Here is a 182000-nt window from a genome sequence, read left to right as displayed (position 1 = left end):
CCTCACTCTCCGCCTTGCCGCGGGATGGAGCAGCCCGGTAGCTCGTCAGGCTCATAACCTGAAGGTCGCAGGTTCAAATCCTGCTCCCGCACCCAAGCATTCTAAAAGCCCCGCACCCAACCGCGGGGCTTTTTGCTGTCCAGCCACAACAAGCCGCCGCCCTCTGCGGAACCCAGGCCCGACGCCGCCGAAGCCACATCCAGGGCTGTCCTGCAGGACTGTTGCCCAGCGCTCTTATGCGCGCCTTATGCCCAGCCTCGCTTTCCGAATGGCCCCCTTACGCCCAAAAAGCGTCTCTTCCGGCTCTCAAGAGTTGGAGGCTTTCGGCATGGCCGATGTGATCTTTCTGGCGATCGGCTGCGGGGCCTTCCTGGCTTTCGCAGCCCTCGCCGTTGCGTTGAAGAGGTTGTGACATGGTGCTGAACGTCCTGTGGGGCGTCGGCGCCCTGGTCATCGCCGGCTACATGGTCGCGGCCCTGCTGCGCCCCGAGCGGTTCTGAGCGGAGCCGCCTCAAGATGAATATTCAAGGATGGGCGGAAATCGCCCTGACCCTCGGCCTGGCCGTCATGCTCGGCTGGCCGATCGGGGTCTATATGTCGCGCGTCTGGAACGGCGAGCGGACCTGGCTGGACCCGGTGCTGAAGCCGGTCGAGGGCCTGTTTTATCGCGCCGCCGGGGTCGACCCGAGCCGCAGCCAGGGCTGGCTGGGTTACGCCGGCGCCCTGCTGGCCTTCAACCTGGCGGGCTTTCTGCTGCTGTATGGCCTGCTGCGTCTGCAGGGCGTCCTGCCGATGAACCCGCAGGGGTTTGACGGCGTCAGCCCGCACCTGGCCTTCAACACCGCCGTCAGCTTCGTCACCAACACCAACTGGCAGAGCTATGGCGGCGAAACCACCGTCTCGACCTTCACCCAGATGGTCGGCCTGACGGTGCAGAACTTCGTCTCGGCGGCCACCGGCGCGACCATCGCGGCGGCGCTGGCGCGAGCCTTTATCGCCAATCGCGGCGAGGGCGTCGGCAACTTCTGGGCCGATCTGACGCGCACCAGCCTCTATGTCCTGCTGCCCATCGCCTTCATCGTGGCCGTGGCTCTGGCCGGGCTGGGCGTGGTTCAGTCGCTGGCGGCCTCGGCCCATGCGACGACGCTAGAAGGCGGTCAGCAGACCATCAGCCTGTTCCCGACCGCCAGCCAGCTGGCCATCAAGCAACTGGGCATCAACGGCGGCGGCGTGTTCAACGTCAACTCGGCCCACCCGCTGGAAAACCCCACGCCCCTGACCAATCTGATCACGGCGATCAGCATCAACGTCCTGGGCTGGGCGGCCTTCTTCGCCTTCGGTCGCAGCGTTCTGGCCAGGAAGGACGTGCGCGCCCTGGTGGTGGCGGCGGTGATCCTGCTGGGGGCTGCGGCCTCGGCGCTCTACGTCATCGAAAGCCAGCCGGCGCCGGCCGCCATCGCCGCCGGCGTCGATACGTCGGTCGGCAATATGGAAGGCAAGGAAGTCCGCTTCGGCGTGCCGTCCTCGGTCGCCTGGGCGGCCCAGACGACGGGCGCCTCGAACGGCTCGGTCAACTCCATGCACGCCAGCTACATGCCGCTGGGCGGGGCTGTGACCATGTTCCTGATGCAGCTGGGCGAGATCCTGCCCGGCGGGATCGGGTCGGGCGTCGCCGTCATGGTCCTGATGGCCATGCTGTCGGTCTTCGTGGCGGGCCTGATGGTCGGTCGCACGCCGGAATATCTGGGCAAGAAGATCGAGGCGCGCGAGATCCAGTTCGCCATGCTGGCGGTCCTGGTCGTGCCCCTGTCGGTGCTGGGCTTCTCGGCCATAGCCGCCGTCCTGCCCGAAGCCCTGGCCGGTCTGCTGAACAAGGGGCCGCATGGCCTGTCCGAGGTCCTCTATGCCTATACCTCGGCGACCGGGAACAACGGTTCGGCCTTTGCCGGCCTGACCGCCAACGCCCCCTGGTGGAACACCACCCTGGGTCTGGCCATGCTGCTGGGCCGGTTCGTGCCGGCTGTCGCGGTTCTGGCCGTCGCAGGGGCTCTGGTCGCCAAGCCCCGGCTGGCGCCCTCGACCGGGACCCTGCCAACGCATGGTCCGCTGTTCATCGGCCTGCTGATCGGGGTGATCCTGATCCTCGGCGGCCTGCAGTTCTTCCCCGCCCTCTCGCTGGGTCCGATCGTGGAGCATTTCGACATGCTCCAGGTCGTGGCCCGGTTCTGATCGGATAATCCCATGACTCAAGTCACGCTCGATTCCACGAGCTCCCGGTCTTCGCCCGTCGCGGGCGGACTGACCGGGGCCATGCTCGGCCGGGCGCTCGGCGACGCCGTCGTCAAGCTGAACCCGACCAAGCTTCTCAGGAACCCGGTGATCTTCGCCACCTGGATTGTCGCCCTGCTGGCGACCGCTTCGGCGGTCGTGGCGGCAGCCAGCGGCCAGGCGGCGGGCTTCGCCATCCAGCTGGCCCTGTGGCTGTGGGCCACGGTCCTCTTCGCCAATGTCGCCGAAAGCATCGCCGAAGGACGCGGCAAGGCGGCGGCGGACAGCCTTCGCGCCACCCGCGTCACCACCAAGGCCAAGCTGATCGTCGATCCGAAAACCGGAACGGTTGTCCCGACCCCGGCGGGGGAGCTGGAGATCGGCTCCGTCGTCCTGGTCGAGGCCGGCGACGTCATCCCCTCGGACGGCGAGATCATCGAAGGCGTCGCCTCGGTCAACGAGGCCGCCATCACCGGCGAAAGCGCCCCCGTCATCCGCGAAAGCGGCGGCGACCGCTCGGCCGTCACCGGCGGCACCACGGTCGTCTCTGACTGGATCAAGGTGCGCATCACCTCGGCCCCCGGCGCTACCTTCCTCGATCGTATGATCGCCATGGTCGAGGGTGCGGACCGTCGCAAGACGCCGAACGAACTGGCTCTGTCGGTCCTGCTGGCCGGCCTGACCCTGATCTTCCTGATCGCGGTCGCGGCCTTGCTGGGCCTGGGCGCCTATTCGGGCATCCAACTGGATCCCATCGTTCTGGGCGCGCTCTTCATCACTCTGATCCCCACGACCATCGGGGGCCTGCTGTCCGCCGTCGGCATCGCCGGCATGGACCGGTTGCTGAAAGTGAATGTGCTGGCGACCTCGGGCCGTGCGGTGGAGGCGGCAGGCGACGTCGACACCCTGCTGCTCGACAAGACCGGCACCATCACCTTCGGCAACCGCATGGCTGTCGAGGTCATCACCGTTCCGGGCGTGCGTCCCGAGGCGGCGATGCGGGCGGCGGTCATGGCCTCGCTGGCCGATGAGACGCCGGAAGGCCGCTCCATCATCGAGCTGGGCCGCAACGCCGGGGTGACGGGCGACCTGCCTTTCGGCGCCAGGACCATCCCGTTCAGCGCCGTGACCCGCCAGTCGGGCCTCGAAGCCGACGGCCAGTCGTGGCGCAAGGGGGCGGTGGACGCCGTGCTGAAATCCTTGGTCGTGGACGAGGCCGCCGCGCCCGCCGAGTTCCGCGCTGCCGTGGACCGCATCGCCCGCTCGGGCGGCACGCCTCTGGCCGTGACCGAGAACGACGCCCTGGTCGGGGTCATCCACCTGAAAGACGTGGTCAAGCCGGGGGTCAAGGCGCGCTTCGCCGACCTGCGCCGCATGGGTCTGCGCACTGTCATGATCACCGGCGACAACCCGGTGACGGCGGCGGCTATCGCATCCGAGGCCGGGGTCGACGACTTCCTGGCCGAGGCCACGCCCGAGGACAAGATGCGCCTGATCAAGGCCGAACAGGCCAAGGGCCGTCTGGTCGCCATGTGCGGCGACGGGGCCAATGACGCGCCCGCTCTGGCTCAGGCTGACGTCGGCGTGGCCATGCAGACCGGCGCCCAGGCCGCCCGCGAGGCCGGCAACATGGTCGATCTGGACTCAGACCCGACCAAGGTCATCGAGATCGTCGAGGTCGGCAAGCAACTGCTGATCACGCGCGGCGCCCTGACCACCTTCTCGATCGCCAACGACGTGGCCAAGTATTTCGCCATCATCCCGGCGATGTTCGTGGTCGGCTTACCGTCGCTGGCGGCGCTGAACCTGATGAAGCTGTCCAGCCCGGAAAGCGCCATCCTGTCGGCGGTCATCTTCAACGCCCTGGTCATCATCGCCCTGATCCCGCTGGCCCTGCGCGGCGTGAAGTACCGCGCCGTGGGGGCCGGCAAGCTGCTGGGCCGCAACCTGCTGATCTACGGCGTTGGCGGTCTGATCGCCCCCTTCGTCGGCATCAAGCTCATCGACATCGTCATCTCCGCTCTCGGCCTGGCCTGAGGCGCAAGGAAACCACCATGCGTAAACGCAACACCACCAAAGCTTCAGGCGCGAATGACGCCCTGTTCGGCGGGGCCTATCTGGTCGCCATCATCGCGCTTGGCCTGTGCAGCACCCCGGCCAAGGCCGAGGAAAACACCGGCCCCGACGTCGCCTTCAACGCCGCCATCGGCACCGACTATGTCTTCCGCGGCGTCAGCCAGACCGAGAGCGATCCGGCCGTCTCCGCTGGCGTCGATGTGACCGAGGGGCTGTTCTACGCCGGGGCCTGGGCCGGCAACGTCTCCTTCGCCGGAGACGCCGACACTGACGCCGAGATCGATCTCTACGCCGGGGTTCGACCCGAGTTCGCCGGCAATAACTGGGACTTCGGCGTGGTCAGCTATTTCTACGCCGGTCAGCCGGACGGCGCTGATTACGACTACGTTGAGCTGAAAGCCGCGACCTCGCGCGCCGTCGGCCCGGCCAACCTCGGCGCGGCGCTCTACTGGTCGCCCGACTTCTTCGGCGCGTCCGAGGACGAGGCGACCTATGCCGAGATCAACGGCGCGATCAGCCCAGCGGACAAGTGGACCCTATCGGCGGCGGTGGGGCGTCAGTGGGTGTCGTCCGACTTCGACTACACCACCTGGAACCTGGGCGCGGCGTACCAGCTGACGGACCATCTGGCGCTGGACGTCCGCTATTTCGACACTGACGAACACGACTTCGGCGCCGCCTATGACGGTCGCGTCGCAGCCAGCCTGAAGGCGACGTTCTGATGTTGAACCACATCCGTCCGGCGGTCGTGATGATCGCCCTGTTCACCGGCGTTCTGGGCGTCGCCTATCCGTTCGCGGTGACCGGCGTGGCGCAGGCTGCTTTCCATGACCAGGCCGACGGCAGCCTGGTCCGCGACAAGGCGGGCAAGGTCGTCGGCTCTGCCCTGATCGGCCAGTCGTTCAGCCAACCCGGCTATCTGCACCCGCGCCCTTCGGCGGCGGGCGACGGCTATGACGCTTCGGCGTCGTCCGGCTCCAACCTCGGCCCGCTGAACCCGGACCTGATCGCTCGGGTCAAGACCGACGCAGACGCGCTGCGGGCTGAAACGGGAGCGGCGGTCATTCCCGCCGACGCCGTGACGACCTCGGCCTCGGGCCTCGACCCGCATATCTCTCCGGCCTACGCTGAGCTTCAGGTCGCCCGCATCGCCAGCGCGCGCGGGGTAGGGGAGGCGCAGGTGCGCGAGGTGATCCGACAGCAGGTCGAAGGCCGCACGTTCGGCGTGCTGGGCCAGCCGCGCGTCAATGTGCTGCTGACCAATATGGCGCTGGAAGCCCGCTTTCCACGTCCCGCGGAGGGCTGATGGCGGCGCCTGTCATCCCGACGGACAAGGCCCCGGCCGCCCCGCGCAAGCGTGGGCGGCTGAAGGTTTTTCTGGGCATGTCGCCCGGCGTCGGCAAGACCTATGAGATGCTGCGCGCCGCCCGCCGCCGCAAAGCCGAGGGCGACGATGTGGTCGTCGGCGTGGTCGAGGCCCATGGCCGCAAGGAGACCATGAGCCTGCTGCGCGGGCTCGAGGTCATGCCCCGCAACCCCATTGCCTATCGCGACCGAACCCTGCTGGAGTTCGACATCGACGGCGCCGTGGCGCGCCGTCCGGGCCTGCTGCTGGTCGACGAATACGCCCACTCCAACGCCCCCGGATCGCGCCATCCCAAGCGCTGGCAGGACGTGGAAGAGATCCTCGACGCCGGGATCGACGTCTGGACCACCCTGAACGTCCAGCATCTGGAGAGCCTGTCGGACGTGGTGCTGCGCATCACCGGCGTCAGACAACGTGAAAGCGTGCCCGACAGCGCCCTGTCGCGCGCCGACGACATCGAGGTGGTGGACATCACCCCCGAGGAACTGCGCAAGCGTCTGGCCGAGGGCAAGGTCTACGTGCCCGAGACGGCGCGACTGGCTTCGGACAACTTCTTCAAGGTCGAGAACCTGACGGCGTTGCGCGAACTGGCCCTGCGCCGCGCGGCTCAGCGCGTGGACGACCAACTGGTCGCCCGCCTGCGCGAGCAGGGGATGCAGGGCCCGTGGGCGGCGGGCGAGCGGATTCTGGTGCTGGTCGCGGGCGACGCCCTGGCCGGGCCTCTGGTTCGCGCGGGGCGGCGGCTGTCGGACATGATGATGGACGCGCCCTGGACCGTGGCTCACGTCGACCGGCCCTCAGGCGCGCGGCACGGCGTCGGCTCGGCGGGCAAGCTGTCGGACGCGCTGAAGTTGGCCGAGCAGCTGGGCGGGCGCACCGTGGTCCTCAGCGGCGACGACGTAGTGCGCGCCGTCATGGACCACGCCCATCAGAACAACGTCACCCAGATCGTTCTGGCCAAGGGCCGCGACAGCCGCATCTCTGAATGGCTGGGCCGGTCGCTGGCGGCCGAACTGCTGCGTCAGGCTCGCGGCGTCGCCGTCCACGTCATCACCGACGGTGCCGATCTGGAAGAAAAGACGCTGCGCGAACCGCGCGTGAATCTGACCGGCGGCTGGCGCGGTTATGCCGTCGGCGCGGCCTGCGTGGTCGCCGCCACCGGCCTGGCCCTGCTGCTGGACCGGACGTTCGAGCGGGTTGATCTGGGCGTCATCTATCTGTCGGCGGTCCTGGCGGCGGGGGTGCTGTACGGTCTGCGCCCGGCCCTGGCGGCGGCGACGCTTGCCTTCCTGACCTACAACTTTCTGTTCCTGCAGCCGAAGTTCAGCTTCGCTATCGGCTCGCCGACCGACCTTCTGACCCTCTCCGTCTTCTGGGCCGTGGCCCTGACGACCGGGGTGCTGGCGGGGCGGGTGCGCGAGCAGGCGCGGGCGGCGCAGCGGCGCGCCTCGGCGGTCTCGGCTCTGCTGGCCGCCAGCCAGCGTTTGACCGGGGTGGGCGACCGGGCGACGGCGGCGCGGATTCTGGCCGAACAGACGGCGGCGGCGGCCGGGGCGGGGGCCGTGGTTCTGCTGCCGGTCGAGGACGAACTGACCCTGATCGCCGGGGCGCCGGGCAGGCCCGAACTGGGCGCCGAGGCCATGGCCGCCGCGCGCTGGGCCTGGGAGAAGGGCGAACCGGCCGGCCAGGGCACCGGCACCCTGCCGCAGGCGCGCTGGACCTTCCGTCCCCTGCAGGGCGTGCGCGGCCGGGCGGGCGTGGCGGGGATCGAGGCTGCGGCCCTGTCGCCCGGCTCGGACGAGGAAAAGCTGGCGCTCGCCCTGCTGGATCAGGGCGCGGTGGCCGTCGAGCGCGCCGATCTGGCCGGCCAGGCGGTCGAGACCGAGACCCTGCGCCGCACGGATCGTTTCAGAGGCGCGCTGATGAACTCGGTCAGCCATGACCTAAGGACGCCGCTGTCCACCGTCCTGGGCGCCTCGACCACGCTGATTGATCTCGGCGACAAGCTGAAGCCCGCCGTCCGCGCCGACCTGCTGCTGTCGATCCGCGAGGAGGCTGAGCGCCTGAGCCGCTACGTCGGCGACCTGCTGGACATGACTCGGCTGGAGGGCGGCGGCCTGAATATCCGCACCGACTGGGTCGATGTGCGCGACGTGCTGAACGCGGCGGGCAAGCGCGTGGCGCGGCGTCTGGGCGGGCGCAGGATGACCCGTGACTTCCCGGCCCAGCTCAGTCTGGTCATGGTCGATCAGGGGCTGCTGGAACAGGCGCTCGTGAACATTCTGGAAAACGCCATCGCCTACAGCCCTGACGGCTCGACCGTCGAACTGGCCGCCTATGAGGATCGGGGCGCGGTGGTCATCTCCATCGAGGACGAGGGCAAGGGCATCCCGACCGCCGAGCTGGAATGGGTCTTCGACAAGTTCCGCCGCATGGAGGAGCCGTCGGACCGCACCAAGGGGGCTGGGCTCGGCCTGGCCATCGCCAAGGGTTTCGTCGAGGCCATGAACGGCCGCATCGCTGCCGCCAGTCCTATTCAGGATGGGAAAGGCACCCGCATCCTGATCAGCCTGCCCAAGGCCGTCGTCACCCACCCGAGCCTGCTCTAGACTTCCTCATGGCCTCTGTCCGTCCCCAGATTCTCGTCATCGACGACGAGCCCCAGATCCACCGCTTCTTGTCCCCGGCGCTGGACGCCGCCGGCTATGAGCCGCGCCGCGCCGACAGCGGGCAGGAAGGCCTGCGCGGCATCGCCCTGTGGAGCCCCGACGCGGTGGTTCTGGACCTCGGCCTGCCCGACATGGACGGCAAGGACGTGCTGGCCCGCGCGCGTGAGTTCTATGCCGGCCCCATCATCATCCTGTCGGCGCGCGACAAGGAGGCCGAGAAGATCGCGGCCCTGGACCTGGGCGCCAACGACTATGTCGAAAAGCCCTTCGGCGTCGGCGAACTGCTGGCCCGCGTGCGCGCCAATCTGCGACAGGCCGCCCTGCGCGCCGAGATGCAGGGGCCGCTGACAGCGGGCGACGTGGTCATCGATCTGGAGCGCCGCCTGATCACCCGCGTGGGCGCCGCCGTGCGCGTCACGCCTAAGGAATACGACGTCCTGGCCCATCTGGCGCGCAACGCGGGCAAGGTGGTCGGCCATCGCGATCTGCTGACCGCCGTCTGGGGCAAGGCCCATGCCGACGACACCCAGTATCTGCGCGTGGTCATCGGACAACTGCGCCAGAAGCTTGAGGCCGACCCGGCCCAGCCGCTTCTGATCCTGACGGAGCCCGGCGTGGGGTACCGGCTGGCGAGTTGATCCTGGCGAGACCGGACCGAGCCTGTAGCGAGCGACAGCTGTGTCTGCGTCGACGCGACCGAGGCCGAGGACGACGGCCTGTCGCGTCGTGTCACGCTGCACGAGCGCGCAACCAGGCGCCAAGGTCGTTGTCCTAAAGATCGCGCATCAGCCTGCATGAAGGCGGTGGCGTCTTTAAACTGACGCCGAACCTCATCTTGGCTGTCATGGGCGGTCCCTATAGCCACGCTCCGTCAGGGGGCGGCGCGTGTGATCAGTCATGAACAGGATGTCGGGCGAACGCTGGCCGCGCAGAACCGCGTCTTGCTGGCCTATGTTCGGCGACGACTGGCGACGAGCGACGCCGAGGACGTGGCGCAGGAGGCGATCCTGCGCGTCCTGTCGCGGGCGCGCGAGACCCTGATCACTGATCCCCTGTCCTACGCCATGCGCGCGGCGCGCAACATTCTGGTCGATCGCGGTCGACGCGCCGCCAACCTGCCGATCGATGACCTGGAAGAAGCTGATCTTGCCATCGACAGCGGGGCGACGCCGCTCGAGGCGCTGGACATGAGCGAGCGGCTGAAGCTATGCCAGAGAGCGCTGGAGGCCATGCCGCCGTTGCGGCGCGAGGTCTTCGTGCGACGGCGCGCGGGCGAGGAATCCTACGAGACCATCGCGCGCGATCTGAAGCTGTCGATCGAGGCTGTGCAGAAACATTATAGCCGCGCCGCCCAGGCGCTGCGTCGGACGGCGGAGGGCCGCCATGTCGACTAGATTTGTGAACCCGAAGGATGACCGTGAGGCCGCGCTGTGGGCCGACGCCCGGCGCGATGCGGCATGGTCGCCGCAGCAGCAGGCGGCGCTGGCGCAATGGCTGGAGGGACGCCCTGATCGCGCGAAGCTGCTGCGACGGCACGAAGCGCTGATCGACGACGCCGCTGTGATCTGGGCGACGCAGAGGGTGGCGCGAGCGCGGCCGGCGGCGCGACGGCGGCCTTCGTGGCCGCGCTGGGCGATCGCCGGCGTCGGCCTGGCGGCGGGGGTTGGCGCAGTGGCGCTGATCGGGGGCGATCTGCTGCCGCGCGGCGACCTGATCGTGGGGACGCGCGGCGCGCCCGAGCCCATCGCCCTGGCGGATGGATCGGCGGTGCGGCTGAACGGGCAAAGCCAGGTGCGGGTGGACCTCGGCGCGCATGAACGAATTCTGCGTCTGAAGGGCGAGGGCTTCTTCGAGGTCGCGCCGGACAAGAGCCGCCCCTTCTCTGTCGAGGTGGACGGCGTGCGCGTCACCGCCGTCGGCACCCGCTTCAACGTCGATCAACGTCAGACCCGCGACGGGAAGGCGGTCGAGGTCGTGGTCTTCGAAGGGGTCGTGAAGGTCGCATCCGGGCGAGGCATGACCATGATGGTTCAGGCGGGTCAAAGGGCGACGGTGTCCGGCGGGGTGGTCGAGCGTACGAGCTTGATCCGGCCGGAAGCCGAGACGGACGTGCCGTCATGGGCCAAGGGGTGGCTGGAGTTTAACGAGGCCAGCCTGTCCAGCGTGGTCGAGGATCTGGAGCGAGCCACCGGGGTCAAGGTCAGGCTGGCCGATCCTGCGGTGGGGCGCGCCTTGGTCAGCGGCCGTTTCGCCTATGATCAGCCGGAAAACGCCCTGGCCGCCATGGTGCAGATGCATGGTTTCAAACTGAGCCGTCAGGGGGTGGATCAATTTGTGATTTCCGAAGGTTAGGCGACCTTCAGGGCAAGTTTTCATGACAGGTGTCAGGACGTCTTCGCTCGCCGTCTAACCCCGTAACGATCATGTTCGATCGCAGGGGATTTTTCGAATGCGTATCCACAAGACCGGCCTCCTCACGGCGGCCGCCGTCGCCGTTCTGACGTCCGTCGCCGCGCCGGCTTGCGCCGGGCAGGCGGCCAGCGCCGAGGCGCGCGTCGCCTTCGCTATTCCGGCCCAGGACCTGGGCCGGGCGCTGCAGACCCTGTCTCGCGACACGGGACTGCAGATCGTCTTCGATCCGGCGTTGACGCGGGGCCGGACCTCCAACGCGATATCCGGAGCCATGACCTCGCGCGAAGCCCTGCGTCGCATGATCGCGGGATCGGGCGTCGAGGCGCGCGAGGTGCGCGGGGTTCTGACCCTGGTGCGTCAGTCGGCCGAAGTCGGCGTTGTCTCGCCCGACGCCTTCGAGGTCGAGGACGTGCAGGTCGTCGGCTATGCGGCGGGCCTGCGCCGCTCGCTGGACGCCAAACGCAAGGCCGACTTCATCTCGGACGTCATCAGCGCCGACGACATGGGCGACCTGCCCGCCAACAACGTGGCCGAATCCCTGTCGCGCCTGCCAGGCGTCAACGCCGTGCGCAACCACACCACGGGCGAGGGCGACCGCATCACCATCCGGGGTCTGTCGACCGAATTGAACAACTACACCATGAACGGCGTCCGCATGGGCGGCGCCGGCTCGCCGGGCGACAACTTCTATCGCGGCGTCCGTCTCAGCTTTCTGCCGCCCGAAGGCATCGACTCGATCACCGTCATCAAGAGCCTGACGCCGGACCGTGACGGGGACGCTCTGGGCGGCACCATCGACATCCGCACCCCGACCGCCTTCGACCATGATCCGGTCTATGGCGTCCTGTCGGCTTCGGTCGGGATGCTGGACAAGTTCGACGACGAGAAGTCGGGCGAAGTTTCAGGCTCCTTCGGACGCCAGTTCAACGACAACTGGGGTCTGTTCATCACCGGCAGCTGGTCGCGCCGCAAGTCGCAGTTCGAGCAGAACGGCGTCGACGGCGATAACCAGCCTTCGGTCTGGTATGCCGACAGCGAGACCATGGGCTGGGACACCGACAGCTTCGTCATGCGAGGCATGAATCTGGGCTTCGGCGAGACCGAGGTCGAGCGCTACGGCCTGAACGCCAGCCTCGACTACCGCGGCGCGGACCACGACTTTCACCTGCGCGGTCAGTTCAACGAATACACCCAGGACGAGTTCGGCAACCGGCTGAACTTCCGCAACGACACGAGCCGGAACTCGGCTCGCCTGAGCCAGGTCGACAAGACCATGACCGGCCTGCTGCGCCCCGAGGACGCGGTGATCGGCACGGACGTCAAGCTGGGGCGAATCTACAGCTACACAGCAGCCCAGATCGTCGACCGCGACCGCGACGGGCGCATCACCGACGCCGATCGCTCGACGCGATCCTACTATACCCTGGACGGCGCCTCGGGGACCTGGGACCCGCAGGGTTTCCGTCTGCGTCGCTTCTGGGAGGGCTCGCGCGAGACGGGCACGGTGATGTCGCTCAACCTCGGCGGCGTCAGCCGTCTGGGCGACTTCACCCTCGACTATGATCTTTCCTACGCCAAGTCGGAGGACAACACCGACGACAGCTATGAGATGGAGTTCCGCAGCGACAAGTACGGCTGGCTGGGCAACAAGGGCGTCAACGTCACCAACTTCGGCGACAGCCGCTTCCCGAAATGGGTGCTGAACGACGCCGGCATGGCGGCGATCCACGACAACAGCCAGTATGGCTTCAGCGGCCTGTCCGGCGAGGTCGGCGGCGCTCAGGAAGAGCTGTGGCAGGGCCAATTCAATGCTGAATGGCGTCCGGTCTCGACCTGGCTGGAAGCGGTCAAGGCGGGCGGAAAGTACTATAGCTCGAAGCGTTCGACCTATAGTGGCGAGTTCATGGATCTGGACGCCAGCGGCACATTGGCCGACTTCTCGCGCTTCTACGGCAAGGAGGTGACGCGCCTGTTCGACGGCGAGTATTCTGGCCTCTATCGCCTGGGGACGGTGATCGACAACGAGGCCATGCTGGCCGAACTGCAGCGCGCCATGGCGGGCGACAGCGACTTCTTCGACGGCTTCGCCACCGATCCGGGCAACGCCGAACTGAGCGGCGAAGACAGCTTCACCTTCAAGGAGGACATCTTCGCCGGTTACCTTATGGCCACGGCCCGCTTTGGACAGGCGCAGATTCTCGGCGGCGTCCGGGTCGAGAGCACCAATAACGAGATCGACGCCTATATCCTTGATGAGGTTCAGGGCGCGCACTTCGCCACGGACAAGAGCGACTTCGTCAACGTCCTGCCGTCGATCCATCTGAACTATGACCTGGACGACCGGACCAGGGTCCGCGCCGCCATCTGGACCAGCTTCGCCCGCCCCGATATCGCCCGCATGTCCTCGGCGCGTGAATATGGCTACGACAGCGATCCGGACGGCGACGGCACGGTGAACCCGAAGAGCGAATGGGTGCTGGTCGCCATCGAGCAGGGCAACCCGGACCTGAAGCCGATGAAGGCGGTCAACTACGACCTGTCGATCGAGCGTTACAACGGCGACACGGGCGCCTATTCGCTGGGCCTGTTCTACAAGGACATCGAGAACTTCCTGTACCGTTCCTCGTCGTCGAACATCCGCGACGGGACGGCCGGCGTGAACGTCGGCCCGGACGGCGTGACCGTCTCCATGCCCAACAACGGCAAGTGGGCGCGGGTCTATGGCGTCGAGATGAGCGCGCAGCAGGTCTTCCACTGGCTGCCCGGCCCGCTGTCGGCGTTGGGCGCCAGCGTGAACCTGACGCTGCAGAAGTCGGAGGCCGAGACCGGCATTTCCTGGCACCCGGAGGGCTACACCCTGCCGCTGATGGAGACGCCCGAAGCGGTCGCCAACGTCCAGGTCTTCTGGGCGCGCGATGGCTGGGAGGCCTACGCCGCCTACAGCTACCAGTCGGAATTCCTCGAGGGCATCCAGGACTTCGGCAACAACCCCTATGAGCAGGACTACGAGTTCGTGGACCTGAACGTGCGGCGCAAGCTGGGGAACGGGGCGACCGCCTCGCTGCAGGTCCAGAACCTCTTCGACAACCACACCTACTGGTACACGGCCGGGGCCAGCACCAGCTCCAGCCGCGCCTACATCAAGAACGGGCGGTCGATCTCGGTCGGCCTGACCTACGTCTTCTGATCGGGGAGGGGAGCATGAAAACGACCCACGCCCTGATGCTCGGGGCCGCGCTGGCGGCTCTGGGCGGACAGACCATGGCGCAGACGGCGGAACGTCCGCTGCGACCCGAGCCCGCGCCGGTTCAGGCCTCGGACCGGCCGGTGGCGCCGCCGACCGCCCAGCCGGAACGGATCATCCTGAACCTGACCGCCGATCCGGCGCATGAGATGGCCGTGACCTGGCGCACTGCGCCGGGCGCTGTCGGCTATGTCGAATACGCCGAGGCCCAGGACGGCCCGGACTTCATCCAGCAGGCGGTGCGCGCAGCCGCCGTCACCGACGATGCGACGATCACGGTGCGCGAGGCGGCCGAGTTCCGGGCGGCCTATCATTCGACGGTGCTGAAGGGGCTGAAGCCGCAGACGGTCTATGCCTATCGCGTCGGCGACGGCGAGCGGTGGTCCGAATGGCTGCAGTTCCGCACGGCGGCGACGACGGCTGAGCCCTTCACCTTCCTCTACATGGGGGACATGCAGAACAACATCCTCAGCGAGGCGTCTCGCACCATGAGGATGGCCTTCCGCAAGGCCGGGGACGCCGCCTTCGTCATCCACGCCGGCGACCTCATCAACCGGCACGACAGCGACAACGAATGGGGCGAATGGTTCGCCGCCGGCGGCTTCCTCTATGCCCAGACGCCGCAGATGCCGACGCCGGGCAACCACGAGTATGGGCGCGGCCCGGTGCTGAATCCGCAGTGGCGGCGTCAGTACACCTTGCCGGAGACCGGCCCGGCGGGCGTGGAGAAGCTGAAGGAAACGGCCTGGACCGTCGACTATCAGGGGCTTCGCCTGATCTCGGTCGACGCCCCCCTGTTCCACGGCGACGAGGCCATGCGCGCCGAGATGGTGCGGTGGCTGGACGGGCTTCTGGCCAATAACCCCAACCGCTGGACGGCCCTGTTCCTGCACTTCCCGCTGTTCTCGATCGACCCCGATCGCGACAACACCCGGGTGCGCGACGCCCTGAAGCCGCTGATCGACAAGTACGGCGTCGATCTGGTGTTGCAGGCCCACGACCACGGCTATGCGCGCGGCGCCATCGGCACGGGACCGATGGGCAATCCGGGTCCGGATCATCCGTCCGACCATGGCTCGACCTATGTCGTCTCGGTCGCCGGGCCCAAGATGTATCCGGTGGCCGACCTGGGCTGGGCCACGCGCTCGGCCTCGCGGACCCAGACCTTCCAGACCCTGGAGGTTTCGCCCGAGGCCGTGACCTATCGCGCCTTCACCGCGACGGGCCGCGAACTGGACGCCTTCCGCATGACCAAGGGCGCGGACGGCGTGGCGCGGGTGGAGACTTTGGCGACTGGCGACGACTAGGGCGCCTGCATCCAACCAGGGGGTCTCATTCGGGGCCAGACGCGAGGCCACCTGCCGAAGGCGTCGCTTCCGCTCGCGATCAACGAACAATGTGTCCTGCATGCCCATCTGCGATGCTGGACAGGTGATGTATATTGTATACGGTATCCCTTTCACTAAGCCTGAGGGAGGGATGATCATGAGGCAGGTGGCGGGACGAAGGGGGGCGCGGCATGGGCTGGGCAGGGGGCTTTTGGCTGCGGGGGTGAGTCTGGGGGCTCTGGCCGCGCCGTTGGCGGCCAACGCCCAGACACAAGCTTCGCCGGAAAGTGAAGCGTCGCAGGTGGACGAGGTGGTGGTTACCGGCTCGCGCTTGCAGCGCAGCGGACTGGATGCGCCGACCCCGACCATGGCGTTGAGCGCGGAGACGATCGAGGCCAAGGGCATTACCAATATCGCGGAGATCCTGAATGAGATGCCGCAGGTGGCGACGGGTCTGTCCAACGCCAACACCAGCTACAGCTTCGGCAATATCGGCCTGAACCAGGTCAATCTGCGCAACCTCGGCGTTCGCCGCACCCTGACCCTGGTCGACGGGCGCCGTCGCGCGGGCACGCCGGACGATTCCAACTTCCTGGCCTTTGACCTCGGCAATCTTCCGGCGGCCCTGGTGAAGCGGGTCGAGGTGCAGACGGGCGGCACCTCGGCGGTCTATGGCGCCGACGCGGTCGCCGGTGTGGTGAACCTGATCCTCAAGGACGACTTCGACGGCTTCGAGGCCAACCTGCAGTACGGCTCGGACGAAGGCGGCCAGTACGACACCCTGACCTACGGCCTGACGACCGGGGTCAACTATGATCGCGGCAACGCCGTCCTGCACGTCAGTCGGACCGAAAGCGGGGGCCTGACGCGCGGCGACCGAGGTCTGGGCACGCGCTACGGCTTCGTCTCCAACCCGGACAATACCGGACCGAACGACGGCGTCCCGGCGCGGATTCCTATGCGCGATCTGCGTTACGCCTATTTCGCCCTGGGCACGCCGACGGGTTATCTGCCCTTCGGTCCCGGCGGGACCTGGACGGACGTGATCTTCGATTCCGCCAGCCAGACCTTCCGGCCGCTGAAAGCCGGCGATCGCGGCGTGATTGACGGCTCCTATTCGACGGATGAGGGCGGCAACCAGAACGCCGACACCCTGGTCGCGCCGCTGGAACGGACCAATATCTACGCCAAGGCCGACTATCGTCTGAATGACCGTCTGAAGGTGTTCAGCGAAGTCATGTACGCCGACATCACCGCCCGCGACCGGATCAGCGCCGTCTTCGATTCCTGGAGCACCAGCGTATCGATCGACAACCCCTTCATGCCCACCGCTGTGCGCGACGGCCTGATCGCGGCGGGCGAGAACTCGATGTACTATGCCCGCTCGCATGACGAGTTCGGCATGCGCGGCACCGACATGAACCGCAAATACTACAGCATCGCCACAGGGTTGGAGGGCGAGTTCGGCGACACCTGGAAGTGGTCGACGGTCTTCGAATATGGCAACTCTCAGACGTCCAACCGCAACCTGAACGACCGTATCGACGGGCGCTGGTTCGAGGCCTCGGACGCCATCCGCGATCCCCTGTCGGGCGACATCGTCTGCCGCAGCGTCGAGGCGCGGGCGAGAGGTTGCGTCCCGGTCAATATCTTCGGCCAGGGCACTATCTCGGCCGAGGCCGTCGACTACATCCGCGCCGATCATACCTCGACCACGGAAACCAGCCAGACCCTGCTGCAGGGCCTGATCGCGGGCGACCTGTTCCAGTTGCCGGCCGGCGCCGTGAAGGTTTCGGCGGGCGCCGAATACCGCAAGGACGAGATCGACTTCACCCCTTCCTACGTGTGGGAAAAGGCGCTCGGCTTCTTCGCCAGCCAGTTCTCGCCCATCAAGGAGAGCAACGAGGTGCGCGAGGCCTTCGCCGAGGTCCTGGTGCCCCTGGTCAAGGACAAGCCCTTCGTTCATTCGCTCGAGGTCGAGGGCGCCTATCGCCTGTCCGACTATGAGCGCGCGGGCAGCGTGGAATCCTGGAAGCTGGCCGGTTCCTGGGCGCCGATCCCAGACATTCGCTTCCGCCTGACCAAGGCGACGGCGGTGCGCGCACCGTCGCTGGGCGAGATGTTCAATCCCGGCAGCCGCGGTGCCGAGGGGCTGAGCGATCCTTGCGACCCCAACCTGCTGGACAGCGGCACCGAGAACCGTCGCGCTAACTGCCTGGCCTTGGGCTTCGACCCGGTGACCTGGGATCCCAACACGCGTCGAATGACCACCCTGGTGTTCAGCACCGGCAACCCGGACCTGGGAGTCGAAGAGGCCGACACCATGACGGTCGGCGCGGTGGTGCGGCCGCGTTTCCTGCCGGGCTTCGCCTTCACGACCGACTACTACAAGATCAAGCTGGACGGCGGCATTTCCCGCATCGGCGCCCAGCAGACGGTCAACAACTGCGTCGACCTGCCGACGATGGCCAACCAGTTCTGCGACATGCTGACCCGTCGGTCGGACGGCAACCTGTATGAGGTGCGCGACAGCTATATCAACGTCGCTTCCTTCGAGGTGGAGGGCGTCGATTTCGAGGCCACCTATCATGCCGAGGTCGCCGACCTGCTGGGTCGCGACGACGATCTGGGCCGGATCAGCCTGCAGGGCGTCGCCTCCTATCTGAAGCACAACATCTTCATCGATCGCGATTTGGCGACGGGTGATGAAACGGCCTTCGACGATGCCGGGGAGGCGGGCAATCCCAAGCTTCGGGGCATGATCAACGCCACCTACTACAAGGGTGACGTCCAGGTGAACTGGTCCAGCCGCTATGTGGACGAGACCGTCACCAACAACGACCTGCTGAACCCGGCCGAGGATGTCGGCAGCTACTACAACATCCCGTCGGTCTGGTATCACGACCTGTCGGTGGCGGTGGATACGCCGATGAACGTCCGCTTCACTGCGGGTGTCCGCAACGTCTTCAACGAAGGCCCGCGCGATCACCCCTTCACGGCCCGGGGTAATCTGGGGATGGACGATCTGATCGGTCGGTTCTTCTTCCTCGGCGCCAAGTGGCGTTTCGGGAGCTGATCCAGGTCTGAGGGACGTCTGACGTCACGAAGGGAAGGGGGCGGTCGATCGACCGCCCCCTTTACTTGTTTCCGGGGCGTCCCTGACGCGGGCAAGAAAAAAAGGCGGACCCTGCGGTCCGCCTTTTTCTGTTTCAGCTGTGCCGCTCGGTCAGTCGAAGGGCCTCATCGGATAGGCCTCGGGCGGGGTCTCATGCAGCAGTTCGCGCACGAAGAAGTCCCAGCGACGGCGCTGATAATAGGGCACGGCGTCCAGGAAATGGTCGGCGTTCGGCACCATCAGGAAGTCGAAGTCCTTGTTGGCCTTGATCAGGGCGTCGACCAGACGCAGCGAGGCCAGGGGCGGCACATTCTCGTCCAGTTCGCCGTGGGCCACCAGCAGGCGGCCCTCCAGTTTCGGCGCCCAGGCGATGTTGGAGTTCTCATCGTAGAGCGGGCCCAGCTCGCTCCCCATCCACTGCTCGTTCCAGATGGCCTTATCCAGCCGGTTGTCGTGGTTGCCCGAGGCGGTGACGCCGACCTTATAGAACTCGGGATGGCGGGTCATGGCGCGCACCACGTCATAGCCGCCAGCCGAGAAGCCGTAGATCCCGACCCGGCCGGCGTCCATCCACGGGTTGCGGGCCGCGACGGCGCGGATGCCGGCGATGTGGTCCTCCAGCCCTACGGCGTGCAGGTTCTTGTAGGCGACCTGCTGGAAGGCGCGCGAGCGGCCCCAGGTGCCGCGCCCGTCGATGGTCACGGCGACGACCCCCAGCTGGGCGATGGAGTTGGCGTTGCGTCCGGTCATCGCCGCCTCGAAGGACTTGGGCGTCATCACATAGTGGGGCCCGGTGTAGATGTCCTCGATGATCGGATAGCGCTGGGTCGGATCGAAGTCGGCGGGCTTGAACAGGGCGCCGTAGATGGGGGTCACGCCGTCGGCGGCCATGGTCTGGAACGGCTCGGGCAGGCGATAGCCCGCGGCCAGATAGGCGCTGACGTCGGCACGGCCGAGTTCCATGAGGATGCGGCCGTCGCTGGAACGACGCAGGACCGAGCGGGTCGGCTGGTCGATGGTCGACATATTGTCCACGAAGTAGCGGCCGTCGGGCGAGACCGAGACGTCGTGATCCATGGCCTCGGGCGTCAGCAGGCGCGGTTGTCCGCCCGCCAGGGGCGCCGAATAGAGATGGCGCAGATAGGGGTCGCGTCCCGCCTCTCGGCCCGAGCCGACCACCAGAACGCGCCGGGACTTGTGATCCTCGCCCGCCACCGTCCGGGCGCGCCAGTCGCCCGAGGTCAGCTGACGCCGCGCGCCCGTCTCGGCGTCGACGGCGTAGACATGGGCGTAGCCGTCCGGGTCGGCGGTCCAGAAGTGGGTGTTCGACTTGTCGTCGTAGGACCAGAAGTGACCGTAAAAGTCGACATAGGTGTCGGACCTGTCCTCGGTCAGCAGTCGGACCTCGCCGGTCGCCGCCTCGATGCGATTCAACTGCAGGGCGCCATAGCCGCGCGTCGGGGCGCGTTCGAACACGGCGCGGCTGTCGGCGCTCCATTCATACCAGGGTCCGCCGTAGTAGAGGACCGGCCGCGCCGGTGTCTTCATGGGGATACGCTGTCCGCTCTCGACCTCGAAGAAGACACCCTCGGCCGTCGGAATCTCGGCGTCGCCGGTCAGGGGATAGAGGTAGTCCAGGACCCGCGGCGGCCCGCCGTCCTTCGGCGCGGACTGGACCAGCGACAGGCGCCGGGCATGGTCGCGGTTGATGCGGTAGGTGACGATGTAGCGCGAATCCGGCGACCAGCGGATCGCCGGGGCCGTCGTGGGCTCCGACGTGCCCTGGGCCGCCATGTCTTTCAGATTGATCAGGGGCTGGGCGTAGGGCGAGGCGGCGCCGTCCTGGGTCAGCCGCCGCTCGGCGCCGTCCGCAGTCGAGACGATGATCAGGTCGCCGTCCCGCACCTCGGCGCGCCAGCGGCCGTCGGGCGAGACCACGCCCTTGGCCGCCTCGGCCGCCGCCTCGATCACGTTGGTCGCGGGATCGAAGCGCCAGTTGCGGCCGTCGTAAGCGAACTCCAGCTTGCGGGTCTTGTCGTCGACCTTGAGCCCCTTGAGCTGCAGATCCTTGCGCGCCAGCGACTTGCCCGAGGCGGCGACCAGTTGCGCTGTCAGGGCGTCGTGGTCGAACAGGGGTCGGGTCTGGCCCGAGGTCGGGTCGACCAGCACATAGTCGCGCCCCTCCGCCGTGCGGCGTTCAAACCAGAATTCGGCGCCGTCGCCGATCCATTGCGGCCGGACGCTCAGGCCGAAGATCAGCTCGTCGACGTGCTGGGGCAGTACGGCCTCGGCGCGGGCGTAGACGGCGGGCGACATGGCGGCGGGCGCGGCGGCTTCGACGCTCGCGAAGGCCGGCGTGGCGAAGACCGGGGCGACGGTCAGGGGCGCGGCGCTGCTCATCAGCAGCACGGCCAGGGCGGGTAGGCGCTTCATGAAGTTTCCCCCTTAAAATCGGATACAGTATTCGATAAATCGCAGTCGTGAAGCTGATCGCTGTCGGCGTCAAGCGCCGCTGTCGTTCGGCGAGGCTTGATGTTTCACGCATACTTCGACAGCATCGTATACGATTTTAGGCGGGAGAATGATGTGAGCGTATTCGAGGCCCAGGAGACGGTGGTCCTGTCGATCGACGAGGTGTTCGCCCTGTCGCGGCGCGTGCTGACGGGGGCGGGTCTGTCGGCGGCGCACGCCGAGGCGGTGGCCCGGGCCCTGACGGCAGGCGAGCGGGATGAGTGCGCTTCGCATGGTCTCTATCGTCTGCCGGGCTGCGTCATGACCATGCGCTCGGGAAAGATGTCGCTGGACGCCGAGCCGGTGATCGAGGACGTCTCGCCCGCCCTGGTGCGGGCCGATGCGGGCTACGCCTATTCCCTGCTGGCCTTCGAGCGCGCCGCCCCCCTGCTGGTGGAAAAGGCCAAGACGGTCGGGGTGGCGGCCCTGGTCATCAACAACTGCTTCCACTTCTCGGCCCTGTGGCCCGAGATCGAGCACCTGACCGGGAGGGGCGTGGCGGCCCTGGCCATGACGCCCAGCCATTCCTGGGTGGCGCCGGCGGGCGGCAAGCGGGGCCTGCTGGGCACCAATCCGATCGCCTTCGGCTGGCCGCGTCCGGGGCCCCACCCGTACGTCTTCGACTTCGCCACCAGCGCCATCGCGCGCGGGGACATGTCGCTGCACGACATCGCCGGCAAGCCGATCCCGGAGGGCTGGGGCGTCGACGCCGAGGGCCGCCCCACGACCAGCGCCCGTGCGGCCCTGGACGGGGCCATGCTGACCTTCGGCGGGCACAAGGGCTCGGCCCTGTCGACCATGATCGAACTGATGGCGGGGCCGTTGATCGGCGATCTGACCAGCCGTGAATCCATGGCCTTTGACGACGGCGACAAGGCGGCGCCCATGCACGGCGAACTGATCCTGGCCTTCGACCCGGCGATCATGGGCGGCGGCGATCCCGAGGCGAACGCCGCTAGGGCCGAGGCCCTGTTCGCCGCCTTCGCCGACCAGGGCGCGCGCCTGCCGTCGCAGCGCCGCTACGAGGCCCGCGCCCGCAGTCTGGAGCGCGGGGTGCGCACGCCCAAGGTTCTCTACGACCAGATCATGGCCCTGGGCTTCTGACGCCTTGCCGTTCCGCCCTGCCTGTCTTCACGAAAGAAAACCCATGACCACCCCCATCGAACTGAGCCACTGGATCAACGGCGAACGCCGGGGGGCGGGAAGGGGCGAGAGCCTGAACCCGTCCGACACCCGCGAGGTGGTGGCCCTGGCGCCGAACGGCGGCGCGGCCGAGGTGGACGAGGCGGTCGCGGCGGCCTCGGCCGCCTTCGACGGCTGGGCCAACGCCTCGCCCGAGGTGCGCTCCGACGTGCTGGACCGGGCCGGAACCTTGCTGATGGAGCGCCGCGAAGTCGTCGGCCGCCTGCTGTCGCGCGAAGAGGGCAAGACCCTGGCGGAGGGCATCGGCGAGACGGCGCGCGCCGCCCGTATCCTGAAGTACTTCGCCGGGGAGGCCCTGCGGCTGCACGGTCAGAACCTGGCCTCGACCCGGCTCGGCGTCGAGGTGCAGACCTATCGCCAGCCGGTCGGGGTGTTCGGCCTGATCACGCCTTGGAACTTCCCCATCGCCATCCCGGCGTGGAAGGCGGCGCCCGCGCTGGCCTTCGGCAATACGGTGGTGATGAAGCCGGCCAGCCACACCCCGGCCACCGCCGAGGCCCTGGTCGCCATCCTGCATGAAGCCGGCCTGCCCAAGGGCGTGTTGAACCTGGTCATCGGCGGCGGTCGCGTGGGTCAGGCCATCGTCGACCACAAGGATGTGGCGGGTGTCAGCTTCACCGGCTCGCAGAAGGTCGGTGCGGGCGTCGCGGCAGGCGCCGTCGCGCGACAGGCGCGGGTGCAGCTGGAAATGGGCGGCAAGAACCCGTTGATCGTGCTGGACGACGCCGATCTGGACCGGGCCGTGGCCATCGCCCTGGACGGCAGCTTCTTCGCCACGGGCCAGCGTTGCACCGCCTCCAGCCGCCTGATCGTGCAGGACGGCATCCACGACCGCTTCGTCGCCGCCCTGGCCGAGAAGGTCGCCGCCTTGCGCGTCGGCCACGCCCTTGATCCTGAAACCCAGGTCGGCCCGGCGGTCAGCGAGGATCAGCGCGAGACCTCCTATCGCTACATGGAGCTGGCCGCCTTCGAGGGCGGTCAGGTCGTCGCCGGGGGCGAGCGTCTGACCCGCGACGCGCCCGGCTGGTACGTCCAGCCGACCCTGATCGCCGACACTGATCCGGCCATGCGCATCAACACCGAGGAGGTCTTCGGCCCCGTCGCTTCGACCATCCGGGTCAAGGACTACGAGGAGGCCCTGACGATCGCCAACGGGACCGAGTTCGGCCTGTCGGCGGGCATCGTCACCCAGTCGCTGAAGCACGCCCGCGACTTCCAGAAACGGGCCAGGGCGGGGATGACCATGGTCAATCTGGCCACCGCCGGGGTCGACTATCACGTGCCGTTCGGCGGCACGAAGGGCTCGTCCTACGGCCCGCGCGAACAGGGCTTCGCCGCCGCCGATTTCTTCACGCTCACAAAGACCAGCTACAGCGTGGGATAGGCGGCTATTCGCTTGACTTCGTTGGTATTTGAATATCGTATACGAAAATAATCTGCTTAGGAGGAATGGCTTATGGCCAAGGCGAAGCTGGACTGGACCGGAGTCATCCCGGCGGCGACCACTCAATTCGACGAGGGGCTGGCGGTTGATCTGGACGCCACCCAGAAGGTGCTGGACGGCCTGATCAAGGACGGCGTCGACGGCATCATCGTCATGGGCACGGTCGGCGAGAACAACTCGCTGGAGCCGGACGAAAAGCGCGCCGTCCTCAAGGCGGCGGTCGAGGTCGCGGACGGCCGCGTGCCGATCATCACCGGGGTCAGTGAAATGACCACGGCCCGCGCCGAGGTCTACGCCCGGGACGCCGAGGCTATCGGCGTGGACGCCCTGATGGTGCTGCCGGCCATGGTCTACATGCCGTCGGCCGAGGAACTGGAGGCCCACTTCCGCGCCGTGGCGGCGGCCAGCAGCCTGCCCATCATGCTCTACAACAACCCGACGATGTACCGGATCGCGCTGACCAACGCAGACCTGAAGCGCCTGTCGGACGTGCCCAACATCGTGGCCCTGAAAGAAAGCGCGCCAGACTCGCGGCGCATCACCGACATCTTCAACGAACTGGGCGACCGCTATTCCGTCATGGTCGGCCTGGACGACGTGGCGCTGGAAGGCCTGGTGCTGGGCGCCAAGGGCTGGGTCTCGGGCCTGACCAACGCCTTCCCTGAGGAATCCGTGGCCCTGGTCAAGGCGGTCAAGGACGGCGATCTGGCCCGCGCGGTCGAGATCTACCGCTGGTTCATGCCCTTGCTGCACCTCGACGCCGTGTCGGACCTGGTGCAGTCGATCAAGCTGTCGGAGGCCATCATGGGGCGGGGCAACGAGCGGGTTCGCATGCCGCGCATGCCCTTGACGGGCGCGCGCCGGGCTGAAGTCATCGCCATGGTCGAGAAGGCGGCGGCGACGCGGCCTGTCGGCTCGGGCAAGGCCCTCAAGATCGTCTGATCAGGAGCATTGATGCGCGACGTCTTCTTCTGCATTGACGGTCATACCGCTGGCAACCCGGTTCGCCTGGTCGCCGGCGGCGCGCCCCTGTTGTCGGGGGCCAGCATGGCCGAGCGGCGGCTCGACTTCCTCGACCGCTACGACTGGATCCGGACGTCGCTGTGCTTCGAACCGCGCGGTCACGACATGATGAGCGGCGGGTTCCTCTACCCGCCGACCTTGCCCGACGCCGATGCGGGCATCCTGTTCATCGAGACCAGCGGCTGCCTGCCCATGTGCGGCCACGGGACCATCGGCATGATCACCTTCGGGCTCGAGCACGGCCTGATCCGGCCACGCTCGCCCGGACAATTGAAGATCGAGGTTCCGGCCGGCGTCCTGGACATCGCCTATGAGACCGAGGGCGACCGCGTCACCTCGGTGCGCATCCGCAACGTCCCGGCCTATCTGGCGGCGGAAGGCATAGAGATCGAGGCGCCGGGCTTCGGCCCGTTGAAGGTCGATGTCGCCTACGGCGGCAACTACTACGCCATCGTCGAACCGCAGGGTTCCTACACGGGCCTGGACGACCTGGGCGCCAGCCGCATTATCGAACTGAGCGGCCTGGTGCGCGAGCAAGTCCGCGCGGCCTTCCAGCCAGTCCACCCGGAAGAGCCGTCGATCAACGGCGTCAGCCACGTCCTGTGGGCCGACAAGCCGAAAGGCGCGGGAGCTGACGGCCGCAACGCCGTCTTCTATGGCGACAAGGCCATCGACCGCAGCCCCTGCGGCACCGGCACCTCGGCGCGGCTGGCCCACCTGCACGCCAAGGGACGTTTGAAGGTCGGCGAGGCCTTCGTCCATGAAAGCTACATCTGCAGCCGCTTCATCGGCCGGGTCGAGGCCGAGACGACGGTGGGCGACTACAAGGCCATCATCCCCTCGATCGAGGGCTCGGCGGTCGCTACGGGATTCAACACCATCTGGGTGGATCGCCGAGACGCTTTCTGGAAGGGGTTCCAGGTCGTCTGACGCATTCCGCGTCGTAATTGTGGCCATCGCGCGCTATGGGTGAAACTGGGCGTCCGGCCCAGTCGACTCGATAGACCGCATGGCCGCATCCCCGCTTGAAGTCCGCACCCTGTCCGACCGTCTGATGGAGGTGGTGCGCGACATGATCCTGTCCGGCGCGATCCCGCCGGACGTGCCGATCCGTCAGGATGCCCTGGCGGCGGATTTGAACGTCTCCAAGATTCCGCTGCGCGAGGCCCTGGTGCGGCTGGAGCAGGACGGACTGGTGGTGTCGCACGCCAACCGAGGCTTCTTCGTGCGCGGCATGAGCGCAACCGAGGCCGAAGAGATCTATGAGCTGCGTTTGAAGCTGGAGCCCGAGGCCACGGCCCAGGCCAGCCTCGCCGCCAACGAAGAGCAGCGCGCCGCCGCGCAGCGCGTGCTGGCCGAACTGGACGCCGCCGCCGCCGCCCATCTGCCCAGCGTCGGCCCGCTCAACCGGGCCTTCCACATGGCCCTGACCCAGCCCGGCGGACGAATCCTGACGGCTGAAATCACCGCGCGCCTGCACGTCATGGCCGACCGCTATGTGCGCAAGCACCTTGAAAACAAGGATCGCCACGTGACGGCGGCGGCCGAGCATCATGAGATCCTGCAGGCCTGGCTGGATCGCGACGCCAAGACCGTTCGCCGCCTGGTGGCCGAACATCTGGAGCATACTCTGCGCGATCTGCGCGAGGAATTTGGCCAGACCGGCACGGCGCCGGCCGTCGCGGGCCGTAGCCGCAGGCGCGCCTAGGGCGTTTTCCTGCGCGCATCGGTGCGGGCGGAACGCAGCGATTTCGCCATCGGGGTTTACCGGCCTTGCCGGGCGATCTGAAGCGTGAGAGAAACAGGCCTAAATCAGATACGATATACGTTTTGACATGACCTTTTTCGCACCTTCCGCCGCCCCCATCACCGCTGACGAGCGGGGCGCCCGCATTCAGGCCCTGGCCGCGCGGCTGCAGGCGCAGGGCCTGTCGGCCCTGCTGCTCGGTCCGACAGCCTCGCTGCGCTATTTCACTGGCCTGGACTGGCATCCGTCAGAGCGCCTGACGGGCGCCCTGATCCATGCGGACGGACGGCTGGAATACATCTGTCCCCGGTTCGAGCTGGACAAGATCGCAGGTCTGACCTCGGCGCCGAATGCGGTGGCGGGCGAGATCCTGACCTGGGAAGAGGAAGAAAGCCCCTATGCCCTGGTGGCCGGTCGTCTGGAGGCTGGCGCACGGCTGGCGGTCGATGATCAGGCGGCGGCCTTCATCTGGCTGGGCCTGAGCAAGGCCATGGGCGCGGACCGCGTGGTCGACGGCGGTCCGTTGATCACGGCCCTGCGCAGTCTCAAGTCTCCGGCCGAGATCGCCCTTCTGACCCGCGCCAAGGCCATCACCCTGGAGGTGCAGCGCCGCACCCGTCACTGGCTGAAGGCAGGCGTCCTGACCTCCGAGGTCAAGCGCTTCATCGACGCCGAGCACCGCAAGCTGGGCGGCGAGGGCGGGTCCTGGTTCTGTCTGGTCTCGTTCGGCGACGACACCTGCCTGCCGCATGGCGGCGAGGGCGACCGGGCCCTGCAGGTAGACGACGTGGTGCTGATCGACACCGGCACGCTTGTGGACGGCTATCACTCCGACATCACGCGCACCTATGTCTTCGGCGAACCGACGGCGGCGTTCCGCGCGGTCTGGGACCACGAGAAGGAAGCTCAGGCCCGCGCCTTTGCTGCGGCGCAGATCGGCGCGCCGTGTGAGAGCGTCGACGCTGGCGCCCGCGACTATCTAACCGGCCTCGGCTACGGCCCCGACTATCGCCTGCCGGGACTGCCGCACCGCACCGGCCACGGCATCGGTCTGGACATCCACGAGGCGCCCAATCTGGTGCGTGGCGACACGACGCCGCTGCAAGCCGGCATGTGCTTCTCCAACGAGCCCATGCTGGTGATACCGGGCCAGTTCGGGGTCCGCTTGGAAGACCACTTCTATATGAGCGAGACGGGCCCCGTCTGGTTCACTCAGCCGTCGCACAGCCTGGACGATCCCTTTGGCGAGGGCGCGTCCGCGTGACGACGCCTCGGCGTTGGGCGGTTGTCGGCGGCGGACTGGTCGGCGCGGCGATCGCCCTACGGCTGCAGGCGGCGGGGTTTGAGGTGGTGCTGATCGACCGGGGCGACGCCCGGCGCGGCGCCTCCTTCGGCAACATCGGCCACATCGCCGCCGAACAATGCGAACCCATGCCGTCGCCGGCGACGCTGAAAGGTGCGGTCGGGCGGCTGTTCGGCCTTGGCGGACCGCTGGATTTCAGGGCGCGCGACGTCGCCCTCTGGGGGCCGTGGGCGCTGCGTTTCCTCGCCGCCTCGCGGCCCGCCGCTGCGGCGCACGGGGCGGAGGTTCTGGGGCGCCTGCTAGACGATCCGCTCGGGGCCTGGACGCGGCTGGCCGCCCTGGCCCAGGCGCCCGATGATCTGATCCGCTCGACCGGCCACGCCGTGGTCTGGTCGACGCCCGAGGCGGCGCGCAAGGGGCTGGCAGCCTGGCGCGGCGCCCGCACGGGCAGCGCGACCTTCCGACCGATGGAGGCGGACGATCTGGCCGCCTACGACGGCGTCCTGGCCAGGCGTCCGGCCGGTGGCATTCGCTTCACCGGCACCGGCCAGGTCAGCGAACCGCAAAGGGTGCGCGACGCCCTGCTGGAGGCCGTCGTGCGGCGCGGCGGAAGCATGGTCCATGCCGATGTCGCCGCTGTCAGACCCGTCGCTGGTGCGGTCGAGGTCGTGCTGGCGGACGGCTCGGTCGTGGATGCGGACCGTGCGGTGGTCGCCGCCGGCGCCTGGTCGGCGCGCCTGATGGCGTCCTTGGGCGTGCGCGTCCCTCTGATCGGCGAGCGGGGCTATTCGGTGCAGTCGGCGGAACACGCCTGGCCGGAGGATCTGCCGCTGACGGTGTTTGAGGACCGCGCCCTGGCCGTGGCCCGCTTCAAGGGCGGCCTGCGCGCCTCCAGCCATGTCGAGTTCGGCGATCCGTCAGCGGCGCCGGACCCGCGCAAATGGCGTCACATCGAGACGCATCTGCAGACGCTGGGCGTCGCCTTTTCCGAGGCGCCCGACCGCTGGTGCGGGCCGCGCCCGACGCTGGCCGACTACCTGCCGGCGATCGGACGGCTGCAGGCCCATCCGGCGATCCACTACGCCTTCGGCCATCAGCACCTGGGCCTGACGCTGGCGGCCTCGACGGCGGAACTGATGGAGCAGATGGCGCTGGGACGACCGGCCCCGGCGTGGCTGGACGCCTTGCGGATCGAGCGGTTCCGTTGAGGACCGGATAGCGAAACGGCTCCGCCAGAGGCGGAGCCGAACCGGGTGTCGGACAGTGTGAGCGACGGTTAGAGCGGCGCCGTATTGGCGATCAGCCAGTCCGCCGCGAACGGATCGGAGATCAACTCGGCCAGCTCCGACCGCACGCGGGCATGGTAGCCATCGACCCAGGCGCGCTCCTCGGCGGTCAGCAGGTCCAGATCGATCAGACGTCGATCCAGCGGCACCAGAGTCATGTCGCGCAGCCGGATGAAGCCGGCGCCGTCCTCGACCACTTCGCACAGGTTTTCGATGCGAATGCCGTAGCGACCCGCTTCATAATAGCCCGGCTCATTGGTCAGGGTCATGCCCGCCGTGATGGGGGCCATGACCGGGTCCTTGCCGATCCGCTGCGGATGTTCGTGCACCGACAGGAAGTGGCCGACGCCATGTCCGGTCCCATGGTCATAGTCGAGGCCGTGCGCCCACAGGGCTTCGCGGGCGAAGGCGTCGATCTGATAGCCGCGGGTGCCGTTCGGGAAGCGCAGGGTGGCCAGGCGGATATGGCCCTTCAGCACCAGGGTGAAATGCTTGCGCCAGATGGCGGGCGGCGGGCCGAAGCAGACGGTGCGCGTCGTGTCGGTGGTGCCGTCCAGATACTGTCCGCCGGAATCGATCAGGAACAGGCTGTCGCGCCCGATCATGGCGCCGCCCTCGGCGGGCGCGTTGTAGTGGCACATGGCGCCATTGGCGTCGGCGCCGGCGATGGTGCGGAAGCTGGGGCTGACGAAATGCTCCAGTTCGCTGCGATAGCCGAGGATCTGCTCCTCGGTCTGTATTTCCGACACCGGCCGCACGGCGACCTCCGCCTCCAGCCAGGCGAGGAAGCGGACCCAGGCGACGCTGTCGCGCCGCGACGCCGCGCGCAGACCGGCCAGTTCGACCGGGTTCTTGACCGCCTTGAGCGCCGTCAGCGGATTGCCTTCGATCAGGACCGTCGCCCCGGCCTCGCGCGCCGCCGTCGCCGCTCCGACCGGCGAGAACCTGGGATCCATCGACACCCGCTCGCCGCCCCTGAGGCGCTGGCTCAGGCGCTCGAGGAAGGCCGAGGGCTCATGAAGCGTCACGCCCTCCAGCTCGAAGGCCGCGACGTCATCGCCCAGCTTGCGGGCGTCGACGAAGAGATCGACGCCGCAGGTGGCGTCGACCAGCATGAAGGCCTGAACGATGGGGTTGTCGGGCACCTCGTCGCCGCGCCAGTTGAGCAGCCAGGCGATGTTGTCGGTCTGGGTTTCGACCAGAAGGTCGGTGCGCGCCGCGCGCAGGCGCTCGGCCAGACGCTGGCGCTTCGATAGCGAAGTCTCGCCCGAACGCGAAACGGGGAAGGCGAAGGCCGGCTTGATCGGGGTGTCGGGGCGATCAACCCAGGCGCGGTCGACCGGGTTCGGCGACACTGCGCGCAGCGACGCGCCCTGTTCGATCATCGCTGGTTCGATCTGGGCGTGGACGGCGGGATTGAGGATCAGGGGGTCGTAGCCGTAGACCTCGCCCTTGGCGGCGGTGCGGGCCAGCCAGCGCTCGACCGGCTCGTCATAGAGGTGCTGCAGTTCGAAATGGGTCTGCGAGACCTCGGCCTGGGCCTGCACCGTATAGCGGCCGTCGACAAAGACGGCGGCGCGATCGCGGGTGACGACGGCCAGGCCCCAGGTGCCGGAAAAGCCCGTGGCCCAGGCCAGCCTCTCGTCGGCGATCACGACATACTCGGACTGATGGGCGTCCCAGCGCGGGATGATGAAGCCGTCCAGCCCGCTCTTCGCCATCTCGGCGCGAAGGCTGTCGAGCCGAGATGGCGTCCAGCCGGCGGCGATCTGCAGTCTGTCCATCAGGAAGCCTCAGGGTTTGAGCGGGCGATCACGCCAGGTAGTCGCCGAAACAGGCGGGCAGGGCGAAGCCGTGGGCGAAGGGGTCCTGGGCCTCCAGGATCAGCTCCGAGCGGGCCATGTAGTAGGCGCGGCCCGAGACGGCGGCGATGATCCCGCCTTCGGTCATTCGGGCGACGGCGCCCTCGAAGGCCTGACCTGACGCCCCGGCGAAGGGCAGGGCGGCGTCCGGGGCGATCTCGCCCTTGGCGTGGGCGACGGCCAGGCGCGCCGAGACGCCGCTGCCGGTAGGGCTGCGATCGATCTGGGCCTCGCCGAACCAGCAGAGATTATGCGTGAGCCGGCCCGGCGTCAGGCGGTCGCCGTCGGTCAGGATGGCGCCGTAGAGGAAGGACAGGTCCGGCTCCTCGGGGTGGCGGAAGCTGCGCGTGGCGCGCAGTTCGGCCACCAGCTTGCCGGTGGCGTGGACCAGTTGGTCCATCGGCGTCTGGTGGAAGTCGAGGCCCAGACGACTGCTGGGCAGGATGGCGTAGAAGGCGCCGCCATAGCCGATGTCGAAGGCGACCTGACCGAAGCCGTCCAGCGCGATGCTGTCGTTCAGCGACAGGGCGAAGGACTCGACGCTCTCGAACCGCACCGAGGGCGCGGCTGCCGGATCGCTGTCCGGCGCGACCTCGATAGCCACCGGGCCGCAGGGACATTCCAGGGTGAAACGGGTCTGCGTCCGGCCCTGCTGGCGGGCCCGATCATAGAGGAAGCGGCCCAGGGCGACGGTGGCGTGGCCGCACATCGTCGAATAGCCCGAGTTGTGGGTGAACAGTACGGCGGCGTCGTAGGCGGGATGGCTGGGCGGGACCAGGATGGCCCCGTACATGTCGGCGTGGCCGCGGGGCTCCAGCATCATGGCGCGGCGCAGATGGTCGAACCGGTCGCCCATGGTGCGGCGTTTCTGCAGGATCGTGTCGCCGGCGATGTTGAGTTGCGTCGCGTCGAAGATGCGCACCGGCTCGCCCGCCGTATGCATGTCGATGACGGCGAGACGCTCCGCCCTCAGTCCCAAGTCGTTGACCACTCGCTGCTCCCTCTCAACGCGTTGCCGGATCAGATATCGTATACTATAATGGCATGCAAAGCATTATTGCTGGAGCCCGGAGCGCTGATGGGGAGGCGGCTCTGAGGCTGATCAGTCTGCGTTATTCTGGAGGGGATAATGAAGCGTCCGAACCTTCGTGCCAGGGTCCTGCCCGGGGTCGCGTCATGACCGAGAGCGTGGACATCCGCGCCGCGGCCGTGACCCCAGCCTCGCCCCCTTCTGCACCTGCGCCTGTCGATGCATCGGGTCGCCGACTGTTCGGTCATCCGGCGGGCCTCTGGTATCTGGCCTTCACCGAGGCGTGGGAGCGGTTCTCCTACTACGGCATGCAGACCCTGCTGGTCCTCTACATGGTCGGTCAGCTGCTTCAGCCGGGCCATATCGAGAATGTCGCCGGTTTCGGCGGCTTCCGCGCCGCGCTGGAGGCCGTCTATGGGCCGCTGTCGATCCAGGCGCTCGCCTCGGCGGTGTTCGGCATCTACACGGGGCTGGTCTATCTGACGCCGGTGCTGGGCGGGCTGGTCGCCGACCGCTGGCTGGGGCGAACCCGGACGATCCTGCTGGGCGGGGCGCTGATGACCATCGGCCATTTCCTGATGGCCTTCGACGTCTCCTTCCTGGGAGCGCTGCTGTGTCTGGCGATCGGCACCGGCTGCTTCAAGGGCAACATCGCGGTCCAGGTCGGCGCCCTCTACCCGCCCGAGGACAACGCGCGCGCCGACGCCTTCCAAATCTTCTATCTGGGCATCAGCGCCGGAGTGATCGCCTCGCCGCTGGTCTGCGGCACCCTGGGCGAGGTCTTCGGCTGGCACTACGGGTTCGCGGCGGCGGGCGTCGGCATGGCCGTGGGCCTCGCGATCTACATGGCGGGCGCACGCCATCTTCCGGCTGAGCCGAAGATCGTCGTCCAGAAAAAGGAGGAGCGTCTGCGCCTGTCGGCGACCGATTGGCGTGTTCTGGCTCTGCTGCTGGCGATGCTGCCCGTTCTGGCCCTGGCCCTGCTCGGCAACCAGCAGATCTTCAACGCCTATATGATCTGGGCGCAGGCCAGCTACGACTTCACCCTGTTCGGCCGCACCATGCCGACCAGCTGGCTGATCACCTTCGACGCGGCCGCCTCGGTCGCCATGCTAGCGCTGTCGGTCCTGTTCTGGCGGGTCTGGTCGCGTCGCTTCGCCGAGCCGGTCGAGATCACCAAGCTGGCCATCGGCGCCGTGATGACCGTGGTTGCCTTCCTGCTGCTGGCGGCGGCGGCCCAGGCGGCGGGCGGCGGCAAGATCAGCCTGTGGTGGGCGGTGGCCTTCCACATCATCAACAGCATCGGTTTCGCGCACCTCGTCCCGGTCGCCCTGGCCCTCTATGTCCGCATGGCGCCGCAAGCCGTCGGGGCGACCATCGTCGGAATTTTCTATCTGCACCTTTTCGTGGCGAACAATCTGGTGGGGTGGGTCGGTACGCGACTGGAGACCATGAACGCGGACCGCTTCTGGCTGCTTCACGCCGTCGTCGTGGGCGTCAGCGCCGTGATCCTGTTGGCGCTGCGCGGGCCGGTGAAACGGGCGTTGGCCAAGGCGGCCGAGGGGCCGCTTGACCGCGTCTAGACGCGGCGTCTGGCGGAGGACCATGAACTGCCCCGGGCGATCCCAGGGGGCTAATCTAGTTCTAGGGAATGCGCGTCGCGCCGGTGATCTTGCACAGATAGTCCGTCTGGGCGCGCCCGGTGGTGGCGCCGCTGGGGGTCAGGATGCCGCCGCGCGCCGTGCACTCGGCCTCAAGCTTGTCGAGGTCCTGCTGATAGGTCGGTATGGCCTTGCCGGTGGCGCAGGCGCCGAGGACCAGAGGGGAGGCGAGGGCGGCGAGGATGAGGACTGCGCGCATGATGGGGCTCCTTGCGACTGACGGCTTAACGGTTCGCCGAGGGCGGACGTTCCGCCAGCCGCCCCCTTGATGCAAGGCGTTCTTCAGAACGCCAATACCCCCAGGTGCTCCAGCAGGATCTTGAGGCCCAGCGCGATCAGGGCGACGCCGCCGACCAGTTCGACGATCTTGCCCAGCCGCGTGCCCGCCGCCTTGCCGATCAGCAGGCCCAGGGTGGCCAGGGCGAAGGTGGTCAGGCCGATGCAGGCGGCGATCAGCCAGATGTTCTCGCCCAGCAGGGCCAGGCCGACGCCGACCGCGCCCGCATCGATGCTGGTGCCGACGGCGGTGGCCACCAGGGCGACCAGGCCGCGCGAAACGGCCTTCTTGGCTTCGGCGGCTTCCTTGTTGTCGTCCTCGGGCTTCAGCGCCTCCCAGATCATCTTGCCGCCGACCGCGCCCAGCAGACCAAAGGCGATCCAGTGGTCGATGGCGGCGACGAAGCTGGCGGCGGCGATGCCCAGGGCGAAGCCGATCAGCGGCGTGATGGCCTCGATCACCCCGAACACCAGACCCGAGCGCAGGGCTTGCGGCAGGGTGGGGCGGTGCTGCGCCCCGCGGCCGATGGCGGCGGCGAAGGCGTCGGCGGACATGCTCAGCGACAGGATGGCGATGGCGACAGGGGTCATGGACAGTAGACTCAGCCGGGCGCGTGACAGCACGTCCGGGCGCAGGCCGGCTCGGCCCCCGGATCGTGCTGGTCTCGCTAGGCGGATGAGATCCGCTGATCGCGCCATGCCCCCTGCGGAGGCAAGTATGTTGACACGATCCCGGCTGACAGACGCCGGAAGCTACTCCCCAACGCGGCGGGCTTTAGCCGCCGGGGCGGCGCGGATCAACCGTTTGGCGCTCGGACAGACTATTTCCTGGGGCGTACAAAATGCGGCTGAAATGGCCAAAGGCGACAGGAGGCCCCATCTGTGCTAGACGCCTCGCCTTCACCTCCGCCGCAGGATATCCAGCCTTGAGCATCACGCTCGACCTTTCGCGTGCTTCCGCCCCCGCCAACGGTATTGGCAAAGCCCCCGTCAACCTGTCCGGTCTGACGCGCGAGGGCCTGCGCAATGCGCTGATCGAAGCGAACATCTGCCCGCCCGAGAAGGCCAAGATGCGCGCCTCGCAGGTCTGGCGCTGGATCCACCACTACGGCGTCACTGACTTCGCCCTGATGAGCGACATCGGCAAGGAGACCCGCGCGGCCTTGGGTGAGGCCTTCACCCTGGCCCGCCCCGAGATCGTCGAGCGTCAGATCTCCAAGGACGGCACGCGCAAATACCTGATCCGCACCGCGCCGGGCATCGAGGTCGAGGCCGTCTATATTCCCGACGTGGGCCGGGCCGGTGCCCTGTGCGTCTCCTCCCAGGTCGGCTGCACCCTGAACTGCACCTTCTGCCACACCGGCACGCAGAAGCTGGTGCGCAACCTGACCACGGCCGAGATCGTGGCCCAGGTCCAGGTGGCCCGCGACGACCTGGAGGAATGGCCGTCGCCCAAGGAAGACCGCCGCCTGTCCAACATCGTCTTCATGGGCATGGGCGAGCCGCTCTACAATCTGGACAGCGTCTCCGACGCCATCGACATCATTTCGGACAACGAGGGCATCGCCCTGTCGCGGCGCCGCATCACGGTCTCGACCTCGGGCGTGGTGCCGCAGTTGCAGGCCCTGGGCGACCGCACGGCGGCCATGCTGGCGATCAGCCTGCACGCCACCAACGACGCCCTGCGCGACGTCCTGGTGCCGCTGAACAAGAAATATCCGCTGGACCAGCTGATGGCCGCCATCCGCGCCTATCCGGGTCTGGCCAACACCCGCCGCGTGACGTTCGAGTACGTCATGCTGAAGGGCGTCAACGACAGCCCCGACGAGGCCCGCGCCCTGGTCAAGCTGATCGAGGGCATCCCCTCCAAGGTCAATCTGATCCCGTTCAACCCCTGGCCCGGCACCGACTATGAGTGCTCGGACTGGAAGACGATCGAACGCTTCGCCGCCATCCTGAACAAGGCTGGCTACGCTTCGCCCATCCGCACCCCGCGCGGCCGCGACATCCTGGCCGCCTGCGGCCAGCTCAAGTCCGAGAGCGAGAAGCAGCGGGCCTCGGCGCGTCTCAAGGCCGAGCGCGAGGCTGACGCGGACGACGCCGCGGCGGCATGATGTCGCCATCATGTGCGTAACACCGTTTTCTTGAACGACTGTGGCCCCGATGCTCTAGCGGAGCCCTGTTCGCTTGGGCATGGGTGTTTTGCTTTCGTTCCGTTTTCAGCAGGGGGCTGCGGGCTCGCACATCATGGACGCGTCGTCTTTGCCCAGCGTGCTGTCGAGTCCCGAGGTTCAGGCCTTCGCCACCGGCTTTCCAATCCTGGTCCTGCATCTGGTCGTGACCTTCGGTCTGCTGGCGATCGGGGCGACCGTCTATGCCCTGCTGACGCCGTGGCGCGAGGTGGCGCTGATCCGTCAGGGCAATCCCGCCGCCGCCGTGGCCTTTTCCGGGGTGCTGGTCGGGCTGGCCATTCCGCTGGCCGTCTCCCTGTCGATCTCGACCTCGATCCGCGACATCGCCATCTGGGGCGTGGCGACGGTGGTGCTGCAACTGCTGGCCTTCCGCGTCGTCGACCTGATGTTGACCGGCCTGCCGCAGCGCATCGAGAAGGGCGAGGTCGCCGCCGCCGTGGTGCTGGCGGGCGCCAAGCTGGCCACGGCCCTGATCCTGGCCGCCGCCCTGACGGGTTGAGGGCGGCGCCGTGATGGGCTTTCCGCGCCTTCCCGACTGGACCATCTATGCGGCGGTGATCGGCGCCCTGCTGATTGTCTCCCTGGGTCGTCGCGAAAAGGCCGACGCCCCCCACCTGCCCGAGGACGACGAGGCCCACGGCCCCCTGCTGGGACCGGTGACGCCGTTCGACCCTTCAGTCACTGTCTTCGCCCCCGAAGAGTCCGAACAGCCGACCTCCGGCACCGCTTTTTCAATCGCCGGCGACGGGCGCTGGGTCACGGCACGGCATGTGGTCGAGGGCTGTCGCCGCCCGGCCCTGGTGATCGGCGGCGGGCGGGCGCTGGCCGCCGACGTCCGGCTGGCAGAGCGCGCTGACGTGGCTTTGCTGCTGACGGAGGGCGGGCCGCCCGCCCTGCCGGTCGCCGCCCAGACGCCGCTGCGCAAGGGCCAACGCGCCTTCCACCCGGGCTTCCCGCAGGGCCATCCCGGCGAAGTGGCCTCGCGCCTGCTGGGTCGCGAGACGCTGAAGGTCCGGGGACGGGGCGAGCGCGACGAGCCGGTGCTGGCCTGGGCCGAGGCCGGGCGCACCAAGGGCCTGAAGGGGACGCTGTCAGGCCTGTCGGGCGCCCCGGTGCTGGACGGCCGGGGCCGGGTTCTGGGCGTGACCATCGCCGAGGCTCCGCGCCGGGGTCTGATCTACACCACTGCGCCCGACACCTTCGTCCCCGCAATCCGCGGCGAACAGCGCGCCGACGAAAAGGCCCTGGGCGAGGCGGTCAACACCGACAACTACGGCAAGGTCGCCGACCGCCTCCGCCGCGATCTGCGCGTGGCCCAGGTGGTCTGTCTGACGGCTTGAGATGTTAGTGCGGCGCGCCGTGCGCTTCGATCCACTTCGCCTTGACCGCGTTGATTGATGCGCGAGGAAGGTTTGACATCGGTTCAGCGTAGCGTTGCAGCATGATGGCGGCGTTGGAGTCTCCGGCTTCGGCCGCTATTTCCACATAGGCCGCGCCGGTCACTGGTTCGCTCTCTCCGCCCTCTCCGACGAAGGTCATCATGCCCAACCCGCGAAGAGCGTGGGCGGAGCCTTGTCTGGCGGCTCGCTCATACCAGAGCCGCGCTTCGGCGGGGGTCGGTTTCACGCCCTGGCCAAGGGCCAGCATGACGGCGAGCGAGATCATGCCGTCCTCGTGCCCCTGTTCCGCAGATTTCCGAACGTAGCGGTAGGCAAGCGCCGGGTCGGCCGGGACGCCCTCGCCGGACAGCAGCATCATGCCGAGGTTCCATTGCGCGCGGGCGTCGTCGGCGTCAGCGGCGATCTTCAGATGGATGAAGGCGGCGTTGGCATCGACCGGAATACCCCAGCCATTGCGATAGGCGCGTCCCAGCAAGAACCGGGCGTCCGTGTTGAGGGGGTCGTTCTTGACTGCGAGCGCCATCAGGCGAGAGCCTCGTCCAAGATCCTGTTTTACGCCCTGTCCGAACAGATAGGCTCGGCCCATGGGGTAGGCTGCGAAGGCTTGTTGAGGTTCGTCGAGTCCCTGCAGCATGGCGAAGGCTTCTGCGTCGTCCGTATCGATATCGTTCAACAGTCGCCGCATGCCGATGTTCAATCGCGCGTTCTGCGACCCGCCGACGAGGGCTTGGGCCCAAAGGCGTTCTGACCGCTCAGGGTCGCCTCCGGCGATTTCCAGGGCCGAGGCCAATGACGCGGTCGCTTCGACATCGCCGGCGGCTGACAGCGGTTCCAGGGCGGCTACCGCTGCAACGGGGTCGGATTGAAGCAGCGTCAGGGCGTCGTCCAGCGGATCGAGCGCGGATGAGAGCGCCTGAACGGGCAAGCCGGTCAGCCAGATGGTTCCAGCCGCCATCAGCGCGGCCACGGCTCTGTTCGACATAGCAAGGTTCTCCGATTTCCAGCTTGGCCGGAAATCGGAGGCCGTGGCAAGGGGCGCTTAGCGCAGTGTGGCGCTGTTCAGGTTCAGGTCGGTCAGAGGGATGACCTCGACGTTGGGGTATTTGGCGCGCAGGGCGTCGATGAACTTGGACGCGTCACCGACGATGACCAGGCTGGCGCGGTCGGTGGGCAGGTGTTCGGCGAAGGCGGCCTCGACCTGTTGCGGAGTGACCGAGCGCACGTTGCCGGCGTAGTCGGCCAGATCGCTCATCGGCAGGTCGTAGAGGGCCAGGTTGGCGACCAGGCCGCCCAGACCGTCCACCGTCTCCAGCGAGCGACCGAAGCCGCCGATCAGGGTGGCGCGGCGCGGGGCCAGTTCGGCCTCGGTCGCCGGGGTCGTGCCCAGCTTGCCGACCTCGGCCAGGATCAGGTCGGCCACCTCGGTCGCCGTCTCGTTCTTGGTCTGGGTCGAGGCGGTGAAGACGCCGACGTCCTGCTGGGCGCCGACCGAAGAGCGGGCGCCGTAGGACAGGCCGCGCTTGATGCGGATTTCCTGATTGAGGCGCGACGAGAAGCCGCCGCCCAGCAGGGTGTTGCCCAGGGTAAGGGGGAAGTAGTCGGCGTCGGTGCGCTTGATGCCGCGAATGGCGGCGGTGACGGCGGCCTGACCTGCGCCCGGCTGGTCGATGACGACGATGCGCGGCGGCAGGGTGGGACCGGCCTTGGCGGCGGGGGCGGGGGCGGCGGTCGACGGGTCGCGCCAGTCGCCGAAGGCCTGTTGCGCCAGTTCGCGGGCCTCGGCCGGGGTCACGGCGCCCGAGAAGACGATGGTGGCCTGCGACGGGCGATAGCGGGCGGCGTGGAAGGCGGTCACGTCGTCACGGGTGATGGCCGGGACGCTGGTCAGGGTGCCGCCGCCGGGCGCGCCGTAAGGGGCGTCGCCGTAGATGACGCGGCCGACCGACTGGGCGGCGATGGAGCCGGGCTGGCTGAGGGCCACGCGCAGACCGTCCAGGGTCTGCGACTGCTGACGCTCCAATTCCTCGGCGGCGAAGGCCGGGTGGCGCACCAGATCAGCCATCAGGCTCAGCGAGCGGCCGAACACGTCCTTGGGCGCATTGGCGTAGACATTGGTGAAGTCAGCGCCGGAGCCCGCGCCGATATTGGCGCCCAGCTGTTCGATGGCGGTGGCGATCTCGGGCGCCGACTTGGTGGTCGTGCCCTGGGTCAGCAGGCCGGCGGTCATGGCGGCGACGCCGGGCTTGCCCGCCGGATCATTGGCCGAACCGGCGTTGAAGTTGAGGCGGGCCGAGACCAGCGGCAGGCCGTCGGTCGGGGCGACCAGCACCCGCATGCCGTTGGCCAGGCGGAAGTCGGCCACGGCTGGGGTGGACGGGGCCACCTCGGCGCCCGGCTGGGGCAGGCGGGCGCGTTGGGCTTCGGGAAGCAGGACAGCGACGGGGCCGGCGGGGGCCAGTTCGGCCACGGTGACGGGGGCGCTGACGTTCATCTTCTGCACGCTGGCGGGATGCTCGTCGTCGGCGGGCAGGTAGTTGATGGTGATCTGGCGCTGCGGCGTCAGATAGCGGCGGGCCACGCGCTGCACGTCGGCGGCGGTGACGGCCTGGAACTCAGCGATCTCGCGGTCGGCGGCGGTGGCGTCGCCGGTCATGATCAGGGCCATGCCCAGGGTGGTGGCGCGGTCGTCGATGCTCTCGCGGCCGCGCAGGGCGTTGGCGACCAGTTCGTTCTTGGCCTCGCTCAGTTCGGCGGCGGTGATCGGCGCGTCGCGCAGGCGGGCGATCTCGACCTCAAGGGCCTCCTTGCCGGCCTCGACTGTCTGGCCGTCGGCCATGATGGCGTAGGCGGTCAGGTTGCCGGCCTGCTGGGCGAAGTCGGGGTTGGAGCCGATCGAGGCGGCGATCTGCTGATCATAGACCAGCGAACGATAGAGGCGGCTGCTTTCGCCGGTGGACAGCACCCCATCCAGCACGGTCAGGGCGGCGCGGTCGGCGTCGCGATAGGCCACGGTGTTCCAGGCCAGGACCACGGCGGGCAGGGGCACGTTGGGCGCGTAATAGGTGGCGGTGCGCGGGCCGGTCGGCTCGGGCTCTTTCACATCATTGACCGGCATGGGCGTGGCCGGGCGTTGCAGCGGGGCGAAGTATTCGTTCACCCAGCCGTCCAACTGGGCCTGATCGAAGTTGCCGGCCACGATCAGCATGGCGTTGTCGGGCCGATAATAGGTGGCGTGGAAGCGCAGGACGTCGTCCAACGTCGAGGCGTTCAGCTCCTCGATCGAGCCGATGCCCGGGCGGCGATAGGGGTGGTCCTGATAGATGGTCTCGGGCGTGAACAGGCCGAACAGGCGGCCGTAGGGGCTGGCCAGAATGCGCTGGCGGTATTCCTCCTTCACCACGTCGCGCTCGGAGACGAAGGTCGGCTCGTCGACCACCAGCGAGCCCATGCGGTCGGCCTCGGCGAAGAGGATGCGCTGCAGGTGGTTGGCGGGGACCACCTCGTAATAGGCGGTGACGTCGTCGGCGGTGAAGGCGTTGTTCATGCCGCCGACGTCCTCGGTCAGACGGTCGAAGGTCTCCGACGGCATGTTCCTGGTCGACTTGAACAGCAGGTGTTCGAACAGGTGAGCGAAGCCCGAGCGGCCCGCCGGATCGTCCTTGGACCCCACGCGGTACCAGACCTGGACCGTGACGTTCGAGGTCGAGGCGTCGCGGGCGGTATAGACCTCCATGCCGTTGGCCAGGACGCGCTTGTGGAAGCCCAGCGGCGGGACGGCGACGCCGCCCTGTGCGACGGTGGTTACGGTCGCGGGCGCTGCGCCCTCAGCGAAGGCGGCGGCGGGCAGGCCCAGCAGCAGGGCCGAGGCGCAGGCGGTCAGGATCAGGCGGGTCTTCATGGGCGTCAGGTTCCGGTCGCCCCGCAAGCGGCGCCGGGGGCAGTTGACCGGACCCTATCAGCGTCAAATCCCGCCGCGCACCTTACGGTGCTGTAATGAAGCGCGGCGGGTGCGACCTCAGGCCGGCTGGTCGAAGACCTGGACCCCGATCTCGCCGTCGGTGGTCAGCCAGGCGCGCTTCATGCCCTGGCTGTTGTAGGGCTGGGCGATGTTGCCTTCGCGGTCCAGGGCGATCAGGCCGCCGTCGCCGCCCAGACCGCCGATGCGGTCGATCACGGCTTGTGACGCCTCGGCCAGAGACTGACCGGCGGCCACACCGAAGGCGGTGCGGGCGGCGGCGGCGACGCGGATGAAATACTCGCCCTGACCGGTGCAGGAGACTGCGGCGTGGTCGTCGGCCCAGGTTCCGGCGGCGGGAATGGGGGTGTCGCCGACGCGGCCCGGCATCTTGCCGAAGACGCCCGCCGTCGAGGTGGCGGCGGCCAGACGGCCCTCGCTGTCCAGAACGCAGCAGCCGACGGTGCCGTGGCTGAGGCCGCTGGGCGGATGATTGTCCTCGCCCTGGCCGGCGCGGGTGAACCAGGCCTCTTCGTCGCCGATCGGCTCCAGCCCTTGATCATGGGCGAACAGGGCGGCGCCTTCGCCGGCCAGCATGACGTGGGGTGTGCGGTCCATCACGGCGCGGGCGGCGACGACCGGGTTGCGGAAGCCCTGCAGGGCGGCGACCGCCCCGGCCTTGCCCGAGGCGCCGTCCATGAGGCTGGCGTCCAGCTCATAGGCGCCCGCCAGGTTGGGCGAGGCGCCGCGACCGGCGACATAGAGGCCGGAGTCTTCCAGCATGACCACGGCCTCGACCGCCACGTCCACAGCCGAGGCCCCGGCGTCCAACCGCGCCTTCATCGCCTCGACCACCTGGCGCATATGCACGACCTCGGCGTCGTAGTTGCGCTCGCGCCGGGCCCCGGCGCCGCCGTGGAGGATGAGGGCGGTTCGCGCCATGGTCGTCTCCTGAAAGTCTGTTCGGCCTCTTTGCATCGGGCCGCGCGCTGATTAGCGTCGCAATCGTGTCGGCGCCATGGCCCGGCGGGGGAATACGGAAGAAACCAGTATGCGCGCAGTCCTGTCCAAGGCCGTCGGCGGCCCTGATAGCCTTGTCGTCGAGGAGGTCATGGACCCCACGCCCAAGGCGGGCGAGGTGGTGATCGAGGTCAAGGCCGTGGGGATCAACTACCCCGACACGCTCATCATTGAAGACAAGTACCAGTTCAGACCCGAGCGGCCCTTTGCGCCGGGCGCCGAGGTGGCGGGCGTGGTCGATGCGGTGGGCGAGGGCGTCAAGGGCGTGTTCAAGGGCGACCGGGTCATCGCCGTGCCGGGCTGGGGCGGTCTGGTCGAGCGTCTGGCGGTCCCGGCCTCCAGCCTGATCCCCATGCCCGACGGCATGAGCTTCGAGGAAGCCGCCGCCCTGACCATGACCTACGGCACCAGCTATTACGCCCTGAAGGACCGGGCCAACCTGCAGCCGGGCGAGACCCTGCTGGTGCTGGGCGCCGCCGGGGGCGTGGGCGCTGCTGCGGTGGAGCTGGGCAAGGCCATGGGGGCGCGGGTGGTCGCCGCCGCCTCGACCAATGACAAGGTGGAGTTCGCCCTGGAACTGGGGGCCGACAACGGCCTGATCTATCCGTCCGGGCCGATGGACAAGGCGGCGCAGAAGTCGCTGTCGGGCGAGTTGAAGCTGGCCACGGGCCGCGACGGCGCCGATGTGGTCTATGACGCGGTCGGCGGCGACTACGCCGAGCCGGCCTTGCGGGCGATGGACTGGAACGGCCGCTATCTGGTGGTCGGCTTCCCGGCGGGGATCCCGTCCTTGCCCCTGAACCTGACCCTGCTGAAGTCGGTCTCGGTGATCGGGGTCTTCTGGGGCGCGGCGGTGGCGCGCGATCCCAAGGCCCACGCCGCCAACATGGCCGAGCTGATGCAGCTGTGGAAGGACGGCAAGATCAAGCCGCGCGTCAGCCGCACCTATCCGCTGGAGGACGCCCATGACGCCATCAAGGCCCTGGGCGACCGGACGGCCATGGGCAAGATCGTCGTGACGACCGACGAATGACCCGTCTTCTCGATCCGGCTCTGAAACTGGCGGTGGGCGAGGCGGACGTCGCCGCCGCCGCCGAGCGGTTGGCCCGCACCGGCCGCACCCGCGTGCCCGGCCTGTTCGGCGACGGGGCCAAGGCCCTGCACGCGGCGGTTTTGGCGCCCGAGCAGCCCTGGGTTCGCACCTTCCTCAATCCCCTGGGGGCGGACATCCCGGTGGCGACGCTGGACGCCTCTTCGCCTGAGGACCAGGCCCATGTGAACCAACAGGCCTACGCCGGGGCGACGGAGGGGTTGCAGTTCCTGTTCGACCGGCTGCGGCTGGGCCCGGCACGCGAGGCGGGCGCGGCGACGCCTCAGATCCTGTTCGACCTGCTGGACCTGTTCAACACCGAGGCCTTCCTGGACTTCGCCCGACGTCTGACCGGCGACGACCGCATCGCCTTTTCCGACGGCCAGGTGACCCGCTACCTGCCGGGGCATTTCCTCAACCGCCACAGCGACGCCAATCCGAAGACCGAGCGCCTCTACGCCTATGTGCTGAACCTGTCGCCCGGCTGGCGGGCGGAGTGGGGCGGTCTGCTGCAGTTCCTCGACGAGGGCGGCGACATCAGCGAGACCTTCGTCCCGAGCTTCGGCGCCCTGAACGTCTTTGCGGTGCCTCAGATGCATGCGGTTTCGACGGTCGCGCCTTTCGCGGGGGGACCGCGCTATTCAGTCACCGGCTGGTGGCGGGCCAAGCCGCTGGCCAGAAACCAATAGGGGATCAGCGCTCGGCCTCGTCACGGACGCGCTTGAGCGCGGCCTCGGCCTGTTCGTGGTGCTTGCGTTTCACGTGGGTGCCCAGAGTGGCCAGGACGGCGGCGATCACCGCCGCATCGTCGGTGAAGCCGATCCCGGCGAAGACGTCGGGAATGGCGTCGATGGGCATGACGAAATAGGCCAGCGCCCCCAGCATGACCCCCTTGGCCGCCATCGGCGTCTGGGGATCTTGCGTCGCATACCAGGCGGCCAGCGCCTGCCCGGCGAAGGGGATGCGCGAGGCGGTGCTGCGCAGCTTGGGCCAGAAGCCCTTGCGGACACGCATTTCATTGACCCTCTGGACGGTCGGGACCAAGGCCTTGTCGGGGTTGATCGCGTCGGTTGGGGAAGCAGGTTTGGCTTTGGCGGTCATGGCCGCTAAATCCTCGCGCAGACACTCGGTTCAAAGAATATAGGGACGATCTTCATGAAACTCGACGGTTCGATTGCGGCGGTGGTGACGGGCGGGGCCTCGGGCCTGGGCGAGGGCACGGCGCGGGCGCTGGCGGCCAAGGGCGTCAAGGTCGCCCTGTTCGACCTGAACGAAGAGCGCGGCGAGGAGATCGCCAGGGAAATCGGCGGCGTCTTCTGCAAGGTCGACGTGACCTCGGACGAGAGCGTCGCCGCCGGCTTCGTCAAGGCCCGCGCCGCCCATGGTCAGGAGCGCCTGACCGTCAACTGCGCCGGCATCGCCACGGGCCAGAAGACCGTCAGCCGCAAGCGCGACACCGGCGAGATCCGCGCCCACGACATGGCTTCGTTCGAGCGTACGGTCTCGATCAACCTGTTCGGCACCTTCCGCGTCCTGTCGCAGTCGGCGCTCGGCATGGTCCAGGCCGAGCCGATGGCTGACGGCGAGCGCGGCCTGATCGTCAACACCGCCAGCGTCGCGGCCCAGGACGGCCAGATCGGCCAGGCGGCCTATTCGGCCTCCAAGGGCGGCGTCTACGCCATGACCCTGCCGGTCGCGCGCGACCTGGCCCAGGACGGCGTGCGGGTGAACACCATCCTGCCCGGCATCATGTGGACCCCGATGATGGCCGGCATGGACCAGAAGGTTCAGGACAGCCTGGCCGCCGCCATTCCCTTCCCCAGCCGTCTGGGCACGCCGGCCGACTATGCGGCCCTGGCCCTGCATCTGGCCGAGAACGTCTACATCAACGGCGAGTGCATCCGTTTGGACGGAGCCATCAGGCTGGCGCCGCGCTGATACCAGCGCGGCTGAGGCCGCTATCGCTCGCCGCGCGGCGGCTCGCTGCTTGAGCGGGTTTGACGCGCGGCATCCGTTTTAGCGGCTGATTTTAGCGGCCCTCGCGGCGGTCCTTTCCGGGGCGTTGCGAGGGCCGTTTGCGTTTGAAATTTCAGAGCTATTCGAAAAAGTGCAGCTGAAAACAGGAAAATGAAAAAAGGGGGTTGCGCGGTCTGAGAAGGGTCGGCTAAAAGCCCCTCCTCGACGGGGAGCAACACACCGCTCCCTACGGAGTGCGGGCGTAGCTCAGTGGTAGAGCACAACCTTGCCAAGGTTGGGGTCGGGCGTTCGAATCGCCTCGCCCGCTCCATGTCGAGACTGGGAACACGGGGTCCGATCGCAAGATCGGGCCCCGTTTCGCATTTCAGCCCCCTGCATCGAAATGCTCAGCTTCCAGACGGTTTGTCGCCGGATGGTCGGCAAATCGGCGAATCCTCTTCGCGAAATCGTCGCGTCTGCGTCGCCGCATCCCGTTAGCGACCGCCCCCAACAGCCGATGCGCGGAATTCGTCCGTCGGCGTCCTCGGGGGATCGAGATCATGAAACTTCGCCTTCTGCTGAGCGCGGCCATCTTGCCGCTGACCTTCGCTGTGGCCGCCCAGGCCGCTGATGTGGCGCCGAGCGCCGTGGTCGAACCGGCCGGCGACGGCGTGATTGGCCGCGTGGTCAACGCCGAGGGCGCGCCCCTGCCGGGCGCCGAGATCATCGAGCGCGGCACGGGCCGCCGCGCGGTCAGCAACACCCAGGGCGAGTTCATCCTGAGCGGCGTCTCGGGTCAGGTCGAACTGGACGTGCGCTATATCGGTCTGCCTTCGGCCAGCCAGACGGTTATGGCTACGCCGGGCCGCCTGACCTCGGTAACGGTGACCATGGGCGGCGGCGACGTGACCACGGTCGCTGACGTGGTGGTGACGGGCGTCATCACCGACGGCGTGGCTCGCTCGCTGAACCAGCAGAAGAACGCCGACGGCACGATCAACGTCCTGTCGTCGGACGCCATCGGCCGCTACCCCGACCCCAATGTCGCCGAGTCGCTGCAGCGCGTCCCCGGCATCGCCATCCAGCGCGACCAGGGCGAAGGCCGCTATATCAACGTGCGGGGCGCGCCCTCGGCCTTCACCGCCGTGTCGGTGGACGGCGTGACGGTCCCGGCGGTCGATCCGGGCACCCGCGCGGTCGATCTGGACACCCTGCCCAGCGACATCGTCTCCAACATCGAGGTCTCCAAGACCCTGCTGCCCAGCCAGGACGCCGACTCGATCGCCGGCGCCGTCAACATCAAGACGCGCTCGCCGTTCGATGCCCGTCGTCTGGCCTTCAGCGGCTACGCAGGCGGCAGCTACAACGACTACGGCGGTAACGACACCCGCGCCGGGGCCACGGTCTCGAACGTCTTTGGTCCGAACCAGACCTTCGGCGCCCTGCTGTCGCTCAGCTACTCCGAGACCAACCGCCGCCCCGAGAACATCGAGAACGCCTGGGTCGAGGAAGACGGCGTTTTCGTGCTCGAGGAGACCCTGTTCAAGCAATACGAGACGCAGCGCACGCGTCAGGCCCTGACCGGCGCCCTGGAATGGCGCCCGACCGATCAGACCCGCCTGTACGTCCGTGGGTCCTACGCCGACTTCGAGGACGACGAGTACCGCAACACCCTGATCCTGGGCTACGCCGACGGCGCGCTGCAGGCCGGGGCTACGGACACCAGGGCGACCTACACTGGCGCCCGCATCTATCGCGGCCTGCGTCACCGCACCCAGAACAACGAGATCACCACCCTGGTCCTGGGCGGCGAGCACACGTTCGACAACGGCATGGTCTGGGACGCCGACCTGTCCTGGGCCAACAGCGAGCAGACCTATCCGCACCGCGACGAACTGGTCTATCGCTCCTCGGCGACGACGCTGAGCTATGACACCAGCAACCACTACGCCCCGAGCTACTTCTATGCCCCGGGCAATCCGATCTTCGGCGACACCGCGAGCGGCTTCTTCGCCACCCCCGGCAACTTCTCGTTCCGCGAGAACACCTTCCGCTCGAACACGACCCAGCAGGAAGACGTCGCCTTCCGCACCAATCTGGAGATCCCCAGCCAGTTCGCCGGTCGTGAGGTCGCCTGGAAGTTCGGCCTGAAATATTCGACCCGTGAGGTCGACGCCGACGAGGAACGTCAGCGGGATCGCGCCGCTTCGGCCAACCCGGGCACGCTGGCCTCGCTGTGGGGCGACAAGCAGGGCAGCAACTTCGGCTACAACCTGGGAACCCAGTACGACAAGGGCCTGGTCGACGCCTATCTGGCCGCCGCCAAAGCCGCTTCGCCGCGCCGGATGCCTGACTCGCTGACGGCGGACTACACGGCCCAGGAAGACATCCTGGCCGGCTATGGTCAGGCGCGCTTCGACATCGGCGCCACCAACATCACCGTCGGCCTGCGCGTCGAACAGACGAACTTTGACGGCTCCGCCCCGACCGTGATTGACGGCGCCATTTCGACCGCCGCCGTTAGCCGCGACGACACCGAGTTCTTCCCTAACCTGACCGTTCGTCACGCCTTCAACGACAACCTGATCGGTCGTCTTGCCCTGACCCGTTCGATCTCGCGCCCGGAGTTCAGCCAGATCGTTCCGCGCCGCGTCGAGGAAACGGACGGCCTGGATGTCTCCTACGAGATCGGCAACCCGGACCTTCAACCCACCCTGTCGAACAACTTCGACGCCGGTCTGGAGTACTATTTCGCCTCGCTGGGCGTGGTCTCGGCCAATGTCTTCTACAAGGATCTGACCGACTATCGCTACATCCTGAACTACACCGAGGATCTGGCGAGCGGCGGCGAGGCTGACTTCGAGACTCCGATCAACGCGCCCGAGGGCCATCTGATGGGTCTGGAGCTGAACTGGCAGCAGAAGTTCGGTTTCCTGCCGGGCTGGATGTCGGGCTTCGGCGTCTTCGCCAACTTCACGGTCACGGACGCTGAGATCAAGACGGCCCAGAGCTATGGCGGTCGCGACACCTTCGCCCTGCCGGGCCAGTCGGACACCAACTACAACGCGGCCCTCTTCTACGAGATGGGCGGCTTCTCGGCCCGTCTGTCCTACACCAAGCGCAGCGACTATCTGGAAGAGATCAACGCGGACACGGCCGATCTGGACCTCTATGTCGAGGGCCGCGAGCAGCTGGACTTCACCGCCAGCTACGACTTCGGCAATGGCTTCGAGGTGTTCGGCGAGGCCAAGAACCTGACGGACTCCGCCGGGATCAAATACTACGGCTCGCGCGAGCGGACCTATGAGTACGAGAAGTTCGGCTACAACGCCTTCGTCGGCGTGCGCTTCAAGTACTGATCGCGTCGATCCACGCACCACGGAGGGCCGGGCGGCGACGCCCGGCCCTTCTGTGTTTTGACTTTGGCTTTCGTCGGCATGGCCCCGGTTGCGATCACGGCCTATATGGGGGCTGGCGGTTGACCCCGCCGGGGTCGGCGCTAGTGTCCGCGCCGCTCCTTCCCAGCGCCAGACCGATCAGAGGAATTCCATGGCCGACGCCGCTCCCCAGACCTACGACGTAGTGATCATCGGCGGTGGGCCGGGCGGTTACAACGCCGCCATTCGCGCCGGCCAGCTGGGTCTGAAGGTCGCCATCATCGAAATGCGCGCCACGCTTGGCGGCACCTGCCTGAACGTCGGCTGCATGCCGTCCAAGGCCCTGCTGCACGCCTCGGAGCTGTATGAGGCCGCCAACACCGAATTCGCCGGCATCGGCATCGAGGTGAAGCCCAAGCTGAACCTGGGCCAGATGCACAAGGCCAAGGACGACAGCGTCGAAGCCCTGACCAAGGGCATCGAGTTCCTGATGAAGAAGAACAAGGTCGTCTGGCTGAAGGGCCGCGGCCGCATCGCCGGGCCGGGCAAGGTCGAGGTCGAGGCCGCCGACGGCTCGAAGACCACCTATGAGACCAGGAACATCGTCATCGCCACCGGCTCCGAGCCGACCCCGCTGCCGGGCGTCGCCTTCGAGGATGGCAAGGTCATCGACTCGACCGGCGCCCTCTTCCTGCCCAAGGTGCCCAAGCATCTGATCGTCATCGGCGCGGGCGTCATCGGCCTGGAGCTGGGCTCGGTCTGGCGTCGTCTGGGCGCGCAAGTGACCGTGGTCGAGTTCCTCGACAAGGTCGGCGCCGGCATGGACGCCGAGGTCGCCACCGCCTTCCAGCGCGGCCTGACCAAGCAGGGCATGACCTTCCGCATGGGCACCAAGGTGACCGGCGCGACCTCGACCAAGGACGGCGTCGAGCTGACGATCGAGCCTTCGGCCGGCGGCGCCGCTGAAACCCTCAAGGGCGACGTGGTGCTGGTGGCCATCGGCCGCCGCCCCTACACCGCCGGTCTGGGCCTGGAGACGGTCGGCATCGAGACCGACAAGCGCGGCGTCATCCCCAATGACCACTTCAAGACCACGGCGCCGGGCGTCTGGGTCATCGGTGACGTCACCTATGGCCCGATGCTGGCGCACAAGGCCGAGGAAGACGCCGTGGCGGTCATCGAACTGATCGCGGGCAAGCCGGGCCACGTCGACTACGACCTGGTCCCCAGCGTCATCTACACCGGCCCCGAAGTCGCCTGGGTCGGCAAGAACGAAGAGCAGCTGAAGGCCGCGGGCGTCGCCTTCAAGAAGGGCAAGTTCCCCTTCGCCGCCAACAGCCGCGCCAAGATCAACCACGAGACCGAGGGCTTCGTGAAGGTCCTGGCCGACGCTGTGACCGACAAGGTCCTGGGCGTGCACATCTATGGTCCTCAAGCCGGTGAGCTGATCGGCGAGGCCTGCATGACCATGGCCTTCGGCGGCTCGTCGGAAGACATCGCCCGCACCTGCCACTCTCACCCGACCCGCTCGGAAGCCGTCCGCCAGGCGGCCATGGCCGTCGAAGGCTGGGCCATGCAGGCCTAAGCTTCGGCCCTCAGCCCGAACGCATCACGGCGCGCTCCGCAAGGGGCGCGCCGTTTTCGTTTTGGCGCTGGTGATAAAGCGGTCGCAGCGAATGTCCGCCAAGGGTGGAAAGCGGACTCTGCGCTTATTTAAGGGTGCCCACAGCTACAAGCCTCTTCCCTTCGTAAAGCTCAAATCGACGCCCAGACGTCAGAAGCTCTTTGGGAGCTTCGTCTACGAGATACCTAACGTCGGCTGTCCATGAGTAAGGGTCGGGCGCTTCTATTTTTTCCACGACCAAGGACCAGGCATCGGTAGCCAAGTCACTTTCACCGTCAAACCTAACGACGGTGGTGTAGGGCGGTGATCCTTCGCCTGACGGCGGCCTATCCCTTCCACCCTCGTCGAATCTCATCCATTCAATATGCGCGCGCATTGTCACCTCTCCCGCCTTAAACGCATAATGGAAGCAAGTAGGTGTCCGCAACGGGTCGGAAGCGGGCTTTGGTTTGGGCTCACCCCTGTGCGTAGGAAAGTTCCAAAGCAGCAACCTCGACCTCGGCTCGATCCTCGTCGAAGCTCACGACAATAGCCTTGCTTAGCGCCGTATCTGCCAGCCAGAACCCATCACGATAAACGCTCCTGAGCTTCGAGGCGGAGCGCGCAAAGGCCTTGGTCGATAGGAGGACCGCAGGATGTTCGTTCGCGTCCCACTCGACGACTACGACCATTTCGAACTGCTCGACGAAGGCTAGCAACGCCTTTTCGAGGTTAGGCGTCGGCTCGAGAGTGAATGACCCAGCGGCTCGAAAACAATGGATCAACTCCCGCTGTCGCTCATCCGCCAGTGGCGAAACACGAGCACCAAGAGCGGTCCACAAAGCGACGAGCGGGGGCAGACGCGTTGAGCGGCGCTTCTTCTGGAGAAGGTCGAATATGCGTTGCTGTCTTTCGGCGCTCACGACGTTCTTCTACCCGATCCTGCGAATGTCCGTCATGGGTCGAAAGCGGACCTAGGCCTTTGGTGGGGTTCGAGAACGACTTTTGCGGACGCGCGCACTCGCAATCGGCAGCGCGCGGGACCATGTGCGGCTTCGACCCTTCTCGCGACATTGGACATCGGCATGGACCTTCAACTCACCGGCAAGCGCGCCCTGATCTGCGGCGGCTCCAGCGGTCTGGGACGGGCGGTGGCGAGGGCCTTGGTGGCCGAGGGGGCGCACGTGGCCCTGCTGTCGCGCGATGCGGCCAGGCTGCAGACCGTGGCCGACGAACTGAACGCCATGGGGCCGGGGCGGGCGGTGATCGCGCCTGCCGATCTGGCCGACCATGAAGGGCTGCTGAAGGCGGTCGACGTGGCCGAGGCGGCGCTGGGCGGGCCGATCCATATTTTGCTGAACAACACCGGCGGACCGCCGCCGTCGGGCGTCACCGGGCTGGACCCGTCGGTCTGGCGCGATCATTTCGAGTCCATGGTGCTGTCGGTCTTCCGCCTGACGGACCGGGTGCTGCCGGGGATGCGGTCCATGGGCTGGGGGCGCATTCTGAATGTCGCCTCCATCACAGTGATCGAGCCGGTCGGGACGCTCGGCGTGTCCAACACCCTGCGCGCCTCGGTGGCGGCCTGGGCCAAGACCCTGGCCGGCGAGGTCGCGGCCAATGGCGTGACGGTCAACACCCTGTTGCCGGGCCGCATCGACACCCCGCGCATCGAGCGTCTGGACGCCGCCCGAGCCGCCGCCACCGGGGTCGAACCCGCCGAGGCGCGCGCGGAATCGGTCAAGACCATCCCCGCCGGGCGCATCGGCACGACCGAGGAGTTCGGCGCCGTCGCCGCCTTCCTGGCCAGCCCCCTGGCGGGCTATGTCACCGGCTCGCTGATCCGGGTGGACGGCGGCGCGGTCAGGGCGATCTGACGGCTGGCGGCGGCGGCCGCCGCAACAGGCCGCCGAAGGCGATGCGCGACTGACCATAGTCCAGGGTGATGCGGCTGAAACGCGTCAGAATGTCAGCGCCCAGCAACAGCGCCGGCCGCTCGACCAGCCCCAGCACCCGGAAGGCGTGCAGGTCGCCGAACAGCAGCGGCGTCGCGCCCAGTTCGCGTCGCGCCAGTCGCAGACTTGAGGCCACTCCGCTGTCGACCATCAGCGACTGGCCGATGACGCCGTAGACGCGCACGGCCTGACGTTCGGCGGGGCCGACGCGGGCGTCGATGGATCGCATAAGGGCCAGGTTGGCGATCGAGTACTGGGCCCCGCTGTCGACGAAGGCGACCGCATCGACGCCGTCGACCTGGACGCTGGTCAGGATCAGCTGACCGAAGCGCGCGCGGCGAGTATCGGTGATGTCGTTGCGCACCCGGCTGGCGCGACCGAAGGCGATGCCTCGCTCGACCACGTCCGGCCCCGACGGCGCCATCATGACTCGCCGCTGCCGCAGCTCTAGCGTCAGGCGGAACCGCGACAGTACGTCCAGGCCCAGCAGGCCCTCGGCGCCCAGCACCTCGTAGGGAAAGACCGGCGGCGTCAGGTGGGTGAAGCGTCGCCCTGAGAAATCCACCCTGGGCAACTCTACCGTCCGCACCATTTCGGCCGCTGTGATGCCGTGGACCAGCACTGGCGGTCCTGGGCGTAAATTCAGTTCGGCGGCCAGCCTATCCGAGATGGCGGTGCGCTCCGCCCCCGTGTCGATGACGAACAGGGGATCGCGCAGGCTGCCGACGTTCACCTTGACGGCCATGCGCGTCAGCAGGTTCTCCAGCAGACGGGCTGCTTCGTCGGGCGGCGGCGTGGTTTGCGTCGGGGTTTGAGTCTGGGCCGGAAGGGCGAGCGTCAGGGCTCCTCCGACGCTCATGGCGAGCGCCGAGCGGCGCGAGGGATGGCAGACGGACTCTGGTCCAGGCAACGGCTGACCTCCACGCCGCATTCATCCCCATGCGGAGAATAGGCGCCGTTCGGGGCCGCTGACCAGTCAGCTTCTAGGGTGGGCCTCGGCGTAGGCGGCCAGCAGGCGGGCGGCGTCGACCTGGGTGTATTTCTGGGTGGTCGACAGGCTGGCGTGGCCCAGCAGTTCCTGGATGGCGCGCAGGTCGGCCCCGGCCCCCAGCAGGTGGGTGGCGAAGCTGTGGCGCAGGGCGTGGGGCGTGGCCGAGGCGGGCAGGCCCAGGCGTCCGCGCAGGCGCTGGACCGTGGCCTGGACGTGACGGGGACTCAAGGGGCCGCCGCGCTTGGCGCGGAACAGGGGCTGGTCGGCGTCTAGGATGAAGGGCTGGAGCGCCAGATAGGCGTCCACCGCCTCGCGCACCTGGGGCAGGACCGGGGCCAGCCGCATCTTGCCGCCCTTGCCAGTGATGCGCAGGGCCTCGGGCAGGGGGGCGTCGGATCGTATCAACGACAGGGCTTCCGAGATGCGCAGCCCGCAGCCGTAGAGCAGGGTCAGGACGGCGCGGTCGCGCGCGGCCTCCCATGGGGCCATGTCGGGATCGGCCTCGGGTTCGTGCAGCAGTCCGCGTGCCTGATCTTCTGTGACCGGGCGGGGCAGGGAGGGTTTGACGCGCGGCCCCCGCACCAGGGCCAACTGCGGCGCTTCCACGCCGCAGCGTCGGTCGAGGAAGGCGTGAAAGCCTCGGATGGCGGCCAGGGTCTGGCTCAGCGAGCGGGCGTTCAGGGGGCGGTCGCCGCTTCTGCGCTCGGCCAAATGGGCGCGAACCTCGGCGGCGGTGACGGCGCCGAGATCAGACAGGGTCTGAGGCCCGCCGCGATGGCGTTCCAGAAAGGCGACGTAGAGGCGACCGATGTGCCCATAGGCCTCCAGGGTGCGCGGCGACAGGCGACGCTCGTGCGCCAGATGTTCGAGCCAGGCGAGGAGAGCCTGATCCGCGGTCAGGCCTGACTTCAGGCTTGGGTCGGCCATCGCTCGGCCATGCGTTCCACCACGCGGGTGATGAAGGCCACCAGTTCGCAGCCCATGGCCGGGGTGAAGCCGTCGTCCTCATGCGAGCCGAAGGCGCACAGGGCGGGGCGGGCGCCGTCGGAACCCGGCAGATGCAGGCTCATGCGGACCAGGGCGACCGACTTCACCTCGCCCTCGGCGGGGCCGAACAGGTCCAGTCCGGTGAAGTTGGGGCCGAGCCATTCCAGACCGTCGTCGCCCAGCAGGGCGTCGACGCGGCCGGGCTCCAGCGCCTTCCAGCCGAAGGGCACGGCGCCGGGCTTCTCTAGGGCGATGGCGCCGCCGGCCAGACCGAATCGGGCTTGCGAGGTGGCGTCCAACTGACGCGACAGTTCGGCGTGGCTGGTCGCCTCCATCAGGTCCAGGGCCGAGACGTGGGTCTGGGTCTGGGCGGCGAAGTTGGCGCGGGCGATCTCTTCGATCTGTTTGCGGGCGCCGGCCTCGCGCTGGACCACGGCTTCGAGCCGGGTCAGGGCCGCGCGGCCGAAATCGACCACGTTGCGGCCGGTGGCGCGCAGGCCCAGTTCTTCCAGCAGGGTGCGGTCGTCCAGCAGGCGATCCGGATGGGCGTTCAGCCAGGCCCGAACCTCGGGCCAGTGAAGGCCCTCGGCGTGATCGGGAGAGAGGTCCAGGGAAGTGCTCAAGCGGACCTCTTTCCGGGTCGGGATTTACAAAATGGACTGACCGGTCTTGCCCCAGTCCGCCAGGAAGGCATCAAGCCCCTTGTCGGTTAACGGGTGCTTTACCAAGGCCTTGAAAGTGTCGGCCGGCAGGGTGGCGGCGTCGGCGCCCGCGATGGCGGCGGCGGTGACGTGGTCAGGGTTGCGCAAGCTCGCGGCCAGGATTTCGGTGTCGAAATCATGGATGTCGTAGAGGGCGCGGATTTCCTCCAGCAGGCCCACGCCGTCGGCGCCGACATCTTCCAGCCGCCCGACGAAGGGCGAGATGAAGGTCGCGCCCGCCTTGGCGGCCAGCATGGCCTGGGCGGCCGAGAAGCAGAGGGTGACGTTGGTCTTGATTCCCTTGTCGGCGAAGGCCCGCGTGGCGCGCAGCCCGTCCCAGGTCAGGGGCAGCTTGACGACCACGTTGGGGGCGATGGCGGCCAGCTTGTCGCCCTCCTTCACCATGGTCTCGAAATCGGTCGCCACGGCCTCGGCGGAAATCGGCCCCTCGACGAGGGCGCAAATCTCAGCGATGACCTCGGCGATGTTCCGGCCCGACTTGGCGATCAGCGACGGATTGGTGGTGACGCCGTCCACCATCCCGGTGGGCAGCAGGTCCTTGATGACGGCGACGTCGGCGGTGTCGAGAAAGAGTTTCATGTCCGGGATGCTAGTCCTTTGGGACGCGCGGTGAAAGTCGCCTCCGTCCTCATTCCCCTGCCGGTGCCCGAGGCCTTCGACTACGAGGTCCCGGAGGAGCTGACGGCTGTGCGCGGCGATCAGGTGACTGTGCCGCTGGGGCCGCGCCTGATCCGGGGCGTGGTCGCCGAGGTGTTCGAGACGACGGGTTCGAACCGGCGGCTGAAGGCGATTGATCAGGTGGTGAGCGAGCATCGCCTGCCGGAACGGACGCTGACCTTTGTTGAATGGGCGGCGCGCTGGACCCTCAGCCCGCCCGGCGAGATGGCGGCGACGGCCCTGAAGGGCCTGCGCGCGCCGCGGCCCCGGCCCGAGCGACGGGTAAAACGGGTCGAGGGCCGCGCCCCCGCCCGACCCACGGCGACGCGGACGGCGGTGCTGGAGGCCCTGGGCCAGCGCTCGATGACAGCCGCCGATCTGGCCCGCGCGGCTGATGTCTCGGCGGGGGTGGTCAAGGGACTAGTTGATGAGGGCGTGCTGGCGGTCATCGAGATCGAGGCGGTCGCCGCCTTCGACGCCCCCGATCTCGACCATGCCCCGGCGACTTTGAACCCGGATCAGGCGGCCTCGGCCACGGTAATCGCCGACGCCGTCGCTGCGGGCGGCTTCGCCCCCTTCCTGCTGGACGGGGTGACCGGTTCGGGCAAGACCGAGGCCTATCTGGAGGCGGCGGCGCGGGCGCTGCGGCAGGATCCGACGGCGCAGATTTTGATCCTGCTGCCGGAAATCGCCCTGACCCAGGCCCTGATCGAGCGGATCACCGCCCGCTTTGGCGCTGCGCCCGCCGAATGGCACTCGGGCGTGGCCCCGCCCAGGCGCCGCCAGGTCTGGGAGGCGGTGGTCGCCGGGCGCTGTAACATTGTGGTCGGGGCGCGCTCGGCCCTGTTTCTGCCCTACGCCAACTTGCGGCTGGTGGTGGTGGACGAGGAGCACGACGGCTCGTTCAAGCAGGAAGAGGGTCTGGTCTATCACGGCCGCGACCTGGCCGTGGCCCGCAGCCGCATCGAGGGCGCGACCGTGGTCCTGGCCTCGGCCACCCCGTCGCTGGAGACTTTGTGGAACGCCCGACAGGGCCGCTACGGCTGGCTGAAGCTGGCGGCGCGGCACGGGGCGGCGGTCCTGCCCGACATTGATCTGGTCGACCTGCGCACCTGCTCGCCCGACCCGCAGACCTGGCTGTCCCAACCGCTGCGCGACGCCATCGGCGAGACCTTCGCCAAGGGGGAGCAGAGCCTGCTCTTCCTCAACCGGCGCGGCTACGCGCCCGTGGTCCTGTGCCGCGCCTGCGGCCATCGACTGACGGCGCCCGACACGGATTCCTGGCTGGTCGAGCATCGCTACACCGGGCGACTGGTCTGCCACCTGACCGGCTTCTCCATGCCCAAGCCCAAGCTCTGTCCATCCTGCGGGGCCGAGGACTCGCTGGTGCCGGTGGGGCCGGGCGTCGAGCGGGTCGAGGAGGAGGTGCGCCGGCTCTTCCCCGAGGCCCGTACCGCCATCTTCAGCTCCGACACCGTGCCGGACGGGGCGTCAGCCCGCGCCCTGATCCAGTCGATGGCCGAGGGCGAGATCGATATTCTGGTGGCCACCCAGGCCGCCGCCAAGGGCCACAACTTCCCGCGTCTGACTCTGGTCGGGGTGGTGGACGCCGATCTCGGCCTGCGCGGCGGCGACCTGCGCGCGGCGGAACGCACCTATCAACTGCTGGCCCAGGCCACGGGCCGGGCAGGGCGGGCGGACAAGCCGGGCCGCGCCCTGTTGCAGACCTGGACGCCGGAACACCCGGTGCTGATGGCCCTGGCGGCGGGTGACCGCGACGCCTTCGTCGAGGCCGAGATGGGCGAGCGCGAGGCGGCCTCCCTGCCGCCGCACGGCCGTCTGGCGGCGATCATCCTGTCCAGCGAGAACGCCATGGCGGTCGAGAAGGTCGCCCGCGATCTGGCGGAGGCCATCCCCAACGCCGAGCGGCTGGAGGTCTATGGCCCCGCCGATGCGCCCCTGGCTCTGGTGCGCGGGCGCCGCCGCAAGCGGTTGCTGGTCCGGGCCGACCGCGATGTGAACCTGCAAGCCTTCCTGCGCGCCTGGCTGGGCCGGGTGAAGGTGCCTGCGTCCGTCAGGCTGACGGTGGATGTCGACCCCTACAGTTTCCTCTGACCGAAGGGCGCTATCGCTCGCCGCGCGGCGGCTTGCTGCTTGAGCGCGGATGAAGTGTGACGTTTCGAGAGCAGGCGCTTAGCGCGGCCCGGTCAGCTTGATCTCGAACAGGCTGGGCCAGTTCTTGCCGGTGACGAATAGACGGCGGTTCGTCGCGTCCCAGGCGATGCCGTTCAGGACGTCGTCGGTCGGGTCCTTGACCAGACCTTCGGGCAACAGGCCGCTCAGGTCGATGATCCCGACCACATGGCCCGAGGTCGGGTCGATGCGGACGATGAAGTTGGTCTGCCAGACATTGGCCCAGACCTCGCCGTCGATCCATTCCAGTTCGTTCAGTTGACGAAGGGGGCGGCCGTTCAGGGTGACGGGGATGCGGCCGGTCTCGGCGAAGGTGGCGGAGTCGAGGAAGCGCAAATTGGGCGAACCGTCCGACAGGATCAGGCGCTTCCCATCGTGGGTCAGGCCCCAGCCTTCGCCGGCATAGGTGAAGCGCGACACGGGGCTCAGGTCGTCGGCGTTCCAGACGAAGCCGACGCCGTTGTTCCAGGTCAGGGTGACCAGGCGGCCGCCGATCTCGGTCAGGCCTTCGCCGAAATATTCAGGATCAAGTTCGCGCTTTTGCAGCACGACGCCGTCTTCCAGCCGCACCCGGCGGACGCTGGACGGATCGCGGCCCGTGCTTTCGATCAGCACGCCCTCGCGAATGACCAGGCCTTGGGTGAAGGCGGTCGGGTCGTGGGGGAGGGTCCGCACCACCTCATAGCCATAGACCGGCATAACGGCGGGAGAGGCGGGAGAAGAGGCGGCCGGCCCCGACGACTGCGCCCCGGCCGACGCGGGAAGCGCCAGCAGAAGCATCGTCAAGACCGGCCAGAGACGCACGATCAGACGCCGGGCTCGGCGGTTTCAGCCTTGTTCAGCGCGCGCTGGGCGGCTTCCGCGGCCTTGTCCTTTTTGATCTGCGCATTGCGCGACCACATGTTCAGGAACTCGACCAGGGCCGAGAAGGCCATGGCGGCGTAGATGTAGCCCTTGGGCACGTGGACGCCGAAGCCGTCGGCGATCAGCACGGCGCCGATCATCAGCAGGAAGCCGAGGGCCAGCATGACCACGGTCGGGTTCTTGTCGATGAAGTTGGCCAGGGGATCCGAGGCCAGCAGCATGACCATGACCGCGATGACCACGGCGACCATCATGATCGGCACGTGATCGGTCATGCCGACGGCGGTCAGGATGGAGTCGACCGAGAAGACCAGGTCCAGCAGGATGATCTGGACGATGGCCGAACCGACGTTGTTGATGACAACGTCCTTCTTGTCCTTCTCCAGCATGTCGTTCGACGGGGTGGTGTCGACGGCGTGGTGGATTTCCTTGGTGGCTTTCCACACCAGGAAGAGACCGCCCGCGATCAGGATCAGGTCACGCCAGCTGAAGGCGGTGTCGAAGGTCTCGCCGTGGAAGCCCAAGTCGAAGACGGGCGCGGTCAGGCCGACGATCCAGCCGATGGCGGCCAGCAGGGCCAGACGCATGACCAGGGCCAGACCAATACCGATGCGGCGGGTGCGCTGGCGATGCTCGGGTGGCAGCTTGTTCGACAGGATCGAGATGAAGATCAGGTTGTCGATGCCGAGCACGACTTCCATGACCACCAGGGTCACGAGGGCAGCCCAGGCGGCGGGGTCGCTCAGCAGGGGGGTTATGCTTTCAAGCATCGGGGTTCCAGAATGTGATGGTAAGCATAAGCGGTAACGGGACCGTGAGGTTGCATCAAGCGGGCTTGAGCGGCGACGTCGTCGCACCCGGCACGTCGGAGACCAGGGCGCCGGGGCCGCCGCCGGTCATGACGGCGTCGCGCACAGCCGCGTGGCTGGCCAGACTCTGGGCCTCGACATAGATGCGCCCAGCCTGAGGGTAGGCGGCGCGGATGCGGTGCTCCAGGCGGGCGACGGTGTTCTCGACATCGGCGGCGCTCAGGTCGTCCTGAAAGTCGAGGCTGAGGGCGACCAGGATTTCGGTCGGCCCGAAATGCATGGTGCGCAGGTCGTTCAGCCCGACCACGCCGGGTTCGGACTCGGCCAGGGCGGCGATGCCCTGGCGTGTGGCGGGATCGGCGGCCTCTCCGGTCAGCAGGCTCTGGGTCTCGAAGGCCAGGAAGGCGGCGGTGATGGCCAGCACCCCGCCGATGGCCACCGAGGCGACGCCGTCGAGGATCGGCAGGTCGAGGGCCTGGCTGGCGATCACCCCGACAAAGGCGATGACCAGGCCGGTCAGGGCGGCTGTGTCCTCGAACAGGACGGTGAAGATGGTGGGGTCCTTGCTGTCCTGCACCGAACGGATCAGGGAGCGGCCGGCGCGTTCGCGATTGAAGGCCTTGAGCGCGACCCACCAGGAGCCGCCTTCGAACAGGATGGCCAGGCCCAGGACCAGATAGTTGACCCAGGGGTTCTCGATCGGCTCGGGCGCGCGGATGCGCTCGAGGCCGTGGCTGATCGAAACCACGGCGCCCAGACCGAAGATCAGGATGGCTACGACGAAAGTATAGAAATAGAGCTGCAGTCCGTGGCCGAAGGGGTGGGTCTCGCTGGCCGGGCGGGCGGCGCGCTTCAGGCCGATCAGCAGCAGGATCTGGTTGCCGGTGTCGACGCTCGAATGGATGGCTTCGCTCATCATGGCCGAGCTGCCGGTGAACAGGGCGGCGGCGAACTTGGTGACGGCGATGGCCGTATTGCCCGCCAGGGCGGCGAAGATGACGGTCTTTGAAGCGGAGGCGGCCATCGGAACCCCTAGCAGCGCGTGAAAAAGAGCGCGGGTGCGACCTTATCGTTCCGTCCCCGTCGGTTGCGACAGGGGGGCTTGCGTGTTATCAGCCGCGCGGCTTTAGCGAAGGATGCATCGAAAGATGTGTCCCCAGCGTGCTTTCTACAGGCATTTCAAGCCCTTGACTGGCGCGAGACATCGCGGCCGGTCTCGACCCAAACGCTTCAAATCGCGGACCTTAATTACGTGGCGGACGATTTCAGAACGACGGAAGTCGGCGAACGGTATGCTCAGGCGCTGTTCGATCTCTCTGAAGAGACGGGGGCGCTGGCCGCCGTGCGCGGCGATCTCGCCGCCTTGAAGGCCGCCTGGCTGGACAGCGCGGACCTGCGCCGTCTGGCGCAGTCGCCGGTGATCTCGGCTGAGGATCAGGCCAAGGGTCTGACGGCCATCGCCGACAAGGCCAAGTTCAACGCCGTGACCAAGAAGTTCCTCGGTCTGCTGGCCCAGAACGGCCGCGCCGCTGATCTGCCGGCCGTGATCGCGGGCTTCACCGCTCTTTACGCCGCCAAGACCGGCGTCGTGGCCGCCGAGGTCGTCTCGGCCCTGCCGCTGACGGCGGCCCAGACCAAGAGCATTCAAGCCGCCCTGCGCTCGACGCTGGGCCGCGATCCCGAACTGACCGCCCGCGTCGATCCGTCGATCCTGGGCGGCCTGAAGGTCAAGGTGGGTTCGAAGCTGTTCGACGCCTCGCTGCAGACCAAGCTCGACCAGATGAAGTTCGCCCTCAAGCGCGCGTAAGCGCGCACCGAAACCAGAATGCAGCGGGCCTGACGGTCCGCCCCGAAGACGAAAGCCAGAGAGCCCACCCCATGGACATCCGCGCCGCCGAAATCTCGGCCATCCTCAAGTCGCAGATCGCCAACTTCGGCGTCGAAGCCGACGTTTCCGACGTCGGCCAAGTGCTGTCGGTCGGCGATGGCATCGCCCGCATCCACGGTCTGGACAACGTCCAGGCCGGTGAAATGGTCGAGTTCCCCAAGGCCGGCGTGAAGGGCATGGCCCTGAACCTCGAGCGCGACAACGTCGGCGCCGTGATCTTCGGCGCGGACGCCGCCATCGCCGAGGGCGATGAAGTCCGCCGCCTGGGCGAAATCGTGGACGTGCCGGTCGGCAAGGGTCTGCTGGGCCGCGTCGTCAACCCGCTGGGCGAGCCGATCGACGGCAAGGGTCCGATCCAGTTCACCGAGCGTCGCCGCGTCGACGTCAAGGCTCCTGGCATCATCCCGCGTAAATCGGTTCACGAGCCGATGCAGACCGGCCAGAAGGCGATCGACACCCTGATCCCCGTCGGCCGCGGCCAGCGCGAACTGATCATCGGCGACCGTCAGGTCGGCAAGACCGCCATCGCCATCGACACCATCCTGAACCAGAAGAACGTCAACAAGTCGGAAGACGAGTCGGCGAAGCTGTACTGCATCTACGTCGCCATCGGCCAGAAGCGCTCGACGGTCGCCCAGATCGTGAAGACGCTCGAAGAGTCGGGCGCTCTGGAATACACCATCGTCGTCGCCGCCACGGCTTCGGAACCGGCCCCGCTGCAGTTCCTGGCTCCGTTCGCCGGCACCGCCATGGGCGAGTTCTTCCGCGACAACGGCATGCACGCCCTGATCGTCTATGACGACCTGTCCAAGCAGGCTGTGGCTTACCGCCAGATGTCGCTGCTGCTGCGCCGTCCGCCCGGCCGTGAAGCCTACCCGGGCGACGTCTTCTACCTGCACAGCCGTCTGCTGGAGCGTTCGGCCAAGCTGAACGAGGACTATGGTTCGGGCTCGATGACCGCTCTGCCGATCATCGAAACCCAGGCCAACGACGTCTCGGCCTACATCCCGACCAACGTGATCTCGATCACCGACGGCCAGATCTTCCTGGAATCGGACCTCTTCTACCAGGGCATCCGTCCGGCCGTGAACGTCGGCATCTCGGTGTCGCGCGTCGGCTCCTCGGCCCAGATCAAGGCCATGAAGCAGGTCGCCGGTTCGATTAAGGGCGAGCTGGCCCAGTACCGTGAAATGGCCGCCTTCGCGAAGTTCGGCTCGGACCTGGACGTCTCGACCCAGAAGCTGCTGGCGCGCGGCGCCCGCCTGACCGAGCTGCTGAAGCAGCCGCAGTACTCGCCGCTGGCCGTCGAAGAGCAGGTCGTCTCGATCTACGCCGGCACGCGCGGCTACCTGGACGGCATCGCCGTTTCGGACATCGGCCGTTTTGAAAGCGAGCTGCTGGCCCGCGTTCACTCGAACCACGCGTCGCTGCTGGAAGGCATCCGCACCAAGAAGGCCCTGACCCCGGAACTTGAAGCCGAGCTCAAGGACATCCTGGCCGCCTTCACCAAGACCTTCGCCTAAGCACTGACCAGAGAGCGAGAGTAGCGCCGGATGGCCAGCCTTAAGGAAATGCGCAATCGGATCGGAAGCGTCAAAGCGACGCAGAAGATCACGAAGGCCATGCAGATGGTCGCAGCCGCCAAGCTGAAGCGTGCGCAGGAGCAGGCCGAGAACGCCCGCCCCTACGCCACGCGTATGGCCTCGGTCATCGCCAACCTGGCGGCCGGCGTCGGCGACGACGGCCCGCGCCTGATGACCGGCACCGGCGCCGACCAGAAGCACCTGGTCGTCGTCGCCACGGCCGACAAGGGCCTGGCGGGCGGTTTCTCGACCAACGTCATCCGCGCTGCGCGGGACCACATCAACAGCCTGATCGCCAACGGCAAGACGGTCGAGATCGTGGCCGTCGGCCGCAAGTCGCGTGACCAACTGACCCGCCTGTTCGGCGACAAGGTCGTCAAGACCTTCGAACTGAGCGAGCACAAGACGGTGGGGCTGCACGCAGCCCAGCCGATCGCCGAGCTGCTGGCCGAGAAGTTCGAGGCGGGCGAGGCCGACAAGGTCACCCTCTTCTACAGCCAGTTCAAGTCGGTGATCTCGCAGGTCCCGTCGTCGCGTCTGCTGGCCCCGGCCGAAGTCGACGCCGACGCCTCGGCCGACGCCGGCGCGCTCTATGAGTACGAGCCGTCGGAGGAGGAGATCCTCGAGACCCTGCTGCCGCGCAATCTGACGACGCAGATCCTGGCCGCCCTGCTGGAGAACCAGGCTGGTTTCTTCGGCGCGCAGATGGCCGCGATGGACAACGCCACGCGTAACGCGGGCGACCTCATCAACAGCTTGACGCTCCAGTACAACCGCAAACGCCAGGCCCAGATCACCACCGAGCTGATCGAGATCATCGCCGGCGCCGAAGCGCTCTGATCCCGACACGCCAGACATTCCGATACGGACACGCACGATGACCGACACCACCGCCCCGAAGAAAACCGCAGCCAAGAAGCCGGCTGCTCCCAAGAAGGCAGCCACCGTCGCCGCCGTCGCCGGCCAGGGCAAGATCGCCCAGGTCATCGGCGCCGTCGTCGACATCGAGTTCACCGGCGCCCTGCCGGCGATCCTGAACGCACTGGAAACCCAGAACGTCGACCAGAAGACGGGCCAGCCCTTCACCCTGGTTCTCGAAGTCGCCCAGCACCTGGGTGAGAACATGGTCCGCGCCATCTCGATGGACACCACCGAAGGTCTGACCCGCGGTCAGCCCGTCGTGGACACCGGCAAGTCGATCATGGCTCCGGTCGGCCCGGGCACGCTCGGCCGCATCATGAACGTCGTCGGCCAGCCGATCGACGAAGCCGGTCCGATCAAGACCACGGAATACCGTCCGATCCACCGTGAGGCTCCGACCTTCGAAGAGCAGTCGACCTCGTCGGAAATCCTGGTCACGGGCATCAAGGTCATCGACCTGATCTGCCCCTACACCAAGGGCGGCAAGACCGGCCTGTTCGGCGGCGCCGGCGTCGGCAAGACCGTGACCATGCAGGAACTGATCAACAACATCGCCAAGGCTTACGGCGGTTACTCGGTTCTGGCCGGCGTGGGTGAGCGCACCCGCGAAGGCAACGACCTGTATCACGAGATGATCGAGTCCAACGTGAACGTGGACCCGGCCAAGAACAACGGCTCGACCGAAGGCTCCAAGTGCGCCCTCGTTTACGGCCAGATGAACGAACCGCCCGGCGCCCGCGCCCGCGTCGCCCTGACCGGCCTGTCGATCGCCGAGTACTTCCGCGACGAAGAAGGCAAGGACGTGCTGCTGTTCGTCGACAACATCTTCCGCTTCACGCAAGCCGGTTCGGAAGTGTCGGCTCTGCTGGGCCGCATCCCCTCGGCCGTGGGCTATCAGCCGACGCTGGCCACCGAGATGGGCAACCTGCAAGAGCGCATCACCTCGACCAAGAAGGGCTCGATCACCTCGGTCCAGGCCATCTACGTTCCCGCCGACGACCTGACCGACCCGGCGCCCGCCGCCTCGTTCGCTCACCTGGACGCGACGACCGTTCTGAACCGCGACATCGCGGCCCAGGCCATCTTCCCGGCCGTGGACCCGCTGGACTCGACCTCGCGCATCATGGACCCGCTGGTCATCGGTGAAGAGCACTACACCGTCGCCCGCCGCGTTCAGGAAATCCTGCAGCAGTACAAGGCGCTGAAGGACATCATCGCCATCCTGGGCATGGACGAGCTGTCGGAAGACGACAAGCTGGTCGTGTCGCGCGCCCGCAAGATCAGCCGCTTCCTGTCGCAGCCCTTCTTCGTGGCCGAGCAGTTCACCAACTCGCCGGGCAAGTTCGTCGAGCTGAAGGACACCATCCGCTCGTTCAAGGCCATCTGCGATGGCGAATACGACCACCTGCCGGAAGCCGCCTTCTACATGGTCGGCGCCATCGAGGAAGTCGTCGAGAAGGCCGCCAAGATGGCCTCGGAAGCCTGATCCATGGCCGGTAAGCTGAACTTCTCCCTCGTCGCCCCGGAACGCGAAATCTTCGCCGGTTCGGTCGATCAGGTCGATGCGCCGGGCGTCGAGGGCGACTTCGGCGTCCTGCCGGGCCACGCCCCCTTCATGACCACCCTGCGCGAAGGCGTGGTGACGGTCTATGACGGCGCCCAGCGTCGTCGTTTCGAGGTCAAGGGCGGCTTCGCCGACGTCAACGGCGAAGGCCTGACCATCCTGGCCGAAGAAGCCTCGGAGGTCGTCGAGGGCTGAGCCCTCTGCGACGCCGACAAGATCAGGGCCCCTCGCTTCGGCGGGGGGCCTTTTTCTTTGGGGCGGCCTCAGCTCTTGGGCAGATCCTCGAAGGCGGCCACCACCTGCTGATAGACCTCGCGCTTGAACGGCACGATCAGGTCGGGGGCTTCCTCCAGCGCGCCCCAGCGCCAGGCGTCGAACTCCGGCTCGCCGTGGGCGGCCAGGTCGAACTCGCTGTCCTCGCCGGTGAAGCGGAAGGCGAACCAGACCTGCTTCTGGCCCTTGAAACCCTTCCACGCCTTGGGGCCGCCCATACCCTCGGGGAAGTCATAGACGATCCAGCCGCCGGTTCGGCCCAGCAGTTCCACCGATCGCACGCCGGTCTCCTCCTGCAGTTCGCGCAGGGCGGCGGCCTCCAGGTTCTCGCCCTCGTCGACGCCGCCCTGCGGGAACTGCCAGTTCCACGGCTCGGGCGTGTTCGCCCGGCGGCCCAGCCAGACCTGTCCGGCGGTGTTGAACAGCACCACCCCGACATTGGGACGATAGGCGGAAAGATCAGTCTCGGTCATGTCTGCCGATTACGCTCGCACGCGACAGCCCGCCAGCCGTAACCGCGCCTTAAGCCGCGGCAGGGCAGTGTGGGGCATGGATCGTCGCGCACTGATCGGCCTCGCGGCCCTGAGCACCGCCCTCGTCGCCGTTGAGGCCGAAGCCTCGGGCAAGAGCGAAGGCGGCGGTGCGCCCGCTAACGCCTACATCCCCCTGCCCACGGCCACGGCCACCATCCTGCGCCGCGACGGCCGCCGGGGGGTGATGACGGTCGAGGTCGGGGTGGATGTGGCCGATGAAGCCCTGCGCGCCCGCGCCGCCCAGTCCAGGCCGCGGCTGAGCGCCGCTTTCAATGAGGTGGTGCGGCTGGCGGGCGAACGCATGCTGCCGGGCACGCCGCCAGACGTGGAATGGCTGAGCCGGGCCTTGCAGGCGGCCACGGACCGGGTGGTCGGCCGGGCGGGCGCGAAGCTGCTGCTCGGGACGGTGATGGTGGTTTAGGACCGCCCACACCCCTGTGGTCATCCCCCGGTCCGTTTCGCTACGCCGGAGGATGACGGAGGAGGGGGCGTCCGGGCGAAGCTTCAGTCCTGCGTCGGGCTGGGGCGGCTGGCGTCGCCATAGGTCATGGCCAGGAAGACGTCTTCCAGATTCGGGTCCTCGGTGGCGATGTCCTTGATGGTCACGCCCGCCGCGCGCACGGCGGCCAGCACCTGTTCGACGCTGGACTCGCCGGTCCGATATGTGACGACGAAGGCGCCGTGCGGGCGCGGGGCGACGGCGAAGCCGTGCAGGTGGGGCGGGACCTCCTGCGGCGTCTCGGGCGTCACCACAACATTGCGGGTGTCCAGACGCTTCAACAGGGTCCGGGTCGGCTCGCAGGCCACGACCTCGCCCCGGTTGATAATGGCGATGGTGTCGCAGAGCTCCTGGGCTTCTTCGAGATAGTGGGTGGTCAGGATGACGGTGACGCCTTCCTCGTTGATCTTGCGCACATAGTCCCACAGCTGGCGGCGCAGTTCGACATCCACGCCCGCCGTCGGTTCGTCCAGGATCAGGACGGGCGGATTGTGGACCAGGGCCTTGGCCACCATCAGGCGGCGCTTCATGCCCCCGGACAGGGCGCGGACATAGGCGTTGGCCTTGTCCGACAGGCCCAGCGCGGCCAGCAGCTCGTCCGAGCGGCGCTCGTCGGCAGGCACGCCGTAGAAGCCGGCCTGGACCTCCAGCGCCTCGCGCGGAGTGAAGAAGACGTCGGCGACGATTTCCTGCGGCACGACGCCGAGCGCGGCGCGGGCGTCGCGGGCCTCATGGTCGATGTCGCGGTCCCAGATGCGGACCGTGCCCTCGGACTTGTTCACCACGCCGGCGATGATGTTGATCAGGGTCGACTTGCCCGCCCCGTTGGGGCCCAGCAGACCGAACATCGAGCCGCGCGGCACCGTCAGGTCGACGCCGCGCAGGGCCGTCTTGGGCGGCGACTTCTTGTTGCCCGCATAGGTCTTCTTCAGGCCCCGCACCTCGATGGCGTTGACGGGCAGGGCAGGGGTCTCGGTCATGCGGACGTTCACTCAGGCGGCGGAAGCGTGCGGCATAGGTAGGGGGCCGAGCGCGGTTCGCCAAGGCGCTGTGACGCATGGTTTGGACAAGGTTGCGCGTCTTTGTGTAAATGATGCTTGACGTGGATTGTTTGTTTGTCTAGGTTCCTTGTCATAAAGACAACCTGCCTTGATGGAGAGACGCTCATGACCGCCCTGCAAGCCCAGATGAAGAAGCCTCTGACCAAGACCCGCCTGATCGGCTTCGCCGCTCTGGGCGTTTGCGCCGTCGGCTACACCGGCATGGGTCTGGCCCTGCTGGCGGGCAAGCTGGACTATCTGGACATGACCTATGCGGCCCTGCTGGCCGCCGTCGCCGCTTTGATCGGCGAGATCGGCCTGTGGGTCGGCGCCGGCTGTCTGGGCCTGACCCTGTTCAAGAAGCGCAAGGCCATGCTGGACAAGCTGTTCGGGCGCAAAGCGCAACCTTCGGAAGTTTGACCTGGAGAGCCGGTCCTTCTAGGGAAGGCGCGAGCCTTCCAGACCCGGACCGGACCCATGCCTCCCCGCCATACCGACGCTGTCATCCCCGCCCCCGAAGAGATCGTGGTCTCGTCCAAGCGCGTCGCTTGCGACGGCGGCGGCGTCCTCGGTCACCCTCTGGTCTATCTGGAGATGGGCGACGAGGACTCGGTCGAGTGCGGTTACTGCGACCGCCGCTTCGTCCTGTCGGCGCATTCGCACCCCGAGAACGAATACCTGGACCCGGCGGCCCGCCCGCCCGAGGCCCACTGAGCTATGCGCTATCTGCACACCATGGTCCGCGTGAAGGACCTGGAAGCGTCGCTGCACTTCTATCGTGACCTACTGGGCCTGGTGCAGACGCGCCGGATGGACAGCGAGGCCGGGCGTTTCAGCCTGATCTATCTGGCCGCGCCCCGGGACACGGCCCGCGCCGAAGCCGAGAAGTCGCCCGAGGTCGAGCTGACCTTCAACTGGGATCCCGAGGACTATCAGGGCGGTCGCAACTTCGGTCACTTGGCCTTCGAGGTCGAGGACATCTACGCCGCCTGCCAGCGTCTGATGGACGGCGGGGTGACGATCAACCGTCCGCCGCGTGACGGCCACATGGCCTTCATCCGCTCGCCCGACGGCATCTCGATCGAACTGCTGCAAGGCGGCGAGCGTCTGGCGCCGGCCGAGCCCTGGGCCTCCATGCCCAATGTCGGAGCCTGGTGATTTGACGACGGCGCGTCTGATCGTCCTGCTGGCTGCGACCGCGGTCCTGGCCGGCTGCGCCTCGGTGACCGAGACCAATCCGGCGCGGACGGCCACCGACATGCTGCTGGTCAACCGCGCCGCCGACCGCGCTGTCGAGGGGCTGACCCTGCCGATCCCGCAAGGCGCGCGTGTCTTCATCGACGAGACCTATTTCCAGGCCGAGAACGCTCGCTATGCACTGAGCGCCATCCGCGCCGCCCTCTCGGACGCCGGCTACGCCATCAGTCGCGATCGCGACAGCGCCGACGCCATCTTCGAAGTCCGCGCCGGCGCCCTGTCGCTGGAGCAGATGCGCCGGGTCTTCGGCATCCCCGATATGCGGGTGCCGATCAACGAGACGCTGAACGTCGTCTCCATCCCCGAGCTGTCCATCTATTCCAACCGCGATCGCATGGGCGTGGCCGAGTTTTCCGGCTTTCTCTACGACGGCCGCACCGGCCTGCCGCTGGGCGCGGTCGCGCCGATGATCGGCCAGTACAAGATCCGCAGCCACAAGGCCTTCATGGTCGTGACCTGGGGCCAGCAGCTGGCCCAGCCGGGCGAGCGCGATCCCGGCTCGAGCTGGAAAGAGTTCTGAGGCTTTCGTCCGTCGGCTGAGGCGTGTTAGGGCACGGGTGAGCATAAGTCCGCCCTCTCGTCGCCGTCCAAAGAGCCGCCCTTGTCCTTCTTCCACGCCGGTCCCGCGCCGAAAGGCTTCGGCCCTCGACCCGGCGCCCTGCGCGACGGGCTGGACCTGCATCCGGGCATGAAGGTCGGCCTGTTCGGCGGCTCCTTCAATCCGGCCCACGACGGCCACGCCCATGTGGCCGAGACGGCCATGCGACGTCTGGGTCTGGACCGGGTGGTCTGGCTGGTGTCGCCGCAGAACCCGCTGAAATCCAGCCACGAGACCGCGCCGCTTGCCGAGCGCATGGCCTCGGCCCGCGCCGTCGCGGCCAAGGTCGGCCCGGCCATGACCGTCTCGGATTTCGAGACCCGCATCGGCACCCGCTGGACCATCGATACGGTGCGGGCGCTGACGGCCCGCTATCCCGGCGTGAAATTCGTCTGGCTGATGGGGGCGGACAATCTGGCCAGCTTCCACAGGTGGAGGGGCTGGACCGACATCATGCGGCTGATCCCGGTCGCCGTGGTGTCGCGGCCCGGCAGCCAACTGGACAGCCGGGGGGCGCCTGCCGCCGCCCGGTTCGCCCGTTTCCGCATTCCGGCGGCTCAGGCGGGGCTGCTGCCCAGCCTGAAGGCGCCCGCCTGGACCTATCTGACGGCCCCGCTGAATCCGCGGTCCTCGACGGCCATCCGGCGGGGCGAGGCGTTGATTCCCGGCGATGGGTGACCTTTCGGCTGGGACGTGCTAGGCTGCCGCCTTTAGTAATCTCCCCTGGAGCCCTCCGCTGACCCCCTCGCCCGCGCACGATGCGCAAGACGCCGCCGTTTCCAACGCGGCCCATGAAATGGACCCGATGGATTCCGTCCATTCCGAAGATGGTCAGGCCGAAGGCCCCAGTACCGGCGATCAAGCCCCGCTTCCGGTCGGCCTGACCGAGCTGGAACGCGCCATTATCGCCAAGCTCGACGAAGACAAGGCGATCGACATGGTCCTGATCGACCTGCGCGGCAAAAGCCCGATGTCCGACGCCATGATTGTGGCTTCGGGCCGGTCGAACCGTCACGTCGGCGCCCTGGCCGACCACCTGCTGCGCCTGTTCAAGGATCTTGGCCTGGGCAAGGTCAAGGTCGAGGGTCTGCCGCACTGCGACTGGGTGCTGCTGGATGCGGGCGACGTCATCGTCCACCTGTTCCGCCCTGAAGTGCGCACCTTCTATAATATCGAGAAGATCTGGGCCATCGACAGCGCCCACCGCGGCGCTGGCGCCGCCTGATCCCCGGACTGAGCTGACTCCATGAAGCTGGCGATCGCGGCCATCGGCAAGCCGGGCCGCGGTCCCGAGGCCGCCCTGGCCGACGACTACGCCCGACGGGCGACCCTTGCGGGTCGTCCGTTGGGGCTGGGTCCGCTGGAGCTTCTGGATCTCGAACCCCGCAAGCCGGGCAAGGCCCCCGAGGCCGAGCTGTTGCTCGCCGCCGCCGAGGGCGCGCACCTGATCGCCTGCGATGAGCGGGGCAAGACCTATTCTTCGCGCGCCTTCGCCGACCACATCGCGACCCTACGTGATCAGGGTGAGCGGCGTCTGATCTTCGCCATCGGCGGGGCGGACGGTCTGGACGAGAGCGTGCGCCGGGCCGCCCGTTCGACCCTGGCCTTCGGGCCTCAGACCTGGCCCCACGCCCTGGCCCGCGCCATGCTGGCCGAGCAGCTCTATCGCGCCGTGACCATCCTGTCCGGCTCCCCCTATCACCGCGACTGATGCGCCGGGGGGCGGGGGTTGTTCTGATATCGACGGGGCTGGCCATGATGCTGGCGGGCCCTGCGTCGAGCCAGCGCACGGCCGCGCCCAATCCTGAACTGACGCGGCTTCAGGCCGAGTATCGCGACGAGACCGCGCGCGCGCGACGTCTGCGCGCCGAGGCGGCGGCCGCTGGCGACGAGGTGGTCTATCTGGACCGCCAGCTGGCCGAACTGCGCCGGGCCGAGGCCGAGGACGACGTCCAGCTGGAATCCCAGCGCGCCCGGCTCAAGGAACTGGGCGACCGCGAGGCCGCCCTGGTCGCCGCCCTGTCCCGCGAACGGGCCGGGCAGGGGCGTCTGTTGTCGGCCCTGCAGATGATGAGCCGCAAGCCGCCGCCGCCCCTGCTGATCCCGGCGGACAAGGCGGTCGACACGGTGCGCGCTTCCATCCTGATCCGCGCCATGACGCCCGAGTTGCAGGCCCGCGCCAGGAGCCTGGTCGGGCGTCAGGCCGAGGTGATCCGCATCCGCCGCCTGGCCGCCCTGTCCAGCGAACGCCTGTTCACCGTCGAGAGCGCGCAGGGCGATCGCCGGGCCGAGATCGAGAGCCTGTCGTCCCGCAAGGTGGCCCTGAGGGCTGTCCTGCGCGCCGAGGCCGCTCGGGCCGAGCGCGCGACCCGGTCGCTGGAGGCCCGAATCCGCGAGCTGGGCGGCCAGACGCCTGTGGTGGCCGAGGCCGCCGTCGAGGCCCCCGCCGCCCGTCTGCCCGCCGGGCGCAGCCGCCTGACAGCCCCGGTGCAGGGCGCGCCGTCTCAGCGCTTCGGCGGCGGCTCGAGCGGCTGGCGCTGGCGTTCCAGCCACGAGGTCATCGCTGCGCCTGCGTCCGCCCGTGTCGCCTACGCCGGGCCACTGAAGGAGTGGGGCGAGGTCGTCATTCTAGACCTCGGGCCCGGCTGGCGCGTCGTCGTGGCCGGTCTGGATCAACTGTCGGTGGACACCGGTCAGCGCGTCGCCGACGGCCAGGCCCTGGGCCGCACCGGCGAGGACGGCGAGGCCTATTTCGAGTTGCGCCGCGACGAACGCCCCATCGACCCCGCGCCCTGGCTGCAATAGCGACTGCAATCGGCCGGGCTTCCGCGCGAAAGTCCTTTCAAATCCGCGCGGACGCTGATTGTATCGCCCTATCTGGCGTGGGCGTCTGACCGCCTTGCGCCGCCCTGGACGACCGGAGCCCGCGCGGATCCGATGGAAAGACACCGAATGCGTAAACTGCTTCTCATCGGCTGCGCCGCCCTGGCCCTGGGCGGATCGGCGGCGGCTGTCGCCAGCCAGACCCCGCGCAACGAGACCTTCCGCATGCTCCAGATGTTCGGCGACGTGCTGGGCATCGTCGAGCAGGCCTATGTGGTGCCGGTCGACAACAAGAAGCTGATCGAGGCCGCCCTGCAGGGGATGATGACGGCGCTGGATCCGCACTCCAACTATCTGCCGCCCAAGTCCTATGGCGACCTGCGCGAGCGAACGACGGGCGAATATTCGGGCGTGGGCCTGACCATCACCTCCGAGGGCGGTCTGGTGAAGGTCATCTCGCCGATGGACGACAGCCCTGCCGGTCGCGCGGGCGTTCAGGCGGGCGACGTCATCAGCGCCATCGACGGCCAGAACGCCGCCGGCCTGACCGTGTCCGAAGTCTCCGAGAAGCTGCGCGGCGCCATCGGCGCCAGCGTCACCGTCACCTTCCTGCGCGACGGCGAGGAGCCGCGTGAGGTCGTTCTGACCCGCGAGGTCATCAAGGTCGAATCCGTGACGGGGCGTCTGGAAGGCGACTTCGGCTATCTGCGCATCTCGACCTTCAACGAGAACACCGGCCGTGAGCTGACCGAAACCATCGAGCGTCTGAAGCGCGAGAAGCCGGGCATCAAGGGCTATGTCCTGGACCTGCGCAACAACGGCGGCGGCTTGTTGACCGCCGCCATCGACGTGTCCGACACCTTCCTGGAACGCGGCGAGATCGTCAGTCAGCGCGGCCGCAAACCTGATCAGATCGAACGCTACGCCGCCAAGCCTGGCGATCTGACCGGCGGTCTGCCGGTCGTGGTCCTGATCAACTACGGCTCGGCTTCGGCGTCGGAAATCGTGGCCGGCGCGCTGAAGGATCAGGAGCGGGCCACCGTCGTCGGCCTGACCAGCTTCGGCAAGGGCTCGGTGCAAACGGTGATCCCGTTGCGCGGCGGCGCGGACGGGGCCCTGTCGATCACCACGGCGCGCTATTACACGCCGTCGGGCCGCTCGATCCAGAAGATCGGCATTGAGCCTGATCTGGAGGTGGCGCGCTCCGAGGCTGAGGCCCGCATCGTCTCGCGCTCCAGCTTCATCTACTCCGAGGCGGCCTACGCCACGGCGCTGGACTCCTCCATCGGGGCCGAGCGCAAGGGGCCGCACACGCCGCACGAGGCCCCGGGCAAGGACTTCGACAAGACCAAGGACTATCAACTGCAACGTGCGCTGGACGTGCTGCGCGCCGGCGGCGACCTGACCAGGCTGGCCGCCGCGCCGGACACCGTCGTGGTCACCGCGCCGGGGACCAAGCCGATCGAAACCGCCGAGGCCGACACGGACGCGCCGTCCGACCGCCCGACGCGTGGTCCCGAAATCACGCCGGGCAATGAGCCGAAGAAGGACTGACCGTTCTTCGCCGACGTGGTGAATGGCGCGTTAGGGTTTCTTAACCGGCGCTGGGGATAAGTGAGGGTCGAGGAGAGCCGCGCCGTGCGGTTCTCCTGTCTCATCTCCGTCGTTCGAGCGCCGCCCGTCCATGTTCGCCAAGCGCCAGTCCGCTCTCGCCGCCGCCGCCGGTCTGCCGCCGGAGGAGCGCGCGCGTCTGAGCCTCGACGTCGTCGTCGCCGCGCTGAAGAAGCCGCCGGTCGCCGTGGGCGCGGCAGGCGCCTTCCTTCTGGCCGCCGGGGTTCTGTTCGTCGCCGTCATGGGTGATCCGCGCGCTGGCGCGCCCTCGGCCCGGGTGGCGCTGCAACGCCCCGCCGTCGCTGACGTCGCCCCGACGGGCGCCGACGCCTTCGCCATGAGCGGGCTCGACCTCTATCAGGACCTGGGCGATCCGGCGCTGCTGGACCCCAACGGCGCAGCCGGGGGCGAGGCCCTGATCACCCTGCCGGACGGCGCCAGCGTGGCGGGCGGCTCGGCCATCGCCGCCCCGGTGCGCGCGCCCTCCAATCCCCTGCCCAAGGCCCCGATCGCCGGGTTGTTTTCGCCCGGCCCGAACGGTCCCCTGCCGCGCATCGCGCCCGACGGCCGCGTCCCGGCCCAGGCCTATGCCCGTCCGTTCCGGTCGAACGGCAAGCCCATGGTGTCGCTGGTCGTCGGCGGCCTGGGCCTGAACGCCGTCACCACCCGCGCGGCCATCGAGCGTTTGCCCGCCGAGGTGACCCTAAGCTTCGTCCCCTATGCCGAGGGCCTTCAGGCCTGGATCGACATGGCCCGCGCCCAGGGGCACGAGGTGATGATCGAGCTGCCGATGGAGCCGACCGGTTATCCCGACAACGATCCCGGCCCCTACACCCTGCTGAGCAGCGGCGGCGCCGACGACGTCGAGGCCAAGCTGGACTGGCTGCTGGGCCGCGCCACGGGCTATTTCGGCGTGACCAACTACCTGGGCGATCGCTTCGCGACCTCGGACGAGGGCATGGGCGCCATGCTGGCCGTGTTGCGTCAGCGCGGCGTGGCCTTCCTCGATGACGGCTCGATGCGTCGCAAGCCGGGCGCCTTCGCCCGCGCCAGCGCCGACCGCATCATTGACGAGAGCCAGAGCCCCGCCGCCATCATGGGTCAGCTCAACGCCCTGGAGGCCGCCGCCAAGACGCGCGGCGCGGCGCTGGGAACCGGCTTCTCCTATCCCGTCACCGTCGAAGCCGCCGCCCGCTGGACGGCCGGGCTTGAGGCGCGTGGTCTGCAACTGGCCCCGGCTTCCGCCATGACCCGGCGTCCAGGACGCTAGAAGGCCTCTCTAGACGAAGGCGGTCGACAGGCAGGCGGCGCCGAACGAGGTCACCGCCAGGATCAGGAGCAGGCCCTCGAAGGGGGAGAGCGTCCAGGCCGAGCGTCTGCGGCGGGTTCTGATGTCCATCGATGCCTCTCGCAACTGAGTATGACCTTGAGGGCCAGGCCGGGTGCGCCACGGATCGGCAGCGGCTGGCCATAGAGGCTTCGCCACAGGGCGTTCATTGCACGGTCGGCGTCCCCCAAGGGTTCCATACGCGCATTGGCCATCGCCGGGCGCGCCTTGTCCCCCTCATTTGATAGGGGGTGTGGATAACGTCGATTTTTGTGTTTGGCGGCAAAGGGGTGGCAGCGATGCCCTGTGGATCATCCCTGCGTCGCGGCCTCACGGATGCGGCCGACCATGCTGTTCAGGCCGTTGGCGCGTTGGCGGGTCAAGGCGGCGGGCAGGCCCAGCCGGTCCAGGGCCGCGCGGGCGTCGAAGGCCAGGATCTCGGCGGGCAGTCGGCCCGAGTAGAGCTTCAGCAGCAGGGCGATATTGCCCTTGGACAGGGCGCTGTCGCTGTCGGCGTCGAAGAACAGCCGCCCGTCGGCGCGGCGGGTCGACAGCCAGACCTGGGCGGCGCAACCCGGCACCTTGTTGGCTTCGACGCGGGCCTCCTCGGGCAGGGGCGGCAGGCCCTTGCCCAGGTCGATGACGTATTCAATCCGTCCTTCCCAGTCGCCCAGCAGGTCGAACTCCTCGACCAGTTCGGCCAGGGTTTCGTCGAGGGTCAGGGCGGGCAGGGCGTCGGTCGCGGTCATGGGGCGGACATAGGCCCCGGCGGTCCCGACGACAACCATTGCACTCGCTCGGTCGGATTTGATTTCGCGCCGTTTTGGGACAGTCGCCCGCCAGGCGAGCAGCCTTTGGTCGGCCTTGGTCGAGGGCTAGACTGCGCGGTTGAATCAACCGTCTCAAAGGCCCGGATTGAAGCCGCCGCCCGCCCTGTTCGAGCCGATCCGATCGCCCGAGGCGCCTGACGCCCGGGACGGCGCCGCCGTGGCCGCCTGGCACGCGGCTTGGGCGGCGGCGGTCGGCCTGATGGCGCTGGGCGGCGACTGGCTGGGACGCGGGGCGCCTGGCGGAGCGGTGGAGCTAGGGGCGTCGGCGGCCCTGACCATGGCGACGCCGGGTTTGCTGGGGTTGTTGGTGCTGGCCCGCGACGGGCGGTCGGTGCGGGCCGCCTTGCTGGCGGCCTGGTGCCTGGCCGCCATGTCGGCCTCCGCCCTCTCGGGAGGGCTGACGGGGCCGTTGGGCGGCTTGGTCTTCATGCCCATGATCGCCGCCGTGGCCCTGGGGCCGTCGCGATGGGTCCTGTTCGGGGCGCTGGGGTCGGCGCTGGCGGCGCTGGCGGGATTGATCGCGGCCGGCGTCAACGGCGCGCCGCAGGCCGCGCCCGGCATGGCGCCCGGCATGGCGGCGGTCTCGGCCCTGCTGACGGCGGGGGCGGCGGCTCTGGCGTTTCGGATCAGCGGGGGCGTCCAGCGGCGTCGTCTGTCCGCGGTCGAAGGCGCGGTGTCGCAGGTCGAGACAGTGCTGGCGGGACAGCCCGGCCTGACTCTGGTTCTGGACGCCTCGGGCGCCGCCTTGGCGGCCTATGGCGCGGCGCCGGCGGCGTTGCCGGTCGACCCTCTGTTCGAGGACGGACTGGTCGCGGCCGTCCATGCCCCGGATCGCCCGACGGTGCTGGCCGCCTTGGCCAAGGCCGAGGCGGGTTCGGAGGCCCAGGTGCGCTTCGCGCCGCGTCTGGCGCTGGACCGTCGCATCCAGCTGGTCCTGCGTCGGCTGGAGACGAGGGCGGGCGAGCCCGCGCGGCTGATCGCCGTGGCGCTGGACGCCACTCTGCAGCACGCCCGCGAGGAAGGCCTCGACGCCGCCCGCGCCGAGGCTGAGGCCCAGAACGCCGGCAAGTCGCGCTTCCTGGCCCATATGAGCCATGAACTGCGCACGCCGCTGAACGCAGTGATCGGTTTTTCCGACATCATGCGCCAGCAGCTGTTCGGGCCGATCCCGCCCCGCTACGTCGAATACGCTGACGCCATTCACAAGGCCGGCGGCCATCTTCTGGAGCTCATCAACGACGTGCTGGACGTCAGCCGCATCGAGGCGGATCGTTATGAGCTCAATATCGAGCGCTTCGACGTGCGCGAGACGGTTTCGGCCGCCCTGGCCCTTGTGCGGGTTCAGGCCGAGGACAAGGGCGTCGACCTGGCCGCAGTTCTACCGCCCGACGCCCTGACCATCGCCGCCGACCGCCGCGCGGTGAAGCAAATCTTGCTGAACCTGCTGTCCAACGCCGTGAAGTTCACGCCGTCAGGCGGATCGGTCACCGTCACCGCCGAGGCCCTGGGCCCGATGCTGGAGCTCGGGGTGGCCGACACCGGCGTCGGCGTCGCGCCCGAGGACCTGGCCCGGCTGGGCCGCCCCTTCGAACAGGCGGGCGGCGTCGAGCAGAGGGCGCAGGGGACGGGCCTTGGCCTGTCGCTGACCCGCGCCCTGGTCGAACTGCATCAGGGGACGATGGCCATCGACAGCACCCCGGGCGAGGGCACGGCGGTGACCGTTCGCCTGCCTGTCGTCGTCGCTCGCCCCGCCGTGGACGGCGAGGCCGAGGTCATCCCCCTGAACCGCAGCGCCTGAGCCGGGACCCGGCTAGCGCTCATCCTTGTAGATGCGCCCGTCGCGCATGACGAAGGCGACGGTCTTCAGCGTCGTTACGTCGCTCAACGGGTCGCCCGCCACAGCGATGACATCGGCGCGTTTGCCCGGCTCCAGCGACCCCACCTCGTCGGCCAGGCCCAGCAAGTCGGCGGCGTTGACGGTGGCCGCCTCAATGGCGGTGGCCGGCGTCATGCCGTTCTTGACCATCAGCTCGAATTCGTCGGCGTTGCGGCCGTGCTTGGACACCCCCGCGTCGGTGCCGAAGGCGATGCGGACCCCGGCGGGCACGGCGCGTTGCAGCGACTGACCGGTGATCGAGATCCGCCATTGGATCTTGGGCAGGACCTCGGGCGGGTAAGCCTCGGGATCGGCGGCCAGGCGTTCGGTGTAGCCGTTCACCGTCGACAGGGTCGGCACGTAATAGGCGCGGGTGCGGCGCAGCAGCTGCAGGGTCTCGTCGTCGAAGATGGTGCCGTGCTCGATCGAGTCGGCGCCCATGCGCAGGGCCAGGTTGATGCCGTCGGCGCCATGGGCGTGGACCGCGACCTTCTTGCCGTAGAGGTGGGCGGTGTCGATCAGGGCCTTGGCCTCGTCGTCGAACATCTGGGCGCCGAGGCCGGCGCCGATGCGGCTGTTGACCCCGCCGGTGGTGGCGATCTTGATGACGTCGACGCCGCGGCCGACCTGCAGCCGCACCGCCTCGCGGCAGCTTTCGGCGCCGTTGCAGACGTTGTCGTGGGCCACGTGCTCGCGGAAGTCGTCATTGAAGCCCAGGCGGGCGTCCATGTGGCCCGAGGTGGCCGAGATGCTGTTGCCGGCGTCGATGATGCGCGGTCCGGGCAGGCGGTGGGCCGCCGTCTCCTCGCGCAGGGCCAGGGTGACGCCGCCGGTGTCGCCGAGGTTCCGCACGGTGGTGAAGCCCGCCATCAGGGTCTTCCGCGCGTTCATGGCGGCGCTGTAGGCATGGACCGGCAGGTTGTCGGTGATCTCGGACAGGAAGCCGGCCTGACCGGCGAGATCGGACACCAGATGCACGTGGCTGTCGATCAGGCCGGGCAGGACGAAGCGCTCGCGTTGATCCACCACGGTCGCGCCGGGATAGCTGGATGCGTCGACGAAGCCGTCGCGAATCTCGGCGACCTTGCCATCGCGCACCACGATGGTTGAAGGGCCGCGCGGCGCCCGCCCGGGCTGGTCCAGCAGCCGCCCCGCCTGAATCAGGGTGACGGCGCCGGTGCCCGGTGCAGCGGTCTGGGCGGCGGCGGGCAGGGCGCCTGTCAGCGCTGCGGTCAGGGCCACGGCGCAGACGGCGCCGGTGAGAATGGTCTTCATGGTCGAAACTCCCCCTCGAACTCGAGGGGGAGTTAAGCCGTGCGCGAGGCCCGACGCCAGTCTCTAATCGGCGTCAGCCGACCGCGCGCAAATGCGGACCGTCGACTGCGCCGCGATCCAGACGGAAGCGGCCGACCTGCTGGTTCAGGCTGACGGCTTCGTTGGCCAGTTGGCGGGCGGCGGCGGTGGCCTCTTCGGTCATGGCCGCATTCTGCTGGGTGATGTCGTCCATTTCGCCCATGGTGCGGCGGACGCGAGCCAGACCCTCGGCCTGTTCCTGGGCCGAGCCGGCGATGCCGCCGGCCAGGCCGTCGATGGCCACGACACGGCTGCCGATCCGCTCCAGCGCCTCGCCGGTGCGTTCGACCAGATCGACGCCGCGCGCCACCTGGGCCGAGGAGGTCGAGATCAGGCTACGGATTTCGCCCGAGGCCTCGGACGAGCGTTGGGCGAGGGCGCGGACTTCCTGGGCCACGACGGCGAAGCCGCGGCCGGCGTCGCCGGCGCGCGCCGCCTCGACCCCGGCGTTCAGGGCCAGCAGATTGGTCTGGAAGGCGATCTCGTCGATCAGGCTGGTGAAGCGGGCGATGCCGGTCGAGGACTCGGCGATGGCGTGGATGGCTGAAACCGCCTCGCCGACCACCTGGCTGCTTTCCTCGACGTCGACGCGGGCGGCGGCCAGGGCCTCGGCGGTCTGACGGGCGTTGTCGGCGGTCGAGGCCACGGCGCGGGCGATGGCGTCGGCCTCGTTGACCGTGCGCTCCAGATTGGCCGCCTGACGCTCGGTGCGGCTGGCCAGGTCTTCCGAAGCGGTGGCCAACTGGTTGGAGCCGGCGCTCAGGCTTTGAACGCTGTCGGCCACGGCGCGGACGGCGGTGCGCAGGGCGCGGGTGGCGGCGTGGAAGTCGTTCTGCAGGCTGCGGTACTGTTCGGGGAAGACGCCCGGAATGGTGGTCGACAGGTCGTTCTCAGCCAGGTCGTGCAGGGCGGCGCCCAGGGCGCGGACCACCTCGGTCTGACGCGCCTCTGCCTCGTCGTGGGCGGCCTGAACCTTGTCGCGCTGCTCCTGCAGCACGTCGAGGTAGATGGAGATGGCCAGGTCCATGTCCAGCATGACCCGCTGGGTCAGCTCGGCCACGGCCTCGGCGGTGACGCGGTCATGTTCGCGCTTGTTGGCCCAGAACTTCCGGGGACGAGCGGCGATGGCGCGGGTCAGGTGGGCCAGGATGACGCTGTAGCCGCCGATGTACCAGCGCGGCTCAAGCCCGATGCGGGCGTGGACGTGGCCGATGGCACGCACGGACTTGGCGTAGTCCTCGTCGGCGCGGCCGTCGATGATGGCGTCCCAGTGGCGCTCCTGCGCCTTGCTGGCGGCGGCGATGTGCGACTCTTCGCGGAAGAAGCGACGCGTGGTCGGCTCGGCGCGGACGCGGTCGTAAAAGGCGGCCAGGGCTGCGGGGGCTTCCCGGCGCAGCAGCGGTCCCATGGCGCGGTAGGCCGCCGAAGCGGAGCCCAGGCCCATGAATTTCATGCGATGTTCGATTTCGACGCCCGCCATGTTCGAGGTTCTCTACGCAACGCTAATGCGGCGCAGGGGAGCGCGCCTGCTTGTCCCTTTGAACCTTAGGGGTATTGCGGCCCTTAAGAGAGGAGTGCGTAGAATCCCGTAAGCTCCGGCTGAAGGTCTGTGAGGCGTCTCATATAAAGATATCCTTATGTGTTGATTGCCCCGGCGGGCGGGGCGCGCTATAGCGGCGCCTTGAAAATCCTCGCCGCGAGAACTCCCGCATGACCGACTACATCGTTCGCGACATTTCCCTGGCCGATTTCGGCAACAAGGAAATCGCCATCGCCGAAACCGAAATGCCGGGCCTGATGGCGCTGCGCGACGAGTTCGGCGCCGCCAAGCCGCTGAAGGGCGCCCGCATCGCCGGCAGCCTGCACATGACCATCCAGACTGCGGTTCTGATCCAGACGCTGGAAGCCCTGGGCGCCGAAGTGCGCTGGGCCTCGTGCAACATCTTCTCGACCCAGGACCACGCCGCGGCCGCCATCGCCGCCAATGGCACCCCGGTCTTCGCCACCAAGGGCGAGACCCTGGTGGAGTACTGGGACTACGCCCACAAGATCTTCGAATGGGCTGACGGCGGCTACCCGAACCTGATCCTCGACGACGGCGGCGACGCCACCCTGCTGTGCGTGCTTGGCCCGAAGGCCGAGAAGGACATCTCGGTCCTGTCGAACCCGCAGAACGAGGAAGAAGAAGCCCTCTTCTCCGTCATGAAGCGCTACATCGCCGAAAAGCCCGGCTTCTACTCGGCCATCCGCGACGCCATCGGCGGCGTGTCGGAAGAGACGACCACGGGCGTCCACCGCCTGTATCAGATGGCCGAGCGCGGCGAGCTGCCCTTCCCGGCGATCAACGTCAACGACAGCGTCACCAAGTCCAAGTTCGACAACCTGTACGGCTGCCGTGAGAGCCTGGTCGACGCCATCCGTCGCGGCACCGACGTCATGCTGTCGGGCAAGGTCGCCGTGGTCTGCGGCTACGGCGACGTGGGCAAGGGCTCGGCCGCTTCGCTGCGCAACGGCGGCGCTCGCGTCATCGTCACCGAAATCGACCCGATCTGCGCCCTGCAGGCCGCGATGGAAGGTTACGAAGTCCAGACCCTGGAAGACGTCGCCGACAAGGCCGACATCTTCGTCACCACCACGGGCAACAAGGACGTCATCCGCGTCGAGCACATGCGCGCCATGCGCAACAACGCCATCGTCTGCAACATCGGCCACTTCGACTCGGAAATTCAGGTCGCCGGCCTGAAGAACCTGAAGTGGGACGAGATCAAGCCGCAGGTCCACCACATCGAGTTCCCGGACGGCAAGAAGATCATCCTGCTGTCGGAAGGCCGCCTGGTGAACCTGGGCAACGCCACGGGCCACCCGTCCTTCGTGATGTCGGCCTCCTTCACCAACCAGACCCTGGCGCAGATCGAACTGTGGACCAACGCCAAGTCCTACGAGAACCAGGTCTACACCCTGCCCAAGCACCTGGATGAGAAAGTCGCCTTCCTCCACCTGGCCAAGCTGGGCGCCAAGCTGACCAAGCTGACCCAGGAACAGGCCGACTACATCTCGGTCCCGACCGAGGGTCCGTTCAAGCCGGAACACTACCGCTACTAAGGCCCGCCCAAGGCCTAAAGCAGAAACCCCGCGCCGACGACGGCGCGGGGTTTTTCTTTGCAGGCAGGCTGGCCTCAGGCTGCGTCGCGCGGATCGTAGGCGTCGACTTCGCGGCCCATCAGGCCGGTTTCGAAGTCCATGAAGATGTCGATCAGTTCGTCGACCCCGACAGGCGGCGCCTTTGGGCCGAAACGGAAGCGCCAGAAGCTGACGATGTGCTGCACCGCGCCGAGTTGGTCGCCCAGACGCGCGAACAGGGTCGGGGCCTCCAGCAGGAAGTCGCGGAAGGCCAGCGGATTGCCGTTGCGGGTCAGGCCCGCATAGGCGTCGTCGTAATAGCGCAGGGTGCGGCTGACCTCTTCGCAGGTCTTCATGATGCGGCCGCGCAGGACGCCACGGCCGCGGTCGATATACTCCTTGGCGGCGCGGTCGCTGGGGCCGACGGGCTTCACCGTCCCTACCTCGTCGGCGACGTGGACGATGTCAGCCATCAGGCTGGCCAGGGTCCACTTGTAGTAGAGGAAGCCCTTCCAGCAGAAGACGCCCTCCTGATACTGCTCGGGTTCCAGCCTCAAGGTGGCGCGCAGGGCCTCCAGCCGGTCGCCGGGGGCATTGGACAGGATCTTGGTCGCCATGCGCGCGGTCGAGCCGACCGCCGCTACGCCGCCGCCCATGCTGAGCGTGACCAGGGGCTCGATCTCGGCCTGAACAAAGGTCAGCATCCGCTCCAGGTCGGCCTCGCTGAGCGCGAAATAGCAGGGTGCGGCGTCCACCTCGCCGCGACGCAGTTGCTCGCGCAGCAGGAAGGGGTCCAGCGACGGCAGTTGGTCCATCAGCCGCAGGGTCTTCAGGTCGGGGTGGTCGGGTTGGATCCCGAACGCCTCCTGCATGGCGCGCTCGAAGCCGATCTGGTTGACGAAGACGAAGCGGCCCCCGGTCTTCAGGTCGGTGCTGTCGATGGGCACCACTACCTTGGTCGCCACCTGGCGGCGGCCGGGGAAAGAGTCGGTCTCGTTGCGCCGCAGCCGGTGCTTGATGATCAGCGAGGTGTTCAGCGCCGGGGTGCGGAACATGGGGCGCTCGGCCCAGTCGTCGGTCTCGCCATGCTCGTCAAAGACCTTGAGCAGGTTCAGCACGCGCGCCGTGGAGGCGGTGCGGCGAAGGTGTTCCAGATTGCGGACGGCGCGATCAGTCATGGCGGTCAGACTGCCCGGCAAAGATGACTAACGGCTTAGCTGCAAAGAAAGAGGGCCGCCTCGGTCGAGACGGCCCTGTCAGTTTGGGGAGGAAGGTAGAAATCAGAAGGTCGTCGTCACCGACACCCAGAGGCGACGCGGCTCCTGGTTGTTGGCGTATTCCGGCGCGTAGGCGACGGGCGTGCCGTAGGGCTTGAGGCTGACGAAGTCCTTGTTGAACAGGTTGTAGATGGTGGCGTTGATCGTGACCCGATCGGTCACGTCAAACGACCCGCCCAGGTGGAACAACTCATAGGCCTTGTAATCGCCCCAGGCGTCGCGGGCCGCGCCCAGACCGCGGAAGCGCTCCGAGCGGTACTCGCCGCGCAGCCACAGATTCATCTTGTCCGTGGCGTTCCAGCGCAGGCTGGCGTTGACCATGTGCTCGGGGGTGTCGGTCAGGGGCTGACCCTTGGCCGCGCCCGACTTCTGTTCGCTGTCTGTGTAGGTGTAGTTGCCCGACAGGGTCCAGTCGGGGGCGAAGCGCCAGCGCGCCGCCGTCTCGACGCCGCGCGTGACGGCCTCGTCGACGTTCACCTGCTGGCTGAAGGTGGCGTAGTTGGCCCAGAAGCCGACGTCGGTGCAGCCGGTCTTGTTGTAGGTTCCGGCGTCATATTCGGCGCGGGTCAGGCCGAAGGTGCAGTTCACGACCGGCGTGCCGGTGGCGATCTTGTCCTGGAACTCGTTGTTGAAGACCGTGACATTGGCGCGGAAGGTCGAGCCGTTGTCATAGAAGACGGCGATCTCACTCGAGGTCGAGGTCTCGGGCTTCAGGCCGGGCGAGCCCAGCAGGGGCAGGCGGCCCTGCGAGCCGAAACCGTTGATGCCCTCGGCCAGCTGTTCCAGGCGCGGGGTCTTGAAGCCTTGGCTGACGCCGCCCTTGATGGTCCATTGCTCGTTGGCGTTCCAAACCAGATAGGCGCGCGGGCTGAAGTGCGAACCGAACTTGGAATGGTCGTCGTGGCGGGCGCCCAGGGTCAGGGCCAGGCTGTCGGTGAAGCGCCACTCGTCCTCGGCGAACAGGGCCCACTGGGTGTGTTCGAAGGTGCCGGGGGCCACGCCGTCTTTCATCTCGGCGTCCCAGTACTGGCCGCCGACGGTGAAGGTGTGGTTGCGCCACTGCGAAAACAGCTTGGTGTCGAAGATGGTGTTTTCCGACACCAGGTTGCGCGCGCCGCCGGCGCCGGCCACCCCGTTGGGGATGATGCGGCCGATGGTTTCGGTCTTGCCGAAGGACAGGTTGGATTCCAGCACGCCGAAGGGCAGGCGCCAATTGTGGGCCAGGGCGTACTGGTCGCGGTTGAATTCCAGCGCATCGCCATAGCCGCCGGCGGTGGTGTTGGTGCCCATCTGGCCCTTGGCGTTGTCGTACCACTGGCGCGACACGTCCACGTCCAGCCACAGGTCGTGGTCGGCGTGCGGGGTCAGGGTCAGGCGTCCGCCCAGGGTCCAGATCTCGTTCTCGGTCGAACTGCGGCCAAAGCCGGTGACGGGGGTCTCCACGCCGCCGACGTTTTCGAACTTCAGGTTCGATTGCTCACGCGTCAGATATGAGCCGCGTAGCGCCAGGCCCAGCAGGTCCTTCACCAGCGGGCCGTTGGCGTAGAAGTCGCCGCCCCAGATGTCGCCGAAGTCGCCGTCGCCCTGCAGAGTGTAGTTGGCCGAGGCCGAGCCGCCCCAGACGTCGCCGACCTTGCGGGTGATGATGTTGACCACGCCGCCCATGGCGTCCGACCCATAGAGGGTGGAGACGGGGCCGCGCACCACCTCGACACGCTCGATGGCCGAGACCGGCGGCATGAAGCTGGACGAGGTCTCGCCAAAGCCGTTGGGCGTCACGCTGCCGGCGGTGTTCTGACGGCGGCCGTCGATCAGGATCAGGGTGTAGTCCGAGCCCATGCCGCGGATGTTGATGGTTTGACCGCCGGTCTTGCCGACGGCGGCGCCCACGTCGACGCCTTCGATATTGGTCAGGATTTCGGCGATCGAGGTGGCGCGCATCTCCTCGATGTCTTGCCGCGGCACGACGCTGATCGAGGCCGGAGCCTGGGCGATGCGTTGTTCGAAACCCGAGGCGGTGACGACGACGTCTGCGACGGTGGTGGTCGCCTGACGCTGCTGTTCGGTCAGATCCTCCGCCGATGCGGCCTGACCCGTGGCGAGAACGGCCAGCGCGGATGCGGCCAGCAGGGTCGAGCGGCGAGAGACGGTGAAGGAAGACATGAATGGCCCCGGTTGTTTTGCGAGCGCTTCTCAACAGCACGAGCGGCGGTGTGACAATGGGGGTGTGCGAATACGTCGCAATTGCGCAATGGGGTCCGGGCCTTCGCAAGCGCTGGCGCAGGCCGGGCGCGAGGCCTAGAAGGCGGTCATGGAACTCTTCGACATCCTGATCCTCATCGCCATCGCGGCCGTCGCCATCACCCTGGGCTTCGGGGTCTACAGCCTGTATCGCGGCGGCGATTTTGCTCGCTCGCACTCGAACAAGCTCATGCGGCTGCGCGTCGTGCTTCAGGCCGTGGCGGTGCTGTTGCTGATGGGCGGGATGTGGTGGAAAGCCACGCACGGCGGCTGAGACGACAAGCAAGCTGAGGGGCTGAAGCCATGGTCACGCTGAACAAGATCTACACCCGCACCGGCGACGGGGGGAAAACCCGGCTGGCCTCGGGCGCGCCCGTGTCCAAGACCGACCTGCGGGTCGAGGCCTATGGCGCGGTGGACGAACTGAACGCCGTCATCGGCGTGGCTCGCCTCAACAGCGGCCAGAACGACCGCATCGACGCCATGCTGGGCCGCATCCAGAACGAGCTGTTCGACCTCGGCGCCGACCTGGCCACCCCGCTGGACCCGGCGCCCAAATGGGAGGCGCTGCGCATTGTCGCTTCTCAGGTCGAGCGCATCGAGACCGAAATCGACTGGATGAACGAAAGCCTGAAACCGCTGGACAGCTTCATCCTGTCAGGCGGCTCGCCCCTGTCGGCGCACCTTCACCTGGCGCGCACCGTCTGCCGCCGGGCCGAGCGCGACGCAGTGCGTCTGCAGGAATCGGGCGAGCAGGTGAACGCGGACGCGGTCCGCTATCTGAACCGCCTGTCGGACCACCTGTTCGTCGCCGCCCGTCGCGCCAACGCCAACGGCGCCGCCGACATCCTGTGGAAGCCCGGCGCGACGCGCTGAGCCCTCAGCCAGCGCGCAGCGCGTCAGGGCGAGAAGCGCGGCTCTGAAGCAGCGAAAGGCGCGTTGGGGCGACGAATAGAGAGCTCTACTGCTGACGCAGGGCCGCCACGCGCGCGCGTTCGGCCTCGGTCGCGGCGTCGCGGGCGCGCTTCTGGGCGTTCAGCTGATCTTCAATCTCGACCAGTTCCTTGTTCTTCTCGGCCGAGGCCTCGGCGCGGCTGACGCCGATGGGGCGGCCGGTGATTTCAGCGATCGAGATCGGCTGGGCGCAGATGCGGCTTTCGATGTCGTACCACTTGCCTTCGGCCTCGCAGCGCTCGCCGGGCTCCATCCAGTAGTGCTGGAACACGAAGACGCCGGCGATCATGACAGCGAACAGGCTGAAGAACAGGATGTTCAGGCGGCTGTTGGTGAGAAAGCGTTTCATGCGGGTCTCATAGTGCAAAATTGGGCCGCAGACACGAACAGAGTTCACGTAGCGTTACGTTGACAGGCCGGTTTCGCCGGTCCAATCCCTCGAGCCATATTTCGATGACCAAGTGGATAGGCTCATGAAGGTACTCGTCCCGGTGAAACGGGTGATCGACAGCAACGTCAAGGCCCGCGTCAAGGCGGACCAGACCGGCGTCGACCTGGCCAACGTCAAGATGAGCATGAACCCCTTCGACGAAATCGCCGTCGAAGAGGCCGTGCGCCTGAAGGAAGGCAAGGAACACCATGCCGCAGGCACGGCGACGGAAATCGTCGTCGTCTCCATCGGCGTGACCCAGGCCCAGGAAACCCTGCGCACGGCCCTGGCCATGGGCGCCGATCGCGGCGTCCTGATCCAGTCGGACGCCGACCTGGAGCCGCTGGCCGTCGCCAAGCTGCTGAAGGCGGTCGTGGACGAAGAGAAGCCGGACCTGGTCCTGCTGGGCAAGCAGTCGATCGACGGCGACAACAACGCCGTCGGCCAGATGCTGGCCGCCCTGCTGGACTGGCCGCAAGCCACCTTCGCCGGCAAGCTGGTCATCGAGGGCGGCAAGGCCGTCGTCACCCGTGAAGTCGACGGCGGTCTGCAGACCGTGGCGGCGACGCTGCCAGCTGTGGTCTCGGTCGATCTGCGCCTGAACACGCCGCGTTACGCCAGCCTGCCCAACATCATGAAGGCCAAGAAGAAGGAGATCGCCATGAAGGCGGTCGCCGACTACGGCGTCGATGTCGCCGATCGTCTCAAGGTTCTGAAGGTGTCGGAGCCGCCGAAGCGTTCGGCGGGCGTCAAGGTCGCCGACGCGGCCGAGCTGGTTTCCAAACTCAAAGACGCAGGGGTTCTGTAATGGCCGTTCTCGTCATCGCCGACCACGACGGTTCGGTTGTTCGCGACACCACCCACAAGACGGTGACGGCGGCTCTGGCCCTGTCGTCGGACGTGGACGTCCTGGTCCTGGGCAAGAACGCCAAGGTCGTGGCTGACGCCGCCGCCAAGATCTCCGGCGTACGCAAGGTCCTGCTGGCCGAGGGCGACGCCGTCGCTCACGGTCTGGCCGAGGCTGTCGAAGCCACGGTCCTGCCGCTGGCGGCTGGCTACGACGCCATCCTGACCCCGGCCAACACCGACGGTAAGAACTTCGCCCCGCGCATCGCCGCCAAGCTGGATACGGCGCCGATCTCGGACATCGTCGAGGTCGTCTCGGCTGATACTTTCGTGCGCCCGATCTACGCCGGCAACGCGCTGGAGACGGTCCAGTCTGCCGACGCCAAGAAGGTCATCACCGTGCGTCCGACGGCCTTCGCCGCCGCCGCTGAAGGCGGTTCCGCCTCGGTAGAGACCGTCGCCGCCGGCGAAGCGCCCAAGACCGCCTTCGTCTCCGAGGAAATGGTCAAGTCGGACCGCCCCGAACTGGGCGCCGCCAAGATTATCGTCTCGGGCGGTCGTGCTCTCGGCTCGGCTGAAGAGTTCCACGCCGTCATGGACCCTCTGGCCGACAAGCTGGGGGCCGCCGTGGGCGCCTCGCGCGCTGCTGTGGACGCGGGCTACGCCCCCAACGACTATCAGGTCGGCCAGACCGGCAAGGTCGTGGCCCCGGCCCTCTACATCGCCATCGGCATCTCGGGCGCCATCCAGCACCTGGCGGGCATGAAGGACTCCAAGGTCATCGTCGCCATCAACAAGGACGCCGACGCCCCGATCTTCCAGATCGCCGACTACGGCCTCGTCGCCGACTACAAGACCGCCGTGCCGGAACTGATGGCCGCCCTGGGCTGATTGGTTCCAGACGCAGAGTTGAAGCGCGCCGGGCGAGAGATCGTCCGGCGCGTTTTCTTTTGGGCCGGGATGACGGACATAGGGGCATGACCGCCCGCCTCGCCATCAAGCTGACCCCCCGCGCCGCCGCCGACCGCATCGACGGCTGGGACGTGGACCCCGACGGGCGGCCCGTGCTCAAGGTCCGCGTTCGGGCCCAGCCGGTTGAGGGCGAGGCCAACGCCGCCCTGACCGCCTTGCTGGCCAAGGCCTTGGGCGTGCCGAAACGGGCGGTGAGCCTGGCGCGCGGCGGTCAGTCGCGGCTGAAGATGATCGAGATAGACGGGCTCAGCGACGACGAGGTCCGCGACCGCTTGTCCGCCCTCTGACATTCCCCCTTTACGGCGACGCTGAACCTCCTTTGTATACGGTCCCATTGTCTGCCCGCCGTATGCGGGCGCGAGGGGGTCTCGCTCATGTTGCTTAACCGTCTGCGGGGCCCAAGCCTCGCTGTCCTCACCTGCGCGCTCGGCGCCCTGGCCCTGTCGGCCTGCGCCACGACCGGCGACGCCAAGCCCAGGACCGAGACGGCCTCGGCCGCATCGTCCAAGGACCGCACCATGGCTCCCGGCCTGGACGGCTGGGCCAATGCGGATCCCTATCCCTCGACCTATCGCGGCCTGCCGCGCGAAAACCTGGCCCTGGTCGGCGCCACGGTCCTGACCGGCACAGGTCAGAAGATTGAAGCCGGCGTGGTGATCGTCACCGACGGCCGCATCGCGGCGGTCGGCGGGGCCGACACCCCGGTGCCGGCCGGCCACAAGGTGGTCGACGCGCGCGGCCGCTACGTCACGCCCGGCGTCATCGACATCCACAGCCACCTCGGCGTCTATCCCTCGCCCGGCGTCATGGGCATGAGCGACGGCAACGAGGCCACCAATCCGAACACGGCCCAGGTCTGGGCCGAGCATTCGATCTGGCCGCAGGATCCCGGTTTCAACACCGCCCGCGCCGGCGGCGTCACCACGCTTCAGATCCTGCCCGGCTCGGCCAACCTGTTCGGCGGCCGCGGCGTGACGGTGCGCAACGTGCCCTCAGTCACCATGCAGGGCATGAAGTTCCCCAACGCCCCATACGGCCTGAAGATGGCCTGCGGCGAGAACCCCAGCCGCGTCTATGGCTCGCGCAACCAGTCGCCAGCTACCGGCATGGGCAATGTCGCCGGTTATCGCGCCGCCTTCATCGCCGCGCGCGACTACAAGGACAAGTGGGACAAGTGGCGTGAAACGGGGCAGGGCACGCCCCCGACCCGCAACCTGCAGCTGGAGACGCTCGCCGGCGTGCTGGACGGCTCGATCTTGGTCCAGAACCACTGCTACCGCGCCGACGAGATGGCGGTCATGCTCGATGTGGCCAAGGAGTTCGGCTACAAGGTCACCACCTTCCACCACGCGGTCGAGGCCTACAAGATCGCGCCCTTGCTGGCCCGTGAAGGCGTCTGCGCCGCCATGTGGACCGGCTGGTGGGGCTTCAAGATGGAAGCTCTGGACGGCATCGAGGAGAACGCCGCCCTGACCGACGCGCCGGAAGGCTCGTGCGCCGTCATCCACTCCGACGACGCCGAACTGACCCAGCGCCTCAATCAGGAAGCCGCCGCCGCCCTGTCGGCCGGTCGCCGCGCCGGGATGAACATCTCGGAAGAGCACGCCATCAGCTGGATCACCCTGAACGCCGCCCGTTCGATCGGCATCGACAAGGAGACCGGCTCGCTGGAGCCCGGCAAGCGCGCCGACGTGGTGATCTGGAGCGCCGATCCCTTCTCGGTCTACGCCCGCGCCGATCAGGTCTTCATCGACGGCGGTCTGGCCTTTGACCGCTCCAACCCCGCCTACCAGCCCGTATCCGATTTCGAACTGGGTCAGCCCGGCTTCGGCCAGTCCGCCGCCGGCGTCGCCCAGGGAGCTCGCTGAACCATGCGTATCCAAACCCTTCTCGCGGGCGCAGTTGCAGCCCTCGCTCTCGTCGGTCCCGCAGCGGCTCAGGACGTCGCCATCACGGGCGGCCGCGTCATGACCGGAACCTCGGTGATCGAAAACGGCACCGTCGTCGTGCGCAACGGCCGGGTCGTCTCGGTCGGGACCGGCGCGGCCCCGGCCGGGCTGCGCGCCATCGACGCGCGCGGCAAGATCGTCACGCCGGGCTTCGTCGCGGTCGATTCCGGCCTCGGCGGTTCGGAAGTCGGCTCGGTGCGCGGCTCCAACGACCTGTCGAACAGCGCCAACACGCTGAGCGCCGCTTTCGACCTGTCCTATGGTCTGGACCCCTGGTCCTTCACCCTGCCGGTCGCCCGCCTCGGCGGCGTCACCCGCGCGGTGGTCACGCCGCAGCACGCGGGTTCGGGCGGCGGCCACAGCCATGATGACAGCGACTTCGCCGGGGCTGGTCACGGCGGCTATCAGTCGCCGGGCCTGTTCGCCGGTCAGGCGGCGGTGATCAAGCTGGGCGGCGCCGACATTCTGGTTAAGCCGCGTGTGGCCATGGTCGCTCCCTTCGGCGAGGCTGGAAAGGGCGTCGCCGGCGGCGCGCGCGGGGCCGAGTTCGTCCTGTTCAAGGAGACCCTGGCTGAGGTCCGGCTCTACGCCCGCAACAAGGCCGCTTATGACCGCGCCGCGCTGCGCGACCTGTCGCTGTCGCGCGCCGATCTGGAGGCCCTGATCCCGGTGGCCAACGGCTCCATGCCGCTGATCGTCAGCGTCAACCGCGCCTCGGACATCCAGCAGGTCTTGCGTCTGGCTCGCGAGGAAGGCGTCAAGGTCATCCTCGACGGCGCCGCCGAAGGCTGGCTGGTCGCCGACGAAATCGCGGCCGCCAAGGTCCCGGTCCTGCTGCATCCGATCACCAACCTGCCCGGCAATTTCGAGATGCGGGCGGCGCGCATGCAGAACGCGGCGGCGCTGAACGCGGCGGGCGTGGTCATCGCCATCAAGGGCAATGAGGGCTCGACCCACCGCGCCCGCGACATCCGCTACAACGCCGGCAACGCTGTCTCGCACGGCCTGCCCTTCGCGGCGGCGATCCAGGCGATCACGGTCAACCCGGCCCGCATCTTTGGCTTCGATGGCCAGTTCGGCGAGCTGAAGCCGGGCGCGGCCGGCGACGTGGTGGTCTGGTCGGGCGATCCGCTGGAGCCGCTGAGCCAGCCTTCGGCCGTCTTCATCGACGGCGTGGAGCAGCCGCTGCAGGCCCGCAACCTGCTGCTGCGCGACCGCTATCGCACCGGCGGCGAAGGAGCCATGCCGGTCGCCTATCCGCAGTAGGGCTCACGCTGAATGACGGTGAGGGCGTCGGTCGCAGGACCGGCGCCCTTTTCGTATGCGACGAAGGCCGGATAGAAGGGGCACCATGGCCACCATTCTCTACATCGACGCCGACGCCTGCCCCGTGAAGGAGGAGGTCTATCGCGTGGCCCGCCGCTACGGGCTCAAGGTCTTCGTGGTGTCCAACGCCTGGATCAATGTCCCGCGCGAGCAGCTGATCGAACAGGTGGTGGTCGACGCCGGTCCCGACGTGGCCGACGACTGGATCGCCGAGCGCGCCGTCACTGGCGACATCGTCATCACCGCCGACATTCCGCTGGCCGACCGCTGCCTGAAGTCCGGGGCCCAGGCGCTGAAGTCGAACGGTCAGTCCTTCACGCCCGATTCCATCGGCTCAGCCCTGGCGGGGCGCATGGTGGGCGAGCATCTGCGCTCCATCGGCGTAGCCACCAGCGGCCCGCCGCCCTTTTCCAACGCCGACCGTTCGCGCTTCCTGCAAGCGCTGGACACGGCGGTCGTCCGTGTGCGGAAAGTCAGCCCGTGAGCCGCATTCCCGAGGATGAGCTGGAGTTCCGCTTCTTTCGCGCAGGCGGGCCGGGCGGTCAGAACGTCAACAAGGTCTCCACCGCCCTGCAGATGCGGTTTGACGTCAAGAACTCGCCCAGCCTGACGGAACCTGTGAAGGCGCGATTGATGAAGCTGGCGGGAAGCCGCCTGACGCTGGACGGGGTCATCCTCATCACCGCCGTCCGCTTTCGGACGCAGGAGCGCAACAAGGCCGACGCCATGGCGCGGCTGGACGAGATGGTGGCCGAGGCCTCGATCAAGCCGGTCTACCGCGTGCCCACCCGTCCGACGCGCGCGTCCAAGGAGCGGCGTCTCAAGACCAAGTCGACCCGCTCGACCATCAAGAGCGGGCGCGGCAAGCCGTCGCTGGACTAGACTTAGTCGCGGGCCGGGCGGAACAGCAGGGCCGCGATCTGATTGTCGTCGTTGAAGGCGATGACCCAGTCGGTGGCCTGCTTCTCGAACACGACGCGGAACAGGTCGGCCCCATCCTGCTGGCCGACATGATCGATGCTCTTCAGCGCGCCGAACTGCTGCACCAGCGGGGTGACGGTCGTCGCCTGTTCCCGGATCTGGACCGCCAGGTCATCGCTAAACACGGAATAGTCGACATTGCCGGACTGGAAGGAGGCGATGGCGGCGCGCAGGGCCTGTTCGGCGCGGGCGATGTCGGGCGCGACGGCTGCGGGCGCCGGACCGGGCGGCGTGGCGCGGGCCGGGGCGGGCTCCTCGAAGGCGTTCGGCAGGGTGGCCGCCGCGCCTGGCGAAGAGGTAGGCGGCGTCGCGGTTTGCGCCGCGACGGGCAGGGCGAGCAGGCTGACGCCCAGAACGGCGGCGGCGATCGGGGTCTTCATATGCGGCAGGCTCCGAAGAAGCGTCAGGCGACGATCATCGGCCAGAGTGTCAGGACCAAGGCGGCGACCGACGCGCAGACGGCGACGGTGACGGCGGCGACCACCCAGGGCCGGGTTCCGGCCTTCTCGATCACAAACGCCTGAGATTGCGGCGGGTTCTGCACCAGTCGCGACAAAGCCTTCAGGGCGGCGACGGCTTCTTCGATGGTCTCCTTGACCTGGGCCTGAGGACCCAGTTCGCGCTTGATCCAGCGCTCGACCACGGGCTTGGCCGCCTCCCACAGATCGTGGTCGGGGTTGAGGCGGCGCGCCACCCCTTCGACAGAGACCATGGTCTTTTGCAGCAGCACCAGTTCGGGGCGCATGTGCATGTCGAACAGGGCGGTGATCTCGAACAACTGGCCCAGCAGGCGTCCCATCGACACCTGACTGGCCTGGCGTCCGATGACCGGCTCGCCGACCGCGCGCAGGGCCTGGGCGAAGGTGTCGACCGAATGGTGCGGCGGCACGTAGCCGGCCTCGAAGTGGACGCGGCTGATGCGGTCGTAGTCGCGGCTGATGAAGCCCCACAGAATCTCGGCCAGGTAGCGCCGCTCGGCCGGTCCCAGCCGCCCGACGATGCCGAAGTCGATGGCGGTCAGCTCGGCGGGGGCGTCCGCGAACAGATTGCCCTCGTGCAGGTCGGCGTGGAAGACGCCGTGGTCCAGGGCCTGGATCAGGAAGGCGCGCACCACCTTGTCGGCCAGGGCGTCCTTGTCGAGGCCGGGCAGGGTGTCCAGCGCCGGGTCGGTCATGGGCAGGCCGGGGGCCCACTCCAGCGTCAGCACCCGCTTGCCCACGCCGTCCCAGACAATGGCGGGGGCCGACATATAGCCGTCCTTGGCCATGACCTCGGCCAGTTCGGAGGCGGCCGCCGCCTCCAGCCTCATGTCCAGCTCCAGCGACAGGGCGCGGGCGATGATCTCGACGAAGGCCTGCGGCTCCAGCCGCCGGGCGGGCTCGACGAAGCGATTGACCAGCTTGGCGCCCAGACGCATGGAATCCAGACCACGCGCCACGCGGCGCTCCACGCCGGGGCGCAGCACCTTGACCGCCACCTTGCGACCGTCGGCCAGCCAGGCCGGATGCGCCTGCGCCAGGGAGGCGGCGGCGACGGGCTGGCCCAGATCGCGGAACAGGCTCTCGACCGGACGGCCCAGCGAGCGTTCGATCTCGGCGCGGGCCTCGTCCAGCGGGAAGGGCGGCAGCTTGTCCTTCAACCGGCCGAGGTCCTGGGCGAACTGGATGCCGAAGATGTCGGCGCGCGTGGCCAGAACCTGACCCAGCTTGATGGCCACGGGGCCAAGGTGCTCGAAGGCCTGACCGACGCGCTGGCCGGGGCGACCGGCGCGGTGCTTGCGGCTGGCCGTCATCTGCACCAGCCGGGCGAAGGGCCGCGTCCAGGCCGGCAGCAGGGGATTGACCTCGCGCGGGATCAGGGCGTCGTGACGCGCCAGCACCCAGCCCCAGCCGATCAGGCGGAGCGTCGCGCCCAGCGGGTCGCGGACGGGTTCCGGCGTCGGCGCGGGCGGCGGGGTCTTGACGGACAACCGGCTCAGATCGCCCACCCGTGGTGGATGGCGGCGATCCCGCCCGACAGGTTGGTGACGCTGACGCGGCTGAACCCGGCGTCCTCGATCATCCGCTTGAAGGTCGACTGGTCGGGGAAGCGACGGATGCTCTCGACCAGATACTGATAGCTGTCGCGATCCTTGGCGACCCATTCGCCGATGCGCGGAATGGCGTGGAAGGACCAGGCGTCGTAGGCCTTGCGCAGGGCCTCGGTCGTGGGGCGCGAGAACTCCAGACAGATGAAGCGGCCGCCGGGCTTCAGCGCGCGCCGCGCCTCTTTCAGGGCGCCCGCCACGTCCGACACGTTACGGATGCCGAAGCTGATCGAATAGGCGTCCAGGCAGGCGTCGGGGAAGGGCAGGTTCATGGCGTCGCCGACGCCCCAGGCCATCTCGGGCTCCCCGCCCTTGGCCACGCCGTTCAGGATCATCTCGGCGTTGTAGTCCATGACGATGACGGTGGCGTCCTCGCCGCCGCGCCGCTGCTGGGCTGCACGCGCCATCTTGGAATAGCGCCGCGCCATGTCGCCGGTGCCGCCGGCCATGTCGAGGATGACCTCGCCGGGACGGGCGTTCAGCTTGGCCGCCGTGGCGTCCTTCCACAGACGGTGCACGCCCGCGCTCATCAGGTCGTTCATCAGGTCGTAGTTGGAGGCGACGGAGTTGAAGACGCCGCGCACCATCTGCACCTTTTCCCGGGCATCCACGTCGCGGAAGCCAAAGGACGAAGTCTTGCCGGAGGGGGAGGAGGGATCGGCCTGGGTCATGACAGGGGGTGTAACGCTTCATGCGCGCGGCGTCATCCGGGGAAGCGTCGCAGAACATCGACAGGCTGACGCGGCGTCACGGCTTGTCGCCTCCTCGGGGCCGCGATACGCCTGAACAAAATCAAGGAGACGCTCATGACCGCCGCCCTCGACGTCAACGCCGTGCTTCAGGGGCTGCCCGACTGGCGCCGCGCTGACGATCCGCGCCCGGCCATCGCCCGTAGCCTGCGCTTCAAGGACTTCAACGCCGCCTTCGGCTTCATGACTCGCGTGGCCCTGCTTGCGGACAAGGCCGACCACCACCCCGAATGGTCGAACGTCTACAACCGGGTCGAGGTGCTGCTGACCACCCACGACGCGGGCGGGGTGACCGAGCGCGATGTGGCCATGGCCCGCTTCATCGACGAGGCCGTCAAAGGCCAGGTCGAATGACCGGCCGCGTCGCCGGCAAGGCCGCCCTCATCACCGGGGCGGCGGGTGGTCTGGGTCAGGCCATGGCGCGGATGCTGGTGCGCGAGGGGGCGAAGGTCGCCGTTTCCGACCGCGACCTGAACGGCGCGAAGGCTCTGGCCGACAGCATCAACGCCGAAACCCCCGGCGTCGCCTTCGCCTATGAGCACGATGTGACGCGCGAGGACGACTGGGTCCGCGTGGTCGCCGCCGCCGCCGAGGACATGGGCGGCCTGTCCATCCTGGTGAACAACGCGGGCATTGGCGGCTCTCTGGCCTGGGCCGAGCAGGACACGCTGGAGAACTGGCGTCAGGTTCAGGCGGTCAACATCGAGTCCGTCATGCTGGGCTGCAAGCACGCCATGCCCCATCTGCGGGCATCTAGCGCGGGCTCCATCGTCAACATCTCGTCGATCGCGGGACTGGCGGCGGCGCCGGGCATGGGGGCCTATAACGCCACCAAGGCGGCGGTCTGGCTCTATACCAAGACGGTGGCGCTGGAGGCGGCCAAGGCGGGCTGGAACGTGCGCGCCAACTCGGTCCACCCGGTCTTCATCAAGACGCCGATCCTCGATCCCTTCATCGCCATGGCCGGTGGCGACGAGGCGAGCGCGCACGAAAAGCTGGCGCGCGGCATCCCGTTGAAGCGCCTCGGCGAGCCGGACGACGTGGCGTATTGTGTTCTCTACCTGGCCTCGGACGAGTCGAAGTTCGTGACCGGCGCCGAGTTCAAGATCGACGGCGGCATGACGGCGCAGTGAGCCCTGCGAGGGTGCAAGGAAAAACGCCCCGGTCTTTCGACCGGGGCGTTGTCATCTTCAGGCCTGACCGTCGCGCAGACGTTTCAGGTCGGGAGCCAGAGCCTCGTCGGTCAGGATGGCGATGGCCTCCTCGACGGTGACGATGGTCTGGGCCTGGCTGCCCAGGCGGCGGATGGCGACCTTGCCTTCCTCGGCCTCCTTGCGGCCGACGACGGCGATGGCGGGCACCTTGCCGACCGAGTGCTCGCGGATCTTGTAGTTGATCTTCTCGTTGCGCAGATCGATTTCGGTGCGCAGGCCCGCGGCGCGGAACTTGGCCACGACTTCCTCGGCGTAACCGTCGGCGTCCGAGGTGATGGTGGCCACCACGGCCTGGGTCGGCGCCAGCCACAGCGGGAAGGCCCCGGCGTAGTTCTCGATCATAATGCCGATGAAGCGCTCGAACGAGCCGAGGATCGCGCGGTGCAGCATGACCGGGCGGTGCTTCTGGCCGTCCTCGGCGATGTAGGTCGCGTCCAGACGGTCGGGCAGGACATAGTCCAGCTGGATCGTGCCGCAGGTCCATTCACGGCCGATGGCGTCCTTGACGATGAAGTCCAGCTTGGGCGCGTAGAAGGCGCCGTCGCCCTCGGCGATGACCACATCGACGCCGGCGTGGCGGGCGGCCTCGGCCATCTGGGCCTCGGCCTTGTCCCAGAACTCGTCGGACCCGGCGCGCACGTCGGGACGGGTGGCCAGGTTGATGTAGGCCGTCTCCATGCCGAGGTCGGCGTGGACCGACTGGGCCAGCTTGATGAACTCGGCCGTCTCGTCGACGATCTGGTCTTCGCGGCAGAAGATGTGGGCGTCGTCCTGGGTGAAGCCGCGCACGCGCATCAGGCCGTGCAGCGAACCCGACGGCTCATAGCGGTGGCAGGCGCCGAACTCGGCCATGCGCAGCGGCAGTTCGCGATAGGAGCGCTGGCCCTGATCGAAGATCTGCACGTGGCCGGGGCAGTTCATCGGCTTGAGGGAAAGGGTCTCGCCCTCCACCGTCTCGCAGACGAACATGTTGGGGCGATACTTCTCCCAGTGGCCCGAGGCCTCCCAGAACTTGCGGTCCAGAACCTGCGGCGTCTTGACCTCGACATAGCCGGCGGCGTCCAGGCGTCGGCGCATATAGGCCTCCAGCACGCGCCACAGCACCCAGCCCTTGGGGTGCCAGAAGACCATGCCGCGGCCCTCTTCCTGCATGTGGAAAAGCTCCATGGCGCGGCCCAGCTTGCGGTGGTCGCGCTTCTCGGCCTCCTCGATGCGCAGCAGATAGGCGTCCAGATCGGCCTGGGTCGCCCAGGCCGTGCCGTAGATGCGCTGCAACTGGGCGCGGTTGCTGTCGCCGCGCCAGTAGGCCCCGGCCAGCTTGGTCAGCTTGAAGGCCTTGCCGACGAACTTGGTGGTGGGGAAGTGCGGTCCCCGGCACAGGTCGGCCCATTCGCCCTGCTTGTAGACGGTGATGGTCTCTGTGCCCGGCAGGTCGCGGATCAGCTCGGCCTTGTAGGTCTCGCCGATCTTTTCGAAGTGGGCGATGGCCTCGTCGCGGTCCCAGACCTGACGCTCCAGCGGGGCGCCCCGGTCGACGATCTCGCCCATCTTCTTTTCGATCTTGGCGAAGTCGTCGGTCGAGAAGGGCTCGTCGCGGGCGAAGTCGTAATAGAAACCGTCCTCGATGGCCGGACCGATGGTGACCTGGGTGCCGGGGAAGAGCTCCTGCACCGCCTGGGCCAGCACGTGGGCGGCGTCGTGGCGGATGGTCTCCAGCGCCTCGGGATCGTCGCGCATCAGCAGGCGGAAATCGCCGTCGCCGTCGATGACGCGGTCCAGGTCGCGCTGCTCGCCGTTCCAGACGACCAGAGCCGCCTTCTTGGCCAGCGAGGGCGAGATGGCGGCGGCCACGTCGCGGCCCGTCGAGCCGGCCGGATACTGACGCACGGCGCCGTCGGGGAATTTCAGTTCGATCATGACGGTCGTTCTTTTTCGGTCTTGGCGGGCGGCACGGGATCATAGCCCGAACCGCCGAAGGGATGGCATTTACAGAGACGGCGCACGGTGAGCCATCCCCCCCGAACCGGACCGTGCTGGATCAGGGCGTCGCGCCCATAGTCCGAACAGGTCGGCAGAAACCGGCACGACTGGCCGAAGAAGGGGGACAGCGTCACCTTGTAGCCCCGATGGGCCGCGCGGACGCTGCGTTCGTAGAGAGACATCTGTCCCTTCGCCGGGGGCTCTGTTTCGGGTTCGCGCCGCTTATCCCTCTTCATCGCAGGGGGATCAACCGGACGAAGCCTTCAGGCCGCGCCGGCGAGGCGAGTTCGCGTATCGCTGTGGTGTTTCGCCAACGCCTGATTGACGGCGTCGAGCGTGGCTTCCAGCGCCACCATGGTCGAGGCGTGACGCGCCGGATAGTCGGCCACCTGCTTCAGCACCCGCAGACCCTCGAAGCGGCCCTCGGGGCCCTCGCCGCCGGATTTCAGCATGGCCAGCATGGCGTCGCGGGCCTCGACGATCTCCGACGCGGTGGCGCCGAGGATGCTCTCGCCTACCACGCCCGCCGCCGCCTGCCCCAGGGCGCAGGCCTTCACCGCCTGGGCGAAGTCGCTGATGCGGCCCTCGGCGTCCAGCACCACGTCCACGGTCGCCTTGGACCCGCACAGCTTGGCCACGCGCTCGGCGCTGCCTTGCGGCTCCGCCAGCCGTCCGCTGTGCGGCAGGTTGGCCGCCAGCGACAGAATGCGCGCGCTGTAGAGGTCGTCGATCATCGGATGAAGATAGGGCTTTCGAGCCGTCGGGTGAAGGGCGGGGCCTCAGCCGCCCTGAACCGAAGACCAGGTGCGGGCCGACCCGCCGGTTTCAGCCGCCGCGACCGGCGCGGCCGCCGCCGTGCGCTCGGCCAGCCAGCGCAGGTTGGCGTCGGCCACCTCGGGCGGCAGATCGCGGCGCAGGATCTGTTCGGCCTCGGCGGTCTTGCCCTGCAGACCCAGCGACAGGGCCAGATTCTGGCGCACCTTCATCGTGGCGTTTGGCTGGGCGGCGGCGCGGCGCAGCAGAATCTCGGCCGAGGGCGCATCGCCTTCGCCCATGCGGGCGATGGCGGCGTTGGTCAGGACGTCGGGGTTGTCGGGCGACAGGCGCAGGGCCTCAGTCCAGGCGGCCTTGGCGTCGTCGCCCCGGCGCACCTGCTGATAGGCCACGCCCAGCAGCGACAGGGGGCGCCAGTCGCGCGGCGCGGCGGCCCTGGCCTGCTCCAGCGCCGCGATGCCGTAGAAGGCCTGACCACGCGCGATGTGGGCGCGGCCGACCTCCAGCATGGCCTCGATGTTGGCGGGCTGGACAGTCAGGACGCCTTGCGCCGTCTCAGCGGCCTGATCGAACTGGCCCAGTTCGCGCAGGGCCTGAGCGGTCTTGACCCCGGCGATCGGGTCCATCGGATTGATCTGCTGCTCGTTGGACCAGAAGACAGACCGGGCCAGGGCGTCGGCGCGGTCGTAGCTGGCGCGCGTCGCGGCGTCGGCAGGCTGGCGCGCGGGAGCGGTTTGAGCGGTCGCAGAGGCAGGCGTCTGGGCCATGGCGACGCCCGGCAAACCCATAAGGGCCAGCGTCATGGTTGCGGCGGCGGCGGCGGTGCGCGACATGGAGAGGGTCCGGACGGTTTCCTGCGGCCTCAGCGTCGCGCCTTCGGGTCAAGGTTTGGTTAATCGGTCTTTAAGGGCCGGAAAGGCTCGCCCCATGTCCGTTGTTCATCCCGACCTGCTGATCGCCGTTTCCGACAGCGCGCGTCCCGTGCGCGTGGTCCAGCAAGGGCAGGGGCTGACCGGGGCGCAGGCCGCCTGGGCCGAGGCCAACGGCTTCACCGGCAAGGCGGGCCAACTTCTCATCGTGCCGGGCGAGGACGGCGCGGCGGCGGAGGCCCTGTTCGGCGCGGGCGAGACCTTCGAGCCGATGACGGCCCGCTCCCTGCCGACCCGTCTGCCCGCCGGCGACTGGCGGCTGGAGGGGATTGAGGGCGAAGCCGCCCGGCAGGCGGCCCTGGCCTTTGTTCTCGGCGGTTATCTGTTCGACCGCTACAAGGCCCGGCCTGAGCGCGGTCGCGCCCGCCTGGTCGCGCCTGCGGGCCTCGACCTGACCGAGACCCTGAACATCGCCGCCGCCGCAGCCCTGGCGCGCGAGATGGTCGACACCCCCGCCGCCGACATGGGGCCGCTGCAGATCGAGACCATCGCGCGCGAGATCGCCCAGTCGGCGGGCGCAAACCTGACCGTCACGACCGGCGACGCCCTGCTGGAGGAAAACTATCCCGCCGTTCACGCGGTCGGCCGCGCCGCCGCGCCCCATCGCGCCCCTCGCGTGCTGGAGATCGGCTGGAAACTGGACCAGGCCAGCCTGCCGCTGGTGGCCCTGGTCGGCAAGGGGGTCGTGTTCGACACCGGCGGTCTGGACCTCAAGCCCGCCGCCGGAATGCGCAACATGAAGAAGGACATGGGCGGTTCGGCCCATGCGCTCGCTTTGGGCCGTCTGATCATGCAGGCCGATCTGCCGGTGCGTCTGGTGGTGCTGGTCGCCGCCGTCGAGAACGCCGTGTCCGCCGACGCCTTCCGCCCCGGCGACATTCTGTCGAGCCGCAAGGGCCTGACCATCGAGATCGGCAACACCGACGCCGAGGGCCGCCTGATCCTCGCCGACATCCTGACCCGGGCGGGCGAGCACAATCCCGATCTGACCCTGGACTTCGCCACCCTGACCGGGGCGGCGCGCATGGCGCTCGGCCCCGAACTGCCGCCCCTCTACACGGACGACGAAGCCCTGGCCGAGGGCATCCTCAGCGCCGGGCGGGCGGTGGGCGATCCCCTGTGGCGCATGCCGCTGTGGGCCGGCTATCGCGCCTCGCTGGAGAGCGAAATCGCCGACCTGAGGAATGATTCCGCCGCCTGGGCCCAGGCCGGATCAGTTACGGCGGCGCTCTTCCTGCAGAAGTTCGCGCCGACGACGGGGGCGTGGGCCCACATGGACATCTTCGCCTGGAACCCGCGCGCGCGTCCCGGACATCCCGAGGGCGGCGAGGCTCAGGCCCTGCGCGCCTGCTACGGCTATCTGCGCGACCGATTCGTCAAATAGCCAAGGCTGTTAACGCCCGATTTGGCTTCGGCGTTTACAAACAGCGGTTCACCCGTGTGAACAGCCGCCGAGTCCCTGTTTGTCCGACGCCCTCGACCTGATCCCGCCCGGCGCGCCCCTGATCCTTCGGGACGGGGATCGCATCGTGATGGCCGAACAGGCGCTGGAAGGTCTGATGCGGGCCGAGGCCTATCGCCGGACCGAGGCCATGCATTGCCGGGTTCCGGTCGCGGACATCGTGTCGGACGCCGATCAACGCACGGATCAACTGCTTTACGGCGAGGCCTTTGACGTCCTGCACCGTCAGGGCGACCGCGCATGGGGCCGCGCCCGTCGCGACGGCGTCGTCGGCTGGATGGCGCTGGACGTGCTGTCGCCGGGCGCGCCCCTGGCTCGTCGTCGCGTTTCTTCCGTCACCGCCGCCCTGCCGCTGAACGCCCTGGTGGATGAGGCCGCCGAGGGGGTCAGCGAGGCTGACCTTCAGCCCGTCGGCGATTTCGAGCGCGAGCCGGTCGTCGTGGCTGAACGTCTGCTGGGCCGTCCGCACGCCCTGGGCGCCCGCTCCTCGTTCGAGACCGACTGTTCGGGTCTGGTGCAACAGGCGCTTCTGGCCTGCGGCCTGCCCGGCCCGCGTCGTTCCGACGCCCAGGCCGACCTCGGTCGCCCCATCGCTCGGGACGCCGCCCAACGCGGCGACCTCGTCGTCTGGATGGCTCCGAACCGCGACCACGACTGGACCGGCCACTCGGCCATCATGGTCGACGCCGATCAGGTCATCCACTCGACCGGCGCGCGCGGCGGCGTGGTCATCGAGACCCTGGCCGACGTCGAAGCGCGGCTGACCGGCGAAGGTTTCGCGTCGGCCCTCTTCCGCCGCATCTAACACCCGCTTCCGTCATCCTGGGCAAGGCTCGCGAGCGAGCCGCAGATCCGGGACCGCCCAAGGCGCAGACGGCGGCATGTCTTGCGCTCCCGGATAGCCCTGCGGGCTTCCGGAATGACAGCCCATCCCGCGATCAGATCCCCAAACGCAGAAAAGGCGACCCGAAGGCCGCCTTTTCCCAATCATTCGACGATCGTCGCCCTTAGGCGGCGGGGGCTGCCGCAGGCGCTTCAGCCGGAGCCGCGCCTTCCGCCGGAGCGGCGGCTGCGTCGGCCGGAGCCGCCGCCGCGTCAGCCGACGGAGCCGCAGCAGCGGCGCCCGGTTGACGGGCCGGATCGGCGGCCGGGATGGCGAAGCCGCCCGAGCCTTGGGTGCGCAGCCAGGCGATCAGGTTGATGCGGGTCTTCTCGTCGCGGATGCCGGCGAAGGACATCTTGGTGCCCGGGACGTAACGGGCCGGCGCGGTCAGGAAGGCGTCGATCTGGTCATAGCCCCAGGTCGGGGCCTCGGCCTTGTGCTTGGCCATGGCGTCCGAATAGGCGAAGCCGGCGCGATGCATGACCGGGCCGCCGATGACGGCGTACAGGTTCGGGCCGATCTTGTCGGCGCCGCCGCTGTGCGCGTCGTGGCAGGCCTGGCAGCGCGCGAAGGCGGCTTCACCAGCGGCCAGGTCGGCGGTCGGCAGGACCGTGCCCCAGTCGATCGGCAGGGCGGCCGGTTCGGCGCCCGCGGATTCTTCCGGCGCGTCCACGAAGTAGCCCATCTTTTCAGGCTGCTTGGTGTGATAGACCATGCCCGAAACTTGCTGGACCACCAGGATCACAAAGGCGGTGCCCAGGCACGCGCCCATAATCTTGTTCCACTTCAGATCGCCGCTCATGCGCGTCGTCGCTTCCCGTCTCTAATGAGCCCCCCCACCGCGAAGCGGCGTCAGGCGTAATCTTGCGTGGGCGTCTCTTACACGCTAGCGCGACCTTCGCAACCGGCCCGGACGCTTCCGGGCGTCACAGGACGTCGTCAAGTCGATGAATCCGCTGATAATGATACCCGCTCGCATGGCGGCGACCCGTTTGCCGAACAAGCCGCTGGCCGATATCGGCGGCAAGCCCATGATCGTGCGGGCCTGGGAACAGGCGGCCCGGTCCGGGTTTCGCGTCGCCGTGGCGGCGGGCGATCCCGAGATCGTCGAGGTCGTGGAGGCGGCGGGGGGCCTGGCCGTCCTGACCGATCCGGCCCTGCCCAGCGGTTCGGACCGCATCCGCGCGGCGGTCGAGGCGGTCGATCCCGACGCCGCCCACGACATCATCATCAACATCCAGGGCGACATGCCCTTCGCTTCACCCGATCTGGCCCGGGCCTGCGCTGACCTGTTGGCGCGCGAATCAGCCTGCGACATCGCCACCCTGGTGGCGGCCGAGGCCGAGGTCTCTGACCGGACCAATCCCGACGTGGTCAAGGCGGTGCTGGCGCTTCGCGAAGGCGAGACCAGCGGTCGCGCCCTCTACTTCACCCGCTCGACCCTCTATGGCGACGGCCCCGTCTGGCGTCACGTCGGCATCTACGGCTATCGCCGCGAGGCCCTGATGCGCTTCTGCGCCGCCCCGCCGTCTCCGTTGGAGAAGCGCGAAAAGCTGGAGCAACTGCGCGCCCTGGAAATGGGCCTCCAGATCTGGGCTTCGGTCATCGACGAAGCGCCGCTGTCGGTCGACAATCCGGCCGATCTGGAAGCGGCCCGGGCGCTGGCCTGACGTTCTGCTTTCTCCCTTCCCATGAAGGGGAGGGAGAGGCGCTACGCCTCCTCGTTCGCCCAGCTTTCCAGCAGACGCCGCGCGATGGCGAACGGCGGCGGCGCATGGATCGTCCCGTGCGTGCCCGCCAGCACCGCCCGCGCTTCGGCCCGCGTCAGCCAGGCCACGGCCTCCAGCTCGGTCTGGTCCGGGGCGGCGTCCTCTGTCGTGACCTCGGCGATCAGGCCGATCATCAGCTGGGCCGGGAAGGGCCAGGGCTGGCTGGAATGATAGACGACATCTGAAACCGTCAGGCCCGCCTCCTCCATCACTTCGCGGGCGCAGGCCTCCTCGATGGATTCGCCGGGCTCCATGAAGCCGGCTAGGGCCGACATCCGGCCCTCGGGCCAGATAGCCTGACGCCCCAGCAGGCAGCGGGGTTCTGAACCGCCCTCATAGACCGGCAGCATGATGACGACCGGATCAACGCGCGGGAAATGTTCGACTCCGCAGGCCGGACAGATCCGCCGCCAGCCGCCCGAGGCCTGATCCGACGCCTTGCCGCAGGCGGCGCAGAAGCCGTGACGACGGCGCCAGTCGAACAGGCTCTTGGCCGTGCCGGCGATGGCGACATCGGCTTCCGACAGGGCCGCCGCCGCGGCGCGCATCTCGATGAACTGGCCCAGACCGCCGGCGGGGCCGGTGGTCGGGTCGATGGACCCCTCGAACTCTACTGCAAAGACCGACGCCCCCTTCCACAGACCCAGGAAGACGTCGCGGTCGGGAACCAGATCGCGCCCGTGGCCGAGCGCCAGCCAGACCAGCCGCTGTCCGCCCTCGTGGTCCTCGACCAGGGGCCGCCCCTCCCACAGCACCATGGCCAGGGCCTCGGGATTGGCTTCCTGCTCGCCCAACCAGGCGATGTCGTTGCGAAGGTCGCCGGAGCGGTCGAGCGGATTGCCGGAGAAGACGTTGGTATGGGACATGGCGCTTCATACCCCTGACGCTGTCGATGGGGGAGGGGTCTTGATTCCCGCGTCGCCAGCCGTCATATCCCTCCTCGGAGATCGCGGGCGAAGGCTTCGCCAACCTGGTCAGGGCCGGAAGGCAGCAGCCACAACGAATTCACCTTCGGGTCGCGGTCTCTACTTTCCCTACGATCGATATCGTCAGCGGCCTAAGGAGCCGGTCGAACTGCGCCGAGGACCAATCCGGCCATGTCGTCCTGTTCTATGATGTAGAGGGCGTAGATTTTTCGCTTCTGGGCCGCAGCGACGAAGCTTTTGTCGTCGCTGTCCATGAGGGCCGCTTCAGACACGAAGCCGCCGCTCTGGCGCGAAAACAGCCAGAACGTCATGTCATCCCGAGTGATGGACGAGAATCCCAGGCGGGCCGTCATGTCGCGGTCGAGCGTGCGGCTGTCTGCTTCTGGCGATGCCAGTCCGCAGAAGTCGAGTCTGAGACCGTCGATCTCCATTATGCTTTTTCCGTCGCCCCAACCGGTCATCAGCATTTCGATCGGACCGGCGGGGGACTCCGCCTTCAACCTGGTCGGGTCGAAGTTGAGATAGATGGCGGGCTCCCGAAAGTCCTCGCCCATTGCTTCTGCGACCTCGGCGGGCATCTTGAACCAGTCGCCGGCTTCGGCGGCCGCCGCGACGGCCGCAGGCTCGCCATTGGTGGCCAGGCATGTGTCCACAAACGACTGGAGGGGCTCGGCCGTCGCCGAACCGGCGATCAGATAGGCGGCGGTGATAAGGCCGAAGACGGCTCTGTTTTTCATTTCATCCCCCAGATAGCGATGGCGGGATGGTAGCAGGACGCGTTCGCGGAACAATGATCGTTTTGTAGCGGTCCGTCGTTAGGGCGCCCGCGTCTCGCAAGCTTCACGGAACCGGAATCGCCCTGACCCGCTGAAAGGACTTCACCCCTTCAGGAGCAGGCGAATGAGCGTTCTCGGGTCCATCCTCGGCGGCATCTTCAAGAAGAAGAAGGAAGAGCCGGCCCCCGCCGCGCCGGCGCCCGCGCCGACTGCGGCTCCTGTCGCGCCTCAAGCCGCGCCCGCCGCCGCCCCTGCGCCCGAGGTTGATGTCGCCGGCATCCTCGACTTCATGAACGACCAGCGGGCGCAGAAGCTGAACTGGCGCACCTCCATCGTCGATCTGATGAAGCTGGTCGGGCTGGAAAGCTCGCTGGCCGAGCGCAAGGAACTGGCCGACGAGCTGGGCTACACCGGCGACAAGTCCGACAGCGCCTCAATGAATATCTGGCTGCACGCCCAGGTGATTCAGAAGATCCGGGACAACGGCGGCCGTCTGCCCACCGATCTCTGAGCTCCGGCTCTCGCGAGGGGGTGCGCGACCGCGCCCTCTCGCGCTAAGACAGGATCATGAGCGACGTCGATCCGAGTCTTGATGGCCCTCCCTGGGAGGAGGATGTTCCCGAGCGGGACGAGAACACCGACGACATGTTCGGCGCGCCCGCCGCTGCGCCTGAACCTGTAGCAGCGCCGGTCGCGGTCGCTGCGCCGACGCCGACCAAGGCAGAACCCTTCGCGGACGAGCCCGCCGATGACGGCGCCTACAAGGTTCTGGCGCGCAAATACCGCCCGCGCACCTTCGAAGACCTGATCGGGCAGGAGGCCATGGTCAGGACCCTGACCAACGCCTTCGCCACGGGCCGCATCGCCCATGCCTTCATGCTGACCGGGGTGCGGGGCGTCGGCAAGACGACGACCGCTCGCCTTCTGGCCCGCGCGCTGAACAACGAGACCGACGTCATCGACAAGCCGTCGCTGGCCCTGTCGGCGCATGGCCGTCACGACGCCTCCATCATGGCCGGCCAGCACATGGACGTCATGGAGATGGACGCCGCCTCGCACACCGGCGTCAACGATATCCGCGACATCCTGGAAAGCGTCCGCTACGCGCCGGTCGAGGCCCGCTACAAGGTCTATGTCCTCGACGAGGTCCACATGCTGTCGACGCAGGCGTTCAACGCCCTGCTGAAGACGCTGGAGGAGCCGCCGCCCCACGCCAAATTCATCTTCGCCACCACCGAGATCCGCAAGGTTCCGGTGACCATCCTGTCGCGCTGCCAGCGTTTCGACCTGCGCCGCGTCGAGCCAGAGGTTCTGGTTGGCCACCTGGGCCGCATCGCCGACCGCGAAGGCATGAAGATCGAGCAGGAGGCCCTGGCGCTGATTTCTCGCGCGGCCGAGGGCTCGGTGCGTGACGGCCTGTCCTTGCTGGATCAGGCCCTGGTTCAGGCCGAAAGCGGGGCGACGGTGCAGACCGCGACCGTACGCGACATGCTGGGTCTGGCCGACCGCACCCAGACCATCGCTCTGTTCGAATCCATCATGGCCGGACGCACCGCCGAGGCGCTGGAAAACTTCCGCACCCTCTACGGCTATGGCGCCGATCCGGTGCAGGTGACCAACGACCTGCTGGAGCATTGCCACGCGGCCTCGGTCGCCAAGATGCTGGGCCCGAACGCCACCCGCCTGCCCAATGATCAGGCGCAGAAGCTGACGGCCCTGGGCGCGGCGATTTCCGCCGGGACCCTGTCGCGGACGTGGCAGATGCTCCTGAAGGCCCTGGACGAGGTGCGGCGGGCGCCCAACCCGGCGGATGCGGTGGAAATGGCCATCGTCCGTCTGGCCTACGCCGCCGACCTGCCGGGACCGGAAGAGGCGCTGAAGGCCATCCAGTCGGGCGGGACCCTGCCGGGCGGCGGCGCGGGCGGTCCTCGTAGTGGTGGGGGCGGCGGCGGCGGTGGAGGCGGCGGAGCCTCGGCCATGCTGGCGGCGCGGCCCATGGCCCAGCCCGCCTTTCCCGATCCCCAGACCTTCGAGGCCGTGGTCGCCCTGATCGGCGACAAGCGTGAAATCACGCTGCAGATGGACGTCGAGCGCTATGTGAAGCCGGTGTCGTTCAAGCCGGGCGCCATCGTCTATGAACCGGCGGCGGGCTCGCCCGTCGATCTGGCGCGGCGTTTGGCCTCTCGGCTCAAGGAATGGACCGGCCGCACCTGGCTGATCGCGGCCAACGGCCAGGGCGGCGGCGAGACCCTGATCGAGATCGAGAAAAAGGCCCGCTCCGCCCGCCGGGCGGCGGTCGAGGCGGACCCCTTCGTCGTGTCCATCATGCAGGCCTTCCCCGGCGCCGAGATCAAGGAGATCAAGACCCTTGCGCCCGCGGTCGAAATGCCCGCCATCCCGGAGGACGACGAGGCGGGCGAGGACGACTGATCGTCCTCGCCGTCTTCGTGCTTACAGAATCTGCGCGGCTTCCTCGAAGTCGAGGCGGGGTGAGCGCGGGAAGAGGTTCTCGTCCGTACCGTAGCCCAGGTTCATGATGAAGTTCGGCTCGACATTGCTGTCGGGGAAGAACTCGGCCTTCACGCCAGCGGCGTCGAAGCCCGACATCGGACCGACGTCCAGACCCAGGGCGCGCGCGGCGATGGTCAGATAGCCGCCCTGCAGCGAGGCGTTGCGGAAGGCGGCTTCACGACGACCGGCTTCATCAAGGAACCAGTCGCGAGCGCCCGGCGCATGCGGGAACAGTTTGGCCAGAGTGTCGTGGAAATCGATGTCCTGGGCGATGATCAGGTTGACCGGGGCGGCCAGGGTCTTGGCGCGGTTGCCCTCGGCCATGTGCGTCGACAGGCGGGCCTTGGCTTCGGGCGAGGTGACGAAGATAAAGCGGGCCGGGGTCATGTTGACCGCGGTCGGGCCGAACTTGGTCAGGTCGTAGAGCTTGCGGATCAGGTCTTCGGACACGGGCCGGTCGCTCCAGCCGTTGCGCGTGCGCGCCTCGGTGAACAACTGGGCCAGAACCGTGTCGGAGACCGGAACATCGCGGGCGGAAAGGGCGTCATAGGCCATCGGGAAAATCCTCCTGAACAGGATTGGTAACTTCAATTGTTACGAATATGGCCTGTCCCATCCTGTCGTCAAGGGGAATGCTACAAAATCTGTTGCTGATGCGGGTCGATGTTCTGCAGGAGGGTCTGGAGCCGGGCCGCGGATCGCCCTATCTATTAGGGATGAAAGACCTCAACGCCCTGATGCAACAGGCCCAGGCCATGCAGCAAAAGCTGCAGGACGCCCAGGCGAAAATGGCCGAAACCACCGCCGAGGGCACCTCGGGCGGCGGCCTTGTCTCCATTGCTCTGAAAGGCCCCGGCGAGATCACCGCGGTGAAGATCGACGACAGCCTGATGGCCCCCGGCGAGGGTGAAATCCTGGCCGACCTGATCGTCGCCGCCCACGCCGACGCCAAACGCAAGCTGGACGAGGTCAACAACGCCCTGATGCGTGAGGCCGCAGGGCCGATGGCCGGGATGAACATCCCGGGAATGCCGAAACTCTTCTGATGGCCGCCTCCGCTGGGCCGGAAATCGAACGGCTCATCAGCCTGCTGGCCAAGCTGCCGGGGATGGGCCCTCGCTCGGCCCGGCGCGCGGCTCTGGCCCTGCTGAAGCGGCGCGAGCAGCTGCTGGTCCCGCTGGCGGCGTCGCTGGCCGAGACCGCCGAGAAGGTGGTCAACTGCTCGGTCTGCGGTTCGCCCGACACGCGCGACCCCTGCTCGGTCTGCTCGGACCAGAGCCGCGACAACGCCCTGATCTGCGTGGTCGAGGAGGCCGGCGCCCTATGGGCCATGGAGCGGTCGGGCGCCTTCCGCGGCAAGTATCACGTCCTGGGCGGCCTGCTGTCCGCGTTGGACGGCGTCGGTCCCGAGCAACTGCGCATCGCCGAACTGATCGGTCGGGCGAAAGGCGGCGAGGCGAGGGAGGTCGTTCTGGCCCTGCCCGCCACCGTCGACGGCCAGACCACAGCCCACTATCTGGCGGAACGCCTGTCGGCGGCGGGCGTCGAGGTCACGTCGCTCGCGCGCGGCGTCCCCGTTGGCGGCGAACTGGACTGGCTGGACGACGGCACGATTGTTCAGGCCCTGCGGGCGCGACGTCCGGCCTGATCCCCTTACGTCCGCAGCTGACGCGGCTCAGCTTTCAACCGCCCGCGACTCCGGCTAGGAACGGAGCATGAACACGCTCGAACTCATCCTGCTGGTCGTCGCCGTCGCCGCTGTCGCCGGCTTCTTCTGGGCCTTCATGGGCTGGCAGAAGGCCAAGGGGGCGCTCGACGCCGCCGACGCCCGGCTGGAGCTGATGGAGGAGAGCCGCGACTCCATGGCGGAGTTCCTCAAGGCCCAGGCCTCGCAATCGGCCGAGGCCGTGGCGACCAAGCTGGTGGCCCGCGCGACCGAGACCTTTCAGGCCCAGGACCGCGTCGCCCGTGAACGCATGGAGGCCCAGCTCAAGCCGGTCTCGGAAACCCTCGCCAAGTTCCAGGAACACGTCGCCGCCCTGGAGAAGACCCGCGCCGAGGACACCGGCGGCCTGAAGGAGCAGTTGGCCGCCCTTATGACCGCCTCGACGGCCACCCGCGACGAGGCGCGCCGCTTGACCGAGGCCCTGAAGGGCAATACCGGCCGCCGCGGCCGCTGGGGCGAGCAGACCTGCCGCAACGTGCTGGAAGCCGCCGGCATGGCGGGTCGTTTCGACTTCGAGGAGCAGAACTCCTCGGCCAATGACGAGGGCCGCCAGCAGCGCCCCGACTTCATTGTCAAACTGCCCGGCGGCGGCATGTTCGTTATCGACGCCAAGGTCTCCCTGGCCTTCGCCGACGAGGCGGACGGCGACGACGAAGCCCAGGCCCAGGCCATGTCCCTGCGCACCGCCGCCAGCATGAAGACCCACGTCCGCCAGCTGTCGTCCAAGGCCTATCAGGATCAGTTCAAGCCCAGCCCCGACTTCGTCGCCATGTTCGTGCCGGGCGACGCCTTCCTCGCCGCCGCGCTTGATCACGAACCCGACCTGATGACCCAGGCCATGGCCTCGCGCGTGGTCATCGTCACCCCCACCACCCTGTTCGCCCTGTGCAAGGCCGTCGCCTACGGCTGGCGCGCCGAGGAGCAGGCCAGAAACGCCGAGGATGTCGCGAAGCTGGGTAAGGAGCTGTACAAGCGCCTGTCAGTCATGGGCGGGCATGCGGCTTCTGTCGGCAAGGCGCTGGATGCGGCTGTCGGGCGCTACAACCAGTTCGTCGGCTCGCTAGAGAGCCAGGTCATGGTCTCGGCCCGCCGTTTCGAGGACCTCAAGGTCGATCACGAAGGCAAGGACCTGCCCGAACTGCCGCCTGTCGAACAGTCGCCGCGCACCCTCAGCCGCCCGGAACTTCTCAACGCCCCGGCGTCGCAGTAGCGATAACCGCCGCTTGACGGAGCTGGATGGCGGTGTAAAACGTCCTTGTCTAATCGGGAGGGGCGTCGTGGCCGGCAAGCGTAAACTCTACATCCAGTCGGCGATCGCCCTGGGCCTGTTCCTGGCGACCGCCTTCGTCACGGGCGGCGTCGTCGGCTATCTGAGCGACAGCGGTCAGGACGTGCTGTCCAGCCCGATCGCCCTGGTCGTGGTCATCGCCTTCGCCGCCGTCACCATGCTGATCGCCATGTGGATCAGCCTGAAGTGGATGAGCTCCATCGATGAGGCGGCGCAGGAAGCCCACAAATGGGCATGGTTCTGGGGCGGCTCCAGCGGCATGGCCGTAGGCGGCGTCTTCGTCATCCTGGCCGCCATGCCCCAGGCGGCGATGCTCCGGATCCCGGCCTGGTATTCCGAGCGCACCGATCCTGCCGCCTACGCCGCCACGGGCGCCTTCGCCATGCTGACGCTGATGCTGATCGGCTACGGCGTCGCCTGGGCCTGGTGGTGGTGGGCGCGGCGGTGAGGGCGGCGGCATGAACAACCGCCTCAAGGTCCTGCGGGCCGAGCGTGACTGGAGCCAGGCCCACCTGGCGACGGAACTCGGCGTCTCGCGCCAGACTGTCAATGCGCTGGAGACGGGGCGTTACGATCCCTCTCTGCCGCTGGCCTTCAAGATCGCGCGGCTCTTCCAGCTGCCGATCGAATCCATCTTCTCGGACGAGGAATAGTCCCGCCATGCCGATCGCCCGACTGTCTGACTGCCTTCGTTCGGCCCTGACGGTCGGGGCGGCGCTGTCCGCCCTGCTGCTGGCTCCTTCGGCTCTGGCGCAGGCGCCGTCCGCCGTGTCGGCCGGTGTCGTCGCCGCGCCCGCGGGTTCCGGCCCCGGCCTATGGGTGGTGAAGGACGAGGATTCCACCCTCTATCTGTTCGGCACGATCCACGCGCTGAAGCCTGAGACGCCCTGGGGCACGGGGCGCGCGGACAAGGCCTTCGCCAGCGCCGACGAATACTGGTTCGAGGTCGCCGACCTGAACGACCAGGCAGGCGTGGTGCCTTTGATCCAGGCCAAGGGGGTTTCGCCTGACCGCCCCCTGTCCAGCCTGCTGACCGCCGAGGAGTTCGCCGATCTGGACGCCGTGGCCCGCACGGTCGGCGCGACGGCGCTGCAATTGGACCAGTTGCGCCCTTGGTTGGCCAGCCTGCAACTGGCGCTCGCCTCGATCCAGAAGGCCGGCTACGTGGCCTCGAACGGCGGCGATCAGGTCTTGCACGCTCGGGCCGCCGCCACCGGCAAGCCGATCAAGGGCTTCGAGACCATGCCTCAGCAGATCGGCTTCATCGCCGACCTGTCGGAAGAGGCTCAGCTGGCCATGCTGCGCTCGAGTCTCAAGGAGTTTGATCAGGCCGACGCCTTCCTTGGCCGCATGGTCACCGCCTGGTCGACCGGCGACGTCGACGGGCTGGACGCCCTGATCGGTTTGGAGGCGAAGGCGGAATCGCCCGAGCTGTACGCCGCTATCTTCGCGCGCCGCAACGAGGCCTGGGCCGAACAGATCCAGACTCTGCTGGCCGGCTCGGGCACGGCCTTCATCTCGGTCGGGGCCGGGCACCTGGCGGGCGCGGACAGCCTGCAGACCAAGCTGGCGCAGCGCGGGATCACGGCGACCCGGATCAGGGATTAACGCGAGGACGCTTGACCTGCGGGCCGCGACGCGAGACGCGGGGGCATGACCCAAGCCGAACCCAAACTGACGAGCCTGGCCCATGGCGGCGGTTGCGGCTGCAAGATCGCGCCCGACGTCCTGCAGTCCATTCTGGCCGGCGCGCCCCAGGCGGCGCCCTTCGTCCATCTGATGGTCGGGGCCGAGACCTCCGACGATGCGGCGGTGTGGCGGCTAAACGGCGAACAGGCCCTGGTGGCCACCACGGACTTCTTCATGCCCATGGTCGACGACCCGTTCGACTTTGGCCGGATCGCCGCCGCCAACGCCCTGTCCGACGTCTACGCCATGGGGGCGACGCCCATCTTCGCCCTGGCCATCGTGGGCATGCCGATCGGCAAGCTGTCGGTCCAGACCATCGGCCGTGTGCTGGAGGGCGGCGCCTCGGTCTGCACTGCGGCGGGCATTCCCGTCGCGGGCGGCCATTCGATCGACAGCGTCGAACCGATCTACGGCCTGGTCGCCCTGGGCCTGGCGCACCCGGATCGGGTGCTGACCAACCGCCGGGCTCAACCGGGCGACGTTCTGATCCTGAGCAAGGCTCTGGGCGTCGGCGTCCTCAGCGCCGCCTTCAAGCAGGAGCGGCTGGACGCGGCCGGCTATGCCGCCCTGATCGCCTCGACGACCCAGTTGAACACGCCGGGCCCGCAGTTGGCCGCCATGCCAGAGGTCCACGCCGTGACCGACGTGACGGGCTTCGGCCTGCTGGGCCATGCGCTGGAGATGGCGCGCGGCGCGGGCGTCGCCGTGGAGCTGGATCTCCACGGCCCGGTCTATTTGTCCGGCGCCGAGGCTCTGGCGGCGGCCGGGGTGAGGACCGGGGCTTCGGTGCGCAACTGGGCGGCCTATGGGGCGTCGGTCGCGGCGCCGGCGGACCTGCCGGAATGGCGACGCGACCTGCTCAGCGACCCCCAGACGTCGGGCGGCCTGTTGATCGCCGTCGCGCCCGAGGGGGCCGAGGCGGTGATGCGGCTGCTTCAGGAGACTGGCTTCGCTTTCGCCCGGCGGGTCGGCCGCGTGCGCGAGGGCGCGCCGTCCGTGGTCGTGGCTTGATATGGCGCGGCTGAGCGCCGACGTCGGTCTGGAAGCCTTGACGCGCTATGACGCCCTGATCGACGTGCGCAGTCCGGGCGAATTCGCCGAGGATCACCTGCCGGGCGCGATCAATCTGCCGGTCCTGAACGACGCCGAGCGCGCCGAGGTCGGGACCATCTATGTGCGGCAGTCCAAATTCCTGGCGCGGCGTCTGGGCGCGGGCCTGGTCGCGCGCAACATCGCAGCCCATCTTGAAGGCGCGCTCGCGGCCAGGGACAGCGGGTTTCAGCCCATGGTCTATTGTTGGCGCGGCGGCCAGCGCTCCACGGCGATGACGACGGTGATGGATCAGGTCGGCTGGCCCGTGACCCGGCTGGACGGCGGCTATCAGACCTGGCGACGCCAGGTGGTCGCGCGGCTGTACGAACCTCGAACGGCGCCCGGTCTGCGGCTGGTCCTGCTGGACGGTCTGACCGGCAGCGGCAAGACGGCGGTGTTGTCCCGCCTCGCCGCGCGGGGCGTTCAGAGCCTGGATCTGGAGGGGCTGGCCGAGCATCGGGGCTCGTTGTTTGGCGGCCTGGGTGTGGTCCAGCCGGCCCAGAAGCTGTTCGACACGCGCCTGTTCACGGCCCTGGGGCGACTGGACCCGGAGCGGCCGATCGTGGTCGAGGCCGAGTCCAGTCGTATCGGGCGCGTGACCCTGCCGCCGGTCCTGTGGGCGGCGATGAAGGCGGCCCCGCGCCTGCGGTTGAGCGCGCCGATCGAAGCGCGGGTCGGGCGGGTGCTCGAGGACTACGCGGCGCTGGAGCATGACGCCGAGGTTCGCGACAACGCCCTACGCCGTCTGCCGCGCCATCACAGCCGAGAAGCCGTCGCGGCCTGGCGCCAACTGTCGAGGGCAGGGGATCTGCGGGCCCTGGCGACGGCCCTGATGCAGGACCACTACGATCCCGCCTATCGCCGCGCCTCGCGTGACGTCGGGGGCGGCGATCTGGGCGAGATCGCCTTGTCGGGGTGCGCCGCCGCCGACCTGGATCAGGCGGCTGACGCCGTCGCCGGAGCGGTCGCGCGCCTTTCATCCGACAAGGGTTGAATCAGGCTTTTTTGTGTTATTCTGGCAAGCGAGGAGCCTGCTGGGGGCTCCGTGGCCATGCGGCTGGGATAGACTCGAATGAAGACAAGGCTGTTGTTCTTGGGCGCGACGGCGCTCGTCCTGACGGTCGCGCCTCTGGGCGCCCAGGCTCAGGACTCGAGCAAGACGGCGACCTATGGCGAGATCGGGCTGAGGTCGGGCTTCACGCCGGACCCTTATCGCGTGTCCGTGACGGCGGGCGGCTCCATCGACGCCTATGCCGACACGCCCCTGCCGGCGGCCTGCGTCGGCAATGTCGCGGACGCCCCCGATTTCGAACTGACCTATGAGGCGGGGCGTCTGCCGCTGGTGTTCCGCACCCTGTCGCCGGTGGACACGACTCTGATCATCAACGGGCCGGACGGCAGCTGGTCCTGCGACGACGACAGCTATGGCGACGGCGACGCCCAGGTGCGTTTCGACAAGCCGCGCAGCGGGACCTACGATGTCTGGATCGGCACGTTCGGCGGCGGGACGGCGGACGCCACCCTGCTGATCACCGAGACGCCCTAGGGCCGCTGGACCTTACTGATCCTCGTCGAACTTGCGGGCGACCAGGTCGCTGAGGGCTTCGATGGCTTCGGCCGCGTCGGGGCCCTCGGCCTCGATGTCGACGCCGCAGCCGATGCCGGCGCCCAGCATCAGCAGACCCATGATCGAGCGGGCGTCCACGGTCACGCCGTCGCGGGTGACGCGAATCTCGGACTCGAAGCCCGAGGCCAGCTTGACGAACTTGGCCGAGGCGCGGGCATGCAGCCCGCGCTGATTGCAGATGTTGACGGTGGCCTGAACTGGAGTGTCGGTCATTTTTCGCCCGCCAGGACCCAGGAGGCCACCGAGATGTATTTGCGTCCGGCGTCCTGGGCGTGAGCGACGCAGGTCTCCAGGCTTTCGCGGGTGCGCACGCTGGCCAGCTTGATCAGCATGGGCAGGTTCAGCCCGGCGATGACCTCGGCGTGGGTCTGCTCCATCACCGAGATGGCCAGGTTGGACGGCGTGCCGCCGAACATATCGGTCAGCAGGATGACGCCGTCGCCGTCGTTCACGGCCGCGGCGGCATCGACGATGTCGCGGCGACGCCGCTCCATGTCGTCTTCGGGGCCGATGCAGATCGCAGCCACGCCCCGTTGAGGGCCGACCACGTGCTCCATCGCCGCCAGAAACTCGGAGGCCAGGCCTCCGTGAGTGACGATCACCAGCCCGATCATGAAGGCTTCACCAAGAAAATCCGCCCCGCACCGCTGTCCTCAGCGAACGCCCTCGGGGCGCTCAGACTGATCTGCAAGCCGGCCTTCATAGGCCAAACGCGCGCCGGTTCAAAGAGCAGCCAGCGCGGTTGCGACGACCTGACCTGCCGAGGCCGGGCGCGGGTCCAGCCGCAACTGCGGAATCGCCACCTCGTCCAAGGTCCAGGCGACCGCCTCGGGCAGGCGTTCAATCGTCTCGTGGGTGCATTGCACAGCCAGGACGATGCGGGCCAGTGGATGCAGCGGCGCAGTGACGATGCCCAGGCCGCGCACCTCGATCTTGCCGGTGATGGTGGCCGGGGCGGCGGCGTAGAGCGCCCCGTTCGATGCCCACAGATGGGTCCAGTCGTCGGCGATCAGCCGCCAGCCCTGGCCGATCAGCCGCAGGGCCAGATCGCTCTTGCCGACGCCGGACGGCCCCTGGATCAGCACGCCGCGCCATCCGGCGGGCGTATGGCGGGCCACGGCGGTGGCGTGCAGCGGTTGCATCGGCTTGGTCATGGGCGTCGTCCAGCCAGGGGCAGAAGCACTTCGAAGCGGGCGCCGACGGCGTTTCCGTCCTCATCGACGCGGTTCTCGGCGTGGACCCGTCCGCCGTGGGCGTCGACGATCTGGCGCACGATCGACAGGCCCAGGCCCGAGTTGGCGCCGAAGGCCGTGCCCTTGGGCCGGGAGGTGTAGAAGCGCTCGAACACGGTCTCCAGGTTTTCCGACGGGATGCCGGGGCCGTCGTCCTCGACGCGGATGCGCAGGGGCAGGTCGCGGCTGTCGTCGCGCTCCAGACGGACGCGGACCTCGCCGTCGGCCGGGCTGAACGAGCGGGCGTTGTCGATCAGGTTGCGGAAGACCTGACCCAGGGGGATGTCGCGGCCCAGCACCCGCGCCGCATCGGCGGTCGAGGCGAAGCGGACAACGGCCTCGCCCGGCTTCTGCCCGCCCTCATAGACGGCGACGATGTCGCCCAGCAGTTCGTTGAGGTCGATCAGGCGCGGCCGGTCGCGCGACAGCTCGGCGTCCAGACGCGAGGCGTTGGAGATGTCGGTGATCAGCCGGTCCAGGCGTCGCACGTCCTGCTGCAGCAGATTGGTCAGCCGCCCCCTCTGCTCGTCGGTCTTGACCAGGGGCAGGGTTTCCAGCGCCGAGCGGATCGAGGTGAGGGGGTTCTTGATCTCGTGGCTGACGTCGGCGGCGAAGCGTTCGATGGCGTCCATGCGCGTCGACAGGGTGTCGGTCATGGATTCCAGCGCGCGGGCCAGGTCGCCGATCTCGTCCTTGCGGTCCTCGAGGTCAGGCAGGGAGATGGCGCGGGCGCGTTGCAGGCGCACCTGATCCGCCGCCGCCGACAGCCGCATCACGGGCCGGGCCACGAACAGGTGCAGCACCAGGGCTGACAGCAGGTTCACCGCCAGGGCCACCAGGGCGAAGGGGGTCAGGGCGCGGCGCTGGGCGGCCAGGGTCTCGTCAACGTCGCCGGCTTCCAGCGTCAGCACGCCCAGCACCTGCTGGACGTGACGCACGGGCAGGGAGACCGAGACGACGCGGTCGCCGTTTTCGTTGCGGCGGATGTCGGCCTGGGGCGCGCCTTGCAGGGCGCGGTCGACCTCGGCCGACAGTTCGGCGTTGGCGCGCTTGACCCGCGCCGTTTCGCGCGGCGAGGGCTCGCTCGGGGCCAGGGCGGTGCCGGCGGGGTTGGCGGGGGGCAAGGCCTCGCCCGGAATGGCGTCGGTGACGGCGTAGCTGTCCGAGACCAGCAGGCCGTCCTGATCGTACAGGCGCGCGCGCTGGCCCTCGGGGATGAAGTTGTCGCGCAGCCACAGCCCCGCCGCGCCGGGGTCAAGCATCGGATAAGGCTCGCCCTGGGTGATGCCCAGTTCGCCCAGGACATTGGCCAGAAGCTTGGCCTGGACCGACAGGGATTCCTGACGCGCCTCGATCAGGCCGCGCTGCCATTCATTCAGGGCGAGGGCCCCGCCGAACAGGATCAGCAGGCTGAGCAGGTTGAGGGCGAGAATGAAGCCGCCGAGGCGTGACCCGCCGAAGCGGAAGCGACGCTGCGGCCGGCCGTCCTCGGCCTCAGCTTTCGCGGTAGCGGTAGCCGACGCCATACAGGGTCTCGATCGCGTCGAACTCGGGATCGACGACCCGGAACTTCTTGCGCATGCGCTTGACGTGGCTGTCGATGGTGCGGTCATCGACATAGACCTGATCGTCGTAGGCGGCGTCCATCAGGCTGTCGCGGCTCTTCACGAAGCCGGGGCGCTGGGCCAGGGCCTGAAGCAGCAGGAACTCGGTGACGGTCAGCTTGACCGGCTTGCCGTCCCAGGTGCTCTCGTGGCGCGCGGGGTCCATCGACAGCTTGCCGCGCTTGATGGCCTTGCCGGCGGCTTCCGCCGCGGTCTCGACCTCGCCGCCGTCGGCGCCGGTGCGGCGCAGCAGGGCCTTGACCCGCTCGATCAGCAGTCGCTGGCTGAAGGGCTTGTGGATATAGTCGTCGGCGCCGAGGTTGAAGCCGAGGATCTCGTCGATCTCCTCGTCCTTGGACGTCAGCATGATGACCGGCAGCTGCGAGCTCTGCCGCAGGCGACGCAGCACCTCCATGCCGTCCATGCGCGGCATCTTCACGTCCAGGATGGCCAGATCCGGGGGCGTGGTCTCCAGCGCCTCGAGACCCGAAGCGCCGTCATGATAGGCCGTGACCTTGTGACCGTGGCTTTCGAGGGCCAGGGACACGGAAGCGACGATGTTTTCGTCGTCGTCGACCAGAGTGATGTTGGCCAAAGGCTTCTCCTGAGTGCGGGCGGCGGCGGACGTCCGGGTCAACCGTCGTGAGTCGATTGCTCAACGCACGACAAGCGTAACCGTTCTATTCCATCGTGGTGACATTACGGCCACAGCAAATGGTTCGCCAGAGCCTGTCTTTCAACCTTGGCGGGGAAATGGCGAAACCTCGCCTTAAAGCCTCCGGGCGCAGGGTGGCGGGCTGATACGCGCGAAAGACGCCATGGCCGGTCCGGTTCACTACGAAATCTATATCCGCAAGACGCCGCCGGCGTCCTGGACGCTGTCGATGGCGACCGAGGACCGCAAGACGGCGATCGAAACGGCTGAGGACCTGCTGCGCGACGGCCAGGCCTGCGCCGTGCGCGTGACCAAGGAAACGCTGGACCCCGACACCATGGAGTTCGCCAGCGTCGTTGTCCTGACGCGCGGCGCGCCCGAGGTGAAGCGCAAGACGCCGGTGCGCGAGGAGAGCCGCGGTCCCAGCTGCCGCGGGGTTCAGGATCTGTATGCGCCGCACGCCCGCGACCTGCTGGGCCGGGTGCTGGAGGACTGGCTGAACCGACAGGGGGCGACCGCCTTTGAACTGTTGCACCGGCCCGATCTGGCCGAGCGGCTGGAGGCTTCGGGCGTGGAGTTGCAGCACGCCATCCAGAAGGTGGCGGTGCCGGAAAGCCAGCACACCGGCCAGCCGGTGCATGATCTGGTGCGCCATTATCAGCGACTGGGCGAGCAGGCCATCGAGCGCCTGCTGCAGGCCGGGCGCCGCAAGCAGTTTCCCAGCCTGGGCGAGCGCTCGGTCGCCGATGTCGCGCACCGGCTGAACGGCTCGCCTGACCGCGCCTTCATCATGGGCGGCGTCGTCGCCGGGGCTCTGAAGGGGCTGAACGGGGCGCGGGCGCGTCTGGATCGGCTGATGGACCTGTGCGACCGGGCGCCGGCCGAGGGCCAGCCCCGCGCTCTCGTTCTGGTGCCGGTCGAGCAGATCCTGTGCGAACTGCTGACGTCGCGGGCCAGCCTGGCCCAGATCGTCGGTCCGGCGCTTGATCAGGGCTCCAGTCTGGCGGCCGTGGTGCGCATGGTGGCCCCGCGCGAGATCGCGGTCCTGGTGGCGCACGATCCGCGACTGGCGATCCTGATTCCGCCGGTCGAGGGCGGCCCGGCGCGTCTGGGCGAGCGCCTGGCGGCGGGCGAGTTTCCCCTGCTGGCGGCGGCTTTGGCGCGCACCGTCCTGCGCGAACTGATGAGCCAGCGCCGTCTGCGGCCGGGCGACCCGGAAGGCGAAATTGACATCCTGCGCGCCCTGGCCATGACCCTGACGGCGACGGCGGGGCGGCTGCTGACGCTGGAGGAGGTGCAAAACGCCTTCATCGAGCGCTCCAAGAGCCTGGTCACCGCTGATTTCGTCGCCGCCTACGTCAAGGGGTGTCCGAACATCCTGTGCGAGGTCGAGCGGTTGGCGCGGATGTGCGAGAACGTCACTGGCGGGGCCAACAAGCGTGCGGCCGCGCGCTGGCTGGACGCCTGCGTCACCTCCCTGCGTTTCGAGACCGAGATGCGGGCCTCGAGCCAGACCCCAGGACAAAAGCTGATGGCCCTGGCGGAGCTGCAGCGGGCCGTGCGCAACGCCGCCCTGTCCGAACGCGACTGTGAGGCTGTGACGACGGCCCTGGGCGTAGTCGGCGGATCGGTCGAGGCGGACGCCAAGCTGACCGCACAGATCGTTCGTGCGCCTGCGTCCGCGCCGCAGAAGCTGGCGGCCCTGCTGCGGCTGGCGGCCGGCGAAACCGGCCCGACTGGCCCGGTGGCGGATCGAGCCAAGGCCGAGGCGATCAGGTTGTTCCGCGCGCCCGAGGTGCGGACGGCCCTCGGCGCCGCGCCCGAGGCGGTGCAAACCCTGCGCCCGCTGATGAAGGCGGCCGGTCTGGCCGCCTGATTCCTCAGTCGAAGATGTCGAAGATATCCATCCGCTTCTTCTTCTTGCGGTAGTGGTAGTCGTCGTCGCGACGGCGGTCGTCCGAATAGCGCGGCGGCTCGCGGTAGCCTTGCGGCTGGCCGCCCCACGGTTGCTGGACGGGTTGCTGATAGGTCGGCTGGGGCGCGGCCTGCGGGGCGACCTGCGGGGCAGCGGCGCGGCCTTCCTCGGTCGCGACGGCCATCAGCTTCTCCAACTCGCCGCGATCCAGCCAGACGCCGCGGCAGGTCGGGCACATGTCGAACTGGACGCCGTTGCGGTCCAGGGTCTGCATGGCGGCGTTGTCGTTGGGGCACATCAACAGGGGCATGGGATCCTCGTCATCGAATGATGCGGTCCGACATCACGCCGCCGAAGCGCCGTCAGAGGGGCCCGTCCCGCTGAGGACAGAGTTAGGGTGCGGGTGCGGCGCTCACAACGTGCGCAGACGCCGCAGGGTCAGCAGGTCTGGCCCGCCGCCCAGCCCGACGACCAGGCCCATTGGAAGTTGTAGCCGCCCAGCCAGCCGGTGACATCGACCACCTCGCCGATGAAGAAGAGGCCGGGCACGGATTTCGCCTCCATGGTCTGCTGGTCCAGGGCGGCGGTGTCGACCCCGCCCAGAGTCACCTCGGCGGTGCGATAGCCCTCGGACCCGACCGGCTTGACGGTCCAGGCGTTGACCGTCTCGGCCATGGCCCGCAGCTTCTTGTCGCCCACCTCGGCCAGCTTGCCCGACAGGCCCTCGCGGGCGCAGACGACCTCGGCCAGACGGCGGGGAATGATGTGGCCGAGCGCGGTGTGCACCGCCTGCTTGCCGTTCTCGGTCTTGGCCGCCAGCAGCCGCGCGGCGACGTCCTCGCCGGGGGCCATGTCGACTGTGATCGCCTCGCCCTCGCGCCAGTAGGAACTGATCTGCAGGATCGACGGCCCGGACAGACCGCGGTGAGTGAACAGCATGGCCTCGGTGAAGCTGGCGCTTCTTGCCTTGTCGCCGGTCGTTTTGACCACGGCGTCGACGGCGACGCCCGCCAGAGGCTTCAACTGCTCCAGCAGGCCCGGCTCGAAGGTCAGGGGCACCAGGGCGGGCCGAGTCTCGGTCACCCGCAGGTCGAACTGGCGGGCGACGTCGTAGCCCCATCCGGTCGCGCCCATCTTGGGGATCGACTTGCCGCCGGTGGCTACCACCAGCGAGGCCGTCGAGACGCGGGTTCCGTCGTCCAGATCGACGGTGAAACGCTCGCCGTCGCGGGCGATGGCCTTGACGCCGAGGCTCAGAGACAGGGTGACGCCCGCCGCCTTCAGCTCGTCCGTCAGCATGCGGATGATCTGTTTGGCGCTGTCGTCGCAGAACAGCTGGTTCAGCGTCTTTTCATGCCAGGCGATGCCGTGGCGCTCGACCATCTTGAGGAAGTCGTGCTGGGTGAACCGCTTCAGCGCCGACAGGGCGAAGCGCGGGTTCTCGCTCAGGAAGTTGGCGCCGCTGGTCCCCAGGTTGGTGAAGTTGCAGCGACCCCCGCCCGAGATGCGGATCTTTTCGCCCGGCGCGCGGGCGTGGTCGATGACGCGCACGCGGCGGCCGCGCTTGCCCGCTTCGATGGCGCACATCATGCCGGCCGCGCCGGCGCCGACGATCAGGACGTCGAGATCTGAAGACTTCATCGCCCCGCCCTAGCAGGCGCGGGGCGATGACGCGACCTTGGAGGCCCCTCTTAAAGGCCCAGCGCCGCCCGATAGGCCGGATGCACCAGCTCGGTATATTCCGGATGCTTCTTCAGATAGCCGGCGAAGAAGGGGCAGGTCGGCAGGATGACCAGGCCGCGCGCCTTCAGATCGGCCAGGACGTGTTTGGCCATGCGGCTGGCGAGGCCGCGCCCCTCCAGCGGAATCGGCACGATGGTCTCGGTGATCAGCAGGCCGCCCGCGACGGGGTTGTAGATGACCACGGCGGTCTCGCCGTCGACAGTCAGCTCGTAGCGCTTGGCCTCGGCGTTGTCGTGGATGTCGGGGTCCAGGCTCATGTCGGCGTCCTTCGTTGGAGATTAGTGCGCGTCGTCCCAGTTGGCGGCGGCCTTGGCCTCGACCACCAGGGAAACGCTGAGGGCCACGGCGGGGTCGGCGGCGCCTTCCATGACCTTGCGCACCAAGGCCAGGGCGCGCTCGGCCTCCGCCTCGGGGGCCTCGAAGATCAGTTCGTCGTGGACCTGCAGGAGCATGCGGGTCTTCAGACCGGCTTCGGCCAGGGCGGCGGGCATGCGGATCATGGCGCGGCGGATGATGTCGGCGGCGGCGCCCTGGATCGGGGCGTTGATGGCGGCGCGCTCGCCGAACTGGCGCTCGGCCCCCGACTTCGAGTGAATGGCCGGGATGTGGATGCGACGCCCGAAGACGGTGGTGACGAAGCCGTGCTCCTTCACGAAGGCCTTGGTGCGATCCATGTAGGCGCGGATGCCGGGGAAGCGCTCGAAATAGGTCTTGATGTAGGCCGCCGCCTCGCCTTGATCGATGCCTAGCTGGGCGGCCAGACCAAAGGCCGAGATGCCGTAGACGATGCCGAAGTTGATGGCCTTGGCGCGGCGACGGGTTTCCGACGGCATGCCCTCGACCGGGACGCCGAACATCTCCGACGCCGTGGCGGCGTGAATGTCGAGCCCGGCCTTGAAGGCGCGCTTCAGCTCGGGGATGTCGCCGATGTGGGCCAGCAGGCGCAGCTCGATCTGGCTGTAGTCGGCGCTGATCAGCACATGGCCCGGCGAGGCGATGAAGGCCTGACGGATCAGGCGGCCCGTTTCCGTGCGGATCGGGATGTTCTGCAGGTTGGGATCGGAGGAGGCGAGGCGCCCCGTCGTCGCCGCCGCCAGCTGATAGGAGGTGTGGACCCGGTGGGTCATCGGGTCCGAGGCCGCCACCAGGGCGTCGGTATAGGTGCCCTTCAGCTTGGAAAGCTGGCGCCAGTCGAGGATGGCGCGCGGCAGGTCGTGGGTCAGGGCCAGTTCTTCCAGCACGCTGGCCTCGGTCCCCCATTGGCCCGAGGCGGTCTTCTTGCCGCCGGGCAGGTTCATCTCGCCGAACAGAATCTCGCCGATCTGACGCGGGCTGCCGACGTTGAAGGGACGGCCCGCCAGCTTGTGCGCCTGCTTCTCCAGCTCGGCCATGCGCTGACCAAAGGTCGAGGACAGGGAGCGCAGCCGGTCGGGATCGACCCGCACCCCGTTCAACTCCATGTCGGCCAGAACGGCGGGCATGCCGCGTTCCAGGGTCTCATAGACGGTGGTCAGGCGCTCGGTCGCCAGACGCGGCTTCAGCAGCTTGTAGAGCCGCAGGGTCACGTCCGCGTCCTCGGCGGCGTAGCAGGTCGCCGGTTTCAGCTCGACGTGCTTGAAGCTCTTCTGGCTCTTGCCCGTGCCCGCCACGCTCTTGAACGGGATGGGCTCGTGGCCGAGGTGCAGGCGCGCCAGCTCGTCCATGCCGTGGCCGTGCAGCCCGCCTTCCAGCACGTAGCTGATCAGCATGGTGTCCTCGATCGGAGCCACGCGGATGCCGCGCCGGGCCATGACGGCGAGGTCGTATTTGATGTTCTGGCCGACCTTGAGCACCGCCGGGTCTTCCAGCAGAGTCTTGAGCCGTTCCAGCGCGGTGGGCTTGTGGATCTGCGTCAGCGGCTCGCGCGGCGCGCCGCCGCCGAGGTCGAGGCCGAAGTCCAGCCCGCCATCGCCGGTCGGCTCATGGTCGTGGGTCAGGGGGATGTAGCAGGCCTCGTTCGGGCCGACGGCCAGCGAGACGCCGCACAGCCCGGCGTGGGTGGCCGACAGGGCGTCGGTCTCGGTGTCGAAGCCGATGACCCCGGCGGCGCGGGCGCGGGCGATCCAGCGGTCCAGATCGTCCAGCGTCTGCACGCACTCGTACCTGTCGCGGTCGAAATCGTGGACGGCGTCGGGCGTCGCGACCTCGGTCTGGCCGTAGCGCGGCGTGGCGACCGGGGCCGACGGCTGGCGGGCGAAGGCCGAGCCTTCCTTGGCCGGGGCCTTGCCGTCGCCGACGCGGCGCAGCAGCGAGCGGAACTCCATCCGCTCCAGAAACTCGGACAGCACCGCCGGGTCGGGATCGCGGATCAGGAAGTCGTCGACCGGCTCGGGCGCCGGGGCGTCGCAGGTCAGCTTGACCAGCTCGCGCGACAGGCGGATCTGGTCGGCGAAGTTGATCAGGGTCTCGCGCCGCTTGGGCTGCTTGATCTCGCCCGCGCGGGCCAGAAGCGTGTCGAGGTCGCCGTACTCGTGGATCAGCTGGGCTGCCGTCTTGGGGCCGATGCCGGGAGCGCCGGGGACGTTGTCGACGCTGTCGCCGATCAGGGCCTGGACCTCGACCACCTTGTCCGGGGTGACGCCGAACTTCTCGAAGACGGCTTCTTCTTCCAGGCGTCGGTCCTTCATCGGGTCGTACATGACGACGCCGTTCCCGATCAGTTGCATCAGGTCCTTGTCGGAGGAGACGATGACCGCCTCGCCGCCCAGATCGCGGACCTTGCAGGCATAGGTGGCGATCAGGTCGTCGGCCTCATAGCCGGGCAGTTCGACGCCGTGGACGCCGAAGGCGGCGGTCGCCTCGCGCACCAGGGGAAACTGCGGCACCAGGTCCTCGGGCGCCGGCGGGCGGTGGGCCTTGTACTGATCGTAGAGATCGTTGCGGAAGGTCTTTTCCGAGTGGTCGAAGACGGCGACCAGATGGGTCGGGCCGTCCTCGCCCTTCATGTCGCGTATCAGCTTCCACAACATGTTGCAGTAGCCCTGCACCGCGCCGACGGGTAGGCCGTCCGACTTGCGCGTCAGGGGCGGCAGGGCGTGATAGGCGCGGAAGATGTAGGCCGAGGCGTCGATCAGCCACAGTCGGGGCGGCGGTCCGTCCTGGGTGAGAGGGCGGGCGGTGGTGTCGGCGGTCGCGTCGGTCATGGCGCGAACATAGGGGGACCGAAGCCCCCCGTCATCCGGCCATGTGATCGATTACGGCTGCCAGCCGCCCGGCGTCTCAGGAACGGCGTCCTCGCCCTCGTCGGCGATCTCACCGCGGGTTTTGCGGACTTCGGCCCAGGCGGCGCGCAGCAGCTCGGTCACGCCCTCGCCGGACACGCCCGACACCAGGAAGGGCGTCTTGCCCGAGGCCGCCTTCAGCGCGGCGACCTTCTCCTCGCGCTCTTCGGGCGAGAGGGCGTCGATCTTGTTCAGCGCCAGCAATTCGACCTTGTCGGCCAGACCTTCGCCGTAGGCGTCCAGCTCGCCGCGAATGATGCGATAGGCCTCGGCCACGTCGTCCTGCGTGCCGTCGATCAGGTGGATCAGGCTGGCCGAACGCTCGACGTGACCCAGGAAGCGCGTGCCCAGACCCGCGCCCTCGTGCGCGCCTTCGATCAGGCCGGGGATGTCGGCGATGACGAAGCGTTCCGACGGGCTCAGGTCCACCACGCCCAGGTTGGGCGTCAGGGTGGTGAAGGGATAGTCCGCCACCTTGGGCTTGGCCGCCGAGACCGCCGCCAGGAAGGTCGACTTGCCGGCGTTGGGCAGACCGGCCAGACCGATGTCGGCGATCAGCTTCAGCCGCAGCCAGACCCAGCGCTCCTGGAACTCCTGGCCGGGGTTGGCGTAGGTGGGGGCCTGATTGGTCGGCCCCTTGAAGCGGGTGTTGCCCCAGCCGCCGTTGCCCCCCGACAGCAGCTTCACCTTCTCTCCCGGCTTGTCCATGTCGAGCAGGACGGTTTCCTTGTCCTCGTCCAGCACCTGGGTGCCGACCGGGACGCGCAGGACCACGTCATCGCCCTTGCCGCCATGCATCTGGCGGCCCTGGCCGTGGTGGCCGGTCTGCGCCTTGAAATGCTGCTGGTAGCGATAGTCGATCAGGGTGTTCAGACCCTCGACCGCCTCGACCCAGACGTCGCCGCCCTTGCCGCCGTCGCCGCCGTCAGGCCCGCCGTTGGGAATGAATTTCTCGCGACGGAACGAGACGGCGCCCGCGCCGCCGGCGCCCGAGCGAATGTAGATTTTGGCCTGATCGAGGAACTTCATCGCGGGCTTATGCCAAAACTCGGGCCAAAGGGCGAGCGTCACGCTGTTCAGTGGTGTTTACGTCGCGTTAGGCGAGGCGGATGAGGCTGTCGGGCCATGAACATCGGCTCCCTGTTTCCCGCGCCCGCGACGGCCAAGCCCGAGACGACGACGGTGCGCGAACAGCGCCAGCAGGCCTTGGCCGAGGCCAGGTTGAACGACGCCCGTGCGGCGGTTGAGAGCCTGAAGCAACGCGGCGCGGAGGCCTCTGAGCGTCAGAAGGCGGCGGCCAAGCAGAAGATTGAGCAGATCAAGGCGCGGCTAAGGATGCTGCAGATGGCCATGATCGGCGATCCCAAGGCCGCTGCCCGCATCGCGGCGCAACTGGCCAAGGAACTGGGAGCGGCGGTCAAGGCTTACGCCGCCGCCGGAGGCTCGACCGCCGGTCTGGGCGCGCCCGCGACGGCGGGCGCAGAACCCGCGAGCTACGCGGTTTCGGGCGAGGTTTCGAGCGAGGCTCAGGCCGCCGCGCCGTCCGCTGAGGCTCCGGCGGAAGATCATAACGACGAGGTCGCCTTGGCCGAGGACGTAGCGGAGAAGTCGGCCAATCCCTATCAGCAGGCGATCGACGCCGCGCAGGCCCGCATCAACGAGCGGGCCCGCCGCCACGGTGAAACTCAGGCCGACCGTGACGTGTTGAGCGAGGTCAAGCGGCTGGCCGCCCAGATCAAGGCCATGGCGCGCCAGGCGGCGAACAAGGCCGCCGGCTCGCCCGAGGGCGACGAGGCTGAACGCGCCGTCGCCCGCATGGACCGCGAGATCAATGACGCCGTTCAGGCATTGCCCGCCGCCGGGCTGTCCCTGACGGTCTAGCCGCGCGCCCAGACGCCGAAGGGGTCGCTCCACGGCAGGTCCAGGGCTTCGGCCACGGCGGGATAGGTGATCTCGCCCTTCAGCACGTTCAGGCCGCGCGCCAGATGCGGGTCCTTTTTCAAGGCTTCCAGACCCTTGTCCGCCAGAGCCAGGCCGAAGGGCAGGGTGGCGTTGTTCAGAGCCTCGGAACTGGTACGCGGCGCCGCGCCCGGCATGTTGCCGACGCAGTAGTGGACCACTCCGTCGACGACATAGGTGGGCTTCTCGTGGGTGGTCGGCTTCGAGGTCTCGAAACAGCCGCCCTGGTCGATGGCCACGTCAATCAGGACGCTGCCCGGCTTCATCGATTTCAACTGGTCGCGACGGACCAGGGTGGGGGCTTCGGCGCCGGGGACCAGGACGGCCCCGATCACCACGTCGGCCTTGACCAGTTCCTCCTCGATGGCCCCGATCGAGGAATAGCGGGTGATGACCCGCCCGCCGGTCAGTTCGTCGATCTCGCGCATCCGGGGGATAGAGCGCTCCAGCACCACCACCTCGGCGCCCAGACCCATGGCCATGCGCGCGGCGTTCAGCCCCACGACCCCGCCGCCCAGCACCAGCACCCTGGCCGGGGCCACGCCCGGCACGCCGCAGAACAGCAGGCCCATGCCGCCGTTGTGCTTCAACAGGGTCTCGGCGGCGGAGAAGACGGCGATGCGCCCGGCGACCTCTGACATGGGGGCCAGCAGGGGCAGGCCGCCGTTCCTGTCGGTCACCGTCTCATAGGCGATGGCGGCGCATTTCGAGGCCAGCAGGGCCTTGGTCTGCTCGGGATCGGGGGCCAGGTGCAGGTAGGTGAAGAGGATGTGGTCCTCGCGCAGGCGCGGCCACTCCGGGGCTTGCGGCTCCTTGACCTTCACGATCATCTGGCTGTCGGCGAAGACGGTCTCGGCGTCGGCGACGATGGCTGCGCCCGCCTTGACGTAGTCGGCGTCGGTAAAGCCTGCGCCCAGTCCGGCGCCAGTCTCGATGCGGACCTCATGACCGTGGGCGACGTATTCACGCGCGGCGGTCGGGGTCAGGCCTACGCGATGTTCGTTGGTCTTGATTTCGCGGGGTACGCCGACACGCATGGGGCTGGTTCCTGATCCGTCCGCTCGGTGGCGGGCGGGCGAACGCTAAACCTGCGCCGGGAATGTCGCCAGACGAAACTGATGAAATCCAGACATAAAAAACCCTCGCAGCCCATCGGGCGGCGAGGGTTCGGCATGATTTTAGTTCTTGGCGTCCTTGGCGGCGTCTTCGACGGCGCGGCCGGCGGCCTGGGTGTCCTTGCCCGCGCCGGCGATCGTGTTGCAGGCGGCGGTGCTGAGAAGGGCGGCGGCGGCGGCGAGAATGAACAGTTTGCGCATGGTCGTCTCCTGTAGGGCGGGCGCTTCACGGCGCCCTCCCGAAATCAACGCCGCGCCGCCGCGGGGGTTCCTGCCAAGCTGCCCCTAACCGTGCGCGCCGGGGGTGGCCAGGGGCGTGGGGAAGGTCAGCCGGGCGATGGAGCCGCCGCCGGGCGCCTCGACCATTTCGGCCTGTCCGCGAAGTTGTTTGGCGAAGGCGCTCATCAGGGTGCGGCCGACGCCTGCGGTGTCGCGGTCGGCCATGCCGGGGCCGTCGTCCTGCACCTCCAGAACGCTGGTGTCGCCCGAGACTTTGAAGCGGACCCTGAGGTCGCCGCCGCGTCCGGCGAAGGCGTGCTTCTGGGCGTTGGACACGGCCTCGACCAGCCACAGGGCCACGGGGGCCAGCCGGTCCGGGTCGATGATGATGGCGTCGGCCTCGACCGAACTGGTGACCAGGGGACCGCGCATGGCCTCGCCCGCGATCAACTGGCCGACCAGCTCGGTCAGGAAGGTGCGCGAGTCGGCTTCGCGGATGTCGTCGCTCTGGTAGAGGGTGCGATAAATCAGGGCCAGGGCGGTGATCCGCTGGCGGGTGTCGCCCAGGGCGGCTCGCGCCGCCGGGTCGGCCACCGCCCGCTGCTGCATCGACAGCAGGGACGAGATGATCTGCAGGTTGTTCTTCACCCGGTGGTGGATCTCGCGCATCAGCGCGTCCTTCTCGTCCAGCGAGTCGAGCAAGGCCTTGTCGCGGGTCGTGATGGTCTCGCCCAGCGCGCCCAGAGTGCGGGCCAGGGTGCGGATTTCGGCGGGGGCGTGCTCAGCCTGGACCGGCCGCACCGAGAAGCGGCCGCGGGCATAGATGGCGGCGACCCGCTCCAGATAGACCAGCCAGCGGATGACGATCCGCTCCGACAGCAGCATGACGGCCAGGAAGGCGACCAGCCAGGCCGCCAGCGGCAGCAGGAAGGACCCGATCGGATTCAGCCGCGCCCAGGACAAAAGGCCTGACGCCGGGGCCGACAGCAAGACATAGAGATCGCGGCCAGCCAGGGCCGTTCCGGCGTAGACGTGCTTGCGCCCGCGCGCGTCGCGGGCCTCGAACAGGGCGGCCTCGCCCTTTCGCGCCTCCCAGACCCAGGTTGAGTTGGTGCCGTTTATGGCGAAGGCGGAGGGATCGGTGGAGACCAGAATCCGCCCATCGGCGTCGGTCAGCGCCGACTGGGCGCCGGGCGGCAGGGCGGGATCGTGAATGTCCGGTTGCAGGGCCGTCAGCGGGATCACCGCCGTGATCGCTCCTTGAAAGGCGCCCAGCGGGCGTTCCGAACGAACGGCGACGATCAGCGATCCGGGGGCGTCAGGGGCGCGGACCATGACCACGTCCTCGCCGTTCCTCAGCCGCTGATACCATTCCTGGCTGCGCACCTCGGCGGGAGGGCCTCCATCGTTGCTGCTACGCGAGGCGCAGAGAGGTTCTCCGGTCGCGCTGTAACGTTGCAGGGCGGTCAGCCCGTCCAGCCGCGACACCAGGGCCGTCAGGCGCGGTTCACAGTAGAAGCCGGCGGCCTCGGGGGCCAGGGCCTGCAACAGGACGACGGTGCTGTCGATCCGCGCCTTGGCGTCGGCGGCGCTGCGTTCGGCGGCCAGTTGCAGGTCGACGCGGCGGTCCTCGGCCTGACGCCGGAACTCGTTCTGGGTCTGGACGGCGCTGAGTATCAGGATCGGCAGCAGGGCCACGGCCATGGCCAGCCCCATGCGGAAGCGGATGCCGTGGACGCTGGGACGACCCAGCCTGAACCCCCATGGGCGGCCGAACCGCACCATGCGTCGTCAGTCCTGCCTGGCGCCGCTCAGGCGGTCGGCGTCGGCCAGGATGGAGCGCATGGCGTCGCCGGCGGCCTTGCCGTCGCGACCGTATCCACCGCGTTCCAGCGTCGCCTGCAGGGCCTTGCGCGCTCGCGACACCCGGCTTTTCACCGTGCCGACGGCACACTGGCAAATTTCAGCGGCTTCTTCATAGGCGAAGCCCCCCGCGCCGACCAGGATCAGGGCTTCGCGCTGTTCCTCGGGCAGGGTCTTCAGGGCCTGGCGCAGTTCGTCCAGGGCGACGGGCGCTTCGGGATCGTCGACCGCCACCAGGGTGCGTTCGGCGGCTTCCTGATCCAGTTGGGTCTGACGCCAGGAGCGGCGCTTTTCCGAATAGAACTGGTTGCGCAGGATCATGAAGGTCCAGGCCTTCATGTTGGTGCCCATCTGATAGCTGGCCCGGGCGTCCCAGGCCTTCATCATGGCTTCCTGGGCCAGGTCGTCGGCGGCCGTGGGGTCGCCGGTCAGGGTGCGGGCGAAGGCGCGCAGATGGGGGATGAGCGTCACCAGTTCCTTCTTGAAACCGGCGTCGTCGGCGGAGGGCGGTTTGGGAGGCGCGCCGTTGCTCACTGGCCCTCCTTGGTCGACGACCGCTCGTCGGCCCGCCGCAGGATGTCCAGGAATTCGTCCGGGACCGGCTCATTCACCACCTGGTCGAACATATGGCGCAGCTTCACGCCTATGGCCTGCTGGCGCAGGCGCACTTCTTCCAAACCCTGGTCCCGGGACGCTGGCGCGTCGGGACGCGGGTTGGTTTCCTTAGAGTTGATCATGGAGTTCCGGCCGCCGCCCAAGCCTAGAGAAGTCGTTCATAGAAGCCGAAAACGCCGCTTCGCTTCAAGAGTTCCTAGGCCTCTGCGTTTTTATGCTCAAGCTTGTGTTTCGAATGTGGAACCGTTGCGCCTCGGGCCCGTTCTGACAAACTGGCGCGTCCTCAGATCGGGGACGCCGACTGTCGGGGAATATGTATGAGTCTACTGGCCAGGCTGGCGCCGCATCTGCCCTATGTCCGTCGCTATGCGCGGGCCTTGACCGGCGATCAAACCACGGGTGACAACTATGTGCGCGTCGCGCTGGAGGCCTTGGCGGCCGGCGAGCGACAGCTGCCGACCGAGATGACGCCGCGGGTCGCCCTCTATCACGTCTTCCATGCCATCTGGTCGTCGACCGGGGCTCAGCTGGAGGATGGCAGCGGCCTGGAGGCCGGCGACGACGCTTCGCGCCGCCTGATGCGGATTGCGCCGCGCTCGCGACAGGCCTTCCTGCTGACCGCGCTGGAAGGCTTCACGCCGTCCGAAGCGGCGCAGATCCTGGGCGTGGACCCCCGCACGGTCGAGCGCCTGATCGCTGAGGCCCAGACCGACATCGACGCCGAACTGGCCACCGATGTCCTGATCATCGAGGACGAGGCCATCATTTCGGCCGACATTGAAAGCCTGGTGCGGGAGCTGGGCCATAACGTCACCGGCACGGCCACCACGCATGACGAGGCGGTCGACGCCGTGTCGCGCCATCGCCCGGGTCTGGTCCTGGCCGATATCCAGCTGGCCGACGGCTCGTCGGGCATAGACGCGGTCAAGGACATCCTCAAACGCTTCGACGTGCCGGTCATCTTCATCACCGCCTTCCCTGAGCGACTGCTGACCGGCGAGCGGCCCGAGCCGACCTTCCTGATCACCAAGCCCTTCCAGCCGGAGACGGTGAAGGCGGCGATCAGCCAGGCGCTCTTCTTCCACCCGTCGCGCCAGAAACAGGCGGCCTGAGGTCAGGTCGTCGGCGTCGCCGTCCCCGCGGGCGGCGGCGTCGCCGCGGGCTGGCTGAAGGCGGCGGAGTCTTCCTTGGTGCCGCCTGCGTCGGCGTTGACGGCCTGGAAGCCGCTATTGCTGAGCAGCCACATGCCCAGCAGAAGCACAGCCGCAGCTCCGGCGGACACAATCAGCAGCCACAGAATGCGCTTTCCGCCGCGGCCCTGACGCACGTACTGGGCTTCAATCGGGTCGTGGTGTTCGACGGCGTCGGCGGAATGGGAGTGGGGATCCTGATGGGTCATCGCGGTCTCCGGGGCGGCGTGGTCCGTAAGTCTGTTCCTAATGGTCCAGCAACGCGGCGGCGCCTGTCGTCGTTCCGGTTCGCCTGTTTCCCGGCCAACGGAACCGGATCCGTACGTCGTCGTTATCGGAGTGCGGAGGCGACAAAGCCCCCCCGACTTGACCGGTTCGCCGGTCGGTCGTCTCCGTTCCTCATTCTCGATGATGCCACCTCAAAGCGGACCCGAAACGGTCCGCTTTTTCTTTGGAAGCCCCTCGACAGGGAGCCGGCGTCCACGCCTAATGAGTTCTCAAAGAAAACGCATCGGAGACGAGCATGGCCCTTCGCAATCGTCAGTGGGTTCTTCGCCAGCGGCCCCAGGGGCTGATCCAGGACGGCGATCTGGAACTGATCGAGACATCGGTGCCGGACCTGAAGGACGCCGAGGTCCTGGTCCGCACCATCTACCTGTCGTTGGACCCGACCAATCGGACCTGGATGAACGACAGCCAGGGCTATCTGCCGCCGGTGGGCCTGGGCGAGGTCATGCGCGGCCTGACCCTGGGCGTGGTTGAGCAGTCGAAGTCCGAACGCTTCAAGACAGGCGACATCGTCACCCCGCTGTCGGGCGGCTGGGCCGACTATGCGGTGGTGCATGAACAGGGGCTGCGGCCGGTGCATCGCGCGCCGGGCCTGCCGTTGACGGCCAACCTGTCGGTGCTGGGGATGACCGGCCTGACGGCCTATTTCGGCGTCACCGACGTGCTTAAGGCCAAGGCGGGCGAGACCCTGGTGATCTCGGCGGCGGCGGGGGCGGTGGGCTCCATCGCCGGCCAGGTGGCCAAACAGCGTGGCGCCCACGTCATCGGCATCGCCGGCGGCCCCGAAAAGTGCCGCTGGCTGACCGAGGAGCTCGGCTTCGACGCCGCCGTCGACTACAAGAACGAGGACGTGGGCGAGGCCCTGGACCGTCTGGCCCCCAATGGCGTCGACCTGAATTTCGAGAACGTCGGCGGCGACATCATGATCGCCGTGTGGAACCGGTTGAACATCCACGCCCGGATGGCCGTTTGCGGCCTGATCTCGTCCTACAACGCCACGCGGATGCCGCCGTCGCCGAACTTCAGCCGTATCATCACCCATCGCCTGAACGTCCAGGGCTTCCTGGTGCTGGACTACGCCCACCGGGCCAGGGAGATGGTGGCCGAGATGGGCCCCTGGCTGGCCGACGGCAAGATCAAGTGGAAGGTCCACGTCGACGACGGGCTGGAGGGGGCGGTGACCTCGCTGAACCGCTTGTTCACCGGCGACCATGACGGCAAGCTGCTGGTCCGGGTCTCGGAAGAACCCGCCGCCTGAGGAGCCTGACGGGATGACCGAACCGCTGCACGTCCACTTCGAGGACCTCGAGGTCGGCCAGGTCATCCCCCTGGGCGCCTGCGCGGTGGACGCCGGGGCGCTGGACGTCTTCGCCGAGCGGTTCGCGCCGGGCTGGGACGTGGCCTACGGCGCGCCCGACGCCCTGGTCTACGCCCTGTGGAGCCGGCTGTCGGCCGAGAAGGCGGGACATTGGGCGGGAACCAAGACCTTGGCGATCGACGGTCTGCGCTTCCTGCGCAATCCGCCGCCGGGCGAACTGCTGCGCGGGCGGTTGACGGTCATGGGCAAGGACCCGGTCGGCGACGAAAAGGGCATCGTCATCGCCCAGCAGGACCTGTTGGACGAGGCGGGGCGGTTGGTCTTTTCCTGCCTGACCCGCGCCTTGGTCGCCCGGCGTTAGACAGAAAAACGCCCCGCCGGAAACCGGCGGGGCGTTCTCATTTTCAGTCTTTAGCGACCTCAAGCCGCACCAGCGTGATAGGCCCCAAGAAAGGCCTCAAGTAGCGCGCCAGCGCGATAGGCCCCTAAAAATCAGGCGTTCGCGGCGGTCGGCGTCTCGGCGGCGCGGTTGAAGGCCATGGCGATCAGGCGATCCCAGCCCAGCAGCGACACCAGGTGGGCGTAGATCTGGCCCAGAGCGCCGTTGTCGCGCAGTTCAACCAGTTTCTCGGCCGGCAGGGCCTTCAGCTTGTCTTCCGAGACGGCGAAATACTCCGCCAGCTTCTGCACCTGGCCGGGGGTGCCGTCCGGGTTGCGCGGGGTGAAGGAGGCTTCGCGGGTCTCGAACAGGTCCAGATCGATCAGCAGTTTGACGAACGACTCGGTGCGCAGGCGCTCCTGCTCGAAGTTGTTGCAGAACTCCATCGCGTTGTTGACGTAGGCGCTGGGCTGGCCGTTCTCGAACAACGGGATTTCAGCGTTCTCGCCCACGAACTCGGCGCCGCGATCGATGCACAGGATCATGCGGTTCTGGGTGTCGTCGTTGGCGAAGACGAACGGATAGCGGCGGATATAGGCCGGGATGTAGGCTTCGGGACGGAAGTCGCCGTTGTCGATGAAAAGGTTGTCGTTCTGACGCAGGCCCATGGCCACGACCGGCTGCTTCAGGTCGCCGACGAAGACGATCGGATAGGACAGGGCGGCGGGAGCGAATTCGGTCACGGTCAGCGGCACGATGTTCGTCTGGGCGACGAAGGCATAGGGCTTGTCGGCGGGGGTCACGCCCAGCTTGCCATGAACGTCGGCGGACAGCGGCTCGGGTTGGCTGTAAAACAGGACGTTGCCGGACAGGGGGCCGGACGCTTGGGTCGTGGTGTCGGTCATGATGTGTCGGATCGGCTCTGAGCAGAAGGGTCGGGCCTTCTAGCCCATGGCCGGGCGCGCCGCAAACGCGTTGGTTCGGCGAACGTCGGGTCATGTCGTGCAAGCCGGGCGGTCGTGGTCGGTTGCAGTGCGACGGCGGACCCCTTAGCTGTGGGGCATGGGCGTTGCTTGCGATCATGATCACACCGACAGCCGACCCGGCCCCGCCGAGGTCGAGCAGGCGCTGGCCTCGGTCGAGGCGCGCTGCGTGGCGGAGGGCGAGCGCATGACCGCGCCGCGTCGCCGCGTGCTGGAACTGCTGCTGGCGGCGGGCGAGCCGGTGAAGGCCTATGACCTGATCGCCCGCTTCGGCGTCGACGGCCAGGCGGCCAAGCCGCCGACCGTTTATCGCGCCCTCGAATTCCTGGAGCGTCGCGGCGTGGTTCACCGGATCGCCTCGATCAGCGCCTATGTCGCCTGCACCGCCGTCGCCGGAGACGCGCCCGCCCACGCAGCGGCCTTCCTGATCTGCGACTGTTGCGGGGCCACCGAAGAGGTCGCCGTGGCCGGCGGCGACGCCTTCGCCGAGGCCGCCGCTTCGGCCGGCTATGCGATCGAGCGCACGACCATCGAGGGGCATGGCCGCTGCCCTGCCTGCCGCGTGGCGGCCTGACCAGCATGGACGCCCTGGCCCTTTCGGCGCCGCGGCGCCTGACGGTTCCCATCGACAACCGCTGGGGCGGGGGCGAGATGGCGGTGCTGGACTTCGGCGATCCGGCGCGCCCCGTCGATCTGATCTTCGCCCACGCCAATGGCTTCAACGCCTACGCCTATCGCTCCCTGCTGCAGCCCTTGTCCGGCGCCCTGCGCATCTGGGCGCCCGACCTGAGGGGGCACGGCCGCACCCGGCTGCCCGCCGAGCCTGCGGGACGGCGCAGCTGGAAGGATCACCGCGACGACCTGACCGCCCTGCTCGACGCCGTCGACGGCCCGCCCGTGGCCCTGGCTGGCCATTCCATAGGCGGCACGAGCGGTCTGCTGGCGGCGGCGGAAAGGCCCGACCGCGTGTCGCGTCTCCTGCTGCTGGACCCGGTCATCTGGCGACGCGAGATGATGCTGGTGATGAACCTGCCCCTGATCGGGCGGCTGGCCGAGCGCAATCCCATCGTCGCCGGCACGCGCAAGCGACGCGCCCTGTTTGACAGCCGCGAGCAGGCGTTGGCCGCCTACCGCGGCCGCGGGGCCTTCAAGGGCTGGGCGGACATGATGCTGGCCGACTATCTGGCCGACGGGTTGGCCGAGACCGATCGCGGCTTTGAACTGACCTGTTCGCCCGCCTGGGAGGCCTCGAACTACGCCGCACAGGCGCACAACCCTTGGCGGGCGCTGCGCCGGTATTCGGGCGCCGTGCGCATCCTGAAGGCCGAGAGCGGCGCCCTGTGCGCCGTTCCGACGGGCGAGAGCGAGTCGCGCCGTGTCGAGGTCGTGTCCGGCGGCGGGCACCTGTTCCCGATGACCCACCCGGACATCGTGCGCGACGCTCTGCTCGATCTGGCGGTCTGACGGAGCAAGCCTCAGGGGGAAGCATGGCGGGACTGAAGGTGCGGCGTGCGACGGTCGAGGACGCGGCCGAGGTTCATGCCTTGATGGCGGCTCTGGCGGCCTACGAGGGTTTGACGCCCTATCTGGCGGCGACGCCGGCCAGTCTGGAGGCCGCCCTGACCGCCCAACCGCCGCGCGCGGCCTTCCTGCTGGCGCAGATCGGGGGACGGGCGGTCGGCTTTGTCTCCTGGACGCGGGTCTACGGGATCTGGCGCGGCTGCGACTATCTCAACCTTGACGATCTGTTCGTGGCCGAGGCGGCGCGCGGCGCCGGGGTGGGCGATGCCCTGATGCGGGCCTTCGCCGCCGAGGCTGAGAGCGAGGGCCTGGGCGCGCGCTGGGAGGTCAGGACGGACAACCAGGGCGCGCGGCGTTTTTACGCCCGCCTGGGGGCCGAGCAGGAAGAAAAGGTGGTCGTGCGCTGGTCGGCCGAAGCCATGCGGAGCGGGTTCTGATCCGGGCCGGGGGTTGCCGTCAGGCCGTTCGGTGCTAGGCCTGGGGCACGATGTCGTCCTCCGCCGCCCCGTCCAGTCTGTCGCGCATCCTGTGGGGGTCGCTGATCGGCGCGGCCATTGGTCTTGTGCTGCTGGCTCTGGGCGTGGCCATCCTGTGGAACGCGGCGGATCAACGTCTGGCCGAGACGCAGGCGGCGACGCCGTCCGCCGAGACCGCGACGCCCGTCGAATCGACTCGCAAGGCTGCGGAGACCTCGCCCGTGCCCTATCCCCTCGTGGGGCCCGGGGCTGCGACCCCACCCGCGTCGATCACGCCTGAACCGGCGATGCCGACGGCGGCGACTTCGATCTGGCGTTCGATCTTCGACACCGAAGAAGAGAAGGCTGACATCGTCGCGCCCATTGCGACGGCAGGCCCCCGGGCGCCCCCTCCCGCCGCCGCGCCGCGACCCGCGCCGCGCCCGGCGACGCCGCGACGCCCCCCGGAGCCGCAACGTCAGGACGAGAGCCTTTTCTTCTGATCTTCTGACGCCTCAGGTCAGGCGGGCGCAGGCGTGGATCAGCCGCTCCACGTCCTCTTCCGACTGATAGAGGCTGAAGCCGAAGCGGATGACGTCGTCGCGCACGTCGGTGACCACATTCATGTGCTGCAGGTCGGCCTTCCAGCGCGACGCTTCGTCCGAACGCAGGGCCAGGAAGCGGGCGCGCGGCGCCTCGCCCTCGACAGGGTTGAGGATGTCGGCCTGCGACAGGGCGCCGGCCTCGCCGTTCTGGACCGCCGCCTGGAAGCGAGCCTGCAGGCGGCGCGCATGGGCGGCGATGTCGGCGGTGGTCAGCCCCTGCTCGTCCAGCATCCGGCGCACGGCGTTGAGGCGATAGAGCGCGCTGACGTCGAAGGTGGCGCCCCAGAAGCGGCCGCCGTCGGTGCGGTACTGAACCCCGCCGGGCGGGCCTTCCAGATGGCCGAACTCGGCGAACCAGCCGGTGATGACCGGGCGCGGGCAGAAGCCGGGCGGCGAATGCAGGAAGCAGGCGCCTTCGCCCGCCATGGCGTATTTGTAGCCGCCCGCCAGATAGAAGACCTTGTCCGCCACGGCCGACAGGTCGGTCGGGGTCGCCATGAAGCCGTGATAGCCGTCGATGACCACCCACGGCCCCGCCGGATCGGCCAGTTCGGCCAGCTCGGCGATCGCGTCGAACACCTGGCCGGTGCGGAAGAAGACCTGGCTGACCAGGATCAGGGCGTGCCCGCCCGCCCGCGCCGCCGCGACGAAGCGCTCGGCGAAGGTGGCGAAGGGCTGCAGGGGCACCCGCGTGACCAGGGCCTCGCCTGCTTCTTCCCAGCGCTCGGACTGGCGGCGGAAGGAGTGGAACTCGCCGTCGGTGGACAGGATGCGCACCGGCTTCTTCTCGACCCCGGACACGAGGCGGATCAGCAGATCGTGGGTGTTGGAGGTGAAGATCAGGCTGTCGGGCGAGGGCAGGTTCAGCTCCTGCGCCACATGCTGTTGCGCCTCAGGGATGACCTCGCCGAACACCAGCTCCCACTTGCGGTCGGCGAAGCGGTTGGCCTCGGCCCAGGCCTGGACCTGGGCGTCGAAGCTCGCGTCAGGCCACAGGTGATGGCTGTGGGCGGCGAAATGCAGCCGCTCGGGATCCAGACCCAGGGCGAGCGAGAAGAGGGGCTTGAAGCTCATCCCGCGACCTTACCCGGATCGGCGGGCGGCCCAACAGAAAAGAGGCGGGTCTGCCTTCGCAAACCCGCCTCTCAACTCAGTCTTTCGGCGTTCAAGCCGCGAGCGACCGCGTCGCGAGCGTAGCGCCGCGCGGCAGCGCCTTAAATGAGACTACCGTGGCAGTGCTTGAACTTGCGGCCCGAGCCGCAGGGGCAGTCGGCGTTGCGGCTGGTGCGTTCCCAGCCGACCGGCAGGGCCTCGACCGGCAGCTTGGAACGGTCGTCGCCGGTCAGCATGCCTTCGGGGTTCTGGGCCATCGGATTGGCCATCTCGTTCTCGCCGGTGCCGGGGTTCAGATGGATTTCCTGGAACTCGGGCATCTCCATGGCCGGCGGCGCCTCGAAGCGGAACTCGACCGTCATCAGCCAGCGGGTGACGTTGTGGCGCAGGTCGTGCAGCAGCGTCTCGAACAGGTTGAAGGCTTCGGTCTTGTATTCGTTCAGCGGGTCGCGCTGGCCGTAGCCGCGCAGGCCGATGACGCCGCGCAGGTGGTCCAGGTGGACCAGGTGCTCGCGCCACTGCATGTCGATCATCTGCAGCATGAACTGCTTTTCCAGACCGCGGGTCTGGTCGGCGCCGATCATTTCCAGACGCTCGGCGGCGCGGGCGTCGGCGGCGGCGTTGATGCGCTCCTCGATCTCTTCGTTCGAGACGCCTTCCTCGGCGGCCCATTCCTTGAGCGGCAGCTCCAGGCCAAGGGTCGAGCGGACCTTCTCGTCCAGACCGTCCATGTCCCACTGCTCGGCATAGGCCTTGGGCGGCATGTAGCGCTCGACCAGATCGGACACGACGTCGAGGCGGAAGTCGGTGACCAGTTCCGACAGGTCGTCGGAATCCATGAACTCCTGGCGCTGCTCGAACACGGCCTTGCGCTGGTCGTTCACGACGTCGTCGTACTTCAGCACGTTCTTGCGCATGTCGTAGTTGCGGGCTTCGACGCGCTTCTGGGCGGTCTCGACGGCGCGGTTCAGCCAGGGGTGGCTGATGGCCTCGCCCTCGGCCACGCCAAAGGATTTCATGATGCCGTCCAGACGGTCGCCGGCGAAGATGCGCAGCAGGTCGTCTTCGCAGGACAGGTAGAATTTCGAGGTGCCGGGGTCGCCCTGACGGCCGGTGCGGCCGCGCAACTGGTTGTCGATGCGGCGGCTCTCGTGGCGCTCGGTGCCGAGGACGAACAGGCCGCCGGCGAGCAGGGCCTGTTCCTTGGCGACGGCGATCTCGGCCTTGAACTCTTCTTCCTTGGCGGCCAGGGCCTCGGGCGTGACCTCGATCGCCATGTTGCGCTGTTCCTGGGTCCAGCGCTGGACGCGCATCTCCAGGTTACCGCCCAACTGGATGTCGGTGCCGCGACCAGCCATGTTGGTGGCGATGGTTACCGCGCCCGGCAGACCGGCGTCGGCGACGATATAGGCTTCCTGCTCGTGCTGGCGCGCGTTCAGGACATTGTGCGGAATGCCGCGGCCGGTGACGTAGGTGATGTCCCAGGCGTCATCCCCGACCTTCTGCGCTTCCTTCTCGCGGTCGGCGTAGCTGGCTTTCAGGGTGCGGCCCGTCTCGACCTTGTACTCATAGGTCTTCAGGACGTCCGACAACTCCTCGGACTTCTCGATCGAGACGGTGCCGACCAGGATGGGCTGGCCCTTGACGTGGCACTCGGCGATCTGGGCGGCGATGGCCGCGTTCTTTTCCCGGAAGGTGCGATAGACCTCGTCGTCGAAATCCTTGCGCTGGATCGGACGGTTGGTCGGCACTTCCAGGACGTCCATCTTGTAGATGTCGAGGAATTCCTGGGCCTCGGTGGCGGCCGTGCCGGTCATGCCGGACAGCTTTTCGTAGAGGCGGAAATAGTTCTGGATGGTGACCGAGGCCAGGGTCTGGTTCTCGGGCATGATCTTGACGTCTTCCTTGGCCTCGATGGCCTGGTGAAGACCTTCGGACAGGCGACGGCCTGTCATCATGCGGCCGGTGTATTCGTCGATGAGGACGATCTCGCCAGCCTTGATGATGTAGTCCTTGTCGCGCGTGTACAGGGTGTTGGCGCGCAGGGCCTGGTTGACGTGATGGACCAGGCTGACGTTGGCCGGATCATACAGGTCGGTAGTGTCCTCGGCGAAGTGGCCGCCGGCTTCCAGCATCTCCTCGATGCGCTCCGAGCCCAGCTCGGTCAGCAGGGCCTGACGCTGCTTTTCGTCGAGGTCGTAGGTGGCCTTGTCGACAATCAGGTCTTTCACGATCGTGTCGACGATCTTGTAGAGGTCCGAGCGGTCCTCGGTCGGGCCCGAGATGATCAGCGGCGTGCGCGCCTCGTCGATCAGGATGGAGTCGACTTCATCGACGATGGCGAAGTGGTGGCTGCGCTGCACCATCTCGCGACGGTCATAGACCAGGTTGTCGCGCAGGTAGTCGAAACCGAATTCGTTGTTGGTGCCGTAGGTGATGTCGGCGTTGTAGGCCGCCTGGCGCTGGCCCTGCGACAGACCGTTGACGATGACGCCGACGTCCAGGCCGAGGAAGCGATAGACGCGGCCCATCGTCTCGGCGTCGCGGCGCGCCAGATAGTCGTTGACGGTGATGACGTGGACGCCCTTGCCCGCCAGGGCGTTCAGGTAGACTGGGGCCACGGCCACCAGGGTCTTGCCTTCGCCGGTCCGCATTTCGGCGATGCCGCCTTCATGCAGGATCATGCCGCCGGTCATCTGCACGTCGTATTGACGCTGGCCCAGGACCCGCTTGGACGCCTCGCGCACCACGGCGAAGGCTTCGTTCTGGATCTTGTCCAGGCTCTCGCCTGCCTCGATGCGGTCCTTGAAGGTCTGCGTCATCATGCGCAGTTCGTCGTCCGAGAAGGCCTCGAACTTGGATTCCAGGGCATTGATCTTCTGCACCTGGCCCATGAAGGCCTTGACCTTGCGGTCGTTGGAGGAGCCGAGGAGTTTCTTGGCGAAGCCGAGCATGGGCGATCCGGTGAAAGGCGGTCGAGCGGCTGAGGCTCTTGAACAGGAAACGCCGTGATCTAGAAGCCCTGGATCGACGCCGGTCCCGACGACTCCCGAAATCCGGGGCGTGCGCAGGGGCCGCGCAGACGATCGAAAACCCCTCGACTTGGGCGCAGTCGGGACTTAAGCACCGCCCTAACCCCTGTCAACGCGAGGGGCTTTCAACGGCTTGTCGCGACCGGCTTTCCGGTTCCTGTTTTCCGCCCCTTTTGCGCCTTTTGGCCGGAGCGTCTGATGCGTCTTTCGCGTCCCTCCTTCCGAACCGCTTTCGCCCTGCTGGCCTCGGCCGCTGCGGCGCTGGTTCTGACGGCCGCCTGCGGGCGCGGCGATGCGGAAACCCCGCCCGAGAAGAATGATCTGGTGGTGGCGCGGGTGTCGGACCGTTCGGTCTGGGCCTCGGACGTGCGCCGCGAGGCCGTGGCCCAGGGCCTGATCGGCGAGGGCGAGCCCCTGGACGTCAAGTCCGAACTGTTCCGTCGGGTGCTGGACGAGGTGGTCGACCAGAAGCTGCTGGCCGCCGAAGCTCGCCGTCGCGGTCTGGACAAGAGCCCCGCCGCCCAGCGTCGGCTGGAGGCGGTGCATGAACGCATCCTCGGCGATATGCTGGTCGAGAACGTCGTCAGCGGCGCGGTGTCGGATCAGGCCGTCGAGCGCCTCTATCAGGAGCAGCAGCGTCGCGCCCAGACGACCGAAGAGGTTCGCGTCCGCCTGATCCTGTCGCACACAAAGGAGCAGGCCGACGCCGTGGTCGGGGTCCTGGGGCAGGGGGCTGCCTTCGAGGCCGTCGCCGCCCAGCGCTCGGTCGATGACGCCACCCGCTATTCCGGCGGCGATCTGGGCTACTCGACGCTGGACGTTCTGCCTGACGCCTACGCCGCCGCCCTGCGCGGCCAGGCGCCCGGCGCCGTGGTCGGCCCAGTCCAGGGCGAGGGCGGCTGGGCGGTGCTTCGCATCGAGGACCGTCGTCTGGAAACCCCGCCGACCCTGGATCAGGCCCGTCCTGTTATTGTCCGCTACCTGACCTATGAGGGCGTTCGCCAGTTGCTGGAGCAGCTGCGCGGCAAGGCCCAGGTCGAAGTCTTCCTCAATCCCGCCAAACCGGCGGCGCAAGCCCCCGCCAGGCCTGCGCCCGTCTCTCCCGCCGCTCCACCCGCCGGAACCGTCGCCTCATGAACCGTCCGCCCGCCAAATCCGGCTCGACCGGCCAGATGATTGAATCCGCCATTGAAAAGGCCCTGGATCCGCTGGCCTCGGCCCTCAAGCGCGCCACCCAGCCCGCTGCGGCCAAGGCGCCGGCCTCGCCCGGCAAGCCCGGCCTGATGATCTCGCCTCTGGCCGTGCCCTTCCCGACCATACCGCCCATCGGCGGGGTCGAGATCGCCACGGCCCGCGCCGGCTTCTACAAGCATGAGCGTGATGATCTGGTGGTCTTCCACTTCCCCGAGGGTGCGTCCTGCGCCGGTGTCTTCACCCGGCACAAGGTGGGTTCGGCGCCGGTGGACTGGTGCAAGCGTCAGCTGGACGCCGACAAGGGCGGCGAGGGGGTCAAGGCCCTGGTCGTCAACGCCGGTTGCGCCAACGCCTTTACCGGCAAGGCCGGGGCCGATGCGGCCCGCCGTACGGCCTCGGAAGTCGCCAAGCGCTTCGGCTGTCGCCAGCGCGACGTCATGCTGGCCTCGACCGGCGTGATCGGCGTGGTGCTGGACGAGACCAAGATCACCGCCCGTCTGCCCGACATCGAAACGGGTCTGAAGGCCGACGCCTGGGCGCAGGCGGGCCTCGGCATCATGACCACGGACACTTTCCCCAAGGGCTCCTACGCGGAATGCGAGATTGAAGGCGTCAAGGTGAAGATCGCCGGCATCGCCAAGGGGTCGGGCATGATCGCGCCCGACATGGCGACCATGCTGGCCTTCATCGTCACCGACGCGAACATCGCTCCGCCCGTGCTGAAGGCCCTGCTGAACCTGCACGTGCGCACCACCTTCAACAGCGTGACGGTCGATGGCGACACCTCGACCAACGACACGGCCCTGCTGTTCGCCACCGGCGCCTCGGGCTCGCCGCGCATCGGCCGGGTCGGCGACCGCCGGCTCAAGGACTTCTCGGCCGCTCTGGACAAGGTCATGCTCGACCTGGCCCACCAGCTGGTGCGTGACGGCGAGGGGGCGACCAAGTTCGTGCGCGTCACCGTCGACGGCGCGGCCTCGCCCGCCTCGGCGCGCAAGCTGGCCAAGTCGATCGCCGACAGCCCCCTGGTGAAGACCGCCATCGCTGGCGAGGACGCCAACTGGGGCCGCATCGTCATGGCCGTGGGCAAGACCGAGGAGGCCGTCGATCGCGATCGTCTGGCCATCCACTTCGGCCCTCATGTCGCCGCCGTCGACGGCGCCCCGTCGCCGACCTACGACGAGGCTCAGATGAGCGCCTATATGAAGAACGCCGAGATCGACATCACTGTGCACGTCGGCTCGGGCCGCGCTTCGGCCACCGTCTGGACCTGCGACCTGACCAAGCGCTACATCGAGATCAACGGGGACTATCGCTCGTGAGCGAGGCCGCCGCCGTCCCCACCGTCCTCGTCGTCGCCGTAGCCCTGGTCGACCCCGACGGCCGCGTCCTGATCGCCAAGCGGCCCGAGGGCAAGCAGTTGGCCGGGATGTGGGAGTTTCCGGGCGGCAAGGTCGAGCCGGGCGAACGGCCCGAACAGGCTCTGATCCGTGAGCTGAAGGAAGAGCTGGGCATCGACGTGAACGAGGCCTGCCTGGCGCCCTTCGTCTTCGCCAGCCACGCCTATGAGAGCTTCCACCTGCTGATGCCGCTCTACCTGTGCCGCCGCTGGTCGGGCGTGGTCACGGCGAAGGAACACGCCGGTCTGGCCTGGGTGAAGCCGAACAAGCTGGGCGACTATCCCATGCCGCCCGCCGACGAGCCCCTGGTCGCCTGGCTGCGCGACCTGCTCTGACTATTCCCCGGTCTGTTCCCTGACACCCAGCGCGTCGGCCAGCCGGCTCTTGGCCGAGCCGCGCCGGGCCGGCTTCTGCTGGCTCTCGTGCGGCGCCCAGCCGGCCAGATGCACCATCTCGAAGGTCGCCGGGATGCGCCCGTCCGCCTCGGCGTGGCGTTCGGCATAGAGCTGCGCCGCGCGCGCCAGCACGGCGCGGCTGAGCGGCTTGATCGGCCCCGCCAGCACATTGGTCTCGCCCATGGCACGCAGGTCGCGCATCAGGGCGAAGGGATCGCCATAGCGCACCGTCACCCGGTCCACGTCTGACACCGGCAGGGCGAAACCGGCCCGCTGCAGCAGACCCGCCCCGTCGAAACCGTCGGCGAAGGGTGAAATCCGCGCCTGGGCCCCGCCGTTGACCTCCAGCTCGGCCTCGGTCAGCACGCCGCGCAGTTCCTTCAGCGTCGCCGCCCCGAACAGGCTGGCCACGAACAGGCCGTCGGGCCGCAGGGCGCGCCGGATCTGGCTGAGAGCGCCCGGCAGGTCGTTGGCCCAGTGCAGGCCCAGCAGGTTGACGATCAGGTCCGCCGACTGGTCCTCCAGCCCCAGCGGCCCGGCCCCCGGCGCGGCGCGCTCGGAAACCGAACCCACGGCGCGCACCACGGCCACCCGCTCGCGGGCTGAACTCTCGGCGACGGCCTGCGCAAAGACGCCCGGATGGGGCGACAGGTCGACGGGGGCCTGAAACTCGCGCAGGATCACCTCCAGACTGTTCACCGCATTCTCGGCGGCGCGGACGTGCAGGAAGTCGGCGTCGGGGAAGCGTCGGGCGGCGCGGCTCAGGCGCGCGGCGCGGCGGGTGGCGTCGAAGATGATCGGGGGACCGGAGGAGGGGGGGCTCATGTCGGTTCAGAATGGGGGCTGGCGAGGTCGATTAAAAGGCGTGACGGCGCCTATAGCATCCCGCACGCGCGATGCGGGGCGCGGACTTCTGGATATTCTGCTGCCGCCCATGGCCCACGACAGCCGCGAGGCCACGGCCTCGGCGGGCCTGACGCCCGACGCCTGGGGTCGGGTCGTGTTTCTGGAAGCCCCTGTCTGTGACGGCTGCGGCGCGGCTTTTGAATACGACGGCGGCGACTTCGCCTCCGACCGCTGCCTGGCCTGCCAGGTCCAGCCCTACGCCTTCGCCCGCGCTCGCGCCGCCTGCGTCTATGACGAGGCGTCGCGCGGCCTCATCCTCAAGTTCAAGCACGGCGACCAGCAGCAGTTCGCCCCCCTGTTCGCGCGCTGGATCGCCCGCTCGGCCGCTGATGTCGTGGCGGAAGCCGACGCCGTGGTTCCCGTGCCCCTGCACCGGTCCCGCCTGCTGGCGCGGCGCTTCAATCAGGCCGCCGAGATCGCCCGCCCCCTGGCCCGCCATGCCGGTCTCGACTACCTGCCCGACGCCCTGATCCGCGCCATGCCCACCGACAGCCAGGGCGGCAAGTCGGCGCGCGGACGACGGTTGAACGTCAAAAAGGCCTTCGTCGTCACCGAGGCCGGGCGTCGCCGGATCAAGGGACGGCGCGTCCTGCTGATCGACGATGTGCTGACGACCGGGGCCACGGCCGAAGCTTGCGCCCGCGTCCTTTTGTCTGCCGGGGCCCGTGCGGTGGATCTTGCGGTCATCGCGAGGGTGCGAAGCGCGCGCGAACCGCCTAAGTAGGGGGTTGATCTGAGTATTGGAGACTCTGAGTTGGCCGACGTCGTTATCTACACCAAGCCCGGTTGCCCCTATTGCACCGCCGCCATGGCTCTGTTGAAGCGCAAGGGCGTCGACTTCACCGAAATTGTCGCCTCGCGTGATCCCGAGATCAAGGCCGAGATGGTCGCCCGCGCCAACGGCAAGTCCACCTTCCCGCAGATCTTCGTCGGCGACGTTCATGTCGGCGGTTCCGACGATATCCACGCCCTGGACGCTCGCGGCGGTCTCGACCCCTTGCTGGCGGCCTGATGGACCAGCGGCTCGATGTTGCGCTGATCCAGACGCGGACGCCGGCGACGGCGGACGCGAGCTTCGCCCATGTCGAGCCGCTGATCCGCCAGGCGGCGGCCGGCGGCGCCCAGCTGATCCTGACGCCCGAGGGGACGAATTTCCTCGAACAGCGCCGGGGTCTGCGTGACGCCGCCCTGTCGACCGAGGAGGCCGACATCGCCGTCCTCGGCCTGCGCGCTCTGGCCAACGAACTGGGCGTCTGGTTGCTGATCGGCTCGGCCATCGTGCGCTCTGACACGCCCGGCGACGATCGCGCCGCCAACCGTTCGCTGCTGGTCGATCCGACCGGGGCGGTGGTCGCCCGCTACGACAAGCTGCACGTCTTCGACGTCGACCTGCCTAACGGCGAGACCTATCGCGAGAGCGCCTCGGTTCGTCCCGGCCTCGGGGCGACGGTGGCCGAGACGCCCTGGGGCGGGCTGGGCCAGAGCATCTGCTACGACGTGCGCTTTCCGCAATTGTATCGCGCACTGGCCAAGGCCGGGGCTTCAATGATCGCCGTGCCCGCAGCCTTCACCCGCCCGACCGGCGAGGCCCACTGGGAGACCCTGTTGCGCGCTCGCGCTATCGAGACGGGCGCCTTCGTCCTGGCTCCGGCCCAGGGCGGCGCCCACGAGGACGGCCGTCAGACCTGGGGCCGCTCCCTGGTCGTCGGCCCGTGGGGCGAGGTGATCGCCAAGGCCGACCACGACGAACCTGGCGTTCTGCACGCTGCGCTGGATCTGAGCGCCGTTCAGCGCGCCCGACAGGCCGTGCCTTCGCTGAAGCACGACCGCGATTTTGACTGGCCGCAATGATCCGCTACGCCCTGTCTTGCGACCAAGGCCACGGCTTCGAGGCTTGGTTCGCCTCGTCGTCCGACTATGACGATCAGGCTGCGCGCGGTCTGGTCGAGTGCCCCTTCTGCGCCTCGACCGGCGTGCGCAAGCAGGTCATGGCCCCGTCCGTCGCGGGCACTAAGAAGACCGTCCCGTCGCCGGACGCCATGAAGCAGATGCACTCGATGATGATGCAGGCGGCGCGCGAGGTGCGCGACCACGTCGAGCGGAATTTCGACTACGTCGGCGACGCCTTCGCCCGCGAGGCGCGCGACATCCACGAGGGGCGCTCCGAGAAGCGCGAAATCTACGGCGAGGCCACCCCTGCCGAGGTCAAGAAGCTGAAGGACGACGGCGTGCCCTGCGCCCCCCTGCCCAGCCTGCCGCCCGCCCCGAAGAAGACGAACTGATGACGGAACGAGGAGGAGGAAGACTTCGATGGCCTTGCTGACCGCGCTTTCGGCCGCCGCTTTGTTGCAAGCGACGCCGGTTTCGCCCGCGCCAGACCTGTCGTGGATGGCCGGCTACTGGCTGGACTGCTCCGGCGGGCGCGAGGCGTCGGAGACCTGGAGCGACCCGCGGGCGGGCCTTCTGGTCGGCCACACCGTGACCGTGCGCAATGGTCGCAGCGGCTTCGAGTTCGCTCGCATCGGCCCCGTTCCTGAGGGCGGTCTGGCCTATGTCGCGCAGCCGGGAGGAGCCGCGCCGACCCGCTTTCGCCTGGTCGAAAGCGGGCCGCAGAGGGTGGTTTTCGCCAACCCCGCCAACGACTTTCCGCACCGCATCCTCTATCAACGCGAGGGGGATGTGCTGACCGCCCGCATCGAAGGGGCGGATGACGATGAGACCCGGAGTGCGGAATGGACATTCAACAAGGCGCCACTGAACGCGCGCTGCCCCAGCTAGACTGGCGGTCCATGACGCCCGACGACATCGACGGTGTCGTCGCCGTCGCCCGCCTGTCCTTCCCCGACCATTTCGAGGCGCGCGAGTGCTTCGCCGAGCGTCAGGCCCTGGCGCCCGAGGGCTGCTTCGTCCTGTCCGACGATGCCGGAACCGTCATGGGCTATCTGATGGCCTACCCCTGGCGGCGGAACAGCGCCCCGCCGCTGGACAGCCTGATCGGCGCCATCCCGACCGACGCCGAGGTCATCTACCTGCACGATCTGGCCGTCCACCCCGGCACGCGCGGCGGCGGCCATACCCGCCCCATCATCGAACGTCTGGCCGAACAGGCCAGGGCGGCGGGCTGGCCCGAGATCGCCCTGGTCGCGGTCAACGAGGCGACCGCCTTCTGGGAACGCAACGGCTTCGTGGTGCAAAACCCGCCCGGCATGGCCGAGAAGCTGGCCAGCTATGGCGACGACGCGCGCTACATGATCAGGACGCTCTGACGGGAACCTATGCCGGGGATCGGGCCTTTCGGACCCCATGACCTTCAAGCGCACTCTTCCCCTCGTCCTGCTGGCCGGCGCCGCTCTGGCCCTCGGCGCCTGCGCCACCCTGCAACGCGGGCCGGTCGGCAACGCCGCCGTGCCGCAACCGGCCAAGCCGGTGGACCTGAACCGCTATCTCGGCCGCTGGTACGAGCTGGCTCGCTACGAGGCCGGCTTCCAGAAGGACTGCGAGGCGGTGACCGCCGACTACAGCATGCGCGACGACGGTCTGGTGCGGGTTCTGAACCGCTGTCGGCAGGGCGCGGTCGACGGCCCCATGAAACAGGCCGAGGCCCGCGCCAAGATCGTCGAGGGCAGCGAAAACGCCAAGCTGAAGGTCTCCTTCTTCGGCCCCTTCTATGTCGGCGACTACTGGGTGCTGGACCACGCCGACGACTACAGCTGGTCGATCGTCGGCGAGCCCTCGGGCCGCTATCTCTGGATCCTCAGCCGCGAGGCCCGCCCCGCGGCGGAAACCCGTCAGGCCCTGCGCAACCGGGTCCAGGCCCTGGGTTATGACCTGTCACTGCTGCGCGAGACGCAGCACTAGGGCGGGCTATCCCTACGCGTCTCGCGTCGCCATCATCATGTAGTTGATGCCCGCGTCGTCGCCTTCGCTCCAGCGGTCGTTCAGCGGGTCATAGGCCAGACCATAGGGGCCGGTGACGGTCAGGGGCTCGCCGTCCAGCATGGCGCGGACCTCCTCGGGCTTGAGGAACTGGCGCCAGTCGTGGGTGCCGGCGGGGACCCAGCGCAGCACGTATTCGGCGGCGAGCTTGCCCAGCAGCAGGCCCTTCAGCGTCCGGTTCAGGGTGGCGACGATCATCATTCCGCCCGGCTTGATCAGCTTGGAACAGGCGCGGACGAAGGCTTCGGGATCGGCGACGTGCTCGATCACCTCCATGGTCAGGACCACGTCGAAGGGCCCTGCATTGGCCTCGACCATCTGTTCGACCGTGGCGGCGCGATAGGCGATGTCGAGGCCCATCTGTTCAGCATGCGCGCGGGCCGTGCCGATGTTCTCGGACGAGGCGTCCAGCGCCGTGACCTCAAAGCCCATGCGCCGCATCGGCTCGGCGATCAGGCCGCCGCCGCAGCCGATGTCGATCAGGCTGAGGCCCGCAAACGGGGCGCGCCCCCGAACGTCGCGGCCAAAGTGTTCGGCGGCGCGGTCACGGACGAATTTCAGCCGCGCCGGATTGAAGCGGTGCAGGGGCGCGAACGGCCCTTTCGGATCCCACCACTCCGCCGCCTGGGCCGAGAAACGGGCCACATCGGCAGGATCGATGCTGGGGCCCTCGGCACGATCGGTTGCAAAGGGTGAAAAACCCTCATCGCTTTGGGGTTTGCGCGGCTCAAGGCTGTCGTTAGAAGCGGACATGGCCGCAGGCATGAACCGCCTTGGCCGCCCATGCAAGCAGGGGACGAAACGGCACGATGACGCGGCCCGGAACGACACGACTGGTGATGAAGTTCGGGGGGACCTCCATGGGGGACCTCGAGCGTATTCGTCGTGCGGCGCGAATTATCGCCGCCGAGGCCGCCAAGGGCAAACAGATCGCCGTGGTGGTGTCCGCCATGGCTGGCAAGACCAATGAGCTGGTGGCCTGGACCGACGGCGCCGGACCGGCCGCCGCAGGCCTGCCCCTGTCTGACGATGAATACGACGTGGTGGTCGCCTCGGGCGAGCAGGTGACGTCGGGGCTGCTGGCCCTGACCCTGCGCAACATGGGTCTGGACGCGCGCAGCTGGATGGGCTGGCAGATCCCTATCATCACCGACGACGCCCACGCCCGGGCCCGCATCGAGGATGTGCCGGGCGATGTCCTGGGCGCCGCCATCGACGCCGGCCAGATCGCCATTGTGCCGGGCTTCCAGGGCGTGACCCGCGACGGCCGCATCACGACGCTGGGCCGCGGCGGCTCCGACACCTCAGCGGTGGCCGTGGCGGCGGCCCTGGGCGCCCCTTGCGACATCTACACCGACGTGGACGGCGTCTATACGACCGACCCGCGCATCGAGAGCCGCGCGCGGCGCCTGAGCAAGGTCTCCTACGAGGAGATGCTGGAAATGGCCTCCCTGGGGGCCAAGGTGTTGCAGACCCGCTCGGTCGAACTGGCCATGGCCAAGCAGGTCCCCGTGCGGGTCCTGTCCAGCTTTATCGAGCCGGATGAGAATGGAAACCTGCCGGAAGCTTCCGGCACCCTGATTTGCGATGAGGATGAGATCGTGGAAAAGCGCATCGTCTCCGGTGTGACCATGAGCCGGGACGAAGCCCGGATCACGCTGCTGGGCCTGTCGGACCGCACCGACGCCCCCGCCGACGTCTTCACGCGTCTGGCCGAGGCCAATGTCAATGTCGACATGATCGTGCAGAGCCAGGCCCGCACCGAGGGCGCGGTCAACCTGACCTTCACCACGGGACGCCGCGACGCCCAGCGCACCGCCGAGATGATGACCGCAGCCAAGGCCGAAATCGGCTTTGAGGAACTGCGCATCGACGATGACGTGGCCAAGATCTCGGTCATCGGCGTGGGCATGCGCAGCCATGCCGGCGTGGCCCAGACCATGTTCCGGGCCCTGGCCGACAAGGGCGTCAAGTTCCAGGCGATCTCGACTTCCGAGATCAAGATCAGCGTGTTGATCGAGGACGCCTACGCCGAACTGGCGGTGCGGGCGCTGCATTCGGCCTACGGGCTCGACGCCCTATAGGAAAACGGCAAAGCCGCCCTATCTGACGAGGTCAGCGGGCGGGCAGGCGGGGAGACGACATGGTGAAGGGCGGTTTGACGACGAGGGGGCCTCGCAACCTCCTGCGCCAGATCCGCGAAGCCATGGCCGGCGGCGGCCCGGCGCAGGACCGGCTGGACATGGTGGTGCGCGTCATCGCCCAGTCCATGGTCGCCGAGGTCTGCTCCATCTATCTGCGCCGCGCCTCGGGCGAGCTTGAACTGTTCGCCACCCAGGGCCTGAACCCCGAGGCCGTGCACAACACGCGGCTGCGGCCCGGCGAGGGTCTGGTCGGCGAGGTGGCCCGGCTGGCCCAGCCGATCAGCCTGTCGGACGCCCCGTCCCACCCCAGCTTCTCCTATCGCCCGGAAACCGGCGAAGATCCCTTCCACGCCTTCCTCGGCGCGCCCCTGCTGCGCGGCGGCCGGGCCATCGGCGTTCTGGTCGTCCAGAACCGCGCCGCCCGTCGCTATGACGAGGAAGAGGTCGAGGACATCCAGACCATCGCTATGGTTCTGGCCGAGACGGTCGCCTCGGGCGAGCTTCTGGCCCAGGACGAACTGCGCGACGTCGAGGTGGCCCCCCACCGCCCCGAACGGCTGAAGGGCCAGAAGTTCGCCGAAGGCCTGGCCTACGGCGTCGTCGTCCAGCACGAGGCCCCGCTGGCCCCCGAACAACTGCTGTCCGACGACCCGGTCGCCGAGGAGAAGCGTCTGGCCCAGGCCCTGTCGGCGTTGAAGGCCGGCATCGACGCCATGCTGGAAGGCGGTCAGAGCAAGCTGGGCGGAACCTCGCTGGAGGTGCTTGAGACCTATCGCATGTTCGCCGACGACCGGGGCTGGAACCGGTCGCTGGAAGAGGCGGTGCGTTCCGGTCTGACCGCCGAGGCCGCCGTCGACCGCGTGCGCAACGAGCACCGCGCCCGCTTCGCCAGCGCCCGCGACCCCTATATCCGCGAGCGGCTGCACGACTTCGAGGACCTGGCCAACCGTCTGCTGCGGGTGCTGGCGGGCGACAACCCCGGCCAGCGCGACCTGCCCGACGACGCCATTCTGGTGGCCAGAAATCTCGGCCCCGCCGACCTGCTGGAATATCCGCGCCACAAGCTGCGCGGCCTGCTGCTGGAAGAAGGCTCGGCCGCCAGCCACGCGGCCATCGTCGCCCGCGCCCTGCAAATCCCCTGCGTCGGGCGCCTGCAAGGCCTGCGCGACCGCCTGTCCGAGGGCGATCAGGTCATCGTCGACGGCGAGACGGGCGAGGCCTATTTGCGTCCGCGCCCCGACATGTTGGCGGCGGTGCAATCGCGGATGGTCGTGCGCGAGCAGCGCCGGGCCGAGTTCGACCTGCTGCGCGACACCCCCGCCGTCACCAGGGACGGCACGCGGATCACGGTCCTGACCAACGCCGGTCTGGCCGTCGATCTGGAAAATCTGGATGCGACCGGGGCCGAGGGCATCGGCCTGTTCCGCACCGAGTTCCAGTTCATGGTCTCGGACGAACTGCCGCGTCTGGACGCCCAGACAGCCCTCTACAAGCTGGTGCTGGACGCGGCGGGGAACCGCCCCGTCACCTTCCGCACCCTCGACATCGGCGGCGACAAGGTCCTGCCCTATCTCGACAATGAGCGCGAGGAGAACCCGGCTCTGGGGCGCCGCGCCATCCGCCTGGGGCTGGACCGTCCGGCCCTGCTGCGGATGCAGGTGCGCGCCCTGCTGACCGCCGCCGCCGGGCGCGAACTGCGCGTCATGTTCCCGATGATCGCCACGGTGGACGAGTTCCGCGCCGCACGCGAACTGGTCGATGTCGAGTGCGACTGGGCGCGGCGTCGCGGTCGGCCCCTGCCGTCCCTGCTGCGCGTCGGCGCCATGGTCGAATGCCCCAGCCTGCTGTGGCACCTGGACGCCCTGCTGCCCCTGACTGATTTTGTCTCGATCGGCACCAACGACCTGTTGCAGTACATGTTCGCCGCCGACCGGACCAATCCTCTGGTGTCGGATCGCTACGACCCCCTGTCGCCGCCGGCCCTGCGCGCACTGGCCGAGATCCAGCAGAAGTGCGCCGACAGCGCCACGCCTGTCTCGGTGTGCGGCGAACTGGCCGGGCGTCCGCTGGAAGCCTTCGCCCTGATCACCCTCGGCTACACCCGCCTGTCGGCGCCCGCCGGCGGGGTGGGGCCGGTCAAGCGTATGATCCTGTCGGCGGACCTGCCGGCGGCGCGGCGCGGCATGAACGTCCTGCTCGGTTCCTCGGCGGGATCGGTGCGTGGCGAGATCGAATCCCTGGCGCGCAAACTCAACGTCATCGTCTGAGCCGCAGACTGAAGCGGGGCCGCTTTTCCCGCGTTGCCCGCAGCCCGGCCCTCGTCTAAGCCAAGGGCAGGGCGTGTTCGCGCCTGCACCAACGGAACCCCGCATGGATCAGGATCGGCAGGACGCGCCGTCCCTCGAGGACGCCGAGACGCTGGGCGAAGCCCTGCGCGCGGCCCGTCTCGCCTCGGGCCGCTCCATGGCCCAGTTGTCGACCATGACGCGGGTGCATCCGCGCTATCTGACAGCGCTGGAGCAGAATGAGTTCTCGGTCCTGCCGTCGCGCATCTTCTCCATGGGCTATGTCCGCGCCTACGCCGGGGCCCTGGGGCTGGACGAGCTGACCGCCGTCGAGCGCTTCAAACGCGAGTTCCCCGAGGCCGCCGTGCCGCTGCAGGCTCCGACCGGCGCCGCCTTGCAGCAGATGCGCCGCACCTCGCCCAAGGTCCTGGCCGCCTTGGGCGTGCTGATCGTGGCCGTGGTGGGCTGGAACGTCTTCCAGCGCGTGGTCCGCATCGAACCGCCGCATCCCTCCGATCTGGTCGCCGTGCCCAAGAACTGGGCCAGCGAGGCCGATTCCGAGGTCGAGCGGGCCCTCTATCTGGGCGCGCCGCGCGCCGCCCCGCCGGACCAGACGACTCCGGCCCTCTACATCACCCCCGGCCTCGAGGCTCAGTTGACGGGCGTCGACCCGGACGATCCCAATGCGGTCGCAGCCCTGCCCGCGCCGCCGGTGCAGGCCGCCTTCAACCCGCGCGGCGCCGTTTACGGCGCCTCGGCCATCGCCTCTCAGGTCATTCTGCAGGCCAAGAAACCCGCAACCCTGGTCGTGCGTCAGGGCGACGGCCGCATCCTGTTCGCGCGCCAGCTGGCGGCGGGCGAGGCCTGGCGCGCGCCGCCGAACGTCTCGGCCACCGTCGACGTGTCGGACCCCGCCGCCTTCGACGTCTATCTGAACGGCGAGCACAGCGGGGCCCTGCCGGCGCCCCAGTCGCCGTTGGGAACGTTGAACGCCCGGGCCCAGGCCGACGCCCGCCAGTCCGAGGCCCGCGCCGCGGCCGCGGCCGAGGCCCAGGGCCGCGCCCGCGCCGCCCAGGCCGCGGCTCTGGCCGGCGCCGCCCCGTCGCCAACCGCCCCGGCGCCCGCTCCGGCAGGATGAATCGTCGCGGACCGCGGCTGAGGTCGTGGTTTTGCCGTCGTTCCTCGCCTATGTTCCGCGCGACATGAGCAGTTCCGAACTCGGCCACATCCGCCCCTGGCGCCACATCGAGCGCCGCAAGAGCCGCCAGATCATGGTCGGTTCCGTCCCGGTCGGCGGCGACGCCCCGATCAGCGTCCAGTCGATGACCAATACGCCGACGACCGACGCGGCGGCGACGCTGGAGCAGATCCGTCAGCTGGAAGAGGCCGGGGCCGACATCGTCCGCGTCTCCTGCCCCGACGAAGAGTCGACGGCGGCCTTCAAAACCATCGCGCGCGAAGCCCGCGTGCCGCTCGTGGCTGACATCCACTTCCACTACAGACGCGGCATCGAGGCGGCCCAGGCGGGCGCCGCCTGCCTGCGCATCAATCCGGGCAACATCGGCTCCATCGACCGGGTCAAGGAGGTCGTCCAGGCCGCCCGCGACCATGGCTGCTCCATGCGCATCGGCGTCAACGCCGGGTCGCTGGAGAAGGAACTGCTCGAAAAATACGGCGAGCCCTGCCCCGACGCCATGGTCGAGAGCGCGCTCAACCACGCCCGCATCCTGCAGGATCTCGACTTCCACGAGTTCAAGATCTCGGTGAAGGCGTCCGACCCCTTCCTGACGGTGGCCGCCTATCAGCAACTGGCCGACGCCATCGACTGCCCGCTGCACCTCGGCGTCACCGAGGCCGGGCCTCTGCGTACCGGCACCATCAAGTCGGCCATCGGCATGGGGAACATGCTGTGGGCCGGCATCGGCGACACCATCCGCGTGTCGTTGGCCGCCGACCCGGTGGAAGAGATCAAGGTCGGTTTCGACATCCTGAAATCTCTGGGCCTGCGTCACCGGGGGGTGAACATCATCGCCTGTCCGTCCTGCGCGCGTCAGGGCTTCAACGTCATCGAGACGGTGGCGATTCTGGAAGAGAAGCTGGCCCACGTCTCGACGGCCATGTCGCTGTCGATCATCGGCTGCGTCGTCAACGGCCCGGGCGAGGCCCTCTACACCGACGTCGGCTTCACCGGCGGGGGCAAGGGGGCGGGCATGGTCTATCTGAACGGCAAGATCGCCCACAAACAGGCCAACGACGGCATGATCGACGAGATCGTCGCCCAGGTCGAAGCCAAGGCCGCCGAACTGGACGCCGCCCGCAAAGCCGCCGAGTAAACATGAAGCTCTACATCACCACCCCTTCGCCCTTCGCGCGCAAGGTCCGCATCGTCGCCCGCGAAAAGTGCCTGTCCGACCGCATCGAGGAGGTCGCGGTCGATCCCTATGCCAATGCGCCGGAACTGCTGGCCACCAATCCGGTGGTGCAGGTGCCGACCCTGATCGCCGAGGACGGCCTGCCGCTGACCGACAGCCCGGTCATCTGCCAGTACCTTGACACCATAGGTTCGGGCCCGCGTTTGCTGCCCGCCGAGGGCGCCGAGTGGCTGCGCGTCAAGCGGCTGGAGACCCTGGCCAACGCCACGCTCGAAATGGGCGTCAAGCTGGTGCTTGAGAAGCGTCGTCCCGAAGCGGAGCGCTCGCCGTCCTGGATGGAGCGCTGGACCGTCAACATGGGCCGCGCGCTCGACGCCCTGGAAGCCGCCGCGCCGTCCGCCGACGACTTTAACATGGGCGTCCTCAGCGCCGGAATCGCCGTCAGCTGGATCAGCTTCCGCCACCCCGATTACGATTGGAAGACGGGCCGTCCCAACCTGGTCGCGCTGCAGGCCGCGTTGGAACTGAGGCCCAGTTTCCAGGCGACCGCGCCGGTCTGATCGACGCTGAACCTTGTTGTTCGAGTCACGGTTTTGTGATTGACGGGCGAACGTCGTGATGCGAGCTTGAAGGGAGGTCCGCCGGGGGGGCGGGACCGTGTCCTTTCAGGGATCATCATGATTTCCAAACGTCATGCACGTTTCGCCGTGCAAGCCCTGACGCTCGCCGGTTTGAGCATCAGCCTGCCGGCCTGCGCCACCATCACGCGCGGCACCACCCAGGAGTTTGTCGTCGAGAGCAGCCCGCCCGGCGCGCGCGCCTCGACCTCGAACGGCTTCTCGTGCGAGGCCACGCCCTGCACCTTCCGCATGCCGCGCAAGGACGCCTTCACCGTGACCATCGCGCGCGAAGGCTACGCCGAGCAGACCCATTCCATCGAGAGCAAGATGTCGGGCGGCGGCGGCGCGGCCCTGGCCGGCAACCTCATCGTCGGCGGTCTGATCGGCGCTGGCGTGGACGCCACCTCGGGCGCTCTGAACGACCTGACGCCCAACCCGCTGATCGTGACGCTTGAACCCGCCGACGCGGCCAAGCCCGCCGCCGCTGCTCCGCAGGCCCGCCCGTGAGCCGCGTCGTCATGATCCGTCGCGCCGCCGTCGTCGCCGTCTCACTGGGTCTGCTGTCGCTGGGCGCCTGCGCCTCGGCCGCCCGTCCCGACGCCATGACCGTCCTGCCCTCGACCGTCGCCGCCGCCAAGGCCGGGGACGTCGGCTATCAGGCCGTCAAGATCGTCAACGTTTCGGGCGGCACGGAAACCAATCCCCTGTTGTGGTCCGAGGTCGCCAGCGGCGACTTCCGCCTGGCTCTGGAAAGCTCGCTCAAGGCCACTGGCTACCTGGGCGCGACGGAAACCGCGCCCCTGTCGCTGACGGCGGCCATGCTGGAGTTGAAGCAGCCGATGGCCGGGCTCGACATGTCGGTCACCAGCCGCGTCCGCTATTCGGTGACCGACGCCTCGGGCAAGCTGATCTTTGACGACACGATCGCGGCGACCGGCACGGCCAAGATGGGCGAAGCCCTGATCGGCACGGAACGCCTGCGTCTGGCCAACGAGTACGCCATCCGCGAGAACATCAAGGCCTTCATCGAGCGCTTCCGCACGCACACCGCGCGCTGATCCGAACGATAGACATGGCAGGGGGCGGGACGGGCGCAGGCCTGTCCCGCCCTCTTCTATTTCCCGATCAGTCCGGCCAACTGCGCGCCCTGGAAGGCGGCGAGGAACAGCAGAAGGCCGCCGACCGCATAGGTCAGGGCCTTGCGCGGCACCTTCTTGACGATTAGCCCGGCGAAGGGCGCGGCGATCAGGCCGCCGACCACCAGACCGGCGACGGCCGCGAAATGGTTTTCCAGCGCGCCCGCCTCTTCCCAATGACCCGTCACCAGGGCCCAGACGAAGGTGGCCGAGATGGCGACCGTCAGGAAGAACTCGGCGGTGTTGACCGTGCCGATGGCCTTGCGCGGATCATGTCCGGCGCCGACCATGGTCGAGGACACCGTCGGTCCCCATCCCCCGCCGCCGATGGCGTCAAGGAAGCCGCCGACCACGCCGATGGGGGCGGTGATCCAGGCGGGCAGGTGGCGATGCGGCACGTCATGCCCCGCTCGCCACAGGATCCACACGCCGATCAGGGCCAGATAGCCGATGATGAAGGGCTTGATGACGGCGGGGTCTATCCCGGTCAGGACATAGGCCCCCAGCACCCCGCCGATCACGCCCGCGATGGCCAAGGGCAGAAACAGCCGCCATTCCACATTCCTGTGCCAGGCGTGGCTGCCCGCCGAGGCGGCGGTGGTGAAGACCTCGGCGGCGTGAACGCTGGCCGAGGCCGTGGCCGGCGGCACCCCGAGCGCCAGCAGCACCGAGGACGAGATCACCCCATAGGCCATGCCCAGGGCGCCATCGACCGCCTGGGCCAGAACGCCCACCAGCAGAAACAGGAAAAAAGTGTCCATTCAGCCCCCTAAGCCTCATCAGACGCAGGTCGCGGCCCCCGTGGCAATGGCCGGGGCCGCGCTTTGGTTGCGCACGCTTCAGCCAGCGGGCTCCAGACGCGCGATGGCGTCCAGCACGTCACGGCCGGTGTAGGGCTTGATGACCATGGCGGCGGCCAGTTCGGCGTTGGCGGCGGCGGCGCTGACGTCGCCGGACAGGAAGATGACGGGCACGCCCCAGCGCGCCTTCAGGCTGCGGGCCAGGTCGACGCCGGTGGCCTCGCCCGACAGGTTGATGTCCAGCAAGGCTACATCAATGGGATGAAGGGCTGTGGCGGCTTCAGCGGCCTCGGCGCTGTGGAAGGGGCCGACGATGCGGTGTCCGGCGGCGTCCAGCGCCTCGGTCAGGGCGGCGGCGGCCTCGGCGTCGTCCTCGACCAGCAGGACGGTCATGGGCTCAGGCGTGGCCGGGTCGGCGGGCGCTTCGGCGGGGGCCTGGCGCACCAGGACGGCGCGCACGAAGGGCCACAGCTCGGCGGCGGGGCGGTCAGCGTCCAGGTCGAAAATCTTGGCCAGGGCCTTCAGTTCGGTCTCGGCTTCGGGTGACACCGTCGCGTCCGAACGCTCCAGCAGCCCGTCGTAAAGGGCGCAAAGCCGCGCCACATTGGCGTCCGCACCGACGGTCGAAACCGCGCTTCCATCGAACATGCCTGTCTCCGTTTCAGTTTCAGCTGCTGTCGAGCTAGGGGGTTTGCACCTGCGAAGGAACCGATCTGACGGGCTTGTGACGGCTGTTCACAATCGCTCCATCGACGCGTGTTCCGGCCTTTTCATCGACAGGGCGCGGTCGGGCGGGTAAGGCTCCGCCCTCGATTTTTCCTTCGAAGGACGCTCCCTTGCGACTGCCCCAGGCCCGGCTCGATCAGGTGCTCGACCGCTTCCACCAGGTGGAGGCGCGCATGGGCGCGGCTTCGGACGGCGCCGAGATCGTGCGCCTGTCGAAAGAGCACGCGGAGCTGAAGCCGGTGGCCGACGCGGTGCAGGCCCTGGCCCGCGCCCGGGCCGAGGTCGAGGACCTGCAGGCCATGGCCTCGGACCCGGAAATGGCCGCCATGGCCGCCGAGGAGTTGGAGGCCCTGAACGAGCGTCTGCCGGAGCTGGAGCGCGAGGTCGCCCTGCTGCTGGCGCCGCGTGACGCTGACGAAAACGCCTCGGCCGTGCTGGAAGTGCGCGCCGGCACCGGCGGGGACGAGGCGGCCCTGTTCGCGGGTGACCTGTTTCGCATGTATTCGCGCTATGCCTCCACGCGCGGCTGGCGGGTCGAGATCGACAGCCTGACCGAGGGAGACGCGGGCGGCTACAAGGAGATCATCGCCACCGTCAGCGGCGAGGGCGTCTTCGGCCGCCTGAAGTTCGAAAGCGGCGTTCACCGGGTGCAGCGCGTGCCGTCGACCGAATCCCAGGGGCGCATCCACACCTCGGCGGCGACGGTGGCGGTCCTGCCCGAGGTCGAGGACGTCGAGATCGAGATTCGCGATCAGGACATTCGCATCGACACCTATCGTTCGTCGGGAAGCGGCGGCCAGCACGTCAATACGACCGACTCCGCCGTGCGCATCACCCACCTGCCCACGGGCATCATGGTGACCTCGTCGGAGAAGTCGCAGCACGTCAACCGCGACAAGGCGATGAAGAATCTGCGCGTGCGCCTCTACGACATGCAGCGCCAGGCCAAGGACGCGGCCCGTTCGGACGCGCGCAAGTCGCAGGTCGGTTCGGGCGACCGCTCCGAGCGCATCCGCACCTACAACTTCCCGCAGGGCCGCGTGACGGATCACCGCATCGGCCTGACCCTGCACAGCCTGCCGCAGATTCTGGAAGGCGACATCGACCCCCTGCTGAACGCTCTGATCGCCGAGGATCAGGCCGCCCGCCTGGCCGATCTGGAAGCCGAGTTCAGCTGACGCCCTGGCGGCGTTTGACGCGCCGCTTCAGCACCCGGTCGCCCAGGGCCTCGGCGTATTTCAGCGTAAAGGCCAGGGCCGCCGGATTGCCCCGGCGCGGGCCGACCGAGTCCGCCATGACCGCGCCGCGCTCGCCGATCGGCAGAGGCGCGCCGGTGGTGGTGTCGATGGCGGTCTGATGCTCGATCTCGGCGTTCAGCCGGGCGCCCATCAGGATCACCTGCACCGAGAACCAGGTCCACAGCAGGAAGCCCATGGCCGCCGCCAGCGGACCATAGGAGTCGGTCCGCACGAAGGTGGTCAGGAACCAGCTGAACAGGAAGGACACCAGCAGGCTGAGCGCCGCCGCGAACAGGGCTCCCGGCGTCAGCCAGCGCCAGCGCGCCCGCGCCCGGCACGGTCCCATGCGGTAGATCAGTGACAGGGCGCCGACATAGCCGAGATAGAGCAGGGGCCAGCGCAGGGGGGCCAGATGCGACCACTCCTCCTCCAGCCCGAACACCGACAGCACGACCGGCACGCCGACCACCAGTGCGGAGCTCAGCAGCACCGCCAGCAGGCCCGAGACGGTGAAGCCCATGCACATCAGGTTGTAGGTGATGATGTTGCGCCGCTCGACCTCGTGATAGGCGAGGTTCAGGCCATAGAAGAGGGTCTTCACCCCGCCGTTGGCCGCCAGCAGCGACAGGGCCAGGGTCCAGACCAGGGTGAAGGTCAGCTCGCCGTTCGAGCCCCCCGCCAGCCGGGTCATCTCGGCCCCCAGGAACTGGGCCACGTTCGACGGCAGGACGTCGTAGAGGAAGCTCAGCTGGTTCCAGGCGTCGGCCGGATCGGCGAACAGGCCATAGATGGTGACGAAGGCGCCCAGGGTCGGGAACAGGGCCAGCAGCATGAAGAAGGTCACGCCCCCGGCGACGAAGCCGACGCGGTCGCCGAAATAGCCCATGGCCGTGCGCCAGACGATGTCGATCCAGCCCTTGCGCGGGATATGAACCGGATGCTGGGCCAGCCGCCCCCGGCCGGGTTCCTCGGCGTCATAGTCCTCGGGCGTGGGGTCGCGCGGGGGCAGGGGCTCGGGGCGCTTGGGCCGCAACTCGACGCCATACTTGTGGCCTTGGGTATAGAGCAGGTGCGCCGCCGTGGCGCCCGCCGCCAGACCGCCTGCCGCCGCGCCCAGATAGCGCCAGACCGCGCCGCCGTTTCCGCGTCGTCGCGCCGGTCGTTTCAGAAGGTCTTGCATCCCCATCCGCCCCTCAACGGCCACGCTGGCTCCCTGTTCCCGATCGGCTTGCGTCTTGAATTCCCGCGCGGCAATCGCCAATCAGCCCTCATGTCCGAAAACGCATCCGCCGCCCCGACCCTGCTGACCGCCTGGAAAGGCGCGCAAGCCCGCCTGAAAGCCGCCGGCGTCGACAGCCCGTCGATCGACGCCCGCCTGCTGCTGGAGGCCGCCACCGGCGCGGGCCGCGTCGACATCCTGACCGATCCCTACCGCGTCCTCGAGGCCGACAAGATCGCCGCCCTGGACGCTATGATCGACCGTCGCGTCAGGCGCGAGCCGGTGTCGCGCATCCTGGGCAAGAAGGGCTTCTGGAAGATCATGCTGAACGTCACCCCCGACGTGCTCAGCCCGCGCCCGGACACCGAGACCCTTCTGGACGTCATCGTCCGCGCCTTCCCGCCGCAACGCGCCTTCGAGATGATCGACCTGGGCACCGGCTCGGGCGCCATCCTGTTGGCGGCCCTGATGGAACGCGCCGGTGCGCGCGGCGTCGGCACCGACATCTCGACCGAGGCCATCGCCGTGGCGCGCGAAAACGCCGCCAACCTGGACCTGAACGGCCGTTGCACCTTCATCCGCACTGACTGGGCCGCGGGCTTCGCCGACGACAGCTTCGATCTGGTGGTGTCCAACCCGCCCTATATCCCGACCGGCGACATTCCCGGTCTGGATCCCGAGGTGCGCGAGCACGATCCGCATCTGGCGCTGGACGGCGGCCCCGACGGCCTGCAACCCTATCGCGACCTGGCTCCCGAAATCGCCCGCATCCTGCGCCCCGAAGGTGTCTTCGCCGTCGAGATCGGCTGGGACCAGGGCGAACAGGTCAAGGCCCTGTTCGAGGCCGCCGGCTTCACCGGGGTCAAGGTGGTCAAGGACCTGTCCGACCGCGACCGCGTCGTCACCAACGGTCCGGACCCGCGCGTCGATCCCATCCCGGAAGCGTGAGCGGGGGGGGCGCGCAGCCCCTGCAATAAAACCCTTGGAAACCGCTTCGCCGCGCGCTAAGTCGTTTCTTGTCTCCCACTCAAACGCGGTCTTTTCGGGCAGGTTTGCTCGCTCAAGCGCGTCTGGGCCAGTGACGGTCGGGCCGGTTCGGCCCGGCGGACCACAGGGCGGCGAACGGTTTTCCGAGCACATCGATACGGGGATTGGCCCCGACCGAACGGAACGACGAACTGGGTCCTGCCCGTCCTTATCCGACGGCGGCCCGCACCAGCACGGTAAGCTCCGATGAGAGATTTCAAGGGCATGAAGCGTCAGCGCGGACGCAACCGGAAGCCCGGCGGCGGCGGCAACAACGCCAATGCGACCAACCCGAACCGGTCGTGGGATTCGCAAGGCCCCGAGAACATCAAGGTCCGCGGCAACGCCCAGACCGTCTACGAGCGCTACATGCAGCTGGCGCGCGACGCCTCGGCCGCCGGCGACCGCGTGCTGGCCGAGAACTACACCCAGCACGCTGAACACTACTTCCGTGTCCTGCGCGCCCTGCAGCCGCAGCGTCCGGTTTCCGAGATCGCCCAGCGCGAACTGGCCGGTCAGGGCTTCGACATCGACTTCGAGGACGAGTCAGGCGCCCAGGCCGCCGCCATCATCGCCGCCGCCGCCGCCGAGCAGCAGAAGGCCGAAGACGAGGCCCGTCGTCAGGCCGAGCGCGCCGAACGCGACGCCAACCGGGACCGTGACCGCGACTACAACCGCGACCGCGACAACAATCGGGATCGTGAACCGCGCGCCGAGCGTGAGCCGCGTGAACCCCGCACCGACGACCGTGAACCGCGCGCCGAGGGCGAGCCCCGCGAGGGCGGCCGCCGCGAGACCCGCCGCGAGCGCTGGGAGCGTCGCCGCGAGGAACGCAACCGTCGCTTCGAGGCCGGCGAGGCCACGCCCGAAGACGAAGCCCGCGCCGCGGCCGAGGCTGAATACGACGCCGCTGCCGCCTCGGACGAACCGGCCGCTGCGCCGATCGTCGAAGCCGAACAGGCCGAAGCCCGTCCCGCCCGTGCGCCGCGCCGTCCGCGCGCCGAACGCTCCCCTTCCGCCGATGTGGCTGGCGATGCGCCCGTTGAAGGCGAGGTCAGCGACGGCATGGGCCTGCCCGGCTTCCTGACCCGTCCGTCCACGCCGTCTTCGGATGACGTGGAAGCGGCGTCCGAAGAGGCCCCCGCGCCCAAGCGCCGCGCCCCGCGTCGCAAGGTCGAACCGGCGGCTGACGAAGGCTGATCGAAGGCGCGCAACTTTAGAGCGTATATTTACATAGCCGCAATCTATAGGCGTCACTCTCGAGGCATCGGAGGGACGTGCGATGGAACTCGTTCTGGTGGTGGTCGCCCTGGCCTTGTCGGGCTGCTGGGCGGGAGTGCGGATGGCGCTGAAGGCCCGACGCGAGGTCGCGATCCTGCGGCGGGTCAACGCCACGCTGGAGGCCTGTTCCGAGCAGCGGGCGCGTGAGCTGCAGACCGCTCTGACCGCCGCCGAGGGGCAGGCAGCCCAGGTCGAGGCCGCCCACCGGGCCAAGACCGAATTCCTGGCCCACATGAGCCATGAGCTGCGCACTCCGTTGAATGCCGTAATCGGCTTTGCCGACCTGATGCGGATGAACGCGGCGCAGGATCCCCTGACCCACCGCCAGCATCAGGCGGTCGAACAGATCCGCGACGCCGGCGCCCGCCTGCTGACCCTGGTCGACGAGGTGCTGAACCTGGCCGACATCGAGGGCGGGCGACTGGCGTTGAGCGTCGAGCGGGTTGATCCCCTGCTGGTCGCGCGTCAGGTCTGCGAGACCTTGCGCCCTATGGCGCAGGGGGCGGGTGTGGATCTGCGCGAACCGCCGCCGGTCGCGGGCCTTGTCGCCCGCGCCGACCGTGAGCGCCTGCGTCAGGTCCTGACCGCCCTGGTGGCCAACGCCGTTAAATACAATCGCCCCGAAGGCGCGGTCCTGATCGAGGCGCGTCAGTCGGACGAGGGCGTCAGCCTCAGCGTCTGCGACACCGGTCCGGGCCTGCCCGCTGACCGCATGACCGACCTTTTCCAGCCCTTCAACCGACTGGGCCGCGAAGCCTCCGACGTGCCGGGCGCGGGTCTGGGGCTGGCCGTGGCGCGGCGTCTGATCCAGGCCATGGGCGGACGGCTGGAGGCCGAAAGCCGCGAGGGCGAGGGCGCGGTCTTCACCGTGCATCTGCCGGCCGCCGCAGCCCAGCCGCGCGCCGTCGTCGCCTCGCCCGTCCCGGCGATGGACCTGCCCGAGGCGACGCTGCTCTATGTCGAGGACAACCCCTCCAACATCGCCCTGATGCGCCATGTCATCACCGCCATGGGCGGGGTCCGGCTGCACGTGGCCGAGACAGGGCCAGACGGCCTGAGCCTGGCCCGAGACCTGCGGCCCGACGTCATCATTCTGGACATCAACCTGCCCGGCATGAACGGCTTCGAGCTCAAGACCCGACTGGCGGAGGACCCCTTGACCCGGACCGTCCCGGTCCTGGCCCTGTCGGCCAGCGCCGCCTTCGCCGACATCCGTCGCGGGCGCGAGGCGGGCTTTATGGAATATCTGACCAAGCCCCTGCAGATTCCGGCCCTGGCCGAGGCCCTGTCGCGCGCCCTGTCGCAGGCCCCGGCCACGCCCGAAGCCGCGGCGTCGGCAGGGGCGGCGGACGCGGCCTGAACGGCAGGGCGACGCTCTGGCGTAACGGCGGCGTCCGCATGCAGGGTTGACGCGGCGCGTTCAGAGGGCTTCCTAGACGCCAAGGGGCTTTTCGACCCTGTGCTAGGGAGAGCCCATGTCACGTTCGTCGACCGGCAAGTCGCGTTTCAAGGCGAGCGCCCTGATCCCGGGCGCGCTGATCTCGGGCGTTCTGGCGACGGTGCTCTCGGGCTGTGCGACCACGCCGTCGCCGCCCCCTCCGCCCCCGCCGCCGTCAGCGCCTGACGCCCCGGGCGGCGCGGTGCTCAGCGACTGGCGCGGGGTCATCACCGCCGCCGACCGCGACCGTTATCAGCGCCGCGACGCCGCCTGGACCCTGGCCTTGCAGCAGGCGAAGCGACAGGCGGGATCGGGCGACCTCAACAGCCTGGGCGACCTGATCGACCCCGGCGCGGCGCGTCCCTCGGCGACGCCGCCGGTCGGGAATTACCGCTGCCGCACCGTCAAACTGGGCTCTCAGGGCGGCGAGGGCGGCCTGGGCTATGTCGTTTACGGCTGGTTCGCCTGCCACATCGAGCAGACTCCCGCAGGCCTGAAGTTCAGCAAGCTGACCGGGTCGCAGCGCCCCAGCGGTCTGCTCTTCCCCGAGAACGACCGTCAGATGGTCTTCCTCGGCTCCATGGCCCTGGCCTCCGAACCGGCCGCCCGTTCCTACGGTCAGCGGCCCGAGCGCGACCTGGTGGCCGTGGTCGAACGCATCGGCGACCAGCGCTGGCGGCTGGTCATCCCCTGGCCGGCGAACGAGTCCAATCTGGATCTGATCGAACTGGTTCCGGCGCCCGCGCGACGCTGACCGGCGTCCAACCGGGCTGATACTCGGGGTGCCGTCGCCAGCGCTTGATCAGGATGTTGCTGTAGGTGCCCAGCGCCGGCAGCGGGTCCAGGGGATCGAAGATGGCATGTGTGCACTGAACGGCGTCGAGCCCGATCTGGGTCAGCCGCCGCACCGACTCGCCCGGTGACGCCTGGCGGCGTTTGACCTGCTTGATCAGCAGATTCAGGTCGCCCTTGGTCCAGACATAGCGCACCCCCCGCCGATAGACGGCCCAGGGATCGTCGGGCGCCGAAACGGTTTCGTCCGTGGCCAGCTGCAGCCCCCAGAGGCTGTGCGGCAAGCCTGCGCATTCCGAAATCCGGCCCAGACTGACGCGCGGATTGACCTCCATGAAGGTGACCGCGCCGCTTGTCGGGCAGACGATGAACTGGGCGCAGCCGGTCGAGCTATAGGCCAGGTGGGCGACCAGCTTCTCGACCCCCTCGCGGACCAGGGGCGTCGGCTCCACCGTCACGCCATAGGTGGTGTAGCCGGTGCCGTCGTATTCGTGGGTGCGCGCCGCCTTGATCTCGACGGCGCCCAGCAGCCGCCCGCGATCGGCGCTGAAGATGACGCTGTGGCGCGGGCCGGTGAGGTATTGCTGGACGATCAGTTCGGGGTGGATGTCCGGCCAGTGCGGCATGGCGGCGGACAACTGCGCCCGGTCCGCGATGATCAGCGCCTTGCGCTCGAACAGTTCAGCGTCGACCACGGCGGGCTTGACGATCAGGGGGTAGCCGATGGCCTCCGCGGCGGCGAACAGGCCCTCCATGTCGCGCACCCGCCGATAGGGCGCCAGGGCGACGCCCAGGGTCTCGCACAGTTCGAACATCGTCGTCTTGTTCATGCAGGTCTCGACCGTCGCGGCCTCGGGCATGATCAGCCGCCCGCGCGCCTCGAACGCCGCCCGGTGGCGCGTCATGAAGCGCGACCCGGCCTCGCTGACCGGCTGAATGACATCGACGGGGCTGCGGTCCAGCCAGTCCAGAATGACCGGCAGGGCCTCGTCCGTTCCCGGCTCCAGCGGCGAATGGCGGAAGGATCCGCTCACATGGCGCGACCATTCCAGATAGTTGCTGGAGGTCGACACCCCGGCGAAGACCCTGTGTCCAGCCTGATCCAGGGCCTTGGCGACGGGGAAGGCCATGCGGGCGTCGCCAACCAGCAAGACGCGCAAGGAAGATGTTTGAGAACGACGTTCCGTGATCATTGCGGCTGACTAGGCCGGACAAGCGCTGCCGTAAATCGGATACGCCTGTGGCGTGATGTCGCTGAACCGCGCTTGACCGCGGCCACGCCCGGCGTCCACCCTGATCGCCGTTCAGATTCAAGGGGAGGCGCGGATGCGCGGCGTGGGTTTCACTATCGGTTCGGTCATCGCCATCGGCATACTGATCGCCGTCGTCCTGGTCGGCTTCCCGACCTACAACGTCTATTCCAAGCAGATGGCGGGCAAGGCGGCCTATGAGGAGGCGGTTCAGAACCGTCGCATCCGCGTGCTGGAGGCTCAGGCCGCCCTGGATTCAGCCAAGCTGACCGCCGCCGCCGAGATCGAGCGCGCCAAGGGCGCCAACGAGGCCAACCGCATCATGGCTGAGGCCCTCGGCGGTCCCGAGGCCTATCTGCGCTGGTCCTACATCAACATGCTGCAGGAAACCGCCGGCAAGGAAGGCCGCCAGACCATCTACATTCCCACCGAGGCGGGCATGCCCATCCTCGAGGCCGGCCAGCGCCCGTCGGGACGCTGAGGCGTCAGACCGGGGCCGCATGCAGCCTGAGATAGGTCGGATCGAATTCGGCGATCCGGGCCAGGCGAGGCCAGTCCAGAATATCCACGCGAGGGTTGCTCCATCGGACCAGACCCTCGCGACGGAGTTCGGCGATCAGGCGGTTGACGTGCACCGTCGAGAGGCCGAGCGCGTCACCCAGAACCGTCTGGGTCAGCGGCATGTTGAAACTCTGGCCGTCGGTCAGGCCGACCGCGCTGAGGCGGGTGAACAGTTCGCAGACCAGATGGGACAGATGCCCCAGTCCGCTGCGCCGGCCCATGGCCACCAGCCACTGACGATGGATGGCGGCGTCAATGATGGTGTCGAGCCAGAGCAGTCGAGTCAGGTGTCCATGCTGTTCGGTCAACCGCTGCAGTCGGCTGTGCGGGGCGTGGGCGATGACGCAGGGGCTCAGGGTGACCACGCCGTGATCCATCTGCTTCATCAGCAGGCTGTGCAGATCGACGAAGTCGCCCGCTACGTTGATCTCGGTAATCTGGCGCCGCCCGTCGGAGAGGGTGGAATACCGGGCGGTGAACCCGGCCAGAAGCAGGATGCTGTGGTCGGTGAGGGCGTGTTCCAGCACGATGTCGACGTTGGCGTCGACCTTGCGCGGCGGCTCAAGCACCTCTGCAAGCGCTGCGATCTCGTCGGGCGACACGGTATCGCGGCGCGACAGTTTATCGATAAGGGCATTGGTCATGACGTGGGGCCCATGGCTGCGAAGAAGCGAACGCCCGATCAAGCCAAGCGTTGCCGTACCCGATGACGAACTTCGCCGGTTTGCGAACTTACATATGTGAATGCGGCCGGTTCTGAACGGCCTAGGTTCCCGCAGCGCGGCCTTCGCGCGGGGGCGGCCGTATGAAAACCTATCTTTGTCTGATCACCGTCCGCGAGGGCGAGGTGCCGCATCTTCGGCATATGGACAGTCCGCACGACGACGGGATTTCGGCCTCACTGGCCCCCGTTCTGGCCGAATGGCATCAGGTTCATCGGGTTGAGGTTCTGGACGGTGATCGTCTCGTCTTCGTCGCCGATCGGCCGAAGGTCTAGGGAGGCGGAGGACTGGCGCAGGTCGTCAGCCTGACGACTTCGTCCTGCTTGTCGTCCGTGACAATGACCCGGAACTGTCGGGTAGTCCAGAAGGCGCGCCCCTGATCATCAGGAATCAGATGGCCGTTTTCGGTGTGAAAGAAATATCGCGGCAAGCGGGGGCTCCCTTCTGATTGTCCCTTAAAGGGGCCCTCGCCGCCATTTGTTCATTTGGTTGTCAGACGCGCGTCAGCCGCAGGTCCTGATAGTCGTAGCTGAAGTCGATGTCGGGCGAGACGCCCTTGAGCGTCGCCGTCGCCGGCTTGGCGGTGGCGATGTTGAAGGTGATGAAGGCGTCTTCCTCGCGCTTGTCGGGGAAGCGGGTGCGGAAGGTCTCGCCGTCATAGGGCTCCAGCCAGCCCTGCAGCGCCGGGGTATGGGTGAAGGCCAGCCACAGGCCGGTCTTCCTGTTGCGGCCACGCCCCTCGGTCTTCTGCTCGATGGTGATGTCGCCGTACCAGGGGTCGCGCCAGGTGCCGACATAGGCGTCCAGCGGCATGGAGGGGGGGGCGCCCGCCGCCTGCTTGGCGTCGATCTCGACGGCGGCCTTCAGCGACTTCTCGGTCCCCTCGGCCTCCCGCTTCTTGGAGTCGGCGATCCAGTCGACGTCGACCTGATTCATGGCGATGTCCGACAGGCCAGAGCGCAGGGCGCGCAGCAGGAAGCTCTCCTCGGCGTTGGTGAAGACTGAGAAGCCGATCTTGCGGCCGGGGATCAGCACGGTTGAGGAGATGCCGCCCGGCGAGCCGCCGCCGTGGGTGGCCAGCCGCTCGCCGCGATAGTCCTGCACCTGCAAGCCCATGGCGTAGGTCGAGGCCACGGCACGGTTGGGCAGTTCCGCCGTCGGCCCGTTCGACGACGAGACGATGATGTTGGGCTTGTACATCTCGCGCGCGGCGGCTTCCGAGAAGAGGCGCGAGCCGTCGGCCAGCCGGCCCTCGTTCAGGCGCACGGCGATCCACTTGGCCCAGTCGGCCGCGCTGGCGCAGATGCCGCCCGCCGCCGCGGCCGAGTCCCAGTTCCACACCTCGGCGATGGAGGCCGCGATCTGGGTCATCGGCCCCTGAAGGCGCAGCGGCGGCCCGACGCGGGCGTGGGGCAGGGCGGACTTCTTGGGATCAGCCAGACGGGCCAGAGGCACGCTCTCGCTCATGCCCAGCTTGTCGAAGATGCGGGTCTGGACGAAGTCCTCCCACGACAGGCCGGACACCCTCTCGATCACCGCGCCCGCCACCACGAACATCAGGTTGCAGTAGTGGTAGTCCTCGCGGAACCCGTCCTCGATCGGCACGAAGGCGGCCTGGGCCAGCACCTCGGCGCGCGTCCGGTCGCTGTTGGGCCAGAACAGCAGGTCGCCCGCGCCCAGACCGAAGCCGGCGCGGTGGCTCAGGGTGTCGCGCACGGTGATGCGCTCTCCCACCATCGGGTCCGACAGGGTGAAACCGGGCAGATAGGTGCGGATCGGCTCGTCCCACTTCACCTTGCCCTCGTCGACCAGAATGGCGAGGCAGGCGGCGGTGACGTTCTTGGAGTTGGAGGCGATGGCGAACAGGGTGTGTTCGTCGGCCGGTTCGGCCTTGCCCTGACGGCGCACGCCGTAACCCTTGGCCAGCACCGTCTTGCCGTCACGCACCAAGGCCAGCGACACCGCCGGCTGCTCCGGCCAGGCGGCCATGCAGCGTTGCACCCAGGCGTCGGCGGCGGCGGCGATCTCTTCGTCTGTGCGGGTGTCGGCGCGGGTCTGGGCCAAGGCCAGGCCCGGCAGGGCGGCGCTCGACGCGGCGACGGCGGAGGAAAACAGGGCCGCACGGCGCGACAGGCGGATGGACATAGGCGAAGCTCCCGACATGAGCGGCGACGCTAGCGCCGCCGGTCCGTCGGGCCAAGGGCTCAGGCCGCCAGTCGCCACCTTTGCAGATGCTCCAGCACGTCGGCGACGATCTGGGCGCGGGTGAAGCCGGTGATGTCGCGGGGCCTTGTCCCATCGCCGGTCTGTGCCGTCATCCGCCATTCCAGCGCGCGCCGGGCCTCTGGGGCTTCCAGCGCGGTCAGGGCCGGCAAGGGGCGCGAGCGCGCGCCGATGCGATAGAGGAAGTCGCGGCCGTTGGCGTGTTCGACCACCAGCCAGACCCCGCTCTCGTCCATCTCGACCCGGCTGTGCTCCAGCCCGCCCTCGACCAGGGCTTCACGCACCTCGACCAGGGCCGGCGCGCCCTGCCGCTCGATCTGGCGGGCGATGTCCTTGCGGCTGGCGGGCGAGAAGATGCGCTTCAGCCGCTCACGGATCGGCGGGGCCTCGGTCTCGACCTGCTCGCCCTTGAGGTCGGCGTTCATCTGCCGCGCCAGACCCAGGGCCAGCAAGATCATGATGATCGCGAACGGCAGGGCCGCCACCAGGGTCGCGGCCTGCAGGGCCCCCAGCCCTCCGGCCAGCAGCAGCAGGGCCGCCGCAAGGCCCTGCATCACGCACCAGTAGATGCGCTGCCAGCGCGGCGTATCCTCGGCTCCGCCCGAGGCCAGGGTGTCGATCACCAGCGATCCCGAATCCGCCGAGGTGACGAAAAAGACCGCCACCAGAGCCACCGCCAGGGTCGAGGTGACGGCCGTGCCCGGCAGGTATTCGAGGAAATGGAAGAGGGCCGTCGACAGGTCGGCCTGCACGGCCTCGGATATCGCGCCGCCCGCAGCGCCGAGATCAAGGCTCATGGCCGAGTTGCCGAAGACCGTCATCCACAGGAAGGTGAAGGCGCTGGGCACCAGCAGGACGCCGATGATGAACTCGCGCACCGTCCGCCCGCGCGAAATGCGGGCGATGAACATGCCGACGAACGGCGACCAGGCGATCCACCAGGCCCAGTAGAACAGGGTCCAGTCGGCCATCCACGCCCTCGGCTCGTAGGCGTAGAGGGTAAAGGTGCGCACGAAGAAGTGGTCCAGATAGAGCCCGAAATTCTGCACATAGGCCCGCAGCAGGAAGAGGGTCGGCCCCACCGCCAGCACGAACAGCATCAGGCAGACGGCCAGGATCAGGTTCAGTTCCGATAGCCGCCGCACCCCCTTGTCGACGCCCGACAGCACCGACAGGGTCGCCACTCCCATGACGACGACGATCAGGCCCACCTGCATGATGACGCTGCTGGGGATGCCGAAGACGTAGTTCAGACCCGAGTTCATCTGGGCCACGCCCAGCCCCAGCGAAGTAGCGATGCCGAACAGGGTGCCGCAGATGGCGAAGATGTCGACCGCGTCGCCGATCGGTCCGTTGATGCGCTTGCCCAACAGCGGATAGAGGCCGGACCGCATGGTCAGCGGCAGGCCCTTGCGGTGGGCGAAATAGGCCAGGCTCAGCCCCACCACGGCATAGATGGCCCAGGCGTGGACGCCCCAGTGGGTATAGGTGATGACCATGGCCTCGCGCGCGGCGTCGATGGTGCCGGGCGCGGCCTCGGGCGGGGCGATATAGTGCTGCACCGGCTCGGCCACGGCGAAATACATCAGGCCGATGCCCATGCCCGCGGCGAACAGCATGGCCAGCCATGAGACATAGGGAAAGTCCGGCTCGGCGTCGTCGGGCCCCAGCTTCAGCCGTCCGGTCGGCCCCACGGCCAGGACCGTGACGAACAGCAGAAAACCCGCCACCGCCGCCACATAGAACCAGCCGAAGGTTTCGATCACCCAGGCCTGGGCGGCGCTGAAAATCAGGTCGGACGTCGAGGGCGCGATCAGGGCGAGGAGAAGCAGGGCGCCTGCGATGGCGCTGGCCCCCCAGAAGACACGGGGGTTCATCTTGGTCGTCAGCATGGGGGCCTAGCGCACAGCGACGCTTCAGGTTCCCTGGGTGCGCCACAGAGTGGCCACAGACCCGCCATTCGGGTGAAAAAGATGTAACTGTGGTGCGTGAACAGCGACTGGTACGCGCAACGGTTGAAGGGCGTTGAGGGACGTCCACACCGGGGACGGACCATGTCGAAACACAAGCTCGCGCCGCTGCTCGGCGCTGTTCTGGCTCTGCCTGCGGGCGTCGCCCTGGCTCAGGCCGCCCCCGCCTCGCCGCCCGCGCAGCAGCAGAGCCAGACGCCGCCGACCCAGCCTGCCCCTGATGACAAGGACCAGCCCGCCACCGTCGGCGACGTGGTGGTCACCGCCCGCGCCAACGACGTGCGGACCTCCATCGATTCCACCAGCTACAGCCTGGCCGACGACCTTCAGGCCGCGAACGGCACCCTGGCCGAAGCCCTGCGCAACGTCCCGTCCGTCGATGTCGACCCCCAGGGCAATGTCTCCCTGCGTGGCGACGGCAATGTCACCATCCTGGTCGACGGCCGCCCCTCGGCCATCCTGTCGGGGCCCAATCGCGCTGACGCCGTGCTCCAACTTCCGGCCGACCGCTACGCGCGGATCGAGGTCATGACCAACCCCTCGGCGGCCTACAGTCCCGAGGGCTCGGGCGGGGTCATCAACCTCATCACCAAGCCTGTCCCCGCCGCCGCGCGGGGCGCCGCAGCCGCCGCGCCGGACGCGACCGTCACGACCGGTTCGCTGCGGGTCAATGTCGGCGACCACGGCCGCTGGAATGTCGGCGCCAGCGGCTCGCGCCAACGCGGCAAGCTGACCCTGACCGGCGACGTCAGCTATCGCTACGACGATCAGACCTTCGCCTTCGACCGGCTGCGCGAGCAATTGGACTCGACCGGCGTCGTGACCTCGACCACGACCACGCATCAGGAAAGCGATTCTGTTCAGCAGGGCGCGTTCGGGCGGATCGCCGCCGAATACCGCCTCACCGACAAGACGATGCTGACGGGAGAGCTGCGCGCCAACCGCTTTGACGTCGAAGGCGAGGGGCGGGGCCTGTTCGAGACACGCGACGCTTCAGGTCAGATCACCAACGCCTTCACGCGCAATGGCGACAGCGCCTTCGCCATGGACGGTTGGGGCGCCACCGCCCGGCTGCTGCATCAGTTCGATACCTCGGGCCATGAATGGTCCAACGAGCTGCGCTACGACCGCAGCGACCATGAGAACACCTCCCTGGGCGCCAATGTTTTCCTGACACCGGCCGCGCCGGCGCTGTATGAGCAGCAGAGGAACCTCAACGCTCAGGAGACGATCGGCTTCACCAGCGCCTACACCCGGCCGATGGACGACGGCTCGAAACTGCGGGCGGGTTATGAACTGGGCTTCAGTCGTCCGGATCAGGACACCCTGCTTCGACGCGGCCCATCGGAGGTCGCCCTGGCCCCCGTGCCGAGCCTGAGCAACCGGTTCGAGGCCGAACAGACCGTCCACGCTCTCTACGCCACCTATGAGCGCCCCTTCGGCGAGAAGCTGTCGGCCCAGTTCGGCCTGCGGCTGGAGCAGGCAGACATCGAGGTCGAGGACATCACCAACGGGGTGCGCGCCTCGCAGGACTATTTCCGCGCCTATCCCACCGGCCACCTGCAGTATCAGCTCACCGACACGCAAACCCTGCGCGCCAGCTATTCGCGTCGCATTCAGCGGCCCCAGCCGACCCAGCTGAATCCCTTCGTCTCCTATGGCGATCCGCTGAACCTGCGCTCGGGCAACCCGGACCTGGAGCCCCAGGAGACCGACAGCTTCGAGGCCATGTGGCAGATGCGGCGCGGCCAGAGCTTCTATCAGGCCACGGCCTATTTCCGCGACACGACCAAGGCCTTCACCGATGTCGCGACCGACGTTGGTGGTGGGGTTTTGCTGACCCGGCCCGAGAATCTCGGCGCCCGTCGCGACCTGGGCGTCGAGCTGACCGCCAGCGGCCGCCTGCATCCCACCTTGCGCTACAACGCCAGCGTCAACGCTTTCCGCCAGGAGATCGACGCCGCCGGCATTCCGGGCGGCCGCGATCGCGAGGGCGAGATGCTGACCGGCCGACTCAGCCTCAACTGGCAGGCCACGCCCAAGGACTTCATCCAGGTCATGGGCTTCTGGCAGGGCGACCAACTGCTGGCCCAGGGCACGCGTGAAAGCGGCGGGATGGTGAACCTCGGCTATCGTCGCAAGCTCAACGATACGCTGTCGCTGCAGTTCACGGCCCGCGACATCCTCAACTCCTTCGGCGGCGCCACTACCTATGACACGCCCCTGTTCCGTGAACGGGTCGAGCAAGAAATCAATTTGCGCGCCTTCTACCTGGGTCTGACCTGGTCGTTCGGCGGCGGCCCGCGCAAGCCAGAGCCGCAGTTCGACTTCTCGACCGGTCCTACCGGGGGCTGACGCTCGGCGGCTCCCATCCGCCGGATTCTGCCCGACACTGCATGACGAAGATGTAACTGGGGCTGCGTGCCTATGGCTGATAGGCGCGCGGCCTTCAGGCCGTGCTCGTGGGCCTGGCCTGGGAGGGCGTCATGTCGAAATTGAAACTCTCGCCGCTGGTCGGCTTGGTCCTGGCCCTGCCGGCGGGCGCAGCCCTCGCGCAAGCGCAGCCCTCCGCCCCGCCCCCCGCCCCCGCCCCGCCGACTTCGCCGCCCGCCAAGGACCAGGATCAGCCCGCCGCCGTCGCGGACGTGGTGGTGCGCGGGCGCGCCAACGACGTGCGGACATCGATCGACGCTGTCAGCTACAGTCTTGCCGATGATCTGCAGGCCACGACCGGAACCCTGGCCGACGCCCTGCGCAACCTGCCTTCGGTGGACGTCGATCCCAACGGCAATGTCAGTCTGCGCGGCGACACCGGCGTGACCATTCTGGTCGACGGCCGCCCCTCGGCCCTGCTGTCGGGCGAGAGCCGCGCCCAGGCCGTGCTCAGCCTGCCCGCGAGCCCCTACAGCCGCATCGAGGTCATGACCAATCCCTCGGCGGCCTATAGCCCCGAAGGGTCCGGCGGGGTCATCAACCTCATCACCAAACCCGTCCCGCAGCAGGCGGGGGGCGCGGGCGCCACCACGACCGGCTCGGTCCGCGCCAATATCGGCGATGACGGGCGCTACAACCTGGGCGTTAACGTCGCGCGGACGCAGGACCGCCTGACCCTGACGGCGGACGCCGGTCTGCGCCATGACGCCTTCGTGCAGCAGGTGGATCGCCTGCGCGAACGCTTCGACGCGGCGTCCGACCGCTTCCTGCAGGCGCGTCAGCGCCAGGACGTCGACGGCGCCTTCGACCACGCCAATGTCCGCCTGGGCGCCGAATACCGCCTCAGCGACAAGACTCAGCTGACCGGCGAGGTGCGCTACACCGAAATGGGCAGCGAGAACGACAGCCAGGATGTCTATGAGGCCGAGACGGCCGCGGGCGGCGTCGGCTCGGCCTGGCGCCGCCGGACGCGCGGCGGTTACGATGGCGAGTTCGTCGGCGCGACGGGCCGGGTGCTGCGCCGCTTCGACGATCAGGGCCACGAGTGGTCGAATGAACTGCGCCTCGACCGCGTGCGCGCCGGCTTCGACAATGAGGCCGTCACCGAGACGCGGATCCCGGTCATCCCGCCGGTCTATGAGACGATCGAGCTGGTCAACAATGTCGACCAACTGGGCCTGACCAGCGCCTATGTCCGCCCCCTGAAGGACGGCGGCAAGCTGCGCGCCGGCTACGACCTGCGTCTGGTGTCGCTGGAACTGGACAACCGGGTGCGGCGGGGAGGCTCGCCTTCGGGGCAGGTGCTCGATCCCCTGGTGTCCAACGACTTCCACGTCGATGAAGCGGTCCACGCCCTCTACGCCACCTGGGAGCGTCCGTTCGGCGACAAACTGTCGGGTCAGGCCGGGCTGCGGCTGGAGCAGGTGGACCGTGAGCTGAACCAGGCGACCTCGGGCGACAAGCGCTCGACCAGCGACTTCAACGCCTATCCGACCATGCATCTGTCCTACGCCCTGTCGGACACCCAGACGCTGCGCGCCAGCTACGGCAAGCGGGTGCAGCGCCCGCGACCGTCAGAGCTGAACCCCTTCCTGACCTATCAGGACCCCCTCAACTTCACCTCGGGCAACCCGGACCTGAAGCAGCAGGAAACCGACGCCTTCGAGCTGATGTGGCAGCGCCGCGTCCAGCAGACCTTCTATCAGGCCACCCTCTACTACCGGGACACCTCCGGGGCCTTCACCCCGGTGACGACCGATCTCGGCGGCGGCGTCCTGCTGACCCGGCCCGAGAACCTGGGCGCGCGCACCGATCTGGGGCTGGAGCTGAACGCCAACGGGCGGCTGCACCCAAGCCTGCGCTACAGCGCCACCCTCAACCTTTTCCGTCAGGAGATCGACGCCTCGAACATTCCCGGCGGGACCGACCGGTCGAGCGAGGTGGTCAGCGGTCGCCTGAACCTGAACTGGCAGCCGACGACGGCCGATTTCGTCCAGCTGTCGACGGTCTGGACCGGCGAGCAGTTGCTGGCCCAGGGCGTGCGGGACTCCACCACCCTGGTCAACCTGGGCTACCGCCGCAAGCTGAACGAGACCCTTTCGCTCCAGGTTACGGTGCGCGACCTGTTCGACAATTTCCGCGACGTGGTGGCGCTGGACACGCCCGAGTTCCGCGACCGCACCGAGCGCTGGATGGGCGGTCGCACCGGCCTGATCGGCCTGACCTGGACCTTCGGCAAGACCCAGCGGCCGCAGGAGCCGCAGTTCGACTTCTCGGCCCCGCAGACCGGGGGGTGAACCGGGGGCTGATCAGACCTTCGTCTCCCAGGCGGTCCAGACGGCGATGGCGACCAGGCCCAGGGCCATGGCGGCGCGCATCGCCGGCCCCTGCGCCCGGGTCAGCAGGGCGCCGCCCGCCCGCGCCGCCGTCAGCACGATGATCGCGTGGACCACGACGCTGACGACGACGTGCAGGCTCCCCAGCGTCAGGGCCTGGGTCAGCGTCGAGCCGTGGGTCGGGCGGATGAAGCCGGGCAGCAGGACCACATAGAGCAGGGCCGCCTTGGGGTTCAGCAGATTGCCGATCAGGCCGCGCCGGAACAGGGCGCGCCGCCGCATCTCGACCGGCGCCGCCCCCGCGCCGTCGCCCGTGCTGCGCCAGGCGTCCCAGGCCAGCCACAGCAGGAAGCCCACCCCCGCCCAGCGGATGGTCTGGTAGAGGGCGGGCCACAGCATAACCACCTCGGTCAGGCCGAAGGCGGCGGCGACCATCCACAGCGTCAGGCCGAGCGTGATCCCCGCCACCGCCGCCAGCCCCGCCGTCCGTCCTTGCGACAGCGACACCAGGGCCAGCCAGCCCATGTTCGGCCCCGGCGTCAGCTCCATCAGCGCCACCGCCGCCAGGAAGGGCAGGATGACCGTGGGGTCGACCGGTCCGTGCGTCAGAAAATCCATGAGGGCCTCCTGCGGCCACGCTAGGCCGGGACCGCGGCCCGCATCAATCGCGGCGACCGGGTCTTGCGTGTCCGATAGGTCACACCCACCTCGGTTTGACACAACTCAAGGCGTCGCTTCGCAGAAGGGCGCGTTGTTGGTTTTCCGCCTTCCGAGGGGACTGCACCGAAATGAATCTCGACCTCTATTCCGACCGCGCCAAACAGGCCGTCCAATCCGCCCAGTCGCTGGCCCTTGCCCGGCGGCACCAGCAGTTCGCGCCCGAGCACCTGCTGAAGGTGCTGCTGGAGGAACGCGACGGCCTCGCCCGCAAGCTGATCGATCAGGCCGGCGGCGATCCGTCCGCCGTCGAACTGGTGACCGAAGGCCTGCTGAAGAAGCGGCCCCAGGTCGAGGGCGGCTCGGGCCAGATCTATCTGGACGGCGACACCGCCCGCGTCTTCAACGCCGCCGAGGACGCCGCCAAGAAGGCCGGCGACGCCTTCGTCACGACCGAGCGCCTGCTGGCCGCCATCGCGAAAGAAGGCGGGGCCGCCGCCGAGGCGCTGAAATCCGCCGGCGTCACGCCGAAGAAACTCGATGAAGCCGTCGCCGAAATGCGCAAGGGCAAGACCGCCGACAACGCCTCGGCCGAGGACAGCTACGACGCCCTGAAACGCTACGCCCGCGACCTGACCGAGGCCGCGCGCGACGGCAAGGTCGACCCGGTCATCGGCCGCGACGAGGAGATCCGCCGCACCATCCAGGTCCTGGCCCGTCGCACCAAG

Annotated in this window: 175 protein-coding genes, 2 tRNA genes and 1 other RNA gene (1 of these 178 cut by a window edge); 112 read left to right on the top strand and 66 right to left on the bottom strand. The window is 68.3% G+C overall.

What is annotated here, in order from left to right; all coding sequences use genetic code 11:
- Window positions 1-18: 18 nt before the first annotated feature.
- The 13 genes from ACIQTU_RS15185 (at window position 19) to ACIQTU_RS15125 (ending at window position 18439) form a co-directional block, all read left to right on the top strand.
- Window positions 19-95: transfer RNA gene (locus ACIQTU_RS15185), tRNA-Met, on the top strand.
- Between the two features lie 318 nt (window positions 96-413).
- On the top strand, window positions 414-500 hold the full coding sequence (locus ACIQTU_RS15180; RefSeq protein ID WP_400549006.1) for a potassium-transporting ATPase subunit F: 87 nt from the start codon (window positions 414-416) through the stop codon (window positions 498-500).
- Window positions 501-516: 16 nt separating this feature from the next.
- Window positions 517-2229, top strand: coding sequence for a potassium-transporting ATPase subunit KdpA (gene kdpA / locus ACIQTU_RS15175; protein ID WP_400548950.1), 1713 nt, complete (start codon window positions 517-519; stop codon window positions 2227-2229).
- A 12-nt stretch (window positions 2230-2241) separates the two neighbouring features.
- A complete protein-coding gene (gene kdpB / locus ACIQTU_RS15170) occupies window positions 2242-4305 on the top strand; it encodes a potassium-transporting ATPase subunit KdpB (RefSeq protein ID WP_400548948.1) in 2064 nt (687 codons plus the stop codon).
- Window positions 4306-4322: 17 nt separating this feature from the next.
- Window positions 4323-5066, top strand: coding sequence for a TorF family putative porin (locus ACIQTU_RS15165; protein WP_400548946.1), 744 nt, complete (start codon window positions 4323-4325; stop codon window positions 5064-5066).
- A complete protein-coding gene (gene kdpC, locus ACIQTU_RS15160) occupies window positions 5066-5650 on the top strand; it encodes a potassium-transporting ATPase subunit KdpC (RefSeq protein ID WP_400548944.1) in 585 nt (194 codons plus the stop codon). The genes ACIQTU_RS15165 and kdpC overlap by 1 nt, the downstream gene beginning before the upstream one ends.
- On the top strand, window positions 5650-8319 hold the full coding sequence (locus tag ACIQTU_RS15155) for a DUF4118 domain-containing protein (RefSeq protein WP_400548942.1): 2670 nt from the start codon (window positions 5650-5652) through the stop codon (window positions 8317-8319). Before kdpC ends, ACIQTU_RS15155 begins: the two co-directional genes overlap by 1 nt.
- Window positions 8320-8327: 8 nt before the next feature.
- Window positions 8328-9017: a response regulator gene (locus tag ACIQTU_RS15150; protein ID WP_400548939.1), complete on the top strand. Its 690-nt coding sequence runs from the start codon at window positions 8328-8330 to the stop codon at window positions 9015-9017.
- A 249-nt stretch (window positions 9018-9266) separates the two neighbouring features.
- Complete coding sequence (locus ACIQTU_RS15145; protein WP_400548936.1) at window positions 9267-9773, top strand: RNA polymerase sigma factor; 507 nt, start codon at window positions 9267-9269, stop codon at window positions 9771-9773.
- Window positions 9763-10731 carry a FecR family protein gene (locus tag ACIQTU_RS15140; protein ID WP_400548933.1) on the top strand — a complete coding sequence of 323 codons (969 nt, stop codon included), beginning with the start codon at window positions 9763-9765 and terminating at the stop codon, window positions 10729-10731. The genes ACIQTU_RS15145 and ACIQTU_RS15140 overlap by 11 nt, the downstream gene beginning before the upstream one ends.
- Before the next feature lie 97 nt (window positions 10732-10828).
- Complete coding sequence (locus ACIQTU_RS15135) at window positions 10829-13978, top strand: TonB-dependent receptor (RefSeq protein WP_400548930.1); 3150 nt, start codon at window positions 10829-10831, stop codon at window positions 13976-13978.
- Between the two features lie 14 nt (window positions 13979-13992).
- Window positions 13993-15342: a fibronectin type III domain-containing protein gene (locus ACIQTU_RS15130; RefSeq protein ID WP_400548927.1), complete on the top strand. Its 1350-nt coding sequence runs from the start codon at window positions 13993-13995 to the stop codon at window positions 15340-15342.
- A gap of 244 nt (window positions 15343-15586) precedes the next feature.
- Entirely contained in the window at window positions 15587-18439 is a 2853-nt protein-coding gene (locus ACIQTU_RS15125) for a TonB-dependent receptor plug domain-containing protein (RefSeq protein WP_400548924.1), read from the top strand.
- Between the two features lie 150 nt (window positions 18440-18589).
- On the opposite strand, the gene ACIQTU_RS15120 is transcribed toward ACIQTU_RS15125, so the two are convergent.
- On the bottom strand, window positions 18590-20911 hold the full coding sequence (locus tag ACIQTU_RS15120; protein WP_400548922.1) for a DPP IV N-terminal domain-containing protein: 2322 nt from the start codon (window positions 20909-20911) through the stop codon (window positions 18590-18592).
- Between the two features lie 153 nt (window positions 20912-21064).
- Between ACIQTU_RS15120 and ACIQTU_RS15115 the strand changes: the two genes are divergently transcribed.
- The 7 genes from ACIQTU_RS15115 (at window position 21065) to ACIQTU_RS15085 (ending at window position 28917) form a co-directional block, all read left to right on the top strand.
- Window positions 21065-22093 carry an Ldh family oxidoreductase gene (locus ACIQTU_RS15115; protein WP_400548919.1) on the top strand — a complete coding sequence of 343 codons (1029 nt, stop codon included), beginning with the start codon at window positions 21065-21067 and terminating at the stop codon, window positions 22091-22093.
- Window positions 22094-22136: 43 nt separating this feature from the next.
- Complete coding sequence (locus ACIQTU_RS15110) at window positions 22137-23576, top strand: aldehyde dehydrogenase family protein (protein WP_400548915.1); 1440 nt, start codon at window positions 22137-22139, stop codon at window positions 23574-23576.
- Window positions 23577-23648: 72 nt separating this feature from the next.
- The gene (locus tag ACIQTU_RS15105) at window positions 23649-24578 is read left to right on the top strand and encodes a dihydrodipicolinate synthase family protein (protein ID WP_400548912.1); all 930 of its coding nucleotides are present in this window, start codon (window positions 23649-23651) and stop codon (window positions 24576-24578) included.
- Between the two features lie 12 nt (window positions 24579-24590).
- Window positions 24591-25589 (top strand): 4-hydroxyproline epimerase, encoded by a 999-nt coding sequence (locus ACIQTU_RS15100; RefSeq protein WP_400548909.1) that lies wholly within the window; start codon window positions 24591-24593, stop codon window positions 25587-25589.
- Between the two features lie 79 nt (window positions 25590-25668).
- Window positions 25669-26367 carry a GntR family transcriptional regulator gene (locus ACIQTU_RS15095; protein WP_400548906.1) on the top strand — a complete coding sequence of 233 codons (699 nt, stop codon included), beginning with the start codon at window positions 25669-25671 and terminating at the stop codon, window positions 26365-26367.
- Between the two features lie 127 nt (window positions 26368-26494).
- Entirely contained in the window at window positions 26495-27670 is a 1176-nt protein-coding gene (locus ACIQTU_RS15090) for a M24 family metallopeptidase (RefSeq protein ID WP_400548903.1), read from the top strand.
- Window positions 27667-28917 (top strand): NAD(P)/FAD-dependent oxidoreductase, encoded by a 1251-nt coding sequence (locus ACIQTU_RS15085; RefSeq protein ID WP_400548900.1) that lies wholly within the window; start codon window positions 27667-27669, stop codon window positions 28915-28917. Before ACIQTU_RS15090 ends, ACIQTU_RS15085 begins: the two co-directional genes overlap by 4 nt.
- A gap of 68 nt (window positions 28918-28985) precedes the next feature.
- Here the strand turns inward: ACIQTU_RS15085 and ACIQTU_RS15080 are convergent, their stop codons facing one another.
- Complete coding sequence (locus ACIQTU_RS15080) at window positions 28986-30779, bottom strand: aminopeptidase P family protein (RefSeq protein WP_400548897.1); 1794 nt, start codon at window positions 30777-30779, stop codon at window positions 28986-28988.
- 28 nt (window positions 30780-30807) lie between these two features.
- Complete coding sequence (locus ACIQTU_RS15075; RefSeq protein ID WP_400548894.1) at window positions 30808-31848, bottom strand: proline racemase family protein; 1041 nt, start codon at window positions 31846-31848, stop codon at window positions 30808-30810.
- Window positions 31849-32033: 185 nt separating this feature from the next.
- Here ACIQTU_RS15075 and ACIQTU_RS15070 point away from each other — a divergent pair, with 185 nt between their 5' ends.
- On the top strand, window positions 32034-33470 hold the full coding sequence (locus ACIQTU_RS15070; protein ID WP_400548891.1) for a peptide MFS transporter: 1437 nt from the start codon (window positions 32034-32036) through the stop codon (window positions 33468-33470).
- Window positions 33471-33531: 61 nt separating this feature from the next.
- On the opposite strand, the gene ACIQTU_RS15065 is transcribed toward ACIQTU_RS15070, so the two are convergent.
- Both ACIQTU_RS15065 and ACIQTU_RS15060 read right to left on the bottom strand, forming a co-directional pair.
- The gene (locus ACIQTU_RS15065) at window positions 33532-33747 is read right to left on the bottom strand and encodes a hypothetical protein (RefSeq protein WP_400548889.1); all 216 of its coding nucleotides are present in this window, start codon (window positions 33745-33747) and stop codon (window positions 33532-33534) included.
- Window positions 33748-33830: 83 nt separating this feature from the next.
- Complete coding sequence (locus ACIQTU_RS15060) at window positions 33831-34415, bottom strand: manganese efflux pump MntP family protein (RefSeq protein ID WP_400548886.1); 585 nt, start codon at window positions 34413-34415, stop codon at window positions 33831-33833.
- Window positions 34416-34750: 335 nt separating this feature from the next.
- On the opposite strand from ACIQTU_RS15060, the gene rlmN reads away from it, so the two are divergent.
- The 3 genes from rlmN (at window position 34751) to ACIQTU_RS15045 (ending at window position 37356) form a co-directional block, all read left to right on the top strand.
- Entirely contained in the window at window positions 34751-35938 is a 1188-nt protein-coding gene (gene rlmN / locus ACIQTU_RS15055) for a 23S rRNA (adenine(2503)-C(2))-methyltransferase RlmN (RefSeq protein WP_400548883.1), read from the top strand.
- Window positions 35939-36071: 133 nt separating this feature from the next.
- Window positions 36072-36515 carry a DUF350 domain-containing protein gene (locus tag ACIQTU_RS15050; RefSeq protein ID WP_400548880.1) on the top strand — a complete coding sequence of 148 codons (444 nt, stop codon included), beginning with the start codon at window positions 36072-36074 and terminating at the stop codon, window positions 36513-36515.
- A 13-nt stretch (window positions 36516-36528) separates the two neighbouring features.
- The gene (locus ACIQTU_RS15045) at window positions 36529-37356 is read left to right on the top strand and encodes a serine protease (protein ID WP_400548877.1); all 828 of its coding nucleotides are present in this window, start codon (window positions 36529-36531) and stop codon (window positions 37354-37356) included.
- A gap of 4 nt (window positions 37357-37360) precedes the next feature.
- On the opposite strand, the gene ACIQTU_RS15040 is transcribed toward ACIQTU_RS15045, so the two are convergent.
- The 3 genes from ACIQTU_RS15040 to ACIQTU_RS15030 form a co-directional block, all read right to left on the bottom strand.
- Window positions 37361-38398, bottom strand: coding sequence for a tetratricopeptide repeat protein (locus ACIQTU_RS15040; RefSeq protein WP_400548874.1), 1038 nt, complete (start codon window positions 38396-38398; stop codon window positions 37361-37363).
- A 57-nt stretch (window positions 38399-38455) separates the two neighbouring features.
- Window positions 38456-41314, bottom strand: a complete 2859-nt coding sequence (locus ACIQTU_RS15035; protein WP_400548871.1) for a M16 family metallopeptidase — start codon at window positions 41312-41314, stop codon at window positions 38456-38458.
- A 117-nt stretch (window positions 41315-41431) separates the two neighbouring features.
- A complete protein-coding gene (locus tag ACIQTU_RS15030; protein WP_400548868.1) occupies window positions 41432-42313 on the bottom strand; it encodes an isoaspartyl peptidase/L-asparaginase family protein in 882 nt (293 codons plus the stop codon).
- Between the two features lie 109 nt (window positions 42314-42422).
- Here ACIQTU_RS15030 and ACIQTU_RS15025 point away from each other — a divergent pair, with 109 nt between their 5' ends.
- Together ACIQTU_RS15025 and ACIQTU_RS15020 are read left to right on the top strand one after the other, a co-directional pair.
- A complete protein-coding gene (locus ACIQTU_RS15025) occupies window positions 42423-43424 on the top strand; it encodes an NADPH:quinone oxidoreductase family protein (RefSeq protein WP_400548865.1) in 1002 nt (333 codons plus the stop codon).
- A complete protein-coding gene (locus ACIQTU_RS15020) occupies window positions 43421-44170 on the top strand; it encodes a 2OG-Fe(II) oxygenase (protein WP_400548863.1) in 750 nt (249 codons plus the stop codon). The genes ACIQTU_RS15025 and ACIQTU_RS15020 overlap by 4 nt, the downstream gene beginning before the upstream one ends.
- A gap of 4 nt (window positions 44171-44174) precedes the next feature.
- On the opposite strand, the gene ACIQTU_RS15015 is transcribed toward ACIQTU_RS15020, so the two are convergent.
- Window positions 44175-44582 (bottom strand): YkvA family protein, encoded by a 408-nt coding sequence (locus ACIQTU_RS15015; protein WP_400548860.1) that lies wholly within the window; start codon window positions 44580-44582, stop codon window positions 44175-44177.
- A gap of 54 nt (window positions 44583-44636) precedes the next feature.
- Here ACIQTU_RS15015 and ACIQTU_RS15010 point away from each other — a divergent pair, with 54 nt between their 5' ends.
- The 4 genes from ACIQTU_RS15010 (at window position 44637) to lpdA (ending at window position 50399) form a co-directional block, all read left to right on the top strand.
- Window positions 44637-45419: an SDR family oxidoreductase gene (locus ACIQTU_RS15010; RefSeq protein WP_400548857.1), complete on the top strand. Its 783-nt coding sequence runs from the start codon at window positions 44637-44639 to the stop codon at window positions 45417-45419.
- Window positions 45420-45693: 274 nt separating this feature from the next.
- Window positions 45694-45768: transfer RNA gene (locus ACIQTU_RS15005), tRNA-Gly, on the top strand.
- 229 nt (window positions 45769-45997) lie between these two features.
- Entirely contained in the window at window positions 45998-48796 is a 2799-nt protein-coding gene (locus ACIQTU_RS15000) for a TonB-dependent receptor (RefSeq protein ID WP_400548854.1), read from the top strand.
- A 190-nt stretch (window positions 48797-48986) separates the two neighbouring features.
- Window positions 48987-50399: a dihydrolipoyl dehydrogenase gene (gene lpdA, locus ACIQTU_RS14995; RefSeq protein WP_400548852.1), complete on the top strand. Its 1413-nt coding sequence runs from the start codon at window positions 48987-48989 to the stop codon at window positions 50397-50399.
- Window positions 50400-50893: 494 nt separating this feature from the next.
- Here lpdA and ACIQTU_RS14990 read toward each other — a convergent pair whose 3' ends face one another.
- Window positions 50894-51340, bottom strand: coding sequence for a hypothetical protein (locus ACIQTU_RS14990; protein WP_400548849.1), 447 nt, complete (start codon window positions 51338-51340; stop codon window positions 50894-50896).
- A gap of 162 nt (window positions 51341-51502) precedes the next feature.
- Between ACIQTU_RS14990 and ACIQTU_RS14985 the strand changes: the two genes are divergently transcribed.
- The gene (locus tag ACIQTU_RS14985) at window positions 51503-52294 is read left to right on the top strand and encodes an SDR family oxidoreductase (protein ID WP_400548846.1); all 792 of its coding nucleotides are present in this window, start codon (window positions 51503-51505) and stop codon (window positions 52292-52294) included.
- On the opposite strand, the gene ACIQTU_RS14980 is transcribed toward ACIQTU_RS14985, so the two are convergent.
- The 4 genes from ACIQTU_RS14980 to fsa form a co-directional block, all read right to left on the bottom strand.
- A complete protein-coding gene (locus ACIQTU_RS14980; protein WP_400548843.1) occupies window positions 52281-53231 on the bottom strand; it encodes a retroviral-like aspartic protease family protein in 951 nt (316 codons plus the stop codon). The two genes, ACIQTU_RS14985 and ACIQTU_RS14980, sit on opposite strands and share 14 nt — an antisense overlap.
- A 117-nt stretch (window positions 53232-53348) precedes the next feature.
- A complete protein-coding gene (locus ACIQTU_RS14975) occupies window positions 53349-54290 on the bottom strand; it encodes a tyrosine recombinase XerC (RefSeq protein ID WP_400548840.1) in 942 nt (313 codons plus the stop codon).
- Window positions 54272-54973 carry a DUF484 family protein gene (locus tag ACIQTU_RS14970; protein WP_400548837.1) on the bottom strand — a complete coding sequence of 234 codons (702 nt, stop codon included), beginning with the start codon at window positions 54971-54973 and terminating at the stop codon, window positions 54272-54274. Before ACIQTU_RS14970 ends, ACIQTU_RS14975 begins: the two co-directional genes overlap by 19 nt.
- A 24-nt stretch (window positions 54974-54997) precedes the next feature.
- Window positions 54998-55651: a fructose-6-phosphate aldolase gene (fsa, locus tag ACIQTU_RS14965; protein WP_312062968.1), complete on the bottom strand. Its 654-nt coding sequence runs from the start codon at window positions 55649-55651 to the stop codon at window positions 54998-55000.
- A 30-nt stretch (window positions 55652-55681) separates the two neighbouring features.
- Between fsa and ACIQTU_RS14960 the strand changes: the two genes are divergently transcribed.
- On the top strand, window positions 55682-57844 hold the full coding sequence (locus tag ACIQTU_RS14960) for a primosomal protein N' (protein WP_400548834.1): 2163 nt from the start codon (window positions 55682-55684) through the stop codon (window positions 57842-57844).
- A 78-nt stretch (window positions 57845-57922) separates the two neighbouring features.
- Here the strand turns inward: ACIQTU_RS14960 and ACIQTU_RS14955 are convergent, their stop codons facing one another.
- From ACIQTU_RS14955 to ACIQTU_RS14945, 3 genes are read right to left on the bottom strand one after another with little or no spacing between them, the layout of a single operon-like run.
- Window positions 57923-58702, bottom strand: coding sequence for a glutaminyl-peptide cyclotransferase (locus tag ACIQTU_RS14955; protein WP_400549003.1), 780 nt, complete (start codon window positions 58700-58702; stop codon window positions 57923-57925).
- A 26-nt stretch (window positions 58703-58728) separates the two neighbouring features.
- Window positions 58729-59556 (bottom strand): TerC family protein, encoded by an 828-nt coding sequence (locus tag ACIQTU_RS14950; RefSeq protein WP_400548831.1) that lies wholly within the window; start codon window positions 59554-59556, stop codon window positions 58729-58731.
- 55 nt (window positions 59557-59611) lie between these two features.
- Entirely contained in the window at window positions 59612-60619 is a 1008-nt protein-coding gene (locus tag ACIQTU_RS14945) for a cation diffusion facilitator family transporter (RefSeq protein WP_400548828.1), read from the bottom strand.
- 228 nt (window positions 60620-60847) lie between these two features.
- Here ACIQTU_RS14945 and ACIQTU_RS14940 point away from each other — a divergent pair, with 228 nt between their 5' ends.
- The 5 genes from ACIQTU_RS14940 (at window position 60848) to ACIQTU_RS14920 (ending at window position 65746) form a co-directional block, all read left to right on the top strand.
- A complete protein-coding gene (locus ACIQTU_RS14940; RefSeq protein WP_400548825.1) occupies window positions 60848-61402 on the top strand; it encodes a F0F1 ATP synthase subunit delta in 555 nt (184 codons plus the stop codon).
- A gap of 71 nt (window positions 61403-61473) precedes the next feature.
- Window positions 61474-63006, top strand: coding sequence for a F0F1 ATP synthase subunit alpha (atpA, locus tag ACIQTU_RS14935; protein WP_400548822.1), 1533 nt, complete (start codon window positions 61474-61476; stop codon window positions 63004-63006).
- Between the two features lie 30 nt (window positions 63007-63036).
- Window positions 63037-63906 carry a F0F1 ATP synthase subunit gamma gene (locus tag ACIQTU_RS14930; RefSeq protein ID WP_400548819.1) on the top strand — a complete coding sequence of 290 codons (870 nt, stop codon included), beginning with the start codon at window positions 63037-63039 and terminating at the stop codon, window positions 63904-63906.
- 37 nt (window positions 63907-63943) lie between these two features.
- Window positions 63944-65473 (top strand): F0F1 ATP synthase subunit beta, encoded by a 1530-nt coding sequence (gene atpD / locus ACIQTU_RS14925; RefSeq protein WP_400548816.1) that lies wholly within the window; start codon window positions 63944-63946, stop codon window positions 65471-65473.
- A 3-nt stretch (window positions 65474-65476) separates the two neighbouring features.
- A complete protein-coding gene (locus tag ACIQTU_RS14920) occupies window positions 65477-65746 on the top strand; it encodes an ATP synthase F1 subunit epsilon (RefSeq protein WP_400548812.1) in 270 nt (89 codons plus the stop codon).
- A gap of 68 nt (window positions 65747-65814) precedes the next feature.
- Here the strand turns inward: ACIQTU_RS14920 and ACIQTU_RS14915 are convergent, their stop codons facing one another.
- Window positions 65815-66297, bottom strand: a complete 483-nt coding sequence (locus ACIQTU_RS14915) for an RNA pyrophosphohydrolase (RefSeq protein WP_400548809.1) — start codon at window positions 66295-66297, stop codon at window positions 65815-65817.
- A 76-nt stretch (window positions 66298-66373) separates the two neighbouring features.
- Here ACIQTU_RS14915 and ACIQTU_RS14910 point away from each other — a divergent pair, with 76 nt between their 5' ends.
- Entirely contained in the window at window positions 66374-66778 is a 405-nt protein-coding gene (locus ACIQTU_RS14910; RefSeq protein ID WP_400548806.1) for a Tat pathway signal protein, read from the top strand.
- 83 nt (window positions 66779-66861) lie between these two features.
- Here the strand turns inward: ACIQTU_RS14910 and ACIQTU_RS14905 are convergent, their stop codons facing one another.
- Window positions 66862-67836 carry an ABC transporter ATP-binding protein gene (locus tag ACIQTU_RS14905; protein ID WP_400548803.1) on the bottom strand — a complete coding sequence of 325 codons (975 nt, stop codon included), beginning with the start codon at window positions 67834-67836 and terminating at the stop codon, window positions 66862-66864.
- Between the two features lie 186 nt (window positions 67837-68022).
- On the opposite strand from ACIQTU_RS14905, the gene ACIQTU_RS14900 reads away from it, so the two are divergent.
- The 10 genes from ACIQTU_RS14900 to ACIQTU_RS14855 all read left to right on the top strand — a co-directional run bounded on the left by ACIQTU_RS14900 (window position 68023) and on the right by ACIQTU_RS14855 (window position 75455).
- Window positions 68023-68316 carry a hypothetical protein gene (locus tag ACIQTU_RS14900; protein WP_400548800.1) on the top strand — a complete coding sequence of 98 codons (294 nt, stop codon included), beginning with the start codon at window positions 68023-68025 and terminating at the stop codon, window positions 68314-68316.
- 57 nt (window positions 68317-68373) lie between these two features.
- Entirely contained in the window at window positions 68374-68610 is a 237-nt protein-coding gene (locus ACIQTU_RS14895; protein ID WP_400548797.1) for a zinc-finger domain-containing protein, read from the top strand.
- Between the two features lie 3 nt (window positions 68611-68613).
- Window positions 68614-69054 carry a VOC family protein gene (locus tag ACIQTU_RS14890; RefSeq protein ID WP_400548794.1) on the top strand — a complete coding sequence of 147 codons (441 nt, stop codon included), beginning with the start codon at window positions 68614-68616 and terminating at the stop codon, window positions 69052-69054.
- A gap of 1 nt (window position 69055) precedes the next feature.
- On the top strand, window positions 69056-69673 hold the full coding sequence (locus ACIQTU_RS14885) for a DUF6655 family protein (RefSeq protein ID WP_292085425.1): 618 nt from the start codon (window positions 69056-69058) through the stop codon (window positions 69671-69673).
- 81 nt (window positions 69674-69754) lie between these two features.
- Window positions 69755-70429: a nicotinate-nucleotide adenylyltransferase gene (locus ACIQTU_RS14880; protein ID WP_400548791.1), complete on the top strand. Its 675-nt coding sequence runs from the start codon at window positions 69755-69757 to the stop codon at window positions 70427-70429.
- 118 nt (window positions 70430-70547) lie between these two features.
- Entirely contained in the window at window positions 70548-70976 is a 429-nt protein-coding gene (rsfS, locus tag ACIQTU_RS14875; RefSeq protein WP_400548788.1) for a ribosome silencing factor, read from the top strand.
- Window positions 70977-70997: 21 nt separating this feature from the next.
- Complete coding sequence (rlmH, locus tag ACIQTU_RS14870) at window positions 70998-71462, top strand: 23S rRNA (pseudouridine(1915)-N(3))-methyltransferase RlmH (protein WP_400548785.1); 465 nt, start codon at window positions 70998-71000, stop codon at window positions 71460-71462.
- 44 nt (window positions 71463-71506) lie between these two features.
- Window positions 71507-72556: a murein hydrolase activator EnvC family protein gene (locus tag ACIQTU_RS14865; RefSeq protein WP_400548782.1), complete on the top strand. Its 1050-nt coding sequence runs from the start codon at window positions 71507-71509 to the stop codon at window positions 72554-72556.
- A gap of 147 nt (window positions 72557-72703) precedes the next feature.
- Window positions 72704-74128, top strand: coding sequence for a S41 family peptidase (locus ACIQTU_RS14860; RefSeq protein WP_400548779.1), 1425 nt, complete (start codon window positions 72704-72706; stop codon window positions 74126-74128).
- A 130-nt stretch (window positions 74129-74258) separates the two neighbouring features.
- Window positions 74259-75455, top strand: a complete 1197-nt coding sequence (locus tag ACIQTU_RS14855; RefSeq protein ID WP_400548777.1) for a divergent polysaccharide deacetylase family protein — start codon at window positions 74259-74261, stop codon at window positions 75453-75455.
- A gap of 368 nt (window positions 75456-75823) precedes the next feature.
- Here the strand turns inward: ACIQTU_RS14855 and ACIQTU_RS14850 are convergent, their stop codons facing one another.
- On the bottom strand, window positions 75824-76261 hold the full coding sequence (locus ACIQTU_RS14850; RefSeq protein WP_400549000.1) for a SufE family protein: 438 nt from the start codon (window positions 76259-76261) through the stop codon (window positions 75824-75826).
- Window positions 76262-76427: 166 nt separating this feature from the next.
- Here ACIQTU_RS14850 and ACIQTU_RS14845 point away from each other — a divergent pair, with 166 nt between their 5' ends.
- On the top strand, window positions 76428-78140 hold the full coding sequence (locus tag ACIQTU_RS14845) for a sensor histidine kinase (RefSeq protein ID WP_400548774.1): 1713 nt from the start codon (window positions 76428-76430) through the stop codon (window positions 78138-78140).
- A gap of 12 nt (window positions 78141-78152) precedes the next feature.
- Here ACIQTU_RS14845 and ACIQTU_RS14840 read toward each other — a convergent pair whose 3' ends face one another.
- The gene (locus ACIQTU_RS14840) at window positions 78153-79493 is read right to left on the bottom strand and encodes an amidohydrolase family protein (RefSeq protein ID WP_400548771.1); all 1341 of its coding nucleotides are present in this window, start codon (window positions 79491-79493) and stop codon (window positions 78153-78155) included.
- A gap of 73 nt (window positions 79494-79566) precedes the next feature.
- A complete protein-coding gene (locus ACIQTU_RS14835) occupies window positions 79567-81051 on the bottom strand; it encodes a globin-coupled sensor protein (protein WP_400548768.1) in 1485 nt (494 codons plus the stop codon).
- A gap of 230 nt (window positions 81052-81281) precedes the next feature.
- On the opposite strand from ACIQTU_RS14835, the gene ahcY reads away from it, so the two are divergent.
- Window positions 81282-82673, top strand: a complete 1392-nt coding sequence (gene ahcY, locus ACIQTU_RS14830; RefSeq protein ID WP_400548765.1) for an adenosylhomocysteinase — start codon at window positions 81282-81284, stop codon at window positions 82671-82673.
- A 74-nt stretch (window positions 82674-82747) separates the two neighbouring features.
- Here the strand turns inward: ahcY and ACIQTU_RS14825 are convergent, their stop codons facing one another.
- Entirely contained in the window at window positions 82748-83869 is a 1122-nt protein-coding gene (locus ACIQTU_RS14825; protein WP_400548763.1) for a hypothetical protein, read from the bottom strand.
- Window positions 83870-83971: 102 nt separating this feature from the next.
- On the bottom strand, window positions 83972-86131 hold the full coding sequence (locus ACIQTU_RS14820) for a TonB-dependent receptor domain-containing protein (RefSeq protein ID WP_400548760.1): 2160 nt from the start codon (window positions 86129-86131) through the stop codon (window positions 83972-83974).
- A gap of 148 nt (window positions 86132-86279) precedes the next feature.
- On the opposite strand from ACIQTU_RS14820, the gene ACIQTU_RS14815 reads away from it, so the two are divergent.
- Both ACIQTU_RS14815 and ACIQTU_RS14810 read left to right on the top strand, forming a co-directional pair.
- Complete coding sequence (locus tag ACIQTU_RS14815) at window positions 86280-86483, top strand: twin transmembrane helix small protein (protein WP_400548757.1); 204 nt, start codon at window positions 86280-86282, stop codon at window positions 86481-86483.
- Between the two features lie 29 nt (window positions 86484-86512).
- A complete protein-coding gene (locus ACIQTU_RS14810; protein WP_400548755.1) occupies window positions 86513-87085 on the top strand; it encodes a cob(I)yrinic acid a,c-diamide adenosyltransferase in 573 nt (190 codons plus the stop codon).
- Between the two features lie 85 nt (window positions 87086-87170).
- Here ACIQTU_RS14810 and ACIQTU_RS14805 read toward each other — a convergent pair whose 3' ends face one another.
- A complete protein-coding gene (locus ACIQTU_RS14805; protein ID WP_400548752.1) occupies window positions 87171-87512 on the bottom strand; it encodes a hypothetical protein in 342 nt (113 codons plus the stop codon).
- Between the two features lie 124 nt (window positions 87513-87636).
- Between ACIQTU_RS14805 and ACIQTU_RS14800 the strand changes: the two genes are divergently transcribed.
- The 7 genes from ACIQTU_RS14800 (at window position 87637) to arfB (ending at window position 93568) form a co-directional block, all read left to right on the top strand.
- Window positions 87637-88401, top strand: coding sequence for an electron transfer flavoprotein subunit beta/FixA family protein (locus ACIQTU_RS14800; RefSeq protein WP_400548749.1), 765 nt, complete (start codon window positions 87637-87639; stop codon window positions 88399-88401).
- Window positions 88401-89330 carry an electron transfer flavoprotein subunit alpha/FixB family protein gene (locus ACIQTU_RS14795; protein ID WP_400548746.1) on the top strand — a complete coding sequence of 310 codons (930 nt, stop codon included), beginning with the start codon at window positions 88401-88403 and terminating at the stop codon, window positions 89328-89330. The genes ACIQTU_RS14800 and ACIQTU_RS14795 overlap by 1 nt, the downstream gene beginning before the upstream one ends.
- A gap of 86 nt (window positions 89331-89416) precedes the next feature.
- Window positions 89417-89698, top strand: a complete 282-nt coding sequence (locus ACIQTU_RS14790) for a DUF167 family protein (RefSeq protein ID WP_400548743.1) — start codon at window positions 89417-89419, stop codon at window positions 89696-89698.
- An 87-nt stretch (window positions 89699-89785) separates the two neighbouring features.
- Window positions 89786-91279: an amidohydrolase gene (locus ACIQTU_RS14785; RefSeq protein ID WP_400548740.1), complete on the top strand. Its 1494-nt coding sequence runs from the start codon at window positions 89786-89788 to the stop codon at window positions 91277-91279.
- A gap of 3 nt (window positions 91280-91282) precedes the next feature.
- Window positions 91283-92626 (top strand): amidohydrolase family protein, encoded by a 1344-nt coding sequence (locus ACIQTU_RS14780; RefSeq protein ID WP_400548737.1) that lies wholly within the window; start codon window positions 91283-91285, stop codon window positions 92624-92626.
- An 85-nt stretch (window positions 92627-92711) separates the two neighbouring features.
- The gene (locus ACIQTU_RS14775; protein WP_400548734.1) at window positions 92712-93170 is read left to right on the top strand and encodes a YaiI/YqxD family protein; all 459 of its coding nucleotides are present in this window, start codon (window positions 92712-92714) and stop codon (window positions 93168-93170) included.
- Window positions 93167-93568: an alternative ribosome rescue aminoacyl-tRNA hydrolase ArfB gene (gene arfB, locus ACIQTU_RS14770; protein WP_400548731.1), complete on the top strand. Its 402-nt coding sequence runs from the start codon at window positions 93167-93169 to the stop codon at window positions 93566-93568. The genes ACIQTU_RS14775 and arfB overlap by 4 nt, the downstream gene beginning before the upstream one ends.
- 2 nt (window positions 93569-93570) lie before the next feature.
- Here arfB and ACIQTU_RS14765 read toward each other — a convergent pair whose 3' ends face one another.
- Genes ACIQTU_RS14765 through ACIQTU_RS14755 form a run of 3 tightly spaced genes read right to left on the bottom strand, consistent with a single transcriptional unit; the run spans window position 93571 to window position 96424 of the window.
- Window positions 93571-94047, bottom strand: coding sequence for a hypothetical protein (locus tag ACIQTU_RS14765; RefSeq protein ID WP_400548728.1), 477 nt, complete (start codon window positions 94045-94047; stop codon window positions 93571-93573).
- A 23-nt stretch (window positions 94048-94070) separates the two neighbouring features.
- The gene (gene ubiB / locus ACIQTU_RS14760) at window positions 94071-95654 is read right to left on the bottom strand and encodes a 2-polyprenylphenol 6-hydroxylase (protein WP_400548725.1); all 1584 of its coding nucleotides are present in this window, start codon (window positions 95652-95654) and stop codon (window positions 94071-94073) included.
- Window positions 95642-96424 (bottom strand): class I SAM-dependent methyltransferase, encoded by a 783-nt coding sequence (locus ACIQTU_RS14755; protein ID WP_400548722.1) that lies wholly within the window; start codon window positions 96422-96424, stop codon window positions 95642-95644. Before ACIQTU_RS14755 ends, ubiB begins: the two co-directional genes overlap by 13 nt.
- 135 nt (window positions 96425-96559) lie before the next feature.
- On the opposite strand from ACIQTU_RS14755, the gene ACIQTU_RS14750 reads away from it, so the two are divergent.
- Window positions 96560-96856, top strand: coding sequence for a 4a-hydroxytetrahydrobiopterin dehydratase (locus ACIQTU_RS14750; RefSeq protein WP_400548719.1), 297 nt, complete (start codon window positions 96560-96562; stop codon window positions 96854-96856).
- Window positions 96853-97635 (top strand): SDR family oxidoreductase, encoded by a 783-nt coding sequence (locus ACIQTU_RS14745; RefSeq protein WP_400548716.1) that lies wholly within the window; start codon window positions 96853-96855, stop codon window positions 97633-97635. The genes ACIQTU_RS14750 and ACIQTU_RS14745 overlap by 4 nt, the downstream gene beginning before the upstream one ends.
- A 57-nt stretch (window positions 97636-97692) precedes the next feature.
- Here the strand turns inward: ACIQTU_RS14745 and thrS are convergent, their stop codons facing one another.
- From thrS to ACIQTU_RS14725, 4 genes are all read right to left on the bottom strand, one after another.
- Window positions 97693-99633, bottom strand: coding sequence for a threonine--tRNA ligase (thrS, locus tag ACIQTU_RS14740; protein WP_400548713.1), 1941 nt, complete (start codon window positions 99631-99633; stop codon window positions 97693-97695).
- A complete protein-coding gene (gene yidD, locus ACIQTU_RS14735) occupies window positions 99630-99878 on the bottom strand; it encodes a membrane protein insertion efficiency factor YidD (protein ID WP_312781158.1) in 249 nt (82 codons plus the stop codon). Before yidD ends, thrS begins: the two co-directional genes overlap by 4 nt.
- A gap of 81 nt (window positions 99879-99959) precedes the next feature.
- Window positions 99960-100430 (bottom strand): iron-sulfur cluster assembly scaffold protein, encoded by a 471-nt coding sequence (locus tag ACIQTU_RS14730; RefSeq protein ID WP_400548709.1) that lies wholly within the window; start codon window positions 100428-100430, stop codon window positions 99960-99962.
- Window positions 100431-100475: 45 nt separating this feature from the next.
- Window positions 100476-101303: a hypothetical protein gene (locus ACIQTU_RS14725; protein ID WP_400548706.1), complete on the bottom strand. Its 828-nt coding sequence runs from the start codon at window positions 101301-101303 to the stop codon at window positions 100476-100478.
- A 94-nt stretch (window positions 101304-101397) separates the two neighbouring features.
- Here ACIQTU_RS14725 and ACIQTU_RS14720 point away from each other — a divergent pair, with 94 nt between their 5' ends.
- Both ACIQTU_RS14720 and ACIQTU_RS14715 read left to right on the top strand, forming a co-directional pair.
- Window positions 101398-102783 (top strand): leucyl aminopeptidase family protein, encoded by a 1386-nt coding sequence (locus ACIQTU_RS14720; RefSeq protein WP_400548703.1) that lies wholly within the window; start codon window positions 101398-101400, stop codon window positions 102781-102783.
- A gap of 79 nt (window positions 102784-102862) precedes the next feature.
- Complete coding sequence (locus ACIQTU_RS14715; protein WP_400548700.1) at window positions 102863-103666, top strand: C40 family peptidase; 804 nt, start codon at window positions 102863-102865, stop codon at window positions 103664-103666.
- Between the two features lie 202 nt (window positions 103667-103868).
- On the opposite strand, the gene ACIQTU_RS14710 is transcribed toward ACIQTU_RS14715, so the two are convergent.
- Window positions 103869-104546, bottom strand: a complete 678-nt coding sequence (locus tag ACIQTU_RS14710; RefSeq protein WP_400548697.1) for a c-type cytochrome — start codon at window positions 104544-104546, stop codon at window positions 103869-103871.
- A 145-nt stretch (window positions 104547-104691) separates the two neighbouring features.
- Between ACIQTU_RS14710 and ACIQTU_RS14705 the strand changes: the two genes are divergently transcribed.
- Window positions 104692-105414: a 3-deoxy-manno-octulosonate cytidylyltransferase gene (locus ACIQTU_RS14705; protein ID WP_400548694.1), complete on the top strand. Its 723-nt coding sequence runs from the start codon at window positions 104692-104694 to the stop codon at window positions 105412-105414.
- A 41-nt stretch (window positions 105415-105455) separates the two neighbouring features.
- Here the strand turns inward: ACIQTU_RS14705 and nudC are convergent, their stop codons facing one another.
- Entirely contained in the window at window positions 105456-106379 is a 924-nt protein-coding gene (nudC, locus tag ACIQTU_RS14700) for an NAD(+) diphosphatase (RefSeq protein ID WP_400548691.1), read from the bottom strand.
- Window positions 106380-106452: 73 nt separating this feature from the next.
- Here nudC and ffs point away from each other — a divergent pair.
- Window positions 106453-106546: signal recognition particle sRNA small type (gene ffs, locus ACIQTU_RS14695), an RNA gene on the top strand.
- A gap of 24 nt (window positions 106547-106570) precedes the next feature.
- On the opposite strand, the gene ACIQTU_RS14690 is transcribed toward ffs, so the two are convergent.
- Window positions 106571-107230 (bottom strand): hypothetical protein, encoded by a 660-nt coding sequence (locus tag ACIQTU_RS14690; protein ID WP_400548688.1) that lies wholly within the window; start codon window positions 107228-107230, stop codon window positions 106571-106573.
- A 109-nt stretch (window positions 107231-107339) separates the two neighbouring features.
- On the opposite strand from ACIQTU_RS14690, the gene ACIQTU_RS14685 reads away from it, so the two are divergent.
- A complete protein-coding gene (locus ACIQTU_RS14685) occupies window positions 107340-107726 on the top strand; it encodes a DUF3597 domain-containing protein (protein ID WP_400548685.1) in 387 nt (128 codons plus the stop codon).
- 56 nt (window positions 107727-107782) lie between these two features.
- Entirely contained in the window at window positions 107783-109645 is a 1863-nt protein-coding gene (locus tag ACIQTU_RS14680; protein ID WP_400548682.1) for a DNA polymerase III subunit gamma/tau, read from the top strand.
- A 21-nt stretch (window positions 109646-109666) separates the two neighbouring features.
- On the opposite strand, the gene ACIQTU_RS14675 is transcribed toward ACIQTU_RS14680, so the two are convergent.
- Window positions 109667-110281, bottom strand: coding sequence for a malonic semialdehyde reductase (locus ACIQTU_RS14675; protein ID WP_400548679.1), 615 nt, complete (start codon window positions 110279-110281; stop codon window positions 109667-109669).
- A 161-nt stretch (window positions 110282-110442) separates the two neighbouring features.
- On the opposite strand from ACIQTU_RS14675, the gene ACIQTU_RS14670 reads away from it, so the two are divergent.
- The 9 genes from ACIQTU_RS14670 to ACIQTU_RS14630 all read left to right on the top strand — a co-directional run bounded on the left by ACIQTU_RS14670 (window position 110443) and on the right by ACIQTU_RS14630 (window position 117067).
- Window positions 110443-110772 carry a YbaB/EbfC family nucleoid-associated protein gene (locus ACIQTU_RS14670; protein WP_105562538.1) on the top strand — a complete coding sequence of 110 codons (330 nt, stop codon included), beginning with the start codon at window positions 110443-110445 and terminating at the stop codon, window positions 110770-110772.
- A complete protein-coding gene (recR, locus tag ACIQTU_RS14665; protein ID WP_400548676.1) occupies window positions 110772-111374 on the top strand; it encodes a recombination mediator RecR in 603 nt (200 codons plus the stop codon). Before ACIQTU_RS14670 ends, recR begins: the two co-directional genes overlap by 1 nt.
- A gap of 67 nt (window positions 111375-111441) precedes the next feature.
- Window positions 111442-112662, top strand: coding sequence for a DNA recombination protein RmuC (locus ACIQTU_RS14660; protein ID WP_400548673.1), 1221 nt, complete (start codon window positions 111442-111444; stop codon window positions 112660-112662).
- Between the two features lie 67 nt (window positions 112663-112729).
- Window positions 112730-113188, top strand: a complete 459-nt coding sequence (locus tag ACIQTU_RS14655; RefSeq protein WP_400548670.1) for a hypothetical protein — start codon at window positions 112730-112732, stop codon at window positions 113186-113188.
- Window positions 113189-113198: 10 nt separating this feature from the next.
- Entirely contained in the window at window positions 113199-113393 is a 195-nt protein-coding gene (locus tag ACIQTU_RS14650; RefSeq protein ID WP_105562535.1) for a helix-turn-helix transcriptional regulator, read from the top strand.
- Window positions 113394-113400: 7 nt separating this feature from the next.
- A complete protein-coding gene (locus ACIQTU_RS14645; RefSeq protein ID WP_400548667.1) occupies window positions 113401-114348 on the top strand; it encodes a TraB/GumN family protein in 948 nt (315 codons plus the stop codon).
- A 45-nt stretch (window positions 114349-114393) separates the two neighbouring features.
- Window positions 114394-115440 (top strand): selenide, water dikinase SelD, encoded by a 1047-nt coding sequence (selD, locus tag ACIQTU_RS14640; RefSeq protein WP_400548664.1) that lies wholly within the window; start codon window positions 114394-114396, stop codon window positions 115438-115440.
- 1 nt (window position 115441) lies between these two features.
- Complete coding sequence (gene mnmH / locus ACIQTU_RS14635) at window positions 115442-116515, top strand: tRNA 2-selenouridine(34) synthase MnmH (protein ID WP_400548661.1); 1074 nt, start codon at window positions 115442-115444, stop codon at window positions 116513-116515.
- Between the two features lie 93 nt (window positions 116516-116608).
- A complete protein-coding gene (locus ACIQTU_RS14630; protein ID WP_400548658.1) occupies window positions 116609-117067 on the top strand; it encodes a peptidase S1 in 459 nt (152 codons plus the stop codon).
- Between the two features lie 12 nt (window positions 117068-117079).
- Here the strand turns inward: ACIQTU_RS14630 and ACIQTU_RS14625 are convergent, their stop codons facing one another.
- The 5 genes from ACIQTU_RS14625 to ACIQTU_RS14605 all read right to left on the bottom strand — a co-directional run bounded on the left by ACIQTU_RS14625 (window position 117080) and on the right by ACIQTU_RS14605 (window position 120579).
- A complete protein-coding gene (locus ACIQTU_RS14625) occupies window positions 117080-117361 on the bottom strand; it encodes an HPr family phosphocarrier protein (RefSeq protein WP_400548655.1) in 282 nt (93 codons plus the stop codon).
- Window positions 117358-117762, bottom strand: a complete 405-nt coding sequence (locus tag ACIQTU_RS14620) for a PTS sugar transporter subunit IIA (protein ID WP_105564561.1) — start codon at window positions 117760-117762, stop codon at window positions 117358-117360. Before ACIQTU_RS14620 ends, ACIQTU_RS14625 begins: the two co-directional genes overlap by 4 nt.
- A 108-nt stretch (window positions 117763-117870) precedes the next feature.
- Window positions 117871-118302, bottom strand: coding sequence for an HPr kinase/phosphorylase (locus ACIQTU_RS14615; RefSeq protein ID WP_400548652.1), 432 nt, complete (start codon window positions 118300-118302; stop codon window positions 117871-117873).
- Window positions 118299-119906, bottom strand: a complete 1608-nt coding sequence (locus ACIQTU_RS14610) for an ATP-binding protein (protein ID WP_400548649.1) — start codon at window positions 119904-119906, stop codon at window positions 118299-118301. Before ACIQTU_RS14610 ends, ACIQTU_RS14615 begins: the two co-directional genes overlap by 4 nt.
- Window positions 119875-120579, bottom strand: a complete 705-nt coding sequence (locus ACIQTU_RS14605; protein WP_400548646.1) for a response regulator transcription factor — start codon at window positions 120577-120579, stop codon at window positions 119875-119877. The genes ACIQTU_RS14610 and ACIQTU_RS14605 overlap by 32 nt, the downstream gene beginning before the upstream one ends.
- Window positions 120580-120802: 223 nt before the next feature.
- On the opposite strand from ACIQTU_RS14605, the gene ACIQTU_RS14600 reads away from it, so the two are divergent.
- Complete coding sequence (locus tag ACIQTU_RS14600; protein ID WP_400548643.1) at window positions 120803-122515, top strand: hypothetical protein; 1713 nt, start codon at window positions 120803-120805, stop codon at window positions 122513-122515.
- Between the two features lie 4 nt (window positions 122516-122519).
- On the opposite strand, the gene ACIQTU_RS14595 is transcribed toward ACIQTU_RS14600, so the two are convergent.
- From ACIQTU_RS14595 to obgE, 5 genes are all read right to left on the bottom strand, one after another.
- A complete protein-coding gene (locus tag ACIQTU_RS14595; RefSeq protein ID WP_400548640.1) occupies window positions 122520-122864 on the bottom strand; it encodes a zf-TFIIB domain-containing protein in 345 nt (114 codons plus the stop codon).
- 128 nt (window positions 122865-122992) lie between these two features.
- Window positions 122993-124195 carry an NAD(P)/FAD-dependent oxidoreductase gene (locus ACIQTU_RS14590; RefSeq protein ID WP_400548637.1) on the bottom strand — a complete coding sequence of 401 codons (1203 nt, stop codon included), beginning with the start codon at window positions 124193-124195 and terminating at the stop codon, window positions 122993-122995.
- A 50-nt stretch (window positions 124196-124245) separates the two neighbouring features.
- On the bottom strand, window positions 124246-124554 hold the full coding sequence (locus ACIQTU_RS14585) for a GNAT family N-acetyltransferase (protein WP_400548634.1): 309 nt from the start codon (window positions 124552-124554) through the stop codon (window positions 124246-124248).
- A gap of 21 nt (window positions 124555-124575) precedes the next feature.
- Entirely contained in the window at window positions 124576-127479 is a 2904-nt protein-coding gene (polA, locus tag ACIQTU_RS14580; protein WP_400548631.1) for a DNA polymerase I, read from the bottom strand.
- 51 nt (window positions 127480-127530) lie between these two features.
- Window positions 127531-128586 (bottom strand): GTPase ObgE, encoded by a 1056-nt coding sequence (obgE, locus tag ACIQTU_RS14575; protein WP_400548628.1) that lies wholly within the window; start codon window positions 128584-128586, stop codon window positions 127531-127533.
- Between the two features lie 96 nt (window positions 128587-128682).
- Between obgE and ACIQTU_RS14570 the strand changes: the two genes are divergently transcribed.
- Complete coding sequence (locus ACIQTU_RS14570; protein ID WP_400548625.1) at window positions 128683-129438, top strand: hypothetical protein; 756 nt, start codon at window positions 128683-128685, stop codon at window positions 129436-129438.
- Here ACIQTU_RS14570 and ald read toward each other — a convergent pair.
- From ald to ACIQTU_RS14545, 5 genes are all read right to left on the bottom strand, one after another.
- Window positions 129435-130553, bottom strand: a complete 1119-nt coding sequence (gene ald, locus ACIQTU_RS14565; RefSeq protein ID WP_400548622.1) for an alanine dehydrogenase — start codon at window positions 130551-130553, stop codon at window positions 129435-129437. The genes ACIQTU_RS14570 and ald overlap by 4 nt on opposite strands.
- Before the next feature lie 141 nt (window positions 130554-130694).
- Window positions 130695-130832 (bottom strand): entericidin A/B family lipoprotein, encoded by a 138-nt coding sequence (locus ACIQTU_RS14560; RefSeq protein ID WP_400548619.1) that lies wholly within the window; start codon window positions 130830-130832, stop codon window positions 130695-130697.
- An 84-nt stretch (window positions 130833-130916) separates the two neighbouring features.
- Window positions 130917-132635 carry a sensor histidine kinase gene (locus ACIQTU_RS14555; RefSeq protein ID WP_400548616.1) on the bottom strand — a complete coding sequence of 573 codons (1719 nt, stop codon included), beginning with the start codon at window positions 132633-132635 and terminating at the stop codon, window positions 130917-130919.
- A 6-nt stretch (window positions 132636-132641) separates the two neighbouring features.
- Window positions 132642-133247, bottom strand: a complete 606-nt coding sequence (locus ACIQTU_RS14550) for a sigma-70 family RNA polymerase sigma factor (protein WP_400548613.1) — start codon at window positions 133245-133247, stop codon at window positions 132642-132644.
- Window positions 133244-133450, bottom strand: a complete 207-nt coding sequence (locus ACIQTU_RS14545; protein ID WP_184266764.1) for a NepR family anti-sigma factor — start codon at window positions 133448-133450, stop codon at window positions 133244-133246. Before ACIQTU_RS14545 ends, ACIQTU_RS14550 begins: the two co-directional genes overlap by 4 nt.
- 195 nt (window positions 133451-133645) lie before the next feature.
- Between ACIQTU_RS14545 and ACIQTU_RS14540 the strand changes: the two genes are divergently transcribed.
- Complete coding sequence (locus ACIQTU_RS14540; RefSeq protein ID WP_400548610.1) at window positions 133646-134440, top strand: response regulator; 795 nt, start codon at window positions 133646-133648, stop codon at window positions 134438-134440.
- Window positions 134441-134442: 2 nt separating this feature from the next.
- On the opposite strand, the gene ACIQTU_RS14535 is transcribed toward ACIQTU_RS14540, so the two are convergent.
- A complete protein-coding gene (locus ACIQTU_RS14535; protein WP_400548607.1) occupies window positions 134443-134727 on the bottom strand; it encodes a hypothetical protein in 285 nt (94 codons plus the stop codon).
- Window positions 134728-135041: 314 nt separating this feature from the next.
- Between ACIQTU_RS14535 and ACIQTU_RS14530 the strand changes: the two genes are divergently transcribed.
- Both ACIQTU_RS14530 and ACIQTU_RS14525 read left to right on the top strand, forming a co-directional pair.
- A complete protein-coding gene (locus ACIQTU_RS14530; RefSeq protein ID WP_400548604.1) occupies window positions 135042-136064 on the top strand; it encodes an NADP-dependent oxidoreductase in 1023 nt (340 codons plus the stop codon).
- 13 nt (window positions 136065-136077) lie between these two features.
- Window positions 136078-136485, top strand: a complete 408-nt coding sequence (locus ACIQTU_RS14525) for a MaoC family dehydratase (protein WP_400548601.1) — start codon at window positions 136078-136080, stop codon at window positions 136483-136485.
- A 131-nt stretch (window positions 136486-136616) separates the two neighbouring features.
- Here the strand turns inward: ACIQTU_RS14525 and ACIQTU_RS14520 are convergent, their stop codons facing one another.
- Window positions 136617-137408 carry a SapC family protein gene (locus ACIQTU_RS14520; protein ID WP_400548598.1) on the bottom strand — a complete coding sequence of 264 codons (792 nt, stop codon included), beginning with the start codon at window positions 137406-137408 and terminating at the stop codon, window positions 136617-136619.
- 157 nt (window positions 137409-137565) lie between these two features.
- Here ACIQTU_RS14520 and ACIQTU_RS14515 point away from each other — a divergent pair, with 157 nt between their 5' ends.
- Genes ACIQTU_RS14515 through ACIQTU_RS14500 form a run of 4 tightly spaced genes read left to right on the top strand, consistent with a single transcriptional unit; the run spans window position 137566 to window position 139965 of the window.
- Window positions 137566-138060 (top strand): Fur family transcriptional regulator, encoded by a 495-nt coding sequence (locus ACIQTU_RS14515; RefSeq protein ID WP_400548595.1) that lies wholly within the window; start codon window positions 137566-137568, stop codon window positions 138058-138060.
- A gap of 5 nt (window positions 138061-138065) precedes the next feature.
- On the top strand, window positions 138066-138950 hold the full coding sequence (locus ACIQTU_RS14510) for an alpha/beta fold hydrolase (protein ID WP_400548593.1): 885 nt from the start codon (window positions 138066-138068) through the stop codon (window positions 138948-138950).
- 23 nt (window positions 138951-138973) lie between these two features.
- Complete coding sequence (locus ACIQTU_RS14505; RefSeq protein WP_400548591.1) at window positions 138974-139444, top strand: GNAT family N-acetyltransferase; 471 nt, start codon at window positions 138974-138976, stop codon at window positions 139442-139444.
- 50 nt (window positions 139445-139494) lie between these two features.
- Window positions 139495-139965 (top strand): hypothetical protein, encoded by a 471-nt coding sequence (locus ACIQTU_RS14500; protein ID WP_400548588.1) that lies wholly within the window; start codon window positions 139495-139497, stop codon window positions 139963-139965.
- 12 nt (window positions 139966-139977) lie between these two features.
- Here the strand turns inward: ACIQTU_RS14500 and ACIQTU_RS14495 are convergent, their stop codons facing one another.
- Window positions 139978-141141, bottom strand: a complete 1164-nt coding sequence (locus tag ACIQTU_RS14495; RefSeq protein ID WP_400548585.1) for an aminotransferase class V-fold PLP-dependent enzyme — start codon at window positions 141139-141141, stop codon at window positions 139978-139980.
- A gap of 140 nt (window positions 141142-141281) precedes the next feature.
- Window positions 141282-144134 (bottom strand): preprotein translocase subunit SecA, encoded by a 2853-nt coding sequence (gene secA, locus ACIQTU_RS14490; RefSeq protein ID WP_400548582.1) that lies wholly within the window; start codon window positions 144132-144134, stop codon window positions 141282-141284.
- A gap of 276 nt (window positions 144135-144410) precedes the next feature.
- Here secA and ACIQTU_RS14485 point away from each other — a divergent pair, with 276 nt between their 5' ends.
- The 3 genes from ACIQTU_RS14485 to ACIQTU_RS14475 are packed head-to-tail and all read left to right on the top strand — an operon-like array spanning window position 144411 to window position 147141.
- The gene (locus tag ACIQTU_RS14485; RefSeq protein ID WP_400548579.1) at window positions 144411-145349 is read left to right on the top strand and encodes a peptidyl-prolyl cis-trans isomerase; all 939 of its coding nucleotides are present in this window, start codon (window positions 144411-144413) and stop codon (window positions 145347-145349) included.
- Window positions 145346-146728 carry a bifunctional glutamate N-acetyltransferase/amino-acid acetyltransferase ArgJ gene (argJ, locus tag ACIQTU_RS14480; RefSeq protein WP_400548576.1) on the top strand — a complete coding sequence of 461 codons (1383 nt, stop codon included), beginning with the start codon at window positions 145346-145348 and terminating at the stop codon, window positions 146726-146728. Before ACIQTU_RS14485 ends, argJ begins: the two co-directional genes overlap by 4 nt.
- Window positions 146725-147141: a (deoxy)nucleoside triphosphate pyrophosphohydrolase gene (locus ACIQTU_RS14475; protein WP_296176234.1), complete on the top strand. Its 417-nt coding sequence runs from the start codon at window positions 146725-146727 to the stop codon at window positions 147139-147141. Before argJ ends, ACIQTU_RS14475 begins: the two co-directional genes overlap by 4 nt.
- On the opposite strand, the gene ACIQTU_RS14470 is transcribed toward ACIQTU_RS14475, so the two are convergent.
- Complete coding sequence (locus tag ACIQTU_RS14470; protein WP_400548572.1) at window positions 147142-148026, bottom strand: methyltransferase domain-containing protein; 885 nt, start codon at window positions 148024-148026, stop codon at window positions 147142-147144. It lies immediately after the preceding gene.
- Here ACIQTU_RS14470 and ACIQTU_RS14465 point away from each other — a divergent pair.
- Genes ACIQTU_RS14465 through ACIQTU_RS14435 form a run of 7 tightly spaced genes read left to right on the top strand, consistent with a single transcriptional unit; the run spans window position 148025 to window position 151965 of the window.
- Window positions 148025-148831 carry a ComF family protein gene (locus ACIQTU_RS14465; protein WP_400548569.1) on the top strand — a complete coding sequence of 269 codons (807 nt, stop codon included), beginning with the start codon at window positions 148025-148027 and terminating at the stop codon, window positions 148829-148831. The genes ACIQTU_RS14470 and ACIQTU_RS14465 overlap by 2 nt on opposite strands.
- A gap of 30 nt (window positions 148832-148861) precedes the next feature.
- Entirely contained in the window at window positions 148862-149119 is a 258-nt protein-coding gene (grxC, locus tag ACIQTU_RS14460; protein WP_400548566.1) for a glutaredoxin 3, read from the top strand.
- Complete coding sequence (locus ACIQTU_RS14455) at window positions 149119-149958, top strand: carbon-nitrogen hydrolase family protein (RefSeq protein ID WP_400548563.1); 840 nt, start codon at window positions 149119-149121, stop codon at window positions 149956-149958. Before grxC ends, ACIQTU_RS14455 begins: the two co-directional genes overlap by 1 nt.
- Window positions 149955-150389 carry a DUF1178 family protein gene (locus tag ACIQTU_RS14450; protein WP_400548560.1) on the top strand — a complete coding sequence of 145 codons (435 nt, stop codon included), beginning with the start codon at window positions 149955-149957 and terminating at the stop codon, window positions 150387-150389. The genes ACIQTU_RS14455 and ACIQTU_RS14450 overlap by 4 nt, the downstream gene beginning before the upstream one ends.
- Window positions 150390-150417: 28 nt before the next feature.
- Window positions 150418-150885, top strand: a complete 468-nt coding sequence (locus ACIQTU_RS14445; RefSeq protein ID WP_400548557.1) for a DUF6265 family protein — start codon at window positions 150418-150420, stop codon at window positions 150883-150885.
- Complete coding sequence (locus tag ACIQTU_RS14440) at window positions 150840-151373, top strand: GNAT family N-acetyltransferase (protein ID WP_400548555.1); 534 nt, start codon at window positions 150840-150842, stop codon at window positions 151371-151373. The genes ACIQTU_RS14445 and ACIQTU_RS14440 overlap by 46 nt, the downstream gene beginning before the upstream one ends.
- Window positions 151374-151410: 37 nt before the next feature.
- On the top strand, window positions 151411-151965 hold the full coding sequence (locus ACIQTU_RS14435) for a lipocalin family protein (protein ID WP_400548552.1): 555 nt from the start codon (window positions 151411-151413) through the stop codon (window positions 151963-151965).
- Between the two features lie 12 nt (window positions 151966-151977).
- Here the strand turns inward: ACIQTU_RS14435 and ubiG are convergent, their stop codons facing one another.
- Both ubiG and ACIQTU_RS14425 read right to left on the bottom strand, forming a co-directional pair.
- Window positions 151978-152796, bottom strand: a complete 819-nt coding sequence (gene ubiG / locus ACIQTU_RS14430) for a bifunctional 2-polyprenyl-6-hydroxyphenol methylase/3-demethylubiquinol 3-O-methyltransferase UbiG (protein WP_400548549.1) — start codon at window positions 152794-152796, stop codon at window positions 151978-151980.
- On the bottom strand, window positions 152783-152905 hold the full coding sequence (locus ACIQTU_RS14425) for a hypothetical protein (protein ID WP_400549008.1): 123 nt from the start codon (window positions 152903-152905) through the stop codon (window positions 152783-152785). Before ACIQTU_RS14425 ends, ubiG begins: the two co-directional genes overlap by 14 nt.
- Between ACIQTU_RS14425 and ACIQTU_RS14420 the strand changes: the two genes are divergently transcribed.
- The 7 genes from ACIQTU_RS14420 to ACIQTU_RS14390 all read left to right on the top strand — a co-directional run bounded on the left by ACIQTU_RS14420 (window position 152853) and on the right by ACIQTU_RS14390 (window position 160522).
- Complete coding sequence (locus ACIQTU_RS14420) at window positions 152853-154127, top strand: aspartate kinase (protein ID WP_400548546.1); 1275 nt, start codon at window positions 152853-152855, stop codon at window positions 154125-154127. The two genes, ACIQTU_RS14425 and ACIQTU_RS14420, sit on opposite strands and share 53 nt — an antisense overlap.
- Before the next feature lie 59 nt (window positions 154128-154186).
- Window positions 154187-156454, top strand: coding sequence for a phosphoenolpyruvate--protein phosphotransferase (gene ptsP, locus ACIQTU_RS14415; RefSeq protein WP_400548543.1), 2268 nt, complete (start codon window positions 154187-154189; stop codon window positions 156452-156454).
- 103 nt (window positions 156455-156557) lie between these two features.
- Window positions 156558-157610 carry a helix-turn-helix domain-containing protein gene (locus tag ACIQTU_RS14410; protein ID WP_400548541.1) on the top strand — a complete coding sequence of 351 codons (1053 nt, stop codon included), beginning with the start codon at window positions 156558-156560 and terminating at the stop codon, window positions 157608-157610.
- A 64-nt stretch (window positions 157611-157674) separates the two neighbouring features.
- Window positions 157675-158805, top strand: coding sequence for a flavodoxin-dependent (E)-4-hydroxy-3-methylbut-2-enyl-diphosphate synthase (gene ispG / locus ACIQTU_RS14405; RefSeq protein ID WP_400548538.1), 1131 nt, complete (start codon window positions 157675-157677; stop codon window positions 158803-158805).
- A gap of 2 nt (window positions 158806-158807) precedes the next feature.
- Complete coding sequence (locus ACIQTU_RS14400) at window positions 158808-159404, top strand: glutathione S-transferase N-terminal domain-containing protein (protein WP_400548535.1); 597 nt, start codon at window positions 158808-158810, stop codon at window positions 159402-159404.
- 117 nt (window positions 159405-159521) lie between these two features.
- Window positions 159522-159971, top strand: coding sequence for a translation initiation factor 2 (locus ACIQTU_RS14395; RefSeq protein WP_400548532.1), 450 nt, complete (start codon window positions 159522-159524; stop codon window positions 159969-159971).
- Entirely contained in the window at window positions 159968-160522 is a 555-nt protein-coding gene (locus tag ACIQTU_RS14390; RefSeq protein WP_400548529.1) for a hypothetical protein, read from the top strand. The genes ACIQTU_RS14395 and ACIQTU_RS14390 overlap by 4 nt, the downstream gene beginning before the upstream one ends.
- A 56-nt stretch (window positions 160523-160578) precedes the next feature.
- Here ACIQTU_RS14390 and ACIQTU_RS14385 read toward each other — a convergent pair whose 3' ends face one another.
- Both ACIQTU_RS14385 and ACIQTU_RS14380 read right to left on the bottom strand, forming a co-directional pair.
- Window positions 160579-161361 (bottom strand): sulfite exporter TauE/SafE family protein, encoded by a 783-nt coding sequence (locus ACIQTU_RS14385; RefSeq protein ID WP_400548526.1) that lies wholly within the window; start codon window positions 161359-161361, stop codon window positions 160579-160581.
- Window positions 161362-161439: 78 nt separating this feature from the next.
- Window positions 161440-162048: a response regulator gene (locus tag ACIQTU_RS14380; RefSeq protein ID WP_400548523.1), complete on the bottom strand. Its 609-nt coding sequence runs from the start codon at window positions 162046-162048 to the stop codon at window positions 161440-161442.
- A gap of 188 nt (window positions 162049-162236) precedes the next feature.
- Here ACIQTU_RS14380 and prfA point away from each other — a divergent pair, with 188 nt between their 5' ends.
- Complete coding sequence (prfA, locus tag ACIQTU_RS14375) at window positions 162237-163304, top strand: peptide chain release factor 1 (protein WP_400548520.1); 1068 nt, start codon at window positions 162237-162239, stop codon at window positions 163302-163304.
- On the opposite strand, the gene ACIQTU_RS14370 is transcribed toward prfA, so the two are convergent.
- Complete coding sequence (locus ACIQTU_RS14370) at window positions 163297-164544, bottom strand: YihY/virulence factor BrkB family protein (protein WP_400548517.1); 1248 nt, start codon at window positions 164542-164544, stop codon at window positions 163297-163299. The two genes, prfA and ACIQTU_RS14370, sit on opposite strands and share 8 nt — an antisense overlap.
- Before the next feature lie 90 nt (window positions 164545-164634).
- On the opposite strand from ACIQTU_RS14370, the gene prmC reads away from it, so the two are divergent.
- From prmC to ACIQTU_RS14350, 4 genes are all read left to right on the top strand, one after another.
- Entirely contained in the window at window positions 164635-165531 is an 897-nt protein-coding gene (gene prmC, locus ACIQTU_RS14365) for a peptide chain release factor N(5)-glutamine methyltransferase (RefSeq protein WP_400548514.1), read from the top strand.
- 285 nt (window positions 165532-165816) lie between these two features.
- Window positions 165817-166809 carry a DUF4167 domain-containing protein gene (locus tag ACIQTU_RS14360; protein ID WP_400548511.1) on the top strand — a complete coding sequence of 331 codons (993 nt, stop codon included), beginning with the start codon at window positions 165817-165819 and terminating at the stop codon, window positions 166807-166809.
- Between the two features lie 82 nt (window positions 166810-166891).
- Entirely contained in the window at window positions 166892-168250 is a 1359-nt protein-coding gene (locus ACIQTU_RS14355; protein WP_400548508.1) for an ATP-binding protein, read from the top strand.
- A 115-nt stretch (window positions 168251-168365) separates the two neighbouring features.
- Window positions 168366-169082, top strand: coding sequence for a DUF4893 domain-containing protein (locus ACIQTU_RS14350; RefSeq protein ID WP_400548505.1), 717 nt, complete (start codon window positions 168366-168368; stop codon window positions 169080-169082).
- Here the strand turns inward: ACIQTU_RS14350 and ACIQTU_RS14345 are convergent.
- Window positions 169012-170280, bottom strand: a complete 1269-nt coding sequence (locus ACIQTU_RS14345) for a hypothetical protein (RefSeq protein ID WP_400548502.1) — start codon at window positions 170278-170280, stop codon at window positions 169012-169014. The two genes, ACIQTU_RS14350 and ACIQTU_RS14345, sit on opposite strands and share 71 nt — an antisense overlap.
- Before the next feature lie 166 nt (window positions 170281-170446).
- Between ACIQTU_RS14345 and ACIQTU_RS14340 the strand changes: the two genes are divergently transcribed.
- Window positions 170447-170851, top strand: a complete 405-nt coding sequence (locus ACIQTU_RS14340; protein WP_400548499.1) for a hypothetical protein — start codon at window positions 170447-170449, stop codon at window positions 170849-170851.
- Window positions 170852-170855: 4 nt separating this feature from the next.
- Here the strand turns inward: ACIQTU_RS14340 and ACIQTU_RS14335 are convergent, their stop codons facing one another.
- Window positions 170856-171575: a Crp/Fnr family transcriptional regulator gene (locus ACIQTU_RS14335; RefSeq protein ID WP_400548496.1), complete on the bottom strand. Its 720-nt coding sequence runs from the start codon at window positions 171573-171575 to the stop codon at window positions 170856-170858.
- A 161-nt stretch (window positions 171576-171736) separates the two neighbouring features.
- On the opposite strand from ACIQTU_RS14335, the gene ACIQTU_RS14330 reads away from it, so the two are divergent.
- Window positions 171737-171928 (top strand): hypothetical protein, encoded by a 192-nt coding sequence (locus ACIQTU_RS14330; RefSeq protein ID WP_400548493.1) that lies wholly within the window; start codon window positions 171737-171739, stop codon window positions 171926-171928.
- Between the two features lie 217 nt (window positions 171929-172145).
- Here ACIQTU_RS14330 and ACIQTU_RS14325 read toward each other — a convergent pair whose 3' ends face one another.
- A complete protein-coding gene (locus ACIQTU_RS14325) occupies window positions 172146-173798 on the bottom strand; it encodes a serine hydrolase (protein WP_400548490.1) in 1653 nt (550 codons plus the stop codon).
- Between the two features lie 59 nt (window positions 173799-173857).
- A complete protein-coding gene (locus ACIQTU_RS14320) occupies window positions 173858-175768 on the bottom strand; it encodes a BCCT family transporter (protein WP_400548487.1) in 1911 nt (636 codons plus the stop codon).
- A gap of 162 nt (window positions 175769-175930) precedes the next feature.
- On the opposite strand from ACIQTU_RS14320, the gene ACIQTU_RS14315 reads away from it, so the two are divergent.
- Together ACIQTU_RS14315 and ACIQTU_RS14310 are read left to right on the top strand one after the other, a co-directional pair.
- Window positions 175931-178201 (top strand): TonB-dependent receptor domain-containing protein, encoded by a 2271-nt coding sequence (locus ACIQTU_RS14315; protein ID WP_400548484.1) that lies wholly within the window; start codon window positions 175931-175933, stop codon window positions 178199-178201.
- A gap of 131 nt (window positions 178202-178332) precedes the next feature.
- The gene (locus tag ACIQTU_RS14310) at window positions 178333-180576 is read left to right on the top strand and encodes a TonB-dependent receptor domain-containing protein (RefSeq protein ID WP_400548481.1); all 2244 of its coding nucleotides are present in this window, start codon (window positions 178333-178335) and stop codon (window positions 180574-180576) included.
- A gap of 12 nt (window positions 180577-180588) precedes the next feature.
- Here ACIQTU_RS14310 and ACIQTU_RS14305 read toward each other — a convergent pair whose 3' ends face one another.
- Window positions 180589-181233: a LysE family translocator gene (locus ACIQTU_RS14305; RefSeq protein ID WP_400548478.1), complete on the bottom strand. Its 645-nt coding sequence runs from the start codon at window positions 181231-181233 to the stop codon at window positions 180589-180591.
- Window positions 181234-181403: 170 nt separating this feature from the next.
- Between ACIQTU_RS14305 and clpB the strand changes: the two genes are divergently transcribed.
- Window positions 181404-182000, top strand: partial view of an ATP-dependent chaperone ClpB gene (gene clpB, locus ACIQTU_RS14300; protein WP_400548475.1) — the start only. It continues 1992 nt past the right edge of the window; only the first 597 of its 2589 coding nucleotides appear in the window; its start codon is at window positions 181404-181406; the stop codon falls past the right edge of the window.

It is taken from the genome of Brevundimonas sp. NPDC090276 (assembly GCF_044772165.1).
Taxonomy (GTDB): Bacteria; Pseudomonadota; Alphaproteobacteria; order Caulobacterales; family Caulobacteraceae; genus Brevundimonas.
Note: the sequence above shows the minus strand (reverse complement) of the source record. Positions and strands in the feature narration are given on the sequence as shown.

Bases quoted from the DNA above. Each gene is read 5' to 3' on its own strand.
- ACIQTU_RS15180 (WP_400549006.1), top strand. From the start codon at position 414: ATGGTGCTGAACGTCCTGTGGGGCGTCGGCGCCCTGGTCATCGCCGGC.
- kdpA (WP_400548950.1), top strand. From the start codon at position 517: ATGAATATTCAAGGATGGGCGGAAATCGCCCTGACCCTCGGCCTGGCC.
- kdpB (WP_400548948.1), top strand. From the start codon at position 2,242: ATGACTCAAGTCACGCTCGATTCCACGAGCTCCCGGTCTTCGCCCGTC.
- ACIQTU_RS15165 (WP_400548946.1), top strand. From the start codon at position 4,323: ATGCGTAAACGCAACACCACCAAAGCTTCAGGCGCGAATGACGCCCTG.
- kdpC (WP_400548944.1), top strand. From the start codon at position 5,066: ATGTTGAACCACATCCGTCCGGCGGTCGTGATGATCGCCCTGTTCACC.
- ACIQTU_RS15155 (WP_400548942.1), top strand. From the start codon at position 5,650: ATGGCGGCGCCTGTCATCCCGACGGACAAGGCCCCGGCCGCCCCGCGC.
- ACIQTU_RS15150 (WP_400548939.1), top strand. From the start codon at position 8,328: ATGGCCTCTGTCCGTCCCCAGATTCTCGTCATCGACGACGAGCCCCAG.
- ACIQTU_RS15140 (WP_400548933.1), top strand. From the start codon at position 9,763: ATGTCGACTAGATTTGTGAACCCGAAGGATGACCGTGAGGCCGCGCTG.
- ACIQTU_RS15135 (WP_400548930.1), top strand. From the start codon at position 10,829: ATGCGTATCCACAAGACCGGCCTCCTCACGGCGGCCGCCGTCGCCGTT.
- ACIQTU_RS15130 (WP_400548927.1), top strand. From the start codon at position 13,993: ATGAAAACGACCCACGCCCTGATGCTCGGGGCCGCGCTGGCGGCTCTG.
- ACIQTU_RS15120 (WP_400548922.1), bottom strand. From the start codon at position 20,911: ATGAAGCGCCTACCCGCCCTGGCCGTGCTGCTGATGAGCAGCGCCGCG.
- ACIQTU_RS15110 (WP_400548915.1), top strand. From the start codon at position 22,137: ATGACCACCCCCATCGAACTGAGCCACTGGATCAACGGCGAACGCCGG.
- ACIQTU_RS15105 (WP_400548912.1), top strand. From the start codon at position 23,649: ATGGCCAAGGCGAAGCTGGACTGGACCGGAGTCATCCCGGCGGCGACC.
- ACIQTU_RS15100 (WP_400548909.1), top strand. From the start codon at position 24,591: ATGCGCGACGTCTTCTTCTGCATTGACGGTCATACCGCTGGCAACCCG.
- ACIQTU_RS15095 (WP_400548906.1), top strand. From the start codon at position 25,669: ATGGCCGCATCCCCGCTTGAAGTCCGCACCCTGTCCGACCGTCTGATG.
- ACIQTU_RS15090 (WP_400548903.1), top strand. From the start codon at position 26,495: ATGACCTTTTTCGCACCTTCCGCCGCCCCCATCACCGCTGACGAGCGG.
- ACIQTU_RS15080 (WP_400548897.1), bottom strand. From the start codon at position 30,779: ATGGACAGACTGCAGATCGCCGCCGGCTGGACGCCATCTCGGCTCGAC.
- ACIQTU_RS15070 (WP_400548891.1), top strand. From the start codon at position 32,034: ATGACCGAGAGCGTGGACATCCGCGCCGCGGCCGTGACCCCAGCCTCG.
- ACIQTU_RS15065 (WP_400548889.1), bottom strand. From the start codon at position 33,747: ATGCGCGCAGTCCTCATCCTCGCCGCCCTCGCCTCCCCTCTGGTCCTC.
- ACIQTU_RS15060 (WP_400548886.1), bottom strand. From the start codon at position 34,415: ATGACCCCTGTCGCCATCGCCATCCTGTCGCTGAGCATGTCCGCCGAC.
- ACIQTU_RS15050 (WP_400548880.1), top strand. From the start codon at position 36,072: ATGGACGCGTCGTCTTTGCCCAGCGTGCTGTCGAGTCCCGAGGTTCAG.
- ACIQTU_RS15045 (WP_400548877.1), top strand. From the start codon at position 36,529: ATGGGCTTTCCGCGCCTTCCCGACTGGACCATCTATGCGGCGGTGATC.
- ACIQTU_RS15040 (WP_400548874.1), bottom strand. From the start codon at position 38,398: ATGTCGAACAGAGCCGTGGCCGCGCTGATGGCGGCTGGAACCATCTGG.
- ACIQTU_RS15035 (WP_400548871.1), bottom strand. From the start codon at position 41,314: ATGAAGACCCGCCTGATCCTGACCGCCTGCGCCTCGGCCCTGCTGCTG.
- ACIQTU_RS15030 (WP_400548868.1), bottom strand. From the start codon at position 42,313: ATGGCGCGAACCGCCCTCATCCTCCACGGCGGCGCCGGGGCCCGGCGC.
- ACIQTU_RS15025 (WP_400548865.1), top strand. From the start codon at position 42,423: ATGCGCGCAGTCCTGTCCAAGGCCGTCGGCGGCCCTGATAGCCTTGTC.
- ACIQTU_RS15020 (WP_400548863.1), top strand. From the start codon at position 43,421: ATGACCCGTCTTCTCGATCCGGCTCTGAAACTGGCGGTGGGCGAGGCG.
- ACIQTU_RS15015 (WP_400548860.1), bottom strand. From the start codon at position 44,582: ATGACCGCCAAAGCCAAACCTGCTTCCCCAACCGACGCGATCAACCCC.
- ACIQTU_RS15010 (WP_400548857.1), top strand. From the start codon at position 44,637: ATGAAACTCGACGGTTCGATTGCGGCGGTGGTGACGGGCGGGGCCTCG.
- ACIQTU_RS15000 (WP_400548854.1), top strand. From the start codon at position 45,998: ATGAAACTTCGCCTTCTGCTGAGCGCGGCCATCTTGCCGCTGACCTTC.
- lpdA (WP_400548852.1), top strand. From the start codon at position 48,987: ATGGCCGACGCCGCTCCCCAGACCTACGACGTAGTGATCATCGGCGGT.
- ACIQTU_RS14985 (WP_400548846.1), top strand. From the start codon at position 51,503: ATGGACCTTCAACTCACCGGCAAGCGCGCCCTGATCTGCGGCGGCTCC.
- ACIQTU_RS14980 (WP_400548843.1), bottom strand. From the start codon at position 53,231: ATGAGCGTCGGAGGAGCCCTGACGCTCGCCCTTCCGGCCCAGACTCAA.
- ACIQTU_RS14975 (WP_400548840.1), bottom strand. From the start codon at position 54,290: ATGGCCGACCCAAGCCTGAAGTCAGGCCTGACCGCGGATCAGGCTCTC.
- fsa (WP_312062968.1), bottom strand. From the start codon at position 55,651: ATGAAACTCTTTCTCGACACCGCCGACGTCGCCGTCATCAAGGACCTG.
- ACIQTU_RS14955 (WP_400549003.1), bottom strand. From the start codon at position 58,702: ATGCTTCTGCTGGCGCTTCCCGCGTCGGCCGGGGCGCAGTCGTCGGGG.
- ACIQTU_RS14950 (WP_400548831.1), bottom strand. From the start codon at position 59,556: ATGCTTGAAAGCATAACCCCCCTGCTGAGCGACCCCGCCGCCTGGGCT.
- ACIQTU_RS14945 (WP_400548828.1), bottom strand. From the start codon at position 60,619: ATGGCCGCCTCCGCTTCAAAGACCGTCATCTTCGCCGCCCTGGCGGGC.
- atpA (WP_400548822.1), top strand. From the start codon at position 61,474: ATGGACATCCGCGCCGCCGAAATCTCGGCCATCCTCAAGTCGCAGATC.
- ACIQTU_RS14930 (WP_400548819.1), top strand. From the start codon at position 63,037: ATGGCCAGCCTTAAGGAAATGCGCAATCGGATCGGAAGCGTCAAAGCG.
- atpD (WP_400548816.1), top strand. From the start codon at position 63,944: ATGACCGACACCACCGCCCCGAAGAAAACCGCAGCCAAGAAGCCGGCT.
- ACIQTU_RS14920 (WP_400548812.1), top strand. From the start codon at position 65,477: ATGGCCGGTAAGCTGAACTTCTCCCTCGTCGCCCCGGAACGCGAAATC.
- ACIQTU_RS14915 (WP_400548809.1), bottom strand. From the start codon at position 66,297: ATGACCGAGACTGATCTTTCCGCCTATCGTCCCAATGTCGGGGTGGTG.
- ACIQTU_RS14910 (WP_400548806.1), top strand. From the start codon at position 66,374: ATGGATCGTCGCGCACTGATCGGCCTCGCGGCCCTGAGCACCGCCCTC.
- ACIQTU_RS14905 (WP_400548803.1), bottom strand. From the start codon at position 67,836: ATGACCGAGACCCCTGCCCTGCCCGTCAACGCCATCGAGGTGCGGGGC.
- ACIQTU_RS14900 (WP_400548800.1), top strand. From the start codon at position 68,023: ATGACCGCCCTGCAAGCCCAGATGAAGAAGCCTCTGACCAAGACCCGC.
- ACIQTU_RS14895 (WP_400548797.1), top strand. From the start codon at position 68,374: ATGCCTCCCCGCCATACCGACGCTGTCATCCCCGCCCCCGAAGAGATC.
- ACIQTU_RS14890 (WP_400548794.1), top strand. From the start codon at position 68,614: ATGCGCTATCTGCACACCATGGTCCGCGTGAAGGACCTGGAAGCGTCG.
- rsfS (WP_400548788.1), top strand. From the start codon at position 70,548: ATGGACCCGATGGATTCCGTCCATTCCGAAGATGGTCAGGCCGAAGGC.
- rlmH (WP_400548785.1), top strand. From the start codon at position 70,998: ATGAAGCTGGCGATCGCGGCCATCGGCAAGCCGGGCCGCGGTCCCGAG.
- ACIQTU_RS14865 (WP_400548782.1), top strand. From the start codon at position 71,507: ATGATGCTGGCGGGCCCTGCGTCGAGCCAGCGCACGGCCGCGCCCAAT.
- ACIQTU_RS14860 (WP_400548779.1), top strand. From the start codon at position 72,704: ATGCGTAAACTGCTTCTCATCGGCTGCGCCGCCCTGGCCCTGGGCGGA.
- ACIQTU_RS14855 (WP_400548777.1), top strand. From the start codon at position 74,259: ATGTTCGCCAAGCGCCAGTCCGCTCTCGCCGCCGCCGCCGGTCTGCCG.
- ACIQTU_RS14850 (WP_400549000.1), bottom strand. From the start codon at position 76,261: ATGACCGCGACCGACGCCCTGCCCGCCCTGACCCTCGACGAAACCCTG.
- ACIQTU_RS14840 (WP_400548771.1), bottom strand. From the start codon at position 79,493: ATGAAGACCATTCTCACCGGCGCCGTCTGCGCCGTGGCCCTGACCGCA.
- ACIQTU_RS14835 (WP_400548768.1), bottom strand. From the start codon at position 81,051: ATGGCGGGCGTCGAAATCGAACATCGCATGAAATTCATGGGCCTGGGC.
- ahcY (WP_400548765.1), top strand. From the start codon at position 81,282: ATGACCGACTACATCGTTCGCGACATTTCCCTGGCCGATTTCGGCAAC.
- ACIQTU_RS14825 (WP_400548763.1), bottom strand. From the start codon at position 83,869: ATGACTGATCGCGCCGTCCGCAATCTGGAACACCTTCGCCGCACCGCC.
- ACIQTU_RS14820 (WP_400548760.1), bottom strand. From the start codon at position 86,131: ATGTCTTCCTTCACCGTCTCTCGCCGCTCGACCCTGCTGGCCGCATCC.
- ACIQTU_RS14815 (WP_400548757.1), top strand. From the start codon at position 86,280: ATGGAACTCTTCGACATCCTGATCCTCATCGCCATCGCGGCCGTCGCC.
- ACIQTU_RS14810 (WP_400548755.1), top strand. From the start codon at position 86,513: ATGGTCACGCTGAACAAGATCTACACCCGCACCGGCGACGGGGGGAAA.
- ACIQTU_RS14805 (WP_400548752.1), bottom strand. From the start codon at position 87,512: ATGAAACGCTTTCTCACCAACAGCCGCCTGAACATCCTGTTCTTCAGC.
- ACIQTU_RS14800 (WP_400548749.1), top strand. From the start codon at position 87,637: ATGAAGGTACTCGTCCCGGTGAAACGGGTGATCGACAGCAACGTCAAG.
- ACIQTU_RS14795 (WP_400548746.1), top strand. From the start codon at position 88,401: ATGGCCGTTCTCGTCATCGCCGACCACGACGGTTCGGTTGTTCGCGAC.
- ACIQTU_RS14790 (WP_400548743.1), top strand. From the start codon at position 89,417: ATGACCGCCCGCCTCGCCATCAAGCTGACCCCCCGCGCCGCCGCCGAC.
- ACIQTU_RS14785 (WP_400548740.1), top strand. From the start codon at position 89,786: ATGTTGCTTAACCGTCTGCGGGGCCCAAGCCTCGCTGTCCTCACCTGC.
- ACIQTU_RS14780 (WP_400548737.1), top strand. From the start codon at position 91,283: ATGCGTATCCAAACCCTTCTCGCGGGCGCAGTTGCAGCCCTCGCTCTC.
- ACIQTU_RS14775 (WP_400548734.1), top strand. From the start codon at position 92,712: ATGGCCACCATTCTCTACATCGACGCCGACGCCTGCCCCGTGAAGGAG.
- ACIQTU_RS14765 (WP_400548728.1), bottom strand. From the start codon at position 94,047: ATGAAGACCCCGATCGCCGCCGCCGTTCTGGGCGTCAGCCTGCTCGCC.
- ACIQTU_RS14755 (WP_400548722.1), bottom strand. From the start codon at position 96,424: ATGACCCAGGCCGATCCCTCCTCCCCCTCCGGCAAGACTTCGTCCTTT.
- ACIQTU_RS14750 (WP_400548719.1), top strand. From the start codon at position 96,560: ATGACCGCCGCCCTCGACGTCAACGCCGTGCTTCAGGGGCTGCCCGAC.
- ACIQTU_RS14745 (WP_400548716.1), top strand. From the start codon at position 96,853: ATGACCGGCCGCGTCGCCGGCAAGGCCGCCCTCATCACCGGGGCGGCG.
- thrS (WP_400548713.1), bottom strand. From the start codon at position 99,633: ATGATCGAACTGAAATTCCCCGACGGCGCCGTGCGTCAGTATCCGGCC.
- yidD (WP_312781158.1), bottom strand. From the start codon at position 99,878: ATGTCTCTCTACGAACGCAGCGTCCGCGCGGCCCATCGGGGCTACAAG.
- ACIQTU_RS14730 (WP_400548709.1), bottom strand. From the start codon at position 100,430: ATGATCGACGACCTCTACAGCGCGCGCATTCTGTCGCTGGCGGCCAAC.
- ACIQTU_RS14725 (WP_400548706.1), bottom strand. From the start codon at position 101,303: ATGTCGCGCACCGCCGCCGCCGCCGCAACCATGACGCTGGCCCTTATG.
- ACIQTU_RS14720 (WP_400548703.1), top strand. From the start codon at position 101,398: ATGTCCGTTGTTCATCCCGACCTGCTGATCGCCGTTTCCGACAGCGCG.
- ACIQTU_RS14710 (WP_400548697.1), bottom strand. From the start codon at position 104,546: ATGAGCGGCGATCTGAAGTGGAACAAGATTATGGGCGCGTGCCTGGGC.
- ACIQTU_RS14705 (WP_400548694.1), top strand. From the start codon at position 104,692: ATGAATCCGCTGATAATGATACCCGCTCGCATGGCGGCGACCCGTTTG.
- nudC (WP_400548691.1), bottom strand. From the start codon at position 106,379: ATGTCCCATACCAACGTCTTCTCCGGCAATCCGCTCGACCGCTCCGGC.
- ACIQTU_RS14685 (WP_400548685.1), top strand. From the start codon at position 107,340: ATGAGCGTTCTCGGGTCCATCCTCGGCGGCATCTTCAAGAAGAAGAAG.
- ACIQTU_RS14680 (WP_400548682.1), top strand. From the start codon at position 107,783: ATGAGCGACGTCGATCCGAGTCTTGATGGCCCTCCCTGGGAGGAGGAT.
- ACIQTU_RS14675 (WP_400548679.1), bottom strand. From the start codon at position 110,281: ATGGCCTATGACGCCCTTTCCGCCCGCGATGTTCCGGTCTCCGACACG.
- ACIQTU_RS14670 (WP_105562538.1), top strand. From the start codon at position 110,443: ATGAAAGACCTCAACGCCCTGATGCAACAGGCCCAGGCCATGCAGCAA.
- recR (WP_400548676.1), top strand. From the start codon at position 110,772: ATGGCCGCCTCCGCTGGGCCGGAAATCGAACGGCTCATCAGCCTGCTG.
- ACIQTU_RS14660 (WP_400548673.1), top strand. From the start codon at position 111,442: ATGAACACGCTCGAACTCATCCTGCTGGTCGTCGCCGTCGCCGCTGTC.
- ACIQTU_RS14650 (WP_105562535.1), top strand. From the start codon at position 113,199: ATGAACAACCGCCTCAAGGTCCTGCGGGCCGAGCGTGACTGGAGCCAG.
- ACIQTU_RS14645 (WP_400548667.1), top strand. From the start codon at position 113,401: ATGCCGATCGCCCGACTGTCTGACTGCCTTCGTTCGGCCCTGACGGTC.
- selD (WP_400548664.1), top strand. From the start codon at position 114,394: ATGACCCAAGCCGAACCCAAACTGACGAGCCTGGCCCATGGCGGCGGT.
- mnmH (WP_400548661.1), top strand. From the start codon at position 115,442: ATGGCGCGGCTGAGCGCCGACGTCGGTCTGGAAGCCTTGACGCGCTAT.
- ACIQTU_RS14625 (WP_400548655.1), bottom strand. From the start codon at position 117,361: ATGACCGACACTCCAGTTCAGGCCACCGTCAACATCTGCAATCAGCGC.
- ACIQTU_RS14620 (WP_105564561.1), bottom strand. From the start codon at position 117,762: ATGATCGGGCTGGTGATCGTCACTCACGGAGGCCTGGCCTCCGAGTTT.
- ACIQTU_RS14615 (WP_400548652.1), bottom strand. From the start codon at position 118,302: ATGACCAAGCCGATGCAACCGCTGCACGCCACCGCCGTGGCCCGCCAT.
- ACIQTU_RS14610 (WP_400548649.1), bottom strand. From the start codon at position 119,906: ATGGCGTCGGCTACCGCTACCGCGAAAGCTGAGGCCGAGGACGGCCGG.
- ACIQTU_RS14600 (WP_400548643.1), top strand. From the start codon at position 120,803: ATGGCCGGTCCGGTTCACTACGAAATCTATATCCGCAAGACGCCGCCG.
- ACIQTU_RS14595 (WP_400548640.1), bottom strand. From the start codon at position 122,864: ATGCCCCTGTTGATGTGCCCCAACGACAACGCCGCCATGCAGACCCTG.
- ACIQTU_RS14590 (WP_400548637.1), bottom strand. From the start codon at position 124,195: ATGAAGTCTTCAGATCTCGACGTCCTGATCGTCGGCGCCGGCGCGGCC.
- ACIQTU_RS14585 (WP_400548634.1), bottom strand. From the start codon at position 124,554: ATGAGCCTGGACCCCGACATCCACGACAACGCCGAGGCCAAGCGCTAC.
- polA (WP_400548631.1), bottom strand. From the start codon at position 127,479: ATGACCGACGCGACCGCCGACACCACCGCCCGCCCTCTCACCCAGGAC.
- obgE (WP_400548628.1), bottom strand. From the start codon at position 128,586: ATGAAGTTCCTCGATCAGGCCAAAATCTACATTCGCTCGGGCGCCGGC.
- ACIQTU_RS14570 (WP_400548625.1), top strand. From the start codon at position 128,683: ATGAACATCGGCTCCCTGTTTCCCGCGCCCGCGACGGCCAAGCCCGAG.
- ald (WP_400548622.1), bottom strand. From the start codon at position 130,553: ATGCGTGTCGGCGTACCCCGCGAAATCAAGACCAACGAACATCGCGTA.
- ACIQTU_RS14560 (WP_400548619.1), bottom strand. From the start codon at position 130,832: ATGCGCAAACTGTTCATTCTCGCCGCCGCCGCCGCCCTTCTCAGCACC.
- ACIQTU_RS14555 (WP_400548616.1), bottom strand. From the start codon at position 132,635: ATGGTGCGGTTCGGCCGCCCATGGGGGTTCAGGCTGGGTCGTCCCAGC.
- ACIQTU_RS14545 (WP_184266764.1), bottom strand. From the start codon at position 133,450: ATGATCAACTCTAAGGAAACCAACCCGCGTCCCGACGCGCCAGCGTCC.
- ACIQTU_RS14540 (WP_400548610.1), top strand. From the start codon at position 133,646: ATGAGTCTACTGGCCAGGCTGGCGCCGCATCTGCCCTATGTCCGTCGC.
- ACIQTU_RS14535 (WP_400548607.1), bottom strand. From the start codon at position 134,727: ATGACCCATCAGGATCCCCACTCCCATTCCGCCGACGCCGTCGAACAC.
- ACIQTU_RS14530 (WP_400548604.1), top strand. From the start codon at position 135,042: ATGGCCCTTCGCAATCGTCAGTGGGTTCTTCGCCAGCGGCCCCAGGGG.
- ACIQTU_RS14525 (WP_400548601.1), top strand. From the start codon at position 136,078: ATGACCGAACCGCTGCACGTCCACTTCGAGGACCTCGAGGTCGGCCAG.
- ACIQTU_RS14520 (WP_400548598.1), bottom strand. From the start codon at position 137,408: ATGACCGACACCACGACCCAAGCGTCCGGCCCCCTGTCCGGCAACGTC.
- ACIQTU_RS14515 (WP_400548595.1), top strand. From the start codon at position 137,566: ATGGGCGTTGCTTGCGATCATGATCACACCGACAGCCGACCCGGCCCC.
- ACIQTU_RS14510 (WP_400548593.1), top strand. From the start codon at position 138,066: ATGGACGCCCTGGCCCTTTCGGCGCCGCGGCGCCTGACGGTTCCCATC.
- ACIQTU_RS14505 (WP_400548591.1), top strand. From the start codon at position 138,974: ATGGCGGGACTGAAGGTGCGGCGTGCGACGGTCGAGGACGCGGCCGAG.
- ACIQTU_RS14500 (WP_400548588.1), top strand. From the start codon at position 139,495: ATGTCGTCCTCCGCCGCCCCGTCCAGTCTGTCGCGCATCCTGTGGGGG.
- ACIQTU_RS14495 (WP_400548585.1), bottom strand. From the start codon at position 141,141: ATGAGCTTCAAGCCCCTCTTCTCGCTCGCCCTGGGTCTGGATCCCGAG.
- secA (WP_400548582.1), bottom strand. From the start codon at position 144,134: ATGCTCGGCTTCGCCAAGAAACTCCTCGGCTCCTCCAACGACCGCAAG.
- ACIQTU_RS14485 (WP_400548579.1), top strand. From the start codon at position 144,411: ATGCGTCTTTCGCGTCCCTCCTTCCGAACCGCTTTCGCCCTGCTGGCC.
- argJ (WP_400548576.1), top strand. From the start codon at position 145,346: ATGAACCGTCCGCCCGCCAAATCCGGCTCGACCGGCCAGATGATTGAA.
- ACIQTU_RS14465 (WP_400548569.1), top strand. From the start codon at position 148,025: ATGTCGGTTCAGAATGGGGGCTGGCGAGGTCGATTAAAAGGCGTGACG.
- ACIQTU_RS14470 (WP_400548572.1), bottom strand. From the start codon at position 148,026: ATGAGCCCCCCCTCCTCCGGTCCCCCGATCATCTTCGACGCCACCCGC.
- ACIQTU_RS14455 (WP_400548563.1), top strand. From the start codon at position 149,119: ATGGACCAGCGGCTCGATGTTGCGCTGATCCAGACGCGGACGCCGGCG.
- ACIQTU_RS14450 (WP_400548560.1), top strand. From the start codon at position 149,955: ATGATCCGCTACGCCCTGTCTTGCGACCAAGGCCACGGCTTCGAGGCT.
- ACIQTU_RS14445 (WP_400548557.1), top strand. From the start codon at position 150,418: ATGGCCTTGCTGACCGCGCTTTCGGCCGCCGCTTTGTTGCAAGCGACG.
- ACIQTU_RS14440 (WP_400548555.1), top strand. From the start codon at position 150,840: ATGGACATTCAACAAGGCGCCACTGAACGCGCGCTGCCCCAGCTAGAC.
- ACIQTU_RS14435 (WP_400548552.1), top strand. From the start codon at position 151,411: ATGACCTTCAAGCGCACTCTTCCCCTCGTCCTGCTGGCCGGCGCCGCT.
- ubiG (WP_400548549.1), bottom strand. From the start codon at position 152,796: ATGTCCGCTTCTAACGACAGCCTTGAGCCGCGCAAACCCCAAAGCGAT.
- ACIQTU_RS14420 (WP_400548546.1), top strand. From the start codon at position 152,853: ATGACGCGGCCCGGAACGACACGACTGGTGATGAAGTTCGGGGGGACC.
- ACIQTU_RS14425 (WP_400549008.1), bottom strand. From the start codon at position 152,905: ATGGAGGTCCCCCCGAACTTCATCACCAGTCGTGTCGTTCCGGGCCGC.
- ptsP (WP_400548543.1), top strand. From the start codon at position 154,187: ATGGTGAAGGGCGGTTTGACGACGAGGGGGCCTCGCAACCTCCTGCGC.
- ACIQTU_RS14410 (WP_400548541.1), top strand. From the start codon at position 156,558: ATGGATCAGGATCGGCAGGACGCGCCGTCCCTCGAGGACGCCGAGACG.
- ispG (WP_400548538.1), top strand. From the start codon at position 157,675: ATGAGCAGTTCCGAACTCGGCCACATCCGCCCCTGGCGCCACATCGAG.
- ACIQTU_RS14400 (WP_400548535.1), top strand. From the start codon at position 158,808: ATGAAGCTCTACATCACCACCCCTTCGCCCTTCGCGCGCAAGGTCCGC.
- ACIQTU_RS14395 (WP_400548532.1), top strand. From the start codon at position 159,522: ATGATTTCCAAACGTCATGCACGTTTCGCCGTGCAAGCCCTGACGCTC.
- ACIQTU_RS14385 (WP_400548526.1), bottom strand. From the start codon at position 161,361: ATGGACACTTTTTTCCTGTTTCTGCTGGTGGGCGTTCTGGCCCAGGCG.
- ACIQTU_RS14380 (WP_400548523.1), bottom strand. From the start codon at position 162,048: ATGTTCGATGGAAGCGCGGTTTCGACCGTCGGTGCGGACGCCAATGTG.
- ACIQTU_RS14370 (WP_400548517.1), bottom strand. From the start codon at position 164,544: ATGCAAGACCTTCTGAAACGACCGGCGCGACGACGCGGAAACGGCGGC.
- prmC (WP_400548514.1), top strand. From the start codon at position 164,635: ATGTCCGAAAACGCATCCGCCGCCCCGACCCTGCTGACCGCCTGGAAA.
- ACIQTU_RS14360 (WP_400548511.1), top strand. From the start codon at position 165,817: ATGAGAGATTTCAAGGGCATGAAGCGTCAGCGCGGACGCAACCGGAAG.
- ACIQTU_RS14355 (WP_400548508.1), top strand. From the start codon at position 166,892: ATGGAACTCGTTCTGGTGGTGGTCGCCCTGGCCTTGTCGGGCTGCTGG.
- ACIQTU_RS14350 (WP_400548505.1), top strand. From the start codon at position 168,366: ATGTCACGTTCGTCGACCGGCAAGTCGCGTTTCAAGGCGAGCGCCCTG.
- ACIQTU_RS14340 (WP_400548499.1), top strand. From the start codon at position 170,447: ATGCGCGGCGTGGGTTTCACTATCGGTTCGGTCATCGCCATCGGCATA.
- ACIQTU_RS14335 (WP_400548496.1), bottom strand. From the start codon at position 171,575: ATGACCAATGCCCTTATCGATAAACTGTCGCGCCGCGATACCGTGTCG.
- ACIQTU_RS14330 (WP_400548493.1), top strand. From the start codon at position 171,737: ATGAAAACCTATCTTTGTCTGATCACCGTCCGCGAGGGCGAGGTGCCG.
- ACIQTU_RS14325 (WP_400548490.1), bottom strand. From the start codon at position 173,798: ATGTCCATCCGCCTGTCGCGCCGTGCGGCCCTGTTTTCCTCCGCCGTC.
- ACIQTU_RS14320 (WP_400548487.1), bottom strand. From the start codon at position 175,768: ATGCTGACGACCAAGATGAACCCCCGTGTCTTCTGGGGGGCCAGCGCC.
- ACIQTU_RS14315 (WP_400548484.1), top strand. From the start codon at position 175,931: ATGTCGAAACACAAGCTCGCGCCGCTGCTCGGCGCTGTTCTGGCTCTG.
- ACIQTU_RS14310 (WP_400548481.1), top strand. From the start codon at position 178,333: ATGTCGAAATTGAAACTCTCGCCGCTGGTCGGCTTGGTCCTGGCCCTG.
- ACIQTU_RS14305 (WP_400548478.1), bottom strand. From the start codon at position 181,233: ATGGATTTTCTGACGCACGGACCGGTCGACCCCACGGTCATCCTGCCC.